Genomic DNA, 228,047 nt, shown 5'->3' with positions numbered 1-228,047 from the left:
GCCGGGGGCGCCGATCCGCGGGCAGGATCGCCCTCGGCCGTCGAGACGGCGCGGATGTTCGGACGGCAGGACCTGCTCACCCTGTTCGGGACGCCGGAGGCCGAATAGACCCCCGGGGGCGCTTCCTTCAGGGCATGAGTGAAGGGGTGTGCGGCGGACTGCGCCACGGGGCGCGGGGCCGGTAGATTCGGCCGGGGGGAGGGAGCCCGATGGCCGAAAACCGGCGGACCGTAGGCGATCTGCGGCGCGGCAACCGTTCGACGCTGCTGCGCGCGCTGTACGTCCAGGGGCCGGTGAGCCGTCAGGAACTGGGGGCGGTCACCGGGCTCAGCGCGGGCTCGGGCAGCAATGTCGTCGCCGAGCTGTTCGCCGACGGGCTGGCGGAGGACGCCGGTTCGGTGGACTCCGACGGCGGCCGCCCCCGGACGCTGCCGCAGGTCGCCCCCGGCAGCGGTCACCTCATCGGGTCGACGTCGGTGAAACCCGCATCCGGGTGGAGTTGTTCGACCTCGCGGGTCGACCGAACTCACCCGATGGGAGCATCCGCTGCTCCCCGGCCGCTATGAGATCGGACCGATCGTCGATCACATTCTGACCGGCCTCGACATGGTCCTGGCCACGGGCGAGGTGCGGCCGGAAGCGGTCATCGGCGTGGGGGTCGGGGTCCCCGGCGTCGTCGAGCGGAAGCCCGAGGCCGTCGTCCACGGCCAGACCTTCGGCTGGGACGCGGTGCCGCTGGAGCGGCTGCTGCGCGCGGGCACGGCGCCGCCGCTGTTCCTCGACAACGGCGCCACGGCGCAGGGCCAGGCCGAGATGTGGTTCGGCGCCGGGCGCGGCGCGGACACCGCGGTCATCGCGCTGATCGGCTCGGGCGTCGGGGCGAGCATCGTGACCGGCGGGGCACCGTACCGGGGCGCGACCAGCAGCGCGGGGGAGTGGGGCCACACCGTTGTCCAGGTCGGCGGGCGCACCTGCCGGTGCGGGGCGGTCGGCTGCCTGGAGGCGTACATCGGGGCGCGGGCGGCGTCGGTGGCCACTGGCCCGGTGACCCGGACGGCAGCACCTCCTTCCCGCAGCGGCTCGTCGTCGACTACGTCAGGGTGACCGGCGGCAACTGACCCGCCGTGACCCACCGGGCCCACCCCCCACACCGGCCGCGGTCCCGCCCTCGCGGGGCCGCGGCCGAACTGTCCCCCTGCCCGGCCGCGGCCGAACCGCGCCGCACGCCGGGCGCGTCTTCCTGGTAGTTCATCGAACGCTTATCAGCGGTGCGTGTACTGCTGCCGTGCGCACCGGAGGTCGGCGGCACACCGCGCAGGGCACATCAGGGGGGAACCGGCAATGATCGAGACGGTGTTCCACGGCGACCGGCTGCCGACGGCCGAGCGCTTCCCGAGCTGGCGCGACCTGGCCTTCGAAAGCCATTCGCCCCACGAGATCCACACCGACCACGCGGCCGACTTCCGCGCCACCCTGCGGGTGCTGGATCTGAAGGCGGTCCAGGTGTCCGCGTTCACCTGCCCGCCCCTGGACTCCGCCCGGACCGCGAAACTCATCCGGCGCTCCGACCCCGAGATCTACCACCTCTCCGCCCCGCTGCGCGGCGCCATGCGGATCACCCAGGGCAACGGAAGCCTGGTGGTGCGCACCGGGGAACTGGTGCTGGTGAGCAGTTCCCACCCCTACGAAGGCCATCTGCACACCCGGCAGGACCTGGTCGCCGCGGCCGAGATCATGATCCCGAGGGCACTGCTGCCGCTGCCCGCCCACCTCGTCCACCGGACGACCGCGGTGCGATTACCCGGCCGTGAGGGCATCGGTGCCCTGCTCCTGCCGTTCCTCACCCGGCTGTCCCGCGACACCGTCCACTACGGTCCGCTGGAGGCCCAGCGGCTGGGCAGTGTGGCGCTCGACCTGGCCGGGGCGCTGATCGCACACCACTTCGACGCCCCACTGCCGCCCGAACCCCATCAGCGTGCGCTGACCGTCCGCGTCCAGGGCTTCATCCACCGGCATCTGGGCGATCCGCGGCTGACGCCCGAGCGGATCGCGGCGGCGCACCACATCTCCGCGCGGTCGCTGCACCGGCTGTTCCAGGGGCAGGGACTGACGGTGTCCGCGTTCATCCGGCGGCAGCGTCTGGAGCGGGCGCGCCGCGATCTGGCCGACCCCCGGCTGGGCGACCGGCCCATCCACGCGATCGCCGCCCGGTGCGGCTTCCCCCGCCCCGCCGACTTCACCCGCGCCTTCCGCGCCGAGTACGGCATTCCGCCCCGCGACTACCGCCGTACGGCGCTGCGGTCGTCCGCCACCACCTCCGGTCCGGAAGGAGCGACCGTTCGATGATCACCACACGTCTCACCACGGACGCGGTGGAGCGGGCCGACCGATTCACCTGGTGGCACGACATGACGGTGACCACGCTGATCCCCACCGTGCTCAACAGCGCCCATACGGACGACTTCCGGGCGACGGCCGATGTGGTGGACCTCGGCACCGCGCAGATCACCTCCATGACGTATCTGCCGATGACCAGCACCCGGACACCGAAGCTGATCCGGCGGCACGACCCCGAGTACTACCAGCTGTCCCTGACCGTCCGGGGGCGCATGCACCTGTCCCAGGCGGGCCGGGACACCACCCTGGGCCCCGGCGATCTGGTGATCTACGACTCCTCCCGTGCCTTCGACGGCTGGACGGCGTGCGACCACGGCAGCCTGGGCCATGTGGTCGCGCAGATCCCCAAGCGCCTGGTGCCGGTACGGCCGAAGCTGATGGACCGTCTGATCGCCCACCGGATCCCTGCCGACGGGGGCTTCAGTGACCTGCTCGCCCAGTACCTGACCCATGTGACCACCCGGACCCACCACTACCGCACCTCCGACGCGGCACATCTGTCCACCGTCCTGGTCGATCTGCTCGCCGCGACCGTGGCGCACCAGCAGCTGGAGAACCCGGGCGCCCTCACCCCGGAAAGCCGCCGCCACAGTCTGTTCCTGCACATCCAGGGCTTCATCCACCGGCATCTGGGCGATCCGCGGCTGACGCCCGAGCGGATCGCGGCGGCGCACCACATCTCCGCGCGGTCGCTGCACCGGCTGTTCCAGGGGCAGGGACTGACGGTGTCCGCGTTCATCCGGCGGCAGCGTCTGGAGCGGGCGCGCCGCGATCTGGCCGACCCCCGGCTGGGCGACCGGCCCATCCACGCGATCGCCGCCCGGTGCGGCTTCCCCCGCCCCGCCGACTTCACCCGCGCCTTCCGCACCGAGTACGGGCTCCCGCCGCGCGACTACCGCTCCGCGGTGTGCGCCCGGCCCGCGCGCCGGGGACCGCACCCACCGGGTCACCCGGGTCATCCGGGGCCCGAGTAGCGTGCTCCCATGGACATCGGTGATGTGGTCGAGGACTTCGAACTTCCCGACGAGACCGGCACGGTCCGTACGCTGAGCGGACTGCTCGCGGACGGGCCGGTGGTGCTCTTCTTCTACCCGGCGGCCATGACCCCGGGCTGCACCAAGGAGGCGTGCCACTTCCGCGATATCGCGGCGGAGTTCACGGCCGTGGGCGCGCGGCCGGTGGGCATCAGCGCCGATTCGGTCGAGCGGCAGGCGGAGTTCGCCGACCGCCACTCCTTCGGCTATCCGCTGCTCTCCGACCCGGAGGGGACGGTACGGGAGCGGTTCGGCGTCAAGCGCGGACTCGCCGCGGTACCGACCAAGCGGGTCACCTTCGTGGTCGGTACCGATCGCCGGGTGCTGGAGATCGTCAAGAGTGAGTTCCGGATGACGGTGCACGCGGACAAGGCGCTCGAGGCGCTGCGGAGCGCGACGGGCTGAGCGCCGGCCCGCCCACCGTCCGACCCCCCGGCGGGCCGCCGCGGCGGCGGCCCGCCGGGTCCTCTCATCTCACCCCAACGGGCTGAAGACGAAGGTGAATGCGGCCGGTGCGACCCGAAGGCGATACGGCTCGAGCACCCCGGGGCCGCACGACTGACTCCCGATGCCCTGCTGACCGTGGTCGAGGTTGACCCACACCGTGTCCTCCGACGCCACCAGATCCGGGGTGTGCGCGGCGGCGGCGAGCTGCTCACTGGTCCAGCGGCGCGCGGTGAACCAGAACGGCGGGGCGCCCTCGATCCGCACCCCCCGCCCCTCGGGCCCGGACAGCCGCGCCCAGCGGACGTCCGGCCGCGCCCCGTTCTCCTGCGGCCGTACGTACGGCGTCTGCATCGCGTCGACCGACAGGGCCCAGCGCCCCAGCCGGCACGCGGTGCGGGTGTCCGGGTACCCCTCGCCGGGACCGCCGCCGAACCACTCGGCGTCGCCCAGCGAGGCCGGGACCCCCAGCCGCACACCCAGCCGCGGCAGCGGACAGCGCCACTCGCCGCGCGGGGTGACCGAGACCGCCAGCCGCAGCCGGTCCCCGTCCGCGGTCCAGCGGTAGACCGTCTCCAGGGCCAGGTCGCTCGCCGCGGCGGCCACCCTCGTACGCACCGTCAGCCCGGTGTCGTCCGGCTCCACCGCGTCCACCCGGTGCCGCATCCGGTGCAGCCCCAGCTCCCGCCAGATCAGCCCGTAGCGCTCATCGGGTTGCCAGGACGCGCCGTTGTCGTTGTCGGTGGGCGCCCGCCAGACGTCCAGCCGCGGTCCGGTGACCGCGAGCGCGCCGAGCGCCGTGAGGGTGCCGGTGGCGGTGTCGAAGACGCCCGGGCCGAGGACGATCCGCCCGCTCTCGCGGCGCGGCGCCTCCGTCGGGCCGGTGGTGTGCGGTCGCTCGGTCCGCACCCGGGCGGGCAGCTGGGCCCAGGCCACCGGATGGCCCGCCGCCGCCCACGACGTCGTCGCGGCGAGCCGTGCCTCCAGGGTCCACCGGGTCTCCTGGCCGGGCTCGGTCTTCGGCGGCGTGGGCAGTTTGAGGTCGGCGGCGAGCCCCGGGCCGAGCGGAGGCACCGCCAGCTCACCCGAGGCCACCACATCGCCCTCGGCCTCGTACGCCCACGAGAAGACAAGATGGGACAGATCCGCGAAGTCATGGCGATTGGCGATCCGCACCGTGCCCTCGGCCCCGTCGCCGTCGATCCGGACCGGCTCGATGACCTTCTTGTACTCGATCAGCCCCGGTGAGGGGGTGCGGTCGGGGAAGACCAGACCGTCGCAGACGAAGTTCCCGTCGTGCAGCTCCTCGCCGAAGTCCCCGCCGTACGCGTACCAGGGCGTGCCATCGGCGGTGCGCCGGGCCAGCCCGTGGTCGATCCACTCCCAGACGAAGCCGCCCTGGCAGCGCTCGTACGTGTCGAACGACCGCTGGTACTCGCTGAGTCCGCCCGGTCCATTGCCCATCGCATGCGCGTACTCGCACTGGATGAACGGCAGCCGTCGGCGCTTGGCGTCCAGCTCCGGATCGCCCCACGGCGGCTCGGCGCGCCGCCCGATCCGGTCCACCTCCTCGTGCGGCGCGTACATCCGCGAGTAGATGCCGGTGTCGGCACAGGACAGATCGCCCTCGTAGTGGATCACCCGGGACGGGTCGCGTTCGCGGATCCAGTCGGCCATGGCGGACAGCCCGCGGCCGGTGCCGCACTCGTTGCCCAGGGACCACATCACGACGGACGGGTGGTTCTTGTCCCGCTCGACCATGCGGGCGGCGCGGTCGAGCAGCGCCGGGATCCAGCGGGCGTCGTCCACCGGGTTGTCCCGCCAGTCCTGATCGACGAAGCCGTGGGTCTCCAGATCGCATTCGTCGATCACCCACAGCCCCAGCTCGTCGCAGAGCCCGAAGAAGGCCGGATGCGGCGGATAGTGGCTGGTGCGCACCGCGTTGATGTTGTGCTGCTTCATCAGCGTCAGATCGGCGCGCATGGTCTCCGGGTCCACCGCGCGGCCGGACTCCGGGTGGAACTCGTGCCGGTTGACACCGCGGAACAGCACCCGCCTGCCGTTGACCTTCAGCACCCCGTCCTCGACCACGACGGTGCGGAAGCCGATGCGCAGCGGGACGCTCTCGCCCAGGGTGGTCAGCCATCCCTCGTACAGCCGCGGGGTCTCCGCCGTCCAGGGCTCCACGGGCACGGTGGCGCTCTCCCCGGTGGCCAGGTCCAGGCCCAGTTCGGGCACGGTGACCCGGCCACCGGGGTCGGCGTCGACGCGCAGGGTGCCCTCGCCCCGCACATGGTCGTACCCGGCATGGACGAAGTAGTCCTCGAGACTGCCCTCGGGGCGGTGCTCCAGTGTGACCTCACGGAAGATGCCCGGCAGCCACCACTGGTCCTGGTCCTCCAGATAGCTGCCGGAGGACCACTGGTGCACCCGGACCGCCAGTACGTTGCCGCGCGGGCGCAGCAGCCCCCCGACGGCGAACTCGTGCGGCAGCCTGCTGCCCTTGAACGTGCCCAGCTCCTCCCCGTTGAGCCAGACCCGCGCACAGGACTCCACGCCCTCGAAACGCAGTACCGCGTCACCGCCGTCCGGCCACCCGGTGGGCAGGTCGAAGACGCGCAGATGGTCACCGGTGGGGTTCTCGGTGGGGACCCGCGGCGGGTCCACCGGGAACGGATAGCGGTGGTTGGTGTAGATCGGCGCGCCGTGGCCGTGCAGCACCCAGTGCGCGGGCACCGGGATCTTGTCCCACCCCGAGGCGTCGTAGCCGGGGCGGGCGAAGGAGTCGTCCTCGGCGGTGGCGGTCGGCGAGAGCCGGAAGGCCCAGGTGCCGTCCAGGCCCAGCCGCGCCGCGTCGGTCTCGGCGGACCAGGCACGGGGCGGCAGCCCTCCACTGCCGGGGGAGACGTCCTCGTAGTACGGAAGCGGCCTGTGCTGCGTGGAGTTCATCCTTCTCCTCGGTCAGCCTTCGGTCGGATCAGTCGTGGGCGCGCTGCCAGCCGGCCCTCCAGGGCGAAGGTGGCGGCGCCGAGGCTCACGGGGTTGGTCGGTATCGGGGACAGAACGATCTCGGTGCTCGCGAGCGGACGGCGCAGCGCACGCCCCGCCACGCCGGCGCGCACCTCGGCGAGCAGCGGCTCACCGAGTCCGGCCGCCACCCAGCCGCTGAGCACGATCACTTCGGGGTTGAGCAGATTGACCAGGTCGGCCAGGCCCGCGCCGAGATAACGGGCGGTGTCCCGCACGGTCTTCACAGCCACCGGATCGCCGTCGGCGAGACCGCGGCCGAGCGCCTCGACGGTGGCCGTCTGGTCATCGGGGCGCAGCAGCGGGCTGCCGGGGCTCAGCTCGCGCAGACTCTGCATGATGCCGGGGGCGCCGACGTAGGACTCCACACAGCCGTGGGCGCCGCAGTGGCACGGCCGTCCGTTCAGCACCAGGGTGGTGTGTCCCCATTCGCCCGCACTGTTGCTCGTCCCGCGGTGCAGGGTGCCGCCGAGCGCGAGCCCGGCCCCCACGCCCGTACCGAGGTTGACCACCACCGCGTCCTCCCGCCCACGGGCCGCGCCGAACCACAGCTCGGCCACGGTACAGGCGCGCAGCGGATTGTCCAGGTGGAGGGGGTAGGGGAGGTGTTCGGCCAGCAGGTCGAGCACCGGGACGTCGTACCAGTCCCAGTTGGGCCCGAAGACCGACACCCCGCCCTCGCGGTCCACCTGCCCCGGCATGCTGACGCCGACCCCCAGCACCCGGTCCTCGGGAATCGCCGCCGTCGCGACGACGGACGCGACGGCGGCGGCGATGTGCGCCACCACCGCGGCCGGTTCGTTCTCCTCGGGACGCAGCTCCGCTTCGGCACTGGCGAGGACGGTGAGGGAGAGGTCGAACAGCGCGACATGGATGTACGTCTCGGCGACATCCACGCCGATCAGCGCGCCGCCGGGGGCGTTGACGGCCACCAGTCCACGCGGCCGTCCGCCGTCGGAGTCCTCGTAGCCGACCTCCGTGACCGCTCCGAGGTGCAGCAGCTCACCGATGAGCGTGGCGACGGTGGCCAGGCTGAGGCCGGTCGCGGCGGCCAGGTGCTGCCGGGACACGGCGGGGGCTCCGGCGATGACATGGCGCAGCACTTCATGGCGGTTCGCCGTGCGGATGTCGCGAGAGGTGCGCCTCACGCCGTGATCGCCTCCGGAGGGGTCAGGGGGAGTCGGCGGTGTGGCGTCAGAGTAGGGGCGCGGATCCGGCGTGAACAACCCCTTTGCGCAACCCTTGTACGAAGTACCCGTACGGCGGACCCCCGGCGGTGATGGCCGGTCGCGGCTCAGTGAGCGGTGAGGACCTCACGGACGACGGGGCCCGCGGCGTCGCCGCCGTGGCCGCCCTGGGTGACCACGGCGGCCGCGGCCATGTCGTTCCGGTAGGCGGTGAACCAGGCGTTGGTCTTCGGCTGGCCGTCGATCTCGGCCGAGCCGGTCTTGGCGCCGATGTCCCCGGTCAGCCCGGACATCGCCCGTGCGGCGGTACCGCTCGTCGCCGTCAGCCGCATCATGCCTTTCAGCTGCTGGACGACGGCGGGGCTCAGCGCGCGGTCGCTGGTGGCGAGCTGCCGGTGGCCCACCGAACGCGGCACCAGGACGGGCTGTTTGAACGCGCCCGTCCGGGCGGTGGCGGCCACCGAGGCCATGGTGAGCGGATTCATCTGCACCGTGCCCTGGCCGATGACGGCCGCGGCCTTGTCGTCCCCGCTGCCGTCGGGCACCGCTCCGTCGAACGTCGACACCCCCACCTGCCAGTCGCGCCCGATCCCGAACACCGACTGCGCCTCCCGCGCCACCGCGCCGTCGGGGATCGCCCCGGCCAGCGAGATGAACGCCGTGTTGCAGGAGGCCGCGAAGTCCTGCGCGAAGGTGGCGCTCGGATTCTCGCTGTGCTCGATGTTGTGGAACGTCCTGCCCTGCTGGTACGCGGCCGTCCTCGGACAGGGCACCCGGCGGCCGGGTGTCACCTTGCCGGTCTCCAGCAGGGTGGCGGCAGTGACGATCTTGAACGTGGAACCGGGCGCCGTCTGCCCCTGCAACGCCGCGTTGAACTCGCCCTTGTCGGAGTTGGCCACCGCCAGGATCTCGCCGGTGCTGGGCCTGAGCGCCACCACGGATGCGCCGAACCGCTGGGAAACGGCCTTCTCCGCTCTCTTCTGCACGGCCGCGTCGAGCGTGGTGCGGAGCGTGCCGCGCTTGCCCTCCGTCACCACGTGCAGGGTGTCCCCGGCCGTCCCGTCCGGCCGCACCGCCCACACCTCGACCTGCGCCGTACCGCCCACGTCGTCGCCGTACCGCGCCCGCAGCGAGATCAGCAGCGGATCGAGCGAGGGATAGCGGCCCTGCCGCAGCTCCTTGCCATGCCGGTCCAGCACCCGGATCGGCGGATTCTCCGCAAGGTCCGTCCGGACCGTCTGGCCCTTCGTCAGCTTGGGATGGATGACCGCGGGCGTCCAGTCGACCAGCGGCTTGTTGGTCGTCCGGCCGCGCACCACGGTCAGCCGCGAGCCATAGCTCCAGGTCGAACGGGTCTTTCCGTAACGGATCTCCGCCGTGACCCGGAACGGCACCGTGGTGCCCTTGGCCGCGCCCGGTGTCAGCGTCACCTTCTTCACCCGGGCGTCGTCCCGGAACCCGCTCAGCGCGCCGACCGCCGCTTGTGCGTCATTGGTGAAGCCGGACGCCCGCAGGTCGTTGCCGTCCGCCCACGCGTGAAGGAAATGCCGTGCCGTGTCCCGGACCTCGGACGCGGTCACCTGCCCGTCACGGGTCGCGGTGGTGTCGCCACCGGTCACCCCGGTGTACAGGTTGTACGCCCCGAAGCCGGCGGCGCCCACCAGCGCAGCCACCGCCGCCCCCACCACGACCTTGCCCACTGCGCGCACGGCGCCCCCCGCCCCCCCCAGGTCTGGTCGGCGCCGGTCCACCCGGCGCCGCTCCGCTCAGGCCGCCTTCTCCATCTCCCCGCGCAACGCCCGCGTATACACACTCAACAACCGCCCGTACTCAGCGCGCTCCGCCGGACACAACGCCCGCCCGGACCGTGCCCGCAGAAACACGCGGATGGCCTCGTTGGCCTGGTCGGTGGAGGGGGACGCGGACAGTAAAGCGGGCTGGGGAGGAGTAGGAGTCGGACACATGACCCCCACAATAGAGGCAGCCACTGACACCGCGCACGGGTCTCAACCTCTTCAACGCCTCTCAACTGGCCTGATGAGGCCGTGATGTGAGGAAAACCGCATCCTCGGCAGGGGGGTTGGCAGCGGTGACGAGGACGACCTCCAGGGTGCGGGGGCCGTGCACGCCCTCCACGCGGTCCAGTTCGATGTCGCTGGTGGCGGAGGGCCCGGAGATCCAGGTCTGGGGGCGGGAGGGGTCGAGGCGTTCGAGGGCCTCGGGGACGGAGTCCACCACCTGGACGGGGACACCGATGACACAGATGTGGTGGTCGGGGACCAGGGTGATCCGGCGGCGGCCCTGGTCCGGGGATGCGTCCAGGACCACCGTGCCGGTTTCGGCGATGGCCACCGCACAGCCGGTGACCACGCTGGACACCGCGTCCAGGTCGTGCGGGGTCAGTTCGGCGGTGTCCGGGACCCGGCGGACCTCGGTGGCCGAGAGCCAGTCCGCGGGCAGGCCGGGCGGGACGACCACCGTGGTGGCGTTGCGGGCCGTCAGCAGGCGGGCGATCAGGGCCGGGAGGGCGGCGGCGTCCGTGCGGTGGACCACGGCGCGGTAGTCGGCGAGGTTCTCGGCCAGCAGGTCCGCGGTCTCGGCCGGGGTGCGGTCGCCGTGGCGGCGCAGATACGTACGCTCGACCGCCACCTCCGACGGGGCCTCGGTGCGCGGGACATCGGCCAGTGCGCGGCGGATCCTCGCCATCACGAGGGCGCGTGAGCTCATGGGGTGTTCCTGTCGTCGCCATGGCGGGGTGTGGTGGTGGTGCGGGTCCGTTGCCACCAGTCGCGGAACGACTCCGCCGGCACCGTGGGCAGTTCGCGGCTGTCGCTCCAGGCCCGGCCCGGGCCGGGCAGCCGGCGCGGATGGAAACGGCGGGTGCGGGAGGCGAGGCGCTGTCCGCTGCGCAGCACCCGTGGGTGGTCCAGCGCCCAGCTCGCCGCCCGCATCGCGGCGCGCTCGGCGGCGTGGCCCTTGGCGGGCTTGATGACGGCGCGGGTGCCGCGGACGGAGGCCGGGCCGCCCTCGACGACCCGTTCGCGCAGGTGGAGCAGGACCTCGGGGATGTCGATGGCGACCGGACACACCTCGTAGCACGCCCCGCACAACGACGACGCGTACGGCAGCGAGGCGTCCAGCTCGCTCTGGGTACCGCGCAGTTGCGGGGTGAGGATCGCGCCGATCGGGCCGGGGTAGGCCGAGCCGTACGCATGGCCCCCCGCGCGCTCGTACACCGGGCACACGTTGAGACACGCCGAACAGCGGATACAGCGCAGCGCCTGGCGGCCCACGGTGTCGGCGAGGGCGTCCGTGCGGCCGTTGTCGAGGAGCACGAGGTGGAAGGCGCGGGGGCCGTCGTCGTCGGTGGTGCCGGTCCAGGTCGAGGTGTACGGGTTCATCCGCTCGGCGGTCGAGGAGCGGGGGAGGAGCTGGAGGAACACCTCCAGGTCCTGGAAGGTGGGCACCACCTTCTCGATGCCCACCACCGAGATCAGCGTGTCGGGGAGGGTCAGGCACATCCGCCCGTTGCCCTCGGACTCGACGACCACCAGTGTGCCGGTCTCCGCCACCATGAAGTTCGCGCCCGAGACGCCCACCTTGGCGTTCAGGAACTTCTCGCGGAGGTGCAGCCGTGCCGCCTCCGCGAGGTCGGCGGGCGCGTCGGTGAGGCCGTCCGGGGCCGGTCGGCCCCACCGCGCCATCTTCGCCGTGAAGATGTCCCGGATCTCGGCGCGGTTGCGGTGGATCGCCGGAACCAGTATGTGGGACGGCAGATCGTCGCCGAGCTGCACGATCAGCTCGGCGAGGTCCGTCTCGTACGCGGTGATGCCCGCCTCGGCGAGCGCGTGGTTCAGCCCGATCTCCTGCGTCGCCATCGACTTGACCTTGACGACCTCCCGTTCGCCCGTCGCCCGCACCAGCTCGGTGACGATCCGGTTCGCCTCGTCCGCGTCCGCCGCCCAGTGCACCTGGCCCCCGGCCGCCGTGACCGCGCGCTCCAGCTGCTCCAGATAGTGGTCGAGGTGGCGCAGCGTACGGTCCTTGATGGCCGCGCCCGCCGCGCGCAGCCGCCCCCAGTCGTCCAGTTCGGCCACCGCGGTGGCGCGTTTGGCGCGGATGGTGTGGGTGGCGTGGCGGAGATTGGCGCGCAGCTGGGTGTTGTGGGTGGAGGTGTCGGCCGCCTTCGGGAAGGCGGGCATCCCCAGGTAGGTGGCTCGGTGGGTGCCGCTCACCAGATGTCCCCTTCCGTGCTGGCCAGGATCTCGGCGATGTGCACCGGGCGCACCGTCGAGCCCTGCCGGGCGAGGGTGCCGCCGATGTGCATCTGGCACGAGTTGTCCACCGCGCACACCGCCTCCGCGCCCGTCGCCGTGATGTTGTGTGCCTTGTCCGCGCCCATCGCCGCCGACACCGCCGGGTTCTTCACGGCGAACGTACCGCCGAAGCCACAGCACTCCTCCGCGCCCGGCAGCTCCACCAGCTTCAGCCCCCGGACCGCGGAGAGCAGCGCCCGCGGGCGGTCGCCGAGGTGGAGCATCCGCAGTCCGTGGCAGGTGGGGTGGTACGTCACGGTGTGCGGGTAGTACGCGCCGACGTCCGTCACCTCCAGCACATCGGTCAGGAACTCGGTCAGCTCGTACGTCCGGGGGACAACGGCGGCAGCGGCGTCGGCGAGCTCCCGGCCACGGCCCTCGGCGGCGGCCTTCGCACCGATGCGGGGGTAGTTGTCCCGCACCATCGCGGCACAGGACCCGGACGGGGCCACGATGCAGTCGTAGTCCCGGAACGCGGTGGCGTAGCGGCGGACCAGCGGCTCGGTCTCGTGGCGGTAGCCGGTGTTGAACTGGGGCTGGCCGCAGCAGCTCTGTTCGGGGGGAAAGCCGACCTCGACACCGAGGCGTTCGAGGAGCGTGACCACGGCCTGGCCGGTGTGCGGATAGAGGGTGTCGTTCACGCATGTGATGAAGAGCCCTACGCGCACGGTTCCTCCTCCAGCCGGGGCCAGCCGGACCGGCCGTGTCCAGCCGGGCAGTGGCCCGGTCCACGCCGATCGATCACCCGTGGGCTCATACTGCCGGAGCGGTTGGGTGCTGTGAAGGAGCCGCCGTGGTGGGTTGCGGTGGTCGCTCGGGTGCGGGGTCCGGCCCGGTTCCCCTCCCGCACGTGCCGCTGCGGGATTCACCCCGTTCAGCCGGGTTTCCAGTTCGCGGGCGGTGGCGCTGGTGAGGCTGCTGCCGGGCCGCCTACCGGCCGGTATGGGGCACTACCATGGTTCCGCGACCGCGGTGGGTCGCGGAAGCCGGAGGGCCGAGGCCGTGGGGCGCATGGTGGGGATCAAGGACGTCGCACGCCAGGCGGGGGTGTCGGTGGGGACGGTCTCGAATGTGATCAACCGTCCGGACATGGTGGCCCAGGGGACTCGGGACCGGGTGCGGGCGGCGATCGAGCGGTTGGGGTATGTGCGCAGCGAGTCCGCGCGGCAGTTGCGGGCGGGGCGCAGCCGGATCATTTCCCTGCTGGTGCTCGACATGGCGAATCCCTTCTTCGTGGATGTGGCCAGTGGCGCGGAGCGGGCGGCGCGTGAGGCGGGGCTCGGGGTGATGGTGTGCAACAGCGCGCAGAGCCCCGATGAGGAGGCCGACTATCTGGCCCTCTTCGCCGAGCACCGGGTGCGCGGAGTGCTGGTCACCCCGGCCGATGCCACCGGGGCGAATCTGCGCGGTTTCCGCCGCCATGACATCCCGTTCGTCTTCGTGGACCGCGAGGTGCCCACCGCGGAGGGGTGCTCGGTGTCGGTCGACGACGTCGAGGGCGGGGCGCTCGCCGGCCGCCATCTGCTGGCTCAGGGCCACCTGGGGCTGGTCTATGTGAGTGGCTCGATGCGGCTTCCGCAGTGTCAGGACCGGCGCGCCGGGGTCCGCGCCGCGCTCGCCGAACACGGGCTGCCGCCCGAGGCGTTACAGCACATCGAGACCGAGCGGCTGGATGTGGCGGCGGGCCGGGACGCGGGGGCGCGGTTGCTGGGGCTGTCGCCGCGGCCGACGGCGGTGTTCTGCGCCAATGACCTGCTGGCGCTGGGTGTGCTCCAGGCGCTTTTCGCGGCGGGGGTGTCGGTGCCGGGGGAGCTGGCGTTGGTGGGGTACGACGACATCGAGTTCGCGGCGGCGGCCGCGGTGCCGTTGACATCGGTGCGGCAGCCCGCGTTCCGGATGGGGCGTACGGCGGCGGACCTGCTGATCGAGGAGACGGGCGAGGACGCGGCGGTCCATCAGCACCGGCGGATCGTGTTCCAGCCCGAACTGGTGGTCCGTGACTCGACGTTGCGGGCGTAGGCCGCCCGTCCTCAGACGGCGGCCGGGACGGGGTCCAGCAGCGCCCGGATCTCCCGTACCGCGGCCCGCCCGGCGCGGTTGGCGCCGACCGTGCTGGCCGATGGCCCGTAGCCGACCAGATGGATCCGGGGGTCCCGGACGGCACGGGTGCCCTCCAGGGCGATACCGCCGCCCGGCTCGCGCAGCCTCAGCGGTGCCAGGTGGTCGATCGCGGCGCGGAAGCCGGTGGCCCAGAGGATGGTGTCCGCCTCCACGACCCGGCCGTCGTCCCAGCTCACCCCGGCCGGGGAGATCCGGTCGAACATCGGCAGCCGGTCCAGGACCCCCTTCTCCCGGGCCCGCCGCATGGCCTCCGTCATGGGCAGCCCGGTCACCGACACCACGCTCCGCGGCGGCAGCCCGCGCCGTACCCGCTGCTCGACCAGGGCGACGGCCGCACGCCCCCGGATCTCGTCGAACCGCCCCTCACGGAAGACCGGCGGCCGCCGGGTCACCCAGGTCGTCTCCGCCGCCACCTCGGCGATCTCCAGCAGATGCTGCACCCCGGAGGTGCCACCGCCCACGACGATCACCCGCTGCCCGGCGAACGCCTCGGGGCCGGGGTACTGCGCGGTGTGGAGCTGACGCCCCCGGAAGGTCTCCTGCCCGGGGTAGCGCGGCCAGAACGGCCGGTCCCAGGTGCCGGTGGCATTGATCAGGGCACGGGTGGCCCAGGTCCCGGCCGAGGTCTCCACCACCAGGTGTTCGCCGTCGCCCGCACGGACGGCGGTGACATGGACGGGGCGGATGACCTGGAGGCCGAAGGTGCGCTCGTAGCGGGCGAAGTATGCGCCGACCACCTCGGACGACGGCCGCTCGGCGTCGGCGTCGTCGCTGGTCAGCCGCATCCCCGGCAGGTCGTACAGCCCGTGCACCTTGCCGTACGTCAGCGACGGCCAGCGGAACTGCCACGCACCGCCCGGTCCGGGGGAGCGGTCGAGCACCACGAACCCACTGCCCGGCTCGTAACCCGCCCGCCGCAGGTGATACCCCGCGGACAGCCCAGCCTGCCCGGCGCCCACGACCACCACATCCACGTTGTTCATGCTTCCACCAACCCGTTCCGGCCGCGGGATCTTCCCGGCCGGGCGGTAGGGTCCGGTGGCCGGGGGCGGCAGACATACGGGGAGGACACCAACAGTGGCGAAGTGTGCACGCGGAACGGCGGGGTGCGGAACGGCGGTGGCACTGCTGATCGCGGCGGTGGCGGGCTGCGGAGCCGGAGGCGGCTCCACGGATCACACACCGCCGAAGGAAGAGCCACGGCTGCCGATCGACCGGTACCGGCAGGACGACGACTTCCAGCGGTACAGCCAGGCACACGACCTGCTGGTGCAACGCTGCATGGTGCGGCTGGGGTTCACCGGCTTCCCCCGCCATCCGCAGCTCCCGAGCATGGGCATGCGGCACATCACCATGGTGGCGGTCTCGGCCTCCACCCCGTACGGCCGACTCGACCTCGACCAGGCTCGCCGGTGGGGATACGGCTGGGACCCCAAGAAGAAGGACGGCCGGGAGCCGGACGGCCGCCCCATGACCGAGAAGGAGTACGCCGCGGTGCAGGGCGACCCGCCCCGCAAGGGACCCAAGGGCGGCTGCAACGGCCAGGCGGACCGCCGGCTCTACCGCGGTGTCAAGGACGAGCAGCGCATGTGGAGCTACGCCACCGGGCGCGAAGTGCGGCTGGAGAAGGCGGCCCAGAGGGACCCCCGGGTGCGGCGGGCCCTGAAGACCTGGTCCCGGTGCGTCGAGGACAAGGGCTTCGCGCGGTACGCGACTCCGCGGGACGCCTTCCGGGACAAGAGGTGGTCCCGCGCCTCGGACGGCAACACCACCCGCACCAAGCGGGAAGTGGGCACGGCCGTGGCCGATGTCGAGTGCAAGGGAGAACACCACACCGTGGAGGTGTGGTCCTCCGTGCTCGCCGAGCGCCAGCGCACCGACATCGCCCGCCACCGGGCCACGTACGACGCGGTACGGCGCGATCTGGACACGATGAGATCCAATGCGGGGGCGGTGCTGGGCCGTTAGGGCCGTGACGCCACGGCTACGGGGTGATGGGCGTTTCGTGGAGCCGGGTACGAGGATGGAGGTATGACCTTCCGTACTCACCTCATCGAGATCACCACCGGCTCCCGCGAGACCGTCGCCGACCTCACCGCCGACTGCGCGGCCTATCTGCGGGAGGTGGCGGACGGCCGCGACGGACTGCTCAACGTGTTCGTTCCGCATGCCACCGCCGGGGTGGCGATCCTGGAGACCGGGGCGGGCAGTGACACCGATCTGCTCGCCGCGCTCCACGATCTGCTGCCCGCCGACGACCGCTGGCGCCACCGCCACGGCAGCCCGGGCCACGGCCGGGACCATGTGCTGCCCGCCATCGTCCCGCCGCATGCCACGCTGCCGGTCGTCGGAGGACGGCTCGCGCTCGGCACCTGGCAGTCGGTGTGCCTCGTCGACACCAACAAGGACAACCGCGACCGTCAGGTGCGGCTGAGCTTCCTCGGCTGATCAGCTTTCGCGGCGCTCCGCGTTCTTCTCCCTGATCCGCGCCGCTTCCTTCCGTACCTCGGCCTGGGTGGCGCGTTCCTTCTCCAGCCACTCGGGACGGTCCCTCTTCAAGGCCTCGATCTGCTCGGTGGTGAGGGCTTCCGTGACGCCACCGCGCGCGAGACCCGCGATGGAGGTGCCGAGCTTCGCCGCGACCACCGGCCGGGGGTGCGGGCCGTCGCGGCGCAGGTCCCGCAGCCACTCGGGCGGGTCGGCCTGGAGCGCGTTCAATTCGGCGCGTGAGACAACACCCTCCTGGAACTCGGTGGGGGTGGCCTGGAGGTACACACCCAGCTTCTTCGCCGCCGTCGCGGGCTTCATCGTCTGGGATGTCTGGTGCGACTTCATGGTGTCAAGGGTATAGAGCGTGTGTGCGGCCTCCGACCACGGCCGGTAGCCTGGCGGAGTGACCAGCTCGGAAGTATCCCCTTCGTTCCGGCTCGCGTACGTCCCGGGGGTGACGCCCGCCAAGTGGGTGCGGATCTGGAACGAGCGGCTGCCCGAGGTGCCACTGACCCTCATCCCGGTGTCCGCCGCCGAAGCGTCCGATGTGCTGCGCGGCGGCGGCGCCGACGCGGGGTTCGTGCGGCTGCCGGTCGACCGGACGGTTTTCAGCGCGATCCCCCTCTACACCGAGACGACGGTGGTCGTGGTTCCGAAGGACCACGTCGTGGCGGCGGTCGACGAGGTGTCCGCCGAGGATCTGGCCGATGACATCGTGCTGCATCCCCTCGACGACGTGCTCGACTGGGAACACCGGCCGGGGCGGCCCGCGATCGAGCGCCCCGCCACGACGGCGGACGCCATTGCGCTGGTGGCGGCCGGAGTGGGACTGCTGGTGGTACCGCAGTCACTCGCCCGTCTGCACCACCGCAGGGACCTCACCTATCGGCCGGTCACGGACGCCCCCGCGTCGCGGGTCGCGCTGTCGTGGCCGGAGGACGCGACCACCGGCCTGGTGGAGGACTTCATCGGGATCGTCCGCGGGCGGACCGTCAACAGCTCACGGGGACGTACCCCGCCCCCGGCGCAGCCGAAGCGCAAGCGTCCGGACACCGGCGGCGCACGGCGGCAGCCCACGGCGGGCAGGGCGACCGGCAAGAGCCCGCGCAGGGGCTCCGGCGGCGCCAGGGCCGGCAAGCGCGGCAAACCGCGCCGCCGGTCGTAGCCCCCACCGCCGGCTGCGGCTCGGCTATCCCGGCTGATCGGCGGCACCGTCCTCCCACAAGGCCGGGTCGTGGGCGCTCACGAGGGCGCCGATCCGGGCCAGGACCTCATCGGCGGGGCGCGGGTCGAGGCGGCGGCCGTCCCGCAGACGCAGGCTGATGTGCGCGTCGGCGGCTTCCTTGGCGCCGATGACGGCCTGGTAGGGGACGAGCCGGGCGGCCCGGATCCGGGCGCCGAGGCTGCCGCGTTCCGGCCCCGCCACCTCGGCGCGCAGTCCGAGGGCGGCGCACCGCCGGGCGACCTCTTCGGCGTACGGCAGCTGGTCGCCGTGCACCGGGAGGACCGCCAGCTGGGTGGGGGCCAGCCAGGCGGGGAACCCGCCGCCGTAGGTCTCGATGAGATGGGCCACCGCGCGTTCGACACTGCCGATGATGCTGCGGTGGACCATGACCGGCCGGTGCTTCGCCCCGTCCGCCCCGATGTAGTGCAGATCGAACCGCTCCGGCTGGTGGAAGTCGATCTGGACGGTGGACAGGGTGAACTCCCGTCCGGCGCCGTCGGCCAGCTGCACATCGATCTTGGGCCCGTAGAACGCGGCCTCGCCCTCGGCCGCCTCGTACGGCAGACCGCAGTCCTCCAGGACCTCGGTCAGCAGCGCGGTCGCGCGCCGCCACATCTCCGGGGCGGCCACGTACTTCCCACCGGGGCCGGGGAGCGAGAGCCGGTAGCGGGCCGGGGTGATGCCGAGTGCCGCGTACGCCTCGCCGATCAGTTCCAGCGCGGCCCGCGCCTCGCCGGCCGCCTGGTCCAGGGTGCAGAAGACATGGGCGTCATTGAGCTGAATGGCCCGGACCCGGGTCAGCTCGCCGAGGACACCGGACAGTTCGGCGCGGTGCATACCGCCCAACTCGGCCATGCGCAGGGGGAGTTCGCGATAGCTGTGGGAGCGGGAGCGGTAGATCAGCGCATGGTGGGGACACAGGCTCGGACGCAGGACCACCTGTTCACCGCCCACGTCCATCGGGGGGTACATGTCGTCGCTGTAGTGCGCCCAATGTCCCGAGATCTCGTACAGCTCCCGTTTGCCGAGCACCGGGGAGTACACGTGGCGGTAGCCCGCCCGCCGCTCGACGGCCCGGATGTACTCCTCCAGGGAGTGCCGCACCGCCGCGCCGTCGGGCAGCCAGTACGGCAGCCCCGAGCCCATCAGCGGGTCGGTGTCGAACAGGTCGAGTTCACGGCCGAGTCTGCGGTGGTCGTGCACACCGTGGTCGTTCATGGCGGTCTCCTCGCGGACAGCGGGCGAGTGACCACAGCGCGAAGCCCCGGGGCACTCGCCCCGGGGCTTTGGATCAGGACATCGATCAGCGCGCCGGGACACTCTCCGGCGTCGTCGTCATCGCGATCGCGGCACGCTGCATGGCGGGAATCCTAGCAGGACCGGTCAGTCCTGCGGTGTGCCCGCGGGCAGCTTGCGCCAGGTCACCTGGGTCCGCGTGTGGTACGCCCAGTCGAGCATCTTCTTCGCGTCCGGGTACCGCTTGGCGTCGTTCAGCACCACACCGACGACCGTGCGGCCGTTCCGCTTCGCCGCGAAGACGATGCACTTGCCCGCCGCGCTGCCGGTGCCGGTCTTGATGCCGATGGCGCCGTTGTACGAGCCCAGCAGCTTGTTGGTGCTGGACCAGTAGTAGGTGCGGGTCCGGCCGTTGGCCGCCGGGGCCTTCTGCTCGGTGTCCGTCGACTTCACCACCGTGCGGAAGGTGGCGTTGCCGAGCGCGTGCCGCGCCAGCTTCGCCAGGTCCCGGGCGGTGGTGTAGTTGGCGTTGTGGTCCGAGATCCCGTCGAAGGAGTCGTAGTGGGTCCTGGACATCCCCAGCGCGTCGGCCTTCTTGTTCATCGTGGAGATGAACGACGCGGTGCGCTTGGCGGTGGTGCTCCCGGTGCCGAAGGTGTCGGCCAGCGCCATCGCCGCGTCGCACCCCGACGGCAGCAGCATCCCGTAGAGGAGCTGTCGGACCGTCAGCTTGTCGCCCTTCTGGAGATCGGCCTTGCTGCCGCCGCTGCGCTCGATGTAGTCCAGGTACGCCTGCCGGACGGTCACCTTCTTGTCGAGGTTCACCCCGCGGGTGTCCAGCACCACCACGGCGGTCATCATCTTGGTGATGCTCGCCATCTGGCGCTTGGTGTCGGCGCCCTTGGCCCACAACTGCTTGTTGGGGCCGCTGTCGAGCAGATACGCGCTCTTGGCCTGGATCCCCGACGGCCCGGCCGCGGTCGTGCGCGCGGTGGCCTGTGCGGTGGCCGCCGGTACGGCGACCGACAGCGCCGCCGTGGACGCGATGACCGCCGCTCCCCAGCGGCGCACCGCCTTGCCCCCATGTCGTCCCATACGCCCTCCATCTCCTCAGGTGACTCTTCGGGCGCGCGTATCCTCTCACTGGGGGCAACGGTACGATATGTCGGGGTGTCAGCCGCGCCCGGTGGTCCAGGCATAGGCGGTATCGGCGTCGAACTCGCCCTGGCCACCGGGGAAGACGAGCCCCGCGGAGGCGAACGCCGACGGGTCGGGACCGCCCCGCCCGGTGTCCGCGGCGTACGGCACGGCGATACAGCGCATCCCGGCCCGCCGCGCCGCCTCCACGCCCGGTGCGGCGTCCTCGACCACGACACAGTCGGCCGGGTCGGTGTCCAGCAGCCGTGCGGCGGCCAGGAACACATCCGGCTCGGGCTTGCCGCGGCCGACCTCCTCGGCGGAGACCGAGACGGGCAGCAGCGCGCTCAGCCCGGTGGCGGCGAGGGCGGCCTCGATCGCGGCGCGGGAGGAGCCGGAGGCGACGGCCAGCCGGTGTCCCGCCGTGTGCAGCCGCTCGACGAACGCGCGCATCCCGGGGAAGACATCGGTGGCGGTGCCGGCCAGTTCCAGATAGTGCCGGTTCTTGACGGCCAGCAGCTCGTCCACGGAGGCGTCGATACCGTAGCGGTCGCGCAGGGTCCGGAGCGTCTCGCGGGTGCCTATGCCGATGAACTGGGAGTGCTCCTCCCAGGTGAACCCGGTGACCCCGTACGTCTCGAGGGTGCGCCGACCGGCCTCGTAGTAGTGCGGCTCGGTGTCCACGAGGGTGCCGTCGAGATCGAAGATCACGGCGGGACTGCGCGGCGGGGACGGGGGCTGGGCCGGGGGTGGCGTCGGACGGGGGCTCATGGCCTCCAGCATGCCAAGCCGGTGATCAGGGCTGTCGCCGGGGCTCCTGGGCGCGGGCCGCCGGAGCCGCCCGGCCCACCGCCTCCACCAGCGGCAGCATCCGGTAGCGCACCCGCTCGCGGAGGGCCATCTCGGTGCGCGTCCGGACCACACCGGGCATCCGGATCAGCTCCTGGACGACGTCCTCCAGATGTGCGTTGTCCCGCGCCACCACCCGGGTGAACAGATCCCCGCCACCGGTGATGGAGAACGCCTCGATGATCTCCGGGAGCGCGGCCAGCGCGTCGCCGACCTCGTCCAGATGGCCCTGGGTGACCTCGATGTGGACGAACGCCAGGACGGGGTGGCCGAGCGCGGCGGCCGACAGCGAGGGACCGAAGGCCGTGATGACCCCGTCCCGCTCCAGCCGGTCCAGCCGCGCCTGCACCGTGCCCCGGGCCACGCCCAGGATCCGCACGTACTCCCGGACACTGGTGCGCGGCTGCTCCAGCAGCAGCCGCAGGATCTTCGCGTCGAGCGCGTCCACCGCTGTCGCCATCGGCCGCCGGCTCCTCATGTCTGTGTCGTTCCCGGGGCGCGCTGGTGTCGGTCTGCGGTGCGGCCCGGTCGTTCCACGATACTCACGGTTGTGAGCGGCGCGATCAGCATCGGACAGGCCATGGTTCTCGGTCTCGTGGAAGGGGTGACCGAGTTCCTCCCGGTCTCCTCCACCGGACATCTGAAGATCACCGAGGGGTTGATGGGTATCCCGGTGGACCACCGGTCCGTCGTCGCGTTCACCGCGGTGATCCAGGTGGGGGCCATCGCCGCGGCCCTGGTCTACTTCTCCCGGGACATCGTGCGCATCAGCGGGGCCTGGGCCCGGGGTCTGGTCCGCCCGGAGGAGCGCTACCGCCACGGCTACCGGTTCGGCTGGTGGGTCATCTTCGCCACCCTCCCCGTCGTGGCCGTCGGACTGGCGGCGAAACCGCTGATCGAGGGGCCGCTCGCATCGCTGTGGGTGGTGGCCGGGTCCCTGATCGCGGGAAGCGGGGTGATGTGGGCCGCCGACCGGTGGGGCCGCCACAAGCGCGGTGAGGACGACGCCGGTTTCCGGGACGCCATGCTCGTCGGCTGCTCGCAGATCCTGGCGTTGCTCTTCCCCGGCTTCTCCCGCTCCGGCGCGACCATGTCCACCGCGCTGCTGCTGGACCTGGACCGGGTGGCGGCCACCCGGCTGTCGTTCTTCCTGGGGATCCCGGCCCTGACCGGCGCGGGGCTGTACGAGCTGAAGGACGCGGTGGGCGCCGGGGCGGCCGTGGCACCCCTCGCGGTGGGCACCGCCGTGTCGTTCGCGGTCGCCTACGCGTCGATCGCGTGGCTGCTGAGGTATGTCGCCCAGCACTCCTTCAACGCGTTCGTGGTCTACCGGATCGCCGTGGGGGTGCTGCTGTTCGGGCTGCTGGGCGGCGGCGTGCTGGGCGCCTGAGCCGCCGCCCGGCGGCCTGCCGCCCTGCCTAGCGCCGGAACTCCGCGTCGGGGCAGGAGTCGGGGTCGTCCTGGTCGAAGACCACCGGGTCCTCCGGGGTGCCGCCGACGTACAGGTGCTGCGTCTCGGACGGGACGTCGTTCGCGGGAGTGCCCTCGTCGAAGTCCACGTCGATCTGGGGAATCCGGTCCCCGTTGGTGGCCTCGGTGACGCCGTAGTACCAGCCGCCCCGGCCGTCGAACCGGCGGTCCCCGTCCTCGAAGAGGTCGTACGGCCAGTTCTTCACCTCGACCCGGCCATTGGGATGGAGGGTGACCCGCATACCGTCCGGACCCCGGTAGGCGCCGGGCAGATCGTTCTCGGACACCGAGAGGCTGGTCTTCAGGCACTCCGGTGACACGGCGTTGAGCACGCCGATGCAGCCCGCCGGAAACAGCAGGGACACCGCCCCGATCAGGGTGAACCTGAGGGGGCGGTTGCGCCAGATCCGGCGGAGTGTGCCTGCTTCGTTCGCTGTGGTCATCATGTCGGGGTGGGGTCAGTGGTCGGCCGGATCAATGCGCTCGGTCCAGACCATGCGTTCCTTGATGTCGGCGCCCGGGCCGGAGCCGTGGTTCAGTTTCTCCTGCCACTTGGGATAGCCGGGCAGGAATGACTCCATGTCGGTGTCGTTCTTCAGGGTGTACTGCACCACGAGCTTGCCGTCGGGATCGGTGCCCTTGACGACGTAGTCGACGTCGTAGGAACCGAGAAGGGACTGCGCCTCGTTGGTGTCGCCGCCCCACAGATTGTCGAGCCCGGACAGCCCCGCCATGTCCTTGGCGTAGGTGCCCACCTGGCCCATGAACGACTTGCCCGAGATCCGGTGGTGGAGTGTGCCCTGCGCAAGGCCGTTCTTCCAGTGCTCCATGGTGTCGCTGCGAATTTTGTCCATGCTCTCGCTCTTGCGGATCTGTTCGACGAACGGATCGTGCTGCGAGAAGTGGTACATGTCGTCGCCCGTCCCGGCTGCCCAGTTGGCCAGCAGGGTGCGGGGGGTGAGGTGGTTCTTCCGCGGGTCCGGGTCCAGGCCCTGGAGTTCACGGCCGAGCTGGTCGAAGCGGTCCGTGCCGATGCTGCCGGTGTGGTTGATGTCCGTGCGGACCTTCCCGCTGTTGAACCAGATGTCCAGGCCGACGTTGGCCATCAGCGTGATGGCCAGGTTCTGGTCGGCCTCGAAACCGTCCCGGAGGATCATATTGAGCTTCCGCTGGGCGGCGTTCCTCTTCTTGGCGTCCTTTTCAGAGAGATTTTCCCGCACGTCACAGGCGCTTCCCACGATCACCCTGCCCTTCGGGCCGACGTACATCCCCTCCTCACCGAACCCCTTCACCGCTGCGTGCAGCCGCTTCTGCGCGGCCTTCAATTCCCCTGCCCCGTCCTCGAGCGACCTGCGCACCGCGTCCACGACCTTGGCGGCGGCCGTGGCCTGGCGCTGGATGTCATCGATCTGGGCCCACGCGTAGGGGGCGGCCATGCCCTCCCAATACCCCTTGTCCCTGAGGGGTTTGAGCACCTCGTCGCGAATGGTGTCGTCAAGGCCCTTGATCTTCTCGTGGACGGCCTTCCACTTGTCGGCGAGAGTGTCCAGCGCCCCGAAGTCGGCCGTCCGGAACGACTCGTAGTAGTCTTCGCCATAGCGGGCGGTCACCGGTACCTCCAGATCGACGAGGCGGACGGATCCAGGGGTGGCGTGGACTGATCCTTCAGGAACGGGCTCTTCTTGTGCTTGTCGAAGGTGTCCCCCGTGCCCAGGTCCTGTTTCACATGGGTGTTGGCCGCGAGCCGCAGGCTCTCCGAGATATGGGCCAGCCACGCGGTGACCGTGCCTGCCTGCTCCTCCCAGTGCTTGTGGGAGTGTTTCAGCGCACTCTCCACCGCCAGTCCCTCCACCGCCTTGGCCGCCGTCTTCGTCGGCTCCTCCAGGGACGCCGCCTGCTTGTGGAGGGTGTCGTAGACGTCGTCCGCCTTGCCCGCCGCGCCGCGCAGCACACCGGGCGCGATCGCCAGGTTCTGCGGTACGGGCCCCTGGACACCCGGGGCCAGCGGCCGCTTGGGAGCGGGAGAACTGGGGTCGTAGATGTTCGGGTCGCCGGGCGGTGCCAGCAGGGGTGGCGGAGCGAAGAGTCCGTCGGTGATCGGCTTGCCTGGAGGCAGCGGCAGTTCGTCGTCCTTCGGCTCCGGTAAATCGTCCTTGCTCATCAGGTCCCCCGGTTCTTTGTCGCAATGACCTTCGAATGCTAACCGAATGCCCTAGGCAGAACCGCTCTTTATAGCCATAGCGTAGGGGTAGCGGTATCGGTGCTTTGTGTCTAATCGATGGCTAGACGCAGGGCGTAGCGCGGACGTAGTCCAATGGCTCGCCCCGGCCGCCCCGATCCACCCACCGCTGGGCCATTGGCCCAGTGGATCCGGGCTCGGTTGAGCCAGGGGCCCTCCGGGTGCTGTGATGGGTCCGTCGATGGCGCTGCGGACCCCCGCGGCGCCTTTTTCATGCGGTGACATCGCGCCACGGCGCGAGGGCAAGGGGAACGGGACGCAGTGCTGAAGAGGATGTTCATGGCGCCGGATCCGGGGCGCGCGCGGCTGCGTGTCTCGACGCGGGCCGTCCTCGGCGTCGGGCTCGCCGTCGCGGCCACCGCGGTGGCCGGTCTTCCGCTGCCCGCCGTGATCGCGGCCGGGCTCGCCGCGCTGCTGACGCTCTTCACCGTGGCCGACCCGACGGTGCGGCGACAGGCCGTGACCACCGCCGCGCTCCCGGCCGTCGGTCTGCCGGTGCTGGCCCTGGCCGCCGCGCTGCACGGGCGGGACGGGACGCGGGACGCCGCCTTCCTCGCCGTGGTCTTCTGCGGGGTCGCCGCCCGGCGTTGGGGGGCGCGCGGCAACGCCCTCGGCATCTTCGCGTTCATGATGTTCTTCGCGGCGCAGTTTCTGCATGCGCTGCCCCGCGAACTGCCCGTACTGACCGCGGCGGTGCTGACCGGTGTGCTGGCGGCGGCCTTCGTACGGTTCGCCGGATGGCCGCTGGAGCGGCGCGATCCGCCGCCCGCGGTTCCCGCGCCGCCGGGCGGACGCGGTCTGACCCGGCCCGCCACCCGGCAGGCGTTCCAGGCGGTCGTCGCCTGCGCCTTCGCGCTCGCCGTCGGCCAGGCCGTCTCCGGTGAACGCTGGTACTGGGCCGTCGGCACCGCCTGGTGGATCTTCGTCAACACCGCCTCGCGCGGCGAGACGCTGGTCCGCGGCTTCCGCCGGGTGCTCGGCACCGGCTGCGGGATCGCGGCCGGGCAGGTGGTGGCCGTACCGCTGCACGGCGCGCCCGCGCTCACCGCCGCCCTCGTCGCCGTGTGCGTCTTCGGCATCTTCTACACCGCCGCGCTGTCCTACAGCTGGATGATGGTGTTCGTGACCCTCATGGCCGGGCTGCTGTACGGGCTGCTCGGTGTGCTCCACCCCGGGCTGCTCACGCTGCGGCTGGAGCAGACCGCCGTGGGCGCGACGGGTGCGGCGCTGGCCGTCGCCGTCGTCCTGCCGGTCACCACGCACGCCGCCAGCGACGCCTGGGTGCGCAGCGCCCTGGAGTGCGTACGGCAGTGCGCGGCCGCGTCCGCGCGACGGCTCGCGGGGGATCCGGCCGCCGATCCCGCACCGCATGTGGCCGAGCTGGAGTCGGCGCTCGGGCGGCTGCGGATGTCGGTCGCCCCGCTGCTGCACCCGCTCAGCCCGCTGCGCGCCCGCCGGAGCCGTGCCCGGCAGATCATGGTCGGGCTCGACGACTGCGCACGGCAGGCCCGCGGCCTCGCCGAGCTGGCCGCCGACCCGGACGCCTGCCACGACGCACGGCTGATCACCGCCTGCCGCCGGGTGGAGACCGCCGTGGGGCGGCTGATGACCCCCGGCGCCGGTATCGCACCGGCCGCCGAGCCCGCGGCCCGCGCGGCCCACCCCGTCCCGCATCCGAGCGTGGACCGGGCCCTGGCCCATCTGCACGACCTGGAGCGGTCACTGGCCACCCTCGCGGCCCCGCTGCGCGGCCACACCCCGGCACCCGCGCGGGCCTGACGGCACCCATGGGCCGCACTGGCCGCGCGGGACATCTACCCCCGGGGGTTCCGCACGTTCGTCGACGGGCTGCTCGCGCACGCCACGCCGACACCCCCCGTGACGTCGGCTGAGCGAAAGCGTCGCTCGCCTGGTCCAGACCTGACTGTTACCGTCGGCCCGGCAGCGGAGTCGGCGGAAGGGCGGCGGGATGGCCGGGACGGACACGGCGCAGCGGGCGTACATCGGCTCGTTCACCTCGGCGGGCGGCGCCGGAATCACCGTGGCGTCGCTCGACGCGGAGTCGGGTGCGCTGCGCCCCCGGCACAGCACGGACGCGGTGGCCAACCCCTCGTACCTCGCCCTGTCCGCCGGCGGGGACATCCTCTACGCGGTGTGCGAGACGGACGACGGCGCGGCCGCGGCGCTCTCGGTGGCCGACCCCGCCCGGCCGCCCGCGCTGCTGGCCGACCCGGTGTCCGTACGCGGCGCCGGGCCCACCCATCTCGCGCTCGCCGCCGGGCATCTGCTCACCGCCAACTACGTGTCCGGCAGCGTCACCGCGCTCCCGGTGCGCGACGGCGGCGTGCTCGGGGAGCCGACGGCCCTGTTCCAGGACGAGGGCGGCGGACCGCACCCCGAACGGCAGCGTGGCCCCCATGCGCACGCCGTACGGCCCGATCCCTCGGGCCGCTGGCTGCTCACCGTGGACCTGGGCACCGATGCCGTACGGAGCTACGGGCTGCCCGGGCTGCGGCCGCACGGCGCGGTCCGGATGCGGCCCGGCAGCGGTCCGCGCCATCTCGCGTTCCATCCGCGCGGCGATCGGGTGTATGTGATCAACGAGCTGGAGCCGACGATCACGATCTGCCGCTGGGACGCGGCGGACGGCACGCTCGAACCGCTCGGGGAGACACCGGTGCTCCCGGACGGTTTCGCGGGGGAGTGCTTCCCGTCCGAGGTGGTGGTCTCGGGGGACGGCCGGTTCGTCTGGGCCGCGGCCCGTGGCGCCGACACCGTCACCACCTTCGCGCTCGACGCCTCCGGTGACCGGCTGGATCCGGTCGCCACCACCCCCTGCGGCGGAAGCTGGCCCCGGGACCTGGTGCTCGGCCCCTCGGGGCGTCATCTGTACGCGGCCAACGAACGCTCGGGCGACATCACGTGGTTCACCGTCGACGACGCGACGGGGGTGCCCGGCCGGGCCGGGTCCATCGAGGCGCCCGCCGCCTCCTGCGTGGTGTTCGGCTGACGCCGATGGGCGTGGACGCGGTGGGGCGGCGGCCCGGACCGGGCCGCCGCCCCACCGTGGTGATCGTGTCGCGTCAGCGCGCCGCCGAGGCGTCCGGGAGCGTCAGGCCCAGCGACGCCGCGTACTTCGCCAGCACCAGCTTGCCCACGGCCGGGTAGGCGCCGAGCGCCTCGGCCGCGGCGCAGCCCGCCTCCTCGGCGGCGGCTGCGGTCAGCCCGGCGGAGACCTCCGGGCCGATGAGGTACGGCGCGAGCGCGAGCCGGGCGGAACCGGCCGAGCGCAGCTGCTCGGCGACGCGGAGGACCGCGCCGTCCTCGTCCAGCGCCGCGGCCATCACCGGGACGGCGAGGCGTGCGGAGAGCAGCATGCCGGTGATGCCACCCGCCTGGGCCGCCTCCTCACCGCCGACCGTGGCCAGGATGATGCCGTCCGCCGCGGTCGCGACCGTGAACAGCCGGGCGCGGTCGGCGCGGGCCAGACCGGCTTCCGACAGCCGTACGTGCAGACCCTCGGCGAGCAGCGGGTGCGGGCCGAGGACATCGGTGAGTTCGGCGGCGGAGCCGCTGCCCATGACGGCCTGGCGTATCCGGCGCAGCAGCGCGTTGTCCGGGCCCGCGAGCAGCGGGACCACCACGGCGGCGGGGCCGTCGGTGGGGATGCCGGGCTCGGGCGGCTGCGGCGGGATCTCCTCGCCCGCGGCCTCGGCGGCGGCGATGGCCTCCGCGGTGGCGGCAGCGGCGGCCTTGGCGGCCTCGGTCGCCTGGCGGACGCGCTCGGCGCGGTCCTGGGCGGCCAGCGTCAGCACACCTTCGAGCCGCGGGAACTCCTCGCCGTCGCCGTCCACGTAACCGATGTGGACGTCGAGGCCGGGGAGCTCGGATCGCGCGATGCTCACGACCTCCTCGGCCAGGCTCCGGGTGGCCGCCTCCGGGGTGCCCGGGACGGCCAGCACCAGCGGAGGCGCGCCGAGGGGTGCGGCGGCGGGCTCCGGTCGGCGGTGCCGTCCGGGCTGGCGGGGACGCGGCATTCGTACAGGCAGGCCGGACGCGGGCCCAGTGGGGGAGCTCATGGCGCCGCATGTTAGTCGCTTCATGGGCTCGGCTGTTCGGGAGGGGTGTGACAGGGCGTAATCTGTCCCCTTTTGCCGAGCCGCGCTGTTCATTGCTGTGCGCTGAGCGGTCAGGGATGTACGGAGAACCACCCCTGTGTCCGGAATACGGATCCAAGCACCCGGAGGCCGGACGGATCGGTGGGGCCGGGCACAGAGGTTCGGTGATCGCGAGGTGCCGGGGCGGGCATAACGGGCCACGCGCCGAGGCGTTGGTGCGGGTACCGCGAGGTGCGGTCGTTCGTCCGCGGCCGCGTCGTGGCTGGTCGCGCCCACGCGGCGGAGCCGCACATCGACCAGCCCCGCGCCCCTTCGGGGCGCAACCGAACCGCACCGGACTCCGGCGAGGCCGCTCAGCCCAGGTCGATGACGTTCAGCAGGGCCGCGTCCCGTGGCAGCCGCAGGTCGTCCGCCGCCAGCGCCGCCGCCACGCACAGCGCGCCGTCCAGCGGATCCCCGGCCGCTTCCGTCACCCGGACCTCCGGCAGCCGCGCCGTCAACTCCGCGTGCAGCGGCGTCAGTAGCGGGGCGCCCATGCGGAACAGCCCGCCGGTGAAAGCCACCTCGCTGGACTCCACGCGCGGGCAGACCGCCTCAGCCGCCTGTGCGACATGGCGTGCGGCGTCCCGCAGGATGGTGTCCGCGACCGGATCCGCCCCGGCCAGGCGGCCGACCTCGGGCGCGAAGGAGGCCAGGACGGCGGGTCGGTCCGGGCGCGGATACAGCTGCCCCGGCAGCTCCCCCGCGGGTCCGAACACCGCCTCCGCCCGGTCCAGCAGCGGCCGTGAGCCGCCCTCGCGGCCGTCGTACGCGCGCATCGCCGCCTCCAGGCCCGCGCGGCCGATCCACGCCCCGCCGCCGCAGTCGCCCAGCAGATGGCCCCAGCCGTCCGCCCGCCGCCAGCCGCCGGGGTGCCCGTCCGCGCCCCGGTTCTCCGGCAGCGCGCCGAGCGCGATCATGCCGGTGCCCGCGGCGACCACCGCACCGGGCCGCTGGCCGAGCGCCCCGGCGTACGCGGTCACCGCGTCGGCCGCCAGGGCCAGTTGGGGGGTGCCGAACGCGTCGGCGAGCGCACTCGGCAGGGTGGCGCGCAGATCGTCACCGAGCGAGGCCATGCCCGCCGCGCCGACGCAGACGGCGGCCACCCGCCGTACCCCGGCCTCGCGCAGCAGCTCCCGGGCGGCGGGGAGGACCCGGGACAGCAGTCCGGCCGCGTCGATCCCGCGTTCACCCACGGCGGCCGGAGTGGGCGAGGACCAGGTCAGCGGCTTCTCCGCGGAGCCACCGGACACCTGGGCGCGCGCCACACCCACCCGTACGCCCGACCCCCCGGAGTCGATGCCGAGGACATACGCGCCGGCCACCGGCTCAGCCGAACCCTCGGGCGTCCTGCTTGAGCGCGGTGTCCACGGTCAGCGCGGTGGCCACCACCAGGCTCAGCAGCGGGTCGGGCAGCTGGCGGTGGATCTGGAGGACATAGTTGTCCGCCGTGGTGAACATGGTCTTCGCCAGGCCCTCCCAGGTCTTGGTGATCCTGGCGATCTCGGAGTCCGTGTGGTCGACGATGGCGAAGTTCCAGGCCCGCCAGTTCTCCGCCTTGATGGCGCCGATCTGCTGGCCGTTGACGTGGATACCAAAGTTGATCTTGCCGATGGCGTTCTGCTGGACGATCTCGCCGACCGGCTGTCCGTCCGGGCGCGTCACCAGGACCTTGGACTTGATGAACTTCGCGGGGCGGGTGAGCACCAGATGCGGCTGCCCGTTGGCGTCCCGGATCTCCAGTTTGTGGGTCATGAACTGGTCGAGGCTGGAGACGAACCGCGCGACCTTCTTCAGCGTGCTCTGGCCGACCTGCACCACCGAGCCGATGGTGCGGCCGTGCTGGTCGAACACGCTGTACTCGTTGGTGAGCTCGATCAGCTTGGCCTTCTGGTTGACCACGAGCACCGGCTCGGAGAACAGCGTGCCGCCGCCACCCGCGGCCGGGGCGACATGCGCCTGGTGCTGCACCTGGTGCTGGACCTTGGCCGGGTTGGGGTGGGGCTGGGCCGCCTGCTGCGGCGGGACCTGGCCCGGCTGGCCGGGGTGGGTGTGCTCGGTCCACTGCGCGCCGTCCCACCAGCGCAGCTGGTTCGGCGTGCCCTGCGGGTCGGCGTACCAGCCCGCAGGGGTGTTCGGATGTGTCGTCATGGCGGGCAGACTACCTGTCGGCCACCGGGGCCGAAGCCGTCAGGGAAGGCGCCAGTCCACGGGTTGCGCTCCCTGCTGTACCAGGAGGTCGTTGGCGCGGCTGAACGGCCGCGATCCGAAGAAGCCGCGGTCGGCCGACATGGGGGAGGGGTGGGCGGACTCGACCGCCGGAAGGCTGCCCAGCAGCGGGCGCACCGCGCGGGCGTCCCGGCCCCACAGGATGGACACCAGGGGGCGGCCGCGCGTGGCGAGGGCCCGGATGGCCTGCTCGGTGACCTCCTCCCAGCCCTTGCCGCGGTGGGCGGCGGGGCGGCGGGGCGCCGTGGTGAGCGCCTTGTTGAGCAGCAGCACGCCCTGCCCGGTCCAGGGCGTCAGATCGCCGCTGGCCGGACGCGGCAGCCCGAGGTCGGTGTGCAGCTCCCGGAAGATGTTCTCCAGACTGCCGGGCAGCGGCCGGACCTCCGGCGCCACGGAGAAGCTGAGCCCCACCGCGTGACCGGGGGTCGGATACGGGTCCTGCCCCACGATCAGCACCTTCACCTCGTCGAAGGGCTGCTGGAAGGCGCGCAGGACGTTGGCTCCCGCGGGGAGGTAGGTACGGCCCGCCGCGATCTCGGCCCGCAGGAAGTCGCCCATCGCCGCGATGCGCTCTTCGACGGGCTCAAGTGCCTTGGCCCAGCCCGGTTCGACAATTTCGTTCAAGGGTCGCGCTGCCACCCGCGTCACTCTAGTGGCTCAGCCGGTGACCGTGTGCCGCCCGGTGGATCACTTCCGGCCGCGCGCGTCACCCGTCCGCTCAGCCGATGACGGCGGCCCGGACGCACAGCACATCCGGCAGGTGCCGGGCGATCTGCCGCCAGCTCTCGCCCTCGTCGGCGCTGGCGTACACCTCGCCGTTGCGGTTGCCGAAGTAGACCCCGGCCGGGTCGGCGTCATCGGTGCGCAGCGCGTCCCGCAGCACCACTCCGTAGTGGTGCTCGCCGGGCAGTCCGGCGGACCGCTCGGTCCAGGACGCGCCCGCGTCGTCGGTGCGGTAGACCCGGCAGCGGTAGTCGGGCGGATAGCGGTCCCCGCCGTCGATCACCGGGAAGACGTAGGCGACCCCGCCGCGCCGCGGATGGGTGGCGATCGCGAAGCCGAAGTCGGCCGGGAGGCCCTTGGTGATCTCGGTCCAGTGCGCCCCGCCGTCGTCGCTGCGGTACACCCCGCCGTGGTTCTGGAGGTAGAGCCGGTCCGGATCGACCGCGTCCTGGGCGATCTTGTGCACGCACTGACCGAAATCCGGATACGGATCGGGCAGGAACTCCGCCTTGAGGCCGTGGTTGGACGGCTCCCAGCTCGCCCCGCCGTCCGCGGTGCGGTACACCCCGCCCGAGGAGACCGCGACCACGACCGCGTCCGCGTTCCGCGGGTGGGTGACCACGGTGTGCACCGCCTGGCCGCCGAACCCCGCGCCCCACCGCGGCCGCTGTGGGTGGTCCCACAGCGCGCGGACGAAGTCGAAGCTCTCCCCGCCGTCCCCGGAGCGGAACAGCGCACCCGGCTCGGTGCCCGCCCACACCACCTCCGGTGCCGCGGGGCCCGCCGGATGCAGCTGCCACACCCGCTCCAGCGAGGTGTCGGTCCCCTCGGGGAACCGCACCGCGGGCCGGGCGGACTCGTGCCAGCTCTGCCCGAGGTCGTCGGAGCGGAAGACCGAGGGGCCCCAGTGGGAGCTGTCGGCACCGGCCAGCAGCCGGGGGCGGCCACGGCGGGTGTCGACGCCGACGGAGTACACCGCCTGCATCGGGAAGTGCGGGCCGGTGAACTCCCAGTCCCCGCCGGGGGATCCGGTCCGGCGGGCGAGGAAGAGGCCCTTACGGGTGCCGATGGCGAGCAGGACGTCGTCCATGACGGCTCACTCCTTGAAGCGCGGACGTGCGGACGTGCGGACGTGCGGACGGTGGGACGAGGTGGATGTGTCCGTCATCACAGAGTCTGCACCCCGCCACCGACATCGGCGCCCCGGAGGAAGCAGTGAATCACCGGCGGCGGGCGCCGGACGCCGTGGCGCGAGAGGCCTTGTACGAGAGAGATCGTTGTACGAAGAGCTTCGTAATTTGGCGGTCATCGTAATACGATGCGTATCGTACTAGCGCGGTCCGGCCCGGTCGCGCGAAGTCGATTGGAGACGTTCATGAGTGCCCTCTTCGAGCCCGTCACCCTACGGTCGCTGACCATCCCCAACCGCGTCTGGATGGCGCCGATGTGCCAGTACAGCGCGGAGAGCGGCGAGGGCGCCGGAGTCCCGAACGACTGGCACTTCGCGCACTACGGCGCCCGCGCCACCGGCGGCACCGGCCTGATCCTGGTCGAGGCCACCGCGGTCTCGCCCGAGGGCCGGATCAGCCCCGCCGACCTCGGCATCTGGAACGACCGCCAGGTCGAGGCGTTCCGCCGGATCACCGGCTTCCTCAAGCGGCACGGCACCGTCCCGGGCATCCAGCTCGCCCACGCCGGGCGCAAGGCGAGCACCGACGCCCCCTGGCGGGGCGGTGCGCCGCTCGGCCCGGAGGAGCGGGGCTGGCAGCCGCTGGGCCCGAGCCCGATCGCCTTCGACGATCCCTACCCGGTGCCCGACGAGCTCACCGAGGAGCGAATCGGCGAGGTCGTCGAGCAGTTCGCGGCCGCCGCCCGGCGCGCCCTCGCCGCCGGGTTCGAGGTCGCCGAGATCCACGGCGCCCACGGCTATCTGATCGGCGAGTTCCTCTCCCCGCACAGCAACCACCGCACCGACCGCTACGGCGGTTCCCTGGAGAACCGCGTCCGCTTCGCCCTCGAGGTCGTCGACGCGGTCCGCGCGGTCTGGCCGGAGGAGCTTCCGCTGTTCTTCCGTGTCTCGGCCACCGACTGGCTGGAGCGCGACGGCTGGACGCCGGACGACACCGTCACGCTGGCCGCGCTGCTCAAGGAGCACGGCGTGGATCTGCTGGACGTCTCCTCCGGCGGCAACGCGGCCGGGGTGCGCATCCCCGTCGAGCCCGGCTACCAGGTGCCGTTCGCCGCCCGGGTGCGCCGGGAAACCGGGCTGCCGGTCGGCGCCGTCGGACTGATCACCGAGACCGGACAGGCCGAGAAGATCGTCGCCAACGGTGAGGCGGACGCCGTGCTGATCGGCCGCGAACTGCTGCGCAATCCCTCCTTCGCCCGCCACGCGGCACGGGAGCTCGGCGCCCGGGTGCACGCGCCCGAGCCGTACGGGTACGCGATCCGCTGAGCGCCGGCCCGGCTCAGCCCGCCGCGCCCGGCCCCGGGGACGTCCCCCCGGCCGGGCGCCCGGGGAGGGAGCGGAACTCCCCGTCCACGAAGAGCAGCGGCTCCGCCGAGGACGGGGCCTCGCACTCCTCCACCGACCCGATGACGATCACATGGTCGCCCGCCTCGACCAGCCGGACCGTACGGCAGACGAAGTGCCCGACCGCGCCCGCGATCCGCACCCCGCCCGCCGCCGGGGCCCCGGCCGTCTCGACGGCGAGGAAACTGTCCGCCCCCGTGGGCCGGTTGCGGTCGGCGAACCAGCCGGCCAGACCGGCCTGTTCGGCGGCCAGCACATTGACCGTGAAACCGCCGGTGCTCTCGATCAGCCCTCTGATCCGGGCGGTGTGCCGCACCGAGAAGGACACCAGGGGCGGTGTCAGCGAGAGCGTGGTGAAGGAGTTCACCGTCATCCCGTGGGTCTCCCCGCCCCGTCCGCCGGTGACCACGGTGACCCCCGTCGGCAGCCGCCGGGCCACGGTCCGCAGATCCGCGGGGGTCACCTGGCGGGCGTCCGTGGTGCGGCCGGTCAGGACGATCCCCCCTCGAGCCGGGGGAGCGGACGGGCGTCCAGCAGCACCGCCGCCACATGGGAGATCCCGGCTCCCAGCAGCACCAGCCGCTCCGGATCCACCGCCCGCCCCGCGGCCGCCTGCCCCGTTCCGGAGGGCTTTGGCTCGGCCGGCAGATCGGCGAGGGTGATCAGCGGATCGCTGCCCTGGCAGTGCGCCAGCCGCCCCACCCCCTCCAGCACGATCCGGTCCGCCGGGAACCCGACGTCCGCGAGATACATCCGCATCACATGACGGGCGAAGTGGCTCGGCAGCACCAGGGATCCGGCCGGATCCACCGGATGGCGCGCCGCCAGCCGGCCGAACAGCTCGCGATAGGCCTGGATCCGGGCCGCCAGCTGCCGCTGGGGCGGGCCGCCGCCCCACTCCTGCTCCGGGTCGGCGTGGTGGGCCATGGCCAGCACCGGACGACCCGGCGCGTCCGCCGACACCAGGGCGGAGGCCGCCCCGTCGCTGGCGATCGCCGCGCCGCCCGCCACCACCCGCTGCCCGCCGGTGGACAGCTCGGCCAGATCCCCGCTGACCACCATGACCTGACGCGCGGTGCCGTCCCGGACGAGAGAGGCCGCCGTGCCCACCGCGGCCATCGCCGTGGCGCAGTCCATCAGACCGAGCGTGGACACCGTGGCCCGGGACATTCCGGTCTCCTGGAGGAGTTCGGCGACGTCCCGGTGCGCGGCGCGTCCCCCGGGCAGCGAGTCGGTGGCCAGCAGCACCATGTCGATGTCGCCGCCCGGCACCCCGGACGCCGCCAGGGTGCGCTGGACCGCGGCGGTCATCAGCTCGGCCACCGGCGCCTCGGACCAGCGGTAGCTGACGAACCCCGCGGCGGGCGAGGTCAGATCGGCCGCGATCCGCGGCGCCGCCCGGAGCTCCGGCAGTTCGCTCACGGGATCGGCGTACTCGCCCAGTTCGTAGGCGGGACCGCAGAGCCGTGGTGTGATCACCGCGCGGCCTCCCGGGACATCCGCTCGGCCGCGGCGACGAACCGCTCGGCCAGCCCGCGCGCCGTGGCCTCGTCGTACAGCCCGGTGTCGTACTCCAGCCAGCCGGACACCCCGTCCGCACCCGGGTGGACCGCGAGCGTCAGGTCGTAGCGGGCCACGCCCTTGTCCAGGTCGGCCGTGGTGACCTCGGCCCCCTGCACGGTACGGGTGCCCTCGCCGAGGTTGTCGAAGACGAACACCGCGTCCAGCAGCGGATGGGTGCCCGGCACCCGGCGCGGGGCGTCGATCAGCTCGCCCGGGCAGACGGCGTGCCGCAGCCCGGCCCGGGAGACCGCGCGGGCGGCCCGGATCCGCGCGGCGGGGCCGCCGTCGCCCGGGTCGCGCAGCCGCACCGGCAGCACATTGAGCAGATAGCCCACGGTCGCCTCGGCGCCCGGCCGGTCCCGGCCCGCGGTGAAGGTGCCGAGCAGCACGTCGGACGAGCCGCCGAACTCCTCGAACGCGGCCCACGCCACGGCCAGCCAGCCCGCGTAGGCGGTGGCGGCCTCCTGCTGGGCTGCTGCCGTGATCCCCTTGGCCACCGCGGCGGGCAGGCTGAACTCCACCCGTCCGCCGTCGCGCCGGGTCGCCCCGCCGCGCGGCCGGTCGGTGGGCAGCGGCGCGGGCGGATCCGCGACCTCGGCCGCCCAGTACGCCGCCGCCGCACGTCCGGCCTCGCTCGCCGACCACGCGGCCTGCTCCTCCGCGAACCGGCTGAACGGCACCGCCTCGGGCTCCGCCGTCCCCGGCGCGCGGCCGAGCTCGTCCAGCAGCAGTTCGAACGACCAGGCGTCGAAGACCAGATTGTGGACGACCACCAGCAGCCACGCCTCGTCGCCGGAGGGGCCCTCGGCCAGCACCACCCGCAGCAGTGGACCGGCCGCCAGATCGAACGCCTCGTGCGCCAGCTCGCGGGCGAGCGCGTACGCCTCCTCCGCGTCCGGGCACGAGGTGCGCAGCAGCCGGGGCGGCAACTCCGCGTGCACCACCGGCCGGACACCGTCGGCGGTCTCCTCGAAGGTGGTGCGCAGCGCCTCGTGGCGCCGGACGAACCCCTCGATCCGCTCCGCCAGCAGATCCAGGTCGACCCGCGCCCCGGTCAGCCGGACGGCCTGGCAGACCACGTCCACCGGGCGGCCGCCGGTGGTGTGATGGGCCTCCCACAGCCTGCGCTGGCCGGGTGTCAGCACCCGCTGCCGGGGGCGCCGCTCCTGGCGCACCCGGTCCCGCAGCCGGGCGCGCTGCTCCGGGGTGAGGGCCGCCAGCCGGGCGGCCAGCTCCGCCGGTACGGACGAGCCTGTCATGCGTAACGCCTCCTCAGTTCGTCCAGCTGGCTGAGGCTGCGCACGACCAGCTCCTCGTCGACGCCGAAGTCGATGAGACAGGCGATCTCGGTGACGCCCATGCCCGTGAACCGGTCGACCACGGCCACACACGAATCAGGGGTGCCCAGCAGGGCGCCCTTCTCGAAGTACTTGTCGAAGGCGAACTTGATCAGCTGGTCGGTGTCGCCCTCGGACATGTCCCGCACCCCCGCGCCCGGTGCCAGGTTCTTCTTCTGCGAGTCGATGACGGTGAGGAAGGACTTCAGGTACGTGGTGAACGGCGGCCACACGGTCTCCCGCACCTCGTCCAGGTCGGTGCCGATGAAGGTGTGCAGCATCAGCGTGACCGTCACGTCCTCGCGGTCGTGCCCGTACTCGTCCAGGGCCTTGAAGTAGATCTCGAGCTTCTCCTCGAGCTCCTCGTTGGTCATGTCGATCAGGGCGGTGAGCACATTGCAGCCCAGCCGCCCGGCCGTCTCGAAGGTCTCCGGGCTCTTGGTGCAGGTGAGCCACATCGGCAACTCGGGCTGGACGGGCTGCGGATGCAGCTCCACCTCGACGTGGTTGCCGAGGCCGTCCTGCACGAACACCGGTTCACCCTCCCAGAGTTCGCGGATCCGGGTCACCGCGTCGAAGGTGCGCCGGCGGCGGTCCTCCCAGCCGGTGGGGTTGATGGCGAAGTCCACCGGGCTGAACCCGGTGGCCAGCGCGATCCCGGCGCGGCCCTGGGAGAGGTTGTCCACCACCGCCCACTCCTCGGCCACCCGGATCGGGCTGTGCAGCGGCAGGATGACGCTGCCCGCTCGGATCTGGAGCCGCTGGGTGGCCTGGGCCAGCGCGGCGCCGAGCACCGAGGGGTTGGGGTACAGGCCGCCGAAGCGGTGGAAGTGGCGCTCCGGGGTCCAGATGGCGGTGAAGCCGTTCTCGTCGGCGAACCGGGCGGCGTCGAAGACGAAGCGGTATTTGTTCTTCTCGTCGCCGGAGAAGAAGATCAGGCTGAAGTCCACGGGTCAGCTCTCCTTGGGCTGTTCTGCCAGGGCCGCCTCGGACAGCAGCCGTTCGGTGACGTCGGGGTCGAGCGCGGCCAGCTCCGCCGCCAGCGCCTCGAGTTCATCGGCCTCGCCGTCCCCGCCGGACCGTGCCCCCTCCTCGCGGGCGTCCAGCCGCCGCTGGACGAGCCCGGCCAGCGCGGCCGGGGTCGGCTCGGCGAGCACATCGGCCAGCGGCACCTCGACGGAGAAGAACTCCCGGACGTCCGACAGCAGCCGGACGATCAGCAGCGAGTCCCCGCCGAACTCGAAGATGTCCCCGTCCACGGGCATCTCCTCGGCTCCCAGCGCGTCCCGCACCAGTCGGGCCACCTGCTCGGTGAGCCCGCCGGACTCGGTGTCCGCCGCCTCCTCGCCGAGCGCCGCGGCCCCCGCGCTGGGCCGGACGATCCGCTCGTCGCGCACCCACTGGTCCAGCCGGTAGCCGATGTCCCAGGTGGAGACCGCCACATGGGAGACATCGCGCAGCGACAGCAGTCTGCGGATGGCCTCGAGCCCCTCCTCTGGCTGGATCGCCTTGTCGTCCATGCTGCGGCCGATGGCCGAGATGGCCCGCTTCTCGTCCTGGTGGTGCTGCCACACATCCCAGGCCGCGCTGATCCACACCGTACGGTCCAGGCCCCGGTTGGCCCGTTCGGCGGCGGCGTCCATGAAGTGGTTGGCCGCGCCGTACGCCAGCAGCCGCAGTCCGCCCAGCACACCGGCCAGCGAGGACAGCATCAGACAGAAGTCCACCGGGCGGTCGGCGAGCACCTGCTCCAGAGCGATCTGGCCGTGGGCCTTGGGGACGAAATGCCACTGGCACTGCTCCACGTCGGCACTGGTCAGGGCGCGGTCCCACTGCTCGCTGGGCAGCCCGGCGGCATGGACCACCCCGTGCAGCGCGCCGAAGTGCTCCTCGACCTTCGCCACCGCCGTCCGCAGCCCGTCCACATCGGCCACATCGGTGTGCACCAGGAGGGTTTCGGCGCCCGCCGCCTCCAGCTCCCGCAGCCGGGTGATGCGCAGCGAGGTCTCGTCGTCGTCCTCGTGGCTCTCCAGCCAGGTGTCCCACTCCTCTCGCCCGGGCAGCGCGTCACGGGTCAGCAGCGCCAGCCGGGCCCGGGTCTCGCCGTGCAGCCAGCGGGCGATCAGCGAACCGATCTCGCCGAGGCCGCCGGTGATGAGATAGACGCCCTCGTCCCGCAGCCGGGACCGTGCCTCGGCGGTCCAGTCGGCGCGCACCGGCTCCAGATCGGCGACCCAGCGGGTGCCGCCGCGCAAGGTGACGGCCAGCTCCGGCGGCTGGACGGAGGTCAGTTCGGCCGCCAGGGTGCGCAGCGAGCGCTGGTCGACGGCCGCGGGCAGATCGATGTGGCGGGCGCCGATGTTGCCGTGCTCCTGGCCGATGACCCGCGCGGCCACCGCCAACGTCACCAGTTCGGCGGCCGGTTCGGGCTCGGTCGGGCTGATGGCGTACGCCCCCGCGCTGATCAGGTCCAGCTGGAGCGGGCGGGTCACATCGTGTTTGCCCAACGCTTTGACCAGGGCGATCAGACTGTAGACGCCCCGGCGCTGGGCCACTTCGAAGCGCTCGGTACCGCGCTCGGGCGGCAGCGGGTCGGTGGACCAGGCGTGCAGTATCCGGCCCGGCAGCCGGTTCTCGGCGAGCAGTTCGCCGATCAGCCGGCCGTGGTCCTGCTCGGAGTCGGGGCGCAGGGTGAAGGTGTCCCCGTGCCGTCCGTACGCCTCGCCCGCGATCACGGTCAGCACCTCACCGGCGATCGTGTGTCCGGCGACCCGGGCGGCGGTGCCCCGGGCGTCGGCGAACAGCAGCACCGGTTCGGTGATCGGGGCCACGTCCGTGTCGAGCGTGCCGACCGCGGGCCGCCACACCGGTACCGAGAACCACGCGTCCAGCGGGAGTTTGCCCACCGCGCCGGAGCCGGTACGGCCGCCCGCCCCGGTCAGCGGCCCCGAACCGGGCTCGACCCAGTACCGGGTGGCCTCGAAGGGGTAGGTGGGCAGCGGTGCCTTGCGGCGGCCGCGGCCCGCGTAGTAGCCCGCCCAGTCGGGGGTGAGCCCCATCGCCCACAGCCGGCCGAGCGCGGCGGTCAGCGCGGTGAGATCGGCGGCCGGGTCCTTGGCGCGTGCGGTGGAGGTGACCACCGGGACACCCGTCTGCCGGTCCGAGTGGCGCCGGGTGAAGGTGGCCAGGGTGTGGCCGGGGCCCACCTCCACGAAGACCTGGACGCCCTCGGCCAGCGCGGTGGCCACGTCGTCCGCGAACCGCACGGTGTCCCGCAGATGCGCGCCCCAGTACGCGGGGTCGGTGGCCTCCTCGTCGCGGATCCAGGTGCCGGTGCGGTTGGACAGGAACGGGATCCGCGGGCGGCTCAGTCCGACCCCGCGCACCACCTCGGTCAGCGGCTCCACGGCCGGGTCCATCATCGCGGAGTGGAAGGCGTGAGAGGTGGACACCTTGCGGTGCGGCACACCATCCGCGGTCAGCTGGTCCGTCAGCGCCCGGACGGCCTCGCGCGATCCGGCGACGGTGCACACCGCCGGTTCGTTGACCGCGGCCAGGTCCACGCCGTCGCCCAGGTACGGCGCCAGCTCCTCGGGGGTGGTCATCACGGCCCGCATCACCCCGGCGGGCAGTCCGTCCACCAGCCGCCCGCGTTCGGCGATCACCCGTAGCGCGTCGGGCAGCCGGAACACCCCGGCCAGGGTGGCCGCCACGTACTCACCCACGCTGTGGCCGATGAGCGCGGTCGGGCGGATGCCCCACGCCATCCACTGCCGGGCGAGGGCGTACTCCACGGTGAACAGGGCGGGCTGGGTGAGCCGGGTCCGGCCCAGGTCGTGGCGTTCGCCCTGGTGGCCGCGGAGCGCGGGGTAGAGCGCGTCCCGCAGATCGAGCCCGAGACGGGGTTCGAGCAGTGCGGCGCACTCGTCCACCGTGTCGCGGAAGACCGGCAGGTGTTCGTACCAGCCCTGGCCCATGGCGGGGTACTGGGCGCCCTGGCCGGGGAAGAGGAAGGTGACCGGGCGGTCGGCGGGGTGGCCGGAGTCCTGGAAGACGAACCGCGGATCGGCGGTGCGCAGCGCCCGGACGGCGCTCGCCCGGTCCGGTGCGGTGACCACGGCCCGGTAGTCGAAGGTGTGCCGGGTGGTGGCCTGGGTGTACGCCACGTCGTCCAGATGGATGTCGCCGAGTGTGTGCGGGGCGTCCTCCGGCGCTGTCTCCTCCAGGGCGTCGGCGAGGGCGAGCCGCGCGGTCTCCAGCGCGGCGGGCGACTTGGCGGACACCGGGAGCAGCACCACCGGCGGGGCGGGCGCGGCCCCGTCCGTCGACACGGCGGCCTCCGGTGCCTCCTCCAGGACGACATGGGCGGTGGTGCCGCCCATCCCGGTGGAGGTGACGGCGCACCGCAGCGGGCCGTCACCGCGCCGCCACGGCTCCACCGCGGTGCCCATCCGGAAGCGGGTCCCCTCGACCTCGCACTCCGGGTTCCACTCGGTGAAGTGCGGGGTCGGCACCAGTGTCCGGTGGCGCAGCATCAGCACACACTTGATCAGTCCGGCGACACCGGCGGCCGTGCTCAGATGCCCGATGTTGGCCTTGACCGAGCCCAGGGTGAGCGGGGGAGCGCCGTCCACCTGGTAGACCTGCGCCGCGGCGGCGAGTTCGATCGGGTCGCCGATCCGGGTTCCGGTGCCGTGGGCCTCCAGATAGCTGACCGAGGCCGGGTCCACCCCGGCCACCCCGAGCGCCTCGCCGAGCACGGCGGCCTGGCCGGAGATCCCGGGCGCGGTGAATCCGGCGCGGTCGTTGCCGTCGTTGCCGACCGCCGAACCGCGCAGCACCGCCCAGACGGTGTCCCCGTCGGCGAGCGCGTCCTCCAGCCGTTTGAGCACCACCACCCCGACGCCGTTGCCGAACACGGTGCCGTCCGCGCCCGCGTCGAAGGGCCGCACGGTGCCCCCGGCCGAGGCGATGCCGTCGGTCTCGTGGACGTATCCCGCCTCCTGCGGGAAGCGCAGCGCCACTCCGCCGGCCAGCGCCACATCGCACTCCTCGGCGAGCAGGCTCTGCGCCGCCACGTGCACCGCCACCAGCGAGGTGGAACAGGCCGTCTGTACCGCGAAACTGGGCCCTGTGACCTTCAGGTGGTACGAGGCGCGGGTGGTGAGGTAGTTGGGGTCGTTGCCCATCAGCGTGGCCATGTCCTGCTGCAACCGGGGCAGCGAACCGTTGAAACCGCGCTCCCCGGTCAGGACGTTGTTCAGCAGATAGGTGCTGGTCAGCGAACCGGCGAAGATACCGATCCGGCCCGGGTAGACCTCCGAGTCATGGCCGCTGTGCTCCAGCGCCGCCCAGGAGGTCTGGAGGAACAGCCGCAGCTGCGGGTCCATCCGCTCGGCCTCGCGGGAGCTGAGGAAGAAGAACGACGCGTCGAAGGCGTCGGCGTCCTCGACCACCGCCGCCCGGCGCACATAGCGGTCGCCGGTGAACGTCTCCTCCGGCACCCCGGCGGCACGCAGGTGCTCCTCGTCCAGATCGGTGAGGTGATCGGTGCCCGCGAGGAGGTTGCGCCAGTACTCGGTGTGGTCGCGGGCGCCGGGGAACCGGCAGTCCATGCCGACGACGGCGATCCGCCCGGACAGGGGGGAGTCCTCCAGCTGCTCAGTCACGTATGCCTCCTGGGGCGGGGTCGCGGGTCTCACCGAAGGGCGGGCGGGGGTCGGGCGGGGCGATCCGGGCACGGACCTCCGACCGGCGGGCGGAGCGCGCGCCGCGGCGGCGCTCACCGCGGTCCCGCCCCGGAGCGGAACCGCCGCCCGGGGCGGCCCGCGACGTGGCGGCCGTCTCCGGGGGAGCCGTGGCCGGGGCGATCAGCCGGGCCAGGGCCCGGACGGTCGGCGCCCGGTACAGATCGGTCATCCGCAGCGCGGGGGCCACCGTCCGGGTCAGCCGCTCGTGCACGGCGGCCATCCGCAGCGAGGTGCCCCCCAGATCGAAGAAGTTGTCGTCCGGACCGGGCCGGGCCACGCCCAGTACCTCCCGCCACGCCTCGAGCACGGCCCGTTCGGCGGGGCTGCCGACGGGCGGCGGCTCCCCGGTTCCGGTGCCCGTCGTGGCGGCGGTGCTCGGATGCGGCAGCGCCGCCCGGTCGATCTTGTGATTGGCCGTCAGCGGCAGTTCGTCCAGCGGGACATAGGCGGTGGGCACCGCATGGTCCGGCAGGGTGCGCCGGAGCGCGGTGCGCAGCGCGGCGGGCTCGGCCCGCGCCCCGTCGGCGGCCACCACGTACCCCGCCAGCTGGCGCTCGCCCAGGCCGTCGGTGAAGGGCATCACCACCGCCTCGCGGATCTGCGGCAGTTGTTTGAGCGCGCTCTCCACCTCACCGGTCTCCACCCGGATGCCCGAGATCTTGACCTGGAAGTCCCGGCGCCCGATGAGCAGCAGGGTGCCGTCGTCCAGCCGCCGGGCGAGATCGCCGGTGCGGTACGTCCGCCCGTCCGGCACCGAACCCGGCGCCAGATACCGGCTGACCACCACGATCTCGCCCTCGCCCGGCCCCTCGACGGTACGGCCCCCGGCGTCCTCCAGCCGCACCTCGGTCTCCGGCACCGGGTCGCCCAGCGGGAACACCCCGGTGGGCGGCCGGTATCCGGGGTCCGCGACCCGCAGCAGCGCACAGGAGCACTCGGTGGAGCCGTACGCGCCGGCCACCTGGCACCCGGACTCGAAGTGGCGTCGGGCAGCGTCCAGATCGGCCAGATGGAGCGTGTCCCCGCCCAGCGCCAGCATCCGCATCGCGGGCAGCCGGACACCACGGCCCGCCATCGCCCGGACCAGCGCCCGGAAGACCGGCAGGGTGGAGTGGTAGACGGTCAGTTCCTCGGCGGCCATCCACTCCAGCAGCCCGGTCACGCCGAGCGCCTTGAGGTCCACCGGATACAGGGCCGCGCCGGTCAGCAGCGCGGCGAAGGTGTCCTGGACGGCCGAGTCCCAGCTGTATGCGGACTGGAGGGTCAGCCGGTCCCGCGGGCCGATGGCCAGCCCGTCGGCCCAGGCCCGGGTGTGGTGCAGCACATTGCGGTGCCACTGGGCCACCGGCTTGGGGCGCCCGGTGGAGCCGGAGGTGTAGAGGACGTACGCCTCCCCCTCCGGCACCGCGTGGACCCCCGCCCCCGCCGCCGCGTCACCGCGTACGACGTCCTCGTACGCCAGCACCGGGAACGCCCCGCCCGCCAGCCGTTCCGCGAGCGCGGTGTGCGCGGTGCCGGTGACCAGCGCGCGGACCCCCGCGTCGGACGCCATGAAGCCGAGCCGCTCCGCCGGGTACGCGCCGTCCAGCGGGACGTACGACACTCCGGCGCGCAGGGCGCCCAGCAGCGCCGCGATCATTTCCGCGCCGTGCGAGAACAGCAGCCCCACCCGGTCCCCGGGGCGCAGCCCGGCCGTGCGCAGCGCTCCGCACACCCGGGCGGATCGTTCCTCCGCCTGCCGGTAGGTCCAGCGGACCTCAGGGGTCACCACGGCCTCGCGGTCGGGGCGGGCCCGGGCGGTCTCCAGGAACCGGTGGACCAGTGTTCCGGCCGACTCGGCGGTGGGGAACGGGCGGTGGCCGGTGTCCGGGGGCGGTGCGCTCGTCATGCCCGGCTCCCCTCGTTCGCCTCGCCGCTTCCGTAGGTGAAGATCACGGCGGGGTGCGCCGGGCGCTCGCGCAGCTCGGCGTAGACCTCCGCGGCCCGCTCCAGCGGCACCCGGGGCAGCCCCATCCGGGCCGGCTGGACGGCGCCGTCCTCGATCAGGTCCAGGGCGCGCTGAAGGTTCTCCGTGACGGTGCCCTCGCCCTCGGGCGCGCTCACGTCGGACAGCCCGCGGGCGTAGGACGGATCGCGGTAACCGGCGCCGCAGCGGGCGGCGTAGCGGATGTCCAGGTTGCCCAGCTCGACGCTGAAGTCCACCCGCGCCGAGAAGCGGCCCACCCCCACCAGCCGGGGGCGGCCCGGTGCCCGGCCCGCCCAGCGGGCCGCGGCGGCGAGGGTCTCCCCGGCCTCCCCGGTGCCGCACAGGAACACACAGCGGCCGCCCTCGGGCAGCTCCGCCCCCTTCTCCTCACGGTCGAAGAAGTCCCGGCCGGTGGCCGCGGAAAGTCCCAACGAGGCGGCCGCGCCCACCCGTTCGGGCCGCAGGTCCAGCACGGTGGCGCGATGGTCCCGCACGGCGGCGATCTGGGCCACCAGCAGCCCCACCATCCCCGCGCCGACCACCGCGGTCTCGTCGCCGGGGCGCAACTCCGCCCGGTCCACGGCGTGCACGGCGGTGGCGGCCAGATTGGCCACCACCGCGTCGGCCAGGTCCACTCCGTCGGCGACCCGGCGGCACAGCCGGTAGGGCACCGTGACCACATCGCCGTGCACGGCCTCGCCCCAGCCCATCGCGGTCACCCGGTCGCCGACGGCGAACCCCGGCGCCCCGGGCCCGACGGCGTCCACCACTCCGGCCGAGCAGTAGCCGAGCGGCAGCCCTTCCCCGGTGCCCGCCCAGCGGTCCAGATAGTGCAGTTCGGTACCGGGGCTGACCAGGCTGTACGCGGCCCGGACGCGCAGCTCGCCGCGGCCGGGCGGACCGGTGCGCACCGTGACGGTGTCCGGCAGCGCCCGGTCCCCGGCCACCAGCCGCCGGGAGGTCAGGGCCGGTGGCGCGGTGATGGAGGTCACCGGCGCTCACCCCGCTCCGCGGTGTCCCGCGCGGGCTCGTCCGGAGCGGCGATCCACTGCTCGTCGGGGATGATCTCCAGCTCCTCCCGGTGGTGCGGAATGGGCCCGGCGGGTATCGGCGCGCCGGAGCGCTCGTACGACGCCCGCCGGTTGCGCTTGCGCTCCAGCCCGAGGTTGAGTCCGCGCAGCTCCACCGGGCGGAACGAGAGCAGCCCGTGGAAGTCGGCCGCGGCCACCGCCTCCGATCCGCTCTTGGTACGGACGAACACCCGCCCGTGCTTGGGCTGTTCGACGCCATTGACGCTGGCGGCGAAGATATTGGGGTCGCCGTCGCTGACACTCACATCGGCCAGGCCCGACATCCAGTCGCCGCAGGCCAGACAGCGGTGGGTCTTGTTGCTCGCGAAGTCGCGCACCGCCTGCCAGAACGGCACCTGGTGGGTCTCGCCGTCGTCGGTGCGGATGGCGATCTCACCGGGGTAGTCGCCCTCGCGGTAGCGCAGCCGGACCACCGACTCCACCGGGACCTGGGCGCGTTGCTCGATCACCGAGGCGGTGCCCTCGGGACGGGTGTTGGAGGAGCAGGCGGGCTCCATCATCAGCACCACGTGGTCCCGGGCCCAGCGCCCCGCAGCGGTGTCCATCGCCTGGAGCTTGCGCATCGCCTGGATGTGGCAGGCCACTCCGGTGAGCGCCACCATGGCGTCCGGCTCGGACTCCATGATCGTACGCAACAGTCCCAGGTACGGGGCGAGTTGATAGGTGGACTGGGCGGTCTCGGTCAGCTCGGCGGGGTCGCGGACCAGCCGCGGGGCGGCCCGCCACGGCTGCTCCGGGTCGCGTCCCATCGACAGCACCACATCCGCTTCCAGCGCCACCAGCGCGGTCTGGAGCAGCGCGCTCAGGCTCCCGCCGCTCGCGGACGCCTCGTACAGCTCGGGCGAGAGCGCGTGCCCGGCCAGCACCTCCGAGAAGATGCCGGTCCACCGCTCCTCGGGGGTGCGGGTCCGGCCGAACAGCCGCTCCTCGGCGTGCGGGGTGGCCGGGTCGGCCCCGGGGCACACCGTGAGGCAGTCGTTGCAGGTGCCGCAGTCGGACGCGGTCCAGGCGGGTTCGGTGAGCACCGGCTCGAGACCGTCGAAGCCGATCACCCCGGGCGGACAGGCGAGTTGGCAGGCCCCGCACACGGTGCACAGACCGGACTCCAGGACATCCTCCGACAACTGCTGGAAGGTCATGACCGCGCCTCCTCCCCGTGGTCGGCCGCGGCGACGGCGGCGGCCAGTCCCTCGGCCAGGAACCGGTAGTCCCGCTCCTCCAGCAGCGCCGGGGGCACGATCTTGATGCTGGCGCCCTCGGGCCCGCCGCCGAACAACAGCAGCCGCCCGCGCAGTGCCGCGCCTCTGACGGCCTGCGCGAGTGCCGGATCCGGCCGGCCGTCCGTCACACAGTCGAAGGCCGCCAGGGCTCCGGCCGTGCGGACCGCGGCCATCCAGGGGAAGCGCACCGCCAGCTTGGCCAGGTCGGTGGCGAGCCGGTCGCCCAACTCCTTCGCACGGGTGGGCACTTCCTCCGCGATCACGGTGTCCAGCACCGCTTCGGCCGCGGCGCAGCTCAGCGGTGAGCCGGAGAAGGTGGAGGTCTGCACCCCGGCCGGAAGCGCGTCCAGCACCGTGCGCTCACCCACCACGGCGCCGATGGGGAACCCGTTGCCCAGTGTCTTGCCCACCAGGGTCAGATCGGGGGTCTCGGCCATCAGCTCGGCGGTGAACATCCGCCCCGCCCGGCCGAGTCCGGTGTAGATCTCGTCCAGCACCAGCAGGGCGCCCCGGGCGTGCGCGGCGCGGGCGATCTCGTCCAGCAGCGGCGGCGGAACGATCAGCAGCCCCTCGGTGACCTGGATGGGCTCCAGGACCACCGCGGCGGTGCCGCCGAGGCGGTCCGCGGCGTCCAGCGCCGTGGCCAGGTCCGCCCGCAGGGCGGCCACCGCCTCGGGGCCGTCGGCCCTGCCGGTGCGCGGATCGGGCAGGGTGGCGGTGACCACCGTGCCCGACGGCAGCGCGCTGTACTCCTTGAACTCCGCGCGCCAGGTGAGCCCGAGGGCACCGGTGGTCTTGCCGTGATAGCCGTGGGTGAAGCCGACCACCGCACGGTGGCCGGTGGCCGCGCGGGCGATCTTCAGGGCGGTCTCCACCGCCTCCGCGCCGGTCACCGTGGGCAGGACGGCCGGGACCCGGTACGGGCTGAGCCCGCCCAGCCGCCGGACCATCCGGGTGCGTGCGTCCGAGCCCAGTTTGCAACCGGTGTGCACCAGCCGGTTCAGCTGGGCGGTGGTGGCGGCGACCACGGCCGGGTGCTGATGGCCGAGGGTGGCCGCGCCGCTTCCCGATGTGGCGTCGAACCACACGGTGCCGTCCTCGGCGGTGAGCCAGGGGCCCCGGCCGGAGTGGAAGGCCGGACCCAGGGTGGTGCCGGTGGACCGGGCCTCTTCCGCCGGTGTCTGCTGCGTGGTGTTCATACCGTGGCGACCTCGGTGATGTCCGCGCCGACGGCGCGTTGCACCTCGGCGAAGTCGGGGAAGGACGTGCGGTGGCAGCCACCGCCCAGCACGGTGGTGCGCCCGGGAAGGCTCATGGCCAGGGTGGCGGCGGCCATGGCGATGCGGTGGTCCTCGAAGCCGGGGACCTCTCCGGCGGCCAGCGGTGCGCCGCCGGTGACCCGCAGTCCGTCGTCCGCCACCTCGACGCGCGCGCCGAACGCGGAGGCCATCCGCGCGGTGGTGGTCAGCCGGTCGGTCTCCTTGAACCGCAGCTCCTCGGCGCAGCCGATCCAGGAGGTGCCGGGCAGCCGGGCGGCGACCAGGGCGAGCAGCGGGACCTCGTCGATCAGCGTGTGCAGGGTGGCGGGGTCGTCGACGCGGACCGCGGTGACCCCGTCGAGACCGCCGCGGGCCACGATCGTGCCCACCGTCTCCCCGCTGGAGCCGGGCCGGGTGTCCTCGTAGCCGAGGTCCGCGCCGGCCCGGCGCAGCACCTCGAAGAAGCCGAGGCGGGTGGGGTTGAGACAGACGTCCGGTACCCGCAGCTCACCGCCGCCGTGGCCGAGCAGCTGAGCGGCCACCGGATAGGCGGCGAGGGACGGATCCGCGGGGATGTCCACGACCGGCGGCACGGTGTACGCACCGCCGTCGTAGCCCACCGCGCCGGGGCCCTCCGTCAGCCGGGCGCCGAACGCGGAGAGCATCCGCTCGGTGTGGTCCCGGGAGCGCACCGGATGGCGGATCTCGACCGCGAGCCGCGCCGCCACGGCGGCCAGCAGAACACCGGAGCGGGCTTGGGCGCTGCCCACCGCGAGGTCCACCGCGCCCGGCCGCCGGACCGGTGTGCGGACCAGCGCCGGCAAACGCCCCGGCTCCGCCAGGTAGCGGATGTCCGCGCCGAGTTGGACCAGCGGGGTGACCAACCAGTCCATCGGCCGGTGGCGCAGGGTCTCGTCGCCGTCCACCACGGCGCTGCGCCCGGTCCCGGCGAGCAGTCCGATGAGCAGCCGGGCCGCGGCGCTCGAACCCCCGGTCTCCAGATACGGCACCCCCTCCGGCCAGTCGGTCACGGTGGGGTGGGGGCGTACCGGTTGCGGAACGGGAGCGCCGTCGCGCTCCACCGTGAGGGTGTCGCCGTCGGTGTGCGTCCGCAGGCCCAGCCCGCGCAGGGCGGGCAGCAGCGCACGGACGGCGCCACCGAGGTTGGCCCCGCGCAGGGTGAGCCGGGACGGTGCCCCGGGGAGCAGCGCGGCCAGCAGGGCGCGATGGCTCACCGACTTGTCGCCCGGTACTTCGACGGTGAGCGCGGCCGGGTGGCCGGGCGTCCGTGCGCCGCCGTCCACCACGAGGTCCGCCGATAACGTTGTGGGCTGGTCGAAATCCTGCACCTCAGGCACCAAAAAACTCCAGCTCGCGGGGGGTGAAAGACGGATGTGCTCTCGAATGCTTCCGGAGTTACCCGCACGAAGGCACCACGACGGGTGGGCGGGATACGGGAATGGGGGGTGTGCCGCGGATCGTGAACCGGCCCTGACGCACGATCGGCGTGCCAAAAAATTTCTCTCATACGTTCCTTCGCTCGTCAACATCATTGACCGGAAGTGTCCAGTTGTGCGGTCTGTCAAAGATGTGCATGCCAAAAGCCGAGGTCAGGGCGTGACGGGTGGTTCGACGCGTCAACTCGGCGCTCTGGGTGCAGTGATCAAGGGCACTGCCACGGACTCTGTCCCACTCGGCCGCGGTGGCTGAAATGCATAACCCAAATCTCCGTCGGTAAAAACGGAATCCCTCATTACAGAAGAACCGAGACTCCGGCTTGGGTGCACCGCGCACTGATCGTCAACCAGCCGGGCCACCACACAGAATGAGCCATACCTGAGAATCACGCAGAATCTCTTTCGCCGTGTCCGCTACGGAACAGGTACTGTCGGCCCCATGGCTGATTCGGTCTCCGGCCCCATCCATGCCCTCTGCGACCGCTATGTCGACGACTACGCCGCTCTCGACCCCAATGCCGCGACCCACCTGGGTGTCCCCGGTCATGACGACCGGCTCACCGACTACTCACCCGAAGGCCACCGGGCGCGTGCCGAGCTCCATGCCGCCACCCTCCGCGCCATCCGGGCCGCCACGCCGCGGGACGACTCCGAAACAGCCGCGCGCGCGGTCTTCACCGAGCGCGTGGGTCTCGACCTGGAGATCCACGAGGCCGGGCTGGACAGCGCCGAACTCAACGTCATCGAGAGCCCCGTACAGAACCTGTGCCTGGTCTTCGACCTGATGCCCAACCGCACCCCCGACGACTGGTCGCTGATCGCCGCCCGGCTGGCCCGGATGCCGGAAGCCATGACGAACCTGGAGGCCGGGCTCCGCCACGCCGCGGCCGGGGGCCGGGTGTCCGCGCTGCGCCAGGTCACCAAGACCGCCGCCCAGTGCGACACCTGGGCCGACGGCCACTTCGCCGGCCTGGTCGCCCCCGCGGAGGTGCCGCCCGGGCTCCGCGCCGATCTGGACGCCGGCGCCGCCGCCGCGTCCGCCGCCTTCGCCGGGATGGCCCGCTTCCTGCGCGAGGAGCTGGCTCCCGCGGCCCCGGCCGGGGACGCCGTGGGCCCGGATGCCTACGCCCTGTGGCTGCGCTTCTTCACCGGCGCCGAGCTGGACCTCAAGGAGTCCTATGCCTGGGGCTGGGAGGAGTTCTGCCGGATCGAGACCGAGCTGAAGCAGGTCGCCGGCCGGATCGGGCCGGGCGCCACCCCCGCCGAGGCCGCGGCCGCCCTCGACGCCGACCCGGACCACCGGCTGCACGGTGCGGACGCCCTGCGGGAATGGATGCAGCGGCTGTCCGACGCGGCGCTGGCCGATCTGCGCGGCAGCCACTTCGAGATCCCCGACGCGCTGATGGCGCTGGAGTGCCTGATCGCGCCTCCCGGCGGCATCGTCGGCGCGTACTACACCGGGCCGTCCGACGACTTCTCACGGCCGGGCCGGATGTGGTGGTCGATCCCCCCGGGCCAGACCGACTTCCCGACCTGGCGCGAGGTCACCACCGTCTACCACGAGGGCGTTCCCGGCCACCATCTGCAAGTGGCCACCGCCGTCCACCAGTCGGGGCGGCTCAACCGCTTCCAGCGGCTGATGGCCCATGTCTCCGGCTACAGCGAGGGCTGGGCGCTGTACGCGGAGCGGCTGATGCGCGAGCTGGGCCGGCTCGACGACGACGGCGATCTGCTGGGCATGCTGGCCGGGCAGCTCTTCCGGGCCGCACGGGTGATCGTCGACATCGGGATGCATCTGGAACTGCCCATCCCGGTCGGCACCGGATTCCACGAGGGCGAGCGCTGGACCCCCGAACTCGGGCTGGAGTTCATGCTCACCCGGACCATCACCCAGCAGGACCAGGTGCGCGACGAGATCGACCGCTATCTGGGCTGGCCGGGCCAGGCGCCCTCGTACAAGCTGGGGGAGCGGCAGTGGCTGGCCGCCCGCGACGACGCACGCGCCCGCCAGGGTGCCGCGTTCGACCAGAAGGCGTTCCACACCGCAGCGCTGAAGCTGGGCGCGATGGGCCTGGACACCCTGCGCGACCGCCTCGCGCTCCTGTGAGGCGGAGCTCCAGGCCGGGGCGGCGGCCCCGGTCCGGAGCGAGAAGAATCACCGAGAAACGAGCGATACGTCCGTTGACTATGCAATGTGACGAATGTGATAGTGGGTAACGGTATATCGGGGGAAGTACCACGGGGGAGTAGATGTCTGACTGCATCGCACGTGATGTCCTCGATCACGCGGAACGGACGCCGGACGCACCGGCGTTGTGGTGGCGGGAGAGCACCGTCAGTTATGCGGCGCTGGCGGAGCTGACCCGCCGGGCCGGTGCCGCACTCACCGCCGCCGGTCTCCACCGGGACGCCCCGATCGCGTTACGGGCCGTCAAGTCGCCCGCGTCGATCGCGATGACCCTGGCCTGTTTCCGGGCCCGCCGCCCGGTTTTCCTGGTCTCGCCCGACCTCGGCCGGGAGGTGCTGGCCACGCTGCTGCTGCGGTCCGGCTGCCAGGCCGAGGCGACGGCGGACGAGGCGGACGGAGGCGGGACCTTCGCGTTACACCCGCCCGCCACCGCGGAGTACTCGGCGACGCCCGCGCCCGCCGACCCGGCCGCCGAGCCCGCCGAGTCTGCGGAGTCCACGGCGAAGGCCGCGCCCCCGCTCCCCTCCGGCACCGGCCTGCTGCTCACCACCTCCGGCTCCACCGGTATCCCCAAGATCGTCCCGCTGGGGCGGGAGGCCCTCGGCCGGTTCACCGACTGGGCCATGGGCACCTTCGGCCTCGGCCCCGGCACCACGGTGCTCAACTACGCACCCCTGAACTTCGATCTGTGCCTGCTGGACATCTGGGCCACCCTCCGCGGCGGCGGCCGCGTCGTCCCCGTCGCCCCGGACCTCGCCACCAACCCGCATCAGCTCGAGCGGCTGCTGCGCCGGACCCGCCCCCAGGTGGTCCAGGCCGTGCCGATGTTCTTCCGGCTGCTGGTCCAGGCGGCCTCCGGCGGCGATCCCGTCCCCGGTGTCCGGCATGTGCTGCTGACCGGTGAGCACACCCCGCGTGGCCTGCGCGCCCAGCTCGCGCCGCTGTTCCCCGAGGCGGTCTTCCACAATGTCTACGGGTGCACGGAGACCAACGACAGCCTGGTGCACTCCTTCCCCGCGGCGGAGGCCGCCGAGCGGGAGACCCTTCCGCTGGGCCGGCCCCTGCCGGGGGTGACCGTCCAGCTCCGGGACGGTGAGCGGACCGTCGAAGGCCCCGGCACCGGCGAGTTGATGGTGACCACCCCGTTCCAGTCCACGGGCTATCTCGGTGCCGCGGGCACCGAGGACCGGTTCGTCCCCGTGGCCACGGACACCGGCGAGCGTGTCTGGTACCGCACCGGCGATTTGGTGCGCCGCGGGACCGACGGCGAGCTGACCCTCGTCGGCCGCAATGACTTCCAGGTCAAGGTCGCCGGAGTGCGGGTCAACCTGGAACAGATCGAGACAGTGATCCTCAGCCATCCGAAGGTGCTCGACGCCGTTGTTGTGCCCCTTCCCGACCCCCTCGCCGGTACCCGGCTGTGCGCCGTGGTGCGCACCGCCCCCGACAGCGATCTCACCAGCCTGCGACTGCTGGGCCACTGCTCCGCCGGACTGGCGCGGGCCGCCCTGCCCACCTTCCGGCTGACCCGGGAGCCGCTGCCCACCGGGCCCACCGGCAAGGCCGACCGGGCCCGGATCAAGGAAGAACTTCTCAAGGATCCGGCCCTCACCTGACGCCCTGTCCAGGAGTGGACACGGCCGTTCCCGCCCTGCCACGGGGCACGCTCAGCGAACTGACATCCGAGCCGCCTCGGCGTCGCGCGACCGCGTACACGCCGAACAACACCCAGGGTCTGCTGCCATGAGCTTGGAACACGAGATCAGCGAGTACATCGTGACGACCTATCTGCCCGGCACACCCGCCGGAGACCTGGATCCGTCGCTCGATCTGTTCGACAGCGGAGTGATGAGCAGTCTCCAGCTGCTCCAGCTCATCGACTGGCTCCGCGGCCGCTACCGCCTCCCGATCGAGGACCTGGAGATCTCCCCGGAGTCCTTCCGCTCGGTGACCGCGATACGGCAGTTCATCGAATACGCCCGCAGGACCGTCACGGCGGATGGAGAGGTGACCAGGTGATCGTCCGTAAGAAGACCGAGGTGAAGACCGTCGACTGGGGAAACGGGCTGAGTCACCGCTTCCTGCTCGAGGCCGACCGGATGGGCTTCACGCTCTGCCACACCATCGTCCGGGCCGGCACCAAGTCCCGGCTGGAGTACCGGCGCCACCTCGAAGCCTGTTACTGCATCGGGGGCCGGGGCTGGATCGAGCTGGCCGACGGCAGTGCCACCCACGATCTGTCGCCCGGGGTGCTCTACGCCCTCAACGACCACGACGCCCACTTCCTGATCGCCGCCCCCGACACCGACCTCGAGCTGATCAGCGTCTTCAACCCGCCACTCCAGGGCGATGAGCGGCACACCCTGGCCGAAGGCGCGTTCTCGCAGTACTGACGGAGGTCCGTGTGAGGCACTGGAGTGAGGAACAGCGGTCCTTACGGGCCGCGGTCGAGAAGGTTGGGGCGGCGATCGGCGCCGACCACCTGGAGCGGGACGGCGCGGGGGAGTTCACCTGGGACGGCTGGGCCCGGCTGCGCGACATGGGCCTGTTCGGGCTGCCGTTCGCCACCGAATGGGGCGGGCTCGGCCAGGACCTGCCGACCACCATGTACGTATTGGAGGGGCTGGGCCACAGCTGCCGGGACGCGGGGCTGACCTTCTCGGTCTCCACCCATATCGTGAGCACCGGGGTACCGCTCCAGCGCTTCGGGTCCACGGCGCTCAAGCAGCGCTATCTGCCCGGGATCTGCTCCGGCACCCTGATCGGCGCACACGCGATCACCGAACCGGACGGCGGCTCGGATGTGATGGGGATGCGCACCACCGCGGTGGCCGACGGCGAGGACTTCCTGCTGAGCGGCAGCAAGGCATTTGTGAGCAACGGCCCCATCGCCGATCTGCTGGTGGTCTACGCGCGCACCGGCACCGCGGGCGCCCTGGACGCCCTCACCGCCTTTCTCGTCCCCACCGACACCCCCGGCCTCACCGTCGGCAACCCCGTCGGCAAGATGGGGCTGCGCACCTCCCCGCTGTCCGAGGTCTTCCTCGACGGCGTCCGGGTGGCCCGCTCCCAGGTGCTGGGCTCGGTGGGCTCGGGCTTCCTGATCCTCGACGAGGTGATGAAGTGGGAGATCCTGTGCGGCTTCTCCGGCACCCTCGGTGAGATGTGCCACCGCCTGGAGCGGTGCGTCGACCACGCCCGCACCCGGACCCAGTTCGGGGTGCACATCGGCGCGAACCAGGCGGTGTCCCATCGCATCGTCGATATGAAGATGGACGTGGAGACCTCCCGCAAGTGGCTCTACGACACCGCGGAGAAGTTCACCGCGCGGGAGAGCGTGGTGTCCGACCTGGCCATCGCCAAGCTGGTGGTCAGCGAGGCCAACGTCCGGTCCGCGCTGGCGGCCGTACAGATCTTCGGCGGGGCCGGGTACACCACCGAGTACGGCATCGAGAAGGAGTTGCGGAACGCGGTCTCCGGGACCATCTACTCGGGGACCTCGGAGATGCAGCGTCAGCGCCTGGCCGTCTTCCTGGGGCTGGACCGGGCCTCCGCCGCCCGCGGCGGACAAGAGAAGAGGACGGCATGACCGAACACCTCGAATCGGCACGGAAGTGCACCGAGTTCCTCAACCACGACACCCCGGCCGTACAGGGCTTCGTCGAGACCGCCCTCGCCGGAGCGGACGCCACGAGCGAGGTGGAGAAGGCCGTCGCCCTGTACTACGCCGTGCGGGACGGCATCCGCTACGACGTCTACGACGCCGATCTGTCCCGCCGGGGCCTGACCGCCGCGGCCGTCATCGACCGCGGCTCGGGATTCTGCGTCCACAAGTCCATCGTCTACGCGACGGCGGTGCGCGCCGTCGGCATCCCCAGCCGGGTGGTCTACGCCGATGTGCGCAACCACCTGGCCTCCCCGCGCCTGCGTGAGCTGGTCGGCGGCGATGTCTTCCGCTTCCACAGCCTCACCTCGGTCCGGCTGAACGGCGTCTGGGTCAGGGCCACCCCGGTCTTCAACAAACTGCTCTGCAAGCTCTACGGCATCCGCCCCTTGGAGTTCGACGGGCTCGCCGACAGCCTCTACCACCCCTACGACGAACAGGGCCGCCGCCACATGGAATTCCTCGCCGACCGCGGCGAGTTCGACGACGTCCCGTACGACCTGGTGGTCGACGGGATCCGGCAGGCCCATCCGCGGCTGTTCGCCGGAGCACACACCACGGCCCCCGGCTCACTCGTCGCCGAGGCCACCACCGCGAAAGGGGCCTGATGATGGAGAGGACGACGTTTCCGCTGGCACAGGCGGACGCGCCGACCCACTGGTACAACCTGGCCGCGGATCTGCCGGGCCCCGCGCTCGCGCCCGCGCTCAACCCGCGGACCGGGCAGCCGCTCTCCCGTGACGAGATGGCGCACACCATGCCCGAGCCGCTGATCGAGCAGGAGACCGGCACGGCACGCGAGTTCGAGATCCCCGAGCCGGTCCGGCAGCTCTACGCCCAGTGGCGCCCCTCGCCGCTGTACCGGGCCCGGCGGCTGGAGCGGGCGCTCGACACCCCGGCGCGGATCTACTACAAGTACGAGGGCGTCGCCCCCACCGGCAGCCACAAGCCCAACACCGGGATCGCCCAGGCGTACTACAACAAGCAGGCCGGGAAGACCGGACTGGTGACCGAGACCGGCGCCGGACAGTGGGGGAGCGCCACCGCGCTCAGCGCCTCGTTCTTCGGGATGTCCGCCACGGTCTACATGGTCAGGGTGAGCGCCCGGCAGAAGCCGTACCGCACCGCGCTGATGGAGACCTACGGGGCGGTCTGCGTCCCCAGCCCCAGTCCGGAGACGGCCGTCGGCCGCAAGATCCTCGCCGATGACCCCGACTGCCCCGGAAGCCTGGGCATCGCCACCTCCGAGGCGCTGGAGACGTTCGCCCAGGACCCCTCGCTCGGCTATGTGCTCGGCAGCGCGGCCAACCACGTCCTGCTGCACCAGACCGTCATCGGCCAGGAGGCCCTGAAGCAGCTGGAGTCGGCCGAGGACTATCCGGACATCATCGTCGGCTGCGCCGGGGGCGGCAGCAATCTGGCCGGGCTGGCCTTCCCCTTCATCGGCGCCCAGCTGCGCGGTGGCCGCCCGGTGCGGGTGATCGCCGTGGAGCCCGCCGCCTGCCCCACCCTGACCCGCGGCACCGTGGCCTACGACTACGCGGACACCGGGCAGCTCGGCCCGCTGTTCCGGATGCACACCCTCGGCCACCAGTTCATTCCGCCGTCGGTCCATGCGGGCGGGCTGCGCGCCCACGGTATCGGCCCGATGATCACGCGGGTGATCGAGGAGGGGCTGATGGAGGCGGTCGCCGTACCCCAGGTCGGCTGTCTCGAGGCCGGTGTCCGGTTCGCCCGGACGGAGGGCATCCTGCCCGCGCCCGAGTCCACCCACGCCATCCGCGTCGCCATCGACGAGGCGCTGCGCTGCCGAGCGGAGGGCAGCGCCAAGACCATCGTCTTCGGCCTGTCCGGCCACGGCCACTTCGACCTCGCCGCCTACCAGAAGTACTTCGCGGGCGAGCTGACCGACGCCGAGGCCGACGAGGACATGCTCGCCCACGCCGCCGCCGGCATTCCCCGAGCGAGCGGTAGCCGATGAGGGCCGCCGTCGTCGACGCCCATGGCATCGGGGCCTTTCTGCCCGGGGCCCTGGCCCGCCACGGTGTGGAGAGTGTCCATGTGCGGTCCGACACCCCCGATGTGCATCTGTCGGGGCGGGCCCAGGGCGGTTGCGCGGTGGAGATCGAGCACCTCGGCGATGTGGCGGCCACCGCCAGGGCGCTGCGCCACGAGGGCGTGGACATCGTCCTCCCCGGCACCGAGTCGGGTGTGCTGCTCGCCGACGCGCTGTCCGCGGCCCTCGGCACCCCGGGCAACGGGATGACCAACCCCCTGGTCCGGCGGGACAAATCCGCCATGGCCGAGGCGGTCCGGGCCGCCGGACTCGCCACCGCGCGCGGTGTCACCGCGTCCTTCGCCGATGAACTCATCGCCTGGGCAAGCGAGTTGGACAGCTGGCCGGTGGTGGTCAAACCCCGCGCCAGCGCCGGGACCGACCATGTGCGCTTCTGCCACTCCGAGGCCGAGCTGCGGGAGACCTTCACCGCCATCACCACGAGCACCGACCGCTACTCCGGGGCCAATACGACCGTGCTCGGCCAGGAGTATCTGCGCGGCGACGAGTACTTCGTCAACACGGTCAGCCGCGACGGTGTCCACCACATGGTGGAGGTGTGGCGGTACCGCAAGAGCCCCGTCGACGGCGCCCATCCGATGTACGACTACGAGGAGCCGGTGCCGCCGGACGAGCCGGTGGTGGCCACCGTCACCGACTACGCCCTGGCCGTGCTGGACGCCCTGGAGGTCCGCAACGGCGCCTCGCACACCGAGGTCATCGTCACGGACACCGGGCCGGTGCTCGTCGAGTCCGCCGCCCGGCTCGGCGGATCCCACGCCCCGTCGGTGGTGTCCCGGTTCCTCGGCACCGACCAGGTGGACTGTCTGGCCCGGGCGGTGGCCCACCCCGAGGAGCTGACCGGGGGACGGCTGCCGCGCTACCGGATCCGGTCCCGGCTGCGCTATGTCACCCTGATCAACCCCCATGACGGGGCCGTTCTCTCCGACGAGCGCTTCGCCCCCGTCCGGGCGCTGGGCTCGCTCGTCGAGATCGTGCTCACCCACGCCGAGGGCGCGCCGCTGCCGCGCACCGTCGACCTGTTCACCTCACCCGGCTATCTGTACCTCAGCGCGGACGACCCGGAGCGGATCACCGCCGACTACCGGCGGCTGCGGGAGCTCGAACAGCACGGCCTGTACCGCGCGCCCCTTCCGGCCTGACCCCCGCTCCCGGCGGCCGTCGTCCGGCGGCCGCCACTCACCGCACCTCCCGAGACCACGAGAGGCATGGACCAGATGACACAGACCGCTTCCCAGCTCACCGGGCTCGCCGAATACCCGGCGGACTGGTCGCACAACCCCAAGCAGATCTTCCCCGGTGACCCCCTCGTCCTGCCCGACGCCTGTCTGAAGTGGTACGACATCCGCCGCCCCGAAGTGGCGGCCACCCCGGACGTCAGCACCGAGGCCCGGGACTTCCTCCGCGCCGAAGCGGCCGCCGGGCGGCTGGAGTTCCGTAAGGAGATGGGCTTCGTCCTGCTCCACCGGGACGGCGCCAAGTACTTCATGCTGGTGTGCGTCTGGCGCGACAAGAACGAGATGTGGCAGGGCCTGTACTACAAGGACGACGCGGGCTTCCTGCCCTATCCGCCGAAGCCGGGTTTTCTGCGGCCCACCCAGTGCGTGATGGAGCTCGACGCCACCTCACACGAGCGGCGTGCCTGGTCCCGCTATCTGCGCTCCGCCCGCGACGCCGCCGCCAAGCAGGCGTATCTGGACGACGCCTGCACCGGCGAGCTGGTCTAGCCCCGATGTCCTCGGCACACACGACCGCCGGGCGCCGTCTGGTCATCCTCGGAGTGGCCGCGAGCGACTGCCATGTGGTGGCCAACCAGCTCATCGCCTACGCACTGCGCGGACAGGGCTTCGAGGTGGTCAACCTCGGGGCGTGCACCCCGGTGGAGGAGTTCGCCAGGGCGTACCGGGAGCACCCGGAGGCGGAGGCGATCCTCATCGGCAGCCTCAACGGCCATGTCCACGAGGACTTGAGGGACCTCCCGGAGGCCCGGAGATCCGGGCGCATCGGATGTCCCGTCGTTGTCGGCGGGAATCTGTCGGTGGGCAGCGTCAAGGACCCCTCGGCCGTCTCCCGCCTGTACGACCTGGGCGTGGACCGGATCGTCGAGGACCCCGACGACCTGCCGGCCGTGCTGGACCGGCTGCGCGCCACCCGCGCGGAGGTGGCGCGGGTCGAGCGCTCCCTGGTGTCATGAGTCCGTCCGCCGCGGCTCCCGGAGTCCTTCCCGGACTCCGGGAGTCGGCCGCGTACATCGCCGGCCTGGGCAAGCCCACCGCGGCCGAGGTGCTGGCCGGGGCCCGGGACGACGGCCGGGTGGCCCTCCAGCCCCGCTGCGGGGTCGGTGGCCACGCGGAGATGAAGGCGCTGCTGCTGGCGCTGGAGGCGGAGGCCGGACCGGACGTCCTCACCCTGACCATCGACTCCCACACCCGGCTGCGGCGCTTCGACCGGGCGGCCCGCACCCTGGCCACCCGGCCGCAGGACCTCAACGGCTACCCCCTGGTCAGCCACGGCTGGCGGCGCGGCCGGGAGCTCAACGAGGCGGTCGGGGCGCCGCTGGAGATCCGGCACGGTTCACCGGATCCGCGGGTGCTGTTCGACGTGGCGGTCGCCGCCGGGATCACCTCGTTCGAAGGGGGCGGGATCTCGTACAACCTGCCCTACTCCAAAGACGTTCCGCTCAGCGCGTCACTCGCCGCGTGGGAGGCCGTCGACCGGCGCTGCGGCGCTCTGGCCGACCTCGGCGTCGTGGTCGACCGCGAGTTGTTCGGCACGCTCACCGCCGTCCTCGTCCCGCCCTCGATCAGCCTGGCGGTGAGCGTTCTGGAAGCGGTCCTCGCCACCCGTGCCGGGGTGAAGTGTCTGTCCGTGGCCTATCCGCAGGGCGGCCATCTGGTCCAGGACGTGGCCGCGCTCGAGGCGATCGAGATCCTGGCGCGGCACCACCTTCCCGCCGATGTCCAGGTGCACCCGGTGCTCCACGAGTTCATGGGCGTCTTCCCCCGGCAGCGCGGCCACGCGGAGGACCTGATCCTCTACGGGGCGCTGGTCGCCCGGCTGGGCGGCGCCTCCAAGCTCATCACCAAGACCTACGAGGAGGCGGCGGGGATTCCCGGCACCCGGGCCAACATCGACGGGCTGCGGCTGGCCGACCGCGCCAACTCCCGGCTGCTGGACTTCCTTTCGGTGGACCGGGACCGGGTGCGCGAGGAGCGCGGCTGGATCCTCGCCGAGGTCGCCGAGATCGTCGAACCGGTGCTGGAACGGGGCCGCGATCCGGCGGCCGCGATCGTCGAGGCGTTCGCCCGCGGCACCCTGGACATCCCCTTCAGCGCCAGCCGGTTCGCCCGCTCCGCGATCGTTCCCAAGCGCGACGCCGAGGGCGCCATCCGCTATCTCTCCGCCGGTGCCCTGCCGCTGTCCGGCACCACCCTGCGCCGCCACCACGAGCTGCTGCACGGCCCCGACGGCCCCGGGACGCCCCCCGGTTCGCTGCTCGCCGACCTCACCCGCGACATCAACTACTTTCCGAACCTATTCTGCGAGGAACCGACATGACGCGCCCCGACCGCATCCTGCTCATCGGAGGTCCGGGATATCAGCTCCAGAAGGCCAAGGACCTCGGACTGGACGTCGTCTACTGCCAGTTCGAGGAGGACTTGCGGCCCGAGCAGCGCCCCCTGGTGGACACCGCGATCCTCGCCGACTACACCGACTGGGAGATCCTGCGCCCCCTGGTCGAGAAGGCGTACCAGGAGCGGGAGTTCACCGCCGCCGTCTCGCTGACCGAGCCCGGACTCGACCCGGCCGCCCGGGTCAACGACCTGCTGGGCCTGGGCGGTACGTCCTACGAGGTGAGCCACCGCTTCACGGACAAGTGGCTGATGCGCACCCGGCTCGCCGAGCGGGCGCCGGAACATCTGCCCCGGGTCGGTGCCGCACTGGTGACCGGCCAGGAGAGCCTGAAGGAGTTCGGCGCAGCGCACGGCTACCCGTTCATCGTCAAACCCGTCAACGGCACCGCCAGTTTCGGCGTGATGCGGGTCCACGACGAGAGCGCCACCGACACCGCGTGGCGCCATGTCCAGCAGTTGCGCGGCGGCTCCGGCCACCCCCTCATCGACAGCTATGACGTCGACCGTTTCATCATGGAGGAGTACATCGAAGGGCCGCTCTACAGCGCGGAGTCCTTCAGCTTCGGCGGCCGCCACGTGGTGATGGCCGTGACCGAGGCGATCACCGACAAGCGCAACCACGTACACGTCGGCCACGCCATTCCCGGGCGGCTGTCGCCGGAGGACGAACGGGCGCTGGTGGACACCACGACCCGGTTCCTCGACGCCATGGGATTCCGCGACGGGCCCACCCACACCGAACTCATCCTCGGCCCCGACGGCCCGGTCATCTGCGAATCCCAGAACCGCGTGGGCGGCGCCCTGCTCACCGACATGATCGAGGCCGTCCACGGCCATGACCCGATGTCCATGGCGATCGGCTGGCCGGTGGGTCTGGTGGAGGCGCTGCCGGACCGCCCGGCGGCCCGCGGCGCCGCCGCGAGCTGGCTGATCACGGCCGAGGAGGGCACCGTCGAGCGCGTCGAGGGGCTGGACGCGGTGCACACCGCACCGGACACCCTGGCGGTCGACCTGTGGGTGGAACCCGGCGACACCGTGCGGTCCTTCGACGGTCAGTGGGACGGTCTGGGCCATGTCGCCGTCCGCGGCCCCGACACCGACACGGCCGTCGAGCGCTGCCGCGCCACCCTCGGCAAGCTCACTGTCCACACCCGGTAGCCCCGGTCGTCCCGGCCGGCCCGGTCATCCCGCTCGGGCTCAGCAGCCGGAGAGCAGATCGCCCACCGCGGCGATGCCCTCCGCGATGGCGCGCTCGCCCACATTGCCGAAGCCGAGGACGAGTTCCACCGGCTCCGCCGCCCGGTCCGCACGGCATGCGCTCATCCCGTACAGGCCCACGGACCGGGCCCGCGCGGCGGCGACCACGGCCCGTTCATCGGCCTGGTCGCCGAGATGCGCCACCGCGTGGAAGCCGGCCGCGAGACCGCTCACCTTCACATCGGGCGCATGGGTGTCCAGGGCCCGGACCAACGCCGTGCGCCGGGCTTCGTAGAGCGTGCGCATCCGGCGCAGATGGCGATCGAAGCGACCGGACTCGATCATCCGCGCCAGGGCGAGCTGATCGAGCACCGGGGAGCCGCGGTCGTTCAGATACTTGTGCTCGGTGATCCGCTCCACGACGGCCGGCGGGCACAGCAGCCAGCCGATCCGCAGCCCCGGCGCGAGCGATTTGCTGACGGTGCCGATGGCGATCACCCGGTCGGCGGCCAGCCCCTGGAGCGCGCCGACCGGCTCCCGGTCGTAGCGGAACTCCGCGTCGTAGTCGTCCTCGATGATGGTGGCGTCCCGCCGCCGCGCCCAGGCGATCAGCGCCCGGCGCCGCTCGGGCGCCAGCACCACCCCGGTCGGCCACTGGTGCGCCGGGGTGACGACCACCGCGCGGGCGTCGGTGGCCTCCAGCGCCGTGACGTCGATCCCGTGCTCGTCCACCGGCGCCGGCACCGCCGAAAGGCCCGCCCAGGCCACCACCGAGGAGGTCGCCGCGGGCGAGCCCGGATCCTCGTACGCCACCGTGCGCACCCCGCTCTGGGCGAGTGCGCGCAGTGCCAGCCCGAGCCCCTGGGCATAGCCGGAGCAGATCACCATCCGCTCCGGATCCGCCGACGCCGCCCGCACCCGCCGCAGATATCCGGCCAGCACCTCGCGCAGCACCGCACTGCCCCGCGGATCGCCGTAGCCGAGCGCCGACACCGGCATGGTGCGGCCCGCGTCCCGCATCGCCCACAGCCAGTCGGCCAGCGGAAAGCCGCTCAGCTCGGGGACACCCCACTGGAAGTCCGCCACCAGCCGCGAACGCTCCGGGGAGGGCCGGGCCGTGGCGGGCGGGGCACCCGCGCCCGCGGCGACCCGGGTGGCCGAGCCGACCCGGGTGACGAGATATCCCTCGGCCTGGAGCTGGGCGTAGGCGTCCTGCACCAGCCCCCGGGACAGCGCGAGACGGCGGGCCAGTTCACGGGAGGACGGCAGCCGCTCGCCGACCTGGAGCCGCCCGGACCGGATGGCGTCCCGGAGCTGACGCTCCAACTGCGACCGCAGGGGCTCCCCGCCCTCCCGGTCGAGGACCAGCAACAGATCCGGCGACAGACCGGACCACTCCAGCGGCATGGAAATGGAGCTTACCGGTGACCCGCCCGGTCTCTACCGTTCCGGTATGACCTCATCGACGGACCCGCAGACCCCCGACACCGGCACCGCCGCCGTCGCCCGGCCGCGGCTGGTGACCCGGGCGCTGCTGCTGCGCTTTGTGACGGTGATCGGCGCCTCGGCGAGCTTCTTCCTGCTGCTGTCGGTCGTCCCGCTCTACGCCAAGGAGTCGTCCGGCGGCGGCAGCAACGCCGCGGGCCTGGCCACCGGGGCGCTGATGCTGGCCACGGTGGCCGGGGAGCTGATCACCCCGCGGTTCGTCGGCCGCTACGGCTATCGCGTCTCGCTGGCGGTGGGTCTGGTGCTGCTCGGCGCGCCCGCGCTGGTGCTGACCGCGTTCGACGGCATGGTGTGGATCGTGGCGGTCTGTCTGCTGCGCGGATTCGGCTTTGCCCTGACGGTGGTGGCCGGTGGTGCGCTGACGGTGTCTCTGATCCCGCCCGAGCGGCGCGGCGAGGGGCTGGCGGTGGCCGGCATCGTGGCGGGGGTGCCCTCGCTGGTGGGGCTGCCCGCGGGGGTCTGGCTGGCGACCCACATCGGCTACACCACCGTGGCCGTGACGGGGGCGGTGGTGGCGCTGGCCGCGATCGTCGTGGTGCCGGGGCTGCCCGCCCGGGAGCCGACGCCGGACCGTCCGCTGGGCATCGTCGCCGGATTCCGTACACCCGGACTGCTGCGGCCCACCCTGGTGTTCGCGACCACCGCGCTCGGCGCCGGGATCGTGGTCACCTTCCTGCCGCTGGCCGTTCCGTCGACGTACACGGGGCTGGTAGCGGTGGCGCTGTTCGTCCAGCCCGCCGCGTCGACCGCGGCCCGCTGGGCCGCGGGGCGTCACGGCGACCGGCACGGGCCCGCCGGACTGGTGGTGCCCGGTCTGCTCGCGTCTGCCGCCGGGATCCTCGTCACCGCGCTCACCGGAAACCCGGTGGCCGTGGTGGCCGGGGTGGCGCTGTTCGGCATCGGTTTCGGAGTCGCCCAGAACGCCACCATCACCCTGATGTACGCCCGGGTCACGGCCTCCGGATACGGCACGGTCAGCGCGCTGTGGAACTTCGCCTACGACGCGGGGATGGGCGTGGGCGCCGTGGGCTTCGGGGCGCTGGCCGCTCCGGTCGGCTATCCGCGGGCCTTCGCCCTGACCGCGCTGCTGATGCTCATCGCCTTCCTGCCCGCGTGGCGGGACCGGGCGGCCGACCGCGCGGCCGCCCGGCCGGATGAGACCACCCAACAGGGGTGATACGGCCCGCCACGGTGCGGCGGCCCGGTCCCGATCCGGCCTGGCCTCAGTCGAAGAGATCGGGCTCGCTTCTGACGGTCTGGTCGCGCAGCGGCTGGAAGTTGGTCCACGCCATGTCGTCGGTGCCGATGTCCTTCTGTGTCATCAGGGCGGTGTCGTGGTCGATGTGCACGACCTCGCCCGCCGCCTTGGCGAGCAACTGTGCCTGACAGGACCGCTCCATGGTGATGAACCACCAGGCGGCGGCCTCCACGTACCGCCCCACGGTGAGCAGTCCGTGGTTACGCAGGATCACCGCTTTGTGGCCGCCGAGGGCGCGGGCGATCCGCCGTCCTTCCTCGAGGTCGTCCACCACGCCGTTGTACTCCTCGTACAGCGCGTGGTCCTCGTAGAAGGCGCAGACATCCTGGGTGATGGGCTCCAGCAACTCGCCGAGGGCGGAGAACGCCTTGCCGTGGATGGAGTGGCTGTGGGCGGCGGCCACCACCTCGGGGCGGGCCGCGTGGATCCGGGAATGAATCGCGAACGCCGCCTCGTTGATGTCGTAACGGCCGTGGACCACCTCGCCCCGGTGGTTCACCAGGCACAGATCGCTGACCCGGATGTGTTTGAAGGACATGCCGTACGGATTGACCCAGAAGTGATCGGTGTGCTCCGGGTCGCGTGCCGTGATGTGCCCGGCGATTCCCTCTTCGAAGCCGAACCGGCCGAACAAGCGGAATGCGATAACCAGGCTCTCCTGGCGGTGCCGCCGCTCTTCCGCGATGTCGTCGAATACCTGCGGCAGCCGTAAGCTGAGCTGGTCTCTCGGTATGGGTTTGAGATCGGAAAGACTCACTCAATACTCCACTTCGAAACGCACTGACGAGTGATTGAGACGTCACGATTTTCTCGCACCCGCTGTGGTTCATGTCAAGCAAGCCGCCTGACCAGCGGAGGTTACGGGGTGCCACCATGGTGAGCCCCCGTCAGGAGGAGCTGACAGCTATTGACTTCGATCAGTTCTGAGTTAGGATTCCAGTGTCTTTCCGTAACCCGGAGTTGAATTGACCGAACGGCACCTCTGAGAAGAGTGTGCCGCCTTGTGCGTGCGCGTGTCCAAAAATTTGGGGGGAGAGCGCGTGTTACCGTCGTCCAAGCCGCACCTCGTTCTGGTGGATGCGCCTCCCGGGCCGGGATTGCACGACATCGTGACCTCCTTGCATGGCATGGCCACATACACCGTTGTCACGCTGCGCTGGGGGTCGGAGGCGGAGCAGGCGCTCCGTAACGAACGACTCGGCGCGCTCGGGCCGGTGGAGACCGTCGACCGCCCCGACCAGGTCATCGACGAGGTGCTCCGGACGGTCGCGCGGGGCACGCCGGTGGACGGTGTGCTGGCCCTCAGCGAGATGGTGAGCTATCACGCCTCGGTCGCCGCCGCCGCGCTCGGCCTGCCCGGCAACACCCCGCAGACCGCGATCCGGTTGCGGCGCAAGGACCTCCAGCGGCTGGCGTTGAGCGCCGCGGGCGTCCACTGCCCCGCGTTCGCCGTGGTGTCCGACGAGTGCGAGCTGCGGCGGGCCGCCGAGGAGCTGACGTTCCCGCTGATGCTCAAACCGGCCGTGGGGATGGGCAGTCTGTGCGTCACCCGCGCCGAGACCCCGGACGCCCTGGTTGCCGCGTACACGGACGCCCTGGAGCGGTACGCGACCGACCGCCGGGTGGTCGGATCCCGGCCGATCTTCGTGGTCGAAGAGGTCATCGCCGGTCAGAACTGGCATGACGACGAACGTATGGGCACGCGTGTGAGCGTCGAGTCCGTCGTGGCGGACGGCGTGATCCACCATCTCGCGGTCACCGACAAGCTGCCGCTGGCCCCTCCGTTCCGCGAGGTGGGGGATGTGATGCCGTCCGGGCTGCCCGAGGGGCGCGTGGACCGGATCGGCGAGGCCACGACGGACGCCCTGCGAGCCCTCGGGGTCACCTGGGGCGCGACCCACACCGAGTTGATGCTCACCCCCTCCGGCCCGGTGGTGATCGAGGTCAACGGCCGGATCGGCGGCGGAGTCGCCGAACTGCTGCGGGCGGCGGCCGGTTACGACGTACTGCGGCAGCTGGGGCTCGCCGCGCTCGGTCGGCAGCTCGAGGAGTTTCCCGAGTTCACCGGTCACGCCTTCTACTACACCCCGCAGGCCCCGGAGGGCGAGTTCGAGATCACCGATATCGGCGGTGAGGAGGAACTCGCCGCGCTGCCCGGGGTGCTGGAGGTGGTCCGGGCCAAGTCGCCTGGTGACCGGATGGCGGCGGACGACGGGACGATCGCCCATCCGTTCCGGGTGCTGGCCACGAGCCGGGACTTCGCCGACTTCTTCGCCCAGCTCAAGGCGATCGAGGACGCCATCACACTGGAACTCGCCCCGGTTTCCCCCCGCCGCGTCCAGTAGTTCCGGAGCTCGCGGTGAGGCAGTATGCGGAACTCTTCCGTGTTCCCGGGGCCAAACCGGCCGAATTCTTCGCGCTGATCGGACGGTTCGGTTATGTCGCATGCGGACTGAGCGTGCTCTTCCTGGGCACGGCGCGGCTGGGCATCGGGGTGGGCGGACTGGGCGCCAGCGGGCTGACCGTCGGAGTGGCGCTCGGCAGCCCCGTCGCCGGGCGGCTCAGCTCGCGGTTCGGCACCTCCCCGGTCTACGCGGTGGGGGCGACCGCCGGGGTGGCCGGGACGGCGCTGGCGCTGTCCGGGGCCGAGGCCCGCTCCGTACCGGGCTTCCTCACCGGCGCGTGCGTCCTCGGCTTCACCACGCCCCCCATCGGCGCGGCCATGCGGGCGCTGTGGCCGAAGACGGAGCTGCCGGAACGGCTCCACGTCCCGGCCAACTCCTTCGAGTCCGTGGTCACCGAACTCCTCTTCATCGCCGCCCCGCCCGCGACCGGCGCCCTGGCCGCGCTCGACCCGCGGCTGGGTCTGGTGGTCGCGGACGGCTGTGTGGTGGTGGGCGGTGTGGGGTTCGCCTCGACCCGGCTCGTCCGCCGCCATCTGGGCGCGTCCGGCGCGGCCGTACGCGGCCGGGCGGCGCGGACGCTGTCGCCACCGGTGGTCTGGCTGCTGTGCGTCGCCGCGACCACCGCCGCGGTGGCGGGCGCGATGGATGTGGCCGTGGTGTCGGTGCTCGACGAGTCGGGCGCCGCGGAGTCCGCGGGGTACGTCCTGCTGGCGCCCGCTCTGGGCAGTGTGCTGGGCGGTGCGCTGTACGGACTGCTGCCCGCGGAGAAGATTCCCGGGCGCCGCCTCGGGCTGCTGCTGGCCGCCTGGCTGGCCCTGTTCGCGCTGGTGTCCTCGCAGTCCGGTCCCTGGGCGCTGGCGGGGGCGCTGTTCCTCGCGGGCATTCCCATGGCGGCCATCGGTATCGAGGAATTCACCATGCTGGGCCGTGTCCGCGGAACGGAGGACCGGCTCCAGGAAGTGTTCACCTGGGCCGGTTCCAGCGCCAATGTCGGAGTGGCCGCCGGCAGCGCCCTGTGCGGATATGTGGCGGAGCATCGGGGCGGCACTTTCGGTGGATGGATGCCCACGGCAGCGGTCGCCGCGGCATGCGTCCTCTATCTCACTGGTTTCTTGCGGTTCAGATCGGCACCGGCTCCAGGGATCAAGAGCCGGGCCGAAGCCCATCGTTGACAACTGTCTTTGGGGTAGACATGGCAATGCCTCACATCCTTGTCCTCGGCGGAATTCCCCGCATTCTCCAGAAGGCGGCCGCTTCGGGACTGCGGATCACCAACTACGAGAAGCCCGGGGTTTTCGACCCGGACATCATGGAGTACTGCGAGCGGGTCCATCTCTTCGACTACCAGGACATCGGACTGGTGACCGAGCTGACCCGGACGCTCCACACCCATGACCCGTTCTCCCGGATCATCACCCAGAGCGAGATCGGCCAGGTGATCGCCGGGCATCTGAACACCGTCCTCGGCCTCCCCGGAAACGGCGCCGAGGTCACGGCCACCCTGCACGACAAGATGGCGCTGCGGGAACTGCTCAATGCCAAGGGCATCGGCCCCGTCCCGGCCGCCCGCAGAACCACCCGCGAGGAACTGCGCGCGTTCGCCGCCGCACACGGCGGCGCGGTGGTGAAGCCCGTCATGGGTTCCGGGAGCCTGGGCGTCCGCACCGTGCGCTCTCCCGGTGAGGTGGACGAGGTATGGGAGTGGATCGAGACCTACGGGCATGGTGACTTCATGGTCGAGGAGCTGCTCGAGGGCGAGGAGATCAGCGTCGAGACCTTCACCCTGGACGGTCGGCACACCGTGCTCGCGATCACCGGCAAGGAGACCGACGGCGGGGTGATCGAGCGGGGCCATGTCATCCCGGCCGCGCTGCCCGCGCCGGACGCCGAGGCGGTCGCCGCGTTCACCCGGGAGGTGCTGGACGCGGTGGGCCTGGTGGACGGGGTGGCCCATACCGAGATCATGCTGACGGAGAGCGGACCGCGGGTGGTGGAGTCGCACAGCCGCTGCGGCGGTGACCGGATCAGCAAGCTGGTCGAGCTGGCCACCGGTGTCGATCTGGAGGACCTGCCCTTCCAGCGCGAGGCCCGTGGGGACTTCACCGTGCCGCCCCCCGAGCCGAGGGGCGCGGCCGCCATCCGCTTCCTCCGGGTGGCGCCGGGGCGGGTCACCGAGGTGAGCGGGGTCGACGCGGTGCGCGCGGCCCGCGGCGTGGCCGAGCTGAAGGTGTACCTGGAGGTCGGGGACACGGTCCGGCCGGAGCAGTGGTCGGACGACCGGCGCGGCTATGTGCTGGTGCACGCGGCGACCCGGGAGGAGGCCGTCCGCCGGAGCCGGGAGCTGGCCGAGTCGATCGTCATCCGGACCGAACCCGTCGGCACCGAGGATGTGTCCGCGGTGCCGATGCGGGATGTGCTCGCCCAGGCCCATGAAGTACTGGACCCGTTCGCATGAACCACACCGACGCCTCCGAGCTGGAGGAACAGCAGGCCGTCGTCGACGACCTGGACCGCGCCATCGCGGCACTGGTCCAGCAGCGCAGCGCGGCGGCGCGGCAGCTCGGCAAGCTGCGCGGGGCCAGGGGCGTACCGCGGTCCGAACTGGCCCGGGAGAACGGGACCCTGCTGCACTACCGCACCGAACTGGGCCCCCTGGGCAACCGGTTGGGGCTGCTGCTCCTGGAGATGGCACGGGACGCCTCGCGGGAGTGAGCCCCCGCCCCCGTTCACCCGCCCGGTGCGGCCGTCACCGGACGTATCCCGACGAACACGCCGGAACCCATCGTAGTACGAAGAGTGTCAAACTACGATGGGTCTCGTACCCTGGGTGGAATACCCCAGGTGACGAGGAGAAGCCGTGCAGACGCAGACCACGCCCCAGGCCCAGGTGACCGGCCGCTCGCTGGAGCACCCGCGGCGTGAGGAGATCCGTCTCGAGGACGTGCTGCACGCGCTGGCCGACCCGACGCGGATGCGGGTGGTGCGGACGCTGGCGGAGGAGCCGGTCGAGGTGTCCTGTTCGGTCCTCGACCTGCCCGTCAGCAAATCCACCACCACCCACCACTGCCGGGTGCTGCGCGAAGCCGGGGTGATCCACCAGATCTACCGGGGCACCGCCAAGATGAACGCCCTGCGCCGCGAGGACCTAGACGCGCTGTTCCCCGGTCTGCTCGACAGTGTGCTGGGCGCCGCCGCCCTCCAGGACGGGCGCGTCGGCGGCGACCGGGGCTGAGTCGGCGGCCGGAGCAGGGCCCGTGGCCGGGGTCCGCCCGCCCGGCAGATGGTTGAAGAGCAGATTGAGCGCGATGGCCGTCACACAACCCGCGCTGATCCCGCTGTCCATCACCGTCTGGAACCAGTCCGGGAACTCCCGGTAGATCCCCGGCACCCCCACCGGCAGCAGTCCGACCCCGACCGACACCGCCACCACCGTGAGGTTGTGGTTGTCCCGGAAGCCGACCCCGGCCAGCGTTCGCAGCCCGCTCGCGGCGACCGTACCGAACATCACCAGACCGGCCCCGCCCAGCACCGGGGCCGGGACCGCCGCCACGACCGCGCCCAGCTTCGGCGCGAGTCCGAGTACCACCAGCATCCCGCCTGCGGCCGCCACCACCCACCGGCTGCGCACCCGGGTCATCCCCACCAGGCCCACGTTCTGCGCGAAGGCGGTGTACGGGAAGGTGTTGAAGACACCGCCGAGCACGGTGGCCGCACCGTCCGCACGCAGTCCGTCCGCCAGCCGCCGGCCGTCCACCGCACGGTCGGTCATCTCGCCCACCGCGATGAAGTCACCCGTTGTCTCGGTCATCGTCACCAGGGCCACGATCAGCATCGACACCACGGCCGCCGCCTCGAACGTCGGCGCACCGAAGTGGAACGGGGTGGAGACCCCCACCCACTCGGAGTCGCCCACCCCGGAGAAGTCGGTGAACCCCAGCGGTACGGCGGCCGCGGTCCCGCCCAGGATGCCGACCAGCACCGCGACCCGGCCGAGGAAACCGGGGCCGAAGCGCTGCACGGCGATCACGAGGACCAGTACCGCCGCGGCGAGACCGATGTTCCTCGGCGCCCCGAAGTCCGCTGCGCCCTGGCCGCCCGCCGCCCAGTTGCCCGCGACCGGCAGCAGCGACAGGCCGATGACCAGGATCACCGTACCGGTCACCAGCGGGGGGAAGAACCTCAGCAGCCGCCCGAAGACCGGCGCCAGCAGCATCATCGCCAGCCCGGACACGATCACCGAGCCGTAGATCGCGGTCAGTCCGCCGCCCTCGGTGCCGATGAGCACCATCGGGGTGACCGCGGCGAAGGTGCAGCCCTGCATGATCGGCAGCCGGACGCCGAACCGCCACAGCCCGACGCACTGGAGCACGGTCGCGATCCCGCACAGCAGCAGATCGGCGTTGATGAGATAGGCCAGATCGGCGGGGGAGAGCTTCATCGCGCCGCCGACGATCAGGGGCACGGCCACCGCCCCCGCGTACATGGCCAGCACATGCTGGAGGCCCAGGGCCGTGAGCCTGCCGGGCGGTGGTATCTCGTCCACGGGATGGCGTACGGGACGTACGGATGTCATGGCTGCTCCTTGCGCGGTACGGCGGGGGAGGGGGAGGGCCGGGAACTCCGGTCCCGCGGCGGGGGCGGCGGACTCGACGCAGAGGGATTCAACAGTCTGTTGATTTCAGGGCCGTTGCCGACGTGTGTCAACCCCTGCGAACGGATCCGTGGCAGCCGGGACCGGATCCACGGCGCCCGGGGCACGGCCCGCGGCGGTGCTCGGGCTCGTCGCCGGGGCCGTATCGGCGGCGCTGCTCGGGCTCGTCGCCGGGGCCGGATCCGCGGCGGTGCTCAGTCCCGTCCGTGTGCCGCGCCGAGCAGTCCCGTCCAGTCCGGGATCTTCACCGTCGGGCGCCCCAGCGTCTCCCCGAGCGCCGCCTCCGCCGCCTCGATCCGCAGCCACCCCGGCCACTGCACCGGCTCCAGCCCGGCCGCGCGCAGCTCCCGCAGCGGATCCCCGGCCACCGGGCGGGCCGCCAGTGCCTCCGCGTCGGCCAGCAGCGAGGCCACGGTCTCCTTGGCGCAGGGGCGGTTGGTGCCGATCACCCCGGTCGGCCCGCGTTTGATCCACCCCGCCACGTACTCACCGGACGAGGACGCCCCGCCGCGCAGCACCCGCCCCGCCGCGTTGGGCACCGTGCCCCGGTCGGCGTCGAACGGCAGTCCCGGCAGCGCCACTCCGCGGTAGCCCACCGACCGCAGCACCAACTGCGCCTCGATCTCCTCGAACACCCCGGTGCCCGTGACCCCGCCGCCGTCGTCCGGGGCGGTCCGCTCGAAGCGCACGGCGTGCACCGCGTGTTCGCCCAGCAGCTCCACCGGGCGCAGGAAGAAGCGCAGATGGATCCGCCGCGGCCGGCCCAGCGGCTCCCGCTCCGCCCATGCGCGCAGCACCTCGATATTGCGCCGACCCTGCCCCGGCAGCCCGGACGGGTCGCCGTACGCGGGGTCGAGCGCCAGTTCCTCGGGGCGCACGAGCACCTCGGCGCCGGACAGCGCGCCCAGCTCGCGCAGTTCCTTGGTGGTGAACTTCGCCTGGGAGGGGCCGCGCCTGCCGACCATGTGGACATCGGTCACCCGGCTGTCGGCGAGCGCTCCGAGCGCGGCGTGCGGCACATCGGTGGGGCGCAGCTCCTCCGCTCCGCGGGCCAGGATCCGCGCCACGTCCACCGCCACATTGCCGACCCCGATCACCACGGCGGAGCGGGCGCCGAGCGCGAAGGCGTCGCCGGGGCCGAAGGCGTCACCGGGGGCGTCCGGATGGGCGCTGTACCAGGAGACGAACTCGGTGGCGGAGGCGCTGCCCGGCAGCTCCTCACCGGGGACGCCGAGCCGCCGGTCGGTCGCCGCCCCGACGCAGTAGACCACCGCGTGGTAGAGCCCGAGCAGCCGCTCGGGCGTCAGCGGCGGCGGCCCCACCGGCACATGGCCCAGGAAGCGCACCCGGGGGTGCTCCAGCACCGCGCGCAGGGTGTGCTGGAGCGACTTGATCTTCTCGTGGTCCGGGGCGACGCCGTAGCGCACCAGTCCGTACGGGCACGGCAGCCGGTCCAGCACATCGACCGTCACCTCGGGGACGGTCTGCTGCTGAACCAGCGCCTGGGCCGTGTACACCCCGCTCGGCCCGGATCCGACGACCGCGACACGCAGCACGGAGGAGCTCCTTCCGGAGGATGTCTCCAGCATCCCACCGGGAGGGTCCCGGTGGGAGGTACCCGTGCGCCGCAATGACCGGCACGGGTGACGGGGCGCCGCCGGGCGGCGCCCCGCGCTGACGGCCGGTGAGACGGCCCCGGCCGTGGCGCGCACGGCGCGGCGCCCCTGGGGCGTGTCCGCGAAGTCCCGCCCGGACCCGCGAGGACACGGCCTACGCCAGCCGCCGCATCCGCCGGATCTCGCTGCTCTGCTGGGCGATGACATCGCCCGCCATCTCCTCCACCCGGACGTTGTTGCCCTTGGCGAGCACATCCGTGGCCATGGCCACCGCGCCCCGGTGATGGGCGATCATCAGCTTGAGGAAGAGCCGGTCGAAGTCGGCGCCTTTGGCGGCGCGCAGCGCGTCCAGCTGCTCCGGGGTGGCCATCCCGGGCATCGCGCCATGCCCTTCGTGTCCGTCCGCCCGGCCGCCGCCATGGGTGGTGAGCCAGCCCTTCATCGCGTCGATCTCCGGCCGCTGGGCGGCGGCGATGCGTTCCGCGAACCGTCTGAGCCTGCCCGATCCGGCCCGGTCGGGCGCCAGGCCGGTCATCACCAGGGCTTGCCGGTGGTGCTGGATCATCATGCGGACGTAGGCCCGGTCCGCGGAGTTGGGGGAGTCGTCGTCGCCCGCCTTCGCCGCCTCGTCGGCCGACAGGGTCCGGGCCGACCCACCGGGGGCGCCCGGTGCGATGACCGCCGGACCGCCGCCCTTCCCCTTGCCCGTGTCGGCCCGCTCCCCGCCCTGTCCATCACACCCCGCGAGGGCGAGCGCCAGGGCGGCGGTGGCCGCCGCGATCGTGAGGGACGCGGTACGGAGCGACGTACGGCGGTGCGACACGTTGCCTCCCGGGGCGGTGGGAATTCTTTCTGACGATTATGTTGCTCCCTGTTGTGGTGTACATGGAAAGCGCGATACTGCCCTCGTCCGCGAACCGTTCAACCCCGAACGGAGAAAGAGGACATGGGAGGACGCAGTGAAGCCGTGGGACAGATCCCCGCATCGGCGCAGATACCTCGGAGCGGCCTTCGCAGCCATCGGCCTGGTGGCCTCGTTGCTGGTGGCCGGACCGGCGGCCGCGACCCCCGACCCCGGTGACGCCCCGCGCAGCGAGCGGGTGACGAAGGGTCAGGCGGCCGACACCCGGGCCGCCATCGAGAACGGCGAGATCCCCGGGGTGGACGAGATCGTCCACAGCGACAACATCAGCCACCTCACCAACATCCCCAAGCAGGACCTCAAGGGAACCAACTCCGACCTGGCCTTCCAGGGCCACTATGCCTTCGCGGGCAACTACGACGGCTTTGTCATCTACGACATCAGCCGGCCGAAGACCCCGAAGATCGTCAGTCAGGTGCTCTGCCCCGGTGCGCAGAACGACGTCTCGGTCTCCGGCGATCTGCTCTTCCTGTCGACCGACTCCTCGCGCAACGACAACTCCTGCACCAGCACCACCCAGCCCGCGACCGAGAAGTCCTCGTGGGAGGGGATGAAGGTCTTCGACATCAGCGACAAGCGGAACCCCAAGTACGTCGCCGCGGTCGAGACCTCCTGCGGTTCGCACACCCACACCCTGGTGCCCGAGCGCAGGGACGTCTACATCTACGTCTCCTCCTACGCGCCCAGCGAGACCTTCCCGGACTGCCGGCCCCCGCACGACGGCATCTCCGTGATCAAGGTGCCGCGCCGGGCCCCCGAGAAGGCCGCGGTGGTGGACTTCCCCGTGCTCTTCCCGGACGGCGGCAACCCCGGCGGCCCCACCAACCCCGGTGTCTCCCAGACCACCGGCTGCCATGACCTCACCACCTTCCCCGACCTGGAGCTGGCGGCGGGCGCGTGCATGGGCGACGGCATCCTCCTCGACATCGCCGACCCCGCGAAGCCCCGGGTGATCGACCGGGTCGAGGACAACGTCAACTTCGCCTTCTGGCACTCGGCGACCTTCAACGAACGCGGCACCAAGGTCGTGTTCACCGATGAGCTGGGCGGCGGCGGTGCCGCCACCTGCAACGACCGGATCGGGCCCGACCGCGGTGCCGACGGCATCTACGACATCACCGGCAAGGGCGACAAGCGCAAGCTGGTCTTCCGCGGCTACTACAAGATCCCGCGCCATCAGGCCGACACCGAGAACTGCGTCGCCCACAACGGTTCGCTGATCCCGGCCAAGGGCCGCGACATCATGGTGCAGGCGTGGTACCAGGGCGGTGTGTCCGTCTGGGACTTCACCGACTCCAGCCGTCCCCAGGAGATCGGCTACTTCGAGCGCGGCCCGCTCTCGGCCGACACCCTCGTCGGCGGCGGCGCCTGGTCCGCGTACTACTACAACGGCTACATCTACTCCAACGACATAGCCAAGGGTCTCGATGTGCTGAAGATCGACGACAAGCGCACCGACAGCGCCCGGAAGGTCCGGCTGCCCGAGCTCAATGTGCAGACCCAGCCCGACTACCGCTGACGGCCCCTGCCGGATGTCAGACGGACCCGCCGGGCGGCTCCTCGCCCGGCGGGTCACCGAGCTCCCAGTCCAGTCCGTAGCGGTGGAACAGCTCCGCCCGCAGCCGCTCCGGAGCCATCGGCGCCCCCGGCAGCAGCACCGCCACCACCGCGCCCATCAGCAGCGCCCGCAGCAGCCGGTAGTCGCCGTCGGGGTCCGCGGAGCCGTAGCGGACCACCGTCTCGCGCAACAGCTCGGCCAGCCGCTGCTGTTCGGGGCACTGGATGAACCCTTCGGCCGCGAGGATCCCCGCCATATGTGTCCGCATCAGCCGCGGCCGGTCCCGGGCCAGCCCCAGGATCGTGTCGATCGCCCGTGCCAGCAGCTCCCGGCCGGACCCCTCGCCCTCCGGGACCGGCTCCCGCTCCAGCGCCCTGGCCAGCTCGGTGTGCATCAGCCGGTGCACGGCGGTCTGGAAGAGCTGTCGCTTGCCCGGGAAGTAGTACGACACCAGCCCCCGGGCCGCCCCGGCCCGGTCGGCGATATCGCCGAGCGTCGTCGCCTCGTACCCGCGCTCGCCGACCAGTTCGACCGTCGCCTCCAGCAGACGGGCCTGGGAACGGCGGCGCAGCTCCTCATTGACCGATGCACTGCGGGGGGACATGCTTACTCCTGCGTTGGCTGGCTCCGAGCCAATATACTCAGAGCGGTATCCGGCTATCCGGTGATCACCAAAGGATGGCTTGTTGTCTCCGCCGGTTCGGGCGACGCGGGGGATCGTCCGAGCCGGCGGGTTCGTACCACGGCACGATGTGCTGGTCAACGGGGTCCGGAACGGTCCGGAAGCAGCTCCAGGACCGCCCGCAGAGCGTCCGGGCGCCGGTCCACCGGCAGATGTTCGACCAGGTGCACCCGGCACCCCACAGCCGCCGCACCACCGTCCGCGCGCCGGTCGTCACCCACCATCAGAGCCTCGTGCGGCGCCAGGGACAGCGCGTCGCAGGCGACCCGGAACAAGCGCGGGTCGGGCTTCTGCACCCCGTGCTCGTAGGAGAGCGCATACGCGTCCACCAGCGGATCCAGACCATGGGCCCGGAAGACCGGGCGCAGGTCCCAGCCGATGTTGCTGACCACTCCGATCCGTACGCCGCGCCGCCGCAGCTCGGCGAGGACCCCCGCGGCGTCGGGGTACGGCCGCCAGGCGGCGGGCTCCCGGTGGCGTGCGTAGAGGGCGTCGTACAACTCCGGGCGGGGGAGCGGCACCTGGCGCGCCAGTCCCGTGTACGCGGCCCGGTGCGACTCGGCGGTACGGTCCCGGGCGCTCCACAGCTCCGCCAGATCCGGCGGCACCGCGACCGGCGGCGCACCACCCGGCAGCGCCCCGGCCTCCTCCAGACCGCGCGCGTACCCCGCCAGCTCCTCCTCCGGCACGGCCGTCCCGGTCATCTCCAGGGCCGCCCGCAGCCAGGACTCGGCGGACTCGATCCGGAACAGCGTCCCGGAGAAGTCGAACAGCACACCGCCCAGCGGCCCGCCCCGCCCGACGGTGCTCAGCCGTTCCACCACACGCCTCACCCTTCACCGTCATCGCCCAGCGGGACCACGAGCGGCAGCCGCCGCTCCTTGATCAACCATGCCATGGGGGAACGGAGTTGCGGAACGCCACTCCGGGCCGTCCGCCACTCCGGGCCGTCCGCGGCGCCGACCCGGTCCGGAGTCGGGCGGTCCGCGTCCGTGGGGGTGCGAGGAGACGGTCCAGGGTTCCGGTGAGGTCCAGCAGCCGGTCGAGTGCGGCCGGGCGGCGGTCGAGGCGGAGACGGGCGCCGCCAGGGTGCGCCGCCGATCGGCGCCGGGCGGACCACCGAGCCGCCGGCCGTGCGCGGCGCCGCCGGTGAGGCGGCGGATCCGGAGCAGCCCCGTCAGCCCATCGAGTCGCACATGGCCAACTCCGCCAGGTCCAGACGCAGATGGCGCAGCCCGGGGTGGCGGGCGAGGGCGCCGGTGGCCGCGGGGGGGAGGAGGTCCTCGACAACGACCCTCCTGTGCCGGTGGGCGGCGGCTGACCCGCTCAGCGGATGTCGCCGGTGGCGGGCCACTGGACGGTGACGATCTTGCCCTGGGCGGTGAGCGTGACCTCCATCTGCCGGGCCAGCCGGCTGATGATGTGCATCCCCCAGCCGCCCGTGCCGTCCGGCACACCGGGACGCGGCACGGGCGGACTGCTGCTGCTGTCGTGGACATCGACGCTGAAGACGCCGTCGGCCAGTGCCGCCGTCAGCGACCAGGAACCGGAGGTGTGCCGGATCGCGTTGGTGATCAGCTCACTTATCACGGTCTTCACCGCCGCCGCGTCCACGCCCGGGCAGTGTTCGGCGAGGAACGCGCCGACGAGATCCCGGGCATCGGCAAGGGATGCCCCGTCGGATCGCAGCGTCAGCATGGTGCCTCCCTGCCCTGCTCGTACAACCCTTGCTCGTACAACATGTTCCCCGTGGCCGTCGGGCGTACGGCGACATGGTTCCCGTGGTGCGGCGGATTCGTGGCGCCGCCGTGCGGCCTGGGGTGCGGACCCGGTCAGCCGCCGCCGATCGCGGCCTGGGCGGATGCCAGGTCCGGGCACTGCGGCGGATACCCGTCGGTGCCGGTGACGGCCGGCAGCCGCAGCACATCGCCGGGCGGCGAGACCCGCCAGAAGTCCCCCGCCCGTTCGGAGCGCGCGACGCCCGCCGGGCCGCCGAGGGTGGTCATACGGCGACGCCCGCGCGCTCATGTCCCCGCGGTACGCGGGGGTGCGTGCCATGCATGAAGTGCGCTCGCCTCTCGTCGTCCGCCGTGACGGCGGGTGGATCCGGTGCCCCCGGTGCGAGGGCCAGTCAAGAATACGGCGGGGAGGAAACCGGCCTCCGGTCTCCCCGGCCCCTTCGCGCGGGCCGGCGCGGGACGGACCGCTCAGGACCGCACGTTCCCCTCGTCGGACGGGGTGCGCTCGCCGTCGCGGGACGCCGCGTACGGATACACGGCGACGGCGGCGTACACCAGTGCGGCCCCCAGCAGCCAGCCGCCCAGCACATCGCTGGGCCAGTGCACCCCGAGGTACAGCCGGGTGAGGCCCACACCGATCACCGACACCGCACCGGCCACCGCCACCGGCCACCGCCACCGGGCCCGCGCGCCGTGCAGCGCCATCACCCAGAGCACCAGCCCGCAGGCGACGGTCGCGGTGAGCGCGTGGCCGGACGGGAAGGCGGCGTAGTGCGCCGAGTCCACCGGATCGGGCCAGTGCGGACGCTCACGGCCGACCGCTGCCTTGATCACCTGCTGGAGCAGCGTGCCCAGGGCCGCCGTGGCCGCGACCCATCCGGCCGTCAGCCACTCGCGACGCCACAGCAGCCACCCCACCACCACCGCCAGCAGCGCACGCATCGCCCAGGGGTCCCAGACCCAGTCCGACAGCACCCGGGCGGTCTCGGTCGAGTCGTGGTGCGTCACGGCGGAGTGGTGGAGGGACACCGCGATGTCCCGGTCGGCGCGGTCCAGCGGAGCCCATGAGGCGGCCACCAGCGCGAGCACGAGGAGGAAGAACGCGAAGAGCACGGCCGAGGTGCGGGCGGGGTGGCGGATCGGCGGCGGCTGCATGCACTCGATGATCGCTGACGGGCGGGGCCGGGTGCCAGGAGGGTGGGACGGGCGGCGAGCGCGCGGTGGAGCCCGCGTACGGCGAGAGCGCGGTGGGGCGGGGCCCCGGCCCAGCGGCTGAGCCCAGCAGGCTCAGTCCAGCAGCCTCAGCCCAGCACCCGCAGCGCCGGTACCAGCGTCACCAGCAGAGGAACGACCGGTACGAGCAGCGCCGCGGCCGTCAGCCGCCAGCGGCGCCCCACCGGGAGGCGCGAAGCGGGGGCCAGCAGCCGGTCCACCCGCTGCGGCACCTGGGCGAGACCGCTGGGACAGGGGCCGAACACCCCGCTGTCCTCGTTGAGTTCGACCAGCGCCAGCGCCGTGGTGGTCCGGCCGAAGCGGCGCGAGGCGGAGTCGTCGGCGGCCAGCTCCACCAGCCGGTGCACCTCGTCACGGAACGCCGCGAAGACCGGCACCTGCGGGAAGCCGCCGGCCAGCGCGCCCGAGCAGTGCAGCAGCCAGTGGTGCCGGGCGCGCGCGTGACCCTGCTCATGGGCGATGACGGCGTCGAGCCGACGGCCCTTGAGACGGCGCAGCGCCGCGGTGGTGATGACCAGTTGGGGCGTGACGCCCGGCAGCAGCCACGCGTCGGGCTTGTCGCCCTCCAGGACGACAAGACGGTCCCCGGCGGGCTCCTCACCGGGCAACACCGGGGAACGCACGAGGAGTTCGGCCCGGTGCCGCTTGCGCCAGGCGCGGGCGTGGCAGATCTCGCGGGTCAGCATCACCGCGCTCCACACGGCCCCGGAAGCGAGGGCGAGGGCCACCGGCGCGGCCCACGGCCCGTAGCCGGTGAGCGCGTACGCCTCCACCACACCGTGCGGCGCGCCCGCGAAGACGTTCCTGCGTACGGCCTCCGAGGCGGCCGCGGCGGTGAGCGCCATGGTGAGCGCACAGCACAGCAGCACGGCGACGACGACGCACTGCCACACCCAGAGGGCGAGCACGGGTTCGCGGTCGACCCAGTCGGAGCGGGACATCAGGCGTGGCGCCATTGCCGCCGCCAGTGCGCCCAGGCCCATCAGTACGAGCGGGACCATCATGGCCGTCACCCTATGGGCGCGGCGTCGAACCGGGGTACGGTCCCGAAGGCGAAGTGACGTATACCACGGTGCGCCCGCCGTGCGCGGTTCTCTAGAGCGCCAGGAGCATCGCGAACATCCCGATCGCCATCGACAGCCGACACGCATGCCACAGCTCGGGCCGCCGCGACCAGGAGACGGGGCGCGCGCCGCGGTCCGCGCCGCGGTCCGCCCCGCCGTCCGTGAGCGGCACCAGCCGCAGCCCGCAGCGCACCACATAGACGGCGAAGTAGGCGAGCAGCGCCCCGGTGAGGAGCGGTACGCCCGCCGCCATCCGTTCCCGGGTCATGGCACCGGCGTGTTCATGACCGCCCGTGGTGCCCGCTGTCATCACGAGCGCCATATAGACCATGGCCAACGCTCCTATGGCGTGGTGCAGATGGTGCCCGGACCACCCCGCGCCCCCGCGCACCGGGAGCAGCAGGGCCCGTACCGCCGCGACACCGAAGACCACCGCGAAGGCGGGCGGTCCCCAGGGCCGCGGATCCAGCACGGCGGACGGCACCGCCATCACCGCCGTCCCCCACCCCATCAGCGCCTCGGCCCCCGCGCCCCGCCGCCCCGCGCCCGGCGGTTCGCCCCGCATCCGCACCAGGCAGTACGCACCGCTGGCCGCGCACAGCACCACCAGCAGCCAGCCGACAAGCGGAGGTCCGTGCACGGCACACCTCCCGGGACGGATCTGTACCGGCAGGATTCCCCGCCCCGCTCCCGGCTACGGGAGCGCACAGGGGCAGTGGGGGAGCGCAACGACTGTCCGTGCGCGCGGTACGGTCCGGCGGACGGAGAGGAGCCGCCGCGTGAGCCGTGCGGAGCACGACGAGATCGAAGCGCGCCTGACCGCCCTGGTCGAGGGGCGGGCGAGCCGGGACGGCGCCGATCGGTGGGCCGCCCGCCGGCTCACCGATGACACGCTCGCCCTGGACGGGCTGAGCCGCTGGGCGCTGGAGCTGCTGCACGGAGTGGACCTGCCCGCGGGGCCGGACGGCGGGTGGCTCCATGACGACGGGCAGGTGCGCGGATGGCTCGAGGAGTTCCGGCGGCGCCGGAACGGCGGTGGGGCGGTGCCGGGGTGTGGCACGGTGAACACGCAGCCCATGGATCACCGAAGAGGAGAGACCGTGTCGAATGCCCCGCTTCCCGAGGCCGCCGTCGCCCTGCTGAAGAAGGCCAACCCGGCCGTCGTCACCACGCTGCGGCCCGACGGTCAGCCGGTGTCCACGGCCACCTGGTACCTGTGGGACGACGGCCGGATCCTGGTCAACATGGACGAGGGGCGCAAGCGGCTCCAGCACATCCGCGACGACCCCCGGGTCACGCTCACCGTGCTGGACGAGAGCAGCTGGTACACCCACCTCAGCGTCATCGGCCGCGTCGTCGAGCTGCGGGAGGACAAGGACCTGGCCGATATCGACCGGCTGGCCCGGCACTACATCGGCCAGGACTACCCGCAGCGGGACCGGGCCCGGTTCAGCGCCTGGATCGGGATCGACCGCTGGCACGGCTGGGGTGAGATGAAGGACAGCAGCCAGCCCGGCTGACCCGTACCCCTAGCCGTACCGTGCCGCGGGTCAGGGTCGGTAGCGCAGCGGATGGTCCTCCGGGACCTCCACGACCGCGATCCGCACGCCGTCCGGGTCCAGACCACGAGGATGTTGTTATCAGGGCACACTGACGGCATGACCGTCCTACTCGGTACCGAGCGGCTTGAGGCCCTGTCGGCGATTCGCCTCAGCGTTCGAACAGTGGAAACGACGTCGCCGACACGTCAGCGGAGCGCCAACCAGCAGTCAGCGCAGGCGCTTGGAGCCCGCATCGTCGGCGAGGCGGAAGACCTCGACGTATCCGCCTCCAAGACGACGCCTTCGATCGGCCAGAGCTGAGCACGTGGCTGGCCGAACCATCGCGATTCGACATGATCCTTTGGTGGCGCCTGGATCGGGCCGTGCGGTCCATGGCGGACATGCACGAACGCAACAGGCGGTCATCGACGCGGGCCCGAGAATGCCGGGTCCGATCCCGCGGCCCGCCAACGCGTACGGCTGTACGCGGAAGCGAGGACCACGGATGACGGCGGTGGTCGTCGAGCACAAGGGGATTGCCTACGCCGTCACGTGCAATCGGTGCGGAGGGAAAGGCGTGGTTCCGTAGGTCGGTCAACAACCCGATAGCGGCCCCGTCCGTGCGCTCCCCCGTGGTGCCGGGCGGGGCTTCGTCATGTCTGCACGCTGTTAGATCCCCGGTCGGTAGCGAATCGGATGATCTTCCGGTACCTCGACGATAACGATTTTGAGTCCGTCCGGGTCCGCGATCCACATCTCGACCAGCCCCCAGGGCTCCTGTTGCGGCGGGCGCAGCACCTCCACGCCTCGCGCGGCCAGCTCCTTGTACGCCGCCGCCGCGTCCGCGACCTGGAGCCACAGCTGGAGGCCCGGCGCGGGCGGGGTGTCCGAGCGGCCGGAGAGCTCGAGGTAGCCGCCGCCCAGGAAGTAGACCGTGCCGCGCTCGGGGCCGGTCCCGAACTCGCGGTAGACCGCGAGCCCGAGTGCCTCGCCGTAGAACGCCCGGGAGCGCTCGGGGTCCGTCGGCCGCAGCAGTGTGCGGCTGCTCAGTACGTGCACCATGTCCGCGACCCTACGCACCCCGACCGGCGGTTCCGGAGGGGCACGGCGCCTTTCCCGCCGCGGGGGCGCCGCCGGGTCGCCGTCAGCGTGCGCTTACGCCGTGTAGCGCGCCGCCCGCCGGATCTCGGGGAAGTCGGTGGTGCCGCCGTCGAGACCGAGGCCGCGGGCCAGTTTCAGATGGTCGGGGGTGTTCACCGTCCAGCCGATGACCCTGAGGTCGGCGGCGTGGGCCCGCTCCACCAGCTCCAGGGTCAGCCTGCGGATGTTGAGCACCAGCATCCCGGCGCCCACCGCCCGTGCCCGGTCGATCACGTCCAGGCCGTAGCGGCTGGCGACCAGCGCGGTGCGCACCTCCGGCAGCAGGGAGCGGAACTCGGCGAGGGCCTCGTCGTGGAAGGAGATCACATCCACCCGGTCCAGCAGATCGCGCCGGGCCATGACCTCCGCCAGCGCCCGCGCGGCCGCCACGTCCTTGATCTCGGCCTGGAGCGGTGCCCGTACGGCGTCCACGACCTCCTCGAAGACCGGGATCCGCTCGCCGTCCCCGGCGTCCAGCTCGCGCAGCTCGGCGAGGGTGCGGTCGCTGATCGGCCCCGTGCCGTCGGTCGTCCGGTCCACGTCGGCGTCGTGCATCACCACGAGCGCGCCGTCCTTGCTGAGGTGCAGGTCCAGCTCGATGACGTCCAGACCCTCGTGCTCGGCGCGGACGAACGAGCGCAGGGTGTTCTCCGGCTCGACGCCCATCACTCCGCGGTGTCCGATGGTGAGAAAAGTCAACGCTGTCTCGCTCTTCTGTCGGCCGGTGACCGGGTGGTCGAACGGCAGCCTGCCCGGACGGGCGCACAGCCTAACGGCCGATCGTGTCGGGATGGCTGAAGCACGGCCGGGGCATGGCTCGGCCCGGATGGGGCAGGAAAAACAGCGGTACTGCGGGTGTAGGGCAGGACAATTTCCCGTAACGCCCCTTGAGCGAAAGAACCGTCCACAGATACGGTGGCATCACGATAGTTTCTTCGGCGAAGGAGAGGTCATGACGGAAATCCTTTCGTCCGCCATAGCGGACGGTGGTGTTCTGCCTGCGGAGCGTGTTGTTGAGCACCCCGCGTGGCCGACTCTGAAGGATGCTGTCGAAACGATTCGCCCCTGGCAGTCCAAGGACGGTTCGATCGACTTCGACGCGGAGGGCGCACCCTCCCGCGCCACCGCCGCGGCCGCCGCCGATCGGGTGATCAAAGCGATCGAGGAGCTGGCCCCGCTGCTCCCGCACAACGCCGAGTACCACCGTGCGCTGGTCGCCGATCTGCGCCGCTGGGCCGACGGCGGTTTCGGGGTGCCCGACTTCCTGGACTCGCTGCTGGCCTTCCAGCCCGCCCAGGGGCGGACCGACGGCCTCCAGCACCTGGTCGTCTTCCCCATGTACACACAGAACGGCAACCCCAACCGCAATCTGGAAGCCGTCGTGCTGCGCATGGTCTGGCCGGACTGGCTGGCCGAGCTGGAGCGCACCCGCTACGACAACCCGCTCTACATCGGCATCGCCTTCGAGGACTTCACGGCCGGCTACGACACCAACTCCGCGGTGCTCTTCCCCGAGACCATCGCCGTCCGGGAGGCCCCCGAGCGCTTCAGCTGGGGCGGTATCTTCTGCGACCGCGAGGCCGCCCGCTTCCGGCGGGTGAGCCAGGCCGCCGTACGGGCCCTGGGCATCGAACTCCCCGAGGACATCGCGGAGATGCTGGCCGACCAGAGCCGCTGCCAGGAGGCGTTCGCCCTGTGGGACATGGTCCACGACCGTACCCACAGCCACGGTGACCTGCCCTTCGACCCCTTCATGATCAAGCAGCGGCAGCCGTTCTGGATGTACGGCCTGGAGGAGCTGCGCTGTGATCTCACCGCCTTCAAGGAGGCCGTGAAGCTGGAGGCCGAGGGCGTCGCCCAGGCGCGTGACGTCCAGTACGCCGTGATCTTCGACCGGATGTTCCGCTTCCCGGTCACCGGCGACCGCGTCCGCAACTACGACGGGCTCGGCGGCCAGTTGCTCTTCGCCTACCTCCACCAGCACGACGTCGTACGCTGGACGGACAACACCCTGCACATCGACTGGTCCCGCGCCTCGCAGGTCACCAATCAGCTGTGCGGCGAGATCGAGAAGCTCTACCGCGACGGTATCGACCGCCCCAAGCTGGTCCACTGGTTCAAGGCGTACGAACTGGTGTCCACCTATCTGGCACCGCACCCCGGCTCGGTGTGGGCCAAGGGCCCCGATGCCCTGGACCTGACCCAGCCGCCGCGCAAGCTCGTCGACGACGTGCTCCCCGACGAGTTTCCGCTCAGCATGTTCTACGAGGCGCTCGCCAAGAAGCTGCGTGACGTGGTTGCCTCCACCAAGGGGATCACGGCGGACGCCGACGATGTGCGGGCGGCCGCGTGAGCCCCGTCGAGGGACAGACGGACGGACATTCGGCAGGGAAGACCGAGGAGGCAACGACCATGACCACACCGACGTCGAGCCCGACCCCCAACGAGCCGGGCGACAAGGGCCCGCTCGACGGCGCGGTCGTGGCGGTGGCGGGGGCGGCCGGCCCCGCGGGCCGCGCCACACTGCTCCGGCTCGCCGAGGCCGGAGCCACCGTCGTGGCCTCCGACGCCGACCCCGCCCGGCTGGCCGAGGCGGTGGACGCCGCCCGTTACGCCCATGGCGGCGCCACCGTCACCGGCGACACCGTGGACCTGCTGGACCTGGGGGCGACCCGGGAGTGGGCCGACCGCACCGAGAAGGAGTTCGGCCGGGTCGACGGCCTGGTGCACCTGGTCGGCGGCTGGCGCGGCAGCAAGACCTTCGCCGACGCCCCGCTCGCCGACTGGGACACCCTCCACAATCTGCTGATCCGCACCGCCCAGCACACCTCGCTCGCCTTCCACGACGCCCTCCAGCGCAGCGGCAAGGGCCGCTATGTGCTGATCAGCGCGGCGGGCGCGTCCCAGCCCACCGCGGGCAACGCCGCGTACGCCGCGGCCAAGGCCGCCGCCGAGGCATGGACGCTCGCGCTCGGCGACTCCTTCCGCAAGCTGGGGGGCGAGGGCGGACCGTCGGCCGCCGCTGTCATCCTGGTGATCAAGGCGCTGGTGCACGACGCCATGCGCGCGGAGCGCCCCAACGCGAAGTTCGCGGGCTTCACGGACGCCAAGGAGCTGGCCGAGGCCATCACCGGAGTCTGGGACCGGCCCGCCCAGGAAGTGAACGGAACCCGTCTGTGGCTGACCCCCAAGCCGTGAGGACCGACGCCCGTCGCCATCACGACCCCGAGATACGCGGCTTCGCCAGTGACAACTACGCGGGGGCGCACCCGGAGATCCTCGCCGCGCTCGCCCTCGCCAACGGAGGCCACCAGGTCTCCTACGGCGAGGACGACTACACGGCGCATCTCCAGTTCGTCATGCGCAGCCACTTCGGGCCCGACGCCCAGGCGTTCCCGGTCTTCAACGGCACCGGCTCCAACGTCGTCGCCCTCCAGGCCCTCACCGACCGCTGGGGCGCCGTCGTCTGTGCCGAGACCGCGCACATCAACGTCGACGAGTGCGGCGCCCCCGAGCGCGTCGGCGGGCTCAAGCTGCTCACCGTGCCCACCGATGACGGCAAGCTCACCCCCGACCTCATCGACCGCCAGGCCTGGGGCTGGGACGACGAGCACCGGGCGATGCCGCAGGTCGTCTCGATCGCCCAGAACACCGAACTGGGCACCGTCTACACGGTGGACGAGATCCGGGCCATCTGCGACCACGCCCATGAGCGGGGGATGAAGGTCCACCTCGACGGGGCCCGGATAGCCAACGCGGCCGCGTCCCTGGACGTGCCGATGCGGTCGTTCACCAATGTGGCGGGCTTGGACATCGTGTCGTTCGGCGGCACCAAGAACGGCATGCTGTTCGGCGAGGCCGTCGTGGTGCTCAACCCGGACGCCGGGCGCGCCATGAAGCATCTGCGCAAGCTTTCCATGCAGCTCGCCTCCAAGATGCGGTTCGTCTCCGTCCAGCTCGAGGCGCTGCTCGCACGCGATCTGTGGCTGCGCAACGCACGGCAGGCCAACGCCATGGCCCGGCGGCTGGCCGAGGGCGTCCGCGAGGTGGACGGGGTGAAGATCCTCTACCCGGTCCAGGCCAACGCGGTCTTCGCCCGGCTGCCGCACGATGTGAGCGAGCGCCTCCAGAAGCGGTACCGCTTCTACTTCTGGGACGAAGCGGCCGGCGATGTGCGCTGGATGTGTTCCTACGACACCACGGAGGAGGACGTCGACGGCTTCGTCGCGGCGCTGAAGGACGAGATGGGCAAGGCGTAGCGCCGGACGACCGACGACGCAGGGGCGGGCCGAAGCGGCCCGCCCCTCATGTCATGTCCGTCGCGGGCGGCTCACGGCGCCTCGCGGCACTGGCCGCGGAGCGCTCAGCGGCCGCGGTCCAGGGCCAGCGCCTCCGCCGGGGTGGGCGCCGTACCGCCGAGGTGGGCCGGGACCCACCAGGTGTCCTCCGGACTCTTCGGCCGTACCGGATAGGCCCGCTGCGCTGCCTCCAGCAGTTCCTGGACCCGGCCGCGCAGCCGGTCGGTCAGGGTGTCCGACGGCTCGGCGGGGTCGGCCTCCATCGGCTCCCCGACCCGCATGGTGATCGGGAAGTGATGGCGGCCCAGCGCCCGCTTGTGGCCCTTGGTCCACAGCCGCTGGGTGCCCCACAGCGCCATCGGCAGCAGCGGCACGCCCGCCTCCTGGGCCAGCCGCGCCGCACCCGACTTGAAGTTCTTCAGGGTGAAGGAGCGCGAGATGGTCGCCTCCGGGAACACCCCGATGATCTCGCCCGAGCGCAGCGCCTTCAGGGCGTGCTTGTACGCGTCCATACCCGCCGCCCGGTCCACCGGGATGTGCTTCATGGCGCGCATCAGCGGTCCGGACACCTTGTGCCGGAAGACCGACTCCTTCGCCATGAACCGCACCAGCCGCTTCGCCGGAAGGGCGGTCAGCCCGCAGAAGACGAAGTCGAGGTAGCCGATGTGGTTGCTGACCAGAACCGCGCCGCCCCGCTGCGGGACATTCTCGGTGCCCTTGATGTCGAAGCGCAGGTCCAGCGCCTTGAACATGGTGCGGGCGACGCCGATGACCGGCGGGTAGACGAGCTCTGCCATAGAGGGACCCTTCGTCGATGTTCCCGGGGAGGGCTCTCCCGGCGGAAGTTACGCGGCCGTAGGTATGCGGCTTCTGGCAGATGGTGCCCGATGTCGGGTCGAGGTGCTACCGCGGGGCAGGGCCCTGCCGGGAGATCCTCATCACGTCCGGGAATCCCCGCGGCCATCGGAACGCTGCACGAAGGACGACCGAGCGGAAGGACGACAGGGGTGCGCGACGGGGACCGGAGCGGGCGGCTGAGCGCCGCCGAGCTGGGCGGGGAGCTGGGCCGGCGGGCGACGCTCGTCCAGTTCTCCAGCGCCTTCTGCCAGCCTTGCCGAGCCACCCGGCGGACGCTGGGCGAGGTCGCCGCGATGGTGGACGGTGTGGCGCACCTCGAGATCGACGCCGAGGCGTCGCTGGAGCTGGTACGGGCGCTGGACATCGACCGCACCCCCACCGTGCTGGTGCTGGACGCCTCCGGCCGGATCGTCCGCCGTGCCTCCGGGCAGCCCCGGCGGGCCGATGTCATCGCCGCGCTGGGTGATGCGGTGTGACGACCCCCATCCCGGCCCGCACTTGACGGTGTGCTCCGGGCGTCGTCAGGGTGAACGTCATGCGGCCTGGACTCCTTCTCTACGGACGCGTGCACGTGGATCTGCTGCGGACCGCGAGCGCACGCTGTCCGGGCGGGTGACCGACAACGACCCCACGGCTCCCCCCGCTCGTACTCTCCCGCAGAAGGGCACCTCCATGACGGCAACGCCCGACCTGGGCACGCCCCGGCTCGCCGCGGCCGAACCCTCCTCCGGCGCCTCCGGCGCCGTCGACCCCTCCGCCCTGCTCCGCTCGGTCTTCCGGCGGCACGCGGCCGGTGTGGCCGTGATCACCGCGCGCGGTGAGCGGCCCGTGGGGTTCACCGCGACCTCGCTCTCCTCCGTCGCGGCCGAGCCCCCGCTGCTCTCCTTCGGCGTGGGCACCGCCTCCTCGAGCTGGCCGGTGATCGCCGAGGCCGGGCATGTCGGGGTGCACGTCCTGGGGGAGCACCAGCGGGACCTGGCCGCGACCTTCGCCCGCAGCGGTGCGGACCGCTTCGGACCGGCCACCGGCTGGCGCTCGGGGCCGGAGGGAGTGCCGCTGCTGGACGGGGTGCTGGGGTGGCTGGTGTGCCGGGTGGTGGCCCGGATCCCCGCGGGGGACCACCATGTGGTCATCGGTGAGGTGACCGCGGGGGACTCCTCCGGGGCGGGTCGTCCGCTGCTCTACCACCAGGGTGGCTTCAACGGTTTGCGTGACTGAGTCGTCCCGCTGATCGTCCGTTGGCAACGTCACAGTTCGTGCGGGTTGCGTACGGGGAACGCGCTGGGTGTACTGACGAGTAATATTTCGTTCGGTGCATGGGCCGCCCCGACCGGGAACCGAGCGGGTAGCGCCCCTGGAGGCGCCTATGCTGCCAGCACAAGGCAGCTCGGAAGAGACGATGCAGTAGGAGAGCCGGCGTGAGCTTGAGGATCGTTGTCTGTGTGAAGTACGTGCCCGACGCCACCGGCGACCGGCACTTCGCCGAAGACCTGACCGTCGACCGTGACGACGTGGACGGCCTGCTCTCGGAGCTGGATGAGTACGCGGTCGAGCAGGCCCTGCAGATCGCCGACGACTACGACGGTGACGGTGACGCGGAGATCACGGTGCTGACCGTGGGTCCGGAGGATGCCAAGGACGCGCTGCGCAAGGCGCTGTCCATGGGTGCGGACAAGGCGGTGCACGTGGAGGACGACGGTCTGCACGGCACGGATGTGCTGGGCACGTCGCTGGTGCTGGCCAAGGCGGTGGAGAAGGCCGGTTACGACCTGGTGGTCTGCGGTATGGCGTCCACGGACGGGACGATGGGTGTGCTTCCGGCGCTGCTGGCCGAGCGGCTGGGTGTTCCGCAGGTGACCCTGCTGTCGGAGGTCTCGGTCGAGGACGGCACGGTCAGGGGCCGCCGGGACGGTGATACGGCCACCGAGCAGCTGGAGGCGTCGCTTCCGGCGGTGGTGTCGGTGACCGATCAGTCGGGCGAGGCGCGTTACCCGTCCTTCAAGGGGATCATGGCGGCGAAGAAGAAGCCGGTGACCTCCTGGGGCCTGGAGGACCTGGAGATCGACGGGGGCGAGGTCGGTCTGGAGGGTGCCTGGACCGCGGTCGACTCCGCTGCGGAGCGTCCGGCCCGCACCGCGGGCACGATCGTCAAGGACGAGGGCGAGGGCGGTAGGCAGCTCGCCGAGTTCCTGGCGGGCCAGAAGTTCATCTGAGCCGCGCCGTCCCTACCGCCCCCGACATCTCGCATTTCGCAGGAGAGCGATTCCCATGGCTGAAGTCCTTGTCTTTGTCGATCATGTGGACGGTGCCGTCCGCAAGCCCACTCTGGAGCTGCTGACCCTGGCCCGCCGTATCGGTGAGCCGGTGGCGGTGGCTGTGGGCGCCGGTGCGCAGGCCACTGCCGCCACCCTCGCCGAGTACGGCGCGGTCAGGGTTCTGACCGCCGAGGCGCCGGAGTTCGCCGACTATCTGGTGGTCCCGAAGGTGGACGCGCTGCATGCCGCGTACCAGGCGGTGTCTCCGGGCGCGGTGCTGGTGCCGTCCTCCGCGGAGGGCAAGGAGATCGCGGCCCGGCTGGCGCTGCGCATCGGGTCCGGCATCATCACCGACGCGGTTGATCTGGAGGCGGGTCAGGAGGGTCCGGTGGCGAGCCAGTCGGTCTTCGCCGCCGCTTTCACCACCAGGTCCCGGGTCTCCAGGGGCACGCCGGTGATCACGGTCAAGCCCAACTCGGCCGCTCCGGAGGCCGCCGCGGCCGCGGGTACCGTGGAGCCGTTGAGTGTTTCCTTCTCCGGGCAGGCCAGGGGGACGAAGGTGACCTCGCGTACGGCGCGTGAGTCGACCGGGCGTCCGGAGCTGACGGAGGCCGCGATCGTGGTTTCCGGTGGCCGTGGTGTGGGGGGTGCGGAGAACTTCCCCGTGGTGGAGGCGCTGGCCGATGCGCTGGGTGCCGCTGTGGGTGCGTCGCGTGCGGCGGTGGACGCGGGCTGGTATCCGCACACCAGCCAGGTGGGTCAGACGGGCAAGTCGGTCTCGCCGCAGCTGTACATCGCGGCGGGTATCTCCGGTGCGATCCAGCACCGTGCCGGTATGCAGACCTCGAAGACGATCGTGGCGATCAACAAGGACGCCGAGGCCCCGATCTTCGATCTGGTCGACTACGGCGTGGTCGGCGACCTCTTCGAGGTCGTCCCGCAGCTCACCGAAGAGGTCAAGACCCGCAAGGGCTGATCCCCGCCGAGCCCGCCCGTGGGCCCCGTACGCCCGCCGCGTACGGGGCCCCGCGGCTGTCCGCGCCCGTATCGGGCCCGCCGGACGCGGGTGTTGACCCGCCCGCGCCGCCCGGATACGTTCATTCAACGAATTGTTGAAAGTGTGGATCCGTGCGGTCGAGGCGTGGAGGTGCGGGAATGGTCCGGGGCGAGACGGTGGAGACCACCCTTCCGGGTGCCGTACGCGAGGACATCGCCGCCTCCCTCGCCACCGTCGACGCCGAACTCGCCCGCCGCTTCCCCGGCGACCCCGGCACCCGCCAGCCCGTCCACACCGTCTACGTCCCCGCCGACGCCTTCGCGGCCGACACCGTCCGCTCCTGGGGCGACCAGGCGCTGGCCGCCCTCGACCAGTGCGCGCCCGACGCCGCCTCCCTCGCCGCCGTCCTCGGCCTCCCCGATGAGCTCGCCGAGCCCGTCCACCGGCGGGTGCGCGCCAAGCTGGAGCGCGAACCGGTCGAGGATCTGCGCATCGACTTCGAGGACGGCTACGGCCCGCGCCCCGATGAAGAGGAGGACGCCGCGGCGGCCCGCGCCGCCTCCCTCCTCGCCGCCGCCCACGCCGACGGCACCGCGCCGCCGTACGTCGGCATCCGGATGAAGTGCATGGAGGCCGCCGTCCGCGACCGCGGCATCCGCACCCTGGACATCTTCCTCACCGGGCTGATGAACTCCGGCGGCCTCCCCGACGGCCTGGTGCTCACCCTGCCCAAGGTCACCTATCCCGAGCAGATCGCCGCCATGGTGCGGCTGTGCGAGGAGTTCGAGAGGTCATGCGGACTCACGCCGGGCCGGATCGGCTTCGAGATCCAGATCGAGACCACCCAGGCCGTGCTCGGCCCCGACGGCCGCGCCACCGTCGCCCGGATGATCGACGCTGCCCAGGGGCGCGCCACCGGACTGCACTACGGCACCTTCGACTACAGCGCCGCCTGCGGGGTGAGCCCCGCCCACCAGTCCCCGGACCACCCCGTCGCCGACCACGCCAAGGCCGTGATGCAGGTGGCCGCCGCGGGCACCGGCGTCCGGCTCTCCGACGGCTCGACCAACGTGCTGCCCGTCGGCCCGGCCGAACACGTCCACGACGCCTGGCGGCTCCACCACCGCCTCGTCCGGCGCTCCTTGGCCCGTGCGTACTACCAGGGCTGGGACATGCACCCCGGCCATCTCCCCACCCGCTACGCCGCCGTCTACGGCTTCTACCGCGAGGGCCTGGAGGCGGCCGCGGCCCGGCTGTCCGCCTATGTGCGGCGCGCGGGCGGCGCCGTGATGGACGAGCCCGCCACCGCCCGGGCGCTCAGCGGCCATCTGCTGCGCGGGCTGGACTGCGGGGCGCTGGACGCCGCCGAGGTCGAGCGGCTGACCGGACTGGCCCGCGGCCGGCTCGACGCGCTGGCCGGACGCGCGCCGGAGGGCTCCCCGCGCTGAGCCCGGCACCGGTGACCGGACCCGGCTGACGGCCCGTCGCCCGGACGCCTGACCCGCCCGGCCACATCCGCTCACCCGGACGTGTCACCCGGGATGCGGCACCGCCGGGGAGGGCGGGAGATGGTGGCATGGCGAGCGCCCATGACGACCCGCCGGGTACGCCCCCGCCGGGGCCGTCCGCCCCGGCCGGGCGGGACGGCCCCCGGGGGTGGCCGCGCGGGCCCGGACGGCTCGTCAGAAGCACCGCCTCGGCCCTGCTGATCCTGCTGGCCTGTCTGCTCGTCCCGGCGTCGGTGCTGACCGTGTGGGTCCACGACAACGTCCTGGACACCGACCGCTTCGTGGCGACCGTGGCCCCGCTCGCCACCGACCCGGCCATCCAGGACACCGCCGTGCAACGGGTCGGCGAGGCCGTCGACATGCGCCGCAACAGCCGGGAGTTCACCTCCGACATCGCCGACTGGATGCGCGCCCAGGGCCTTCCGCCGAAGGCGGCCGACACCGTCGAGGGGCTGGCACCGCAATGGGACGCCGCCCTCGACCAGGCGGTGCGGAGGATCGCCGCGCACATCGTGCACAGCGAGCAGTTCGCCGCGGTGTGGACCGGAGCCAACCGGGCCGCCCACGCGGCCGTCGTCGACGCCCTGACCGGCAAGCGCCACGGCCCGGTCGGCGTCGAGGGCGACACCGTCGTGCTCAACGTCGGCCCCGCCGTGGAACGGGTCAAACAGCAGCTGGTGGCCGCCGGGTTCCCCTCCGCCGACGGCATCCCGGACATCGACCAGAAGCTGATCCTCTTCCACTCCGACCAACTCGACACCATCAGACGCTCCGCCCGGCTGCTCGACCTGGCCGGGAACTGGCTCCCGCTGCTGACCTTCGCCCTCGGCGGCACCGGGGTGCTGCTGGCCCACCGGCGCCGCCGCGCCCTGGCCCGCGCCGCCCTGGGCGCCGCGGCCGCCTCGCTCGTGCTCGCGCTCGCCCTGGTCGTCGGCCGCCGTTACTACCTGGGCCATGTGCCGTCGGGCGTGCTCTCCCGGGCCGCCGCCTCGGTCATCTTCGACACCGTGGTGCGCTTTCTGCGGGTCACCGTGGTCACCGTGCTGGTGCTCTCCCTCGTGGTCGCCCTCGGCGCGTATCTCGCCGGGCCCGGACGGCTGCCGTGCGCGGTCCGCGGCACCGCCGAGCAGGCCGCCGACACCGCCGCCCGCTGGGGCGCCGACCACGGGATGCGCACCGGACGGGCCGGCACCTGGACGGCGGACCACCGGCGCGGGCTGACCGTCGCGGCCCTGCTGGTCCCGGTCGCGGTGTTCGCGCTGTGGAACCACCCCACCGTGCTCACCGTGCTGTTCCTGGTGCTGATCCTGCTGGCCGCGCTCGCGGTGATCGCCCTGCTGGCCGCGACCGGCCGCACCGGCGCCGCCGACCGCGGCCGCCTCAAGGGCTGACGGCCCCTGGAAAGCGCCGAGGTCCCGGCGGGGCCTCAGGTGAGGATCAGCACGATGAAGATCAGGCAGGCCGCGATATTGACCACCCAGCTGTAGCTGTTCAGCCACTCCCGCAGCCGGGGCATGGCCTCCCGCGCCCGGCGGCCGAAGAGCAGATAGACCAGCAGCGGCAGCGCGGCGATCAGCACGGTGAGCCCGATGAACGGCAGCGCCTCCACCAGCCCCTCGTCATACTGCTCCAGCGAGGCCCCCACGGTCAGCATGACCACGATGTCGGACGGCATACAGAGGATGATCAGCAGCCCGGTGACCAACGCCCTGCCGGGACCCGCCTCCATCAGCGAGCCCAGCCACTTCGGCGGCTCGACCGTCTCGCGCTTCACATAGTTCTTCACCGCGGCCGCCACCAGCAGCCCGACCAGCACCAGTTGGAGCACGGTCGCCGCCGACCCACGCTGCTCGGGGCTGCCCGGTGACACCGCGCTGCCCAGCAACGCGAAGATCCCCCGGGTGAGGGCGACCCCGGCCGTCGTCGCGATCGCCACGCCCAGCAGGAACGCCAGCGAGACCCGCACCGGCCGCCGCGTGGTCACGAGGATCACATCGGCAACGATCTGCGGACCCGCCATCATGGTGACGGCAAGCGGAAGAATCTGGAGGTCCATCAGCCGCCCTTCGTCTCTCCACTCCCCATTCCTACGCACCCGCGCCCGTCCGGCACCCCGGCTTGCGCCGACCGGGGCGGTCCGGTCCGCGGACGTAAGCTGGACACGTGGGCCCGGGTGGGACCCTCGTGGTCCCGCCGGGCGTGTCCGACGGGAGGCAGACGATGGACTACCCACTGCTGAATGTGTTCTGGACCACGATGTGGATCTTCCTATGGGTCCTGTGGCTGATCCTGCTGTTCCACGTCTTCGGCGACGTCTTCCGCGATGACTCGCTGAGTGGCTGGGCCAAGGCCGGCTGGACGGTCTTCGTGGTCATCCTGCCCTTCCTCGGAGTCTTCGTGTATCTCATGGCCCGCGGCAAGGGCATGGGACAGCGCCAGATGGCGCGGGCGGAGAAGGCCGAGGAGGACTTCCGGGAGTTCGTGCGCACGACCGCCGGAACCGGTCGCGCGGAGGAGCTGTCACGGCTGGTGGAGCTCAAGGACCACGGCGACATCACCACCGAGGAGTACGAACGGGCCAAGGCCAAGGTGCTCGCCGCCTGAGGAGTCGGTCGCGCCCCGAAGGGGCGCGGGGCTGTGTCGATGTGCGGCTCCGCCGCGTGGGCGCGGCCGGCCACGACGCAGCCGCGGACGGACGACCGCACCTCCCGGCAGATCGGCACCGCGGAGCGCTCAGTAGCGCACCGCGGTGCCGACCTGTGCGGTGATCTTTCCGGTGAGCTTCCGGTGGCTGCGCGCGGTCGCCTTCACGGGGGTGCGCGGCTTGGCCGAGGAGACGGTCACCACGACCGCGTCGACCAGATCCTTGTCGGCGTTGCGGAAGTTCACCAGGATCGCGTAGGAGGCCGCCCGCTCACCGGAGTTGGTGACGGTCAGATGGGCCACGGCCCGCCCCTGGCCGTTGAGCGACACCGAGCCCGCCTTCACATCGCGGGTGGCCTTTTCCCCACCCTTGATCTTGTCCAGCTCGGCCTGGGCCGACGCGGTGGCCGACGCCACGGCGGCGGAGGCCCGGGACACCGCGGACGACGGGGTGCCACCCTCGTCCGAGCAGCCGGCGGCGGCCGGCGCCAGCACGGCCATGAGGCTCACCGCGCAGATCGTCCGCGTCATGCGCCCGTTCATCGCGTCTCCCTCGTCCCGGCGGCCGGGTCCCGGTCCTCCGCCCCCACCCTGCGGGCGTCCGGGGGGCGCGGCAACCGGGGCGGGTCCGTTCAGGACACGGCCGGGGGCAGCTCGCCGGAGCCGCGGGGGATCAGCCGCGTCGGCAGGACGACCCGGCGGGGTTCGCCGCCCGCGCCGTCCAGGCGGCGGAAGAGCAGATCGGCGGCGGTACGGCCGAGCTGGGCCGCGTCCTGGGCGACCACGGTGACGGCGGGGGAGAGCAGATCGGCCAGCTCGAAGTCGTCGAAGCCGACGAGGGCCACCGGGGGCGCGGGCGCGGCCCGTTCGGCGAGCACCCGGACGACGGTGACCGTCACCCGGTTGTTGCCCGCGAAGAGCGCGGTGACCGGCTCCGCGGCGTCCAGCGCGGCGGTGGCCGCGGCCCGCACCCGCGCCGGGTCGGTCGGGCCCAGCGAGACCCAGGCGTCCCGGACCGGCAGCCCGGCCTCGGCCATCGCGGCCCGATAGCCGCGCAGCCGTTCGGCGGCGGTGTGGATGCTCGGCTGGTCGCCGAGGAAGCCGATCCTGCGGTGGCCGTGGGCGATCAGATGGGCGACGGCCTCCCGCGCCCCGCCGAAGCTGTCGGAGACCACGGCGTCGGCGTCGATGCGGCCCGCCGGGCGGTCGACGAAGACCGTGGCCACCCCCGCCGCTATCTCCGGGGCCAGATAGCGGTGGTCGTGCCCGGCCGGGATGACCACCAGACCGTCCACCCGCCGGGCGCACAGGGCGAGCACCAACTCCTGCTCCCGCTCGGGGTCCTCGGCGCTGGAGCCGTTGATCAGCAGTGCGCCGTGGGCGCGCGCGACCTCTTCCACGGCGCGGCTCAGCGGTCCGTAGAAGGGGTCGGCCAGATCCTCCAGCACCAGGCCGATGCTGGCGGTACGGCCCTTGCGCAGGATGCGGGCGCTGTCGTTGCGGCGGAAGCCGAGCGCGGTGATGGCCTCCTGGACGCGGCGCTCGGTGTCCGGGGTGACCCCCGGCTCGCCGTTGACCACGCGCGATACGGTTTTCAGCCCGACCCCGGCTCGGGCGGCGACGTCCTTCATCGTGGGCCGGGTGCCGTAGCGGTGTGCGGTGGTGCGGCCGGCGGGGGCCGGGGCGGTGTCGGTCACGGTGCGCTCGTCCCGTCGCTGGTCGTGGTGGCGGAAGCGGTGTCGAGCATAGCCTCTGGACAACGTTGTCAGCCGCAGGGAAGACTGGTCCCGCACACCCTTGGCGCCCGGCCCACCAGGAGAGTCGACATCCATGCCATGTGACCTCATCGCCGCACTGGACATCGGCGGGACCAAGATCGCGGGCGCTCTGGTGGACGGAAGTGGCACCCCGGTCGTACGGGCCCGCCGGGCCACCCCCGCGCGGGAGGACGGCGCCACGGTGATGCGGGAGGTCTCCGCGGTGCTGCGGGAGCTGTCGGCCACCGGCCACTGGGCACGGGTGGCCGCCGTCGGGATCGGCAGCGCGGGCCCGGTGGACGCCTCCGTCGGCACCGTCAGCCCGGTCAACATCCCCGGCTGGCGCGACTTCCCGCTGGTCGCCGGGGTCCGGGAGACCACCGGCGAACTGCCGGTCACCCTCGTCGGGGACGGGGTGGCGATGACGGCCGCCGAGCACTGGCAGGGCGCGGCCCGCGGGCGTACCGCCGCCCTGTGCATGGTGGTGTCCACCGGTGTGGGGGGCGGACTGGTGCTGGGCGGCGGGCTGCACCGGGGCCCCACCGGCAACGCCGGGCACATCGGCCACATCAGCGTGGACCTCGACGGGGATCCGTGCCCGTGCGGGGCGCGCGGCTGCGTCGAGCGCATCGCCAGCGGCCCCAACATCGCCCGCCGGGCCCTGGACGGCGGCTGGCGCCCGGGCCCGGACGGGGACACCACCGCCGAAGCCGTCGCCGTCGCCGCGCGGGCCGGTGACCCGGTCGCGCGGGCCTCCTTCGCCCGCGCGGCCCAGGCGCTGGCCGCCGGGATCGCCGCGACCGCCGCACTGGTCGAGATCGAGGTCGCGGTGGTCGGCGGCGGGGTGGCGGGCGCGGGCGAGGTGCTCTTCGCGCCCCTGCGGCGCGCCCTGCGCTCCTACGCGACCCTGTCGTACGTCCAGGGTCTCGAGGTCGTCCCGGCGCAGATGGGCACCGACGCGGGACTGGTCGGCGCCGCCGCCGCGGCGGCCCAGGAACTGCGGCTGGAGGGGTTCCGTCCCACGAGCACGTCCGTGACCGGCGGTTGAATCCGGCTGTCACCCGCTGCCCCTAAGCTGTCTGCCCGGAACCAGGCGCGATGAGCGCGATGAGGGGGAGAACGGTGGCACCGGGGGAGAGCGGCGGCGACCTGACCGGCAGGCTGCTGGGCGGGCGATACCGGGTGACGGGACAGCTCGGCCGCGGCGGTATGGGTGTGGTCTGCACCGCCGTGGACGATGTGCTCGGCCGGGAGGTCGCGGTCAAGGTGCTGCGCGCCTACACCGACGCGTCCGCGGCCGAACTGGCCGATCTGCGGACCAGGATGCGGCGTGAGGCACGGGCGGCGGCCCGGATCCGGCACTCCGGCGTGATCACCGTGCACGATGTCGCCGACGAGGACGGACTGCCGGTCATCGTCATGGAGTTGATCGACGGCCCGTCGCTCGACGACGTGATAGACGAGCGCGGGGTCATCGGCCCCCGGGAGGCCGCGGAGATCGGCGCGAAGGTGGCGGACGCGCTGGACGCGGGCCATGACGCCGGGGTGCTGCACCGGGATGTGAAACCGGGCAATGTGCTGCTGGACCGCTCCGGCCGGGTGGTCCTCACCGACTTCGGCATCGCGAGCATGGAGGCTCCCGACGACGGCGCGTCCACCAAGCTGACCCGCAGCGGTGAGCTGATCGGTTCGCTGGACTATCTCGCGCCCGAGCGCGCCCAGGGGCAGCAGCCGGGGCCGGCCTCGGACGTCTGGGCGCTGGGCATGACGCTGTACGCGGCGGTGGAGGGCTCCTCGCCGTTCCGCCGTACCTCGGTGTGGTCGACGCTCACCGCGATCGTCACCGAACCACTGCCGGAGCCGCGGCGGGCCGGACCGCTGGCGCCGGTGCTGCGGGCGCTGATGGACAAGGATCCGCACGCGCGGCCGTCGGCCGCCGAGGCGCGGCGGCTGCTGGAGGCCGTGGCCGCCGGGGAGGCACCGGCGGTGGCGCCGGGCCCGCCGCCGGGGACCCGCACCCCGACGGCGCCCGATGTCGCGGCCGCCGCGCCCGGGTTCGGCCCGCCGCCCGCCGTCGCGCCGCCGGCCGGCGGCGGGGAGCGCGGTACGACGGGCACCCGGCGGGAGACCCCGCCGGACCCCGGCACCCGGAGCCCGCGCCGCGGACGGCGCGGGGCGCTGGTCGCGGGTGCGGCGGCGGCCGTGCTGCTCATCGCCGGCGGGATCACCTACGCGCTGGTGGGCGGCGAGGGCGACACCTCGGCGGGCGGACCGGAGCGGCCGTCGCCGGAGGCCTCGCACCCGGCGTCGCCGAAGGGCGGGAAGACACGGGACACCGGTGAGGCGAAGCCGCGTGACAGTGCCGCACCGTCCGTCTCGCACACCCCGGAGGACCGGGGCGGCGGAACGGGGGACGGCGCCAAGGACGAGGAGCGCACGGGCGGCGACGGCGAGGACGGCTCCGGCCGGGGCTCGGACGGCGGCGAGGGCGGCGGCGCGACGGGCGATGGTGACAGCGGTGGGGCGGGCGGCTCCGGCGGCGGTTCGCCGGCCCCGGACCCCGGTTCGGGGACGGCCTGCCGTGACATCGGCGGGGGCACGTTCAACTGCGAGGTGTGGCGCGACGCCACGTCGTACACCAGGAGCGGTGAGACGGCCGGCACCCTGCGCCACGGGGTGAACTACTTCTACTGCCAGGAGAAGCTGGACCGCCGTGAGCGCTACGGCTCCTGGACGAACGTCTGGTGGGCCAGGACCGACGACGACAGCGGCAACCGGAACGTGTACGTCAGCGCCGTCTACGTCAAGGGCGGCGGGAACGACGAGCCCCTTCCCGGGCTGCCCGTGTGCTGAGGTGGGGCAGGGGCGGGAAGGGGCCCCGCCTGGGGGGGTGACGTCAGCGAGCTGGGGCCACTGGACGTCAGCAACTGAGCGTCGCGTCGGCCCAGTCGGCGTGATCGCTGTTGTTCCCGTCACCGGCGTCGGTCACCACGAGCCGTACGGTCCGAGCGCCGTCGACCGCGGCGGAGACCGCCTTGGCGGCGTCGGCGGTGGTCAGGGTGGCGGTCGAGGCCACCTTGGTGCCGTCGGCCCACACCTCGAAGGTGACGCTGCCCGCCTGGCTCTTCTCGTCGTCCACGCCCACCTTCGCCGTGAACGTCGAGCACCGGCCGCCGGTGTAGTACGTGATCTCACTCGGGGCGTGCGCGCCCAGGCCCTTGGCGTAGGTGGTGCCGCCGATGGTCAGCGGATGGCCGTCGCCCGCCGCCTCTTCACCGACGCTGGTGTTGCGTTCCACCGGGCCCCAGCCGTTGGTGGCGCTCACCCACGGCAGATCGCCCGCGGAGGAGTTTCCGGCGGGCGGTGCCACCACCACATGGACCGTCGAGGGCAGCACCGCTTCGCCCTTGGCGCCGCGCGGTGAGCGGTAGCCGGCCCGCAGCGTGAGGTCGTACGCCCCGGGCTTGGCGTCGGCGGGCGGGGTGAGCCGCCAGTGCGTGGTCAGCGTCCGGCCGGAGCCCAGCGAGGAAGCACCGGACGGTGAGGTGGCCCTGACGCCCCAGCCCGCCGGGCCGGTGAGCTCGACGGCGACCGAACGGGCCGCGCCGCGGCCGAGGTTGGTGAACGTGGTGTCCCACTCGGCCAAGGACCCCGCCTCGGCCAGCGTGGTGCCGTGCAGGCCGAGTTCGGCGGCGGGCGGGTAGGCGGCCCAGTCCCGGTCGGCGGAGACGCGGTAGAGTACGGTGCCGTGGGCCGGGACGGTGGCCGAGACGGTACCGGCGGTCTGGTAGTCGCGGTGCTGCCACAGATCGCGCAGCTTGTACGCCGGGGCGTCGGGCAGCCCGGCCTCGGCCGCCGTGGTGGAGATGTGCTGCGGCCGGTCGGTCTCGTTGAACAGGGCGATGGCGCGGCTGCCGTCCTTCATCTCCTTGGCGATGACCCAGCGGCCGTCCTTGGTGGAGATCACCTTCCCCTGCCTGCCCAGCCGGTCCTGGTCGACGGCGATGACCTCGCGGTTGCTGAGGATGGTGTAGGTCTCGGGGGTGGCCTTGCGCAGATCGGTGCCGATCAGCAGCGGTGCGGCCATGACCGACCAGAGGGAGAAGTGGCTGCGGTACTCGGTGTCCGTCATCCCGCCGTTGCCGACCTCGAGCATGTCCGGGTCGTTCCAGTGGCCGGGGCCCGCGTACGGGGCGAGCGACAGGTTCTTCTTGGCGATGGACAGCATGCTGCCCCAGTTGTCACTGATGTCGCCGGTGGTGCGCCAGAGTTGGCCGACGTCCGCGGCCCACTCCCAGGGCTTGTTCTCACCCCATTCGCAGAGGCTGTAGACGATCTTGCGGCCGGTGGCATCGGACGCCTTCTTCAGCGCGTCGCGCATGGCGCGGTAGCGCTGCTTGGCGTCGACGCCCTGGTTATTGCAGTTGTCGTACTTGAGGTAGTCGATGCCCCAGTCGGCGAACTGCCGGGCGTCGGACTCCTCGTGGCCGAGCCCTCCGGGGAAGCCGAGCCGGTCGCAGGTGTGGGTGCCCGCGCTGGTGTAGATACCGAGCTTCAGCCCCTTGTCGTGGACGTAGTCGGCCAGGGCCTTGATGCCGTGCGGGAAGCGCTTGGGGTCCGGGACCAGCTTGCCGTTCCCGTCGCGTTCGGGCAGCGCCCAGCAGTCGTCGAGGTTGACGTACTCGTAGCCGGCCTTCTTCAGCCCCTTGGAGACGAAGAGATCGGCGATGCCCTTGATCATCTCCTCGTTGAACTCGTCACGACAGTGGGTGGAGTTCCAGTTGTTGAAACCCATCGGAGGGGTGAGCGCGAGCCCGTCTTTGTCTGCTGTGGACGCTGGGGCCCGCGAGGCGGATAGCCCGCCCGTGGCCTTGGTGGCAGGGGACGGCTGGGCGGTGGCGGGGAGGGCCAGGCCCACCGCGGTAAGGACGGCTGCTCCCAGACATCCTATGAATCTTGCCCGGGTCCACCGGGTCGTACGAAGAGAAGAATGGCGCACCGTGCGGCTCCTCTGTCCTCGACGCGTGTCCGCGACCTGTCATGGCAGCGACATCTGCGAGCGTTTACGGTAGACCATGTTGGAGTATGTTGGAAGCGAACTGATAACAGTTGTGCGATAGCTCGCCAAAACCCTTGACGAGGGGGCTTCCGGGGGGTGTGATCCCTTCACTCGCGTTCGTTTGTGTTGGATTTAACCTCCGTGGAGGGGGACATGGCACAGTCATCGTCAGAACATCGGATCTCCCGCCGTGCGCTGCTTCGGGGCACCGCGGCCGGAGCCGGGGCGGTCGCCCTCCCGACGCTGCTCACCGCCTGCGGCGGGCCGGGCAAGGAAGTGAAGATCGGCTCCAACGCCTCGGACGCCGTGCCGCGCAAGGCGTTCGCCGAGGTGTTCAAGGCGTACGAGAAGAAGTCCGGCAAGGACGTCAAGGTCAACACCGTTGACCACGAGTCGTTCCAGGAGAACATCAACCGCTATCTCAAGGGCACTCCGGACGACGTCTTCATGTGGTTCGCCGGATATCGCATGCAGTTCTTCGCCCAGCAGGGGCTGCTCGCCGACATCAGCGACCTCTGGGACGGTTTCGACGGGTTCTCCGGGGCGCTCAAGAAGCAGTCAACGGGCGAGGACGGCAAGCAGTACTTCGTGCCGTACTACTACTACCCGTGGGCGGTCTTCTACCGGAAGAGTGTCTTCGAGCAGCGCGGCTACGAGATACCCAAGACCTTCGACGAGTACCGGGCCCTCGCCAAGCGCATGGACAAGGACGGCCTCGACGCCTTCGCCTTCGGCGACAAGGACGGCTGGCCGGCCATGGGCACCTTCGACTACCTCAACATGCGCGCCAACGGCTACGACTTCCACATCTCCCTGATGAGCGGCAAGGAGTCGTGGACCGATCCCAAGGTCAAAAACGTCTTCGACCTGTGGCGCGGCCTCATGCCGTACCACCAGAAGGGCGCCAACGGACGGACCTGGCAGGAGGCCGCGCAGAGCCTGGCGCAGAAGAAGTCCGGGATGGCGGTCTTCGGACTGCCCCACCCGGGCCAGCAGTTCTCCGACGCCGACCGGTCCGATCTCGACTTCTTCCCCTTCCCGGAGATCGACTCCGGCTACGGCCAGGACGCGGTCGAGGCCCCGATCGACGGCTTCCTGCTGTCGAAGAAGTCGAAGAAGCAGAAGGAGGCCAAGGAGTTGCTGAAGTACCTCGCGACTCCGGCCGCCGAGGAGAAGTACCTGATGCGGGACCCGAACAATGTCGCGGTCCACAAGGAGGCGTCCACCGGCTCCTACAACGCGCTCCAGAAGAAGGCCGCCGAACTGGTCTCCGGCGCCAAGCAGATCTCCCAGTTCATGGACCGCGACACCCGGCCCGACTTCGCCTCGCAGGTCATGATCCGGGCCATTCAGCAGTTCATCAACAAGCCCGACGACATCGACGGTCTCACCAAGGACATCGAGTCCCAGAAGAAGACCATCTTCGCCGCCAGCTAGGAGAATCACGCAGTGCCGCTCAAGACCGCGCGGCGTGCCGGACGACGGACGGGGCCGCGGAAGTTCTCCAACCGCGACCTCGCCGTCATCGGCGTGCTGCTGGGCATACCCATCCTGATCGATCTGGCCCTCATCTGGGGCCCGACCCTGGCCTCCATCGGCCTGTCCTTCACCAGTTGGGACGGGATCGGCGACATCAAATGGGTGGGCACGGACAATTACCAGGCCCTCTTCAGCGACTATCCGCCGTTCTGGCCCGCCGTTCGCAACAATGTGCTCTGGCTGGCCTTCCTCGGTCTTGTCGCCACACCCTTCGGGCTGCTGCTCGCGGTGCTCATCGACCGGGGCGTCCGCTTCAGCCGGGTCTACCAGTCCACCATCTATATGCCGGTGGTCCTTTCGCTCGCCATCGTGGGCTTCATGGCGCAGCTGGTCTTCTCCCGGGACCAGGGCGCGCTCAACGCCGTCCTCGGCAACGAGGACAATCCGGTGGACTGGCTCGGCGACCCCGACCTCAATATCTGGATGGTGCTCATCGCCGCGGCCTGGCGGCACACCGGGTATGTGATGATCCTCTATCTGGCCGGGCTGAAGTCCGTGGACGCCTCGCTCAAGGAAGCCGCGGCGATCGACGGAGCCGGCGAGGTCCAGACGTTCTTCCGGATCGTGCTGCCCACCCTGCGGCCGGTCAATGTGATCGTCCTGGTCATCACCGTCATCGAGGCGCTGCGCGCCTTCGACATCGTCTATGCCATCAATCACGGCCGCAACGGACTCGAACTCCTCTCCGTCCTGGTCACCGACAACATCATCGGTGAGGCCAGCAGAATCGGATTCGGATCCGCCGTCGCCGTCGTCCTGCTCACCGTGTCCCTGGGATTCATCGTGACCTATCTGGTCCAGGAGCTGCGAGGGGAGAAGAAGGGATGACCGTCACCACGCGGACGGCCCCCGTACGGGCCGACGCCCCCGCGGAACCGGCCCAGCGCAAGCGTCCCCGGGTGCGTCCCGGCAGGCTCGGCGTGCACGCCTTCCTGATGACCGTCTCACTGGCCTTCCTCGCCCCGCTGCTGCTCGCCGTCTACGCCTCGCTGCGCCCGTACGAGGAGACCGCCGAGCACGGCTACTTCTCGCTGCCGCGCCATCTGTCGTTCGACTACTACAAGCAGGCGTTCAGCGACTCGGGCATGGGCAAGTACTTCGTCAACTCGCTGATCATCGCGGTGCCCGGGGTGCTGTTGACCCTGTTCCTGGCCTCGTTCGTCGCCTTCGCGGTCACCCGGCTCCAGATGCGCGGCGGACTGGTGCTGCTGATGGTGTTCACGGCGGGGAACCTGCTGCCGCAGCAGGTGATCGTCACCCCGCTCTATGTGCTCTTCAACAAGATCGACCTGCCGTACTGGATGTCGGACTCGATGACGATGTACGACTCCTACTGGGCGGTGCTCGCCGTCCAGGTCGCCTTCCAGGTCGGCTTCTGCGTCTTCGTCCTCGCCAACTTCATGCGCACACTGCCGATGGAGATCGTCGAGGCGGCGCGGGTGGACGGCGCCGGGGTGTGGACGCAGTACTGGCGGATCACCGTTCCGCTGTGCCGCCCGGCGCTGGCGGCCCTGGGGACCTTGCAGTTCACCTGGATGTACAACGACTTCCTGTGGGCGCTGGTCTTCATCTCCAACGGGGAGAAGCTGCCGGTCACCTCCGCCCTGAACAACCTCCGCGGGCAGTTCTTCACCGACTACAACCTGCTGGCCGCGGGTTCGGTGCTCGTGGCGCTGCCCACGGTGCTGGTCTTCCTGCTGCTCCAGCGGCACTTCATCGCCGGGCTCACCCTCGGCGCCAGCAAGGGCTGAGCCGCTCCCCCTTCGCGCCGCCGCGGTGCCCGCGGCGGCGCGATCCAGCGCTCCGGTGCGATTGCGCGTTTCCGTGACAGGGTGATGCGGGCAACTGTCAGGAGGCGATGGAATAGGGGGAAATGTGATCGTCTGGCTGAACGGTGCGTTCGGCGCGGGCAAGACCGCCGCGGCCCGCGAGTTGGTGGACTTCATGCCCGGCAGCACGTTCTACGACCCCGAGCTGGTCGGGAACGGTCTGCGGCGGCTGCTGCCGCGCAAGCGCCTGGAAGAGGTGTCCGACTACCAGGACCTGCCCTCCTGGCGGCGGCTGGTCGTGGACACCGGAGCGGCCCTGATCGCGGAGGTCGGGGGGCCGCTGGTGGTTCCGATGACGGTCCTCAGACAGGAGTACCGGGATGAGATCTTCGGTGGCTTCGCCGCCCGTCGGATACCGGTCCGGCATGTCCTGCTGCATACCGATGAAACGATCCTTCGCGAGCGAATAGCCGAGCGCGAGGGGATCCCGGGCGACGCGGACGCCGGCGAGTCCGTCCGCCGCCGGTGCCTGGACCACCTCGCGCCCTACCGCGCCGCCCTGGGCTGGCTGACCACCGACGCCCATGTCGTGGACACCACCGGGCTCACCCCGCGCCAGACGGCCGCGCATATCGCGGACGCCGTCCGCGACGGCGCCGGGAACTGCGACATCGTGCAGACCCCCGAGCCGACGGCCGCCACCCTCGCGGCCGGGGTGCTGCTCTTCGACGAGGACGACCGGGTGCTGCTCGTCGACCCCACCTACAAGCCCGGATGGGAATTCCCCGGCGGAGTGGTCGAGCCGGGTGAGCCCCCGATGTGCGCCGGAGTACGGGAGGTCACCGAGGAACTCGGGGTCCGGCTCGACGCCCCGCTGCGGCTGCTGGTCGCCGACTGGGAGCGGCCCCAGCCGCCCGGCTTCGGCGGTCTGCGGCTGCTGTTCGACGGCGGCCGCCTCACCGCGGAGGCCGTACGCCACCTGCTGCTCCCCGGCTCCGAACTGCGCGGCTGGCGCTTCGTCACCGAGAGCGAGGCCGCCGGGATGCTCCCGCCGGTACGGCTGCACCGGCTGCGGTGGGCGCTGCGCGCCCGTGCACAGGGCCGCCCGCTCTACCTCGAGGCGGGCGTCCCCGCGGGTCCCCCCTTGGACGCGGCCGCCCTGGAAGCCGGCCTGGCCCGCGGACCGGCCGGTCCGCCGGCCGGGCTGCCGCGGCCGGCGGGGTGAGCGCCCGGGAACGGCCGAAGCCGCCCAGCGCGTCAGCCCCTGCCCGCCGCGTACGACGTCAGGAACAGCGCCTCGGTGAGGGACAGCTTCTCCAACTCCTCCGGCGAGACACTCTCGTTGACCGCGTGGATCTGCGCCTCCGGCTCGCTCAGCCCGATCAGCAGAATCTCCGCCTCCGGATACAGCGAGGAGAGCGTGTTGCACAGCGGAATCGAGCCACCCTGCCCCGCGGTCGCCATGTCCTGGCCGTCGTACGCCACGCGCATCGCCGCCCGCATCGCCTCGTACGCCGGGCTGCCGGTGTCCGCGCGGAACGGCTGGCCCTCGCCGACCTGCTCCATCGCGACCCGGGCGCCCCACGGCGCCGCGGCCCGGAGATGCTCGACCAGCAGCCGGTTCGCCTCGTCCGCGGCCACCCCCGGCGGCACCCGCAGGCTCACCAGCGCCCGCGCGCTCGCCTGCACCGACGGGGTCGCGCCGACCACCGGCGGGCAGTCGATGCCGATCACCGTGACGGCCGGACGCTCCCAGATGCGGTCCGCGACCGTACCCGAGCCGATCAGCTCGACCCCGTCCAGCACCTTGGCGTCCTTGCGGAAGTCCTCCTCCGTGTACTGCAACCCCTCCCACACCGCGTCCGACGCCAGCCCCTCGACCGCCGTCGAACCGTCCTCCGCGCGCAGCGAGTCCAGCATCCGGATCAGCGCGGCGAGCGCGTCCGGGGCCGCCCCGCCGAACTGGCCGGAGTGCAGATTGCCTTCGAGGGTGTCCACCGACACCCGCAGCAGCGTCATCCCGCGCAGGGTGGCCGTCACCGTCGGCAGCCCCACCCGGAAGTTGCCCGCGTCACCGATCACGATCGCGTCGGCGGCCAGCAGTTCCGGATGCGCCTGCGCGTAACGCTCCAGACCGCCGGTGCCCTGCTCCTCCGAACCCTCCACGATCACCTTGACGCTGACCGGGACACCGCCGTGCTCCTTGAGCGCACGCAGGGCGGTGAGGTGCATGATCAAGCCACCTTTGCAGTCCGCCGCGCCGCGTCCGTACCAGCGGCCGTTGCGGTCGGTCAGCTCGAACGGCGGGGTGTGCCAGGCGTCCTCGTCCAGCGGCGGCTGCACGTCGTAATGCGCGTAGAGCAGTACGGTCGGCGCGCCCGCCGGGCCGGGCAGCAGCCCGTACACGGACTGGGTGCCGTCGGGGGTGTCCAGCAGCGCCACGTCCTGGAACCCCTCGGCTGCCAGCGCCTCCACCACCCATCGCGCGGCCGCCTCGCACTCACTGCGCGGGAACTGCGCCGGGTCCGCGACCGACTTGAACGCCACCAATTCGGCCAGCTCGCGCTTGGCGCGCGGCTGGAGGGCGGCGACGGTCGCGGCGAGCGCGGCGTGGTCCGTGCGGTTCGCGTGGTCCGCGCGGTCCGCGCTGTCCTCGCGGTGTGTGGCCGGGAGGTGTGGTGCATGCTCCATGGGGGACACTCCTGTGCTGTGATGGGCACGTGTGTACGGCTTGATCCGGTGCCGCGATCATCCCACAGCGGGTTCGCGCACCACCGCGCCGTAGGATGCGGACGGTGGGGGAACGCAGGGTGATCAGGTCGGCCGAGTGGGAGCGGAAGCACACGTGAGCAGCGACAACACGGACCGGAACGGGGAGTCCCCGGCCAGGCCTTCGGCAGTGCCGGGCGACGAGTCGGCGTGGGACGTGGTGGTGGTCGGCGCGGGCCCCGCGGGTGCCTCCGCGGCCTACGCCGCCGCCTGCGCGGGCCGCCGGGTGCTGCTGCTGGAGAAGGCCGAACTGCCCCGTTACAAGACCTGCGGCGGCGGCATCATCGGTCCGTCCCGCGAAGCCCTGCCGCCGGGCTTCGAACTGCCGCTGCGCGAGCGGGTGCACGCGGTGACCTTCTCGATGAACGGCAAGCTCTCCCGTACCCGCCGCTCCAAGCAGGCGCTCTTCGGCCTCATCAACCGTCCGGAGTTCGACGCCGGGCTCGTCGAGGCGGCCAAGGACGCGGGTGCCCGGGTGCGCACCGGTGCCGCCGTCACCCGCGTCGAACAGCACGGCCCCTCGGTGCCGGACCGCCGCACCGTCGCCGTGGTGCTCGCCGACGGCGAGACGCTGCTCGCCCGTGCCGTGGTCGGCGCGGACGGCAGCGCCAGCCGTATAGGGGCCCATGTCGGGGTGAAGCTGGACCAGGTGGACCTCGGCCTCGAGGCCGAGATCCCGGTCCCGCCGACCGTCGCGGAGGACTGGGCGGGCCGGGTCCTCATCGACTGGGGCCCCATGCCCGGGAGTTACGGGTGGGTCTTCCCCAAGGGCGACACCCTGACCGTCGGTGTCATCTCCGCGCGCGGCGAGGGCGCCGGGACCAAGCGCTACCTCGAGGACTTCATCGCCCGGCTCGGCCTCGCCGGATTCGAACCGAGCGTCTCCTCCGGCCACCTCACCCGCTGCCGCTCCGACGACTCCCCGCTCTCCCGGGGCCGGGTGCTGGTGTGCGGGGACGCGGCCGGTCTGCTGGAGCCGTGGACCCGCGAGGGCATCTCCTTCGCCCTCCGCTCGGGCCGCCTCGCGGGGGAGTGGGCGGTCCGCATCGCCGAGGCCCACGACGCGGTCGACGCCCGCCGCCAGGCCCTGAACTACGCCTTCGCGATCAAGGCGGGGCTGGGTGCGGAGATGGGCGTCGGCCGCCGAATGTACGCGGCCTTCGCCCGCCGCCCCGGGGTGTTCCACGCGGCGATCACCGGATTCCGCCCGGCCTGGCGCGCGTTCACCAAGATCACGCGCGGCACCACCACCCTCGCCGAACTCGTCCGCACCCACCCCGCGGCCCGCCGCGCCCTGATGGCGATGGACCGCGGCTGAGCCCCAGTGCTCCGCGGGACGTGCCGCGAGGCGCGGTCGTTCGTCCGCGGCTGCGTCGTGGCCGGCCGCGCCCACGCGGCGGAGCCGCACATCGACACAGCACCCGCCCCTTCGGGGCGCCAGCGAACCGCACCCGGCGAGGCCGCCTCGCGGGGTAGGTTCCGGTCCGTCCCGGCGGGACGGACCGTCCGCGGAGCCCCGGGCGGTTCGTGGCGGATTGGGCCCGGGGCGCGTGGTCCCGCCGTCTCCGGTGGGGGCACCGTCGGGCGCGCCGCCGCGTGGGACCCGGCGCGCCGTCCGGCTGGTTGTGCGCCGGTGCGTGGCGGCGTCGGCCGTGCGGAGTTCGGCTGACTGCCTGCGCGGATGCGTCGCGCGCGGGCGGCAGCCGTCGGCCGGGCGGCCCGGCCGCAGCGTGGGGGTAGCAGGTGGATGGAGCCATCCATCCGGCGGCCTCGCCTGGCCCGCGGCGGCTCGGGGTGCCGTCCGTCCGCTGGCGCGGGTGATCGTCGGCCGGGCAGACCGGCGGCCCGGTGCCGCTCGGCCGCCGCCCGGGCGGGCGGGGCCCGGACGCGCCCGTTCGTTCACCCCCGGGCCCTCATCTGGCGGCCGCGGAGCCGCCGCGGCGCTCTGGCGGTGTCGGGGCCCGGAGGACGTGCGGTGGGCTACTCCCGGGGGAGTACGCCGGGGCACCGCGTCGGGTGGACGACGCGGCAGGTCGGAGCCGTCTAGCGTGGCGGGTATGCACGATTCACCGGGGGAACGCGACCCGCGCCGAGGGCGGGCCGGAGGGCGGGGCCGGGCCGGACGGGGCCGTTGGCGGCCGCCGTCCGGTCACCGCCCCTTCGGGCCCCCCTGGCCGCGTGGCCGGGGCCCGTGGTGGGCCGGGGAGGGGGCGCAGCCGCGGCACGGCGAACGGTTGCCGTGGCGTTCCTCGGCCGCCGTCGCGGTCGTCCAGCTCGTGGGCACCCGGTTCGCCGCACACGACCAGCCCGCCCGGCCGGACCTCGGTCCGCTCGGCTTCGCGCTGCTGCTCGCCGGGCCCGCGCTGCTGCTCGTACGCCATTCGCACCCGCGCCTCGCGGTGTTCGGCACGGCGGCGGTGACCCTGGTCTACCTCGGCGCCGGATATCCGTACGGCCCGGTCTTCCTCAGCGTGGTGATCGCCTGCCTGGCCGCGGTCGCCGCGGGGCAGCGGATCGCCGCGTGGAGCGCGCTGGGGCTGTTGTGGGCGGGCCACCTGCTGATCGGGCACTGGCTCTACCGCTGGCTGCCGCCGAGCGGGGACGGCCCGGCGTCCTGGGGGCAGGAGCTGGGGGTCGCGGCCTGGGCGACGGCGATCGTCGCCGCGTCCGAACTCGTCCGCGTACGGCGTGAGCAGTGGGCCCGGGAGCGGGCCGAGCGGGCGGCGGCGGCACGCCGCCGGGCCGACGAGGAGCGGCTGCGGATCGCCCGCGAACTGCACGACGTCCTCGCCCACAGCATCTCGGTCATCCATGTCCAGGCGGGGGTGGGCCTCGCCCTCCTCGACCAGGACCCCGAACAGGCCCGTACCGCGCTGACCACCATCAAGGCGGCCAGCAAGGAGGCGCTGGGCGAGGTCCGGCAGGTGCTGGACACGCTGCGGACGTCCGGCGCCGCGCCGCGTTCGCCCGCGCCCGGTCTGGACCGGCTGGGCGAGCTGACCGAGCAGGCGGCGAGCGCGGGGCTGACGGTGGAGGTGGCGGAGGAGGGCGTACGCACCGCACTGCCGCCGGGCACCGACCTCGCCGCGTTCCGGATCGTCCAGGAGGCGCTGACCAACGTCGTCCGCCACTCCGGCTCCCGGACCGCCCGGGTCCGGCTCCGCTGGTCCCCGGACGAGCTGGAGTTGCGGGTGGACGACGAGGGCCCGGCGACCGGGGACGGTGTCGGGGAGGGCGCCGTGGACCGGAGGCCGGGCGGCGGCAACGGCCTGGTCGGCATGCGCGAGCGGGCCGCGGCCTTCGGCGGCACGGTCGAGGCGGGCCCGCGCCCGGACGGCGGCTTCCGCGTCCGCGCCCGCATCCCGCTGGGCCGCCCGGCCGGTACGGTGGCGGCCACGCCGGAGGAGGAGAGACCGTGAGCGGGGTGAGCCAGGTGATCCGGGTACTGCTGGCCGACGACCAGATCCTGGTCCGCGCGGGTTTCCGCGCCCTGCTGTCCGCCCAGCCGGACATCGAGGTGGTCGGCGAGGCCGCCGACGGTGAACAGGCGCTGGCCTCGGTGCGCGAGCAGCGCCCCGACGTCGTCCTGATGGACATCCGGATGCCGCTGCTCGACGGGCTGGCCGCGACCCGCCGGATCACCGAGGACCCCGCGCTGGGGGAGGTGAAGGTGGTCATGCTGACCACCTTCGAACTCGACGAGTACGTCTTCGAGGCGATCCGCGCGGGCGCCTCCGGCTTCCTCGTCAAGGACACCGAGCCGGATGAACTGCTTCGCGCCGTACGCGCCGTGGTCGAGGGCGACGCCCTGCTCTCGCCTGGTGTCACCCGCCGTCTGATCGCCGAGTTCGCGGCCCGTTCGAAGGCACCCGCGCCCGCCTCGGTGCTCGCGGAACTGACCGAGCGGGAGCGCGAGGTGATGGCCCTGGTGGGCATCGGCCTGTCCAACGAGGAGATCGCCCGCCGGCTGGTCGTCAGCCCGCTCACCGCCAAGACCCATGTGAGCCGCACCATGGTCAAACTGGGCGTCCGCGACCGCGCCCAACTCGTCGTCCTGGCCTATGAATCGGGCCTGGTCCGGCCGGGCTGGCTGGGCTGAGAGCCTGGTGCCGAGCCCGGCGGACCGCGCGTCAGACCATCGCGCCGGCGACTCCGGTGCGGCCGTCCGGGACTCCTGCGACCGTCAGGATGACCTGCTTGCGGATGTGCTCGCCCAGTACGCCGGCCAGGGCGTCGGTGATGGCGGCGACCAGGCGGGCGGGAGAACGAGCGGTCCAGCCGCGCGCTCCGGGCACCGCGCCGAGACGGCCGCCTCGCCCACCTCGGCACCGGCCGGGCACGGGGTGTGCCGGGCGCCCCGGCGCACCCCGACGCAGAGGCGTCGCGCACCGGTGGGAAAGGCGAGCGGACGGTCCGGGTCCAGCGGGGAGACCGCCACCGTGGGCCGGGTGGCGCCACACCAGCGCGGGTCCGAGCGGTCCCAGCGCGGTCCGGCGCACCACCAGAGCCCCCGCTCAGCGTGGCTCATTCACGCCTCTTGCGGGGCTGCCACCACAGGACCTGGACGACGCGGAGGGCGAATCCGGCGGCGGCCACCGCCCCGGCGGTCCGCACCCAGACCCCTTCGTGGCCGTCGCCCAGGCCGCCGAGGAGGTGGGGGCCCGCGAGGGCGAAGAAGAGGACGACGGCGAGCAGTCCGCCGGTGACAACGGCGAAGACGATCTCCACCGTGAGCGCGTCGCGGTCACGGTGGCCACGGGGTCGGGTCATCCGTATCAGTCCTCGCCTTTCCGGTCGGCGGTCGGCGGTCGGCGGTATGCGGTCGGTCGCGGTCAGGCGGTGCCGGTCCGCTGCTCCGCACCCCGCTTACGGCGCACATAGAGCTGCTTCCGCACGCGTGCCACGACCGTACCGTCGGCGGCCACCACATCGTTCTCGAACCACGGCAGTGCCTTGCCGCCGTCCGCCGTGGCCTCGCGGATCTCGTCGAGCCGGTCCTCGGTGAGCTTGAAGTCGGCGAAGACGTCCCCGCGGCCGGGGGAGACGAACTCGATCTCCCCGGCCTTGTCCCAGACGATGTACTCCCGGCCGAGGCGGTTCATCGTCAGCAGCATCCAGAACGGGTCGCCCATCGCGAACAGCGAGCCGCCGAAGTGGGTGCCCACGTAGTTGCGGTTGTGGCGGTGCAGCCGCAGCCGGACCCGTGCGTTGCTCCAGTCGTCGGCGAGGTGCAGCACCCGCACACCGGCGAAGAGATAGGGCGGCCACATGTTCATTCCGTGGCGCAGCGTCCGTGCGGACAGCGATCGACGAGACATGGCTGGAAGCTAGCATGCTTTGTTACTCTCCGGTAACCCCATATCGGATGGCTTCGCTCACCCTCCGATGGCCGCGCGCTCCCGCCACAGTCGGGCGAGCTCGGGATCGCCCTCGGTGTCCAGCGCGCTGAGCGGCAGCCGGTTCCACAGCGCGAAATAGAGCGTGCCGACCGGCCCGGAGAGTTCGCAGTCCGCCGCCCCGTCGTCATTGCGCTCGGTGCGCGGAACCCCGTCGGACAGCCACACGGTCCACACCGTGTTCTGATCGGTGGCCCGCAGCCGGAGGGTGCGCGGGGTGTCCGTCCGCATCCCGCTGCGCTCCTGGGTATGGAATCCGGACAGCAGCTCGTCGAGCCCGTCGGCGGCGAACTCCGGGGCGACCGGTGAGGGGTCCACGCCCAGCGCCGCTTCGGCGTCGACCCGGTGGATCGCCGTCTCATGGGCCTGCCGCCGGGCCCAGAACGCCAGCGGGGAGGGCGCGGGGAAGAAGGTGAAGCACCTCAGCCCCGGATCGGCGGCGCGCAGCGTCCCGACCAGGGTGCGGTGTCCCTCGCGGAACCACTCGGGCAACGCATCGCCGTCCAGCTGAGGATCGGGGGTGAAGGGCGGCGGCCCGGCCAGGCCCTCGGCGACGAGCCGGGTCGCGAAGCGGTGCACCCGCCCCAGATGGCTCAGCAGGTCGCGGACGCGCCATTCGGGGCAGGTCGGAACGGGGGCGTCCGGCCCGGCCCCGGCCGCGGTGTCGGCCAGCAGTCGTCCCTCGTGGTCCAGGGTGTCGATCAGCGCACTGGTGTCCATGGCGGGATTCTGCCAGCCGCCACCGACACCCGGGCCGCCCGACGGCGGTCCGACGGGCGGAGGCGGACGGCGGGACGGTTGCTCAGTCGCCGCTCGTACGGGCGGCGTTGCGCGTTCCGTAGGCGATGACGGCCGAGACCGCCGCCAGTGCCGAGACCGTGGTCAGCGCGACGGACAGCGAGAGCCAGTCCGCGAGGAAGCCGATCGTCGCCGGGCCGAGCAGCATGCCGACGTAGCCGAGGGTGGAGGCCGCGGCGACCCCGGCCGGTCCGGTCAGCGCACCCGCCCGCGCGATCGCGACCGGGAAGATGTTGGCCAGGCCGAGTCCGGTGACGGCGAAGCCGAGCAGGGCGAGCCAGACCGTCGGGGCGAGCGAGCCCAGCAGCATCCCGGCCGCCGCCGTGGATCCGCCCATGACCAACGTCCGTGTCCGGCCGAGCCGTTCGACCAGTGCTGTGCCGGACAGCCGGCCGACGGTCATCGTCAGGGCGAAGACCGAGTAGCCCGCCGCAGCGACCCCGGCGGAGGCGTCGAGGTCCTGGCGCAGATGGAGTGCGGCCCAGTCGGCCATCGCGCCCTCGCCGTACGCCGTGCACAGGGCGATCAGACCGAAGACGGCCACGAGGCGGCGCGCCGCCTTCGGCCGCCCGGGGGAATCCGCCGGTGTCCCGGCCGTCTCCGGTGCCTTCCGCGAGGGCGCCGGGAGGGAGGTCAGCACCCGTCCGGCGACCGCCGTGAGCAGCAGCCCGACGGCCGCCAGCAGTGCCAGGTGGCGGACGGGGGAGGTGTGGTTGGCGATCAGCCCGCCCAGTCCCGCCCCGACCACACCGCCGAGACTGAAGGCCGCGTGGAAACTGGGCATGATCGGGCGGCGCAGGGCGGCGATGAGGTCGACCGCCGCGCTGTTCATGGCGACGTTGAGACCGCCGAACCCGGTGCCGAAGACGAGCAGTACCAGTCCCAGGGCGGGTACGGAGTGCGTCAGCGGCGGCAGGGCGACGCTCAGCGAGAACAGGGCGGCCGCGGCGACCGTCGTGGCATGGCTGCCGAAGCGCCGGCAGAGCCGCCCGGTGGCCATCATGGTGGCCGCGGCACCCGTCGATATGCACAGCAGGGCCAGTCCGAGCGCACCCTCCGACGCGCCGGTCTGCTCCTTGATAGCGGGGATCCGCGCCACCCATCCGGCGAACACGAAGCCGTCGAGGACGAAGAAGACGGTGATGGCGGCCCGGAGCCGGGCGAGACCGCGATCCGTGGTGACGGAAGCTGGCATCCCCGAAGCGGCCGTCCATGTTTTGTTTAGTGTCGGCACAAAGTGAGAATAGGACCGTGACCCAGACACGGACAAGGCTTGAGCGCGGCCGAAGCGCTCTTGGACCTGCGCTGGAGCTCGTCCACACCGGCCGCGCACCCACCCGCGCGGTGCTGACGGCCGAGCTCGGGGTGACGCGCGCGACGGCGGGAGCCGTCGCGGCCGAACTGGAGGCGCTCGGACTGATCCAGGTCGACTCCCGCCCGCTCGGCTCCGCCGGCGCGCAGGGGCGGCCCTCGCACCGCCTCGAGATCGCCCCGCGCGGCCCCGTAGCGCTCGCCGCCCAGGTGCACGCCGACGGGTTCCGCGCGGCGCTCGTCGGACTCGGCGGCACGCTCGTGGCCACCGCCCCGGGCTGTATGACCGTCCCCGCAGACCCGGCGCATGTCATCGACGCGGTGGTCGAGGCCGGGGTCGAACTGCTGCGGGAATCCGGTCGCCGCTGTATCGGCGCGGGGCTGGCCGTCCCGTCCGCGGTCGCCGAACCGGAGGGCACCGCCCTGAACCCGCTGCACGTCGCCTGGCCCGCGGGCGCCCCGGTGCACGAGCTGTTCACCCGCAGCCTGGCCGCGGCGGGCGTCACCAGCCCCAGCGGGGAGCCGGTCGAGGGCCTGGCGGGCAACGATGTCAACCTCGCCGCACTCGCCGAACACCGCCACGGCGCCGGCCGCGGCGCCCAGCATCTGCTGTGCGTCGGCACCGGCCACCGGGGCGTGGGTGGCGCGCTCGTGCTCGACGGGAGGCTGCACACGGGCAGCGCGGGACTGGCCCTCGAGGTCGGCCATCTGACCGTCAACCCCGAGGGCCGGCCCTGCCATTGCGGCAGCCGCGGCTGCCTGGACGTCGAGGCCGATCCGCTCGCCTTCCTCACCGCGGCCGGGCGCGAACCGGGTCCCGAGGTCTCGCTGCTCCAGCAGGCCCGCGACCTGCTCCGGGACGAGTACGACGACCCGTCCGTACGGGCCGCGGCCGACCTGCTCATCGACCGCCTCGGCCTGGGCCTGGCCGGACTCGTCAACATCCTCAACCCGGACCGCATCATCCTCGGCGGCCTGCACCGCGAGCTGGTGGAGGCCGAACCGGAGCGGCTGCGGACCGTGGTGGCCGAATGCAGCCTGTGGGGACGCAGCGGGGGCGTGCCGATCCTGCCGTGCACACTGGACCACAACAGCCTGGTGGGCGCCGCCGAGTTGGCGTGGCAGACGGTGCTCGACGATCCGCTGGCGGCGCTCGGCGCGTCCTGATCCCGCCGGACGGTCCCCTCAGTGCGCGCGGGACGGCGGCTGCCAGTACGCGCACTGGTGGTCGGCCGCGAAACCGCCGGTGGGCGCGGTACGGTCCGGGGCCAGCACCTGAATGCGGTCGCGGTCGGCGGTGTACCGCGGCCAACGGGGCGCCGAGCCCGGACCGTTGGGATCGCCGGTGGCGGCGAACCGCGCCCAGTAGCCGGTCATCGTGTGCGACAGCCTGCGCTGGGCCGGGGTCAGCGGTGGCACGCCGTCCATCGGGAACAGATAGGCCAGCTCCGAGGCGTGGAAGGCGCCCTGGGGGGTGTGCGGCGCCGGAATGAACGGCGGCGCCTGGGGATCGTTGAACTCGTAGGCGTAGACGGGCGTCCGGCCGCTGTACAGGCGGCTGTCCGCCCGCGCCGGACAGGCGAACTTCTGATCGGTGCCGACGGTGGCGTAGGCCAGGTTCGGGGACGCGTACGCGGAAGCCGGGTACCTGGCGAGGACGGCCGCCGCGTCGGCCGGGTACTGCGCCCTGATCAAGGCGGCGTAGGCCGGGGGCGTGAGCGGACCGCCGCCCAGCAGATCCACGTACAGCGCGGTGAAGTAGCGGTACTCGTCATGGGTGCTGCCGCTCAGCGTCGGGACCGTGTTCACCCGGCCGGTGGCCCATGCCTGCCGCGGCGCGACCGGGAGGATGCGCGGCCCGGTGTTCCCCGTCCACAGGGGCAGGGCTCCCGGGGCACTGCGGATGAGCTCGGTGGCGGGTACCCTGCGCAGGCAGGCCGGCGCGGACTTCGGATCGGCGCACCCCATGGAGGCCGCGAAGCTCTGTCCCCGCTGCTCGGCCGCGGCCAGGGGGAGCGGGGCGGCGGCATCCTCCGACGCACAGCTCCCGCTCTGCTGGACGGCCCGGTGGAACAGGCGCTTCGCGGTCGGCGAGGCGATGTGGAGGCAGGTGTCGACGGATCCCGCGGACTGACCGCCGAGGGTGACCCTGTTCCGGTCGCCGCCGAACGCGCCGATGTTGTGCCGTACCCAGCGCAGCGCGGCCTGCTGGTCCATCAGACCGTAGTCACCCGAGGCACGGTCCGCGCTCTCGGCCGACAGGGCGGGGTGGGCGAGGAACCCCAGCGCCCCGAGGCGGTAGTTGACCGTGACCACGACGAGCCCCCGCGCGGCCAGCGCGGCGCCGTCGTAGTCGCTTCCGGCGCCGTAGGCGTTGCCGCCGCCGTGCAGCCACACCAGCACCGGCAGGGGCCCGCGCGCCGGGCGGGGCGGGGTCCACACATTGAGGTACAGGCAGTCCTCCGCGGTGCTGCCGGTCCGGTTGGAGTCACCGGGCAGCACGGGGCCGCCGTCCGGGAGCAGCGTCAAAGGCAACTGGGCGCAGGGGCCGGCCGGTTCGGTGGCGTTCCGTACGCCGTGCCAGGACGCTGCCGGCCGGGGCGGGCGCCAGCGCAGCTCTCCGGTCGGGGGAGCGGCGAAGGGAATGCCCTGGAAGACCCGGCCGCCGTCGTCACCGGCCGCGCCGCGCACCGCGCCCTGCGCGGGGCGCACGACCAGCGGGCCGTGACCGGGTCCTGCCGGAGCGGCCGCGGTGTCCGGGGCCGCCGTGAGCGACAGCAGCAGTGCCGCGACGGCGAGGGCGGCACGGATGACGGTAGGGAGCACACTGCGGGATCTCATCGGTCTCCTTCATGTTGCTCGCGTTCACGCTCGCGTTCATGACTGGCTGTTGACGAACCCGATGCCCAAGGCGCCCCACCAGCCGAGCTGGGAGACGACGGCCGAGATCCCCCCGCGTATCAGCAGCCGCCGTGCGGGCGGCCGCTCGTCCCGCTCGGCCAGTCCGCGGTGCAGATTCCCGGCGTGCACGCCGTTGAGCGCGATCACCAGGACGAGCACCAGCTTGATCCGGGTGAGCGGGGCCGCCGGATCGGGGTGGAGCATGACCCCGCTCAGCACCAGGCCCGTCAGTCCGGTCCAGATGGGCACGTGCAACGGGCCCATGAAGTCCAGTACCTGACGCAGGGTGCGCCGCCCCAGGATCCACAGCAGCCCGTAGTAGTCGACGGTCAGCACCGCGCCCATGCCGAGGACCAGGGCCCCCAGATGGGCGAAGAGCGCGGCGGTGTGCAGTACGGGGTCGGCCTCCACATGCGAGGCCACCCACACACTGCCCGCCCACCCCAGGCAGATGAGCGCGTCGGCGGCGCCGAGCACCCACCAGGCCACCGGGCCACGGACCCGTTGCGGGGTCATGGGACCCCCTCTCGGCGATGGTGGTCGGTGGGGCGGGCACGACCGGCCCGCCCCGTGGGCTCGTCGGTGCGGATCAGTCCTTGGCCACCCAGCCGACCATGATCCCCATCACGTTGTCGTGCGTATGGCCGTCGATCTCGTACCTGCCGGTGACCTGGAGGACGTCACCGCGGTGGATCGTGCCGAGCGGGTCACCGCTGCACGGCGGCATGTCCGAGATCTCGGTGCGTCCGTGGGGATCGATGAACTCGGGGCTGCCGCCCTCCGTGGCCACCACCTTGCACAGGAGCTTGCCGGTGGTGAGGTTCTCGGTCCGCACGGAGTGGCCGCCGTGGTGGAGGTGGCCGCGCATGTGCACAAGCCTCCCGGATATCGTGGAACGCCACCGCCGGGTCTTTTCGCTGACGCCCTCGGGGGCGTCCCAAATGCTGCCGAGACAACCGCCGGCGTCCATCCAGATCGGGGTGACGGGCTTGAGTTGTGAGCCCGCCGCCGACTCGTGCGTGTAGGTGATGGAAATGTAGACGGTTTTCTCCTTGTGCTCATGGTTCATCAGGTCGTAGAGCATGTTCCAGCGCTCGCCCCGTTTGACCTTCACGCCGTAACCGGACGGCAGGACGCTTTCCATCCGCTCATTGCCGGATGCGAATACCCGCTGGGGGCCCTTGCATACGGTGTCGGACCTCCGGTGCGTGCCCAGCACCGCGTGGTGCAGCATCGGCCCCGTGTTGACGTTCGCGTTCGACCCGTCCGGGTAGACGAGATTGGGCTTGAAGCCGGTGATGAAGCAGTTGTCGCACGGCTTCTTGATGTTGAACGTGATGCGGTTGTGGGTCGTCCCGTTGCCGTGGTCGTCGTCCCGGACCCGGCCGTGGCCGCCGCCGTGATCGTCGTCGTGGCCGTGGTCGCCCGCGGCGGGGATGGTGAACGGCCCGTACCGTACGGTCGTGGTCTGCGGGGCGGCGGTGTGCCGTACATCCGGCGCGGTCTCCCGTGCCGCCGCGGGGGCCGGGCCGCCGAGGGCGCCGAGGGTCAGCGCGGCGCCGACCGAACAGGCCACGGCCATGGCTCCGGCCGTTAATGGAATCTTTCTCGAGGACACGATTTCCTCCCTTTTCCGGGGCAGTTCTCCGGAACTGGTGGCGCGATTCTCAAGAGGCTGTGCACAAGGGGGGCATGGTGTGCGGAATCGCTTATCCGGATGCCGTTGAAGGCCGATATCCCTATCGGGTGCGGCAGTTCACCGAGATGTCTCCGGCTCGGCTCACCGTAGCGTGCGGTCTGCCCTTGCCCATGTCAACGCATGCGCACGGAACAAGAAATCCGGGAATCTCGCGAAGAGGTGCTGACCTGCCCATTCCGATGGCCATTGGCCGGTATCACCGGCCCGACACCGGCGACTTCACCGATTCGTGAACGCGGCGAACAGGCGGTGCATGGCGGTGACCCAGCTGTCGCGGTCCGGGCCCTCCACGTTCAGCGAGGTGAGAATGTCCACGCCGATGGATACGCACAGCACCAGGCGAGCACAGGACGCGGCGTCGACATCGGCGGCGAAGGAGCCGTCCCGCTGGGCGAGCGCGACCAGTTCCGTCACATGGTGCTCAACCCTGCGCAGCGCGTTGTGGACCCTGCGGGCGACCTCGGCGTCCCGCCGCGCGGCGGCAAGGGCCTCGCTGATCAGCGGTGCCCACATCCGCCGACGGGGATCGGAGAGGTCGGTGGTGATCATTTCCAGCACACCGGCGGGTCCGGCACCGCGGTCCAGCGCCTCGCCCAGCTTGCGGGAGGCGGAGGCCAGACCGAAGTCCACCGCCTCGGCGAGCAGTTCGGCCTTGTTGCGGAAGTTGCCGTAGATGGCCCCCGTCGAGAGCCCGGCGCGGCGCGCGATGTCCTGCACCCGGGCCCGGTCGTAACCCCGCTCACCGAATTCCTGGACCGCCGCCTCGATCAGCCGGTCACGGATCAGGGCGCTGGACGGGCCAGGGAGGGATTCGGGCTCTGCCACAACGCCAGCGTAGCCGCGGTCTGTTGCGCTCACGCGCAAGAATAGCCATTATTCTCCCTCAGCTGTTCTCCCTCAGCCACCGAGCCGGGAGGCGTGCGTTCATGACGTACGGCACCGAGCACTCATTCATCGGCAGACAGGCCGAGCGCCGTCACCTCGCCCAGCGGGCCGAGGCGTGCCGGGAGTCCAGAGGCGGCGCCCTGCTGCTGACCGGGGACCCCGGGATCGGCAAGACCGCGCTGCTCCGGCACGCCCCCCACCTGGCGCGCGACTTCCGCACCCTCCGCGCCGACGGAGTGCGGGCCGAGGAGACCCTCGCCTACGGAGCGGTGCAGCGGCTGGTCCGGCCGCTGGCCTCCGGCCTCCGCCGGCTCCCGGCCGCCTCCCGAGCGGCCCTGGAGCGGCTGCTGCTGGGGTTCGTCCCGCCCCGGGAGCGATCGGCCGTCGCGACAGCCGTGCTGGGGCTGCTGACGGAGGCAAGCGGTGCGCATCCGTTGCTGATCAGCGCAGACGATCTGCAATGGGCCGACGCCGAGTCCCGCTACACCCTCGGATTCGTGGCCCGCCGCATCAGCACCGAGCGGATACTGATCCTGGCCGGGACGGACGGCGAGGCGTCGGTGTCCATGCCCGGTGTGCCGGTACTGCACCTCGCGGGCATGAGCGACCTCGACTGCCTGCGGCTGATCGCCGAGCACCAGCCGTCGCCGGTGGCTCCCGCCGTACGCGAAGTGCTCCTCCACGCGGCCCGCGGCAACCCCCTCACCCTGCTGGAACTGCTCGGCACCCTGACCCCGGCACAGCTGAGCCAGCCCGCCGAATTACCTGATCCGCTGCCGCTGGGCCCCCGCCTCACCCATCTGCGGCTCTCCCGGTTCCGCCGGCTCCCCGCCGACTGTCAGCGGCTGCTGCTGCTCCTGGTCACCGAGCCGCGCCTGGACCCGTTCTCCCTCTTCCGGGTGGCCCAGCGAGCGGGCATCGACCCGTCGGCCCTGAAACCGGCCGAGGCCGCGGGTCTGGTGACCTGGTCGGCGACCACCGTGTGCTTCCGCCAGGCCGATGTCCGACGGGCGATCTGCCACGGCGCGGACCCGGCCGAACGGCACTGGGCACATGAACTGCTGGCCCGTGCCTTCGCCGACACCGATGACTATCGCCGCAGTTGGCACGAGGCGGCCCTGACCCCGGACCGGAACGCGGGACTGGCCGATGAACTGGAGCGCCAGGCCGACCAGGCCCGGCGGCGGGGCGAACAGGCCCATGCCGCGGCGCTGATGGAACGTTCGGCACGGCTCACCAGCGAGGACGGCCGCCGGAAGGGCCGACTGATCGCCGCGGCCGATTCCAGCAGACAAGCCGGGCGGCTGCGGCGCGCCGCCCGGCTGCTGGAGCGCGCGGACCACCTGGTCGCCGCCGATCAGCCATGGCTGCGAGGACGCATCGCCTATCTGCGGGGCCTGCTCTGCCTCCACCACGACACGGCGACCGACGCCTACGACAGACTGCTGGCGGCCGCCGACGTGCTGGCCGACGACAACCCCTCACTCGCGGTCAAGGCGCTGGCCGCGGCGGGGGAGGCGGGCCTGTACGCGGGAAACGCGGCCCTGCCGGTCCAGGCCGGCCGACGCGCCCTGGCGGTACTGGACGGTGCACCGGAACGGGACCGTGCGGAGAGCCGGTTCGCCGGCGATCTTCTCCTCGGGGTGGCCGACTCGTTCCAGGGGCGGCTGCCCGCCGCGGTGGCCCGGCTGCGCGGGCGTCTGGACGCGGCCGGGCAGGTGGCCGATCCCCTGCTGCTCACCTGGGCCGCCCACGGTGCTCTGTACGCCGCCGACGACGTCCGGGCCCGCGCGCTGGCGTCGCGCGCCGTGACGCTGGCGCGCGCGGCGGGTGACACTCCCACCACGGCACACGCCATGCAGTACCTCGCCTACGCGGAATGCTGGCTGAACGGGCCCGCCACCGCCACGCTGACCGCCACCGAGGCGCTGCGGCTGGCCCGTGGGACCGGCCAGCTCCCCTGCGTCCGCAATCTCATGGGGGTGCTGATGCTGGCCGCCGGGCTGGCCGGAGACACCGAGAGCTGCGAGCAGTACGCCGACCGTGTCGTCGACGACGCGGCGGCACACGGTCTCGGGCTTGCGTCCGCCCTCGGCCTGTGGGGCCTGGCACAGCTCGACCTCGCCTCCGGACACTGGGCGGAGGCGGCCGACAAGCTCCATCGCCTCGCCAGGACGGGGCTGGGGCACCCCGGTATCGCGCTGGAGGCCGTGCCCACCTATGTGGAGGCCGCCGTTCGAGCGGGCCACCGGTCACGCGCACAGCGGGCGGCGGCGAACTTCACCCGGTGGGCCGAGGCCGTCGGCCGGGGATGGCCGACGGCGCTGGCGGCTCGCTGCCGCGCGCTCCTGGAAGCCGACGACGCCGAACGGCACTTCCGGCACGCCCTGAGTCTGCACCGCACCGGTGAGCGTGAGGTCGAGCGCGCCCGCACGGCCCTGCTCTACGGTGAGTACCTGGGCCGGGAGCGCCGGCGCATGGACGCCCGGGGCCAGCTCCGGGAGGCGGCGGAGATCTTCCGGCGGCACCGGGCACGGCTGTGGCTCGACCGGGCCCGTGCCGAACTGCGCGCCATGGGTGAGGACTGGTGTGCCGAGGAGGAGCACGACCCCGGTCCGGGCGGCGCGGCCGGTGCGCTGACCTCGCGTCAACGCCAGATCGCGGGGCTGGTGGCGACGGGTGCGACCAACAAGGAAGTGGCCGCCCGGCTCTGTCTGAGCCCACGCACCGTCGACTACCACCTGCGCCGCATCTTCGAACGACTGGGTCTGACATCGCGCGCCGACCTGATCCGCCGGTTCACCGCCGGGTCCGTCCGCTGACGGCACGGTGCTCTCTCCGTTCCGTTCGCTCTCCACGCCCTACGAACCGTCGCGCCAGGTGGCGGCCAGCGCGCGGCCCGGGTTCTCGGTGAGGATCCGGTCCATCACCTCGGCACCGAGGGCACGTTCGAGCCGGGGGCGCAGACGGCGCAGCAGATACGGCATACCCGGACCGCCGTTCACCGAGCGCGCCCCGGCCGTCGTGGTGTCGCCGCCGAGCAGCACCTGCCCGGCGTGGCCCGCCTCCGCGAGGGCGGTGAGCGTGTCGGGGAGGCGCCAGTCGGTGGTGTGGTGGGCGCGGGACGGGCCGTCGTAGACGAGGAAGGCGCCCGCGGCCGCCGCCTGCCGGTGGACCACCGGATCGGGCGAGCGGTTGAGATGGCCGAGCAGCACCCGGTGCGGCGGTACGTCCAACGCCCCGCACAGCAGGTCCAGGACATCCAGCGCCGCCGTCCCCAGCTCCAGATGGACGGCGATCGGCGCGTCCGTGCGGTGGTGGGCGTGGGCCGCGGCGGCCATGGTGTGGCGGGCGTGGGCGTCGAGGCCGTGGAAGCCCCCGGCGACCTTGATCAGACCGGCCCGGGGGCCGCTGCCGCCGATGCCCCGCGTCAGTTCCTCGACGAACAGCTCGGCGAGCCGGTCGCGGACCTCCTCGACCGCGCCCGGCCGGTAGTGCACGGCCTGGTGCATCCCGGTGGCGGCCACCAGACGGACGCCGGTGGCCCGGGAGAGCGCGGGCAGGTGCCCGGCCGACCGGCCGAGGCCGTACGGCGTCCACTGCACCACCGTGCCGCCGCCCAGGGCGCGGAAGGCACGCAGCTCGGCCTCGGCCGCGTCCGCCTCGTCCAGCTCCTGCCCGGGCAACTGCGTACTGCGGATGAAGAGATGGTCATGGGCGTCGCAGATCCCCAGCTCGGTGCCGGGGACATCGCCGAGGACCGTACGGACGGCCGGGCGGACGGCGGTCACCACTGCCGTCCCTCGGGGAGCGCGTCCAGGCCGGGCGCCGAGAGATGGAGCACCTGGTAGCGGTCACCGGGCTCCGCGGGCGGTGCGGTGTCCTCCCAGAGCGTGAAGTGGACCAGCTCCCAGCCGCGCGGGTCGATCGCGAGGGCCGTGGTGTGCACGCCGTCCGCGTCCGCCCGCCGCCGCAGCTCCGCGAGCGCGCCCTCGACGGCCTCGGCCGGGTCGGGCCCGGCGGGGACCGTCCCGGTGCGCCGGGTGGCCGCCCGCGGTACGGCGGCGGCGGCCGGGCCCCGGGCGAAGGCGAGCCCCGGCCAGTGCTCGACCACCGGCCGCCCGAAGTCCCGGACCAGGCCCTGGAATCCGGGGCCCCACAGAAAGCGGTGCATGGCGTCGGGGGCGGCCCACAGATAGAACGGCGCGTACGCGTTCACCGCGGCGCCGTCGGCCCCGCGCTCGCTGACGGCGTACGCCTTCAGACCGAGCCCGGGGACGTCGTCCAGCAGCGGGCCCTTGGTCTCCACCCGACGGCGGATGATCTTCATGTCGTAGTCGGCGGGCAGGGTGATCCGGTACTGCATGGCGTGCACGGGTGAACTCCTGGGGGAGGGGCGGGAGGCGGTCGGCCGGTCCGGTCAGGCGGCGGGGTACGCGTCGTCGCCGACCAGTGCGTCCCACTCGGCCGTGGTCCCGTCCGCCGCGGCCTCCACCAGCCCGAGAGGGGTCATGAAGGTCCGGGCCCCGGCGCCGTGCGGGGGGTACCTCCCGGCCGAAGGCTGGGGGAGCTTCTCGTCCGCCTCGATCCATACGGTGTCCCCGGCCCGGATCTCCTCGACCGGGCCGCCCTCGCACTGCACCAGACCGCGCCCCTCGGTGACGTGGAGGACCTGGCCGTGCGGATGGCGGTGCCAGGAGGTACGGGAGCCGGGCGCGAAGTGCACGCTGTACAGCCGCAGTCGGGACGGCTCGGCCGGGGCCGCTATCTCGTCCAGCCGGACGGAGCCGGTGAAGCGGTTCGCGGGACCGCGTTCACTGTGGCGGGGGTTGCGGGTGATCTCCACGATGAGGAATTCCTTTACCGGGAAGGGAAAACGGTCGCGTTGAAGGGCGCCATGAGCGGGCAGCTCACACGGGCGCCCTGATCGCGGCCAGCAACGTGAGCAGCCCTTCCACCGCGCTGTCGAAGGGCGCCGCCGATCCCGCCGCACGGGCCAGTACATAGCCGCCCTGGACGGTCGCGACGACCGTCGCGGCGATCGGCTCCGGGGTGAGACCGGCCGTGAACTCCCCGCGCTCGCGCCCCTCGGCGAGCACCTCCGCCAGCCGTCCGCGCAGCCAGTCGAGGGTCTCGTCCACCGGCTGCCGCAGCTCGGGGTCGGCCATCACGTCCGGGTCCATCGTCAGCCGTCCGATCGGACAGCCGCGCAGCACATCGCGCTCCCGCAGCAGATACGCGCGGACGCGGTCGTACGCGCCCCCGGGGCCGTCGAGACAGGCCGCGGCGACGCCGCGCAGCTCCTCGGCGGTGCGCCGGATGGCGGTGAGCGCAAGATCCGGCTTGCCGCTGAAGTGGTGGTACATGCTGCCCTGCCCGGCGCCCGCACGCTGCTGGATGGCCTTGGGGCTGGTGCCCACGTAGCCGCGCTCCCAGAGGAGCTCTCGGGTGCTCTCGATCAGACGTTCCGGAGTGGTCATACAGTGACTGTACACACTAGTAGGTACAGAATTCCAGCGCCTAGACTCCGGCTGATGACACCCGCACAGGACTCACTGGCGACCGGTCAGCGCTCACTCGGCGACGCGTCGGTCCGCTATCCGCTGTGGCCACCGCTGACCCGGGGCTGTCCGCGGACCGCCACCCCGCACCTGACCTACCCCGTCGAGGTCGACTACGCCTACGATGACGTGCCCGCCGGGCTCTTCGAGCGCACCGGGCCCACGGGTGCGGGCCTGGACCGGTGGGCGCCCCTGCTGCCGCCGCTGGCCGCCCCCGGACTCGGCGAGGGCGGCACCCCGCTGCTCCCCATCGGCGACGACGTGTTCATCAAGGACGAGTCGCGCAACCCCACCTGGAGCCACAAGGACCGGCTCAACCGCTGCACCGCGAGCGCCGCCGTCGGCGTGGGCGCGGAGGGCGTGGTGGTCGCCTCCTCCGGCAACCACGGCGCCTCCGCCGCCGCGTACGCGGCCCGCGCCGGGCTGCGCTGTGTGGTGCTCGCCTCCGCCGAGGCGCCCCCGGCGGTGGTCTCCTTCCTGCGCGCCTACGGCGCCGTGGTACTGCCCGTCCCCACCGCGGCGCGCTGGCCACTGATGCGGCAGATCGTGGACCGGTACGGCTTCCACCCGGTCAGCAACCTCACCGACACCCACACCAGCCACGCCTTCGGCCCGGAGGGCTACAAGACCGTGGCGTACGAGATCTTCACCGAACTCGGCGTCCCGGCCGCCGTGTTCGTCCCCACCGGCTACGGCGAGCTGCTGTTCGGCGTCTGGAAGGGGTTCACCGAGCTCGAGCGGCTCGGCCTGGCCCCGCGCGTTCCGCGGATCTTCAGCTGCGAGCCCTCCGCGGGCGGTCCGCTGGCCGCCGCCGTGCGCGAGGGCCGCCCGGCCGCGACCGTCGACACCGGGCCGACCAAGGCGTACGGGATCGACTGCACCGTGGGCGGCCACCGGGGGGTGCGCGCGGTGACGCGCAGCCGGGGCGACGCCCTGCTGGTCACCGACGAGGAGATGGCGTCCGCCCGGGCCGAACTGGGCCGCCAGGGGCTGTGGGTGGAGCTCTCGGCCGCCGCCGGACTCGCCGGGCTGCGCGGTCACCGGGCGCGCGGCGGCGACGCCTTCGACGGGCCCGTGGTCTGTGTCGCCACCTCCAGCGGCTTCAAGGACCTGGACACCGGAACCCATCCCACCGAGCCGGTCGAACCGGTCTGGGAGCAGGTGGATGGGCGGCTGCGCGCGGCGGGCATCACCGCCTGACGGGACGCCCCCGGCGCGGGGCGGCGCGCGGCTACTCCCGCCGGGGTACGCCGGATGTCGTCCGCCGTACGACGACGCGGAGGCCGTAGGGGACCACTCTCGGAAGTGCCGACCGGACCGGGGTCATCGACCACGATCACGGCGGCCGTGGACAACATCACTTCCGAGGAGCGCGATCAGCATGAACACTTTGGCGCACGGCTTCGCCGACGGCGAGGGACCCGGCCCCTGGATCCTCCTCTTCCCCCTGATGTGGGCGCTGGTCGTCGGCGGCGGGATCTTCCTGCTGCGGCGTACGGCCGGGCGGCGGCGCGCCCTGTGGCGGCAGGGCCGCCCGGAGCGCGGTGAACGGTCCCCGATCGCGCTGCTCGGCCGCCGCTTCGCGGCCGGTGAGATCGACGAGGAGGAGTACTGGCGGCGGCTGTCGGTCCTGGACGAGCAGTTCGGACCGGGGGCCCGGGGCGGGGCGAGCTGACCGCGGCCCGGCGGGGCGCCGGTCCCGTCCGGCGGGGAGGCGGCTCCCGGTCCCGTCCGGCGGGGAGGCGGTTCGCGGTCCCGTCCGGCGGGGAGGCGGCTCCCGGGTCCGTCCCGCTTCCCGAGCGGCGGAACGGACCGCTTCCTCACGGGGATACGGCCGATCGGGCGGCGGGGGCGCGCTCCCGTACCGCGGTCGCCGGGGCGGGCGCGGCGGCGGACGCCGGGGTCGGAGCCGGGGCCCGGACCGGCGGTGCCGGGGCGCCGACCGGGGCCTGCACCGGCCGGGTGAGGTCGACTCCCCGCGGCGGCGCGGTACGGCCCGCTCCGTACGCCGCGAACGGCGACTTGGCGGCGGAGGCGGGCTGCGGCACGGCGAGGGTGAACCACACGACCTTGCCGCTGCCGTCGTCCCGGGCGTGCATGCCCCAGCTCTGGCTGACCGCCGCGACCAGGGCCAGCCCCCTGCCATGGGTGGAGACGGGGTCATGGGCGCGGAGGCGGGGCAGCCGTGGGTCCTGGTCGCGGACCGAGACGGTGAGCCGGTCCAGCATCAGGACGATCTCCACCGTGCACTGCTTGTCCGGCTCGGCATGCCGGTGCACGTTGGTCAGCAGCTCGGTGACACCGAGCGCGGCCGGGTCGATGAGCGGATCCAGATGCCAGTAGCGCAGTTGCGCCGACACGATTCTGCGGACCTGACCGATCCGCGACGGCAGGGCTTGCAGCTCCACCGTGCAATGCCTGCTAGGACGACTGATCACGGCTGCGACTCCCTGGGAAGAAGTTGGGGCTAGCCTGATTCAGGTGCGGGCGACGAACACGTTCAGCAGTGGTGGCTGCTGGGCGCGACCGGTGAGCCGGTTCTCAGCGTCACCGCTTATTGACCCTCAGTGATACTGATGCTCGTCCAGGGTCGGCCCCCCCGCGCGCATGCGCAACTCGGCCGCTTCACTTCTTCCGGCCGTGCCCCCGGGCGGACCGCACCGCGTCCAGGAAGCGGCTGGCGGCGGCAGGGCCGGTGGACTTGGCGGCGGTGTCCTGATCGCCGAGGGTGAGGCGGTAACGGGTGCCGTTCACAGTGGCCATGGCCTGGTCACCGTCCACGAACCACGGCTTGCTCGCGCGGACCGACTGGACCGGGGCGCTGTCGATCTCACGGCCGTAACTGGTCAGCAGCTGGAGCCTGCCGTCCTTGATGAGAACCTGCCCGGCGCGCGTCACCGAGCGCAGGAACCGCTCGATCCGCACCCCTCTGGCATTGAACTCGGTATCGGCCATGACGACCGCCTCCCCGGTGGCTCCGACTGGCACGCGTGCCGCTGCCTCTCATTCTCCCTGTTGCGCAGTGTGCACGTGACGGGCCCGGCGCACCAGGGCGCACCAGGGTCCACTTAGGATCGAAACGGCCCGATCGCGCGACCCGGGCCGGGCACGAGTACGAGGAGCGACGTGGACAGCACAACACGGGGGGTCATCGACACGGTTGACGTGGACCGCAGCGACCACGGTTACCGGGAGTGGCTCAAGGAGGCCGTCCGCAGGGTCCAGGCCGACGCCCAGCGCTCCGCCGACACCCATCTGCTGAGCTTCCCGCTGCCCGAGCGGTGGGGGATCGACCTCTATCTGAAGGACGAGTCCACCCATCCCACCGGCAGCCTCAAGCACCGGCTGGCCCGCTCGCTGTTCCTGTACGGGCTGTGCAACGGCTGGATTCGTCCCGGCAAGCCGGTCATCGAGGCGTCCAGCGGCTCCACCGCCGTGTCCGAGGCGTACTTCGCGAAGCTGATCGGGGTGCCCTTCATCGCGGTGATGCCGCGCACGACCAGCCGGGAGAAGTGCCGACTGATCGAATTCCATGGCGGCCGATGCCATTTCGTGGACGACCCGCGGACGATGTACGAGGCGTCCGCCGCGCTCGCGGCGGAGACCGGCGGCCACTACATGGACCAGTTCACCTACGCCGAGCGTGCCACCGACTGGCGCGGCAACAACAACATCGCCGAGTCGATCTACCAGCAGCTGCGGTTGGAGCGCTATCCCGAACCGGCCTGGGTGGTGGCCACCGCGGGCACCGGCGGCACCTCCGCGACCCTCGCGCGCTACGTCCACTACATGCAGTACGACACCCGGGTATGCGTCGCGGACCCGGAGAACTCCTGCTTCTTCGACGGCTGGGTGCACCACGACGACCAGGCGTCCAGCGACTGCGGCTCACGGATCGAGGGCATCGGCCGCCCGCGGATGGAGCCCAGCTTCGTCCCCGGCGCGATCGACCGGATGATGAAGGTTCCGGACGCGGCGAGCGTCGCCGCGGTGCGGGCCCTGGAGCGGGCCATAGGGCGCAGGGCGGGCGGGTCCACCGGGACCGGGCTGTGGAGCGCGCTGCGGATCGTCGCGGAGATGGTCGACGCCGGGCGCACCGGGAGCGTGGTGACGCTGCTGTGTGACCCGGGCGACCGCTATCTGGACAAGTACTACTCGGACGGGTGGCTGGCGGAACAAGGACTCGACATCGAGCCCTACGCGAAGACGATCGAGGTCTTCCTGAGCACCGGCCGCTGGACGGGCTGAGCGCTCCGCGGGAAGTGCCGCGAGGTGCCGCCTGCGTCCGCGGCCGCGTCGTGGCCGGTCGCGCCCCCGCGGCGGAGCCGCACACCGACGAAAACCCTGCGCCCCTTCGGGGCGCCATCAGGGCCCAGCCGCCGCTATCCCCCGGCCAGTCGGCGGTCCAGGGCGCGGACCGCGTCGCGGAAGGCCCGCCGCAGCCCCGGGCGCGCCAGCCGCGCGACGAGGCGCGCCGGCGGCGGGCCGTCCAGCGCGAAGACGTACCGCACCAGGGTGCCGTCGTCCGAGGGGGCCAGGGTCCATTCCTCCAGCAGCGCCCGCAGCCCCGGCATGTTCGTCTCGTCGATCCGGTAGGCGTAGCGCCGGCCCGGCTCCGCGGTCATCACCGTCTCGCGGAAGCGGACGCCGCCCCGGAGGCGTATCTCGCGGCCCTGGCCGCCGTCCGTGGACCGGGCCGCGCTCACCTGGCGGAACCACCGGGGCCAGCCCTCGGTGTCGGCCAGGGCCGTGAACACCGCCCCGGGCGGGGCCTGGGCCTCGGCGACGAAGACCAGCCGCAGCGGGGCGGTCTCGGCGTACTCCAGCCCGACGGAACGCAGCCGGTGTGTCATGGACACATGATAACTGCCGCCCCGTCAGATGTCTGTGGCCCCGGTCGCCTCGCCCGCCACCACCAGCTCCGGCAGATACTCCGAGATCTCCGCCCGCGCGTCCTCCGGCAGCCCCGGGTCCGTCACCAGCGCGTCCACCTGGTCCAGGGTGGCGAATGAACTCAAGCCCACCATGCCCCACTTGGTGTGGTCCGCGACCACCACCACCCGCCGCGCGGCCCGCACGAAATGGCGGTTGGTCTCCGCCTCGGCCAGATTCGGCGTGGACAGTCCCGCCTCCACCGATATGCCGTGCACGCTCAGGAACAGCACATCGAAGTGGAGCGAGCGCACCGCGGCGTCCGCCACCGGGCCCACCAGAGTGTCCGACGGGGTCCGCACCCCGCCGGTGAGCACGACGGTGGCCGCCCCCGGCCGCGGGCCGGGGCCACCGGCCGTCGCGGACCGCTGTGCGTTGTAGAAGACATCGGCGACCCGGACCGAGTTGGTCACCACGGTCAGATCCGGGACGTCCAGCAGCTGCTGCGCGAGCGCGAAGGCCGTGGTGCCCCCGGCGAGGCCGATCGCGGTGCCCGGTGTGGCCATCGCGGCCGCCGCCTTCGCGATGTCCTCCTTGGCGGTCAGCTCCAGGCCCGACTTGGCCTCGAACCCCGGCTCGTAGGTGCTCGCCTCGGCGACCGGCACCGCACCGCCGTGCACCTTCTCCACCACGCCCAGCCGGGCGAGCGCGTCCAGATCGCGACGGACCGTCATGTCCGAGACATTGAGCTTGCGCGTGAGCTCGTTGACCCGCACCCCACCGCGCCGCCGGACCTCGTCCAGGATCAGGGCGCGCCGCTGCTCCGCGAGGAGGTTCTGGTTGTCGCTCACCCTGCCTCGTCTCCCTCCGGTCAGCGCGTATGATCCGCGGGCTCATCTTCGCACGAGCCACGGACACCCGATCACCGGAGCGTACGAGCATTACGATTTCGCCACGCCCGGCCTGTCGCGGTCCGACCCCCTGACCGGTGGGAACCATCCTGAAGGGGAACGACGGCATTACACCGGGATCGGGGGGACACGGTGGCACCGACCGTGGGCAGCGAGACACCGGACGGCGCGTCGGACGTCAGGGCGGCGACGGACGTCACGGCGGCGACGGAAGCGGCAGCGGCCACGGCCGCCGCCGAGCGGCCGGAGGCGAGCCGGCGGATCCGCGGCGCGGGACCGCCACTCGACCTGGAGCTGCTGGTCCACGGCGTCGGCGGCGCCACCCCCCAGGAGATGCTGGGCGATCCCCGCACCGTCCGGGTCACCGGCGACGAGACCGCCGGGGTCCACCGCAGGACCGACGAGGCCGAGGCCGAGACGCGCCCCCGGGAGGACCGCGAGAGCCCGGTCCGCGAGGCCTACGTCTGGTCCAATCTGACCTCCGGCAACAGCTCCCGCGCCCTGTGGCTGCTGTTACTGCCGTTCATGGTCGCCAACCTCGTCCACTGGATGCGGCCCGCGGCCGACCGGAGCGAGCGGACCGTGCGCGGCTACGGTCTCCTGGTACGGCTGGTCGCGCTCAGCCTCACCGTGACGCTGATCGCCGGGTCCTGTGAGGTCGCCCTGGACCTGGTCGCCTGGCAGTGCGCGGGCGCCGACGCCTGCGCCCGCGGCAAGTCCTGGCTCGGCTTCATGGCACCCGGGAACCACGGCTGGTGGAGCCAGCCCGGCCGCAGGCTCGCCCTCGCCGCCGTGCTCCCCACCGCGCTCACCGGCCTGCTGTGGTACCTCTCCAACCGCACCTGGAGCGCCTACGAGTCGCAGCCCCCGCTGGAGCGCCCGGTCGACGAGTCCGCCCCCGAGGCGGGCAACCGTCCCGGGCTGTGCCTGCCCGGCTTCTGGTACGGCCGCCGGATCGTCGCCCGGCTGCGCGCCGCGCACACCGCCGCGGGCTTCCTCACCATCGCCGCCGCCGTGACCACCGCCACCGCCACCCAGGACCGCAGGCCCGGCGGCAGCGGACCGCTGGACGCCGCGGGCTGGGCGCTGCTCGCCCTGCTGGCCGCGGCCGCGGTCGCCGTGGTGTTCGTGGTGTGCCACCGCGGCCGCAGCGAGACCAAGGTCGACGGCTCCCTGGACCGGATCACCATCACCGCGCTGCCCGGCACCGCGCTCGGGGTGCTCGTACTCTCCCTGCTGCACGCCGGATGGTCCCGCCCCGACTGGGTCTCCCACGGAAAGCTGCCGGGCAACCAGACCTTCTGCGTCATGGCGATCGCCCAGGGCGTGCTCATCCTGGCCATCGGGGCTTGCGCCCTCGCCCTCTACCGGGCCGCGCCCGCCGGCCGCACCCCGCTGTACGGGCTCGCCGGACCCGCCGTGGCCACCCTCGCCTGCGGACTCGGCGCGGTCCTGGCCGGAGGCGTCGCCCAGCGGATCGCCGACTGGCTGGACGGCGGCGCCACCCCGGGCATGGGCGAGCGGCCCGAAGTCGCCCCTCCCGTGCTGCTGTCCTGGCTGGCCACGGCCATACCGGTGCTGCTGTTCGCGCTGCTCGTCCTGGTGCTGGTCCTCACCGTCCGGGTATGGCGGGTACGCAACACCCTGCTGGATACGATCATGGAGGGCTATCCGGGGGAGCAGCCCGACGGGGTGCGCACCCGCCGGATCGCCGGGACCGTCGCCCGCGCCGGGCTCACCGACTCCGCACCCTGGATCGTCGGCCCGATCGCCCTGTGCACCCTGCTGGCCGGCGGCCTCGCCGTCACCGGGGCCTGGGTCACCGGCCAGGTACCCGGACGGGCGGCCGACAGCACCCCCGGCCCGGTCGACGCCTCCGCCCAGACCTGCCAGGCGATCGGCTCCTGGCTGATGGGACTGGCCTTCCTGATGCTGGTCACCTGGGCCCGCCGCGCCTACCGCAGCCCCTCCGCCCGCCGCACCATCGGCATCCTGTGGGACGTCGGCACCTTCTGGCCGCGCGCCGCCCACCCCTTCGCGCCCCCGTGCTACGCCGAGCGCGCCGTCCCCGACCTGACCTGGCGGATGGAGACCTGGACCCGCCGGTACGGCGGACGGCTCGTCATCTCCGGCCACTCCCAGGGCAGTGTGCTGGCCGCCGCCGCGGTCTGGCAGCTGGACCCCCGCACCCGCGGCCAGGTCGCGCTGCTCACCTACGGCTCACCGGTGGAGCGGCTCTACGGCCGCTGGTTCCCCGCCTACTTCGGGCCCGCTCAACTGCTCTCGCTCCACGGCGAGGTGCGCTGCTGGCGCAATCTGTGGCGTTACACCGACCCGATCGGCGGCCCCATCCGGCTGCCCGACGGCTCCGGCCCGCAGGTCGACCGCGGTGCCCTGAAGGACCCGCTCGCCTACGGCCGTACACCCGAACACCCGCTGCCCGCACCGATCCTGGGGCATTCGGAGTACCAGGCCGACCCCGTCTTCGACCGGGAGCGGGCCGGACTGCTGGCCCGGCTCCCGGAACAGGCCTGCGCCCTCCCGGAGGACGCCGGTCAGACCAGCTCCGGCAGATCCTCCGGGTAGAGCAGGGTGAGATCGTCGGTGGTGGGGTCGCCCAGCTGGGCGACCCGACCCGCATGCCGCTCCACCATCGCCTCGAAGGTCTGGCGGGCGGTGCGGCCGTTGCCGAACGCCGGGCCCTTGGGGAGCGCCGTGAAGTACTTCAGCAGCGCCTCGGACGCGCCCTCGCCGATCCGGTACTCATGCTCCTCGGCCTGCTGCTCCACGATCCGCAGCAGCTCTTCCGGGGCGTAGTCGCCGAAGGTGATGGTGCGGGAGAAGCGGGACGCCACACCGGGGTTGACGGACAGGAAGCGCTCCATCTCCGCGGTGTACCCGGCGACGATCACCACCACCGCCTCCCGATGGTCCTCCATCAGCTTCACCAGGGTGTCTATGGCCTCCCGGCCGAAGTCCCGCCCGGAGTCCTCGGGGGAGAGGGCGTACGCCTCGTCGATGAACAGCACCCCGCCGCGCGCCCGGTCGAAGGCCTCCTGGGTGCGGATCGCCGTCGAGCCGATGTGCTCACCGACCAGATCCACCCGGGAGACCTCCACCAGATGGCCGCGCTCCAGCACCCCGAGCGAGGCGAGGATCTCGCCGTAGAGCCGGGCGACCGTGGTCTTGCCGGTGCCGGGGGAGCCGGTGAAGACCAGATGGCGGCGGACGGACGCGGCCTTGAGCCCGGCCTGCTGACGGCGCCGCCCGACCTCGATCATGTCGGTGAGCGCCCGTACCTCGCGCTTGACGCTCTCCAGCCCCACCAGCGCGTCCAGTTCGCCCAGCACGGCCGTGGACGGGCGGACCGAGACGGGCGGTTCGGCGGCGGGCACGGTGGTCTGGGTGGGGCGCGGCGCGGGGACACCGCCCAGCAGCCCGGCCGTGGAGGTGACGGTCTCCAGCGCGGGCGCGGTGGCCGGGGGCAGCGCCAGCGCGGCCGGGGCGGAGGGCAGGGCCTTGGTCGCGCTCTCGTCGCTCGTGCAGTCCTCGGCGACCGGGCCTTGTTCGGAGAACTCGTAACCGCCGCGGGCGCACCGCTCGGTGCGGCAGCGGGTCAGGGTGGTGCGGCAGCCGTCGATGATGTGGAAGCCGTAGCCGCCGCTGCCCGTCACCCGGCAGCCGTGGAAACTGCCCCGGCCCTCGGCGGACACATAGAACCCGGCCTCGGTGGGTCCGGAGACCGTGGTGCGCTCCACGGTGGGATCCGCGCCCTTGGTGACGATCACCCCGGTCGAGGCGCCGTCGATGGTGCAGTTGGCCAGAGTGCCGCCGCTGCCGTGGTCGCGGAACCACGCACCCGTGGCCGCCTCCCGGATCCGGCAGTCGTCCAGCTGGGCGGTGGCCCCGTCGCTCACCGACACCGCGGTGTTGCGCACCTGGGACAGATCGCTGTCGACGACGTCCACCCGGGAGCCGCGGTCCAGTACGAACAGCGCGTCGGGGACGTCGCGCAGCCGGCACGAGTCGAGCACGGCGGTCGCGCCGTCGCTCACCCACACCGCCGGATAGTCGCCGGTGCTCTCGTGCAGCTCGCACTGGTTGGCGTCCACCCGGGTGCCCGGGTCCCACACCGATAGACCGTTGCGCCCGAACCGGCGCACCGTGGAGCGGGTGAGGGTGAGCACCGAACGCGACCGCAGGTCGACCGCGTTCTCCGGGATGTCATGGATCTCGCAGTCGGCGAGGGTCAGCACCGCGTCGGTGTCCAGGTTCACCCCGTCGGAGGTGGTGCGGTGCACCCGGCAGTCGGTGAGGATCCCGGTCGCGCGCGAGGAGACCTGCACCCCCGCGCCCCGGATCTCGTACACCTCGCAGCCGACGGCCTCCAGCGAGCTGCCCTCACCGGTCAGCGAGAGCCCGGCCCCCGAGGTGTGGTGGATCCGGCAGCGGTCCAACCGCGGGCGGCCGCCGCCGCGCACCGCCACTCCGGACTGCCCGGCCGCCACCACCTCGCACTCCTCGAACACCCCGCCCGAGCCGTCCAGCACGCTCACGCCGATGCCCGCGGGGTTGTCGACGGTGCAGCGCCGTACGGTGGGCCGGGCGCCGCCGCGTACCTCGATGCCGACCGCCGAGCGGGTCGCCACCCGCAGATCCATCAGCTCCGGGGTGCCGTCCTCGACCAGCAGCGCGGGGGCGGCCGCGTCCTGTCCCTCCACACACAGGTCCTGGACCACCGCGGAGGCGCCTATCGTCAGCGCGACGCCGTCGGCCGGGGCGATCCGCACCGACCCGCGCGAGGAGCCCTCGGGGCCGCGCAGGGTGACGGCCCGGCCCACCACCAGATTCTCGCGGTAGGTGCCGGGCGAGATGGAGAGCACATCGCCGTCGCCCGCGGCCTCCAGGGCCGCGGTGAGGGAGGCGTACTCTCCGGTGCGGCGCCGCCACCGCGACGTTCCGCTGTGCGTCACCTGGACGACCGAGCCCTGTGCCATGGTGCTGTTGTGCCCCCACCTCGTGGTCAAGCCGGATGTGCGCGACTGTGGCGCTGCGCATGTGAATGCTCCACCGTAGCGTGCGTGGGGCACGATGAGTTGACCTCCCCGTGAGGCCCGCGTGGACTTGGTGTCGTGATGACAAACGTCTACGCGCGGCACCCGGAACCGCCGGGCGCCCTCGGAGGCGGGGCGGTCAGCTGTCCGCGTCCGCCCGGCCCCAGTCCTGTCCGGCCCGGGCCCAGGCGGTGTCCCACTCCGCGTAACGCCGCCGCATCAGCCGCCATACGACCAGCCGCCGGGTGCCGTCCACCAGGCCGACCGTGACCGCGGCGGCGCCGATCCCGGCCAGCACCGCGTGGGTGGCGGCGGTGGCCGTGTCCAGCGGGCGACCGCGCGGGCGGCCGTGCGCATCGGTCCACAGATGGAACCGCTCACCGGGGTCGGCGCCGGGGTGGGTGCCCAGCGGGCCGCGGTGCCTGCTGCCGTCCGGGCCGGTCCACCGGGCGACGACGCGGCGGTGGGCGTCCCGCGCCGAGGAGGTCTCGGGGTCGGAGTCCACCGGGGGGTGGGGGAGCACCTTGACGACGGTGGCGGGAACCAGATATCGCTGGGCGCGCTGCTCCCGCGCGGCCTTCACCAGGGCGTCATGGGCGACGGAGCCGGCCACGACGCCGACGGTGGGGGCGGCGAGCAGCATCAGCAGAACGGCGATCAGCGCCGCGGTGGCCTCCACGAGATCCGTGGTGCGGCGCAGCGGATTGTGCCGCCAGCGCCAGAGCCCCCGGATCATCCTCATCGGTCATGCCCCCCTTCCCCGTCCGTAAATACCGTATGCCGGGCCGGACATACACGCATTCGGTGAAGAGAGAGCAATATCACGGGCTCATCTCTTCCGTTCCACCGGCGGGCCGTCGACGGTCAGCGGCACCCGCCAGATCAGCCGGGTGCCGCCCGCCTCGGGTGCCTCGATCCGCAGGGAGCCGCCGAGCAGCGCGGCCCGGGAGCGCATATTGACCAGTCCGCCGCTGGGGGAGGCACCGCCCAGACCCACCCCGTTGTCGGTGACCATCAGGGTGATCCCGGTGTCGGTGTCGGTGTCGGTGTCGGTGTCGACAGTCAGCCGTACGTCCACCCGCTGGGCATGGGAGTGCCGGACGGTGTTGCTGAGCGCCTCGGCCAGGACGGCGAGTATCTGGTCGCCGTGGTGGTCCGGTACGTCGGTGTCGACCGGGCCGTCCATCAGGAGCGACGGTGCGAACCCCAGCGCGTCCGACGCTGCCCGGACCGCCTTGACCAGCCGCCGCCGCAGGGTGGCCGGTTCACCGTTCTCCTCGCCGACCGTGCGCAGCGCGAAGATCGTGGAGCGGATGATCTTGATGGTCTCGTCCAGGTCGTCCACGGCCCGGCCCACCCGCTCGGCCGCCTCCGGGCGCTCGATCAGCCGGCCCGCGCTCTGGAGTGTGAGCCCGGTCGCGAACAGCCGCTGAATGGCCAGATCATGGAGGTCACGGGCGATCCGGTCGCGGTCCTGGAGCAGGGCCATGTGCTCGGACTCGGCGCGGTGCCGGGCCAGTTCGAGGGCGAGGGCCGCCTGCGCCGCGAACCCGGACAGTAGCTCGACCTCGTTGTCGTCGAACGGCGGCCGCCCGGCCAGCCGGCACAGCCGCAGTGCCCCGGAGGAGCGCTCGTTCGCCACCAGCGGGACCGCCACCAGCGGGCCGAACTCGCTCTCCTGGTCGGGCAGCGGCCAGGCCCGCGCCCTCGCGTCGACCCGGACGTCGGTGGCGACCGCGGGACTGCCGGTGTGCGCCGCGAGCCCGGCCAGCGAACCGTCGGCCGGGACCACCAGACCGCCGATCCGCTCCGCGTCATGGCCCTCGGCCACCTCCACCATCAGGCTGTCGGTGCCCGCGACGGGGAGCAGCACGGCCGCCGAGTCGGCCAGGGCCACCTGGAGGGCGAGCCGGGCGATCAGGCTCAGCACCTGGTTGGCCGGGGTGCCCGCGAGCAGCGTACGGGTGATCACCCCTAACGCCTCGAGCCACTGCTCGCGGCGTCGGCTCTCGTGGTACAGCCGGGCGTTGTCGATGGCGACACCGGCGGCCACCGACAGGGTGGTCAGCACCGCCTCGTCATCGGGGTCGAACTGGGCGCCGCCGCGCTTCTCGGTCAGATACAGATTGCCGAACACCTCGTCGCGGACGCGGATCGGCACCCCCAGGAACGAGCGCATCGGCGGATGGTGCTCGGGGAAGCCGTGGCTCGCCGGATGCTCCGACAGATCGGTCAGCCGCAGCGGCTGCGGATGGCGGATCAGCTCCCCGAGCAGACCGTGGCCGCTGGGTAACGGGCCGATGCGGTGGGCCTGTTCCTCCGATATGCCCACCGGAAGGAACTGGGAGAGCCGGTGCCGGTCGACCACGCCCAGCGCGCCGTACTCGGCGTCGGCCAGTACCACCGCTGACTCCACGATCCGCCGCAGCACCTGCTCCAGGTCCAGTTCGCGGCCGACGCTGAGCACCGCTTCCAGGAGGTTGTGCATCCGCCCCTGGGTGGCCCGGGCGGCGTCCAGCCGCGCCTGGAGCTCATCGAGGAGCTGATCGAGACGGAGTTGGGGCAGTGCCGGACGGCGCCCTTGATCCGCAGTGCCCGACACGTGGCCTCCATACCTCCCATGAGCCGCTCACCAGCAGGATCAGAATATCGGGGCCCGGGGCGGCGCCGGGCGGCGATCGGCGGAACTCGGCCACGGGGGTACCGGATTCGGTCACCCGGGCCCACTCGGTCAGCTCCGCGGAACCACCGCCACCGGGCAGTGTGCGTGGTGCAGTACGGCGTGGTTGACCGGACCGAGCTGCATTCCGAAGTGCCCCTGCCGCCGCCGGGCCCCCACGACCAGCAGATCGGCCCGGGCCGAGGCGTCCAGCAGCGCCTTGCGCGCCGTGGCCTCCACCGCGCGGTGGGTCACCGGCACCAGGGGCTGTCCGGTCGCGCCACCCAGCGCCTCGGCCAGCAGACCGGCGGCGTGCTGTGCATGGTCCGCGCGCCCGTCGTGGTCGTCGCGCGCCGCGTTGCGCTCCCGGCGCGCGCCCCGATCGGCGCGCTCCCCACCGCGCATCGCGCCGTACGTCGCACCCAGCGCCCCACCATGCACCAAGCCGTGCACCGCGCCCTGCGCCCCGCCGTACGCCGTGTCGTACATCGCGCGCGGGCCGTGGTCGGCGGGGCCCGCGCAGCGCCAGGCGTGCACCGCCTCAAGATCACAGCCGCGCAGCCGGGCCTCGCGCAGCGCGAAGGCGACGGCGGGGGAGAGGAAGGGCGACGGTACGGGTCCGGGCCCGCCCGGCCGCTCACGCTCGGCGATGCCCACCACCACCCGGTGCGTCCCGCCCGGCGCGCTCTCCGCCCGGCCGCGCACCACGACCACCGGGCAGTGCGCACGGGCCGCGATCCCCAGTCCGACCGAGCCCAGCAGCAGCGACGCGAACTCACCGCGGCCGCGCCATCCGACGACCACCGCCTCCGCGCTCTGCCCGGCCCGCAGCAGCGCGCTGACCGGGTCGTCGGTCACCAGGTCGGTCATCACCTCCAGCTCCGGTGTGCGGCGTCCGGCCCGCTCGGCCGCGGTGGCCAGCACCGTCTCACCGCGGAGCCGCTCGGCGGGCCGGTCGGCGGCCGACGCGGGGAGACAGCCCTCGTACCGCTCCCACAGCGAGGCATGGACGATGCGCAGCGGGATCCCCCGCAGCGCGGCCATCCCGGCCGCCCAGTCCAGCGCGCCGGAGGCGGTGTCCGAACCGTCGACCCCGACGACCACGGGAAGCTCCACCCGTGCCCACCGCCCCTCATGTCAGCACATGGATGAGTTCTTTCCCCGTTGTCCCTGAAAAACGCGGGTAGCCGGGAAACGCGTACCAGCGCCGGGCTATCGCAGCCTCATCGCCAGGGTCACCACGGCGCCCACGGCCCCCGCGCTGACCGCGAACCGGTCGGTGACCAGCCGGGTCAGCCACAGTCCGCGGCCGTTGGTCGCGCCGTCCAGCCCCGGCAGGATCTGCGGAATGACGTCCTCGGAGAAGCCGGGGCCGGAGTCGGAGATCCGGCACTCCAGCTCGTCGCCGACCCGCCGCAGCAGCAGCGAGCCGGTGCCGCCCGCGTGCTCGACGGCGTTGCTGGCGATCTCGTCGACGGCCAGGACGAAGTCTCCGCGCCGGGCCTCGCACAGCCCGGCCCAGGCCGCGCACTCCTCGACCTGCACCCGCAGCCGGGGCAGCTCGCCGGCGGTGAAACGGCGCTGTAGCAGATGGTCTCCGGCTCGAGTGACGGACCGACGGCGAGGGTCGGCTAGCACCAGTGCCTCCCGTTTTGACGAGGACGAGCGACATCACAGGGTCGGTGAAGCAGCCGAGGGTAGGGCCGATGGACCGCCGACGCCGTGGTCGATCGAAAATGACGCGTCCTATCAGAAACCTGACCGGAAATGGGTATAGGTGAGTCGATAGCCGTTCACTGGCATACCGATATGGATCAGCCACCTCGCATACGCACGGTCACCGCCGAGCGGCGAGGCGGGAGCGGAGACGGCAGAGTGAGATCATGATGGGACTTCTCAGCGCGCTGAAGACCGAGCACCGCGAGCGCGTGATGGCGCTCGCCCGCGATGTGTCCTTCCCCTCGGGCGGCCGCATCTTCGAGGAGGGCCGCAAGGCCGACCGCTTCTGGATCATCCGCACCGGCGCGGTCACCCTCGATCTGCGCGTCCCCGGGCGTCGCGCCGCGGTGATCGAGACCCTCGGCCCGGGGGAGCTCATCGGCTGGTCCTGGCTGTTCCCTCCGGACACCTGGCATCTGGGAGCGGAGGCGCTGAGCCCGGTGCGAGCACATGAGTTCGACGCGGAGGCGGTGCGCCGACTGTGCGACGAGGACCCCGAGCTCGGCTACGCCCTCGCGCTGGCCTGCGCCCAGGTGATCGGGCGCCGGTTGCAGAGCGCCCGTACCCGGCTGCTGGACCTGTACGGGCCGTACGCCGGAGGCATGACGCCCTAGGGGTGTCATCCGCAGAGGCTGGTGGCCATCACCTCGCCTGCGGGGGAGAAGCGGGCCTGAGGGCCGAACGGCCCTTACGCTTCGGCGCGTCAGGCCGTAAAGCTGGGCAGCTGGATCACGACCGGCGCCCCCGTGTGCCATGTGAGGAGTGCAGTGCCCGAGACAGCCGACCCCACCGGCCCCGACGGCCCCGCCGCCCCCGAGTCCGCCGAGACCATCGGGGTCTTCCTGCTCGATGACCACGAGGTGGTGCGGCGCGGACTGCGCGACCTCCTCGACGCCGAGCCCGATCTGCGGGTGGTCGGCGAGGCGGCGAACGCCCGTGAGGCCATCGCCCGCGCCCCCGCCGTACGGCCCCACGTCGCCGTGCTCGACGTACGGCTCGGCTCGTCGGGCGAGGGCGGCGACCACGAAGGGATCGAGGTCTGCCGGGAGTTGCGGGCCCGGCTGCCCGGACTCGCCTGTCTGATGCTCACGTCCTTCGATGACGACGAGGCGCTCTTCGACGCCATCATGGCCGGGGCCGCGGGCTATGTGCTCAAGCAGATCAACGGCTCCGACTTGGTCTCGGCCGTCCGTACGGTGGCCGGCGGCCGGTCCATGCTCGACCCGGGGGCCACCGCGCGGGTGATGGCCCGGCTGCGCGGACCGGAGCCCAGCGGACCCCCCGAGCTGGAACGGCTCTCGCCGCGCGAGCGCGAGATCCTCGAGCTCATCGGGGACGGACTGACCAACCGGCAGATCGCCGAGCGGCTGTTCCTGGCCGAGAAGACGGTGAAGAACCGGATCTCCTCGATCCTGTCGAAGCTGGGCGTGGGACGGCGGATCCAGGCCGCGGTCATCGCCGAGCGGATGAAGGAGCGCGGTACGGGCCAGTGAGGTCCGCGCCGGCCCCGCGCGGACCCGGGCAGGGGCTCCGCCGTGCCGGACGCCGAGCCTCGCGTGGGGTGCGAGGCAGGCTCCCCTCCTGCCTCGCACCCCACGCGGAACGGGGGCGGCCCGTCGATGTCGCTCAACACCGCAGTGGGGTGAGAGCCCGGTCCGTCCCCGTATGTGGGTTGGCTCGCGGAACAGCCCGTCCAGGATCACCCGGACCGGACCGACCCGGCAGGGGCCGAACGGCCCCCAGAACAGGGGCCGGACGGGGAATGCCCGTCCGGCCCGATCCTTCCCTCGGCCGGGCACCATGGCCCGGCCGCTCACCTCCCGAAGATGTTCAGTAGCCGCCTCCCGGCTGCGGCGGCCGGCCGCCCGGGTGCTGCTGACGTCCGTACGGGTCGTCATACGGGTTCGGCGCGGGGGCCGGACGCGGCGCGGGGCGCTGCATGGCCGGACGCATCGCGTCGTACCCCATCGGCGAGGGCGCCGCCGGGCGCTGCTGCTGCGCACCCGGATAGCCGCGCGGACCCGTCGCCTGCGGCGGGATGTACGGCGTCTGGGCCTGCTGCAACCCGTTGGGCTGCGGCATGTGCTGCTGGTAGCCGGGCGGCGGGGTGTGATGCGAGGGGCCGGCCGGCAGCGCGGGCAGCGCCGAGGGCAGTGCCGGAAGGTGACTTCCGGTGTCGTATGCGGACGGCACCCTGATGGGTGCGATCTGCGGTGTCCCCCGCTCTGCGACGAGGCTGTCGTAGATGGGGGTGTCCGGGAAGGACGGCGAGGAGTAGTAGCCGCCGCCGTATGTACTGCGGGGGGAGGTCATAGCCCATAAGTTAAGCCCACGATGTGCTCATTGGGGAGTCCGGTAAGAGGGTTGTTTTCAGTGTTGGGAGCCGTCGTGGCTCATCAATCATTGCGAACCCGGGAAAATCGGTCGCCAGGGTGCGTTGAGATCGTGTAAAGAGCGCGTTTTCAGCGGGTTACCCGCGGTTGGACTCCGGTGTCACACGGAAGAGTGGCCCAGGGCAGACTGATCCACGGCTACGTGAACGGAAAGGCAGGGGGACGACATGTCGATGCCCAAGGGCAGCAACACACCGGTACCGGCGGCGTCGGTGCGGATCGAACTGGGCTGGCGCACCGGCCCGGGCGTACCGGATGTGGACGCCTCGGCGCTGCTGCTGGTCTCCGGAAAGGTCCGCTCCGACGCGGACTTCGTGTTCTACAACCAGGCGACGCACGCTTCGGGCGCCGTACGCCACGAGGGCAAGCGGACCGCCGGGGACACGGTGACCGACACCCTCGCGGTCGATCTGTCCAAGGTCGAGCCCGAGATCGAGACCGTGGTGCTCGCGGGCTCCTCCGACGGTGGGACCTTCGGCCAGGTGCCGGGCCTCAGCGTCCGGGTCCTGGACGCCGCCGGCGGCGCGGAGATCGCCCGCTTCGACAGTCAGGACGCCACGGTCGAGACGGCCTTCGTCCTCGGCGAGCTGTACCGCAGGCAGGGCGCCTGGAAGTTCCGCGCCGTGGGCCAGGGGTACGGCAGCGGTCTCGCGGGGCTCGCCACCGACTTCGGGATCAGCGTGGACGAACCCCAGCAGCCGGCCGCCCCGGCTCCGGCGGCGCCCCCCGCCGCGCCGCCGCCTCCGGCCGCGTCCCCGTACGCCGCGCCGCCGGTGCCCCCGGCCTCGCCCGCGCCGCCGTCCGGCCCGCCCGCCGGTGGCTACCCCCCGCCTCCGCCCCCGCAGCCGGGCGCCGCCGCGGCCTACCCGCCGCCCGCGCCCCCGGCGCCGACCGCTCCGGCCCCCACGGCCGCCGGGGCGCCGGTGAACCTCAGCAAGGTCACGCTGACCAAGCAGGCTCCCACCGTCTCGCTCACCAAGCAGGGCGGCACCTCCGGTGCGATGCGGGTCAACCTCAACTGGCAGATCCACAAGCAGTTCAAGGGATGGGGCGCCAAGCTGGGCAAGGCCATGGCCATGCACAGCGACCTCGACCTGGACCTCGGCTGCCTCTTCGAGCTGTCCGACGGCAGCAAGGGCGTGGTGCAGGCGCTCGGCAACTCCTTCGGCTCACTGCACCAGCCGCCGTTCATCCATCTCGACGCGGACGACCGGACCGGCGCCCGGGCACAGGGCGAGAACCTCACCATCAACCTCGACCACAAGGACGCGTTCCGCCGCATCCTGGTCTTCGTGACCATCTACGAGGGCGCGCGCAGCTTCGCCAACCTCAACGCCACGGTCACCCTCCAGCCGCAGTTCGGCGCACCGGTGGACTTCTCGCTCGACGAGTGCACCGTCCCGTCCCCGGTCTGCGCCCTCGCGCTCATCACCAACAACGGTGGCGACCTCGTCGTCCAGCGCGAGGCCCGCTATCTGGTGCCGGAGCGCGGCGTCAGCCCGCAGCGCACCCTGGACTACGCCTACGGGTGGGGCATGAACTGGACGCCCGGCCGCAAATGAGCCGTCCGCGCGGGCGGCGGTGCCAACGGGGCCGTCAGGGCGCGGCACTGGGACGGGCGTAGGTACGCCCCTTCCAGGCCGCGCCCCGCCCGCGGTAGTGCCGCAGCGCCGAGTCCACGGTCATCAGCAGATACAGAAAGGCCGTCAGGGGCAGCAGCGGTGCCAGCCACAGGGTCTGCCGGTAGTAGCGCAGCATCGGGACGTACGTCCCGGCCATCAGCGCCCAGGCCGCCGCGCCCACCACCAGGGGGACGGCGCTCCCGGTCAGCAGCCCGGCGCACACGGCTGCGGGCGGCGCGAGGTACACCAACGCGAGCCCGGCCACCGTCACCGCCAGCAGCAGCGGGTTGTGGCGCAGCTGGGCGTACGCGCTGCGCGCGACCATCCGCCACAGCTCGCCAAGACCCGGATACGGCCGGACGCTGTCGATCCGCTCGGCGAGCCCCAGCCAGATCGCACCGCCGGACCGCTTGACCGCGCGGGCCAGCGCCACGTCGTCGATGACCGCCTGCCGGATGGTCTCCGGGACCCCCGCCCGTTCGGCCGCCTCCCGGCGCAACAGGACACAGCCGCCCGCTGCCGCCGCGGTGCGCGCCCGGGGCCGGTTGACCCACCGGAAGGGGTACAGCTGGCTGAAGAAGTAGACGAAGGCGGGCACGATCAGCCGCTCCCAGCCGGTCGCCACCCGCAGCCGGGCCATCTGTGAGACCAGGTCGAGACGGGCCGCCGTGGCCGCCCGCACCAGCTCCCGCAGCGAATCCGGCTCATGGGCGATGTCCGCGTCCGTCAGCAGCAGATACTCGGCCCCGGTCCCGGCCCGCTCGCGCCGGGCGGCGAGCGCCACACCGTGCCGTACCGCCCACAGCTTGCCGGTCCAGCCCGGCTCCGGGTCGCCGGGGGAGTCGACGGTCAGCGGCAGCCCGCCGCACGCGTCGGCCAGTTCGCGGGCCAGCTTGCCGGTGCCGTCCGAACTGCCGTCGTCGATCAGGAAGATCTCGGCCCGCCCCGGGTAGTCCTGGGCGAGCAGCGACGGCAGGCTCACCGGGAGCACCGCGGACTCGTCCCGCGCGGGCACCACGACGGCCACCGAGGGCCAGCAGCCGGGCTCCCGCGCGGCGGCGCCGGACTCCGGCGGGCCGGTGCGGGGCAGCCGGACGTCCGTACGCCAGAAGAAGCCCTGGCCCAGCAGCAGCCACAGCCAGGCCGCCAGGGCCGCGGCGGCGATCCACGTCAGCTCGCTCACCCGCCGCAGTCTGCCCGAACCGGAGCCCGGGCGCCGGGCCGACGGGACCGATCCATTAAAGTGACCGGGTGAAGATCGCGCTGATGGACTCCGGACTCGGCCTGCTGGCCACCGCCGCCGCGGTGCACCGTCTGCGGCCCGACGCGGATCTTGTGCTCTCCTCCGACCCCGACGGCATGCCGTGGGGGCCGCGTACTCCCGAGGACGTCACCGAGCATGCGCTGGCCTGCGCCCGCGCGGCCGCGGCGCACCGCCCCGATGTGCTGATCGTCGCCTGCAACACCGCCACCGTCCACGCGATTCCGGCGCTGCGGGCCGAACTGGAGCCCGCGCTGCCGGTCATCGGCACGGTGCCCGCGATCAAGCCCGCTGCCGCCGGGGGCGGTCCGGTCGCCATCTGGGCCACCCCCGCCACCACCGGCAGCCCGTACCAGGGGAACCTGATCCGCGAGTTCGCGGCCGGGGTCGAGGTGACGCCGGTGGCCTGCCCGGGGCTCGCGGACGCCGTCCAGTACGCCGACTTCGCCGCCATCGACGCGGCGGTGGCCGTCGCCGCCGAGCGCACCCCGCGCGATGTGACGACCGTCGTCCTCGGCTGCACCCACTACGAGTTGGTCGCCGACCGTATCCGGACCGCCGTGCAGCAGCCGGGCGCCCCCTCCCTCGTCCTCCTCGGATCCGCCGGGGCCGTCGCCGCCCAGGCGCTGCGCCGGATCGGCGTCGATCCGCTGCCGACCGACCGGACCGTCCCGGCGCGCGGCGGGCTCACGGTCCTCCTCAGCGGTCGCGAGGAGGAGCTGCCGCCGGCCGCGCTGGCGTACGCCGAGGGCACTCTGCTGGCGCCCGTCAGCACCGTCCGCGGCTGACCGAAACCCACCTCCACCGGCGGAAACGGTGTGATCTGGTGCCGCGGTAGCGGAACGTGAGTACCCTGCCAACTATGAGGCACCACCACCAGCAGGGGAAGCAGACCCCGGCCGGGGAGCCGCCCGCGGTCTGGACCGGGCGGGCGCACAATCGTGTGCAGTGGGTGCTGGCGGCCGCGGGCGCCGCGTGTCTGGCGCTCGGTATCGACCTGGCTGTCGCGTCCCCCTGGGGCTCCGGTATCGCCCCGCTGCTGATGTCGGTCATCGGCTGTGTCGCCGCCGGACTGCTGATGCTCTTCGGCACCATCGCCTTCGTCCACGTGGCGGTCCGGATCGACGCGGAGACCCTGGAGATCCGCTGTGGCCACCTGGGGCTGCCGCGCCGCCGCATTCCGCTGAGCGATGTGGTCGACGTCGACGTCGCCTCCCGGGTCACCCCCTGCCAGTGGGGCGGCTGGGGCTACCGGTGGCGGCCCGAGAAGGGTACGGCGGTGGTGGTGCGGCGCGGTGAGGGCCTGGTGGTCCGCCTCGGTGACGGGCGCGTCTTCACCGTCACGGTGGACGACGCGGAGGCGGCGGTGTGGGTGATCCGCCAGCGGCTGCGGCTGATCGCGAAGCCCGCCTCACAGGTCTGACCGGCGCTCCGGCCGCTCAGGGAAGCGGCGCCGGGGCGTGGTCCGGACGGCTGGCCGTGGCCAGGCCCGCGAGCAGCCCCGCACCCGCCGTCACCTGCGGAAAGCTCAGCGCGTTGCCCAAGGACGCCTCGATGGCCAGAGCCGTCAGCGCCACCGCGGCCGTCAGGACGACCGGGGTGGACCGGGGCGAGCGCCACAGTGCGTAGAGCATCCAGCCGAAGGCCGCGCCCAGCAGCGCCACCCCCGGCACTCCCTCGCCCGCGGCCTGCTGCAACGGGGCCGAGTGCGGTGTGGTCCGCGGATCCGGTGCCTCCATGGCGGTGGGGCTCAGCTCGGTGAAGCGGTCCGGGCCCGCCCCGCGCACCGGATTGTCCCCGGCGATCCGGGTGGCGTCCTGCCACAGCCGGACCCGGTGCTCGGTCAGCTGCGCGCGCAGCGCGGGCGGCAGTCCGCCCGGGACGGCGTTCGCCGCCACCGCCCAGCAGCCCCCGACGGCGACCGCGGTGAGCAGCGCCAGACCCGCCAGGCCCAGCAGCCGCCGCCGCAGCCGGGCGGCGGTGAACGAGCACAGCAGTACGGCGGCGCTCGCCGCCCCGCCCGCCGTGCCGCCGCCCACCGCGGCCGTGACCGCGATCGCCAGGGCCAGCAGCCACAGGGCGGACCGGAGGAGAAGCGGCCGCGCCGCCCAGGCCGCACAGCAGGCCGCGCCGGTGGCCAGGGTCCACTGCGCGGCGTCCACGCCCTCCTGGCCGGGCAGGTCCTCCAGCGCGGTGCAGGCCAGACCGAACCCCGCGAGCGCGGCGGCCGTCGTCGCGGCGACCGGCAGCAGCGATCCGGCGATCCGGCCGCAGGCGTACCCGGCGGCCACCGCCAGCACGGCGAGCAGCACCCCCTCGGGGCGGGCCGTGCGTCCCACCGACGCGATGAGGGCCCAGACCGCGCAGCCGCCCAGGACCACCGCGCCCGCGATGTCGAGTGTGCTCCCGCGGGCGGGTCTCTCCTGCCCCTGCACGACCGGTCCCACCACTGATGACGCCATTTCCGTCGACCCCCCCGTCGTGACGGCACCGCGACCACGGCCGGAGACCGGGTGCGGGCCATGCCACCGGGAACGGTAGCGCTTGTGCTGAGGTATGTGTACATGGTGCGCAGAAACCATGTGTCCGTGGTGAAACGGACACGGTGTGCCAGGGCGTGACCGCCGGGGAGGCCGCCGTGATCCGCCCGGTACCCTCACCGCATGGCGATCCCCGACTTCATCCGTGACCTCCGGGCCACCGCGGGCCCCCAGTTGCTGTACCTGCCGGGTGTGAGCGCGGTCGTCTTCGACGACGAGGGCCGGGTGCTGCTGGGCCGCCGCGCCGACAACGGCCGCTGGGTGATCATCTGCGGTATCCCCGAGCCCGGCGAACAGCCCGCCGAGGCCGCGGTGCGCGAGGTGGAGGAGGAGACCGCGGTGCGCTGTGTGCCCGAGCGGATCGTCCTCGTCCGCACCCTGGACCCGGTGACCTATCCCAACGGCGACCGGTGCCAGTTCGTCGACGTCTGCTTCCGCTGCCGGGCGGTGGGCGGCGAGGCGCGGGTGAACGACGACGAGTCGCTGGAGGTCGGCTGGTTCGCGCTCGACGCGCTGCCCGAGATGGAGGACTTCTCGCTGACCCGGATCAAGCAGGCGCTGGTCGACGGAGCGACTTGGTTCGAGCCCGTCGCCGCGGGGTGACCGCCCACCACCGGGCGCCGAAGTGTGTGTCCCGGCCACATCGGTGCGGGCACACCCGCCGCCTAATCTGCCGCTCATGAGCGCCGCCACCCCCTCAGCTCCCGCGACCCCCTCAGCTCCCGCCCCCGTCTCCGGCCCGGCCCCGGGTGCCGCCGCCCTCGATCTGACCGGCCGCACCGCCCTGGTCACCGGCGCCGCCGGGGGCATCGGCCGGGCGTGCACCCTCCGGCTGGCCGCCGCGGGCGCCACGGTACGCGCCGTCGACCTCGACGCCGAGGGGCTGGCCCGGCTGGTGGCCAAGGCCCCCGCCGGGCCGGGCACCGTCGAGGCGCGGGCCCTGGACCTGACCGACCTCGACGCCGCCGAGCAGGCCGCCGCGGGCACCGACATCCTGGTCAACAACGCCGGACTCCAGCTCGTCCGCCCCATCGAGGACTTCCCGCCCGAGGTCTTCTCCCGGGTGCTCACGGTGATGCTGGAGGCCCCGTTCCGGCTGGTGCGGGGCGCGCTGCCGCATATGTACGGGCAGGGCTGGGGCCGGATCGTCAACATCTCCTCGGTGCACGGCCTGCGCGCCTCCCCGTACAAGGTGGCTTATGTGGCCGCCAAACACGGGCTCGAGGGGCTGTCCAAGGTGGCCGCCCTGGAGGGCGCGGCCCACGGGGTGACTTCCAACTGCGTCAACCCCGGCTATGTGCGCACCCCACTCGTCGAGCGGCAGATCGCCGACCAGGCCGAGGCCCACGGGATCTCCCCGGAGCGGGTCGTCACCGAGGTGCTGCTCGCCGACGCGGCGGTCAAGCGGCTCGTCGAACCGGAGGAGGTCGCCGAGGCCGTCGCCTATCTGTGCGGTCCGCACACCTCCTTCGTCACCGGCGCCTCGCTCACCATGGACGGCGGATGGACCGCCCACTGAGCGGACATCCGCCCGGAGGGCCCGCGTCCGGCAGGCTCCCCGTCGGGCCGCCGGAGCGCGCTCCCGCACGTCCGACGGGTGGCGCCGCCGCACCCGGCGGGAGTATCCCTGTGACCATGGCCGACGATCCGCCGGAGACCCCGTACCTGGAACTGCTGGCGCGCGGCGCGCCCGCCGAGGCGTACGAGCGCCCGGGTCTGCGCGCCCGCGCCGACAAGGCCCCGGCCGACCGGCTGGCGGCCCTGGAGCGCGCCAAGCTGCTCGCCCTCCGCGTCCGGGGTGAGCTGGAGGGACGGCGGCGGCGCGAGGCCGAGCTGTCCGCGCTCTTCGAGACCGCGCACGACCTCGCCGGGCTGCGCGACCTGGACGCGGTGCTCCAGGCCATCGTCCAGCGCGCCCGGTCACTGCTGGGCACCGAGGTGGCCTATCTGACGCTCCACGACCCGAGCGCCGGTGACACCTATATGCGGGTCACCGACGGTTCGGTCTCGGCCCGCTTCCAGCAGCTGCGGCTCGGCATGGGGGAGGGGCTCGGCGGGCTGGTGGCCCAGACCGCACGCCCCTATGTGACCGACAGCTACTTCGACGACGCCCGCTTCCAGCACACCCACACCATCGACGCGAGCGTCCGGGACGAGGGTCTGGTGGCCATCCTCGGGGTGCCGCTGCTGCTCGGCAGCGGGGTCATCGGGGTGCTGTTCGCCGCCGACCGCCGGGCCCGGGTCTTCGAACGGGAGCAGATCGCGCTGCTCGCCTCGTTCGCCGCCCACGCGGCCGTGGCGATCGACACGGCCAACCTGCTCGCCGAGACGCGTTCCGCGCTGGCCGAACTGGAGGCCGCCAACGAGATCATCCGGGACCGCAGCGCGGTCATCGAGCGCGCCTCCGACGTCCACGACCGGCTGACCGCCCTGGTGCTGCGCGGCGGCGGGGTGCACGACGTCGCCACCGCGGTGGCCGAAGTGCTCAGCGGTTCGGTGGAGTTCGTCGAGGCCGGCGGGGCGCCGGCGGCCGCCGTGGACCGCTCGCGGGCCGACGGCCACGCGGTCCGGCACGGGGAGGACTGGATCGCCGCCGTCTCCGCGGGGGGTCAACTGCTCGGCGCGCTGGTGCTGCACGGCCACCCCGGCCTTGACCCGGTGGACCAGCGCACCCTGGAACGGGCCGCGGTGGTCACCTCGCTGCTCCAGCTCGCCCGGCGCTCGGCGGGCGAGGCCGAACAGCGGGTGCGCGGCGAACTGCTGGACGACCTCCTCGACGCCCCCGACCGCGAACCACGGCTGCTGCGCGAGCGCGCCGCCCGGCTGCGGGCGGACCTGGACGCGCCCCATGTGGTGCTCGCCGCGGGGCTCGACGCGCCCGCCACGGCTGGTGCGGCCGGTGCACGCGGTGCGTCCGGTGCCTCTGGTGCGGATCCGGGCGGTGGCGCGCCCGCCGAGGAGGCCGCCGACCGGCAGCGCCTGTGGTCCGCCGCCTCCCATCTGGCCGCCACCGGGCAGGGTCTGGCCGCCGCCCGTGACGGCGGCACCGTGCTGCTGCTGCCGCTGGCCGAGGGCGACACCGCCGACGCCCTGGCCCGGCGGACCGCCCGCCAGCTGGGCACCGCGCTGCGCGCACCGGTCACCGTCGGCGCCTCCTCGCCGGTCCCCGAGCCCGCCGTCCGGCCCGGCGAGGTCGCCTCCGGCTACGCCGAGGCGCGGCGCTGTCTGGCCGCGCTGCGGGTGCTCGGCCGGTCCGGACAGGGCGCGGCCGCCGAGGACTTCGGCTTTCTGGGGCTGCTGCTGGGTGCCACCCGCGACGGCGTCCCGGACGGCGCCCGGGTCCAGGACTTCGTCCACCGCACCATCGGCGCGGTCCTCGACTACGACACACGCCGCGGCACCGACCTGGTGCGCACCCTGGACGCGTACTACGCGAGCGGGATGAGCCCGGCCCGTACCAAGGACGAACTCCACGTCCACGTCAACACCGTCGCCCAGCGGCTGGAGCGGGTCGGGCGGCTGCTCGGCCCCGACTGGCAGTCGCCGTCCCGCGCCCTGGAGATCCAGCTCGCGCTGCGGCTGCACCGGCTGGCCTCGGCCCGCTGACCGCCGCCGTCGGCCGCGGCACACCACCGGCGTACGGACGCGGGCCCCGGACGCGTCCGGGACCCGCCTCCGTACACCTGCCTGACGGCTGCCTTGCGCCTGCCCTACGACGCCGAGGCCGAACGGGGTGTACTCTCCGCCGCGTCCAGCGTCCCCGTGGCCCGCTCCCCGCCGGGCGCGCTCGGCTCGATCCGGGTCAGATCGCGGTCCCGGGTCTCCTGCGCCGCGCCCACCGCCACCAGGGTGATCAGCGCCGCCGCGATGACGTACAGCGCGATGGGGGTGGCGCTGTCGTAGTCGGCCAGCAGCGCGGTGGCGATGAGCGGGGCGGGCGCACCGGCCGCGACCGACGAGAACTGTGCCCCGATCGACGCCCCCGAGTAGCGCATCCGGGTCGCGAACATCTCGGAGAAGAACGCCGCCTGCGGCGCGTACATCGCCCCGTGGAAGACCAGTCCGACGGTCACCGCGAGCAGCAGCGCCCCGAAGCCCCGGGTGTCGATGAGGTGGAAGAACGGGAAGGCCCAGGCGCCCACGCCCGCCGCCCCCAGCAGATACACCGGGCGCCGCCCGATCCGGTCCGACAGCGCGCCCCACGCCGGGATCACCGCGAAGTGCACGGCGGAGGCGATCAGTACGGCGTTGAGCGCGGTCTGTTTGCCCAGGTCCACATGGTCGGAGGTGGCGTAGACGAGGACGAACGCGGTGATCACGTAGTAGCTGATGTTCTCGGCCATCCGGGCGCCCATGGCGATCAGCACATCCCGCCAGTGGTGGCGCAGGACGGCGACCAGCGGCAGCTTCTCGGCCGCGTCCGGCTGCCGTCCGGCCTCCGCCTTGCGGGCCTCGGCCTGGGCCAGTGCCGCCTGGAAGACCGGCGATTCATCGACAGAGAGACGAATCCACAAGCCGACCAGCACCAGCACACCCGACAGCAGGAACGGCACCCGCCAGCCCCAGGACTCGAACGCGGCGTCCGACAGCAGCGCGGTCAGCGCGGAGAGCACTCCGGTGGCCAGCAACTGCCCGGCGGGCGCGCCGGTCTGCGGCCAGGACGCCCAGAACCCGCGCCGCCGCGCGTCCCCGTGCTCCGACACCAGCAGCACCGCCCCGCCCCACTCACCGCCGAGCGCGAACCCCTGGACCAGCCGCAGCGCGGTCAGCAGCACCGGCGCGGCCGAGCCGACCGTGGCGTGCGTCGGCAGCAGCCCGATGGCGCAGGTGGCCCCGCCCATCAGCAGCAGACTCAGGATCAGCAGCTTCTTCCGCCCGAGCCGGTCCCCGTAGTGTCCGAAGACCAGCGCGCCCACCGGCCGCGCGGCGAAGCCGACCGCGTACGTCAGGAACGACAGCAGGGTGCCGACGAGCGGATCGGAGTCCGGGAAGAAGAGCTTGTTGAAGACGAGCGCGGCGGCCGACCCGTAGAGGAAGAAGTCGTACCACTCGATGGTGGTGCCGATGAGACTGGCGGCGACGATACGCCGCAGACGGGCGGGGGCTGGCGGAGCGGGCGCGGCCATGGACACCACTTCCGTAACGGTCGGCGGGGACGTTGATGTGTCGCCATACCGTAGGAAGGCGCAGGTCAGTGGCGTATGTGGTGGGACACCACAGTTCGCCGCCCCGGTATGCGCCCGGCGTCCATGACACGGGCCCGCTACGATCCGCCGGACTAGTGCTCGGTGCGGCCCTGGCGGGGGCGGCGGGGTCTGCCCAGGTGGGCGACGGCGGTGGCGAACTGGTCCGGGGTGAGCGCGGGGGCCGGGAGCGGCCCGGCCGCCTCGGGGCGCAGCCCGTCGAGGAGCATGGCCAGATAGCGACGCCAGGCGTAGGGGGCCGCGACCGCCGCACCCGGCACCGTCCGGCCCAGCATGACGGTGAGGAAGAGGAAGTCCTCGGCGGTGACGTCGTCCCGGACCGCCCCCTCCTTCTGAGCCCGCCGCAGCAGGACGTCGATGGTCTTGCGGTGTTCCGTCCGGAGGCTGTCGAGCGAGGGGACGCCCTGGATGGCGGTGGTCATCAGGTCGTTGGTGCCCCGGTCGGTGACGAGCAGGGTGAAGATGCGCTCGAGGTAGGTGGTGAGCCCGCCCCAGGCGTCGATGCTCTGGCGGGCCTCCAGCGAGGCCCGCAGAATGTCCTTGAGGGACTCACCGAAGACGGCTTCGATGAGCTCGGCCCGGCCGGCGAACCGGCGGTAGAGGGTGGCGCTGCCGACTCCGGCACGCCGGGCTATGTCATCGAGCGGTGCGTCCACGCCCTGGTCGGCGTAGATCTCCCGGGCCGCTGCGATCAGCATTTCGCGATTGCGCTGCGCATCCCGGCGCAGCGGAGTCGCCTTGTTCACACGGTCGCCCATGAGCGAAGACCCTAACACTAAACGGGGAATTCTCTCCGGTTCATGTTTGAAATTCGCGGGAATGGGGAACTGCCCCCGGTTCCCGCGGTCGGAGAAGGAGACCGCGGGAACCGGGCCACGGCGGGGTGCCGCCGCGGCCCGTGAGGAGTCGTCAGCCGGTCCTCAGCGCGGCTCCGGAACCATCGCCAGCGGTCCGGCGGTGAGGCTCATCTGCGGCCGGGGGCGGAGTCGGGTGCCGGGCACGGGCCGCAGCCGCCAGCGGCGGGCGACGGCGGCCAGCGCGAGGGTCGCCTCCGTCATGCCGAAGACATCCCCGACGCACTTCCGGCTCCCGGCCCCGAACGGCAGATAGGAGCCGCGGGCCACGTCCTTGGCCCGCTCCGGCAGCCAGCGGTCGGGGTCGAAGGACTCCGGCCGGGGGAACAGCCTGGCGTCGCGGTGCAGCATGTACGGGCTGATCAGCACATCGGCCCCCCGGGGCAGCCGCCGCCCGGCCAGCTCCGTGGGCTCGGTGGTGGTCCGGGTGATGATCCACGCGGGCGGGAACAGCCGGAGCGCCTCGGTGAACACCCGCTGGGTGTAGGCGAGCCGGGGCACATCGGCGTAGCCCGGGGTCCGTTCGCCCACCACCGCGTCGACCTCGGCGTGCAGCGCGGCCTGGGCCGCCGGGTTCCGGCCCAGCAGGAACCAGGTCCAGGTCAGGGCGGCGGCGGTGGTCTCGATCCCGGCCAGCAGCAGGGTCAGCACCTGGTCGTGGACCTCCCGCTCCGACAGCCGCTCCCCAGTCCCCTCGTCCCGGGCGGCGAACAGCGCGGAGAGCAGATCTCCGCGGTCGCCCCCGGTGGCCCGGTAGTCGGCGATCAGCCGGTCGATCCGCCGGTGGAGCCGGGACAGTGCCGTCTCGAAGGTGCGGTTGGCCGTGAGCGGCAGCCGGGCGACCAGACCGGTGGGGTCGATCGCCCGGTGGTACGCGCCCCGGACGACGGTCCGCAGACAGTGCTGGACCTCGGCCACGGCGTGCGGAGCCATATCGGTGGTGAACAGCGCGCGGGCGGTGATCCGGGTGGTGAGCGTCTGCATCTCCCGGCTGACGTCGATGGCCCGGCCGGTGGTCCACGATCCGGCCACCGCCTCGCACTCGTGCCGCATCACCTCGGCGTAGCCCTCGATCCGGGCGGTGTGGAAGGCGGGCTGCACCAGCCGCCGCTGCCGTCGGTGGTCCGCCCGCCCGGCGGTGATCAGGCCGTTGCCGAGGATCTGCCGGGCCTTGTCCTTCACCGGACCGCCGCTGTCGTAGACGCGCCCGTTGAGCAGCACCTGCTGGACCAGTTCCGGATGGCAGGGCAGATGGACGCGCTGCGGGCCCAGCCGGAGTTCCACCAGATCGCCGTGGGCGGGCAGGGAGGCCAGGAAGCCCAGCGGCCGCCGGGCCAGACGCAGGGCGTGGCCGATCAGCGGGAGCCCGCCGGGGGCGTCGGCAACCTGCCAGCCGTGGGTGACCGTGTGCTGCGCGGTCCTCATGCGGAGCGTCCTTCCTCTGCGGGGCTCTACCGGATGCGCGAGTTGACGTGGTTCACGGCCGCGCGGTAACGCTCGCTGCCGGTGGTCCAGATGAAGTTGCCGTAGACCAGGTCCAGCAGGATGTCCCGGCTGACCTCGTCGAACGCCGTGATGCAGCGGATGTCCTCGGTGATGTCGTCCAGCCGGTCCTGGAAGAACTCCTTGAAGACCGCCTCGTCGGAGACATCGCACAGCCGGAAGCAGTTGGTGATCTGCCCCAGGGAGACTTCGCGGTCGTAGGAGTAGAAGTCGTTGACGACGGCGAGGCCACGGGTGGTCATCCGGGCGGCCAGACCCGTTTTGGCGTGTTCGGTGAACTCCCGGTGCCGGTAGACGGGATAGGACATCTTCATCCAGAAGTCGACGCCGACGTCCGTGACCCGGAAGCGGAAGTACTGCTCCGGCGAGGTGCGGCACAGCGCCGCCTTGAGCGGGGAGTCACGGAACATGTGGTCGCTGGTGACGAAGGCACGGGCGGCCTCGTACGCGAACCAGGCGTCCTCCTCGGCGTAGTAGCTCTCGCAGATCCCGCGCAGCCGGGGCAGGAAGAGTTCGAAGTCGTGCAGGGCGGGATCCATGTCGTCCCAGACGAACGTCACGCAGTTGAGGACGCAGACGGCCTTGAACGCCTCCATGTCCCGTATGTGACGGGCGCTCTGGGACCAGCACACCACCTCCAGATAGGAGATCCAGCGCTCGTCGGAGACCGTGGTGCCGAGGGGCGCCACGGCCGCGTTGCACGCGGCGATGACCTCGCGCAGCTCCTCGGGGGTCAGGGTCCGGGGGACCGGCCGGTGCCCGATGTGGCGGGCGAACAGCTCGGCGAACCGGCGGGTGCACTCCTCCCGGTACGGGCGCAGGCTGGGTGTACCGAGGTCCGTGGGGCCGGCCTCGAAGAGGTCGGCGGTCATGATGTCCTCACCGTGGCCATCCGGACCAGCCGGCGCAGCGCCGTGACCGCGTCGGGGGTGAACGGAGCGTCGTCCAGGGCGCGCAGGGCCTGTCGCCCGCGGTCCTCGATCATCCGCTCCACGGTCTCCCGGGCGCCGGTGGCGTCGAAGATCTCCCGGACGATGGCGGCCTGTTTCTCGTCCAGCAGCGGATCGCCGAGCAGTTCGCGCAGTTGGGCGTCCTGGACGCGGTCGGAGGCGCGCAGCGCCAGGGCGGTCAGGGTGGTGTTCTTGCCCGCGCGCAGATCGTCCAGCGGGGATTTGCCGGTCGACTCTTCTGTGCCGTACACCCCGATGAGGTCGTCCCGGAGCTGGAACGCCTCGCCGAGCGGCAGCGCGTAGCGGGTGAGGGCGTCCATGGCCCCGGGCCCGGCGCCCGCGACGGCGGCCCCGATGTGCAGCGGGCGCTCCACGGTGTAGGTGGCGGTCTTGTAGCGGTTGACGGTGAGGGTGGCCTCGACGTCGTCGGTGAGTGTGCCGGTGGCCCGCAGATCGAGGAACTGACCGAGCATCACCTCGGTGCGCATGGTGGAGAGCGGTGACAGGACGGCGGCCAGCTGCACCGGGGTGAGGCCCGCGGTGTGCAGGATCTCGTCCGACCACAGCAGGGCGAGATCGCCGAGCAGCACCGCGCCGTTGACCCCGGACCGCTCGATCCGCTCCTGGCTCAGATGGGCGGCGCCCAGCGCGGCCAGGGTGCGGTGCATCGCCGGACGGCCGCGGCGGACCGGGCTGTCGTCCATGACGTCGTCGTGGAGGAGCGCGAAGGCGTGGAACATCTCCAGACCGGCCGCCACGCGTAACACGGGACCCGGGTCGCCGGCGCCGCCGACGGCTCGCCAGCCGGTGACGCACAGCAGCGGCCGCATGCGTTTTCCGCCCGCCAGGAAATCCCCGAGCAGTCTGGGGAGCGAGGGGAGTGGGGGAGGTGCGGGGCTGCGGGACTTGGCGGTCAGAAAGTCGTCGAGAACGCGCTCCACCGCGCCGCGGATGGCGTCGGTATCCAAGAAGTCCGGGCTGAGCGTGGGTGTGGTCATGAGACCGGCTCCTCCACGTCTGAATGCGAAATCGGTTGAGTGAGACAGGGAAAAACAGACATGCAGAAGCCACGGAATCGTGCGAATGGCGGATCGCCGGACGGTCGATGCCGGGCCCTGTTACGGGATGCGCCGCGCAGGGCGGACGATCATCGACCGGGATATCGTGTGCTGCTCGTGGCCGCAGGTCAGGCGCATGACGAAACAGATGGTCCACCGTGGTCGGGACAATTCCACGCGCGATGAGGGGGACCACTGATATGCGCCCATGAATTCCCCTTGAGTTGCGCCAATCTGCCCACTCGGACGTGCGCATTCTAGTCACATCTTCGACAGAATCGGAAGACTGTTCTGTCGGGTGATGGCACGTTGAAGTCAAAGCGGGGATAAGTCCCCGGGTATGTGGGGGAGTGGAGAAAAGAGACCAGCGCACAAAAGCGCGCTGTTTTTGTTGAAGGGCGGACCGAGTTTCGGCTGTGCGCCGGGCGGCGCCCCCGGGTGGTGTCGCGTACCCACCCGGGGGTGCCCCGGGTTCAGACCTTGCGGTAGTCGTACGCCTCCGAGGCCGCCTGCGCGACCGCGTCCACATCCGCTCCGGTGGAGGCGGTGACCACCGCCGCGACCGCGCCCTCCACCAGCGGCGCGTCCACCAGCTGTGCGCCGTCGGGCAGTTCGTCGCCCTCCGCCAGCAGTGACTTCACGGCCAGTACCGCACTGCCCAGGTCGACCAGGACCGCCACCCCCGCGCCCTGGTCCACCGCACGGGCCGCCTCGATGATCCGCTCCGGGCTGGTGCCCAGCCCGCCGTCCGGGTTGCCCCCGGCGGCGCGCACCGGCGCGTCGACGCCGCCCGCCAGTCCGGCCGCCATCTCCGCTATGGACTCGGCGACCGCGGCGCTGTGCGAGACCAGCACTATGCCGACCAGCTTCTCCTGGGTTTCCTCGCTCATCGGGCGGCCTCCGTGAGGGCCGCGACGATCAGCGCCGACGAGGCGGCACCCGGATCCTGGTGGCCGATGCTGCGCTCACCCAGATAGCTGGCCCGGCCCTTGCGGGCCAGCATCGGTGTGGTGGCCAGCGCGCCCTTCTCGGCGGCCTCGGCCGCCGCCGCGAACGAGCCGCCCGCGGCCAGCGCCTCGACCGCGGGAAGGAGCGCGTCCAGCATGGTCTTGTCACCGGGCGCGGCACCGCCGAGCTGTGCCACCGCGTCCGCCCCGGCCCGCAGGGCGTCCGTCAGCTGCTGCGGGGTGATCTCCTCGGCGTCGCCGAGCGCCTTGCCCGCCCGGCGCAGCAGTGTGCCGTAGAGCGGCCCGGAGGCGCCGCCGACCTTGGAGATCAGCTGGCGTCCGGCCAGGATGAGGGTGGCCCCGGGGGAGCCCGGCCGCTCCTTGTCCAGCGCCTCGGTCACCGCGGCGAAGCCGCGCTGCATATTGGTGCCGTGGTCGGCGTCGCCGATCGCGGAGTCCAGCTCGGTGAGCCGGGCCGCGTCACGGGTCACGGACGCGGCCGCGGCGGAGAGCCAGCGGTGGAAGAAAGGGGTGTCGAGCACGTGTTCGACGGCGGGTTCACTGCTGGACACAGACGCCTCCTCGGTCGATAGCGAACGGCGACAGCGTACGTACGGGCGTCGGCCGGCCTGTCAGCAGCCCCACCGCAGCCCGGCGGTCCGTACGGGTGCGTCCCACAGCCGCAGCAGTTCCTCATCGACCTGGCAGAGCGTGACCGAGGCGCCCGCCATGTCGAGTGAGGTGACGTAGTTGCCGACGAGCGTACGTGCCACCGCGATCCGGCGCTCGCCGAGCACCCGGTGCACCTCGGCGGCGAAGCCGTACAGCTCCAGATGCGGGGTCGCCCCCATTCCGTTGACCAGCACCAGCACCGGATTGTCCGGGGGCAGGTCGTCGAGTACCGCGTTCACCGCGTAGTCGGCGATCTCGCGGGAGGTCATCATGGCCCTGCGCTCGCGCCCCGGCTCGCCGTGGATGCCCACGCCCAACTCCAGCTCCCCGGGCGGGAGGTCGAAGGTGGGGCCGCCCTTGCCGGGGGTGGAGCAGGCGCTCAGTGCCACCCCGAAGCTGCGGGAGAGCTCGTTGACCCGGCGGGCGACGGCCTCCACCCGCTCCAGCGGCATGCCCTCCTCGGCGGCGGCACCCGCGATCTTCTCCACGAACAGGGTGGCGCCGGTGCCGCGGCGGCCCGCCGTGTAGAGGCTGTCGGTCACCGCCACGTCATCGTTGACCAGGACCTTGGCCACCTGGACGCCCTCGTCCTCGGCGAGCTCGGCGGCCATGTCGAAGTTGAGGACGTCACCGGTGTAGTTCTTCACGATGAACAGCACGCCCTTGCCGCTGTCCACCGCGGTGGCGGCGCGCACCATCTGGTCGGGCACGGGCGAGGTGAAGACCTCCCCGGGACACGCCGCGTCGAGCATGCCGCGCCCCACGAAACCGCCGTGCAGCGGCTCGTGTCCCGATCCGCCACCCGAGACCAGGGCCACCTTGTCCGCGACCGGTGCGTCCCGCCGGACGATCACGCGGTTCTCGACGTCCACCGTCAGCTCGGGATGGGAGGCGGCCATTCCGCGCAGGGCGTCCGCGACCACGGATTCGGCGACGTTGATGAGCATTTTCATGGCTGTGTCCGTCCTCCGCCGGGTGGGGGCTGTTCACCGCTCAAACAGCCTACGGATCCGGCGCTGACATGGCACCCCTTGGACGTTGAGCCGAACGGCCTAATAGGCCGAAAAAGGTACATAGGCATCATATGGTGCGCGCATGGAGAATACTGCCGCACCGGCGGCCGCAGCCGCGCGCCCACGCCCGCACTCGTCTGAGCCGCCGCGGTACCGGCGCCCCGCGCCCTGGCTCGGTCTGGTGGCACTGGCCTACGCCGTGGTCCAGCTCGCCGTGGTCATCCCGCACACCGGGCACGCGCTGGGCTGGGACGAGTCCGTGTACGTCTCCCAGGTGGACCCGCGCAATCCGGCCGCGTTCTTCAGTGCCCCCCGCTCGCGCGGCATCAGCCTGCTCGTCGCCCCCATCGTCGCCGCGACCTCCTCCATTCCGGTGCTCCGGGTACTCCTGACGGTGCTTTCCGCCCTCGCGCTGTACACCTCCTTCCGGGTCTGGACCCGGCTGCTGCCCCGGACCACGGTCGCGCTGGCCGCGCTGCTCTTCTCCGGACTGTGGATCACGATGATCAGCGGGCCCGCGGTGATGCCGAACCTGTGGGTGGCGCTGGGCGCCGTGGCCACCGTCGGGTGGTTCCTGCGTGTCCCCGCCGACCGCAACGCCCGCTGGTGGCTGGCGGCCGTCCTCGCGGGCGTCACCCTCGTCCGCACCCCGGACGGCGGCTGGCTCGGACTGCCGCTGCTCGTCGCGGCCATCGCCGTCCGCACCTGGCGGCCCGCCCTGCCGGCCGTGGTCGGCGGTCTGCTGCTCGGCGCCGCGCAGTGGATCGGTGAGGCGTACGACCGCTTCGGCGGCATCACCCAGCGGCTTGACGTCTCCAGCGATGTCGAGGGCGGGATGGGCCTCCACTTCGCCGTCGGCGCCGCCCTGCGCAGCCTGAACGGACCCCAGCTGTGCCGACCCTGCGAAGTGCCGCTGCGCCACCCGGAGCTGACCGTGTGGTGGCTCGCGCTGCCGCTGCTCACCGCCGTCGCCCTGGTCGCCGCGCTGCGCGACCGCCACCGGCGGCGCACCCGCGTCCGCGTCGGCCTGGGGCGGCCCGAGCCCCGCCGCGCCCCGGGACTGCCGACGACCCTGCTGCCCGTCATCTGCGCGGGCGCGCTCGCCCTGCCCTATCTGCTGCTCATCGACTACTCCGCCCCGCGCTTCCTGATGCCCACCTACGCCCTGCTCGCGCTGCCCATCGCCGGGCTGGTGTTCCGCGCGGTGCGCATCGCGAAGTCGCCCCGGCACATGGCCGTCGCGCTCGGCGTTGTTGTCGCTCTCCAAGTCGCCAGCCAGTACGCCGTCCTCAGCCATGCCGCGGGCCAGTCCGACACCGTCAACGGGCGCTACCGCACGGCGGCCGACGCCCTGGCCCGCATGGGACTGCGGCCGCCCTGCCTGGTGATCGGCGACCGTGCGCTGCCCATCGCCTACCACGCGGGCTGCTCCTCCGCCCAGACCAGTGGCAACAACAAGTCCCTCAGTACCTCCGCGCTGCTGCGCCGGGCCGGACGTGAACCCACCGCGCTGCTCGTCAAGCGCGGACACGGCCGCCCGCCGTCCTACGCCCGCGACTGGATCGCCTATCCGCTGCGCGGCACCGAGTGGAACGCCCATCTGCCGGTCGAGCAGGCGCGGGAGATGGAGGCCCGGAAATCCGGACAGGAGACGTCGGGTAAGCCCGGAACCATGGGCGGAATGACGATGAACCCCACCACCAGCTGGTCCGGATTCCAGGCGGCCGAGCCCGGATTCGCCACCGCCGCGGAGGACCGCTTCGGGCGGTACCGCCACCATGTGCTGGCCACCCTGCGCCAGGACGGCGCCCCGCGGCTGACCCCGTTCGAAGTGGACTTCCGTGACGGCGAGTTGTGGCTCGGCATGATGTCGGAGTCGCGCAAGGCGCTGGATCTGCGCCGCGATCCGCGGTTCTCGGTCCAGGCCAACCCCGGTCCGGAGGCCGGGCCGGTCGACGGCGATGTACGCGTCAGCGGGCGGGCGGTCGAGGTGACCGACCCCGAGGTGATCGCCCGTTACGCGGAGGCGGTCCGGCCGCCGGAGCCCTTCCATCTCTTCCGCGCCGAGGTGTCCGAGGTGGTGCACACCTCCGTGGAGGGCTCCGAACTGGTGCTGCGCACCTGGCGTCCGGGGGAGCCGGTGCGGATTCTGCGGCGGGGCGGCGACGACGGCCCGCCGCGGGTCGAGACCCCGCCGGGCGACGGCGGCCCGGCGCCCACGGAGGGGCTGTCGTCCACGGATGGCACGTCGTCCACGGATGGCCCGGCGCCCACGAACGGCCCGCCGCGCGAGGAGAGTCCGCCGCGGTACGAGACCGTGCCGAGCGATGCGAGTGTGCCGCCCGGCATGGAGCGGGACTGACCTTGACCACCGGGAACTTCACGAATGAGGTGAGATTGGATCCAGCGTCAGATGTGAACTGGGCCAAGCCATAACACGACAAGGTGCCCGGCCCTGGCCGACGGTCGGCCGGCGGCCGAACGCCCGGCCGAGAACGGCGAACTGACGGACTGTAGGATCTCCGTGACTCGGCCCCTTCCGTATTGGTGGAACACGTTCTACCGTGCCCCTCGATCCCAGGACGCTCCCAGGCCGCCGGCGCGGCGCACGTGAGACTCCAGGAGGGGCCGTGGACCTCGAATTCACCCCTGCCCAGCGGCGGTTGCGCGCCGAACTGCGGACCTACTTCACCGAACTGGTCCCCGACAACGCCTACGCCCGCTACGGCGACCCCGCCGGGCAGAAGCGGTTCTACCGCGAGACCATCCGGCGGCTGGGCGCCGACCGCTGGCTGGGCGTCGGCTGGCCCCAGGAGTACGGCGGCCGCGGCCTCGGCCCGGTCGAACAGTTCATCTTCTTCGACGAGGCGGCCCAGGCCGGGGTACCGCTGCCGCTCATGGCGCTCAACACCGTCGGGCCCACGCTGATGCGCTACGGCACCGAGGAACAGAAGGCGTACTTCCTTCCGAAGATCCTCTCCGGTGAGATCGACTTCGCGATCGGCTACAGCGAGCCCGACGCCGGAACCGACCTCGCCTCGCTGAAGACCCGCGCGGTGCGCGACGGCGACCACTACGTCGTCAACGGCCAGAAGACCTGGACCACCAACGGCGACACCGCCGACTGGGTCTGGCTCGCGGTCCGCACCGACCCCGAGGCCAAACCCCACAAGGGCATCAGCATCCTGCTGGTGCCGACCGACGACCCCGGCTACTCCTGCACCCCCATCACCACCCTCGCCTCCCACGACACCACCGCCAGCTACTACGAGAACATCCGGGTGCCGGCCGACCGCCGGGTCGGCGAGGAGAACGAGGGCTGGCGGATGATCACAACCCAGCTCAACTACGAACGCGTCACCCTCGCCGCTCACGGCACCATGGCCATCCGCGCCCTGCGCGGCGTCCAGCGGTGGGCCGCCGACACCAAACTCGCCGACGGCCGCCGGGTGATCGACCTCGGCTGGGTCCGCGCCCGGCTGGCGCGTACCCATGCCCGGCTGGACGCCATGAAGCTGCTCAACTGGCAGATGGTGGACGCCCTCCAGCGCGAGACCCTGACCCCGCAGGACGCCTCCGCCGTCAAGGTGTACGGCTCCGAGGCGCGCCGCGACGCCTACGCCTGGCTGATGGAGATCGTCGGCGCGGCGGGCCCGCTCAAGGAGGGTGCGGCGGGCGCCGTGCTCCACGGCGAACTGGAACGCGGCTACCGCAGCAGCGTGGTCTTCACCTTCGGCGGCGGCAACAACGAGGTGCAGCGGGAGATCATCTCCTGGATCGGTCTCGGCATGCCGCGCGTACGCCGCTGACCCCGTGTGACGAGGATGTTTGGTTGGCACACAAGAAGGATGGTGGGCATCGAGATCATCGTTGGTTCGCGCTGGGGCGGCAGCCTGGTGAGGGAGGACGCCTGGTAGGTGTGACACCGCCCCTGGGACGAAGCGTCGCTGTTCCTCCTGGGCTGCGCCCTGGGGCAGGCCATGCGGCACCGCCGCCGTCCCGAGAGCACACCGCCGCTCGTTCCGGACGGTGTATGAGGCAGGGCCGCTCGGCTCAGCCGGTCGCCTCTGTCCGGGCGCGCCGCTCCCTGGCCCGCAGGGCCAGGGCGATGAGGGCCGCGTCCTCGGGGCGGCGTACGTCGTGACCGGTGAGCTCGCGGAAGCGGTTGAAGCGGTGCTGCACGGTGTTGCGGTGGCAGTAGACGGCCGCGGCTGTGTCGGCTATCGCACCGTTCCCGGTGAGATGGACGTGAACGGTGCGCAGCAGCCGGTCCTTCTCGGCGTCGGTGATGTCCGGTCGGCCGAGTCCGCCGAGCACGTCGTCGGCGAGGTCGTGTGCGAGATCCGAGGTGTGGTGGACCAGGACGTCCAGCCAGCTGTCCCGCAGCCACCTCGGCCCGCGGGCGTCCATGGGAAGGCTGCGCGCCGTGGTGATGGCCAGCCGGATTGCGCGCGGTACGTCGGCCAGGCGGTCGGCGGCGGATGACACCCCGCAGGGCGTCTCCCCCAGATGTCCCAGGATGGTGTCGGCGGTGGTGCGCGGCCCGAGCTGGGCGGTGAGGACCACCGCCGAATCGAGAGCCTGCTGCTGGACCGGGATCCCCGCGGTGCGCAGGTCCGCCGCGGCCCGGCGCAGTGCGGCGCCGTACTGCGGGGCGGCAGCGGCGCACACGTACTCCCCGCTGACCTGGAAGCCGAGCGCCAGCGCGGTGTCACCCACCACGGTCGGATTGCGGCCGTCGCAGTCCATCAGCCGGGCGAACCACATCTGGCGCTCGTCCTCGGCCCGCCGCCCCATCTCCAGCACGGTGCGCTGGTAAGCGGTCATGATGCCGGTGACATGGCGCTCGACCGCCTCCCAGACGTAGTACGCGGAGGCCACCAGATGTGTCATGTTCCGGTCCTCGGCCCGCCGCACCAGGGCCGTCCACACCACCCGGAAGTCCAGCCGGGCCGCGTCCAGCAGGGACTCCAGCGGTACCCCCTGCCGGGCACGCCGGGTGCCGACCCGTTCGGACACCTCGGCGATGTGCTCGGGCACGGCTAGCTCGGCCACGGTGCGCAGCAGCATCTCCAGGGCGTCGCGCGCGGAGTCCCGGAAGTCCGCGTCCGGCACGCGGTCGGCGTAGGTCCGGCGGACGGGGCCCACCACGTCGATCCACAGCTCGATCAGCCCGTCGAGGTCGTCCAGGCACTCCCGGGCGAGCTCGGCGATGCGTGGGTCGGGCGGAGGGAAGGCAACGGCCGCATTGTGCATGTGCACGATTCTGGTCAGCGTATGGGATGCATTTCAACCTTGGCTGGATTCCATCGCCCCGGGATTCTGATGGAACTCCCGGGCGACACGCACCGGGGTCTACCGCCCAGGAGGTCACGCAGTGCATCTGACCCCTCGCGAGCTGGAACGGGTCCAGCTCTTCACCGTCGCCGAACTGGCCCGCCGCCGCCGTGCGCGCGGCCGGCGGCTGAACGCCCCGGAGGCCATCGCCCTCATCTGCGACGAGGTGCTGGAGGCGGCCTGGGACGGGGCGAGCCTGGACGAGGTGATCGAGGCCGGGCGGTCGCTGCTGACCGTGGACGATGTGCTGGAGGGAGTGCCCGCCCTCGTCGGCACGGTCCAGGTCGAAGCGCTGTTCCCGAGCGGAACGTCCCTGGTCGCGGTGGAGAACCCGATCGTGGGTGGCGCGGCGGACCACGCCCCCGGGGCGGTCCGTACGGCCGCGGAGCCGGTGCTGATCAACGCCGGGCGGCCCCGGCTGCGGCTGACGATCCGCAACAACGGCGACCGCACCGTCTACCTCTCCTCGCACTACCCGCTCGCGGAGGCCAATTCCGCCCTCGAACTGGACCGGGAGGCCGCCGCCGGGATGCGGCTGGACGTCGCGGCGGGAACTGCCCTGGCCTTCGAGCCGGGGACCGAACGTGAGGTGGACCTGGTGGCCGCCCGCCACGACGGAGATGAACCGGAGGAGTCGGCATGACGCGGATCGACCGATGCACGTACAACGCCCTCTACGGCCCCACCACCGGTGACCGTGTCCGCCTGGGCGACACCTGTCTGTGGGTGGAGGTGGAGGCCGACGACGGCACCCCTGGCGACGAACTGCTGGGCGGCTGCGGCAAGACCGTCCGCGACGGGCTGCTGGCCTCCCCGCGTTCCGACCGGGCCTCGGCCCTGGATTTGGTGGTTTCCAGTGTGCTGCTGATGGACCCGGTGCTGGGCGTCCGCAAGACCGACATCGGTGTCAAGGACGGCCGGATCGTCGCGGTCGGCGGAGTGGGCAACCCGGACCTGATGCCGGTGGACTTCGCCATCGACTCGCACACCGCGGTGGTCACGGGGGAGGGGCTGATCGCCACCCCCGGCATCGTCGACAGCCATGTGCATCTGTCCTCGCCCGAGGTCGCGCCCGCCGCGCTCGCCTCCGGTGTGACCACGGTGGTGGGCATGGGGCTGGGCGGGGTCTGGGACATCGGCTGCAACCCGGCCCACAATCTGCACACTCTGATGAGTTCCTGGCGCGGCACCCCGCTCAATGTGGCCTTCCTCGGCCGTGGCTCCTCCAGCTCCCGCGCCCTGCTGGACGAGTCGGTGCTCGCCGGGGCCGGCGGCTTCAAGATCCATGAGGACTTCGGGGCCACCCCGCGCATCATCGACACCTGCCTGGCCACCGCCGAACACGCCGATCTGCCCGTCGCACTGCACACCGACTCGATGAACGAATCGGGATATCTGCGCGACACCATCGGCGCCACCCGCGGCCGCACCGTGCACGCGTACCACGTGGAAGGCGGCGGCGGACACCCCGATCTGCTGGAGGTCCTCTCCGAGCCGAACATCCTGCCGTCCTCGACCACCCCCACCGTCCCGTATACGGCGAACACCGTCGGCGAGCTGTTCCCGATGACGATGACCGTGCACCGGCAGAACCATCACGTCCACAGCGATGTCGAGATCTCCCGCGGCCGCATCCGCGGCCACGCCATCGCCGCCGAGAACGCCCTGCACGACCTCGGCGCCATCAGCATCGTCAACTCGGACTCGATGGGCATGGGCCGCATTGCCGAGACCGTGCGGCGTACCTGGCAGCTCGCCCACGTCCAGGCGCTGCGCGCGGGGGAGGGCGGAGTGGAGCGCCCCGCGAACGAGCGGGTGCTGCGCTACCTCGCCAAGATCACCCTCAATCCGGCGATCGCCCATGGCCTCGCCCACGAAGTGGGCACCGCCCAGCCCGGACGCCTCGCCGATCTCGTGCTGTGGCACCCGGCCTGGTTCGGAACCAAGCCCGAACTCGTCATCAAGGGCGGCTTCGTGGCCTGGGGCAATCGCGGCTCGGGCTCCGGCTCGACCCGGCTCACCCAGCCCCGTACCTACGGCCCCTACTTCGGCGCTCTCGGCGACGCGCCGTCCCGGTTGTCGCGGATCTTCGTCGCCCAAGCCGCCCTCGAGGACACCAAGGCCCGCGCCGCCCTCCCCGGAGGCTTGCGCTACGCGGCGGTGCGCGGCGCCCGCGGGCTGACCCGCGCCGACATGCTCCACAACACCGCGACCCCGCGCGTCGAGGTGCCCCGCGAACCCGCACCCGTCCTCGTCGACGGCCTGCCCACCACCACCGACGCCGCCACCGAACTGCCGCTCGCCCAGCTCCACCACCTGGCCTGACCCGGAAACCCCGCACGTGCCGCACCGCCCTCGCACCGGGGCTACGGGCCACCCACCGCCCGCCCGCCCGGCCGGTTCCTCCGTCCCCCGGCCGCCGCCGGCCACCGCCGTCCCCATGGAGAATCCGTGAGCACCACCCCGACCGCGCCACCTCGGCCCAGCGCGGGAGACATCAAACGCCTGCTGTCCGCCGCGTTCATCGGCACCGCCCTGGAGTGGTACGACTACTTCCTCTACGGCACCGCCGCCGCACTCGTCTTCAACAAGCTCTTCTTCCCCTCCTTGGACCCGACCACCGCGACCATCGCCTCCTTCGTCACCTTCGCCGTCGGGTTCCTGGCCCGGCCCATCGGCGCCGCCGTCTTCGGACACATCGGCGACCGCTACGGACGCAAGGCGGCGCTCATCATCACCGTCGTCCTGATGGGTGCCTCCACCGGCTGCATCGGACTGCTCCCCGACTACCACGCGATCGGCGTCTGGGCCCCGGCCCTGCTGGCCGCGCTCCGCTTCCTGCAGGGCGTCTCGGTCGGCGGCGAATGGAGCGGCGCCATGCTGCTCACGCTGGAGCACACCCCGAAGGAGAAGCACGGCAGCTATTCCTCGATCCCCCAACTCGGCTCCCCGGTCGGCACGTTGCTTTCCAGTGGTGCCTTCGCCCTGGTGGGGATGTTGCCCGACGACGCGTTCTACTCGTGGGGCTGGCGCATCCCGTTCCTGGCCGCCTTCGGGCTGCTCGCCTTCGCGCTCTATCTGCGGCTGCGCATCGAGGAATCCCCGGTCTTCCGCGCCATGCACGAGGCAGCCGAGCATGAAGGACCGCCGCCCGCCCCGCTGGTCGAGGCGTTCCGCAGGACCTGGGGCCGCATGCTCATCGGTGTGGCCGCGGCGTTCCTCGGTATCGGCGGCTTCTTCCTGCTGACGACCTACGTGATCTCCTACGGCACCGAACAGCTCGGCATCGACAAGTCCGTGATGATCAACGCCACGCTGCTGGCCGCCGTCGCCGAGATCGCCGTCATCGTCGTCGCCGGACGGCTCGCCGACCGCGTCGGCCCCTGGAAGGTGTGCGCCGTCGGGGGAGTCGTCTCCGTGCTGGTGGCCTTCCCCACCTTCTGGCTCATCGACACCCGGCACACCGGACTGGTGATGCTCGGCGTCTCCCTCGGCGTCGCCGTCATCTCCATCCCCTACGCGGCGATCGGCGCCGTCGTGACGGGGATGTTCCCCGACACCGTCCGCTACAGCGCGGTCGCCATGTCCTACAACCTCGCCGGCGTCCTGGGCGGCCTCGTCCCGCTGGCTGCCGCCTGGCTGACCGGCCTCGCCGACGGCGCCTCCTGGGGCGTGGCGCTGCTCCTGATCCTCATCGCAGCCTGCACGGCCACCGGCTCCTGCCTCGCCGGACCGCCGCTGCGCCGCCGCCTCGGCCCGGACCATCCCGGACACGATGAACATCCCGCAACCGTGAAGGCCACCGCATGACACCGCAGTACCCCGCCCGCACCGGTGGGCAGGTCCTCATCGACCAGCTCGTCCGGCACGGCGTCGACACCGTGTACGGCGTCCCCGGCGAGAGCTACCTCGCCGCGCTCGACGCCCTGCACGACGCCCCCGTCCGGATGGTCGTCTGCCGCCACGAGGGCGGCGCGGCCTACATGGCCGAGGCCCACGGCAAGCTCACCGGCCGCGCGGGCGTGTGCTTCACCACCCGTGGCCCCGGCGCCACCAACGCACTGGTCGCCCTGCACACCGCACACCAGGACGCCACCCCGCTGGTGCTCTTCATCGGGCTCGTACCGCGCGGCCACACCCACCGTGACTCCTTCCAGGAACTGGACCTGCGTGCCACCTTCGGCACCAACGCCAAGCTGGTCGAGACCATCGAGGACGCCGCCCGCATCCCCGAGCACGTGGCCCGCGCCTTCGCCGTGGCGGGCAGCGGGCGCCCCGGGCCGGTCGTCCTCGGGCTGCCGGAGGACATGCTCACCGACACCGTCCAGGTGCCCGACGCCGCCCCGCTGCCCGTGCCCGCCGGCGCGGTCTCCGCCGCCGAACGTGACCGGCTGGCCGCCCTGCTGGGCGCCGCCGAGCGCCCGCTGCTGCTGCTCGGCGGCAGCCGCTGGACCGGCCGGGCCCGCGCCGACGTACGGGAGTGGGCCGAGGCATGGTCGCTGCCCGTCACCGTCGACTTCCGCTGCCAGGACCTGGTCGACAACGACAGCGAGAGCTACATCGGGGCGCTGGGCTACGGACGGGCCGACACCGTCGCCGAACGAGTGCGCGCGGCCGACCTGCTGATCTGCGTCGGCACCGCGCCCGGCGACGTGTGCACCGACGGCTTCACCCTGCTCCCCGCCGACGGGACCGGCCCGCGCCTGGTCCAGGCGCTGCCCGCACCGCAGCCGCCCGCCCCGCTCTACCCGGCCGACCTCGCCCTGCTCGCCGGGCCCGAGGCCTTCGGCGAGGCGGTACGCGGTCTGCTTCCCGGCACCGCGGTGCCCTGGGGCCCGCTGACCAAGCAGGACCGCGCCGCGCACCTGGAGTTCCGTACGCCGGTGCCGGACGACGACCCGCTGGACCTCGGCGCCGTATTCGCCCACCTGGACGCGCGGCTGCCCCATGACACCGTGGTCACCTTCGGCGCCGGCAACCACGCCGTCTGGGCGCAGCGCTTCCTCACCTACCGCGACGGGTGGCGGCAACTCGCCCCGCGCAACGGCTCGATGGGCTACGGCATCCCCGCCGCCGTCGCCGCCGCGATCGCCGAACCCGGTCGGCAGGTGGTCTCCGTAGCGGGCGACGGCTGTTTCCTGATGAACGGCCAGGAGCTCGCCACCGCCGTCGCGGAGGGGGCGGCCCCGCTCGTCCTCGTCCTCAACAACTCCACGTACGGCACGATCCGCCAGCACCAGGAGCAGAGCTACCCGGGGCGGGTCAGCGGCACCGGCCTGGTCAACCCGGACTTCGCCGCCCTCGCCCGGGCCTTCGGCGCCCACGGCGAGACGGTCACCACGTACGGAGAATTCCCGGCGGCCCTGGAGCGGTCGCTGACCTCCGGCACCGCGGCACTGATCGAACTGAAGGTCACCGAGGGACTCCTGGCTCCCGGTGTCACCGTCGACTCCCTCCGTGAGGAACACCAGCATGTCTGATCTGGTTCTGCACAACATCGTCGACGGCGAACCGGCCACGGTCGCCGCGCGCATGGAACTCACCGACCCTGCCACCGGTGAGATCTACGGCACCGCGCCGCGCTCCTCCGCCGCCGACGTCGACACCGCCGTCACCGCCGCCCGCGGGGCCTTCGCCTCATGGCGCCGCTCCACCCCGAGCCAACGTCAGGAGGCGCTGCTGCGCCTCGCCGATCTCGTGGCCGAGCACGCGGACCGGCTGCTGGACGCCGAGGTACGCGCCACCGGCAAGCCCCGCGAGACCACCCGCGCTCTCGAAATCCTCCGGGGCGCCGATCAATTGCGCTTCTTCGCAGGGGCCGCCCGGGTCCTGGAGGGCGTGGCGGCGGGCGAGTACCAGGAGGGCCACACCTCGTACGTCCGCCGCGAGCCGGTGGGAGTGGTCGCGCAGGTCACTCCCTGGAACTACCCGTTCATGATGGCCGTGTGGAAGCTCGGACCGGCCCTCGCGGCGGGCAACACGGTCGTGCTGAAGCCCTCCGACACCACCCCGTGGTCCACGGTGCTGCTCGGCGAGCTCGCGGCCCGGGTCTTCCCTCCCGGCGTCGTCAACGTCGTGTGCGGTGACCGGGACACCGGGCGCGCCCTGGCCGGGCACGAGGGCGTCGACATGGTCGCCATCACCGGCTCGACCCGCGCCGGTTCCGAGGTCATGGCCGCGGCCTCGGCGGAGGTGAAGAACGTCCACCTGGAGCTGGGCGGCAAGGCCCCGGCCGTCGTCTTCGCCGACGTCGACCCGCGGCGCACGGCCCGCGCCCTCGCCGACGCGGCCTTCTTCAACGCGGGCCAGGACTGCACCGCCGTCACCCGGGTGCTGGTCGAACGCCCCGCTTACGACGCGGTGCTCGCGGCGCTCGTCGAAGCGGCCCGGGCCACCCGTACCGGGCCCCCGTCCGAGGAAGTCTTCTTCGGCCCCCTCAACAGCGCCGCCCAGGCCGACCGGGTGAGCTCCGTCCTGGCCGGGCTGCCGGACCACGCCGTGGTCGAGACCGGCGGCAAGCGGCTCGACCGCCCGGGCTGCTTCTTCGAGCCCACCGTCATCTCCGGTGTGCGCCAGGACGACGCGGTGGTCCAGCAGGAGACCTTCGGCCCAGTGGTCACGGTGCAGCCGTTCGACACCGAGACGGAAGCCGTGGAGCTGGCCAACGGCGTCGACTTCGGCCTGGCCTCCAGCGTCTGGACCGCCGATCTGGGCCGCGCGACACGGCTCAGCGCCGAACTGGACTTCGGCTGCGTCTGGCTCAACTGCCACCAGGTCATCCTCGCCGAGATGCCGCACGGTGGTTACAAGCGGTCCGGCATCGGCCGCGATCTGAGCCGCTACGGATTCGACGACTACACCCGCGTCAAACACGTCATGGCCGCGCACCAGAGCCCGCTCGGGCCCCCGGCCGGCACCGAGACCCGATAGCACACGGAGACGTTATGACACAGACACCAGACCACCATCTGTCGGTCCGAAAAGTAGCCGTCGCAAGTGTCATCGGGACCGCGGTCGAGTGGTACGACCTGTTCGTCTTCGCCACGGCATCGGCAATCGCCTTCAACAAGCTCTTCTTCCCCACGTTCGACCCTCTCGTCGGAACGCTGCTGGCGTTCGGCACGTTCGCCTCCGCCTATCTCGCCCGGCTGATCGGAGCGGCCGTCTTCGGCCACTTCGGAGACCGGCTCGGGCGGAAGTCGATGCTGCTGATCTCGCTCTCGATGATGGGCGCGGCCACCTTCGCCATCGGCCTGCTGCCCACCTACGGGAGTGTCGGAATCTGGGCTCCGATCCTGCTGCTGACCCTGCGGGTCGTCCAGGGACTCGCCCTGGGCGGCGAGTGGGGCGGAGCGGTGCTGATGACCGTCGAGCACGCGCCGAGGGGCAAGCGCGGATTCTTCGGTTCCTGGGTGCAGACCGGTGTGCCGATCGGCACGCTGATGGCCAACTCGGCGTTCCTGCTCGTGGCCCTGCTCCCGGAGAAGGACCTGCTGTCCTGGGGCTGGCGGATTCCCTTCCTGGCCAGTTGTCTGCTCGTCCTGGTCGGGCTGGTCATCCGGTCACGGACCACGGAGACCCCCGCGTTCCAGGAGGTCAAACAGGAGGACACTCAGGTGCGGCTGCCACTGGCCGAGGTGTTCCGCAGGTACGGGCGGCAGGTCGTCCTCGGCGGAGTCGCCACGATGTCCACGGGGGTGGCGTTCAACATCCTCGTCGCGTTCGGCCTGACCTACGGTACGGACACCCTGGGACTGTCCCGCGGCACGATGCTCACGGTCGCGCTGTTGTCCTGTGTGGCCGCGATCGGGTTCATTCCCGCGTTCGGCGCGCTGTCCGACCGCTTCGGACGCAAGCCGGTGATCATCGGCGGCATCGTCGGCGAAGCGGTGGTCGCCTTCCCGATGTTCTGGCTGATGGACACCAAGCAGTTCGGGCTGGTGCTGCTGGGCTATCTGCTGCTGATGACGGCGTTCGCCGCCAACTACGGGCCCATCGCCACGTTCCTGGCCGAGCTGTTCGGGACCAAGGTCCGCTACTCGGGTCTGTCGGTGAGTTACATGTTGTCGGGACTCCTGGGCAGTGCCGCCACGCCCGCCGTGACCACCGCGCTGCTGGACGCGACCGGGAAAGGCTCGTCGGTCGCCTGGTTCATGATCGGCTCCGCTGCGGTGTCCCTGGTCTGCCTGCTGCTGCTCGCCGAGACCCTGCGCAACGAGGTCCACGAGCAGTCCGACGCCCCCGCGGCCGCACCGGTCCAGGGCGCGTCCACCACCATCTGATGCGGCGCGGCCACACGGGCCACGTGGAGGAAGAGAGCAGGAATGAAGCACATTCGGGCCGCACGAGGCGGGCCCAGGCCGGTGGGTCCCTATGCGCAGGCCGTCGTGGCGAACGGACTGGTCTTCACGGCGGGACAGGTTCCCGCCGTCCCCGGGGGAGATATGCCGGTGGATTTCGCCGGTCAGGTGAGGCAGACGTTCGCCAATCTGGCGACGGTGCTCGCGGAGGCCGGATCGGATCTGTCCCAGGTGGTGAAGGTCAATGCCTACCTGGCCGAGGAAGACCGCATGGAGGAGTTCAACGAGATCTACCGCGAGATCTTCGGACCCGGTCACGTGCCGGCCCGGACCACCGTCGCCGTAGGGCTGTGGGGAGTGCGCCTCGAAGTGGACTGCGTCGCGGTATGTCCCTCGGAATCACACGCGTAGGAGGGAGAGCGTGATGACCACGAGTGCGCACACACGGACCGCGGTCCCCGACGACCCCTTGACGCGCAATCTCCACGAGGTCGGATTCCCGACCCTGGGCCACTTCCTCGAAGAGGGGTTCGTCGATCCGCGGATCCGTGCCCTGGTGCCGGACGTGAAGATCGTCGGCCGGGCGGTGACCGTAAGGATCGTGCCACCGGACGCCACCCCGATGGCCGAGGCGCTGGACCTGCTGGGCCCCGGGGACGTGCTGGTGGTCGACACCGGGCAGAACGTGACCCACGCGCCGGTCGGCGCCGTCACCGGCTGTGCCGCGCAGGCCGCGGGCGCGGCGGGGATCGTGGTCGACGGAGTCGTCACCGATCTGCGGGAACTGCGTGAGATGCGGCTGCCGGTGTTCGCCCGGGGCACCAGCCTGCTCACCACCAAGAGGCTGGGGCGGAGGGACGGGGGAGTGGGCCGGACCGTGTCCTGCGGCGGTGGCGTCGTCCGCTCCGGTGACCTCGTCCTGGCGGATGACAACGGTGTACTGGTGATCAGCCCGCAGGTCGCCGCCGATGTGCTCGCCCGCGCGCTCGCCTCGGACCGTGCGGAGCCCGCCCTTCTCACCCGGCTGCGGGCGGGCGAATCGCCCCTGACCGTGCTGTCGGATTGAGACCACGCCGGTGTTTCCCCCAGCCCGTCCGGTGACCGGCTGGGGAGGGGCGGCGGGTCGCTCCGCGCTCGGCTACCGTCCTTCAGGGTGGCGCTTTCGTGCTTCTGTACATGATCCGACGTGCCGGAGGGCCGGCTGGGGTTGCTCGGGCCGGCCCTCCGGGTTGGCTGGTCGTCAGTCCGTGACGGGCCCGAACCGCTTGCGGGTGTCGAGGGGTTCGCCGAAGAGGGCCCAGCGTTCACCCTTGAAGCGCGTGAGCTGCATGGTTTCGATGGGGAACCGGTCCTTGGGACCGGTGGTCAGGGTGACACCGGGCAGCAGCATGTCCACCTTGACGTCCTTGAGCTTCTGGATCGCGTCGCGCAGACCCTCTCTGGTCGGGCACTTCATGGCGTCCAGTGCCTTGTGCAGGCTCGAGGCCACGGCCCAGCCGTAGGCGTTGAACTGGATCGAGGGGTCGGTGTCCGGGGCGTACTTCTTCATCGCCCTGCGGTAGATCTTCATCTCGCCGTCGTCGGCCCACTGGGGGTCGGCGGGGTCCTTGAAGTACGTGGCGGAGACCACGCCCTGCACATTCTTGAAGCCGACGGGCTTGAGGACGCTGGTCGACGCCGAGACGTTGTTGACGATGTGCAGCGGGTTCCACTTGGTGTTCTTCGCATCGGCGGCCAGAGCCTGGCTGCCGAACTTGGGGGTGGTGATGTTCAGCAGCACGTCCGCCTTGGAGCGGGCGAGGTTGCTCATCTGGGCCGAGACGGACGGGTCGGTGACCTCGTAGCTCTCCTCGGCGGTGACCTTGACCTTGCTGCCCTTGATGGCTTGCTTGAAGCCGCCGAGCAGGTCCTTGCCGAAGTCATCGTTCTGGAACAGGACCGCCACCTTGGCCTTCGGCTTGTTCTCCTTCAGATAGTTGGCGTACACCCGCGACTCGGAGACGTAACTGGGCTGCCAGCCCATGGTCCACGGGTGCTTGGTGTCCGTGCCCCACACGGAGGCGCCCGTCGCGACGAACGGCTGCGGCACCTTCTGCTGGTTGAGGTAGTCCCACACGGCCGCGGTGGAGGGGGTGCCCAGTGTCTGGAACACCGCGAAGACCTTTTCCCTCTCCACCAGTCTTCGGGCTTCTTCCACTGCCTTCGGCGGCTGGTAGCCGTCGTCACGCACGACGAACTCGACCTTGCGGCCGTCGATGCCGCCCTTCTCGGCGTTGATGTACTTGAAGTAGGCGCCGATGCCCTTGCTGATGGTGCCGTAGGCCGAGGCTGGTCCGGACATCGGGTATATCCCGCCCAGCTTGATGGCCTTGTCGGTGATACCCGTGGTCTGCTGGCCCTTGCAGGCGCCGTCGGCTGACGTGGCGGCATCTTCCTCTCCACGCTGGGTGGAGCAGGCGGTGGCGGTGAGGAGGGCGGCGATTCCTGCCGCGGCTGCCCGCAGGACGGTGTTGTGGCGCATCCGGGTCAACCCTTTCTGGTGGTGGGCGGTGTGGCGAGGGGCTGGGGGGCGGGGGGTGGGGAATCGGGCGGTTCGGCGGGGGGAACGGGCTCCGGTCGACGGCGGGTGCGTCGGAGACGTTCCACGCGCCGCCGGACGGTGTGTCCGGCGCGGCCTGCCAGACCGGCGAGTCCGGTCGGGGCCAGATACATGACCACGATGATCAGCAGGCCGAAGACGACTCCCGGCGCGGCCGAGCTGATGTCCTGGGCGACGTTCGGTACGTACATCACGAACGCCGCGCCCAGCAGCGGCCCGTACACCGATGCCAGGCCGCCGACGACGAGGCCGGCCAGCAGCGTGATGGACAGGTTGATGCTGAAGGAGTCGGGAGAGACGAAGCCGATCACCCAGGTGTAGAGGCACCCGGCGACGCCTGCGAACATCGCGCTCCAGGCGAAGGCGAGGGTCTTGTAGAAGGAGAGCTTGACCCCCATCACCTCCGCCGCGCTCTCGTTCTCCCGGATGGCGAGCAGGGCCCGGCCGACACGCGAGCGCAGCAGGTTGCGGATGACCAGCAGCGCGACCGCGGCCACCGCGAGGGTGAGGAAGTACAGCCACTGGTCCTCGGCCAGCCCGGTCCAGGCCGGCGGCTGCGGCTTGGCGACGGTCAGGCCCATGGAGCCGCCCGTCACCTGCTCGAATCGCTTGAGCAGCGGCGGGAGGAATACGGCGAAGGCGAGGGTGACCAGGGCCAGGTAGAGACCGCGGAGCCGGAGCGCGGGCACTCCGAAGCCCAGCCCGAGGAGGAAGCAGCCGGCCGCGGCCACCGGCAGTGTGGCCAGGTGGCCGATGGTGAACCGGTCCAGCATCACGGCCGCCGTGTAGGCGCCCACGGCAAAGAACGCGCCGTGGCCCAGGGAGATCTGCCCGCCGTATCCGACCAGCAGGTTGAGACCCGCCAGGGCGATCGCGTACAGCAGCACCATGGTCAGCTGAAAGACCCGGAACGGGGCGAAGTAGTAGGGCGCCGCGAGGAGAGCGCCGGCGAGGACCAGCGCCGCGAGCGGATGTGCCCAGCGCGCGGTGCGCGCGGTCCTGGTGGTCAGGTCTTCGGTGCTCACGCTCGTTCCACCGCCGCTCGGCCGAAGAGTCCCTGTGGCCGCACCAGCAGCACCACGAGAATGATCAACAGAGGTACGCCGATCTTCAGGTCGGCGCCGACGAATCCGACGTAGGCCCCTGCCAGGGTCTCGGCGATGCCCACGACCAGGCCGCCGGCCACCGCGCCCACCGGGCTGTCGAAGCCGCCGAGGGCGGCCGCGGCGAAGGCGTAGATGAGGACGCCGCCCATCATGTTGGGCTCAAGGAACAGCTGCGGTGCGACCAGCACGCCTGACAGCGCGCCGACCGTGGCGGCCAGCCCCCAGCCCAGCATCAGCACCCGGCCCACCCGGATCCCCGACAGCCTGGCCGAGGCGGGGTTGGCGGCGACCGCCCGCATCACCAGACCGGTCCCGGTGTGCTGGAACAGCAGGTACACCAGTCCCATCACGCCGGCCACGGCGCCGATGACCCCGAGCGTGGACCAGCTGAGGCTGACTCCGGCAAGGTCGATGGCGCCGTCGGGGAACGGCTGGGGGAAGTCCTTCACGGTGTACGACCAGATCAGGCCCGCGACCGCGTTGACGAAGATGTACAGGCCCACCGTGACGATCACGATGGTCAGCTCCGGGCCTCCCTCGACGGGCCGGATGACCAGGCGTTCGATGAGCATGCCGCCGACGAAGGACACCATGAGCGTGACCGGCAGCGCCAGCCAGAACGGCATCCCCGAGGCGACCAGCTGCCACGCCACGTAGGCGGAGATCATGGCGAGCTCGCCCTGAGCGAAGTTCACGATGCCGGTGAACCGGTGGATCAGGACCAGGGCCAGCGCCAGGCTCGCGTAGACCGAGCCGGACCCCAGTCCCTCCACGACCTGCTGGAGGAATTCCGCCACCAGGATCACCCGCCTTGCCGGGCCTGGACGGAGACGCCGAGGTACACCTCGGCGACCTGCCCGTCCTGGCGGATCTGATCTGCCGGGCCCGACAGCACCAGGCGGCCCGACTCCAGTACGTGTGCCTGGTGCGCGATGTCCAGCGCGAGCTGGGCGTTCTGTTCGACGACGACCACGGTCGTGCGCTCCTCCTCGTTGACGGTACGGACGATCTGGAACAGCTCGCGGGTGACGAGGGGGGCCAGGCCCAGCGAGGGTTCGTCCAGGAGCAGCAGCGCGGGACGGAGCATCAGCGCCCTGCCGATCGCGAGCATCTGCTGCTCGCCGCCGCTGAGGCTGCCCGCGGCCTGCCGGGAGCGCTGGCGCAGTTTGGGGAAGTAGCCGTACACCCGGTCCAGGTCCGCCGCGACGCCGGTCCGGTCGCTCCTGCCCCGGAGCCCGCGGCGACTGCGCAGATAGGCGCCGACGCGCAGGTTCTCCTCCACGCTGAGGTCGTTGAACGTGCCCCGGCCCTCGGGTACGTGCGCCACACCGAGCCGGGCGGCCTGTTCGGGGGAGCGGCCCACCAGCTGAGCGCCGTCCATGGTCACCGACCCGCGTCCCTTGACCATGCCGCTCAGCGCCCGCAGGGTCGTGGTCTTTCCCGCGCCGTTGGGCCCGAGGATCGCGCAGACCTCGCCCCGCGCGACACGGAAGTCGATGCCGTGCAGCACGCGGGCCTGACCGTAGCCGGCGCGCAGGTCCGACACCTCGAGGAAGACCGGCGCCGCGGTCTCGTCCACCGGAGCGTCCTTCGTCTGTTCGCTCATGCGGCCGCCCCCAGATAGGCCTCGATGACGGCCGGGTCACGCTGCACCTGTTCCGGTGGCCCATCGGCGATCTTGCGTCCGAAGTCCAGGCACACCACCCGGTCGCAGAGTCCCATCACAAAACCCATGTGGTGCTCGACCACGACCAGGGTGAGGTCGAAGTCCTGGCGTACCGCCCTGACCAGGTCGGCGAAGACCTCGACTTCGCCGTGGCTGAGCCCGTTGACGGGCTCGTCGAGCAGCAGCAGCCGGGGCTCCACGGCCAGCGCCCTGGCCAGCTCCACGCGCTTGAGGGTGCCGAAGGGCAGCCCGGAGGCCGGGTGGTCCGCGATATCGGCCAGGTCCAGCCGCCGCAGCAGCTCCTCCGCACGGGAGCGCAGCCGCGCCTCCTCACGCCGTACCCGGGGCAGCCGCAGTGCGGCGTCGACGTAGCCGGCACGACCCCGGTGGTGGGCGCCGACCAGGACGTTCTCCCGGACTGTGAGGTGCTGGAACAGGCCGAGGTTCTGGAAGGTGCGGGCGATGCCCTGCCGCGCCACGGCGTGCGGCGGCAACGAGAGCAGGTCCTGGCCCTCGTAGCGCACCGTGCCCGCGTTGGGTGTGCAGCGCCGGGTCAGGCAGTTGAAGAGCGTGGTCTTGCCTGCTCCGTTGGGCCCGATGAGGCCCACGGCGGTGCCCTGCTCGACGGCGAAACCGACGTCGTCCAGAGCCGTGATTCCGCCGAAGCGCATGGTAATACCGTCGACCGCGAGCATAGGCGCAGTCCTTTCGACAAGGTCCCTGGTTGGGCGGGGGAGCGCCACAGTAGGCGGGCGCCCGCTTCGGGGGCATTGGGTGTGCACACCCAACTTCGCGGCCGCCGCCCTGTGCGCCGCGCACAAACCGATGTGAATTCGCGATGCGCAGCCTGTTGACTGGTCACGATGTGGCGACGACGATCCCGCCATGCCTCGAGCGATCGCCCCGTTCCTCCCGGAGCTCTCCGAGCCGCTGCGCCGCGAGCGGCTGCGGATCCTGGACGCTGTGAAGGAGCGGGTGGAGCAGGTGGCGAAGACCGCGCTCGCGGTGATGCGCGCGGAGATCCCCGCCTACGCGGTGCAGGACGAGCGCTTCTTCGAGGACGTGCGCCACCAGCTGCTCTCGCACTACCGGGTGCAACTCGCGCTGCTGGTGGGCGAGCGGAGCTTCGCCCCGGAGGACCTGGCCTTCAGCAGGGCGGCAGCGATGCGCAGGGCCCGCGCCGGGTTCGCCCTGGAGGACTGGATCAGCGCGTTTCGGGTCGGTCGGCAGGTGTTCTGGGAGGCGTTGCTCGACTCCGCGGGCCAGTCGGCTGCCGGCCAGGAGGCCGTGCTCACCCTCGTCGCCCCGCTGATGCGGTACATGGACTATGCCAGCACCCAGGCCGCACAGGCCTACCTCGAGTTCCAGCAGCACGTCGTGGCCGACGCGGACCGCGAGCGCAGGGACCTGCTCGATCAGCTTCTCGCGGGCGGGGTCCCGACACGCGGTCCGCTGCTGGCCGCGGCACAGGCCTACGGCATCGGCGCGCACGTGCCGATGATGGTGGTCATGGCGGTCTGCGTCGACGGCGCCAAGCACGGTGGTGCGGAGCCGGACGCCGAGGACAGCTACATCACCAGCGCGGCGATCTCCGCCGCCGGGGTGCGCTCCGCCCGAGTCCTGGTGGTCGTACGGCAGGGCGAGGTCGTGGCCGTGCCGGTGCTGCGTACGGGCGCGGAGCCGGAGGAGGTGTGCGCGCGGTTCGAAGAGGTCCAGCGGCGCCTGGCCCGGGACGGGACGGTCCTGGCCATGGGCATCAGCACGGTGGCCCGGGGTGCGGCGGAGCTGCCGCGTGCCTACCAGGAGGCCAGGGCCGCCCTGGAGTTCGTACCCAGCGGTGGTGGGGTGGCGGCGCTGCCGCGGCTGTCCCCGTTCCAGTACCTTGCTCTGCGCGCGGACGACATCGCCCGCCAGCTGGTCGACCCTCGGATCAGTGCCCTGCTGGACGAGGACGTCCGGCGCGGGGGCGCGCTGACGGCCACGGTACGAGCGTTCGCCAAGGCGGATTTGAACCTGCGTCTGGCAGCCGACCAGCTCCAGGTGCACCACAACACGGCGCACTACCGATTGCGCCGCATCGAGGAACGCACCGGCCGCAACCCGCGCCGGATCGCTGACCTGATGGAACTGTTGGTCGCCCTCGCCATCCGCGACGCGGCCGGAGAAGGGGAAAACGGACAGTGAGCCAGACCCACTCGGAGCGGACAGCCGGCTCGGCGGCAAGACCGGAGCAGACCGAGGCGCGGACCGAGGCTGAGGCGGGGGAAACCGCGGCAGAGAGCACACCGCGGCCCCTGGGGGCGGCCTCGGCCGCGGCCGGGGTCTCCACGCGGCGCGCGCTGCTGGACGCCGCGCTCGATGTGTTCACCGAGCGCGGCTACACCAACGCCAGTGTGACGGAGATCGTGGCCCGCTCGGGGATCCCCGTCGGCAGCCTCTTCCACCACTACGGGGGCAAGAGAGGGCTGTATCTGGCGTTGTGGGAGGAGTTCCAGGAAGACCAGGAGCGGCACACCGCGGCGGTGGTCGCCGAAGCGCGCGACCAGGGCGTGACCGACCCGATCGCGCTGTTCGTCGCGGGGGCGAGGGCGTATCTGGAGGGCGCCTGGGTACGGCGGCGTATCGGCCGACTGCTGTGGCAGGAGGACGGCCCTTCGGGATTCGACGCGCTCCGTCGGCAGTGGGACCGCTCATGGGTACGGCGCAACGCCAAGCTCCTCAGGGTCGACGAGACGCGCCGCGCCGGCCGGGTCCGGGTGATCGTGCTGACCACGGTGATCGGGGGCGCGGCCAGGGAGTTGGGGGACTGCGCGGACGTGGCCGAGGCCGGGGAGATCGTCGAGGAGGTCTGCCGGATCCTGGCCCACCTGTCGGAACCGCCCGACTGACAGCCGAGCGCCCCGTTGGCGCCGGCAGTCCTGGTCACACCCCGGTGGACGCGGCGATCCGTCCCGCCGGGGCCCGGGCTAGCCTGGCCGCGGGAGGTGGTGGCCATGGGCGCGGCCCCGCGGCACGGCTCGTACAACACCGACACCCCGTACGGCAGGGACGGCTCGTACGGCAGGGACGGCTCGTACGGCACCGACGCCGGGCTCTACGGCCCCCGGTCGGTCACCTGGCAGATGCACGGCGACCCGATGATGTGGATCGCGGGGGTGCGCGCCCTGTACCTCCAGGCGCTGCACCCGCTCGCGGTCCGCGGCGTCACCCAGAACTCCGACTTCCGCGAGGACGCCTGGGGGCGGCTGCTCCGCACCGCGCGCTTCGTCGCCACCACCACCTACGGCACCACCGAGGCCGCCGAACGCGCCGGGGCCCGGGTCCGCGGCATCCACCGCAGGCTCTCCCTGACCGACCCCGCCACCGGCGCCCGGCACGGTGTCGACGAGCCGGACCTGCTGCTGTGGGTGCACTGCGCCGCGATCGACTCCTACCTCCATGTGGTGCGGCGCTCCGGCTACCCGCTGACCGACGCCCAGGCGGACGCCTACGTCGCCGAGAACACCGAGGCCGCCCGGCTGGTCGGCCTCGATCCCGCCGCCGTCCCCGCCGACACCGAGGAATTGGCCGCCTACTTCACCACGGTGCGCCCCCACCTCGCCGCCACCCCCGACGCCCGCGAGGTGGACGCCTTTCTGCGCAGACCTCCGGTTCATGCCCTGCTGGTCCCGGCGCGCGAGGCGATCTGGGGGCGCTTCGCCGCGCTGGCCTATGCCTCCCTGCCCTCGTACGCCCACGCCCTGTACGGCCGGCCCGCACCCGTGCCCGCCGTTGTCACCCGGCGGCTGAAGGCGGCGGGCAGGGCGCTGCGCTGCATTCCGCCCAGGGCACGGTGGCAGCTTCCGCCCAGACACATTCTGCGCGCCATGGAGCGACTTGGCCCCGGGACCCGTCCCTCGCCCTACAAACTCCGCAGAAACGCGGCCATACTGGACAGTGGGGACGGGCCGGGCGCGGCGAGACGCGCGGCCGGCATCCACGGGGGCGGTGGAAGGGGGAACCTTCCGCCGAAGGCAGGGGGAGAATGGCGGACACCAGGCTGATCCAGGGCCGGTACAGACTGCTGGACCTGATCGGGCGCGGGGGAATGGGCGAGGTGTGGCGGGCGCGGGACGACGCGCTCGGCCGTCGCGTCGCCGTCAAATGCCTCAGACCGCTGGGGCCGCAGCACGACCAGGCGATCACGGATGTGCTGCGCGAGCGCTTCCGGCGCGAGGCGCGGGTCGCCGCGGCGCTCCAGCACCGTGGGGTGACCGTGGTCCATGACTTCGGCGAGGACGAGGGTGTGCTCTTCCTCGTCATGGAGTTGCTCGAGGGCCGTAACCTCGGCCAGCTGCTGGAGGACAACAGACACCATCCGCTGCCGGTGCCGGATGTGCTGGACATCGCCGGTCAGGTCGCCGCGGCCCTCGCCTACACCCACCAACAGGGCATCGTGCACCGGGATCTGAAACCGGCCAACATCATGCGGCTCGCCGACGGCAGTGTGAAGCTCTGCGACTTCGGTATCGCCCGCCCCGGCCATGACCTCGGCCCCACCTCCCGGCTCACCGGCACCGGCGTGGCCATGGGTACACCGCACTACATGTCGCCCGAGCAGATCGTGGGCGGCGTCGTCGACCACCGCAGCGATCTGTACTCGCTGGGCTGTGTGCTGTACGAACTGGCCACCGGGGCACCGCCGTTCGACCTCGGCGACGCCTGGGCGATCCTGGTCGGCCACCGCGACACCCCGCCCGCCCCGCCGAGACTCCACCGCCCCGAACTGCCCGAGCGGTTCGAGCGGGTGGTGCTCGATCTGCTCGCCAAGACCCCGGAGCGCCGTCCGCGCGACGCCTCCGACCTCGCCGAGCGGATCGCCGTGGCGCGAACCGCCCGGTTCCCGGCGGTCGGTGAGGCCGTCCGGGTGCCGGTGCCGGGCCCACGGCTTCCGGCCTGGGCCCTGAGGATGACCACCGGCTCCCGGGCGGGCGGCCCGGACGCGGGACGGACCACCCCGCCGGAACCGCCCGCGGCGCTCACCGGCGCCTGGACCGGCCCCCGTCCCGTGCCCCACGCCGCGCCGCCGTGCCCGCCCGTCCCGCCCGCTCCGCCGGGCGCGCTCGCCGTAACACCCGCCGCCCCGCCGGGCGCGCGCGTTGCCGCGTGCGGGCCGGAGGCCGAACGGCTCGGTGAGCGGCATCAGACCGGGCTGCGTCTGGGATGGCTCGGCCGCTGGCGGGAGGCGGCCGAACTGCACCGCGCGGTCGCCGCCGAGCGCGAGCGGCTGCTCGGCCCCGACCATCCCGACACCCTCGCCAGCCGCTACGAGATCGCTTTCGCGTTGGGCCGCCTGGACCGCCCCGGCGAGGCACTGCGCGCGTACACCGAGGTCGCGGCGGCCCGCGAACGGGTGCTCGGCCCCGTTCATCCCGATACGCTCGCGGCCCGGCAGGAGACCGCGTTCACCCTCGGCCGCCTCGGCCATCACACCGAGGCCCACCGGATCTACACCGCCGTCCTGGCCACCCGTGAGCGGACCATGGGCGCCGAGCACCCCGACACCCTGCGCTGCCGCCACAACCTCGCCTTCAATCTGGGCCGTCTGGGTCACCATCAGAACGCCTACCGCCTGGCCTGCGAGGTGGCCGCCGCCCGGGCCCGGGTGCTGGGTGCCGAGCACCCGGACACCCTGGTCACCCGCTCCGAAGTGGCGCACGCCCTCGGGCGGCTCGACCGCTGGGAGGAGGCGCTGAGCGGCTACCGCGAGGTGGCCGCGGCCCGCGCCCGGACGCTCGGCCCCGACCACCCCGACACCTTCGCCGCCCGCTACGAGGTCGGTATCAGCCTTGGGCGGCTGCACCGCGCCCCGGAGGCGCTGATGGTCTACCGCGCCCTCGCCGCCGACCGCACCCGCGCCGAGGGCCCGGCGCACCCCGAGACCCTGCGCGCCCGGCACGGCCTCGGAGTCAACCTCGGCCGGCTCGGTCGCTGGGCGGAGGCCCTCGCCGAGGCCCGCGAGGTGTGCGCCCTGCGCGAGCGCACCCTCGGCCCGGACCATCCGGACACCCTGGTCAGCGAGAGGGAGGTGGCCGTGGCGCTCGGCTGGCTGGGCCGCTGGTCCGACGCGCTGGCCGGATACCGCCGGGTCGCCGGCGCCCGGGCCCGGGTGCTGGGCCCAGGCCACCCGGACACGGTGGCCAGCCGCACGGACGAGGCCCACTGCCTCGAACAACTCGGCCGCCACCCCGCACCGGCCGAGCCGCACCGCCCCGCATGCGCCGACCGCGGCGGCGCCTACGGCTGACCTGCCCCGGCGCCCCGGGCCGGGCCCGCCTGCTGCCCGGCCCCGTGGCGAGGGGGCCCGTCCGCTGCCCGGCACACGTGGTGGGGTGCGGGCCTGACGGGCCCGTCACCGCCGTGTCCCCCGCTCGACGCCGCCCCGTCTGCCGCCGCGCCGCGGCAGCCGTAGCCTGGCCGGGGGGATCGGCGCGTGCTAGGCAGAGGGCATGCCTCACCACGATGCGTACGACGTCGTCATCGTCGGCGGCGGCCACAACGGGCTGGTCGCCGCCGCCTATCTGGCCCGTGCCGGGCGCAGTGTGCTGGTGCTGGAGCGGCTCGGGCACACCGGGGGAGCGGCGGTGTCCACCCGGCCGTTCGCCGGGGTGGACGCACGGCTCTCGCGCTACTCCTACCTCGTCAGCCTGTTGCCACAGCGGATCGTGGACGACCTGGGGCTGCGGTTCGCGGTGCGCAAGCGCGCGGTGTCCTCGTACACCCCGGCCGTGCGGGACGGTCGGCCGACCGGGCTGCTGGTGGACACCGCGGGCAGCGGGCGCACCCGGGAGGCGTTCGCCCGGCTGACCGGCTCCGGGCGCGAGTTCGCCGCCTGGCAGCGCTTCTACGGGATGACGCGGCGCGTCGCCGAACGGGTCTTCCCGACGCTGACCGAACCGCTGCCCACCCGGGAGGCGCTCAGGACCCGGATCGGGGACAACGCGGCGTGGGAGACGTTGTTCGAGCGGCCCGTGGGGGAGGCGATCGAGGCCGCGTTCGAGGACGATCTCGTCCGTGGTGTGGTCCTCACCGACGCGCTGATCGGCACGTTCGCCCATGCCCATGACCCGTCGCTGCGTCAGAACCGCTGCTTCCTCTACCACGTGATCGGCGGGGGCACCGGTGACTGGGATGTGCCGGTCGGCGGGATGGGGGCGCTCACCGACGCGCTCGCGGACGCGGCCCGCGCGGCGGGTGCCCGGATCGAGACCGGACGGGAGGTGACCGCGATCGAAACCGACGGCACATCGGCCGAGGTGCGCTACGCGAGCGCCGCGGGCGAATCGGGCGACGCGGGCGAGGGCACCGCCGCCGCCCGGTATGTGCTGGTGGGCGCCGCACCGCGGGAGCTGGCCCGGCTGCTGGGCGAGCCGCCGCCCGCCCCGCCCGCCGAGGGGGCGCAGCTCAAGGTGAACATGCTGGTGCGGCGGCTGCCCGCACTGCGCGATCCGGACACCGATCCGCGCGAGGCGTTCGCCGGGACGTTCCACATCGCCGAGGGCTACGGCGCGCTGGAGGACGCCTACCGGCAGGCCGCCGCGGGCGAACTGCCGCACCGTCCGCCGTCGGAGATCTACTGCCACTCGCTGACCGATCCGTCGATCCTCGGCCCCGAACTCGCCGCGCGCGGCTACCAGACACTGACCCTGTTCGGCCTGCACACTCCGGCGCGGCTGTTCACGGCGGACCACGACGCGGCGCGCACGGCGCTGCTGGAGGCCACCCTCACCCAGCTCGACGCCCATCTCGCCGAGCCGCTGGCGGACTGTCTGGCCACCGACGCCGACGGCAGGCCGTGCATCGAGGCGAAGAGCCCGCTGGACCTGGAGCGTGAACTGCGGCTGCCCGGCGGCAGCATCTTCCACCGGGACCTGGCCTTCCCCTACGCACAGGAGGGCACCGGCCGCTGGGGGGTGGAGACCCGGCACGCCAATGTGCTGCTGTGCGGGGCGGGCGCGGTACGCGGCGGCGGGGTGAGCGGAATCCCCGGGCACAACGCGGCCATGGCCGTACTGGAGCGCTGATGGCGGACCCGGACCACAAGATTATCTGACGTCCCGTCAGAAAAGCTCTTCCCTCGTCCGGCGCCCTGCGGCATCCTGCCGCCCATGAGGACGGAGCTGAGCACACGGCTGGGCGTGGAACACGCCATCTTCGGCTTCACACCGTTCCCCGCCGTCGCCGCGGCGATCACCCGGGCCGGTGGGTTCGGGGTGCTCGGCGCGGTGCGCTACGGCGCGGCAGGGGACCTGGCCCGCGATCTGGACTGGATGGCGCACCACACCGACGGGCTGCCCTACGGCCTCGACGTCGTGATGCCCGCCCGCCAGGTGGAGGGGGTGACCGAGGCCGACATCGAGGCGATGATCCCCGAAGGCCACCGCAGATTCGTGGCGGACACCCTGGCCGGGCACGGGGTGCCGGAGCCGGCCGAGGGCGAGGCGTCCGGCTGGCGGATCACCGGCTGGCTGGAGAAGGTCGCCCGCAGCCAGCTCGAGGTGGCCTTCGACCACCCCGTCAGACTGCTGGCGAACGCACTCGGTTCACCGCCCGCCGATGTCGTCGCCCGCGCCCATGACCACGGCGTCCTGGTGGCCGCGCTCGCGGGCTGCGCCCGTCACGCCCGCCGCCACCAGGAGGCGGGTCTCGACGTCGTCGTCGCCCAGGGCTACGAGGCGGGCGGCCACACCGGCGAGATCGCCACCATGGTGCTCACGCCCGAGGTGGTGAGCGCCGTCGACCCGCTGCCCGTGCTCGCCGCCGGAGGCATCGGCAGCGGTGAACAGATCGCCGCCGGGCTCGCACTCGGCGCCCAGGGCGTCTGGCTCGGCTCGGTCTGGCTCACCACCGAGGAGGCCGAACTGCACTCCGCCGCCCTCACCCGCAAACTGCTCGCGGCCGGATCCGGTGACACCGTGCGCTCCCGCGCCCTCACCGGCAAACCCGCCCGCCAGCTGCGCACCGCGTGGACGGACGCCTGGGACGACCCGGACGGACCGGATCCGCTGCCCATGCCGCTCCAGGGGCTGCTGGTCGCCGAGGCCGTCTCCCGTATCCAGAAGTACGAGGTGGAGCCGCTGCTCGGCACCCCGGTCGGCCAGATCGTCGGCCGGATGAACACCACCCGCAGCGTGCAGGCCGTCGTCGACGACCTGACCCGAGGATTCGAGCGTGCCATCGACCGCATCAACCGCATCGCCGGACGGGCGTGACCGGACGGGCGTGAGGAGGGCGAAGGACCGATGAGCGAGATCCCGCACGGCTTCTGGGCCCAGGCCGCACAGGAGCCGGACCGTACCGTCCTGGTGGCCCCCGACGGCGAGGAGTGGACCGCGGGGCGGCTGCACGCCGCGTGCAACCGGCTCGTCGCCGGACTGCGCGCCGCCGGGCTGCGGCGCGGCGACGCGTTCGCCGTCGTGCTGCCCAACGGGCCGGAGTTCCTCACCGCCGCGCTCGCCGCCACCCAGGCCGGGCTGTATCTCGTACCGGTCAACCACCATCTGGTCGGCCCCGAGATCGCCTGGATCGTGGCCGACTCCGGCGCCAAGGTGCTCATCGCCCACGAGCGGTACGCGGACCGCGCCCGCGCCGCCGCCGACCGGGCCGGGCCGCCCGCCGCTCACCGCTACGCCGTGGGCGCCATCGAGGGCTTCCGTCCGTACGCCGCACTGCTGGACGGCCACTCCGGGGAGCCGCCCGCCGACCGCGAGCTGGGCTGGGTGATGAACTACACCTCCGGCACCACCGGCCGCCCCCGCGGAATCCGGCGTCCGCTGACCGGGAAACTCCCGGAGGAGAGCCATCTCGGCGGCTTCCTCCGCTTCTTCGGCGTCACCTCCCGCGCCGAGGAGCCCGACCACGTCCACCTGGTGTGCTCACCGCTCTACCACACCGCCGTCCTCCAGTTCGCGACCTCCTCCCTGCACATCGGCCATCCCCTGGTCATCATGGACCGCTGGACGCCCGAGGAGATGCTGCGGCTCATCGACACCCACCGCTGCACCCACACCCATATGGTCCCCACCCAGTTCCACCGGCTGCTGGCGCTGCCCGAGGAGGTCCGCCGGTCCTACGACGTGTCCTCGATGCGCCACGCCATCCACGGGGCCGCGCCCTGTCCCGACCACATCAAGCGCGCGATGATCGACTGGTGGGGCCGCTGTGTCGAGGAGTACTACGCGGCGAGCGAGGGCGGCGGCGCCTTCGCCACCGCCGAGGACTGGCTCAAAAAGCCCGGCACAGTGGGCAGACCGTGGCCCATCAGCGAACTGGCCGTCTTCGACGACAACGGCGAACGGCTCCCGGCCGGGCACGTCGGCACCGTCTACATGAAGATGAGCACCGGAGGCTTCTCCTACCACCAGGACGAGAACAAGACCCGCAAGAACCGCATCGGCGACTACTTCACCGTGGGCGACCTCGGCCTCCTCGACGAGGACGGCTATCTCTTCCTGCGCGACCGCAAGATCGACATGATCATCTCCGGCGGGGTCAACATCTATCCAGCCGAGATCGAGGCCGCGCTGCTCACCCATCCCGCGGTCGCCGACGCGGCCGTCTTCGGCGTACCCCACGACGACTGGGGCGAGCAGGTCAAGGCGATCGTGGAGCCGTCCGAGGGGCACGCGACCGGACCCGCGCTCGCCGACGACCTCCTCACCCACTGCGCACAGCGGCTCGCGGGCTTCAAACGCCCACGGTCCGTGGAGTTCATCGCCGAGATGCCGCGCGATCCCAACGGCAAGCTCTACAAGCGGCGGCTGCGCGCACCGTACTGGGAAGGACACGAGCGCCCCATGTGACCACCGGTAAACGAGCCGTATCCTCTGCTCCATGCACACACTTGACACGGTCGAGGTGGACGGGATCGAGCTGGCGTACCGGGTGTGGGGCGCCGCGGGGGATCCGGCCGTCCTGCTGCTGCACGGCCTCGGCGAGGGCGGGGTCGACTGGCTCACCGTCGCGCCGCGGCTCGCCACGGGCCGCCGGGTGTACGCGCTCGACCTGCGCGGACACGGTGTCAGCGACTGGCCGGGGGACTACGCCCTGGAGCCGGTGCGGGACGACGTCGCCGGATTCCTGGCGGCCCTCGGCCTGGAGTCCGTCACGGTGATCGGACACTCCTACGGCGGGGTGGTCGCCTATCTCCTCGCCCAGAGCCATCCGCACCTGGTGGAGCGGCTGGTGCTGGAGGACGCCCCGCCGCTGCTGCCCCAGGATCCGCCGCTCCCGGTGCCCCCGCGCCCCGCGGGGCGGCTGGTCTTCGACTGGGCCGTGAAAACCCAGTTCACCGAAGCGCGCAACACCCCCGACCCCGGCTGGACCGAGGGGCTTTCGGCCATCACCGCCCCCACGCTGGTGATCGGCGGCGGACCGGCCAGCCATATCCCCCAGGAACTGCTGGCCGACATGGCCCGGCGCATACCCGACTGCCGTCTGATCACCATCGACGCGGGCCATCTGGTCCACCAGCAGTGCCCCGAGGAGTTCCTGGCCGCCGTCGGCGCCTTCCTCGAGCCGTAGCGTCCCCCGGGCGCCTCCTCGGGGCCGCGGACGCCGGGGCTCACAGTTCGGGCGGCGGGCTCACCCGGCCGAAGTCCGGGCGGCCCCAGGGGAGTCCGGCGCGCTCACAGCCGCGCCGCAGCTCCTGGGGATCCGGCACATGGACGCTCTCCTTGCGGATCACCTGGCCCGCGGTGGACCACACGTACAGCGACTCCTCACCCTCGTGGCTGTCCACGGCGACACCGCCGACCGCGGTGCGGGGGTGCGCCCACGAGGTGCCGCCCCGGCCGCCGCGGGCGGCGAGCCGGACACCGTCCGGGCCGAGCACCACGGCGGGCCGCCGCAGGTCGTGGAGCAGGCCGAGCAGCCCGCCGAGCGCGAGCCCGGCGGGCAGGCCCCAGGCCAGCCAGGACATGCCACCGTCCACCAGATGACGCAGCTTGACGCCGAGGATCGCGGCGAGGGCCGCCCCGCCCGCGGCGCCGCCGCCGTAGTACCACCAGCGGGTCGACGCGGGCATGGATACCACAACCGGCCCGCCCGGCCCGCCCGTGCCGGACCGCGGGCCGGGCGGAGGCGGTGGCTGGGCCGCCGTACGGTCCGGGACCGGATACGCGGCGCCCGCCGCCAGGGAGGCGAACGCGGCCGAGGAGTACGCGTCGTGCTCCGGGTCGGTCAGCGGATAGCCGAAGGTACGGGCGCGCTCCCGCAGTTCACTCCGGGAGATCCGCAGCGCGGCCAGCGGGGCGTACAGCGCCTCGGTGCCGTCCGCCGACCGCACCCGCAGCCAGGCGTGGCCGGAGCGGGTGTGCACCTCCAGCGCGCCCACCCGCGGGCGCGGAACGCGCACCGCGCCGCTCGGGCCCTCCCAGCCGATGTGCTCGGCGGCGAGGGTGAACCGGCCGTCCGGGACGGCCTGGTGGGGCAGGAAGCCGGGGTCCAGGTCGTAGGCGCTGTCACCGTCCGGCGCGTCCTCCAGGACGCGGTAGCCGCGCGAGCGCAGGACGGACAGCAGCTCGGCCCACGGGAGATCACCGGAGTGCGCGGTGCCCAGCAGGGTGAGGTCATGTCCGTAGAACTGGACGGCCACCGAGGTCCGGGTGGTGCCGGTGGCGGTCTCCTCGGTGATCCGCTCCGGCACGACCGCGGCGATCCGGTCCGCGGACAGTTCGACGGCGCCGAACCACGGGTCGTTCACCCTGATCGACCGCGGCCCGATCGTCCACCGCACCGGCGGGAGGCGCAGCGACCGCGCGTACGAGCCCGCCGTCCACACCAGCACCAGCACGGCGCAGGCGTTGATGCCGGTCACCCGCTCCGGGACCGCGCCGTCGGACGGCACGGCGGCCACCGCGAGCGCGACCAGGCCCGTCAGCAGCGGGACCAGACGGCCCGCGAACTGCCGCGTCCGCACCTCGCGTCCGGGCCGTACCAGCTCCACCGTGTCCCCGGCGGCCGCGGGCAGCGGGCCCTCGGCCGCCGCGCCGAGCAGCGCCGCCTCGCGGCGGGAGAACCGGGCCTCCCAGCGTGCCGCCTGGCCCGGTGCCGCGTCCTTCTCGTCGGCCAGCCGCAGCGGGATGCCGAGCCGTCGCAGCGCGAGATGGAGCGGGAACGCCGACATCCGCATCCCGGTGGCCCCCGAGACGCTCAGGTCGCCGATCCTGCCCGCCCCGTAGTCCAGCGGTCTGCGCAGGGCCAGTTCCGGCACGGTGAGGACCAGCGGCTGGGCCGCGGTGAAGACATGCGTCGTCACATTGCGTCCGCCGCGCAGCTTGTGCAGCCCCAGCTCGGTCACCCGCCAGCGGACCGGTGGCCGCAGCCGTGCGACGGCGGCGGCCAGTGCCCAGCACCCGAGCGCCACGGCGAGCGGGACCAGCACCCGGGTCAGCGGGTCGTCGCCCAGCGCGTACGCGGTACCGGCCGCGGCCAGGGCGGAGAGGGGCGGCAGCCAGGCCGGGGCGAAGACCCGCGGGCGTGCGTTGCTCTCCAGCAGCGAGGGCGGATGCGAGGACTGGGACATGGGCGGGCTCCCCGTTGCGCGCTGTGTGCGATCACGGCCGTGAACGGCCGCCCATATCGTGCCAGAGGCCGGTGGGCCCTACGCTCGCCCCGGTGCCGGAGCACCGACCGACCGCTGACCAGCCGCTGACCGACCGCCGAGAGAAAGGTCCGCCCGTGCGAGCGTCCCCGTTCCCGCGCGCCCCGCGCCGTCCGCTGATCGCTGCCCTCACCACCGCCGTACTGGCCACCGGGGCGGCCGCCGCCGTCGCGGCCCCGGCCGCCGCCGCGCCGGACCGCCCCGCCACCGCCCCGTCCCGGCTGCTGCCGCTGGCGGAACTGTCCGCCGACCGGCTGCTGATCGCGGACGAGGTCGCCGCCGCCAAGTTCGGCACGGACAGCCCGGTCGAGGACCCCGCGCGGGAGCGTCAGGTCCTGGACGCGGTCGCCCGGCAGGCCACGGAGCTGGGCGCGGACCCCGCGGCGACCGTACGGATCTTCCGCGACCAGATCGAGGCGGGCAAGATCGTGCAGCGCGGCCTCCACCGCCGCTGGGAGGCCGATCCGTCGCAGGCGCCCACCGAGCGCCCCGATCTCTCCCGGGTCCGGCTGAAGATCAACCGGATCAACGGCGAACTGGTGCGGGCCATCGCCGAGTCGGCCGCCGCGCGCACCGCACCCTCGTGCGCGGGACGGCTGACGGCCGGGGCGGTGTTCACGGTCCATGAGAAACGGCTGGACGCCCTGCACACGGCCGCCCTGGGGCGCTCGCTGCCGTCGGTGTGCGAGCGCGGGCCGGCCGCGACGCGGTGATGCGCGCCCCACAACACGTAGGTTCTGTCCGGTGGATCTTTGAGGGTCAGCCCGCGGCGTCTGGTGCGGGGGCACCTCCCAGCGGTAGGCGTCGCGGGCCCGATAAGGTCCACCATCCACCGGACAGGGCCGAGCCGCCTGGGCCGTTCAGGCGCCGGTCGCCGTCGCGGCGGCGGCCGTCGCCCGCGCCCAGCGGTAGTCGGCCTTGCCGCTGGGGGAGCGCTGGACCCGGTCGGTGAAGACGACGGTACGGGGGATCTTGTAGCCCGCGAGCCGGGTGCGGCAGTGTTCCCTGACCGCGTCGCCGGTCAGGGACGTCACCCCGGCCCGGGGCTGGACGACGGCCGCGACCCGGTTGCCCCAGCGCTCGTCCGGAACGCCCGCCACCAGCGCGTCGTACACGTCCGGATGGGCCTTGAGCGCCTGTTCGACCTCTTCCGGATAGACCTTCTCGCCACCGGTGTTGATGCACTGGGAACCGCGTCCCAGCACTGTGATCACACCGTCCTCGTCGACCGTCGCCATGTCCCCGAGCAGCACCCAGCGTTCGCCGCGCGCCGCGAAGAAGGTCTCGGCGGTCTTCCTCGGGTCGTTGTAGTAGCCCAGCGGCACATGGCCGTGCTGGGCGAGACGGCCGGGCACCCCGGGCGCGGCGGGCTCCAGTGTCACCGGGTCGACCACGGTCGTACGGGCGTTGACCCGCAGCCGGAAGCCCTTCTCGGGGCCGGAGTCCGCGGTGGCCGTGCCGTTGAAGCCGGATTCCGAGGAGCCGAAGTTGTTGAGCAGCGTGGCGTGCGGCACCAGTTCGGCGAACCGGGCGCGGACGGTCTCCGACAGGATCGCGCCCGAACTGCTGACGGCGATCAGCGAGGAGCGGTCGAGGTCCTCCAGGGGGCCGCTCAGCGCGTCGACCAGGGGCCGCAGCATCGCGTCACCGACCAGCGAGACGCTGGTGACCCGCTCCTTCTCGATCGTCCTCAGCACCTCCTCCGGTGTGAACCTGCGGTGCAGGACCACCTTCTGACCGTAGTGGAAGGCGATGAACGCGGTGAGGGTGGAGGTGCCGTGCATCAGCGGCGGGGTGGGGAAGAAGACCAGGCCCTCGCCGCCCGCCGCCACCCGCTCGGCCAGTTCCTCCGGTCGGCCGACGGGTTCGCCGGTCGGCGCCCCGCCGCCGAGTCCGGAGAAGAAGAGGTCCTCCTGACGCCACAGCACCCCCTTCGGCAGTCCGGTGGTGCCGCCGGTGTAGATGATGAAGCGGTCGTCCGCGGAGCGCGGTGCGAAGTCGCGCGCGGCCGGGCCCGCCGCCTCGGCCTCGGTGAACGGCACGGCCGACACCGGGCCCGGGCGGTCGCCCTCGCCGACCCGCAGCAGGTGGCGCAGGGTGGGCGTACGCGGCACCGCGGCGGCCACCCGCTCACCGAACTCGGCGTCGAAGACCAGCGCGGCCAGGTCGGCGTCACGGTAGAGATGGACCAACTCCTCCGCCGTGTAGCGGTAGTTCACATTCACCGGCACCGCGCGGATCTTCAGACAGGCCAGGGTGGTCTGGAGGTACTCCACCCCGTTGTACAGATGGAGTCCGACGTGTTCACCGGGCCCGATCCCGCTGTCCCGCAGGTGGTGGGCGATCCGGTTGGCCGCCTCGTCGAGCCCCGCGTAGCTGAGCCTCCGCTCCCGTCCGGTGCCGGGGTGGTCGAGGTACACCAGGGCCTCCCGCCCGGGCACCGTGTCGGCGACCGACTCGAACAGGTCGGCAAGGTTGTACTCCACGGCTCCTCCTGACCTGGTACCGGGACGGGCCCGGCGCTCATCGCCGAGGCGGGCCCGGCGCTCATGACAGAGGCGGGCCCGGCGCTCATTACAGACCCGTGGGGGAGAGGTGGGAAGGGCCGCGGCCAAGAAATCTGACTGGACGTCAGATAACTCTTGAAGTCGCTCCCCGCCTCCTGCAACCTGTTCACGTCGAGACGGGAGGACTGCCGTGACAAGCGGGACCGAACACCTCGTGGTGCAGCGCGTCGGCGCCACCCTCGTACTCACCCTCAACCGCCCCGAGGCGAAGAACGCCCTCTCGCTGCCGATGCTGGTCGGGCTGTACGACGGCTGGCTCGAGGCCGACGCGGACGACACCGTGCGGTCCGTGGTGCTCACCGGCGCGGGCGGTGTGTTCTGCGCCGGAATGGACCTCAAGGCGCTCGCGGACGGTGGCCGGATGGCCGGAGAGCACTACCGCGACCGCCTCAAGGGCGACCCGGACCTCCACTGGAAGGCCATGCTGCGCCACCACCGGCCGCGTAAACCGGTGATCGCCGCCGTCGAGGGCCACTGTGTCGCGGGCGGCACCGAGATCCTCCAGGGCACCGACATCCGGGTCGCCGGGCGCGGCGCCACCTTCGGCCTCTACGAGGTGCGCCGCGGACTCTTCCCCATCGGCGGCTCCACCGTGCGGCTGGCCCGGCAGGTGCCGCACACCCACGCCCTGGAGATGCTGCTCACCGGACGCCCCTACGCCGCCGAGGAGGCCGCCCGGATCGGGCTGATCGGCCATGTCGTCGAGGACGGCGCCGCGCTGGACAGGGCCCTGGAGATCGCCGGGTTGATCAACGCCAATGGCCCCCTGGCCGTCGAGGCCGTCAAGGCGTCCGTCTACGAGACCGCGCGGATGACCGAGGCCGACGGACTGAAGTCGGAACTCGAGCGCGGCTGGCCGGTCTTCGGTACCGCCGACGCCACGGAGGGCTCCAAAGCCTTCGCCGAGAAGCGGCCGCCGGTCTACCGGCGGGCCTGAGCGGCGGCCGTGCCCCCCCCCGTGCGGTCCCGCGCATCCGACCGGTACGGGCTCCCGGACAGACTCCGGACAGAAGGAGACCCACCCATGACCCCGGCTTCCTCCTCCGAGGCCCTCCGGGCCCCCCTGGTCGTCGAGTTCCCCTTCACCCGCTCCCTCGGACCGGTCCAGAGCGCCTTCCTCACCGGGCTGCGCGAGCGCACCGTGCTCGGGGTCCGCACCACCGACGGCCGGGTGCTCGTACCGCCCGTCGAATACGACCCGGTCACCGCCGACGAACTGCGCGACCTGGTCCAGGTCGCCCCCACCGGCACCGTCACCACCTGGGCCTGGAACCCCTCCCCGAGCCGCGGCCAGCCCCTGGCCACGCCCTTCGCCTGGGTGCTGGTGCGGCTCGACGGCGCCGGCACCGCCCTGCTGCACGCCCTCGACGCACCCGGGCCGCGGGCCGTGCACACCGGTATGCGGGTACGGATCCGCTGGGCCTCGGCACGCACCGGCGCCATCACCGACATCGCCTGCTTCGAACCGGACCCGGACCAGCCCGCCGCCACCGGCGAACCCGCCCCGCACAGCGGTGAGTTCACCGATCCGGTGCGCGGGATCGTGGCACCCGCGCGCCTGGACTACACCTACGCGCCCGGCCGCGCCCAGACACGCTTCCTCGCCGCGCTCGCCGGGCGCAGGACCGTCGGGGAACGCTGTCCGTCCTGCCGCAAGGTCTATGTCCCGCCCCGGGGCGCCTGCCCCACCTGCGGTGTCGCCACCGCCGAACAGGTGGAGGTCGGCCCGCACGGCACCGTCACCACCTTCTGCATCGTGAACATCAAGGCCAAGAACCTGGACATCGAGGTGCCGTACGTCTACGCGCACATCGCGCTGGACGGCGCCGGGCTCGCCCTCCACGGCCGGATCGCGGGCATCCCCTACGACCAGGTGCGGATGGGGCTGCGGGTGGCACCCGTATGGACCGAGGACGGCCGCTACCCCGACCACTACCGGCCCACCGGCGAACCCGACGCCGACTACGACACCTACAAGGAGCTGTTGTAGATGCGAGAGGTTGCCATCGTCGCCTTCGCGCAGAGCGACCACCGGCCCGACACCGCGGACGTCTCCGAGGTCGAACTGCTGCTGCCCGTCCTGCGGCGGGTGCTGGACGACGTCGGGCTCACCACCGGCGGGATCGGCTTCACCTGCTCCGGCTCCTCCGACTACCTGGCGGGCCGCGCCTTCTCGTTCACCATGGCCCTGGACGGTGTCGGCGCCTGGCCGCCGATCTCCGAATCCCATGTCGAGATGGACGGCGCCTGGGCGCTGTACGAGGCGTGGACCAAACTGCTCACCGAAGAGGCCGACACCGCGCTCGTCTACTCCTGCGGCAAGTCCTCGCCCGGCAATCTGCGCGAGGTACTGACCCGCCAGCTCGACCCCTACTACCTCGCGCCCCTGTGGCCGGACTCGGTCTCCCTGGCCGCCCTCCAGGCCCAGGCGCTCATCGACGCGGGGGAGACGGACGAACACGCGCTGGCCGGGGTCGCGGCCCGCGCCCGTACCGCCGCCGAGGACAACCCGCATGCCCAGCTGGCCGGTTCGGCCGAGCCCGCGCGGCTGCTCGACGCCCCGTATCTGGTCCGGCCGCTGCGCCGCCACGACTGCCCGCCGATCGGCGACGGCGCGGCCGCCGTCGTCCTCGCCGCCGGGGACACCGCCCGCCGGCTGTGCCGCCGCCCCGCCTGGATCCGCGGCCTCGACCACCGCGTGGAACCGCACGCCCTGGGCGTACGCGATCTCACCCGCTCCCCGTCCACCCGGCTGGCCGCCGAACGGGCGGGCGCCTTCGACTCGCCCGTGGACACCGCCGAGCTGCACGCGCCGTTCACCTCGCAGGAGGTGATCCTCCGCCGGGCACTGCGGCTCGGTGAGGACGTCCGCGTCAGCCCGTCCGGCGGTGCGCAGGCCGCCAACCCCATGATGGCCGCCGGGCTGATCCGGCTCGGGGAGGCCGCCGCCGCCATCCACCGCGGCGGCTCCGACCGGGCCCTGGCCCACGCCACCTCGGGCCCCTGCCTCCAGCAGAACCTGGTGGCGGTCCTGGAAGGAGACCCGCAGTGAGCAAGGAGCCGGTGGCCGTCGTCGGAATCGGCCAGACCCAGCACACCGCTGCCCGCCGGGACGTCTCCCTGGCCGGGCTGGTCCGCGAAGCCGCCCTGCGGGCCCTGGCGGACGCCGAGTTGACCTGGGCGGACATCGACGCCGTGGTCATCGGCAAGGCCCCGGACTTCTTCGAGGGCGTCATGATGCCCGAGCTGTACCTCGCCGACGCGCTCGGCGCGGTCGGCAAACCCCTGCTGCGCGTCCACACCGCGGGCTCGGTCGGCGGCTCCACCGCGCTGGTCGCCGCCAACCAGGTGGCCGCCCGGATCCACCGGACCGTGCTCACCCTCGCCTTCGAGAAGCAGTCCGAGTCCAACGCCATGTGGGGGCTCTCCCTGCCGGTGCCGTTCCAGCAGCCGCTGCTGGCCGGGGCGGGCGGCTTCTTCGCACCCCATGTGCGGGCGTACATGCGGCGCACCGGGGCGCCCGCCGGGACCGGTGCGCTCGTCGCCTACAAGGACCGCCGCAACGCCCTCCGCAACCCCTACGCCCATCTGCATGAACACGGGCTCACCCTGGAGCAGGTGCGGTCCTCCCCGATGCTGTGGGACCCCATCCGCTACTCCGAGACCTGCCCCTCCTCCGACGGCGCCTGCGCCATGGTGCTCACCGACCGCGCCGGGGCCGCCCGCGCCCCGCGTCCGCCCGCCTGGATGCACGGCGGCGCCATGCGCAGCGAGCCCACCCTCTTCGCGGGCAAGGACTTCGTCTCCCCGCGGGCCGGACGGGACTGCGCGGCCGACGTCTACCGGCAGGCCGGGATCACCGATCCGCGCCGTCAGATCGACGCCGTCGAGATGTATGTGCCGTTCAGCTGGTACGAGCCGATGTGGCTGGAGAACCTGGGCTTCGCCGCAGAGGGCGAGGGCTGGAAGCTGGTGGAGTCCGGGGCGACCGAGCTGGACGGCGAACTGCCGGTCAACCCCTCGGGCGGGGTGCTGTCCACCAACCCCATCGGGGCCTCCGGCATGATCCGCTTCGCCGAGGCCGCGCTCCAGGTGCGCGGCGAGGCGGGGGAGCACCAGGTCGAGGCGGCGTACACGGCCCTCGGCCACGCCTACGGCGGGGGCTCCCAGTTCTTCTCCATGTGGGTGGTCGGGGCCGCGCCGCCCGCCGGTTGAGCGTACTTCTTTCGTGGCCTGTGCGGCACCGGCCGGGGTCGCTAGGGTGGTGCGCGGACGACGATCCGGGAGGAGCCAGGCGTGGCCGAGATCACCACCACCGAACACCCACTCACCTCCGGCTGGGAGAAGCCCGACCTCGACCTCAAGGGCGCCCAGTGGCGCTCGAGCAGCCAGGGCGTGGGCGATGTGGAGATCGCCTTCGTGGAGGGGTTCATCGCGATGCGCCACGGCCGGCGCCCCGAGGACCCGGCGCTGATCTTCACCCCGGCCGAGTGGCGCGCGTTCGTGCTGGGCGCGCGCGACGGCGAGTTCGACCTCACCTGAGCCCGGACCGCGGCAGGGCCGCCCGAACCGCGCGGGCGGCCCGGCTGTCGGTGTTTCGCACCGTCACGGCCAGGGCGCAAGCTCCGGCAGCGGCGCGGGGCCGCTGTCCAGCGGCCCGGGGACCTCGCGTCCCGCCAGCCACGCCGTCAGATCGCCGAGCCGCCCCCGTACGGTCAGCGGCGCCCCGGTCCCGGACTCCCGCCGCTCCGGCCCGTCGGTGGCCTCCAGCGTGAGCCGTACGCCCTCGGGGGCGCGCGGGGCCAGGAAGTCCAGCACATGGACGCAGAACGCACGCGGCCAGTCGCCGGGCCCCCGGCCGAGCCGCAGGTCCGCGGTGTGGATCTCCAACTCCCGCCACCACGCCCGCAGCACGGCCGCCACATCGCTGTCGCGGTGCCGCACGGGCCGCGCCCAGTCCTCCGCGCCCACCGCCGTCCACGCGTCCTCCGTCACCGCGAGCGCGCCGGCCACTGCGGTGCGCAGTGCGTCCGCCGTACGCGGCGCCCCCGCCTCGATCGCGGCGTCCCGGGCCGGGCGGCCCCCGTCGTACACCTCGACCAGCTCGCCCTTCAGGGCGTAGCGGACCTGCCGGGCGAACGCCCGCCCCACCCCCTCGATATGCGACAGCACATGCGCACGGCTCCAGCCGGGCAGTGCGCTCGGCTCGCGCACCGAACGCTCCGTCAGACCGTCGAGCAGAGCGCGCAACCGTGCGTGTCCCTCCAGGACTTCGGCGCGCACCTCGATGTGGTCCATGCGATCCCCCTGGTCCTTGGCTAATGGATACGGCGAGAGATTAGCATTAGGTCATGTCCGCACAACGGCTCGCCGTCGCCCTCGTCGTCACCCGCCACCACGACGGCAAGGGCGGTGTCGCCGATGACCTCGAGACCACCGGCGGACTCACCGCGTGGGTGCGGGAGCACACCGGACCGCTGGGCGACGCCCTGGACGCCCGCGCCTTCACCGCCGACCCCGAAACCCTCGCCGCCGTACGGGAGTTGCGCGGCGCGGTGCGCACCCTGTTCGCCCATGCCGTGCGCACCGGCCCGCCCGGGCCCGTGGACACCGGCGCACTCGACCGGCTCAACGCGGCGGCCCGCGCCGCGCCGCGGGCGCCACGGCTGGAGTGGCCCGACGGGGGCGCGCCCGCGGTGCGTACGGTCCGGACGGATGCGGCGCCGGAGCGCGACCGGCTGCTCGCGGCGCTCGCGGGGGACGCGATCGCACTGCTGGGCGGGGAGGAGCGGACACGGCTGCGGGCGTGTCCCGCACCGCGCTGTGTGCGCTATTTCATCAAGGAGCACCCGCGGCAGGAGTGGTGCAAGCCCTCCTGCGGCAATCGCGCCCGGGTGGCCCGCCACCACCGGCGCCACCGCGCCGCCGAATAGGTGCCTCCTCGGTGTCTTCTCGGTGTCTTCTCGGTGTCTTCTCGGTCTTTCCTCGGCGTTTCCGCACGGCGAAGGGCCGGTGCGCAGGGCCTTCCGCCCCGCGCACCGGCCCTGCCGGTGGTGAGCGTCAGTCCGATGTGCGCCCCGCGCGCACCAGCGCGTCCGACTCGGCCAGACCCGCCCACGGACGTTGCCGCCCCCGGCTCACCGCTTCGATGCCCCGCTCGTCGTAGCGGGCTGTCCGCAGCGACCACCCGAGATTGCCGTTCATGACGTTCCGCATACCGTCCACGTAGGTCTGCACATTCCGGCGTAGGTCCGGCCCCACCCCGGCCCGGGAGAGCATCCTGGGCAGCCGGGCCGCGGTCCTCTCGAACCAGCGGTAGCGGGCATTCGCGAGATCGGCGATGTGGCGCACCGCGTCCTCCAGATCGCCGCCCGCCCGTTCGCGGCGGACTATCACGCTGTTGTGGACGTCCCCGGCCGCCAACTCCTTGTCCAGGGAGGCGATGTCGTTGGTGAAGACCACCACATCGTCGGTGGCCTCCCGCATCCTGGCGAGCGGATGGCCGCGGTGCAGCGCGTCGGGGAGGGTGAAGCCGCCGAAGGGCTCATTGAGGTCCAGGCACGGCTGTACACCGATGGAGTGGCGGCGTAACGCGAGCACGGCGTCCACCGAGCGCGGCATCCCGGCACCGGAACCGGCGCGCTCCAGGGCCTCGCGATGGTACGAGTGGAGATACTCCAGCCAGTGGTGGCGGAAACGCGCCCGCCACACCGCTGAGCGGCCGGAGTTGATCCGGCGCCACAGATTGCGGAAGCTCGCCAGCAGCGGCCCTTCCGGGCCGTCGTACCCGACCTCGGACGCCTCCCACGTGTCCGGGGCGCCCGGGATGCTCAGCGGCTCCTCCGTGATCCGGACGACGTCCGCCACCAGCCGCGCCACCGCCTCCGGACGGTGCCCGAGTTCACCGTCGAACTGGTCGTCGAAGACGAAGTACCAGCCGACCAGGTCATTGCCCAGAGCGAGGTCCGCGCCCCTGGCCCGGGGGTAGAACAGCCCCGTCAGCACATCGAACCGCAGCGCGTCGTACTCCGCGACGGCCTCGCTCCCCTCGAAGACGCCGAACCGCGACAGCCACTCGATGGTGTGCAGTCTGGCGGCCTCCGCATCGGGGCTGAGGCCGGCGGAGGCCGGGAAGTCGAACAGGGCCGCCCGCCGCAGCAGCGCCGACTGCCGGGCGTGAGACCGCGAAGCGCGTGTGGTCATGATGCGAAACCGCCCCCCTCCATGAAGTGGATCACCCGCGCCGGACATACCACAGGGCGTCACGGCGCCGAGGCAACCCGAGGAATCCGGCCATCCTCGCCTGCGGAACGTGCCATCGATAGAGGACGAGTTGAAATGGTGCGTGCCCGTGGCAATGCCATGGGAAAACGCCGTTGCGGGGGGCTACGGAGCGTGCCAGACACGCTACGCTCGGCGTTACCTGCCGGAGGGGAAGAACGTGGCGGAGGACATGAGCCGACAGAACCATGCGCGCCTGACGCTGCTGGAACGGGAGCTGGAACTCGGCGCGGTGGATGGTGCCTTGACGGACCTGTGCGGTACGCGTCCCGGTGAGCGCCCCGGGACCCGCACCGGCGGTGTGATCGCCTTCGCGGGACCGGGCGGCGTCGGCAAGACCGCCGTGCTCGCCGAGATGCGGCGCCGGGCCGCCGCCCGTGGCTGCACCGTGCTGTCCGCGCGTGGTGGCGAACACGAGCAGGGCGCGGCGTTCCATGTGGTGCGCCAGCTCTTCCAGCCCGTACTGGCGGCCACCGGCGAGGAGGAGCACCGCCGGATCCTGGGCGGCTGGTACGACATCGTCGCGCCCGCGGTCGGGCTGGTGGTCGCCGAGGGCGGCGGCGCACCCGATCCGCAGGGCGTCCGCGACGGCCTCGACTGGCTGGTGACCCGCTTCGCGGTGGAACACGCCCCGGTCGTGGTGATGCTGGACGACGTCCACTGGGCCGACCCCGAATCCCTGGACTGGCTCATCCGGTTCGCACCGCGCGCGGTGGACCTGCCGCTGCTGCTGGCCGTCGGCTACCGCCCGGAGGACCTGTCCGCCGACGCAGCCGGGGTCCGCGGACTCACCGAGCGCCAGGGCTCACGGCCCCATGTGCTGGTGCCCCTCACCCCGAGCGGAGTCGGCAGGATCGTCCGCGACGTCCTCGGTGAGGAGGCCGACGACTCCTTCTGCCGCGAATGCTGGGCGATGACCGGCGGCAACCCCTTCGAGGTCGTCGAGCTCACCGCCAAGATCCGCGACCGTGAGCTGAAACCGCAGTCGGAGAATCTGCCCGCGCTGCGCGAGCTGGTCTCCTCGGCCAAGGAGAGCGGACTCAACGACCGGCTGACCCGGCTCGGCACCGCCGCCGTACGCCTCGCCTGGGCGGTCGCCGTCCTCGGGATCGAGGCCACCCCGGGCCTGAGCGCCAGTGTCGCCGGGCTCAGCGAGACCGAGACCGCCGATGTGGTGGGGCGGCTCGTCGACGCCCGGATCCTCGCCCCGCCGCGCGGCGATCCCGGCAAACAGCCCCTGGAGTACCTCCACCCGCTCATCGCCACCGCCATCTACCAGGCGATCCCCGGCGCGCTGCGGGTGGCCATGCACGGACAGGCCGCCACCGTGGTCCTCGGCGCCGGACTGGGACCCACCGCCGCCGGCCGCCATCTGGTGGAGATGCACCCCGAAGGCGACCCCTGGGTGGTGCGCCATCTGCGGGCCGCGGCCCGGGAGTATCTGCGCGCCGGGGCACCCGACGCCGGGCGGCGCTGCCTGGCCAGGGCGCTGCGGGAGCCGCCCGTCCTCGAGGAGCGCGCCGCCGTCCTGTACGAGCTGGGCTGCTCCGCCCAGCTCACCGAGCCCTCCGTCACCATCAACCACCTGCGGGCCGCGCTGGAGGAACCGGGCCTCGACACCGATCTGCGCGGGGCCATCACCTACCGGCTCGCCCAGGCGTACGGCCACAGCGGCCGCATGGAGGAGGCCGCGGAGATCGTCGCCACGGAGGCCGGGCGGGCCACCAGCGCCCGCACCCGGCTGCGGATGCAGACCGAACAGTTCATGTGGAGCATGTTCCGCGCCGACGAGAAGGAGTCGCCCGCCCGCTCCCGCAGACTCGCCCGGCTCGCGGACCACCTCACCGGCCGCGGTATGGCCGAGCGCTATCTGCTGGGACTGCGCGCCTGGGACGCGATGACCCGCGGCGAGCCCGCCGCCACCGCCCTGTACTACGCGGAGGAGGCCCTCGGTGACGGCCTCAGCTGGACCGATGACGACTGGGGCTTCGAGGTCCCCATCCTGGTCGCCCTGATCTTCCTCCACTGCGACCAGCCCGGCCGCGCCGAGGAACTGTTCAACAAGGGCATCGCGGAATGCGAGCGCAAGGGCTGGCGCGGCTCCCACCTGGCGTTCGGCATCACCCTCCTCGGCTACGCCCGCTACCGCCGCGGCGCGCTGAACGAGGCGGAGGAACTGGCCCGCGAGGGCATGCGGATCGCCGATCTGGTCGGCTCCTCGACACCCGCCCACTGGACCGCCGTGGGCACCCTCATCGAAACCCTGATCTGCCGCGGCCGGGTCCAGGAGGCCCAGGAGTTCGCCGCCGGACACGGCGGGGAGATCCTGCCGCAGGCCGTGCTCTGCCCCGATGTGCCCGCGGTACGCGGCGAGCTGCTGCTCGCCGCCAATATGCACCGCGAGGCCCGGCACCAGCTCACCGAGGTCGGCAGCCGGATGGACGGGCGCGGTATGCGCAACCCCGCCTGGTGCCCCTGGCAGCTGCACCTCGCCCATGCCCTGGCGCTCACCGAACCGCGGCAGGCGGCCGAGGTCGCCGACGACGCGGTGCGCCGCGCCCGCCAGTTCGGCACCCACTCCGCCATCGGACGCGCCCTGCACACCGCCGCCGCCGTGACCCACGGATCGGAGCGGATCAAGCTGCTGGCCGAGGCCGTCAGCCATCTCGAGCGCTCACCGTCCGCGTACGACCTGGCCGTGGCGCTGGTCGACCACGGTGCCGCGCTGCGCCGCATCGGCCTGCCCCAGGAAGCGGGCGACCGGCTCTACCGCGGTCTCGAGGGTGCGGTCCAGTGCGGAGCGGAGGCGCTGGCCACCCGGGCCCGCGACGAGCTGTCCGCGGCGGGGCTGCGCCCCATGCAGCTGCGCGTCGACCACACCAGCCCGCTCACCTCCCAGGAGCAGGCCGTCGCCGAGCGGGCCGCCCAGGGCTGGACGGACGAGCGGATCTGTGCGGAGACGGGGCTGAGCGACCGCGATGTGGCCCGGCTGCTCTCCGGCGTCTACCGCAAGGTCGGCACCGACCGGACCGGGCTGTCGAAGCTGCTCGGCCCCGCCACCGCCACCCGGCCCCCGGTGCAGCGGTCCGACCACTGACGGCTCCGCTGCCGCCGGATGCCCGGGTTCGGCTTCGGGCTGATGCCCGGAGCGCACACCGGGGCCCGACCCGTCGGGTGATTCCGCCTCGCCGCCGCCGGACGTCGTGCGCCGCGGCCGTTGGCGGGGGCTCCGGGCCCCTGAGCGGCGCGGAGAGCCCCGGCGGCCGGTGACCGGGCGAGCCCGTTCCGTGCGTTCCCCGGCAGGGGGAACGGCGAGCGGGCACGTACCATATCCGCATGTCGTTCCTCCGCCGCCGCAGCGCCGCCACGCCCACCGGGCCGGACTTCGATGTCCTCGCCATGGATCCGGGGGACTGGCCCGGCGATCTCGGGGCGGGGCTGCTGCCCGCACCGGACGGCAGCTGCCAGGGGGTCTTCCTCCGCTACGACCTGTTCGGCGGCCGCGGCCCGGCGATGATCATCGGCAATCTGCCCGAGGGCTCCCCGGCCCGCGAGGTCGCCGAGGGCCAGGTCCCCTTCGAGGTGACCCAGCTGCTCGCGGCCCTCGGGAACGAGGAGCCGGTGCATGTGGTCGACATCGAGGACAACCCGGTGATGCACGAGGACAACCTGCTCATCGTGCGCCGGATCAAGGTCTCCGAGGGCCGGATCTCCTGCGCCCAGTTCGACCGCGACGACGGGGTGCTGGTCACCATCGCCAGCTGGGACCGGCCCATCACCGACGATCTCTACCGGCTGCTCAAGCCGCTGCCCGCGGAGATGTTCCAGCAGCGCTGAGGACGGGGCGCCAGGGGCGCCGGCGGCGGCTGACGCCCCGTCGGACTCACTTCCCCGAACGGCGGACCGTGACATCCGCGGCGCGGACGAACGCCACCCGGTGCCCGAACTGGATCTGGTAGTAGACGTCCTCGCCGCGCACCACCCGATGGCCCGCCGGATCGAAGGTGGTCGCCCACAGATACTCGCCCGGAGTCCTCAGCCCCAGCGGATACGACTGTCCGGCGAGCAGTTTGTACGGCAGCGGGGAGACCGCCTGCACCGGCACCCCCTCCGGGTACGCCTCCTTCTCCGGGTAGGCGCGGCCGTACACCGGAACCTCCGTGGCCCCCGCCCTGGGCGTGACCACCAGACCCTTGGCGTGCACCGCGGTGGGCTGCCGCTCGGGATTGTGGAACCACGCCCGCTGGCCCAGGTACCAGATCGCCGTCCAGTCGCCCTCCCGCCCGGCGACCGCGAACTGCTGGCCGGTGGTGGCGCGGGCGCCGGTGTCATTGACGCCCGTCGTGGAGTCGGAGCCGTCCGGCCGCAGTCCGATGTCCTTGACCAGCGGTGCGTCCTCGCTGGGCGCGGTGTGCAGACGCACCGCTGAGGAGCCGTGCGGGGCACACGGCTGCCCCGGCTTGTCGCAGTCGGTGTACACCGGCTGGTGGGTGTCGTAGTCCGGTCGGACGGTCACCAGCCCGCCCGAGGCGCCCGCGGTGCGCCGGAAGGGCGCGCCGAGCAGGGTGAAGTAGTGCGCCCAGTCCCAGTAGGGGCCCGGATCGGTGTGCATGCCCCTGATGGTGGCGGGGGTGGTGCCCGGGACGTTGTCGTGGCCCAGGATGTGCTGACGGTCCAGCGGGATGTCGAAACGCCGTGCCAGATAGCGCACCAGCCGGGCCGAGGCGCGGTACATCGCCTCCGTGTACCAGGCGTCGGGCGCGGTCAGGAAGCCCTCGTGCTCCAGCCCGATCGACTTGGCGTTGACGTACCAGTTGCCCGCGTGCCAGGCCACGTCCTTGAGCGGCACATGCTGGGCGATGTGGCCGTCCGAGGAGCGCAGGGTGTACTGCCAGGAGACATAGGTGGGGTCCTGGACCAGTTTGATGGTGGTGTCCCAGGGGCCCTCGGTGTCATGGATGACGATGTAGTCGATGCGCTGGGACTGCGGACGGTTGCCCAGGTCGTGGTTGCCGTAGTCGTTGTCCCCGAACTGCTCGTAGGGCGCGGGGATCCACTCGCACGACACGCTCTTGGGCGCCTCGACCCGCGGATCGCGCGCGGCCGACGGCAGCCCCAGCGTCCGCAACTGCCTTCTGTCGGGGGCGACATCGGGCCGCGCTGTGAGCGCCACCCGCTCACCGTCGCCGGTCGTGTGCGCCGCCCCGCCGCGGATCACCTCGTACACCTCGTCGGCGAACGCGGCCGCCGCTTCGGCGCTGTCCGCGCCCGGGTACGTCGCCACCGCCGCGTACCAGTCGGCCGGGTCCTCGCTCAGCGGCAGCCCCAGCCGCTTCTGCTCGGCGGCCAACAGGGCGGCGCCGCCGCGCACATTGGCCGTGGCATCGGTACGCAGCACCTCGGCGGACAGCCCGGTCAGCTTCGTGGCCTGGTCCAAGGTACGCAGCCGGGCCGGGAGTTGGCGCGGCTCGGGCACCGTGGTCCGGGGCACCCGCAGCGGTCGGGCGAGGTCACCGCGCGCGTCCTCGGTGCCCTCGCTGTGGTGCGGTGCCCGGAACAGCGCGGTGTGCGCGTCGGTGAGATGCATCGGGCCGTAGCCACCGGTGACACTGGGTGCCCCGCCGTGGCCGTCCCAGCGTGACTGGAGGTACGCGACGCCCAGCAGCACACTCAGCGGTACACCGTGCTCATCGGCGGCCGCGGCGAAGGCGCGCTGGAGGCCGTCGCCGCCGTCCGGCCGTGACTGCTCGGCACGGGCGGCCGGGGCCGCGGAGACCAGCGGAAGCAGAAAGGCCGCGGACGCCGCGGCGCCCGCGGCCCGCACGGTGGTTCTCCGGCTCGGGCCGGATGCCGCTCTGTTCCAGTCATGGGCGCTGTCCTGTGCGGATCCTGGCATGGCAGCCTCCTCAAGGCGGGCCGGGCACGAGCCGGGCCACTCAGAGGTATCCGCTGCCGGGCCATCCGTCAATCAGATGCGCCCAGACGGGTGTTCGCACGTCAGCCGCCTGCGGCGCGTCACCGGTCCAGACCGGTGACGCGCCCTTGGGTCACCGCGTACCGACCGCGGCCCGCACCGCTCGCCGGGCCAGCGCACAGTCGTCGTGCAACCGGCGCAGCAGCAGCCGCTGCTCCTCGCCCGCCGGCATCGCGCCCGGCGCCACGGGGGCGGGGTCGTGCATGGTGCGCTGCACGGCGGTCTCGTACTGGCGGATCTCCCGGGTCAGCACCAGCATCAGATTCACCAGGAAGGAGTCCCGTGCGGCCGGGCCCGCCGCCTGTGCCAGCTGGCTGATCTGGCGCCGGGCCACCGGGGCGTCGCCCAGCACCGTCCACAGCGTGGCCAGGTCGTAGCCGGGCAGGTACCAGCCCGCGTGGTCCCAGTCGAGCAGCACCGCGCCCGAGGGGGACAGCAGCACGTTGTTCAACAGGGCGTCACCGTGGCAGAACTGCCCGGGGGCATGCCGTCCCGGGGCGTGCGAAAGACCCAGCAGCAGCTTCTGGAGGTCGCCCATGTCCCGGTCGGTCAGCAGCCCCAGTTCGTGGTAGCGCGACAGCCGGGCCGCGTAGTCGATCGGGGCGTCGAACAGATCGGCGGGCGGCCGCCATTGGTTGATCCGGCAGATGGCGCTCAGCGCGGCCCGGACGTCGGCGCGCGGCGGCGGCTCGGTGGGGTGGCGCTGCGAGGCGGCGATGCGGCCGGGCATCCGCTCGATGACCAGTGCGCAGTTGTCCGGGTCGGCGGCGATCAGCCGGGGCACCCGCACGGGCGGCCGCTGACGTACGAACGCCCGGTACATCGCTATCTCCCGGCGGAACCGCTCGGCCCACGCCGGGGAGTGGTCCAGCAGGCACTTGGCGACCGCGGTGGAACGGCCGGTGGTGCCCACCAGGAGCACACTCCGTCCGCTGCGCCGGAGCACCTGTACCGGGTTGAACTCCGGACAGATGCGATGGACCGAAGCGATCGCGGTGCGCAGCTGCGCACCCTGAGGACCGGACACGTCGAGTCTCCCGCGGGGCGGCACGGAGCCGAGAGCGGTGGTCCGCCGGGCGCGGCCACTGTGGGAGGGATCGAGGTACGGCCCAGTGCCGGGCAGCTGCCGCCGGTACGGCCGGGGCGGGGCGGACACGGAGGACGACGCTGCGTGCATGGGCGAGACAGATCCCTTCGTGTGCCGACGAATTGCATACGCTCCCGGCCCCGCGACGGGGCCGCACCCTGGGGAATGCGGTCGATTTCGCTCGAGCCGCCACCGGGCCGGGTAACGCGCTTCTACATCACACCCGCGCGCGGGTGGCACACCATCTGGCGGACCCTGGCGAACCCTGGCGAATAGTCGCACGGCCCGTGACGGGGCCGTTACTGTCGAGCCAGCCGAGGAACCTGGGGGCTTGACGTGACGAGGGAACCCAACACCCGTCTTGCGGACCTGTTCGGCCTCGCCGGCTGGTCCAAGGGAGAGCTCGCGAGGCTCGTGAACCGGCGGGCGGCGGCCATGGGCCATCCGCAGCTGGCGACCGACACTTCGCGGGTGCGGCGTTGGATCGACACCGGCGAGACGCCGCGCGATCCCGTGCCCAAGGTGCTGGCGGCCCTGTTCACCGAGCGTCTCGGTCGTGTCGTGACCATCGAGGACCTCGGGTTCGGACGAGGGGGGCGGGCGGGAAAGGGGCAGTCCGCCGATGGGCTGCTCTGGCCCCCCGAATCCACGGCCGCGGTCCTCACCGAATTCACGGGAATGGACCTTATGTTCAACCGACGCGGCTTGGTGGGTGCGGGCGCCGCGCTCGCCGCGGGATCCGCCATCACCGGTGCCATGAGCGACTGGCTGCTCTCCGACCCCACCCTCGCCTCCGACGCCCCCCGTACCGACCACCCCCTGTCCGCCGAACCGGCGGGCTTCGACCGATACGAAGCCGCCCCCGTGGGCTCCCAGGAGATCGACGCGCTGGAGACCTCGGTGGAGGTCTTCCGCGCCTGGGACGCGGCCCGGGGCGGCGGACTCCAGCGCAAGGCCGTGGTGGGCCAGCTCAACGAGGTGGGCGGGATGCTCGCCTATCACCACCACCCCGAGCACCTCCAGCGCAGGCTGTGGGGGGTCGCGGCCAACCTGGCCGTGCTGGCCGGCTGGATGTCCCATGACGTGGGCCTCGAACCCACCGCCCAGAAGTACTTCGTCATGGCCGCGCACGCGGCCCGTGAGGGCGGCGACCGGCCGCGGGCCGGCGAGGCGCTCTCCCGCGCCGCCCGCCAGATGGTGCACATCGGCCGACCGCAGGACGCCCTGGAGCTGATGCGGCTGGCCAAGTCCGGTGCGGGCGACGAGGCGCTGCCCCGTACCCGCGCCATGTTCTGCACCATCGAGGCGTGGGCGCAGGCGTCCATGGGGCACGGCCAGGCGGTGCGCCGCACCCTGGGCGAGGCGGAGGAGCTGTTCGTCTCCGACCGGGACCGCGGACCGTCGCCGAGCTGGATGCAGCTGTTCAACGAGGCGGACATGCACGGGATGCAGGGGCTGATCTACCGCACCCTCGCCGAACACGACGCCTCGGTCGCGTCGCTGTCCCAGCGCCACGCCAAGGAGGCGCTGCGGATGCGGGAGGACGGCCGTCAGCGGTCGCAGATCTTCGACCACATCTCCATCGCCTCGGCCTGCTTCATCGGCGACGATCCGGCCCAGGGCGACCGCCACGCACGGCAGGCGCTGGACACCATCGAGCAGAACTCCTCGCACCGCACCTGGGACCGGTTGCGCGAGATGTACGGGCTCACCGCCCCGTACGCGTCCTCCCGGCCCATCCGGGAGCTGCGGGAGGAGATCCAGCAGGCGATGCCCAAGGGCACTGGCACCAGGGGAGCGAAGGGGGCGGGTCCTGGGGTGAAAGGGGCGGGCGGCACGGCCAGGAGCGCGGCGGTCTAGCGGCCGCCGGAGGGGGCGATCGCTAGACGCCGACTTTGGCGATCAGTACACAGGCGTCGCCGTCCCGGCGCTCGTCGCCGAACGTCTCGACCACCGTCCGTACGCAGTGCTGTGCACCGCGGGCGGCGGCGAACCGTGGCGCGAGGGCGAGCAGCCGCTCGGTGGCGGCCCCGGTGTCCTGGGTGAGGCCGCCGGTGTGCAGCAGCAGGAGGTCACCGGGCTCCAGCCGCTCCTCGGCCTGGGTGTACGCGGCGCCGGTGGTGGCGCCGAGCAGCACCCCGTCCGGCGGCGTCAGCACGCGCCCCGTCCCGCCGCGGAACAGCAGGGGGGCGGGGTGGGCGGCCTGCGCCCAGACCAGGGTGCGGGTGCGTGGGTCGTACCGGCCGCAGACGGCACTGCCCAGCGCGGGCTGCGAGGAGACCCCGAGCAGCTGGTTGAGCCGCCCCATGAGCGGTCCCGGATCGATCCCGGCGACCGCCATACCGCGGACGGCGCCGAGCAGCATGGCCATCCCCGAGGTCGCGGTGACCCCGTGGCCGGTGAGGTCGCCGACGCTCAGCAGGGTCTGGCCGTCCGGCAGTTCGAGCGCGTCGTACCAGTCGCCGCCGATCCGCGCGCTGGCATCGGAGGGGAGGTAGTGCGCGGCCAGGTCGAGGCCGGGGTCCCGGGCCGGTGCTCCCGGGGCGGTGCTGTCCGGGAGGCGCAGCGAACCGCGCCAGGGTGGCAGCACGGCCTCCTGGAACTCGACCGCCAGCCGGTGCTCGGTGCGGGCGGCGTGCCGCTGGTGCCGGAGCGAGTCACCGGTCTCGCGCACCGCCCGCTGGCTGCGGCGCAGCTCGCTGACGTCCCGGAGCACGGCCCACATGGACGCGGTGCTGCCGTCGGCGTCGTACACGGGCTCGCCCGCCATGTGGAGGGTGCGGACCGCGCCGTCCGCGCGCGTCACGCGGAACTCGCCGTCGATCGGCTTTCCGTCCACCAGGCAGTCCGTGACCATCGCGGTCAGCACCTGCTGGTCCTCGGAGCAGACCCAGGAAGGCAGCTCATCGAGGGTGAGCCCGCCGTCCTCGGGGTTCCGGCCGAAGATCCGGCACAGCTCGTCGGACCAGATCACCTCGTCGGTGAGCAGGTTCCACTCGGCGCTGCCGACCCGGCTGAGCAGCGAACCGCCCGCGGCGGGCGTGCGGCCCGGCTCCGCGGCGGCCCCGGCCTCGGCGCGGGCGCCCGTCTGGACGCCGCTCTCGGTCCAGGGGCCGCTCTCGGTCCAGGGCTCGGGCAGGGCCGGCGTTCCGGGTCCCTCCGGCTGGTCGGCGGGCAGCCCCTCGCGCAGCTGGCCGAGGTGCTGGCCGAGGTCGTCCAGATGGTGGACGGCGAGATCGCACAGCGCACGCTGCCAGCGCAGCTGCGGATCGTTCTGCCCGTCCATGTCCGCCGTGGTGTCGCGGCGGACGGCGTCGACCCTGCCGCGGAGCCGCTCGGTCTGCGAGATGAGGGCGTCGACCGTGCCGCGCCGGGGCGGCTGGACGGCGGGCTGGTCCGCGGAGCGGGGGGACGGCATGACGTTCTCCGATACGGGCGCGGCGCGGCCGGTTACATGGGGCTGGACCGGTTACGACTGTTGCACAGGCTGCGACATCCCGTAACCGGTTTGGCAATACCCGATCCGGTGGTGCTTATGGCATATGCCAGCGGCTTCCCCGGGACATTTCGCCCGCATCCGCCGGAAGAATTGGTTCCGGTAGGCTGCGGCGCTCGGGAATCCCCACAGTCCGGGCGTCCAGCAGGCATACCGCACCCGGACACCGGCAAGAATGCCGGTCAATGGAAATCCCGTTGCCAGCGAACCTCCCGCACCGGATGCTGACCTCATGTTCGATCCAGACATAGCGCCCAGCGGCACCCTGCTCGGCCTCCTCCAGCGAGGCCGCGGCGACGGGACCCTGCACGCCCTCGCGGCGCCGCGGGCCGAGGCGCTCGCGGCACTGCACCACTGCGTGCTGCGCGATCCCCGCCGTGACTGGCAGGTCGAGAACCGCTCCCTCTACTACGCCCGGCTCTGTCTCGACCTCGACGCGGACCTCGACGCGATCGAACAGCACCTCTTCCACCCCGACGACCTGCTCGACACCGACGAGCAGCGCACCGGGCTGGCCCTGGCCGTCCTCGGCCACCTCGCCTCCTACGACCGGCTCGACGCCCTGCGGCTGCTGCGCCGCTACGCCGCCGCCGGAGCCAACTGGGAATGGGCCCTGGACGAGCTGGCCCTGCGCGACGACGACACCGGGCTGCGCGCCCTCGCCCCCGCGATCCTCGCCCGCTTCCCCGAGGGCCCCGAGGGCGACGCCGAACTCTCAGCCGCCATGCGCGGCGCCTATGAACCCCGCCCCTGGCGGCTGTGGGCCGAAGACCCGCGGCACGGAGAGCGGGTGCGCGCCGCACAGGAACAGGGCGCCTTCGACCGCTGGCAGCGCCAGCTACGGCCCGCCGGACCGCGCCCCGGCTGGAGCGTCCACGACGTGCTCCGCTGGGCCCAGCAGGAACACGACCTGCGGCCGAGTGCCCGTACGCCGGACGCGGCGGCCCGCTGCCTCATCGCCGTCGCCGGTCCCGAGGACCGGCCGGAGCTGCTCGCCGCGGCCGCCTCCGCCCCGGACGCGGCCCGCGCGGCGGCCCTGCGGCACCTCGCGGAGACCGGCGACCCCGAGGTGCTGGACCTGATCGAACTCGCCGTGACCGAGCCGGACGCCACCGAACTGGTCTCCCAGGCGGCCCTCTCCGCCTTCGAACGGATGCGCAGCATCACCGCCCTCGACCGCGCCCGCGTCTGGGCCCACCGCCCCGACGCCCTCGGCGAAGCGGCCGCCGCGATGCTCGCCTGCCGCGGCGGTCAGTACGACGCGCCCCTCGTCCTCTCCGCCCTCCGCCGCACGGTCCGCGGCGACGGCCCCGACGCCCAGGCCCTGTGGAACCTCGTCGACGGCGCCGGACGCCTCGCGATCACCTGCGCCGCGCCCGTGCTGCGCCATGTCTACCGTGAGACCGCCTCCTCCCACCTCCGCGGCCGCGCCGCCCGCGCGCTCGCCGCCACCGATCCGTCGTTCGCCGCCGGTTTCGCCGTCGAGTGCCTCTGGGACTGCGAGGAGAGCACCCGCGAAGTCGCCGCGCACCACGCCGCCACCGCCGACGCCCGCGTCGTCGAACAACTCCGCCGCCTCGCCGCCGACCCCGCCGAGGAGGCGGACGTCCAGACCGCCGTCCGCAGCCGCATCGGCCCCGACGCGGCCGGCGTCTGACCGCACCCGGACTTCGCCCCGGCCCCACCGCGCCGTAGCCGGCGCCCGCCGGGGCCGACGGCGCGTTGCGGCGGACGGAGCCCGCCGGGGTCCCGGCCCCTTCGTCCTTCCTGCGCGCGCAGGCGCCGCTCCAGGCGCCCAGGCGCGCACGCACCGCACCGGGCGCTTCCGGGCGAGGAGATTGCCGGTGTCCGTCCGCGGACCGCGGCGATTTCCGGTGGTGCCCTCCGGCGGGCTTGAGCCGGTTCGGAAGCCGGGGGCGGGCGCGGGCAATCCGGTGGGCGAGATCGGCGTCTTTCTCAGCGCGTCACTCTCCGTGCCACCGCCGTCCGCGCACGTCAGCTCTTTCCGCGGCCACCCTCCGCGCCGCGCGCGCCCCGGCTTCGGGTGGGTTCGTCCGGTGATGGCGGGCGGTGCCCGGGGGCGTCCGGCCCTTCCGCGGGCCGCGAAGGCCAACGCTCATGGGACGTTCCACGGCACGAAACGTGCTCGATGCCGGGGCCACCCTTCGTACGCCGACAACACGGTTATGCGTGTCGCCATCGTGACTGAATCCTTCCCGCCCGACATCAACGGCGTCGCTCATTGCACGCTTCAGACCGCCGACCACCTCCACCGGCTCGGTCATGAGCCGGTCGTCATCGCGCCCGCCGGTCCGCCCGGAGGTTCCCCCGCCGCCTTCGGTGACGAGCCACCGGAGAGCCAGGGGGAGCTCGACCGGTCGCACCCGTACCCCGTCGTCCGTATACCGTCCCTCCCGCTGCCCGGCTATCCGCAGGTGCGCGTCGCACTCCCCAGCCGTCGCCTCGCGGCCGCGATCACCTCGCACGGCAGTGACCTCGTCCACCTCGCCAGCCCGTTCGTCCTCGGGGCGCGCGGGATGACGGCCGCGCTGCGGCTCCGGATCCCCGCCGTCGCCGTCTACCAGACCGATCTGGGCGGCTACGCCCGTACCTACCTCGGCGCCGGGGAGAACGCGGCGTGGCGGCGGATCCGCGCCGTGCACACCGCGGCCGACCGGACCCTCGCCCCCTCCACCGCGGCCGCCCGCGACCTCGAGGAGCACGGGGTGCCGCGGATCCGGCTGTGGCCGCGCGGTGTGGACACCGCGCGGTTCCACCCCGGCCGCCGCGACCCCGAACTGCGCCGCACCCTCGCCCCCGGCGGCGAACTGATCGTCGGCTACATCGGCCGGCTCGCCCCCGAGAAGAACGTCGAACTGCTCGCCCCGCTCTGCTCCCTCCCCGGCGTCCGGGTGGTCGTGGCCGGCGACGGGCCGAGCGAGCCCGCGCTGCGCGCCGCGCTGCCGCGGGCCCGCTTCCTCGGCCGTCGCACCGGCGACGAACTGGCCCGTATCTTCGCGTCGCTGGACGTCTTCGCCCACACCGGACCGCAGGAGACCTTCTGCCAGACCGTGCAGGAGGCGCAGGCCAGCGGGGTCGCGGTGATCGCGCCCGCCGCGGGCGGTCCGCTCGACCTGATCGACCACGGACGCACCGGACTGCTGGTGCCGCCCGGTGACTCCACCGAGGTGCGGGACGCCGTCTCGCTGCTCGCGGCCGACGCCCGGCTGCGGGCGTCGCTCGGGCGCACCGCCCGGGCCGCGGTCGAGGGCCGCACCTGGGGCGCCGTCGTCGACCGGCTGGTCGACCACTACGCCGAGGTGCTGATGGCCCGTACGGCGGTGGCGGCATGAGCGACGAGCAGACCCGGCGCCCGCTGCGTATCGTCCGGCTCGCCAACTTCGTCACTCCCGCCTCCGGCGGCCTCCGCACCGCACTGCGCGAGCTGGGGGCGGGCTACCGGGCCGCCGGTCATGAACCGGTGCTGGTGGTGCCGGGCGAGCGCGCCTCGGACGAGCAAACCCGCCAGGGACGGGTGATCACCCTCCCCGGGCCCTGCGTCCCCGGCACCGGCGGCTATCGCGTCCTCACCGACCGGCGGCGGCTGAGCGCCCTGCTGGAGTCGCTCGCCCCCGACCGGCTCGAGGTCTCCGACCGCACCACCCTGCGCTGGACGGGGGAGTGGGCGCGGCGCGCCCGCGTTCCCGCCGTGATGGTCTCCCATGAGAGCGCGGACGCCGTGCTGCGCACCTGGGGTGTGCCGGAGGCGTTCGCCCAGGCCGCCGCCGACCGGCTCAACCGGCGGACCGCGCGGGCGTATGCGCGGATCGTCTGTACGACGGAGTGGGCGGCGCGGGAGTTTGTCCGCATCGGCGCGCGGAATGTCGTACGCGCCCCCTTGGGTGTGGACCTCGACCACTTCCACCCCTCCCACCACGACGGACGGCTGCGCGACCGCCACCGGGGCGATGCCACGGTGTTGCTCCTGCTGGCCTCGCGCCTCTCACCGGAGAAGCGGCCGGGCCGTGCCCTGGACACGCTCGCCGAACTCCGGCGGCGCGGGGTCCCGGCGGCGCTCGTGGTCGCGGGCGACGGCCCGCTGCGCGGACGTCTGGAGGCCCGCGCCCGTACCGAAGGGCTTCCGGCGGCCTTCCTCGGCCATGTCGCGGACCGGACCGACCTCGCCGCGCTCCAGGCGAGCGCGGACGTCGTTCTGGCGCCGGGCCCGGCGGAGACCTTCGGACTGGCCGCGCTGGAGGCGCTGGCGTGCGGCTCACCCGTCGTGGTCAGCGAGCTCTCCGCCCTTCCGGCCATCGTCGGAGCGGCCGGTGTGACGGCGGCCGACAGCGGACCGGCGTTCGCGGACGCGGTCGAACGGATCCTGGACCGGCCGGAGCCGCCGCGCCGCGCGGCGGCCCGGGCCCGGGCGGAGCGCTACGGCTGGCCCGCCGCGGTCGCCTCCTTCCTGGCCGCCCATGACGCTCCGCCGTCGTCCGGCGTCGCGGGCGGGGCCGAGGCCGTCCCGGTGCCGGGGGGTGAGCTGCCGGTCGGTGTTCCGGTGCACCACGAGACGTCCGGCGGCGCCGCGCGCGACGGCGTTCGGGACCCGGCCCCGCCCGCTTCCGCTTCCGCGGTGTCCCGGCCCGCCAACGGCCTCGCGGCGCACTGTCCCACGGCCAACCACCCCGCCCACCAGGCCATGGGCGGTGGGGTGCGGTGAGCGCGTCCCGCACCGGGGCCATGTGTGTGCCGGACCCGCCGGTTGCTCCCCGGGCGGGTGCCAGTGCCCCGGAAGGACCGGAGCCCGTGTCTGCCCCGGGACCCGTCGCGGCAGCCGCCCGGCAGGCTCCGCGGTCCGCCACGGGCGGGGCGCCGCCCGTTCCGAACACCGTGCCCCTGCCCGCCGAGGGCGCCGCGCCTGCCCCGGCCACGTTGTCCGCGTCTGCTTCGGCCGGTGTGCCGGTGGCCGCTGCCGGGGCGGTCGGGCCGTGGGTGCACGGCGACGGCGTGGAGCCGCGGGCGATCAGGTTCGCCGCGCTCGGGGATTCGCTGACCGAGGGGCTCGGCGATCCCGCGGCCGGGGGCGGATGGCGGGGGTGGGCCGCACTGCTGGCGGGGGCGGCCGGGCCGCGGGGCGGGGCCGATGTGGAGCTGGTCAACGTGTCCCGCAGCGGCGCGCTGGCCGCCGACGTCGCCGAGGAGCAGCTCACCGCCGCCCGCCGGGCCCGTCCGCATCTGGCCTCCGTCGTGGTGGGCGGCAATGACACCCTGCGCGACTCCTTCGACATCCACCGCGTCGCCCAGGCCCTCGACCGCACCATCGCCGCGCTGCGCGCGGACGGCGCCGTGGTGCTCACCGCCTGTCTGCCGGACCCGGGGCGGATGCTCGGGCTGCCGTCCGCGCTCGCCCGTCCGCTGGGGCGCCGGATGCGGGCCGTGAACACCGTGGTGCGCGCGCTGTCCGCGCGGTACGAGACGGTCCATGTGGAGCTGGGCGAGCACTCCTGGATCGCGGACCGGCGCGCGTGGAGCGTGGACCGGCTGCATCCCAGCGAGCTCGGCCACCGGCTGCTGGCCAGGGAGTTCCACACCGCGCTCACCGCCCGTGGCATCGCCACGGGCGAGCCGCCGTCGCTCGTCCTCGACGGGCCCGCCCCCTCGCCCGTCGCGGCCGCGTGGTGGATGGCGACCCGAGGCACCCGCTGGATCGCGCACCGGTGCACCGATCTGCTGCCCGGACTGCTGGCCCTCGCGGCGCTGGAGTGGCGGCACCGGCTGATGGGCACCGAACACCTCCTCGACAGCCGGGACGACCAGGAGGCCCACGCCGCCCTCGCCGCCCTGGGCGGCGCTCCGCACCACAACGCCGAAAGCACCGCGCCCGTCTCCGCCCCGCCGCCCGGCACACCCCGCCCCACCCCGCCCCACGCTGCGACAATGGCAGGATGACGGGTCGCTGGGAGTTCTGGATCGACCGTGGCGGGACCTTCACGGACGTCGTCGGCAAACGTCCCGACGGCCGTCTGGTCACCCGCAAACTCCTGTCCCACCACCCCGAGCGCTACCAGGACGCCGCCGTCGCCGGAATCCGGCAGACCCTCGGGCTGGCGTCCGGGGAGCCGGTCCCGGCCGACCGGATCGCCGTCGTCAAGATGGGCACCACGGTCGCCACCAACGCGCTGCTGGAGCGCACCGGCGAGCCGACCGTCCTGGTGGTCACCGAGGGGTTCCGCGACGCGCTGCGGATCGCGTACCAGAACCGGCCCCGGCTGTTCGACCGCCGGATCGTCCTGCCCGAGGCGCTGTACGACCAGGTGATCGAGATCCCCGAACGGGTGGACGCCCACGGTGGTGTGGTGCGGCCGCTCGACCTCGGCGCCGCCACCGAGGCGCTGCGCACCGCCCACCGCGACGGGTTCCGCAGCGCCGCCGTCGTACTGCTGCACGGCTACCGCCACGCCGCGCATGAGCAGGCCCTCGCCACCGCCGCCCGGGAGCTGGGCTTCACCCAGATCAGCTGCTCCCACGAGGTCAGCCCGCTGATGAAGCTGGTGTCCCGCGGTGACACCACCGTGGTCGACGCGTATCTCTCACCGATCCTGCGCCGCTATGTCGAGGACGTGGCCGCCGAACTGCGCGGTATCCGGCTGATGTTCATGCAGTCCAACGGAGGGCTGCGGGAGGCCGCGCACTTCCGCGGCAAGGACGCCGTGCTCTCCGGGCCCGCGGGCGGGGTGGTGGGGATGGCGCGGTCGTCCGAGGAGGCCGGACACGACCGCGTCATCGGCTTCGACATGGGCGGCACCTCGACCGATGTGTCCCACTACGCGGGCGAGTTCGAGCGGGTCTTCGGCACCGAAGTGGCCGGGGTGCGGATGCGGGCGCCCATGATGAACATCCACACCGTGGCGGCCGGCGGTGGCTCGGTGCTGCACTTCGACGGACGGCGCTACCGGGTGGGCCCGGACTCGGCCGGTGCCGTCCCCGGCCCCGCCTGCTACCGCCGCGGCGGCCCGCTGACCGTGACCGACGCCAATGTGATGCTGGGCCGGGTGCAGCCGGACCACTTCCCGGCGGTGTTCGGCCCGCACGCCGACCAGCCGCTGGACGCGGACACCGTCCGGGAGCGGTTCACCCGGCTCGCCGAGGAGATCACCGAGGCCACCGGCGACCGGCGCGGCCCGGAGGACGTGGCGGCGGGCTTCCTGGACATCGCGGTCCTCAACATGGCCAACGCGGTCAAGAAGATCTCCGTACAGCGCGGCCACGACGTCACCCGCTACGCGCTCACCAGCTTCGGCGGCGCGGGCGGCCAGCACGCCTGCGCGGTGGCCGACGCGCTCGGCATCGGCACGGTGATCGTGCCGCCGCTGGCCGGTGTGCTCTCGGCGTACGGCATCGGGGTGGCCGACGCCACCGCCATGCGCGAACACGCCGTCGAGGCCGAGCTGTCCGAGGAGTCGCTGGGCCGGGTGCGCGAGCTGTGCGCCGGACTCGCCGAGCGGACCCGCGGTGAACTGCTCGCCGACGGTGTCCCGGAGGAGACCGTGACGACCGAGGCCCGGGTGCATCTGCGCTACGCGGGCACCGACTCCACCCTCGCCGTCCCGCTGGACACCGTTCCCGCGATGGCCGAGGAGTTCGTCCGCGCCCACCGCACCCGCTACGCCTTCACCATGGACAAGCCACTGGTGGCCGAGGCGGTGTCGGTGGAGGCGATCGGCGCGGCGGGCCCCACCGGCGGCCATGCCGTGGAACTCCCGCCCCGCGAAGGCGAGTTGGCGCCCGTCGCCACCGTGCGGATGTTCACCGAGGGGCGTCGGCAGGAGACGGCACTGTACGAACGCGCCCGGATGCGGCCCTCGGACCGCGTCCCCGGCCCCGCGGTCATCGCCGAGGACGACGCCACCACTGTCGTCGACCCCGGCTGGCAGGCCGCGGTCGGCGAGCGCGGCCATCTGCTGCTCACCCGGGTCCGGCCGCGTCCGCGCACCGTGGCGGTGGGCACCGAGGTGGATCCGGTGATGCTGGAGGTGTTCAACAGCCTCTTCATGGCCATCGCCGAACAGATGGGCCTGCGCCTGGAGAACACCGCCCATTCGGTCAACATCAAGGAGCGGCTGGACTTCTCCTGCGCCCTGTTCGACGCCGGGGGCAATCTGATCGCCAACGCCCCCCACATCCCGGTGCACCTGGGCTCCATGGGCGAGTCCATCAAGGAGGTGCTGCGCCGCAACGGGGACACGATGCGGCCGGGCGATGTGTACGCCATCAACGACCCGTACCACGGCGGTACCCATCTGCCGGACGTCACCGTGGTCACCCCGGTCTTCGACGACGCGGGCACCGGTCTGCTCTTCCTCGTCGCCTCGCGCGGCCACCACGCCGAGATCGGCGGGATCACCCCCGGCTCCATGCCCGCCTTCAGCCGCACCATCGAGGAGGAAGGTGTCCTCTTCGACAACTGGCTGCTGGTGCGGGACGGGGCGCTGCGTGAGCGGGAGACCCGTGAGCTGCTGACCGGAAGCCGCTGCCCGTCCCGTGCCCCGGACGCCAACCTCGCCGATCTGCGCGCCCAGATCGCCGCCAACGAGAAGGGTATCCAGGAACTGCGCCGGATGATCGGCCAGTTCGGCCTGGACGTGGTGCACGCCTATATGGGCCATGTACAGGACAACGCGGAGGAATCCGTACGCCGCGTCGTCTCCGCGCTCGGCGACGGTTCGTACCGCTACGAGACGGACGGCGGCGCCGTCATCCAGGTCACCGTGACCGTGGACCGCGCGGCCCGGGGCGCCGTCCTGGACTTCACCGGCACCTCACCGCAGCGGCCGGGCAACGACAACGCGCCCAGTTCGGTGGTGATGGCCGCGGTGCTCTATGTGTTCCGGACCCTGGTGGCCGAGGACATCCCGCTCAACAGCGGCTGTCTGAAACCCCTCGACGTGCGGGTCCCGGAGGGCTGCATGCTGGCGCCGGTCCACCCGGCCGCCACCGTCGCGGGCAACGTGGAGACCTCGCAGGCCGTCACCGGCGCCCTCTACGCGGCCCTCGGCGTGCAGGCGGAGGGCTCCGGCACGATGAACAACGTGACCTTCGGCAACGACCGGGTCCAGTACTACGAGACGGTCGCCAGCGGCTCCGGCGCGGGCGACGGCTTCGACGGCGCGGACGCGGTGCAGACCCATATGACCAACTCCCGGCTGACCGACCCCGAAGTGCTGGAGTGGCGCTATCCGGTGCGGGTGGACGGCTTCGGGATCCGCGCCGGCAGTGGCGGCCGCGGCCGGTGGCGCGGCGGCGACGGCGTCACCCGCCGCATCCGCTTCCTGGAGCCCATGACCATCGCCCTGCTCACCGGCCACCGCCGGGTGCCCCCGTACGGGATGGCGGGCGGTGAACCGGGCAGCCTCGGGGCGAATCTGATCGAGCGCAGTGACGGCACCACCGAGCGGCTCGACGGCCGCGACACGGCGGACGTCGGCCCGGACGACGTCCTGGTCGTCCACACCCCGGGCGGCGGCGGATACGGACCCCCGGCGGACTGATGCCCGCGGCGGCGCACCGATGGCCGCGGCGGCCGACCGTCGGTAGCGGATGCCAGATTGGGCACATGAGTCACTGGACACTGCACGACTGGACCGATCTCGCGGCCGTGCGCCGCGCCCTCGCCGCGGGCGCCGACCCCGACCGCAACCCCACCGGGTATGTGCCGCCACTGCATTCGGCGGCCTGCTGGGGCAGCGCCGAGGTGCTGGCCGAACTGCTCACGGTGGCACGGGAGGTGGACCAGCCGGACTGGGCGGGGCGTACCGCGCTGTGGTACGCGGTGCGGGAGTGGGACCGCGAGAAGGTGGCGGCGCTGATCGCGGCCGGGGCCGATCCGTGGCGGCGGCGGCCGGACGGGCGGTGCCCGGGGGAGCTGGCCTGGTGGGCACCGGTCGCGGACCAGGTGGCGGGGCTGCCCGGCGCGGTGGAGCCGACCGAGGAGGAGCGGGCGGCCCAGCGGGCGGCGGACGCGCTGATCGCCTCGTTCGACACCGACGACGACTACCAGGACTGGGGGTGCGTGGCGTTCGTGGCCGACCGCACCGCGGCGGAGTTGGTGGCCGCGCTCGGCGGCGAGGAGGTGCCGGTCGAGGACGACGAGGAGGCGCTGGAGGAGGGGCTCCTCCTGGTGCACGACCTGCCCGGCGGGGCGGTCCTCCAGCAGTACGACGGGATAGAGATCCACGGCGAGGAAGTGCTCGGGCTGCTCTCCCGCGGCACGGTCGCGGTCTCGGTCTTCGACCACCCCGACGCGTTCATCTGCCCCTCGGTGTCCCGGGACGGGGTGCTCGGGCCGTGCGAGGAGGTCATGCGGGACCCGGAGAAGGACGATCCGCCGGAGACCTGGCGCTACCGCTTCGGGGACGGTGGGCATCCGTCCGGCTGGACGGCACGGGCGCTGGCCATGGCGGTCGCGCTCACGGGTGTGGATGTCGACGGCGGGGCGAAGTGGCCCGGCCCCGGCGGGCGGGCCGTCCGGCTGCCGGTGGAGCTGCGCGACTGAGGATTGCCCGAAAATCCGCGTGACCGAGGGGTTGCGGGAGCGGGTGCCGTGAGTAGGTTGATTCCCCCGATGTGACGTATGGCGCGTTCAAGACCGTTTGCGGTGGCGGCCATCGGTAACCCGACACGTACCGAACCCGCCCGGATGCGCCCCGCGTCACCACGGGAGCCCGCCCCGCGAACAGTGTGCGGCGAGGCCGAGGGCGGTAGCCGGAACGCAATTCACCGAACACGACCGCAGGCACGGAGAGGGGCAACCATGGCGTGGTGGCAGAACGCCGCATGCAAGGACGAGGACCCTGAGCTGTTCTTCCCGGTGGGGGTCGCCGGTCCCGCCGCACAGCAGCAGGAGGCACGGGCCAAGCAGGTCTGCGGACACTGCCCGGTGGCTCAGGAATGCCTGGAGTACGCGCTCGAGGCCGGGATGACCCACGGGGTGTGGGGCGGTGCCGGTGAGGAGGAGCGCCGGGCGCTGCGCCGCCGGGGGCAGCGCCGGGCCAGGAGCGCCGGCCGCGCCCGGGAGCGGGCCTCGGCCCACGCCGGAGGCCACCGCGCCGCCGGCTGAGCGGCCGCGGCGGGCTACGCCGGGGCCGCCCGCCCCCACGGGACCCGCCCCAGCGGGGTGAACCGCACCGGAGTGCCCGGCACGGCCTGGGCCGCGGCGGCGAGCCAC

General features: G+C 72.6%; 199 protein-coding genes and 3 pseudogenes (2 of these 202 cut by a window edge). 104 read left to right on the top strand and 98 right to left on the bottom strand.

From position 1 onward, the window contains the following. From HUT19_RS06940 to HUT19_RS06920, 6 genes and pseudogenes are all read left to right on the top strand, one after another. Positions 1 to 108, top strand: the 3' end of a protein-coding gene (locus tag HUT19_RS06940) for an ankyrin repeat domain-containing protein (protein WP_176179612.1). The gene continues 315 nt to the left of window position 1, outside the view; 108 of the gene's 423 nt are visible here — the last part of the coding sequence; the start codon falls outside the window, past its left edge; it ends in the stop codon at positions 106 to 108. Between the two features lie 101 nt (positions 109 to 209). After that, positions 210 to 1,023 (top strand): annotated as a pseudogene (locus HUT19_RS06935) (ROK family protein); the annotation flags it as partial. 2 nt (positions 1,024 to 1,025) lie between these two features. Further along, a pseudogene (locus HUT19_RS42840) lies at positions 1,026 to 1,118 on the top strand (glycoside hydrolase family 16 protein); the annotation flags it as partial. Positions 1,119 to 1,341: 223 nt separating this feature from the next. Further along, positions 1,342 to 2,346 carry a helix-turn-helix domain-containing protein gene (locus HUT19_RS06930; protein ID WP_176179611.1) on the top strand — a complete coding sequence of 335 codons (1,005 nt, stop codon included), beginning with the start codon at positions 1,342 to 1,344 and terminating at the stop codon, positions 2,344 to 2,346. After that, complete coding sequence (locus HUT19_RS06925) at positions 2,343 to 3,371, top strand: helix-turn-helix domain-containing protein (protein ID WP_176179610.1); 1,029 nt, start codon at positions 2,343 to 2,345, stop codon at positions 3,369 to 3,371. Before HUT19_RS06930 ends, HUT19_RS06925 begins: the two co-directional genes overlap by 4 nt. Positions 3,372 to 3,380: 9 nt before the next feature. Further along, a complete protein-coding gene (locus tag HUT19_RS06920; protein ID WP_176179609.1) occupies positions 3,381 to 3,836 on the top strand; it encodes a peroxiredoxin in 456 nt (151 codons plus the stop codon). A gap of 69 nt (positions 3,837 to 3,905) precedes the next feature. Here HUT19_RS06920 and HUT19_RS06915 read toward each other — a convergent pair whose 3' ends face one another. The 6 genes from HUT19_RS06915 to HUT19_RS06890 form a co-directional block, all read right to left on the bottom strand. Beyond that, positions 3,906 to 6,824 carry a glycoside hydrolase family 2 TIM barrel-domain containing protein gene (locus HUT19_RS06915; RefSeq protein ID WP_176179608.1) on the bottom strand — a complete coding sequence of 973 codons (2,919 nt, stop codon included), beginning with the start codon at positions 6,822 to 6,824 and terminating at the stop codon, positions 3,906 to 3,908. Beyond that, on the bottom strand, positions 6,821 to 8,050 hold the full coding sequence (locus HUT19_RS06910) for an ROK family protein (protein WP_176179607.1): 1,230 nt from the start codon (positions 8,048 to 8,050) through the stop codon (positions 6,821 to 6,823). Before HUT19_RS06910 ends, HUT19_RS06915 begins: the two co-directional genes overlap by 4 nt. Before the next feature lie 146 nt (positions 8,051 to 8,196). Further along, positions 8,197 to 9,798, bottom strand: a complete 1,602-nt coding sequence (locus tag HUT19_RS06905; protein ID WP_176179606.1) for a penicillin-binding transpeptidase domain-containing protein — start codon at positions 9,796 to 9,798, stop codon at positions 8,197 to 8,199. Positions 9,799 to 10,114: 316 nt separating this feature from the next. Beyond that, a complete protein-coding gene (locus HUT19_RS06900; RefSeq protein WP_176179605.1) occupies positions 10,115 to 10,816 on the bottom strand; it encodes an LUD domain-containing protein in 702 nt (233 codons plus the stop codon). After that, positions 10,813 to 12,291: a lactate utilization protein B gene (locus HUT19_RS06895; RefSeq protein WP_176186569.1), complete on the bottom strand. Its 1,479-nt coding sequence runs from the start codon at positions 12,289 to 12,291 to the stop codon at positions 10,813 to 10,815. The genes HUT19_RS06900 and HUT19_RS06895 overlap by 4 nt, the downstream gene beginning before the upstream one ends. A gap of 29 nt (positions 12,292 to 12,320) precedes the next feature. Beyond that, complete coding sequence (locus HUT19_RS06890; RefSeq protein WP_176179604.1) at positions 12,321 to 13,073, bottom strand: (Fe-S)-binding protein; 753 nt, start codon at positions 13,071 to 13,073, stop codon at positions 12,321 to 12,323. A gap of 343 nt (positions 13,074 to 13,416) precedes the next feature. Here HUT19_RS06890 and HUT19_RS06885 point away from each other — a divergent pair, with 343 nt between their 5' ends. Next, positions 13,417 to 14,424: a LacI family DNA-binding transcriptional regulator gene (locus HUT19_RS06885; RefSeq protein WP_176186567.1), complete on the top strand. Its 1,008-nt coding sequence runs from the start codon at positions 13,417 to 13,419 to the stop codon at positions 14,422 to 14,424. Positions 14,425 to 14,435: 11 nt separating this feature from the next. Here HUT19_RS06885 and HUT19_RS06880 read toward each other — a convergent pair whose 3' ends face one another. Further along, the gene (locus HUT19_RS06880) at positions 14,436 to 15,509 is read right to left on the bottom strand and encodes an NAD(P)-binding domain-containing protein (protein WP_176179603.1); all 1,074 of its coding nucleotides are present in this window, start codon (positions 15,507 to 15,509) and stop codon (positions 14,436 to 14,438) included. Positions 15,510 to 15,645: 136 nt separating this feature from the next. Between HUT19_RS06880 and HUT19_RS06875 the strand changes: the two genes are divergently transcribed. Next, positions 15,646 to 16,494: a hypothetical protein gene (locus HUT19_RS06875; protein WP_176179602.1), complete on the top strand. Its 849-nt coding sequence runs from the start codon at positions 15,646 to 15,648 to the stop codon at positions 16,492 to 16,494. 63 nt (positions 16,495 to 16,557) lie between these two features. Beyond that, positions 16,558 to 16,974, top strand: coding sequence for a YjbQ family protein (locus HUT19_RS06870; RefSeq protein ID WP_176179601.1), 417 nt, complete (start codon positions 16,558 to 16,560; stop codon positions 16,972 to 16,974). Here HUT19_RS06870 and HUT19_RS06865 read toward each other — a convergent pair whose 3' ends face one another. Further along, positions 16,975 to 17,361 carry a DUF5997 family protein gene (locus HUT19_RS06865; protein WP_176179600.1) on the bottom strand — a complete coding sequence of 129 codons (387 nt, stop codon included), beginning with the start codon at positions 17,359 to 17,361 and terminating at the stop codon, positions 16,975 to 16,977. A 58-nt stretch (positions 17,362 to 17,419) separates the two neighbouring features. Here HUT19_RS06865 and HUT19_RS06860 point away from each other — a divergent pair, with 58 nt between their 5' ends. Continuing rightward, on the top strand, positions 17,420 to 18,181 hold the full coding sequence (locus HUT19_RS06860; RefSeq protein ID WP_176179599.1) for a LysR substrate-binding domain-containing protein: 762 nt from the start codon (positions 17,420 to 17,422) through the stop codon (positions 18,179 to 18,181). Positions 18,182 to 18,205: 24 nt separating this feature from the next. Here HUT19_RS06860 and thrS read toward each other — a convergent pair whose 3' ends face one another. The 4 genes from thrS to HUT19_RS06840 form a co-directional block, all read right to left on the bottom strand. Then, the gene (gene thrS / locus HUT19_RS06855; RefSeq protein ID WP_176186564.1) at positions 18,206 to 19,444 is read right to left on the bottom strand and encodes a threonine--tRNA ligase; all 1,239 of its coding nucleotides are present in this window, start codon (positions 19,442 to 19,444) and stop codon (positions 18,206 to 18,208) included. A 180-nt stretch (positions 19,445 to 19,624) separates the two neighbouring features. Further along, entirely contained in the window at positions 19,625 to 20,572 is a 948-nt protein-coding gene (locus HUT19_RS06850) for a D-alanyl-D-alanine carboxypeptidase family protein (protein ID WP_176179598.1), read from the bottom strand. 78 nt (positions 20,573 to 20,650) lie between these two features. Further along, positions 20,651 to 21,385 (bottom strand): HAD family phosphatase, encoded by a 735-nt coding sequence (locus HUT19_RS06845; RefSeq protein WP_254885469.1) that lies wholly within the window; start codon positions 21,383 to 21,385, stop codon positions 20,651 to 20,653. Between the two features lie 25 nt (positions 21,386 to 21,410). After that, complete coding sequence (locus HUT19_RS06840; RefSeq protein ID WP_176179596.1) at positions 21,411 to 21,923, bottom strand: Lrp/AsnC family transcriptional regulator; 513 nt, start codon at positions 21,921 to 21,923, stop codon at positions 21,411 to 21,413. A 90-nt stretch (positions 21,924 to 22,013) separates the two neighbouring features. Here HUT19_RS06840 and HUT19_RS06835 point away from each other — a divergent pair, with 90 nt between their 5' ends. Next, positions 22,014 to 22,853, top strand: a complete 840-nt coding sequence (locus HUT19_RS06835; protein ID WP_303331590.1) for an undecaprenyl-diphosphate phosphatase — start codon at positions 22,014 to 22,016, stop codon at positions 22,851 to 22,853. 28 nt (positions 22,854 to 22,881) lie between these two features. On the opposite strand, the gene HUT19_RS06830 is transcribed toward HUT19_RS06835, so the two are convergent. From HUT19_RS06830 to HUT19_RS06820, 3 genes are read right to left on the bottom strand one after another with little or no spacing between them, the layout of a single operon-like run. Next, positions 22,882 to 23,379: a hypothetical protein gene (locus HUT19_RS06830; protein WP_176179595.1), complete on the bottom strand. Its 498-nt coding sequence runs from the start codon at positions 23,377 to 23,379 to the stop codon at positions 22,882 to 22,884. Between the two features lie 12 nt (positions 23,380 to 23,391). Continuing rightward, a complete protein-coding gene (locus HUT19_RS06825; protein ID WP_176179594.1) occupies positions 23,392 to 24,543 on the bottom strand; it encodes a hypothetical protein in 1,152 nt (383 codons plus the stop codon). Further along, positions 24,540 to 25,094 carry a hypothetical protein gene (locus HUT19_RS06820; RefSeq protein ID WP_176179593.1) on the bottom strand — a complete coding sequence of 185 codons (555 nt, stop codon included), beginning with the start codon at positions 25,092 to 25,094 and terminating at the stop codon, positions 24,540 to 24,542. Before HUT19_RS06820 ends, HUT19_RS06825 begins: the two co-directional genes overlap by 4 nt. Before the next feature lie 351 nt (positions 25,095 to 25,445). Between HUT19_RS06820 and HUT19_RS06815 the strand changes: the two genes are divergently transcribed. After that, positions 25,446 to 26,951 (top strand): FUSC family protein, encoded by a 1,506-nt coding sequence (locus HUT19_RS06815; protein ID WP_176186560.1) that lies wholly within the window; start codon positions 25,446 to 25,448, stop codon positions 26,949 to 26,951. Positions 26,952 to 27,141: 190 nt separating this feature from the next. Further along, the gene (locus HUT19_RS06810) at positions 27,142 to 28,182 is read left to right on the top strand and encodes a lactonase family protein (RefSeq protein WP_176179592.1); all 1,041 of its coding nucleotides are present in this window, start codon (positions 27,142 to 27,144) and stop codon (positions 28,180 to 28,182) included. 73 nt (positions 28,183 to 28,255) lie between these two features. Here HUT19_RS06810 and HUT19_RS06805 read toward each other — a convergent pair whose 3' ends face one another. The 5 genes from HUT19_RS06805 to HUT19_RS06785 all read right to left on the bottom strand — a co-directional run bounded on the left by HUT19_RS06805 (position 28,256) and on the right by HUT19_RS06785 (position 33,371). Next, positions 28,256 to 29,251: a hypothetical protein gene (locus tag HUT19_RS06805; protein ID WP_176179591.1), complete on the bottom strand. Its 996-nt coding sequence runs from the start codon at positions 29,249 to 29,251 to the stop codon at positions 28,256 to 28,258. Positions 29,252 to 29,643: 392 nt separating this feature from the next. Further along, positions 29,644 to 30,654 carry an N-acetylglucosamine kinase gene (locus tag HUT19_RS06800; protein ID WP_176179590.1) on the bottom strand — a complete coding sequence of 337 codons (1,011 nt, stop codon included), beginning with the start codon at positions 30,652 to 30,654 and terminating at the stop codon, positions 29,644 to 29,646. Between the two features lie 4 nt (positions 30,655 to 30,658). After that, positions 30,659 to 31,480 (bottom strand): phospholipid scramblase-related protein, encoded by an 822-nt coding sequence (locus HUT19_RS06795; RefSeq protein WP_176179589.1) that lies wholly within the window; start codon positions 31,478 to 31,480, stop codon positions 30,659 to 30,661. 39 nt (positions 31,481 to 31,519) lie between these two features. Next, positions 31,520 to 32,197 carry a uracil-DNA glycosylase gene (locus HUT19_RS06790; RefSeq protein WP_176179588.1) on the bottom strand — a complete coding sequence of 226 codons (678 nt, stop codon included), beginning with the start codon at positions 32,195 to 32,197 and terminating at the stop codon, positions 31,520 to 31,522. Positions 32,198 to 32,276: 79 nt separating this feature from the next. Beyond that, a complete protein-coding gene (locus tag HUT19_RS06785) occupies positions 32,277 to 33,371 on the bottom strand; it encodes an exo-alpha-sialidase (RefSeq protein ID WP_176179587.1) in 1,095 nt (364 codons plus the stop codon). Between the two features lie 285 nt (positions 33,372 to 33,656). Here HUT19_RS06785 and HUT19_RS06780 point away from each other — a divergent pair, with 285 nt between their 5' ends. Then, positions 33,657 to 34,736 (top strand): NADH:flavin oxidoreductase/NADH oxidase, encoded by a 1,080-nt coding sequence (locus tag HUT19_RS06780; RefSeq protein WP_176179586.1) that lies wholly within the window; start codon positions 33,657 to 33,659, stop codon positions 34,734 to 34,736. 13 nt (positions 34,737 to 34,749) lie between these two features. On the opposite strand, the gene HUT19_RS06775 is transcribed toward HUT19_RS06780, so the two are convergent. From HUT19_RS06775 to HUT19_RS06730, 10 genes are read right to left on the bottom strand one after another with little or no spacing between them, the layout of a single operon-like run. Continuing rightward, positions 34,750 to 35,277, bottom strand: coding sequence for a flavin reductase family protein (locus HUT19_RS06775; protein ID WP_176179585.1), 528 nt, complete (start codon positions 35,275 to 35,277; stop codon positions 34,750 to 34,752). A 26-nt stretch (positions 35,278 to 35,303) separates the two neighbouring features. Beyond that, positions 35,304 to 36,293, bottom strand: a complete 990-nt coding sequence (locus tag HUT19_RS06770; protein ID WP_176179584.1) for an acyl carrier protein — start codon at positions 36,291 to 36,293, stop codon at positions 35,304 to 35,306. Beyond that, positions 36,290 to 37,636 carry a condensation domain-containing protein gene (locus HUT19_RS06765; RefSeq protein ID WP_176179583.1) on the bottom strand — a complete coding sequence of 449 codons (1,347 nt, stop codon included), beginning with the start codon at positions 37,634 to 37,636 and terminating at the stop codon, positions 36,290 to 36,292. Before HUT19_RS06765 ends, HUT19_RS06770 begins: the two co-directional genes overlap by 4 nt. Continuing rightward, positions 37,633 to 38,664, bottom strand: coding sequence for a MupA/Atu3671 family FMN-dependent luciferase-like monooxygenase (locus tag HUT19_RS06760; RefSeq protein ID WP_176179582.1), 1,032 nt, complete (start codon positions 38,662 to 38,664; stop codon positions 37,633 to 37,635). Before HUT19_RS06760 ends, HUT19_RS06765 begins: the two co-directional genes overlap by 4 nt. Before the next feature lie 3 nt (positions 38,665 to 38,667). Beyond that, entirely contained in the window at positions 38,668 to 43,383 is a 4,716-nt protein-coding gene (locus HUT19_RS06755) for a type I polyketide synthase (protein ID WP_176179581.1), read from the bottom strand. Then, positions 43,376 to 45,352, bottom strand: coding sequence for a non-ribosomal peptide synthetase (locus HUT19_RS06750; protein WP_176179580.1), 1,977 nt, complete (start codon positions 45,350 to 45,352; stop codon positions 43,376 to 43,378). Before HUT19_RS06750 ends, HUT19_RS06755 begins: the two co-directional genes overlap by 8 nt. Further along, positions 45,349 to 46,422 (bottom strand): oxidoreductase, encoded by a 1,074-nt coding sequence (locus HUT19_RS06745; protein WP_176179579.1) that lies wholly within the window; start codon positions 46,420 to 46,422, stop codon positions 45,349 to 45,351. The genes HUT19_RS06750 and HUT19_RS06745 overlap by 4 nt, the downstream gene beginning before the upstream one ends. Beyond that, the gene (locus tag HUT19_RS06740; protein ID WP_176179578.1) at positions 46,419 to 47,660 is read right to left on the bottom strand and encodes a Coenzyme F420 hydrogenase/dehydrogenase, beta subunit C-terminal domain; all 1,242 of its coding nucleotides are present in this window, start codon (positions 47,658 to 47,660) and stop codon (positions 46,419 to 46,421) included. Before HUT19_RS06740 ends, HUT19_RS06745 begins: the two co-directional genes overlap by 4 nt. Further along, positions 47,657 to 48,940, bottom strand: coding sequence for an aspartate aminotransferase family protein (locus tag HUT19_RS06735; RefSeq protein ID WP_176179577.1), 1,284 nt, complete (start codon positions 48,938 to 48,940; stop codon positions 47,657 to 47,659). The genes HUT19_RS06740 and HUT19_RS06735 overlap by 4 nt, the downstream gene beginning before the upstream one ends. Further along, entirely contained in the window at positions 48,937 to 50,358 is a 1,422-nt protein-coding gene (locus HUT19_RS06730) for a 3-phosphoshikimate 1-carboxyvinyltransferase (RefSeq protein ID WP_254885468.1), read from the bottom strand. The genes HUT19_RS06735 and HUT19_RS06730 overlap by 4 nt, the downstream gene beginning before the upstream one ends. 538 nt (positions 50,359 to 50,896) lie before the next feature. Here HUT19_RS06730 and HUT19_RS06725 point away from each other — a divergent pair. The 12 genes from HUT19_RS06725 (at position 50,897) to HUT19_RS06670 (ending at position 63,179) form a co-directional block, all read left to right on the top strand. Further along, entirely contained in the window at positions 50,897 to 52,564 is a 1,668-nt protein-coding gene (locus HUT19_RS06725) for a DUF885 domain-containing protein (protein ID WP_176179576.1), read from the top strand. A gap of 143 nt (positions 52,565 to 52,707) precedes the next feature. Continuing rightward, positions 52,708 to 54,261 (top strand): AMP-binding protein, encoded by a 1,554-nt coding sequence (locus tag HUT19_RS06720; protein WP_176179575.1) that lies wholly within the window; start codon positions 52,708 to 52,710, stop codon positions 54,259 to 54,261. A gap of 127 nt (positions 54,262 to 54,388) precedes the next feature. Continuing rightward, positions 54,389 to 54,664, top strand: a complete 276-nt coding sequence (locus HUT19_RS06715) for an acyl carrier protein (protein ID WP_176179574.1) — start codon at positions 54,389 to 54,391, stop codon at positions 54,662 to 54,664. Continuing rightward, on the top strand, positions 54,661 to 55,038 hold the full coding sequence (locus tag HUT19_RS06710) for an ectoine synthase (protein ID WP_176179573.1): 378 nt from the start codon (positions 54,661 to 54,663) through the stop codon (positions 55,036 to 55,038). Before HUT19_RS06715 ends, HUT19_RS06710 begins: the two co-directional genes overlap by 4 nt. An 11-nt stretch (positions 55,039 to 55,049) precedes the next feature. Next, positions 55,050 to 56,234, top strand: coding sequence for an acyl-CoA dehydrogenase family protein (locus HUT19_RS06705; RefSeq protein ID WP_176179572.1), 1,185 nt, complete (start codon positions 55,050 to 55,052; stop codon positions 56,232 to 56,234). Further along, positions 56,231 to 56,917, top strand: a complete 687-nt coding sequence (locus HUT19_RS06700; protein ID WP_176179571.1) for a transglutaminase family protein — start codon at positions 56,231 to 56,233, stop codon at positions 56,915 to 56,917. Before HUT19_RS06705 ends, HUT19_RS06700 begins: the two co-directional genes overlap by 4 nt. After that, positions 56,917 to 58,290 carry a TrpB-like pyridoxal phosphate-dependent enzyme gene (locus tag HUT19_RS06695; protein WP_176179570.1) on the top strand — a complete coding sequence of 458 codons (1,374 nt, stop codon included), beginning with the start codon at positions 56,917 to 56,919 and terminating at the stop codon, positions 58,288 to 58,290. The genes HUT19_RS06700 and HUT19_RS06695 overlap by 1 nt, the downstream gene beginning before the upstream one ends. After that, on the top strand, positions 58,287 to 59,528 hold the full coding sequence (locus HUT19_RS06690) for an ATP-grasp domain-containing protein (protein ID WP_176179569.1): 1,242 nt from the start codon (positions 58,287 to 58,289) through the stop codon (positions 59,526 to 59,528). Before HUT19_RS06695 ends, HUT19_RS06690 begins: the two co-directional genes overlap by 4 nt. Positions 59,529 to 59,594: 66 nt before the next feature. Then, positions 59,595 to 60,113 (top strand): hypothetical protein, encoded by a 519-nt coding sequence (locus tag HUT19_RS06685; RefSeq protein ID WP_176179568.1) that lies wholly within the window; start codon positions 59,595 to 59,597, stop codon positions 60,111 to 60,113. A 5-nt stretch (positions 60,114 to 60,118) separates the two neighbouring features. Further along, complete coding sequence (locus tag HUT19_RS06680; protein ID WP_176179567.1) at positions 60,119 to 60,580, top strand: cobalamin-dependent protein; 462 nt, start codon at positions 60,119 to 60,121, stop codon at positions 60,578 to 60,580. Continuing rightward, positions 60,577 to 61,944: a methylaspartate mutase gene (locus tag HUT19_RS06675; protein WP_176179566.1), complete on the top strand. Its 1,368-nt coding sequence runs from the start codon at positions 60,577 to 60,579 to the stop codon at positions 61,942 to 61,944. Before HUT19_RS06680 ends, HUT19_RS06675 begins: the two co-directional genes overlap by 4 nt. Beyond that, complete coding sequence (locus HUT19_RS06670) at positions 61,941 to 63,179, top strand: ATP-grasp domain-containing protein (protein ID WP_176179565.1); 1,239 nt, start codon at positions 61,941 to 61,943, stop codon at positions 63,177 to 63,179. Before HUT19_RS06675 ends, HUT19_RS06670 begins: the two co-directional genes overlap by 4 nt. Before the next feature lie 39 nt (positions 63,180 to 63,218). Here the strand turns inward: HUT19_RS06670 and HUT19_RS06665 are convergent, their stop codons facing one another. Next, positions 63,219 to 64,625 carry a PLP-dependent aminotransferase family protein gene (locus HUT19_RS06665; RefSeq protein WP_176179564.1) on the bottom strand — a complete coding sequence of 469 codons (1,407 nt, stop codon included), beginning with the start codon at positions 64,623 to 64,625 and terminating at the stop codon, positions 63,219 to 63,221. Between the two features lie 46 nt (positions 64,626 to 64,671). On the opposite strand from HUT19_RS06665, the gene HUT19_RS06660 reads away from it, so the two are divergent. Beyond that, on the top strand, positions 64,672 to 65,901 hold the full coding sequence (locus tag HUT19_RS06660) for an MFS transporter (protein ID WP_176179563.1): 1,230 nt from the start codon (positions 64,672 to 64,674) through the stop codon (positions 65,899 to 65,901). 46 nt (positions 65,902 to 65,947) lie between these two features. Here HUT19_RS06660 and HUT19_RS06655 read toward each other — a convergent pair whose 3' ends face one another. Continuing rightward, positions 65,948 to 66,715 carry a class II aldolase/adducin family protein gene (locus tag HUT19_RS06655; RefSeq protein ID WP_254886129.1) on the bottom strand — a complete coding sequence of 256 codons (768 nt, stop codon included), beginning with the start codon at positions 66,713 to 66,715 and terminating at the stop codon, positions 65,948 to 65,950. 394 nt (positions 66,716 to 67,109) lie between these two features. On the opposite strand from HUT19_RS06655, the gene HUT19_RS06650 reads away from it, so the two are divergent. From HUT19_RS06650 to HUT19_RS06630, 5 genes are all read left to right on the top strand, one after another. Continuing rightward, a complete protein-coding gene (locus HUT19_RS06650) occupies positions 67,110 to 68,327 on the top strand; it encodes an acetyl-CoA carboxylase biotin carboxylase subunit family protein (RefSeq protein WP_176179561.1) in 1,218 nt (405 codons plus the stop codon). A 14-nt stretch (positions 68,328 to 68,341) separates the two neighbouring features. Continuing rightward, on the top strand, positions 68,342 to 69,559 hold the full coding sequence (locus HUT19_RS06645) for an MFS transporter (protein ID WP_176179560.1): 1,218 nt from the start codon (positions 68,342 to 68,344) through the stop codon (positions 69,557 to 69,559). A gap of 20 nt (positions 69,560 to 69,579) precedes the next feature. Then, the gene (locus HUT19_RS06640; protein WP_176179559.1) at positions 69,580 to 70,842 is read left to right on the top strand and encodes an ATP-grasp domain-containing protein; all 1,263 of its coding nucleotides are present in this window, start codon (positions 69,580 to 69,582) and stop codon (positions 70,840 to 70,842) included. After that, the gene (locus HUT19_RS06635; protein ID WP_176179558.1) at positions 70,839 to 71,099 is read left to right on the top strand and encodes a chorismate mutase; all 261 of its coding nucleotides are present in this window, start codon (positions 70,839 to 70,841) and stop codon (positions 71,097 to 71,099) included. Before HUT19_RS06640 ends, HUT19_RS06635 begins: the two co-directional genes overlap by 4 nt. A gap of 145 nt (positions 71,100 to 71,244) precedes the next feature. Continuing rightward, positions 71,245 to 71,619 carry a helix-turn-helix transcriptional regulator gene (locus HUT19_RS06630; RefSeq protein WP_176179557.1) on the top strand — a complete coding sequence of 125 codons (375 nt, stop codon included), beginning with the start codon at positions 71,245 to 71,247 and terminating at the stop codon, positions 71,617 to 71,619. On the opposite strand, the gene HUT19_RS06625 is transcribed toward HUT19_RS06630, so the two are convergent. From HUT19_RS06625 to HUT19_RS06615, 3 genes are all read right to left on the bottom strand, one after another. Then, positions 71,533 to 72,960: a nucleobase:cation symporter-2 family protein gene (locus HUT19_RS06625; RefSeq protein WP_176179556.1), complete on the bottom strand. Its 1,428-nt coding sequence runs from the start codon at positions 72,958 to 72,960 to the stop codon at positions 71,533 to 71,535. The two genes, HUT19_RS06630 and HUT19_RS06625, sit on opposite strands and share 87 nt — an antisense overlap. Before the next feature lie 272 nt (positions 72,961 to 73,232). Next, complete coding sequence (locus HUT19_RS06620) at positions 73,233 to 74,594, bottom strand: FAD-dependent oxidoreductase (RefSeq protein ID WP_176179555.1); 1,362 nt, start codon at positions 74,592 to 74,594, stop codon at positions 73,233 to 73,235. A gap of 214 nt (positions 74,595 to 74,808) precedes the next feature. Next, complete coding sequence (locus HUT19_RS06615) at positions 74,809 to 75,477, bottom strand: DUF305 domain-containing protein (RefSeq protein WP_176179554.1); 669 nt, start codon at positions 75,475 to 75,477, stop codon at positions 74,809 to 74,811. Between the two features lie 136 nt (positions 75,478 to 75,613). Here HUT19_RS06615 and HUT19_RS06610 point away from each other — a divergent pair, with 136 nt between their 5' ends. Further along, the gene (locus tag HUT19_RS06610) at positions 75,614 to 77,095 is read left to right on the top strand and encodes an LVIVD repeat-containing protein (RefSeq protein WP_176179553.1); all 1,482 of its coding nucleotides are present in this window, start codon (positions 75,614 to 75,616) and stop codon (positions 77,093 to 77,095) included. Positions 77,096 to 77,111: 16 nt separating this feature from the next. On the opposite strand, the gene HUT19_RS06605 is transcribed toward HUT19_RS06610, so the two are convergent. The 7 genes from HUT19_RS06605 to HUT19_RS06575 all read right to left on the bottom strand — a co-directional run bounded on the left by HUT19_RS06605 (position 77,112) and on the right by HUT19_RS06575 (position 82,492). Then, positions 77,112 to 77,738: a TetR/AcrR family transcriptional regulator gene (locus HUT19_RS06605; RefSeq protein ID WP_176179552.1), complete on the bottom strand. Its 627-nt coding sequence runs from the start codon at positions 77,736 to 77,738 to the stop codon at positions 77,112 to 77,114. A gap of 155 nt (positions 77,739 to 77,893) precedes the next feature. Next, the gene (locus HUT19_RS06600; RefSeq protein WP_176186556.1) at positions 77,894 to 78,601 is read right to left on the bottom strand and encodes an HAD family hydrolase; all 708 of its coding nucleotides are present in this window, start codon (positions 78,599 to 78,601) and stop codon (positions 77,894 to 77,896) included. A 541-nt stretch (positions 78,602 to 79,142) separates the two neighbouring features. Further along, positions 79,143 to 79,514: an ATP-binding protein gene (locus tag HUT19_RS06595; RefSeq protein ID WP_176179551.1), complete on the bottom strand. Its 372-nt coding sequence runs from the start codon at positions 79,512 to 79,514 to the stop codon at positions 79,143 to 79,145. Between the two features lie 134 nt (positions 79,515 to 79,648). Beyond that, positions 79,649 to 79,822 (bottom strand): hypothetical protein, encoded by a 174-nt coding sequence (locus HUT19_RS06590; protein WP_176179550.1) that lies wholly within the window; start codon positions 79,820 to 79,822, stop codon positions 79,649 to 79,651. Positions 79,823 to 80,023: 201 nt separating this feature from the next. Further along, positions 80,024 to 80,710, bottom strand: a complete 687-nt coding sequence (locus tag HUT19_RS06585; protein WP_176179549.1) for a phosphatase PAP2 family protein — start codon at positions 80,708 to 80,710, stop codon at positions 80,024 to 80,026. A gap of 146 nt (positions 80,711 to 80,856) precedes the next feature. Further along, on the bottom strand, positions 80,857 to 81,792 hold the full coding sequence (locus HUT19_RS06580; protein ID WP_176179548.1) for a M56 family metallopeptidase: 936 nt from the start codon (positions 81,790 to 81,792) through the stop codon (positions 80,857 to 80,859). A gap of 91 nt (positions 81,793 to 81,883) precedes the next feature. Then, positions 81,884 to 82,492: a DUF5134 domain-containing protein gene (locus HUT19_RS06575; protein ID WP_176179547.1), complete on the bottom strand. Its 609-nt coding sequence runs from the start codon at positions 82,490 to 82,492 to the stop codon at positions 81,884 to 81,886. A 460-nt stretch (positions 82,493 to 82,952) separates the two neighbouring features. Between HUT19_RS06575 and HUT19_RS06565 the strand changes: the two genes are divergently transcribed. Then, a complete protein-coding gene (locus tag HUT19_RS06565) occupies positions 82,953 to 83,372 on the top strand; it encodes a PPOX class F420-dependent oxidoreductase (protein ID WP_176186554.1) in 420 nt (139 codons plus the stop codon). Positions 83,373 to 83,402: 30 nt separating this feature from the next. On the opposite strand, the pseudogene HUT19_RS42835 reads toward HUT19_RS06565, so the two are convergent. Next, positions 83,403 to 83,471 (bottom strand): annotated as a pseudogene (locus HUT19_RS42835) (VOC family protein); the annotation flags it as partial. A gap of 39 nt (positions 83,472 to 83,510) precedes the next feature. Between HUT19_RS42835 and HUT19_RS06560 the strand changes: the two are divergent. Continuing rightward, positions 83,511 to 83,714, top strand: a complete 204-nt coding sequence (locus HUT19_RS06560; protein ID WP_176179546.1) for a hypothetical protein — start codon at positions 83,511 to 83,513, stop codon at positions 83,712 to 83,714. A gap of 348 nt (positions 83,715 to 84,062) precedes the next feature. Here the strand turns inward: HUT19_RS06560 and HUT19_RS06555 are convergent, their stop codons facing one another. Together HUT19_RS06555 and HUT19_RS06550 are read right to left on the bottom strand one after the other, a co-directional pair. Beyond that, positions 84,063 to 84,455 carry a VOC family protein gene (locus tag HUT19_RS06555; protein ID WP_176179545.1) on the bottom strand — a complete coding sequence of 131 codons (393 nt, stop codon included), beginning with the start codon at positions 84,453 to 84,455 and terminating at the stop codon, positions 84,063 to 84,065. A gap of 93 nt (positions 84,456 to 84,548) precedes the next feature. Next, entirely contained in the window at positions 84,549 to 85,232 is a 684-nt protein-coding gene (locus tag HUT19_RS06550; RefSeq protein ID WP_176179544.1) for a glycerophosphodiester phosphodiesterase family protein, read from the bottom strand. A gap of 253 nt (positions 85,233 to 85,485) precedes the next feature. Between HUT19_RS06550 and HUT19_RS06545 the strand changes: the two genes are divergently transcribed. From HUT19_RS06545 to HUT19_RS06535, 3 genes are read left to right on the top strand one after another with little or no spacing between them, the layout of a single operon-like run. Further along, entirely contained in the window at positions 85,486 to 86,886 is a 1,401-nt protein-coding gene (locus tag HUT19_RS06545) for a DUF6421 family protein (protein ID WP_176179543.1), read from the top strand. A 59-nt stretch (positions 86,887 to 86,945) separates the two neighbouring features. Next, positions 86,946 to 87,731: an SDR family NAD(P)-dependent oxidoreductase gene (locus HUT19_RS06540; protein ID WP_176179542.1), complete on the top strand. Its 786-nt coding sequence runs from the start codon at positions 86,946 to 86,948 to the stop codon at positions 87,729 to 87,731. Beyond that, positions 87,728 to 88,792, top strand: coding sequence for a low specificity L-threonine aldolase (locus tag HUT19_RS06535; RefSeq protein ID WP_176179541.1), 1,065 nt, complete (start codon positions 87,728 to 87,730; stop codon positions 88,790 to 88,792). Before HUT19_RS06540 ends, HUT19_RS06535 begins: the two co-directional genes overlap by 4 nt. A 104-nt stretch (positions 88,793 to 88,896) precedes the next feature. Here the strand turns inward: HUT19_RS06535 and HUT19_RS06530 are convergent, their stop codons facing one another. Further along, complete coding sequence (locus HUT19_RS06530) at positions 88,897 to 89,628, bottom strand: 1-acyl-sn-glycerol-3-phosphate acyltransferase (RefSeq protein WP_176179540.1); 732 nt, start codon at positions 89,626 to 89,628, stop codon at positions 88,897 to 88,899. Positions 89,629 to 89,838: 210 nt separating this feature from the next. Here HUT19_RS06530 and HUT19_RS06525 point away from each other — a divergent pair, with 210 nt between their 5' ends. From HUT19_RS06525 to HUT19_RS06500, 7 genes are all read left to right on the top strand, one after another. Continuing rightward, a complete protein-coding gene (locus HUT19_RS06525; RefSeq protein WP_254885467.1) occupies positions 89,839 to 90,165 on the top strand; it encodes a thioredoxin family protein in 327 nt (108 codons plus the stop codon). 59 nt (positions 90,166 to 90,224) lie between these two features. Next, positions 90,225 to 90,305 carry a putative leader peptide gene (locus tag HUT19_RS44195; RefSeq protein ID WP_368661743.1) on the top strand — a complete coding sequence of 27 codons (81 nt, stop codon included), beginning with the start codon at positions 90,225 to 90,227 and terminating at the stop codon, positions 90,303 to 90,305. Positions 90,306 to 90,361: 56 nt separating this feature from the next. Next, positions 90,362 to 90,907, top strand: coding sequence for a flavin reductase family protein (locus HUT19_RS06520; protein ID WP_176179538.1), 546 nt, complete (start codon positions 90,362 to 90,364; stop codon positions 90,905 to 90,907). A 200-nt stretch (positions 90,908 to 91,107) separates the two neighbouring features. After that, the gene (locus HUT19_RS06515) at positions 91,108 to 91,902 is read left to right on the top strand and encodes an electron transfer flavoprotein subunit beta/FixA family protein (protein ID WP_176179537.1); all 795 of its coding nucleotides are present in this window, start codon (positions 91,108 to 91,110) and stop codon (positions 91,900 to 91,902) included. Positions 91,903 to 91,957: 55 nt separating this feature from the next. Next, complete coding sequence (locus HUT19_RS06510; RefSeq protein ID WP_176179536.1) at positions 91,958 to 92,920, top strand: electron transfer flavoprotein subunit alpha/FixB family protein; 963 nt, start codon at positions 91,958 to 91,960, stop codon at positions 92,918 to 92,920. A 179-nt stretch (positions 92,921 to 93,099) separates the two neighbouring features. Continuing rightward, on the top strand, positions 93,100 to 94,389 hold the full coding sequence (locus tag HUT19_RS06505) for an aldolase/citrate lyase family protein (RefSeq protein ID WP_176179535.1): 1,290 nt from the start codon (positions 93,100 to 93,102) through the stop codon (positions 94,387 to 94,389). 128 nt (positions 94,390 to 94,517) lie between these two features. Beyond that, on the top strand, positions 94,518 to 95,840 hold the full coding sequence (locus HUT19_RS06500) for a hypothetical protein (RefSeq protein WP_254885466.1): 1,323 nt from the start codon (positions 94,518 to 94,520) through the stop codon (positions 95,838 to 95,840). A gap of 35 nt (positions 95,841 to 95,875) precedes the next feature. On the opposite strand, the gene HUT19_RS06495 is transcribed toward HUT19_RS06500, so the two are convergent. Next, positions 95,876 to 96,505, bottom strand: coding sequence for a GAP family protein (locus tag HUT19_RS06495; protein ID WP_176179534.1), 630 nt, complete (start codon positions 96,503 to 96,505; stop codon positions 95,876 to 95,878). A gap of 164 nt (positions 96,506 to 96,669) precedes the next feature. Here HUT19_RS06495 and HUT19_RS06490 point away from each other — a divergent pair, with 164 nt between their 5' ends. Next, positions 96,670 to 97,053 (top strand): SHOCT domain-containing protein, encoded by a 384-nt coding sequence (locus HUT19_RS06490; protein ID WP_176179533.1) that lies wholly within the window; start codon positions 96,670 to 96,672, stop codon positions 97,051 to 97,053. A gap of 129 nt (positions 97,054 to 97,182) precedes the next feature. Here the strand turns inward: HUT19_RS06490 and HUT19_RS06485 are convergent, their stop codons facing one another. Both HUT19_RS06485 and HUT19_RS06480 read right to left on the bottom strand, forming a co-directional pair. Beyond that, the gene (locus HUT19_RS06485) at positions 97,183 to 97,623 is read right to left on the bottom strand and encodes a hypothetical protein (RefSeq protein ID WP_217712245.1); all 441 of its coding nucleotides are present in this window, start codon (positions 97,621 to 97,623) and stop codon (positions 97,183 to 97,185) included. A gap of 101 nt (positions 97,624 to 97,724) precedes the next feature. Further along, on the bottom strand, positions 97,725 to 98,789 hold the full coding sequence (locus tag HUT19_RS06480) for a LacI family DNA-binding transcriptional regulator (RefSeq protein WP_176179531.1): 1,065 nt from the start codon (positions 98,787 to 98,789) through the stop codon (positions 97,725 to 97,727). Positions 98,790 to 98,922: 133 nt separating this feature from the next. On the opposite strand from HUT19_RS06480, the gene HUT19_RS06475 reads away from it, so the two are divergent. Both HUT19_RS06475 and HUT19_RS06470 read left to right on the top strand, forming a co-directional pair. After that, on the top strand, positions 98,923 to 99,897 hold the full coding sequence (locus tag HUT19_RS06475; protein ID WP_176179530.1) for an ROK family protein: 975 nt from the start codon (positions 98,923 to 98,925) through the stop codon (positions 99,895 to 99,897). 74 nt (positions 99,898 to 99,971) lie between these two features. Then, on the top strand, positions 99,972 to 101,702 hold the full coding sequence (locus HUT19_RS06470; RefSeq protein ID WP_254885465.1) for a serine/threonine-protein kinase: 1,731 nt from the start codon (positions 99,972 to 99,974) through the stop codon (positions 101,700 to 101,702). 67 nt (positions 101,703 to 101,769) lie between these two features. Here the strand turns inward: HUT19_RS06470 and HUT19_RS06465 are convergent, their stop codons facing one another. Next, positions 101,770 to 103,644: an NPCBM/NEW2 domain-containing protein gene (locus HUT19_RS06465; protein WP_254885464.1), complete on the bottom strand. Its 1,875-nt coding sequence runs from the start codon at positions 103,642 to 103,644 to the stop codon at positions 101,770 to 101,772. 417 nt (positions 103,645 to 104,061) lie between these two features. Between HUT19_RS06465 and HUT19_RS06460 the strand changes: the two genes are divergently transcribed. From HUT19_RS06460 to HUT19_RS06445, 4 genes are all read left to right on the top strand, one after another. Next, positions 104,062 to 105,345: an ABC transporter substrate-binding protein gene (locus tag HUT19_RS06460; RefSeq protein ID WP_176179527.1), complete on the top strand. Its 1,284-nt coding sequence runs from the start codon at positions 104,062 to 104,064 to the stop codon at positions 105,343 to 105,345. Between the two features lie 12 nt (positions 105,346 to 105,357). After that, complete coding sequence (locus tag HUT19_RS06455) at positions 105,358 to 106,275, top strand: carbohydrate ABC transporter permease (protein WP_176179526.1); 918 nt, start codon at positions 105,358 to 105,360, stop codon at positions 106,273 to 106,275. Beyond that, positions 106,272 to 107,198 carry a carbohydrate ABC transporter permease gene (locus HUT19_RS06450; RefSeq protein WP_176179525.1) on the top strand — a complete coding sequence of 309 codons (927 nt, stop codon included), beginning with the start codon at positions 106,272 to 106,274 and terminating at the stop codon, positions 107,196 to 107,198. Before HUT19_RS06455 ends, HUT19_RS06450 begins: the two co-directional genes overlap by 4 nt. Positions 107,199 to 107,322: 124 nt before the next feature. Beyond that, positions 107,323 to 108,441: an NUDIX hydrolase gene (locus HUT19_RS06445; RefSeq protein ID WP_254885463.1), complete on the top strand. Its 1,119-nt coding sequence runs from the start codon at positions 107,323 to 107,325 to the stop codon at positions 108,439 to 108,441. 32 nt (positions 108,442 to 108,473) lie between these two features. On the opposite strand, the gene HUT19_RS06440 is transcribed toward HUT19_RS06445, so the two are convergent. Next, positions 108,474 to 109,907 carry a dipeptidase gene (locus HUT19_RS06440; RefSeq protein WP_176179524.1) on the bottom strand — a complete coding sequence of 478 codons (1,434 nt, stop codon included), beginning with the start codon at positions 109,905 to 109,907 and terminating at the stop codon, positions 108,474 to 108,476. Positions 109,908 to 110,115: 208 nt separating this feature from the next. Here HUT19_RS06440 and HUT19_RS06435 point away from each other — a divergent pair, with 208 nt between their 5' ends. The 3 genes from HUT19_RS06435 to HUT19_RS06425 all read left to right on the top strand — a co-directional run bounded on the left by HUT19_RS06435 (position 110,116) and on the right by HUT19_RS06425 (position 114,084). Beyond that, complete coding sequence (locus HUT19_RS06435; RefSeq protein WP_176186550.1) at positions 110,116 to 111,303, top strand: geranylgeranyl reductase family protein; 1,188 nt, start codon at positions 110,116 to 110,118, stop codon at positions 111,301 to 111,303. A 739-nt stretch (positions 111,304 to 112,042) separates the two neighbouring features. Beyond that, positions 112,043 to 113,404, top strand: coding sequence for a sensor histidine kinase (locus HUT19_RS06430; RefSeq protein WP_176179523.1), 1,362 nt, complete (start codon positions 112,043 to 112,045; stop codon positions 113,402 to 113,404). A gap of 14 nt (positions 113,405 to 113,418) precedes the next feature. Beyond that, positions 113,419 to 114,084 (top strand): response regulator transcription factor, encoded by a 666-nt coding sequence (locus HUT19_RS06425; RefSeq protein WP_176186548.1) that lies wholly within the window; start codon positions 113,419 to 113,421, stop codon positions 114,082 to 114,084. Positions 114,085 to 114,115: 31 nt separating this feature from the next. Here the strand turns inward: HUT19_RS06425 and HUT19_RS06420 are convergent, their stop codons facing one another. From HUT19_RS06420 to HUT19_RS06400, 5 genes are all read right to left on the bottom strand, one after another. Beyond that, positions 114,116 to 114,280 carry a hypothetical protein gene (locus tag HUT19_RS06420; RefSeq protein ID WP_176179522.1) on the bottom strand — a complete coding sequence of 55 codons (165 nt, stop codon included), beginning with the start codon at positions 114,278 to 114,280 and terminating at the stop codon, positions 114,116 to 114,118. 229 nt (positions 114,281 to 114,509) lie between these two features. Beyond that, positions 114,510 to 114,755: a DUF6332 family protein gene (locus HUT19_RS06415; RefSeq protein WP_176179521.1), complete on the bottom strand. Its 246-nt coding sequence runs from the start codon at positions 114,753 to 114,755 to the stop codon at positions 114,510 to 114,512. Between the two features lie 62 nt (positions 114,756 to 114,817). Further along, complete coding sequence (locus tag HUT19_RS06410) at positions 114,818 to 115,303, bottom strand: DUF4442 domain-containing protein (protein WP_176179520.1); 486 nt, start codon at positions 115,301 to 115,303, stop codon at positions 114,818 to 114,820. Positions 115,304 to 115,360: 57 nt separating this feature from the next. Continuing rightward, on the bottom strand, positions 115,361 to 116,101 hold the full coding sequence (locus HUT19_RS06405) for a maleylpyruvate isomerase family mycothiol-dependent enzyme (protein WP_176179519.1): 741 nt from the start codon (positions 116,099 to 116,101) through the stop codon (positions 115,361 to 115,363). Between the two features lie 82 nt (positions 116,102 to 116,183). Further along, positions 116,184 to 117,374, bottom strand: coding sequence for an MFS transporter (locus tag HUT19_RS06400; RefSeq protein ID WP_176179518.1), 1,191 nt, complete (start codon positions 117,372 to 117,374; stop codon positions 116,184 to 116,186). Between the two features lie 56 nt (positions 117,375 to 117,430). Here HUT19_RS06400 and HUT19_RS06395 point away from each other — a divergent pair, with 56 nt between their 5' ends. After that, entirely contained in the window at positions 117,431 to 118,657 is a 1,227-nt protein-coding gene (locus HUT19_RS06395; RefSeq protein ID WP_176179517.1) for an ROK family protein, read from the top strand. Between the two features lie 18 nt (positions 118,658 to 118,675). On the opposite strand, the gene HUT19_RS06390 is transcribed toward HUT19_RS06395, so the two are convergent. The 4 genes from HUT19_RS06390 to HUT19_RS06375 form a co-directional block, all read right to left on the bottom strand. Further along, positions 118,676 to 120,331, bottom strand: coding sequence for a carboxylesterase/lipase family protein (locus HUT19_RS06390; RefSeq protein WP_176179516.1), 1,656 nt, complete (start codon positions 120,329 to 120,331; stop codon positions 118,676 to 118,678). Positions 120,332 to 120,367: 36 nt separating this feature from the next. Continuing rightward, on the bottom strand, positions 120,368 to 120,907 hold the full coding sequence (locus HUT19_RS06385) for a hypothetical protein (protein ID WP_217712244.1): 540 nt from the start codon (positions 120,905 to 120,907) through the stop codon (positions 120,368 to 120,370). Between the two features lie 73 nt (positions 120,908 to 120,980). Further along, the gene (locus HUT19_RS06380; protein ID WP_176179515.1) at positions 120,981 to 122,009 is read right to left on the bottom strand and encodes a hypothetical protein; all 1,029 of its coding nucleotides are present in this window, start codon (positions 122,007 to 122,009) and stop codon (positions 120,981 to 120,983) included. A 300-nt stretch (positions 122,010 to 122,309) separates the two neighbouring features. Beyond that, positions 122,310 to 122,915 (bottom strand): TetR/AcrR family transcriptional regulator, encoded by a 606-nt coding sequence (locus HUT19_RS06375; protein WP_176179514.1) that lies wholly within the window; start codon positions 122,913 to 122,915, stop codon positions 122,310 to 122,312. A gap of 101 nt (positions 122,916 to 123,016) precedes the next feature. Here HUT19_RS06375 and HUT19_RS06370 point away from each other — a divergent pair, with 101 nt between their 5' ends. Next, positions 123,017 to 125,797 carry an AAA family ATPase gene (locus HUT19_RS06370; RefSeq protein ID WP_176179513.1) on the top strand — a complete coding sequence of 927 codons (2,781 nt, stop codon included), beginning with the start codon at positions 123,017 to 123,019 and terminating at the stop codon, positions 125,795 to 125,797. A 39-nt stretch (positions 125,798 to 125,836) separates the two neighbouring features. Here the strand turns inward: HUT19_RS06370 and HUT19_RS06365 are convergent, their stop codons facing one another. The 4 genes from HUT19_RS06365 to HUT19_RS06350 form a co-directional block, all read right to left on the bottom strand. Continuing rightward, the gene (locus HUT19_RS06365) at positions 125,837 to 126,769 is read right to left on the bottom strand and encodes a phosphotriesterase (RefSeq protein WP_176179512.1); all 933 of its coding nucleotides are present in this window, start codon (positions 126,767 to 126,769) and stop codon (positions 125,837 to 125,839) included. After that, on the bottom strand, positions 126,763 to 127,350 hold the full coding sequence (locus HUT19_RS06360) for a DUF4865 family protein (RefSeq protein WP_176179511.1): 588 nt from the start codon (positions 127,348 to 127,350) through the stop codon (positions 126,763 to 126,765). Before HUT19_RS06360 ends, HUT19_RS06365 begins: the two co-directional genes overlap by 7 nt. Before the next feature lie 45 nt (positions 127,351 to 127,395). Beyond that, complete coding sequence (locus HUT19_RS06355) at positions 127,396 to 127,821, bottom strand: cupin domain-containing protein (protein WP_176179510.1); 426 nt, start codon at positions 127,819 to 127,821, stop codon at positions 127,396 to 127,398. A 64-nt stretch (positions 127,822 to 127,885) separates the two neighbouring features. Continuing rightward, the gene (locus HUT19_RS06350) at positions 127,886 to 128,455 is read right to left on the bottom strand and encodes a TetR/AcrR family transcriptional regulator (RefSeq protein WP_176179509.1); all 570 of its coding nucleotides are present in this window, start codon (positions 128,453 to 128,455) and stop codon (positions 127,886 to 127,888) included. Positions 128,456 to 128,509: 54 nt separating this feature from the next. Between HUT19_RS06350 and HUT19_RS06345 the strand changes: the two genes are divergently transcribed. Together HUT19_RS06345 and HUT19_RS06340 are read left to right on the top strand one after the other, a co-directional pair. After that, positions 128,510 to 129,736, top strand: coding sequence for a pyridoxal-phosphate dependent enzyme (locus tag HUT19_RS06345; protein ID WP_176179508.1), 1,227 nt, complete (start codon positions 128,510 to 128,512; stop codon positions 129,734 to 129,736). Positions 129,737 to 129,917: 181 nt separating this feature from the next. Continuing rightward, complete coding sequence (locus HUT19_RS06340; protein WP_176179507.1) at positions 129,918 to 130,211, top strand: SHOCT domain-containing protein; 294 nt, start codon at positions 129,918 to 129,920, stop codon at positions 130,209 to 130,211. A gap of 145 nt (positions 130,212 to 130,356) precedes the next feature. Here the strand turns inward: HUT19_RS06340 and HUT19_RS06335 are convergent, their stop codons facing one another. Together HUT19_RS06335 and HUT19_RS06330 are read right to left on the bottom strand one after the other, a co-directional pair. Beyond that, positions 130,357 to 130,974 carry an ATP-binding protein gene (locus HUT19_RS06335; RefSeq protein WP_176179506.1) on the bottom strand — a complete coding sequence of 206 codons (618 nt, stop codon included), beginning with the start codon at positions 130,972 to 130,974 and terminating at the stop codon, positions 130,357 to 130,359. Between the two features lie 187 nt (positions 130,975 to 131,161). Further along, positions 131,162 to 131,491: a hypothetical protein gene (locus HUT19_RS06330; RefSeq protein ID WP_176179505.1), complete on the bottom strand. Its 330-nt coding sequence runs from the start codon at positions 131,489 to 131,491 to the stop codon at positions 131,162 to 131,164. A 171-nt stretch (positions 131,492 to 131,662) separates the two neighbouring features. Here HUT19_RS06330 and HUT19_RS06325 point away from each other — a divergent pair, with 171 nt between their 5' ends. After that, on the top strand, positions 131,663 to 132,784 hold the full coding sequence (locus tag HUT19_RS06325; protein WP_176179504.1) for a PLP-dependent cysteine synthase family protein: 1,122 nt from the start codon (positions 131,663 to 131,665) through the stop codon (positions 132,782 to 132,784). A gap of 134 nt (positions 132,785 to 132,918) precedes the next feature. On the opposite strand, the gene HUT19_RS06320 is transcribed toward HUT19_RS06325, so the two are convergent. Next, positions 132,919 to 133,389, bottom strand: coding sequence for an SRPBCC family protein (locus HUT19_RS06320; RefSeq protein ID WP_176179503.1), 471 nt, complete (start codon positions 133,387 to 133,389; stop codon positions 132,919 to 132,921). Between the two features lie 24 nt (positions 133,390 to 133,413). Continuing rightward, the gene (locus HUT19_RS06315; RefSeq protein ID WP_176179502.1) at positions 133,414 to 134,259 is read right to left on the bottom strand and encodes a DeoR/GlpR family DNA-binding transcription regulator; all 846 of its coding nucleotides are present in this window, start codon (positions 134,257 to 134,259) and stop codon (positions 133,414 to 133,416) included. 393 nt (positions 134,260 to 134,652) lie between these two features. Between HUT19_RS06315 and HUT19_RS06310 the strand changes: the two genes are divergently transcribed. Next, on the top strand, positions 134,653 to 136,905 hold the full coding sequence (locus HUT19_RS06310) for a hypothetical protein (RefSeq protein WP_254886127.1): 2,253 nt from the start codon (positions 134,653 to 134,655) through the stop codon (positions 136,903 to 136,905). On the opposite strand, the gene HUT19_RS06305 is transcribed toward HUT19_RS06310, so the two are convergent. From HUT19_RS06305 to HUT19_RS06285, 5 genes are all read right to left on the bottom strand, one after another. Further along, positions 136,875 to 139,316 (bottom strand): right-handed parallel beta-helix repeat-containing protein, encoded by a 2,442-nt coding sequence (locus HUT19_RS06305; protein WP_176179500.1) that lies wholly within the window; start codon positions 139,314 to 139,316, stop codon positions 136,875 to 136,877. The genes HUT19_RS06310 and HUT19_RS06305 overlap by 31 nt on opposite strands. Before the next feature lie 196 nt (positions 139,317 to 139,512). Further along, complete coding sequence (locus tag HUT19_RS06300) at positions 139,513 to 140,115, bottom strand: hypothetical protein (RefSeq protein WP_176179499.1); 603 nt, start codon at positions 140,113 to 140,115, stop codon at positions 139,513 to 139,515. A gap of 87 nt (positions 140,116 to 140,202) precedes the next feature. Continuing rightward, entirely contained in the window at positions 140,203 to 141,975 is a 1,773-nt protein-coding gene (locus HUT19_RS06295; protein WP_176179498.1) for a GAF domain-containing protein, read from the bottom strand. Positions 141,976 to 142,104: 129 nt separating this feature from the next. After that, complete coding sequence (locus tag HUT19_RS06290; RefSeq protein ID WP_176179497.1) at positions 142,105 to 143,148, bottom strand: universal stress protein; 1,044 nt, start codon at positions 143,146 to 143,148, stop codon at positions 142,105 to 142,107. A 96-nt stretch (positions 143,149 to 143,244) separates the two neighbouring features. Further along, positions 143,245 to 143,670, bottom strand: coding sequence for an ATP-binding protein (locus HUT19_RS06285; RefSeq protein ID WP_254885462.1), 426 nt, complete (start codon positions 143,668 to 143,670; stop codon positions 143,245 to 143,247). 245 nt (positions 143,671 to 143,915) lie between these two features. Here HUT19_RS06285 and HUT19_RS06280 point away from each other — a divergent pair, with 245 nt between their 5' ends. Together HUT19_RS06280 and HUT19_RS06275 are read left to right on the top strand one after the other, a co-directional pair. Beyond that, a complete protein-coding gene (locus tag HUT19_RS06280) occupies positions 143,916 to 144,365 on the top strand; it encodes a cyclic nucleotide-binding domain-containing protein (protein WP_176179496.1) in 450 nt (149 codons plus the stop codon). 216 nt (positions 144,366 to 144,581) lie between these two features. Continuing rightward, positions 144,582 to 145,244: a response regulator transcription factor gene (locus tag HUT19_RS06275; RefSeq protein WP_176186542.1), complete on the top strand. Its 663-nt coding sequence runs from the start codon at positions 144,582 to 144,584 to the stop codon at positions 145,242 to 145,244. Positions 145,245 to 145,581: 337 nt separating this feature from the next. Here the strand turns inward: HUT19_RS06275 and HUT19_RS06270 are convergent, their stop codons facing one another. Next, entirely contained in the window at positions 145,582 to 146,064 is a 483-nt protein-coding gene (locus tag HUT19_RS06270; protein ID WP_176179495.1) for a DUF6643 family protein, read from the bottom strand. Between the two features lie 247 nt (positions 146,065 to 146,311). Here HUT19_RS06270 and HUT19_RS06265 point away from each other — a divergent pair, with 247 nt between their 5' ends. Further along, positions 146,312 to 147,706 carry a TerD family protein gene (locus tag HUT19_RS06265; RefSeq protein ID WP_176179494.1) on the top strand — a complete coding sequence of 465 codons (1,395 nt, stop codon included), beginning with the start codon at positions 146,312 to 146,314 and terminating at the stop codon, positions 147,704 to 147,706. A 34-nt stretch (positions 147,707 to 147,740) separates the two neighbouring features. Here HUT19_RS06265 and HUT19_RS06260 read toward each other — a convergent pair whose 3' ends face one another. After that, entirely contained in the window at positions 147,741 to 148,949 is a 1,209-nt protein-coding gene (locus tag HUT19_RS06260; protein ID WP_176179493.1) for a glycosyltransferase, read from the bottom strand. Between the two features lie 68 nt (positions 148,950 to 149,017). Here HUT19_RS06260 and HUT19_RS06255 point away from each other — a divergent pair, with 68 nt between their 5' ends. Both HUT19_RS06255 and HUT19_RS06250 read left to right on the top strand, forming a co-directional pair. Next, complete coding sequence (locus HUT19_RS06255; RefSeq protein WP_176179492.1) at positions 149,018 to 149,815, top strand: glutamate racemase; 798 nt, start codon at positions 149,018 to 149,020, stop codon at positions 149,813 to 149,815. A 74-nt stretch (positions 149,816 to 149,889) separates the two neighbouring features. Further along, positions 149,890 to 150,450 (top strand): hypothetical protein, encoded by a 561-nt coding sequence (locus HUT19_RS06250; protein WP_176179491.1) that lies wholly within the window; start codon positions 149,890 to 149,892, stop codon positions 150,448 to 150,450. A gap of 16 nt (positions 150,451 to 150,466) precedes the next feature. Here the strand turns inward: HUT19_RS06250 and HUT19_RS06245 are convergent, their stop codons facing one another. Then, complete coding sequence (locus tag HUT19_RS06245) at positions 150,467 to 151,489, bottom strand: O-antigen ligase (RefSeq protein WP_176179490.1); 1,023 nt, start codon at positions 151,487 to 151,489, stop codon at positions 150,467 to 150,469. 201 nt (positions 151,490 to 151,690) lie between these two features. Here HUT19_RS06245 and HUT19_RS06240 point away from each other — a divergent pair, with 201 nt between their 5' ends. The 3 genes from HUT19_RS06240 (at position 151,691) to HUT19_RS06230 (ending at position 155,173) form a co-directional block, all read left to right on the top strand. Then, on the top strand, positions 151,691 to 152,170 hold the full coding sequence (locus HUT19_RS06240) for an NUDIX domain-containing protein (protein ID WP_176179489.1): 480 nt from the start codon (positions 151,691 to 151,693) through the stop codon (positions 152,168 to 152,170). A 76-nt stretch (positions 152,171 to 152,246) separates the two neighbouring features. Next, entirely contained in the window at positions 152,247 to 153,086 is an 840-nt protein-coding gene (locus HUT19_RS06235; RefSeq protein WP_254885461.1) for a 3-hydroxybutyrate dehydrogenase, read from the top strand. 116 nt (positions 153,087 to 153,202) lie between these two features. Continuing rightward, positions 153,203 to 155,173, top strand: a complete 1,971-nt coding sequence (locus HUT19_RS06230) for a GAF domain-containing protein (RefSeq protein ID WP_176179488.1) — start codon at positions 153,203 to 153,205, stop codon at positions 155,171 to 155,173. 104 nt (positions 155,174 to 155,277) lie between these two features. Here the strand turns inward: HUT19_RS06230 and HUT19_RS06225 are convergent, their stop codons facing one another. From HUT19_RS06225 to dhaK, 8 genes are all read right to left on the bottom strand, one after another. Beyond that, positions 155,278 to 156,699: an MFS transporter gene (locus tag HUT19_RS06225; RefSeq protein ID WP_176186538.1), complete on the bottom strand. Its 1,422-nt coding sequence runs from the start codon at positions 156,697 to 156,699 to the stop codon at positions 155,278 to 155,280. A gap of 146 nt (positions 156,700 to 156,845) precedes the next feature. Next, positions 156,846 to 157,529, bottom strand: a complete 684-nt coding sequence (locus HUT19_RS06220) for a TetR/AcrR family transcriptional regulator (protein WP_176179487.1) — start codon at positions 157,527 to 157,529, stop codon at positions 156,846 to 156,848. Between the two features lie 162 nt (positions 157,530 to 157,691). After that, positions 157,692 to 159,050, bottom strand: a complete 1,359-nt coding sequence (locus tag HUT19_RS06215) for a cytochrome P450 (protein ID WP_176179486.1) — start codon at positions 159,048 to 159,050, stop codon at positions 157,692 to 157,694. 26 nt (positions 159,051 to 159,076) lie between these two features. Further along, the gene (locus HUT19_RS06210; protein ID WP_176179485.1) at positions 159,077 to 160,000 is read right to left on the bottom strand and encodes a hypothetical protein; all 924 of its coding nucleotides are present in this window, start codon (positions 159,998 to 160,000) and stop codon (positions 159,077 to 159,079) included. Beyond that, on the bottom strand, positions 159,997 to 161,076 hold the full coding sequence (locus HUT19_RS06205; RefSeq protein WP_176179484.1) for a polyprenyl synthetase family protein: 1,080 nt from the start codon (positions 161,074 to 161,076) through the stop codon (positions 159,997 to 159,999). The genes HUT19_RS06210 and HUT19_RS06205 overlap by 4 nt, the downstream gene beginning before the upstream one ends. A 533-nt stretch (positions 161,077 to 161,609) precedes the next feature. After that, positions 161,610 to 162,026 (bottom strand): dihydroxyacetone kinase phosphoryl donor subunit DhaM, encoded by a 417-nt coding sequence (gene dhaM, locus HUT19_RS06200; RefSeq protein ID WP_176179483.1) that lies wholly within the window; start codon positions 162,024 to 162,026, stop codon positions 161,610 to 161,612. Continuing rightward, positions 162,023 to 162,655, bottom strand: coding sequence for a dihydroxyacetone kinase subunit DhaL (dhaL, locus tag HUT19_RS06195; protein WP_254885460.1), 633 nt, complete (start codon positions 162,653 to 162,655; stop codon positions 162,023 to 162,025). Before dhaL ends, dhaM begins: the two co-directional genes overlap by 4 nt. A 60-nt stretch (positions 162,656 to 162,715) precedes the next feature. Continuing rightward, the gene (dhaK, locus tag HUT19_RS06190; protein ID WP_176179482.1) at positions 162,716 to 163,708 is read right to left on the bottom strand and encodes a dihydroxyacetone kinase subunit DhaK; all 993 of its coding nucleotides are present in this window, start codon (positions 163,706 to 163,708) and stop codon (positions 162,716 to 162,718) included. Positions 163,709 to 163,850: 142 nt separating this feature from the next. Here dhaK and HUT19_RS06185 point away from each other — a divergent pair, with 142 nt between their 5' ends. Together HUT19_RS06185 and HUT19_RS06180 are read left to right on the top strand one after the other, a co-directional pair. Continuing rightward, the gene (locus tag HUT19_RS06185) at positions 163,851 to 166,130 is read left to right on the top strand and encodes a pyridoxamine 5'-phosphate oxidase family protein (protein ID WP_176179481.1); all 2,280 of its coding nucleotides are present in this window, start codon (positions 163,851 to 163,853) and stop codon (positions 166,128 to 166,130) included. Between the two features lie 268 nt (positions 166,131 to 166,398). Beyond that, complete coding sequence (locus HUT19_RS06180) at positions 166,399 to 167,577, top strand: acyl-CoA dehydrogenase family protein (protein ID WP_176179480.1); 1,179 nt, start codon at positions 166,399 to 166,401, stop codon at positions 167,575 to 167,577. Between the two features lie 244 nt (positions 167,578 to 167,821). On the opposite strand, the gene HUT19_RS06175 is transcribed toward HUT19_RS06180, so the two are convergent. After that, positions 167,822 to 169,024, bottom strand: coding sequence for a CdaR family transcriptional regulator (locus tag HUT19_RS06175; RefSeq protein WP_176179479.1), 1,203 nt, complete (start codon positions 169,022 to 169,024; stop codon positions 167,822 to 167,824). A gap of 121 nt (positions 169,025 to 169,145) precedes the next feature. On the opposite strand from HUT19_RS06175, the gene ureA reads away from it, so the two are divergent. The 8 genes from ureA to HUT19_RS06135 all read left to right on the top strand — a co-directional run bounded on the left by ureA (position 169,146) and on the right by HUT19_RS06135 (position 178,471). Then, positions 169,146 to 169,748 carry an urease subunit gamma gene (ureA, locus tag HUT19_RS06170; protein WP_176179478.1) on the top strand — a complete coding sequence of 201 codons (603 nt, stop codon included), beginning with the start codon at positions 169,146 to 169,148 and terminating at the stop codon, positions 169,746 to 169,748. Beyond that, complete coding sequence (locus tag HUT19_RS06165) at positions 169,745 to 171,430, top strand: urease subunit alpha (protein WP_176179477.1); 1,686 nt, start codon at positions 169,745 to 169,747, stop codon at positions 171,428 to 171,430. Before ureA ends, HUT19_RS06165 begins: the two co-directional genes overlap by 4 nt. Before the next feature lie 126 nt (positions 171,431 to 171,556). Further along, positions 171,557 to 172,915, top strand: coding sequence for an MFS transporter (locus HUT19_RS06160; protein WP_176179476.1), 1,359 nt, complete (start codon positions 171,557 to 171,559; stop codon positions 172,913 to 172,915). Next, positions 172,912 to 174,585 (top strand): thiamine pyrophosphate-dependent enzyme, encoded by a 1,674-nt coding sequence (locus tag HUT19_RS06155; protein WP_176179475.1) that lies wholly within the window; start codon positions 172,912 to 172,914, stop codon positions 174,583 to 174,585. The genes HUT19_RS06160 and HUT19_RS06155 overlap by 4 nt, the downstream gene beginning before the upstream one ends. Then, on the top strand, positions 174,578 to 176,035 hold the full coding sequence (locus tag HUT19_RS06150) for a gamma-aminobutyraldehyde dehydrogenase (RefSeq protein ID WP_176179474.1): 1,458 nt from the start codon (positions 174,578 to 174,580) through the stop codon (positions 176,033 to 176,035). The genes HUT19_RS06155 and HUT19_RS06150 overlap by 8 nt, the downstream gene beginning before the upstream one ends. Before the next feature lie 14 nt (positions 176,036 to 176,049). Next, entirely contained in the window at positions 176,050 to 177,387 is a 1,338-nt protein-coding gene (locus HUT19_RS06145; protein ID WP_176179473.1) for an MFS transporter, read from the top strand. Between the two features lie 42 nt (positions 177,388 to 177,429). Then, complete coding sequence (locus tag HUT19_RS06140; RefSeq protein WP_176179472.1) at positions 177,430 to 177,816, top strand: RidA family protein; 387 nt, start codon at positions 177,430 to 177,432, stop codon at positions 177,814 to 177,816. 13 nt (positions 177,817 to 177,829) lie between these two features. After that, on the top strand, positions 177,830 to 178,471 hold the full coding sequence (locus HUT19_RS06135; protein WP_176179471.1) for an RraA family protein: 642 nt from the start codon (positions 177,830 to 177,832) through the stop codon (positions 178,469 to 178,471). A gap of 174 nt (positions 178,472 to 178,645) precedes the next feature. Here HUT19_RS06135 and HUT19_RS06130 read toward each other — a convergent pair whose 3' ends face one another. The 5 genes from HUT19_RS06130 to HUT19_RS06110 are packed head-to-tail and all read right to left on the bottom strand — an operon-like array spanning position 178,646 to position 183,471. Next, positions 178,646 to 179,926: an ABC transporter substrate-binding protein gene (locus HUT19_RS06130; RefSeq protein ID WP_176179470.1), complete on the bottom strand. Its 1,281-nt coding sequence runs from the start codon at positions 179,924 to 179,926 to the stop codon at positions 178,646 to 178,648. Between the two features lie 5 nt (positions 179,927 to 179,931). After that, on the bottom strand, positions 179,932 to 181,029 hold the full coding sequence (locus HUT19_RS06125; RefSeq protein ID WP_254885459.1) for a branched-chain amino acid ABC transporter permease: 1,098 nt from the start codon (positions 181,027 to 181,029) through the stop codon (positions 179,932 to 179,934). Continuing rightward, positions 181,026 to 181,907, bottom strand: a complete 882-nt coding sequence (locus tag HUT19_RS06120; RefSeq protein ID WP_176179469.1) for a branched-chain amino acid ABC transporter permease — start codon at positions 181,905 to 181,907, stop codon at positions 181,026 to 181,028. Before HUT19_RS06120 ends, HUT19_RS06125 begins: the two co-directional genes overlap by 4 nt. 5 nt (positions 181,908 to 181,912) lie before the next feature. After that, entirely contained in the window at positions 181,913 to 182,716 is an 804-nt protein-coding gene (locus tag HUT19_RS06115; protein WP_176179468.1) for an ABC transporter ATP-binding protein, read from the bottom strand. Next, positions 182,713 to 183,471, bottom strand: coding sequence for an ABC transporter ATP-binding protein (locus HUT19_RS06110; RefSeq protein WP_176179467.1), 759 nt, complete (start codon positions 183,469 to 183,471; stop codon positions 182,713 to 182,715). The genes HUT19_RS06115 and HUT19_RS06110 overlap by 4 nt, the downstream gene beginning before the upstream one ends. Positions 183,472 to 183,661: 190 nt before the next feature. Here HUT19_RS06110 and HUT19_RS06105 point away from each other — a divergent pair, with 190 nt between their 5' ends. From HUT19_RS06105 to HUT19_RS06070, 8 genes are all read left to right on the top strand, one after another. Continuing rightward, positions 183,662 to 184,960 (top strand): CdaR family transcriptional regulator, encoded by a 1,299-nt coding sequence (locus tag HUT19_RS06105; RefSeq protein ID WP_176179466.1) that lies wholly within the window; start codon positions 183,662 to 183,664, stop codon positions 184,958 to 184,960. Beyond that, positions 184,957 to 185,664 (top strand): TetR/AcrR family transcriptional regulator, encoded by a 708-nt coding sequence (locus HUT19_RS06100; RefSeq protein WP_217712243.1) that lies wholly within the window; start codon positions 184,957 to 184,959, stop codon positions 185,662 to 185,664. Before HUT19_RS06105 ends, HUT19_RS06100 begins: the two co-directional genes overlap by 4 nt. 234 nt (positions 185,665 to 185,898) lie before the next feature. After that, complete coding sequence (locus HUT19_RS06095) at positions 185,899 to 186,819, top strand: oxygenase MpaB family protein (protein ID WP_254886126.1); 921 nt, start codon at positions 185,899 to 185,901, stop codon at positions 186,817 to 186,819. Further along, positions 186,801 to 189,062 carry a serine/threonine-protein kinase gene (locus tag HUT19_RS06090; RefSeq protein WP_176179464.1) on the top strand — a complete coding sequence of 754 codons (2,262 nt, stop codon included), beginning with the start codon at positions 186,801 to 186,803 and terminating at the stop codon, positions 189,060 to 189,062. The genes HUT19_RS06095 and HUT19_RS06090 overlap by 19 nt, the downstream gene beginning before the upstream one ends. Positions 189,063 to 189,264: 202 nt before the next feature. Next, a complete protein-coding gene (locus tag HUT19_RS06085; protein WP_176179463.1) occupies positions 189,265 to 190,839 on the top strand; it encodes an NAD(P)/FAD-dependent oxidoreductase in 1,575 nt (524 codons plus the stop codon). A gap of 84 nt (positions 190,840 to 190,923) precedes the next feature. Beyond that, positions 190,924 to 192,027, top strand: coding sequence for a nitronate monooxygenase (locus HUT19_RS06080; RefSeq protein WP_176179462.1), 1,104 nt, complete (start codon positions 190,924 to 190,926; stop codon positions 192,025 to 192,027). 30 nt (positions 192,028 to 192,057) lie between these two features. Continuing rightward, complete coding sequence (locus tag HUT19_RS06075) at positions 192,058 to 193,617, top strand: acyl-CoA synthetase (protein WP_176179461.1); 1,560 nt, start codon at positions 192,058 to 192,060, stop codon at positions 193,615 to 193,617. A 31-nt stretch (positions 193,618 to 193,648) separates the two neighbouring features. After that, positions 193,649 to 194,338, top strand: coding sequence for an alpha/beta fold hydrolase (locus tag HUT19_RS06070; RefSeq protein WP_176179460.1), 690 nt, complete (start codon positions 193,649 to 193,651; stop codon positions 194,336 to 194,338). A 40-nt stretch (positions 194,339 to 194,378) separates the two neighbouring features. Here HUT19_RS06070 and HUT19_RS06065 read toward each other — a convergent pair whose 3' ends face one another. Continuing rightward, positions 194,379 to 196,340: a hypothetical protein gene (locus tag HUT19_RS06065; protein WP_176179459.1), complete on the bottom strand. Its 1,962-nt coding sequence runs from the start codon at positions 196,338 to 196,340 to the stop codon at positions 194,379 to 194,381. A gap of 155 nt (positions 196,341 to 196,495) precedes the next feature. Here HUT19_RS06065 and HUT19_RS06060 point away from each other — a divergent pair, with 155 nt between their 5' ends. After that, the gene (locus HUT19_RS06060; protein WP_176179458.1) at positions 196,496 to 197,131 is read left to right on the top strand and encodes a chorismate mutase; all 636 of its coding nucleotides are present in this window, start codon (positions 196,496 to 196,498) and stop codon (positions 197,129 to 197,131) included. Between the two features lie 147 nt (positions 197,132 to 197,278). On the opposite strand, the gene HUT19_RS06055 is transcribed toward HUT19_RS06060, so the two are convergent. Next, positions 197,279 to 198,904, bottom strand: coding sequence for an acyl-CoA synthetase (locus tag HUT19_RS06055; protein WP_176179457.1), 1,626 nt, complete (start codon positions 198,902 to 198,904; stop codon positions 197,279 to 197,281). Positions 198,905 to 199,115: 211 nt separating this feature from the next. Here HUT19_RS06055 and HUT19_RS06050 point away from each other — a divergent pair, with 211 nt between their 5' ends. The 5 genes from HUT19_RS06050 (at position 199,116) to HUT19_RS06030 (ending at position 203,527) form a co-directional block, all read left to right on the top strand. Further along, on the top strand, positions 199,116 to 199,922 hold the full coding sequence (locus tag HUT19_RS06050; RefSeq protein ID WP_176179456.1) for a crotonase/enoyl-CoA hydratase family protein: 807 nt from the start codon (positions 199,116 to 199,118) through the stop codon (positions 199,920 to 199,922). A gap of 87 nt (positions 199,923 to 200,009) precedes the next feature. Beyond that, positions 200,010 to 200,975, top strand: coding sequence for a Zn-ribbon domain-containing OB-fold protein (locus tag HUT19_RS06045; RefSeq protein ID WP_176179455.1), 966 nt, complete (start codon positions 200,010 to 200,012; stop codon positions 200,973 to 200,975). Beyond that, the gene (locus HUT19_RS06040; protein WP_176179454.1) at positions 200,976 to 202,037 is read left to right on the top strand and encodes a thiolase domain-containing protein; all 1,062 of its coding nucleotides are present in this window, start codon (positions 200,976 to 200,978) and stop codon (positions 202,035 to 202,037) included. Continuing rightward, on the top strand, positions 202,034 to 203,200 hold the full coding sequence (locus tag HUT19_RS06035) for a thiolase domain-containing protein (RefSeq protein WP_176179453.1): 1,167 nt from the start codon (positions 202,034 to 202,036) through the stop codon (positions 203,198 to 203,200). Before HUT19_RS06040 ends, HUT19_RS06035 begins: the two co-directional genes overlap by 4 nt. Positions 203,201 to 203,281: 81 nt before the next feature. Beyond that, positions 203,282 to 203,527, top strand: coding sequence for a DUF397 domain-containing protein (locus HUT19_RS06030; protein WP_176179452.1), 246 nt, complete (start codon positions 203,282 to 203,284; stop codon positions 203,525 to 203,527). A gap of 63 nt (positions 203,528 to 203,590) precedes the next feature. Here the strand turns inward: HUT19_RS06030 and HUT19_RS06025 are convergent, their stop codons facing one another. Continuing rightward, a complete protein-coding gene (locus HUT19_RS06025) occupies positions 203,591 to 204,283 on the bottom strand; it encodes a maleylpyruvate isomerase family mycothiol-dependent enzyme (RefSeq protein WP_176179451.1) in 693 nt (230 codons plus the stop codon). Between the two features lie 53 nt (positions 204,284 to 204,336). Here HUT19_RS06025 and HUT19_RS06020 point away from each other — a divergent pair, with 53 nt between their 5' ends. Next, positions 204,337 to 204,918: an ABATE domain-containing protein gene (locus HUT19_RS06020; RefSeq protein ID WP_176179450.1), complete on the top strand. Its 582-nt coding sequence runs from the start codon at positions 204,337 to 204,339 to the stop codon at positions 204,916 to 204,918. A 127-nt stretch (positions 204,919 to 205,045) separates the two neighbouring features. On the opposite strand, the gene HUT19_RS06015 is transcribed toward HUT19_RS06020, so the two are convergent. Then, complete coding sequence (locus tag HUT19_RS06015; protein ID WP_176179449.1) at positions 205,046 to 206,188, bottom strand: isoafricanol synthase; 1,143 nt, start codon at positions 206,186 to 206,188, stop codon at positions 205,046 to 205,048. Positions 206,189 to 206,438: 250 nt separating this feature from the next. Between HUT19_RS06015 and HUT19_RS06010 the strand changes: the two genes are divergently transcribed. Further along, positions 206,439 to 209,363 (top strand): AAA family ATPase, encoded by a 2,925-nt coding sequence (locus tag HUT19_RS06010; protein WP_176179448.1) that lies wholly within the window; start codon positions 206,439 to 206,441, stop codon positions 209,361 to 209,363. Positions 209,364 to 209,602: 239 nt separating this feature from the next. Then, entirely contained in the window at positions 209,603 to 210,103 is a 501-nt protein-coding gene (locus HUT19_RS06005) for a hypothetical protein (protein ID WP_176179447.1), read from the top strand. 46 nt (positions 210,104 to 210,149) lie between these two features. On the opposite strand, the gene HUT19_RS06000 is transcribed toward HUT19_RS06005, so the two are convergent. After that, positions 210,150 to 212,162 (bottom strand): N-acetylmuramoyl-L-alanine amidase, encoded by a 2,013-nt coding sequence (locus HUT19_RS06000; protein WP_176179446.1) that lies wholly within the window; start codon positions 212,160 to 212,162, stop codon positions 210,150 to 210,152. 151 nt (positions 212,163 to 212,313) lie between these two features. After that, positions 212,314 to 213,417: an aminoglycoside phosphotransferase family protein gene (locus HUT19_RS05995; RefSeq protein WP_176179445.1), complete on the bottom strand. Its 1,104-nt coding sequence runs from the start codon at positions 213,415 to 213,417 to the stop codon at positions 212,314 to 212,316. A 246-nt stretch (positions 213,418 to 213,663) separates the two neighbouring features. Here HUT19_RS05995 and HUT19_RS05990 point away from each other — a divergent pair, with 246 nt between their 5' ends. Beyond that, positions 213,664 to 215,187, top strand: a complete 1,524-nt coding sequence (locus HUT19_RS05990; protein WP_176179444.1) for a hypothetical protein — start codon at positions 213,664 to 213,666, stop codon at positions 215,185 to 215,187. Positions 215,188 to 215,209: 22 nt separating this feature from the next. Here the strand turns inward: HUT19_RS05990 and HUT19_RS05985 are convergent, their stop codons facing one another. Next, entirely contained in the window at positions 215,210 to 216,745 is a 1,536-nt protein-coding gene (locus HUT19_RS05985; RefSeq protein WP_176179443.1) for a PP2C family protein-serine/threonine phosphatase, read from the bottom strand. Between the two features lie 310 nt (positions 216,746 to 217,055). Here HUT19_RS05985 and HUT19_RS05980 point away from each other — a divergent pair, with 310 nt between their 5' ends. The 7 genes from HUT19_RS05980 (at position 217,056) to HUT19_RS05950 (ending at position 227,939) form a co-directional block, all read left to right on the top strand. Further along, positions 217,056 to 218,480: a HEAT repeat domain-containing protein gene (locus HUT19_RS05980; RefSeq protein WP_176179442.1), complete on the top strand. Its 1,425-nt coding sequence runs from the start codon at positions 217,056 to 217,058 to the stop codon at positions 218,478 to 218,480. Positions 218,481 to 219,009: 529 nt separating this feature from the next. After that, a complete protein-coding gene (locus tag HUT19_RS05975) occupies positions 219,010 to 220,176 on the top strand; it encodes a glycosyltransferase family 1 protein (RefSeq protein WP_176179441.1) in 1,167 nt (388 codons plus the stop codon). Continuing rightward, on the top strand, positions 220,173 to 221,543 hold the full coding sequence (locus tag HUT19_RS05970; protein ID WP_176179440.1) for a glycosyltransferase: 1,371 nt from the start codon (positions 220,173 to 220,175) through the stop codon (positions 221,541 to 221,543). Before HUT19_RS05975 ends, HUT19_RS05970 begins: the two co-directional genes overlap by 4 nt. 86 nt (positions 221,544 to 221,629) lie before the next feature. Next, the gene (locus tag HUT19_RS05965) at positions 221,630 to 222,772 is read left to right on the top strand and encodes an SGNH/GDSL hydrolase family protein (protein ID WP_254885458.1); all 1,143 of its coding nucleotides are present in this window, start codon (positions 221,630 to 221,632) and stop codon (positions 222,770 to 222,772) included. Then, on the top strand, positions 222,769 to 226,371 hold the full coding sequence (locus HUT19_RS05960; protein ID WP_176179439.1) for a hydantoinase B/oxoprolinase family protein: 3,603 nt from the start codon (positions 222,769 to 222,771) through the stop codon (positions 226,369 to 226,371). The genes HUT19_RS05965 and HUT19_RS05960 overlap by 4 nt, the downstream gene beginning before the upstream one ends. A gap of 65 nt (positions 226,372 to 226,436) precedes the next feature. After that, a complete protein-coding gene (locus HUT19_RS05955) occupies positions 226,437 to 227,375 on the top strand; it encodes an ankyrin repeat domain-containing protein (RefSeq protein ID WP_176179438.1) in 939 nt (312 codons plus the stop codon). Between the two features lie 258 nt (positions 227,376 to 227,633). Next, complete coding sequence (locus tag HUT19_RS05950) at positions 227,634 to 227,939, top strand: WhiB family transcriptional regulator (protein ID WP_176179437.1); 306 nt, start codon at positions 227,634 to 227,636, stop codon at positions 227,937 to 227,939. Positions 227,940 to 227,953: 14 nt separating this feature from the next. Here HUT19_RS05950 and HUT19_RS05945 read toward each other — a convergent pair whose 3' ends face one another. After that, a protein-coding gene (locus tag HUT19_RS05945) for a biotin-dependent carboxyltransferase family protein (protein ID WP_176179436.1) crosses the window boundary here: on the bottom strand, positions 227,954 to 228,047 show its final stretch. The gene runs 800 nt beyond the window's last position; 94 of the gene's 894 nt are visible here — the last part of the coding sequence; the start codon falls outside the window, past its right edge; the stop codon is at positions 227,954 to 227,956.

Source organism: Streptomyces sp. NA02950 (assembly GCF_013364155.1).
Classification (GTDB): domain Bacteria; phylum Actinomycetota; class Actinomycetes; order Streptomycetales; family Streptomycetaceae; genus Streptomyces.
Note: the sequence above shows the minus strand (reverse complement) of the source record. Positions and strands in the feature narration are given on the sequence as shown.

What these genes read in the sequence shown, in the direction of transcription:
- HUT19_RS06330 (WP_176179505.1), bottom strand. Translation starts at nt 131,491, where the DNA reads ATGGCCGATACCGAGTTCAATGCCAGAGGGGTGCGGATCGAGCGGTTC.
- HUT19_RS06215 (WP_176179486.1), bottom strand. Translation starts at nt 159,050, where the DNA reads ATGAGGACCGCGCAGCACACGGTCACCCACGGCTGGCAGGTTGCCGAC.
- HUT19_RS06145 (WP_176179473.1), top strand. Translation starts at nt 176,050, where the DNA reads ATGACACAGACACCAGACCACCATCTGTCGGTCCGAAAAGTAGCCGTC.
- HUT19_RS06235 (WP_254885461.1), top strand. Translation starts at nt 152,247, where the DNA reads ATGAGCGCCGCCACCCCCTCAGCTCCCGCGACCCCCTCAGCTCCCGCC.
- HUT19_RS06410 (WP_176179520.1), bottom strand. Translation starts at nt 115,303, where the DNA reads ATGTCTCGTCGATCGCTGTCCGCACGGACGCTGCGCCACGGAATGAAC.
- HUT19_RS06580 (WP_176179548.1), bottom strand. Translation starts at nt 81,792, where the DNA reads ATGATGGTCCCGCTCGTACTGATGGGCCTGGGCGCACTGGCGGCGGCA.
- HUT19_RS06530 (WP_176179540.1), bottom strand. Translation starts at nt 89,628, where the DNA reads ATGGCAGAGCTCGTCTACCCGCCGGTCATCGGCGTCGCCCGCACCATG.
- HUT19_RS06870 (WP_176179601.1), top strand. Translation starts at nt 16,558, where the DNA reads ATGACCTTCCGTACTCACCTCATCGAGATCACCACCGGCTCCCGCGAG.
- HUT19_RS06220 (WP_176179487.1), bottom strand. Translation starts at nt 157,529, where the DNA reads ATGGGCGACCGTGTGAACAAGGCGACTCCGCTGCGCCGGGATGCGCAG.
- HUT19_RS05985 (WP_176179443.1), bottom strand. Translation starts at nt 216,745, where the DNA reads ATGCCGTCCCCCCGCTCCGCGGACCAGCCCGCCGTCCAGCCGCCCCGG.
- HUT19_RS06680 (WP_176179567.1), top strand. Translation starts at nt 60,119, where the DNA reads ATGTCCTCGGCACACACGACCGCCGGGCGCCGTCTGGTCATCCTCGGA.
- HUT19_RS06665 (WP_176179564.1), bottom strand. Translation starts at nt 64,625, where the DNA reads ATGCCGCTGGAGTGGTCCGGTCTGTCGCCGGATCTGTTGCTGGTCCTC.
- HUT19_RS06545 (WP_176179543.1), top strand. Translation starts at nt 85,486, where the DNA reads ATGACGGAAATCCTTTCGTCCGCCATAGCGGACGGTGGTGTTCTGCCT.
- HUT19_RS06670 (WP_176179565.1), top strand. Translation starts at nt 61,941, where the DNA reads ATGACGCGCCCCGACCGCATCCTGCTCATCGGAGGTCCGGGATATCAG.
- HUT19_RS05960 (WP_176179439.1), top strand. Translation starts at nt 222,769, where the DNA reads ATGACGGGTCGCTGGGAGTTCTGGATCGACCGTGGCGGGACCTTCACG.
- HUT19_RS06540 (WP_176179542.1), top strand. Translation starts at nt 86,946, where the DNA reads ATGACCACACCGACGTCGAGCCCGACCCCCAACGAGCCGGGCGACAAG.
- HUT19_RS06780 (WP_176179586.1), top strand. Translation starts at nt 33,657, where the DNA reads ATGAGTGCCCTCTTCGAGCCCGTCACCCTACGGTCGCTGACCATCCCC.
- HUT19_RS06065 (WP_176179459.1), bottom strand. Translation starts at nt 196,340, where the DNA reads ATGTCCCAGTCCTCGCATCCGCCCTCGCTGCTGGAGAGCAACGCACGC.
- HUT19_RS06440 (WP_176179524.1), bottom strand. Translation starts at nt 109,907, where the DNA reads ATGGAGCATGCACCACACCTCCCGGCCACACACCGCGAGGACAGCGCG.
- HUT19_RS06735 (WP_176179577.1), bottom strand. Translation starts at nt 48,940, where the DNA reads ATGAACACCACGCAGCAGACACCGGCGGAAGAGGCCCGGTCCACCGGC.
- HUT19_RS06150 (WP_176179474.1), top strand. Translation starts at nt 174,578, where the DNA reads ATGTCTGATCTGGTTCTGCACAACATCGTCGACGGCGAACCGGCCACG.
- HUT19_RS06105 (WP_176179466.1), top strand. Translation starts at nt 183,662, where the DNA reads ATGCCTCGAGCGATCGCCCCGTTCCTCCCGGAGCTCTCCGAGCCGCTG.
- HUT19_RS06510 (WP_176179536.1), top strand. Translation starts at nt 91,958, where the DNA reads ATGGCTGAAGTCCTTGTCTTTGTCGATCATGTGGACGGTGCCGTCCGC.
- HUT19_RS06820 (WP_176179593.1), bottom strand. Translation starts at nt 25,094, where the DNA reads ATGAGCAAGGACGATTTACCGGAGCCGAAGGACGACGAACTGCCGCTG.
- HUT19_RS06555 (WP_176179545.1), bottom strand. Translation starts at nt 84,455, where the DNA reads ATGGTGCACGTACTGAGCAGCCGCACACTGCTGCGGCCGACGGACCCC.
- HUT19_RS06765 (WP_176179583.1), bottom strand. Translation starts at nt 37,636, where the DNA reads ATGACAGGCTCGTCCGTACCGGCGGAGCTGGCCGCCCGGCTGGCGGCC.
- dhaK (WP_176179482.1), bottom strand. Translation starts at nt 163,708, where the DNA reads ATGAAAATGCTCATCAACGTCGCCGAATCCGTGGTCGCGGACGCCCTG.
- HUT19_RS06385 (WP_217712244.1), bottom strand. Translation starts at nt 120,907, where the DNA reads ATGACCCCGCAACGGGTCCGTGGCCCGGTGGCCTGGTGGGTGCTCGGC.
- HUT19_RS06300 (WP_176179499.1), bottom strand. Translation starts at nt 140,115, where the DNA reads ATGAGGATGATCCGGGGGCTCTGGCGCTGGCGGCACAATCCGCTGCGC.
- HUT19_RS06040 (WP_176179454.1), top strand. Translation starts at nt 200,976, where the DNA reads ATGCGAGAGGTTGCCATCGTCGCCTTCGCGCAGAGCGACCACCGGCCC.
- HUT19_RS06430 (WP_176179523.1), top strand. Translation starts at nt 112,043, where the DNA reads ATGCACGATTCACCGGGGGAACGCGACCCGCGCCGAGGGCGGGCCGGA.
- HUT19_RS06240 (WP_176179489.1), top strand. Translation starts at nt 151,691, where the DNA reads ATGGCGATCCCCGACTTCATCCGTGACCTCCGGGCCACCGCGGGCCCC.
- HUT19_RS06250 (WP_176179491.1), top strand. Translation starts at nt 149,890, where the DNA reads ATGAGGCACCACCACCAGCAGGGGAAGCAGACCCCGGCCGGGGAGCCG.
- HUT19_RS06460 (WP_176179527.1), top strand. Translation starts at nt 104,062, where the DNA reads ATGGCACAGTCATCGTCAGAACATCGGATCTCCCGCCGTGCGCTGCTT.
- HUT19_RS06925 (WP_176179610.1), top strand. Translation starts at nt 2,343, where the DNA reads ATGATCACCACACGTCTCACCACGGACGCGGTGGAGCGGGCCGACCGA.
- HUT19_RS06390 (WP_176179516.1), bottom strand. Translation starts at nt 120,331, where the DNA reads ATGAGATCCCGCAGTGTGCTCCCTACCGTCATCCGTGCCGCCCTCGCC.
- HUT19_RS06930 (WP_176179611.1), top strand. Translation starts at nt 1,342, where the DNA reads ATGATCGAGACGGTGTTCCACGGCGACCGGCTGCCGACGGCCGAGCGC.
- HUT19_RS06095 (WP_254886126.1), top strand. Translation starts at nt 185,899, where the DNA reads ATGCACGGCGACCCGATGATGTGGATCGCGGGGGTGCGCGCCCTGTAC.
- HUT19_RS06090 (WP_176179464.1), top strand. Translation starts at nt 186,801, where the DNA reads ATGGCGGACACCAGGCTGATCCAGGGCCGGTACAGACTGCTGGACCTG.
- HUT19_RS06505 (WP_176179535.1), top strand. Translation starts at nt 93,100, where the DNA reads ATGGTCCGGGGCGAGACGGTGGAGACCACCCTTCCGGGTGCCGTACGC.
- HUT19_RS05950 (WP_176179437.1), top strand. Translation starts at nt 227,634, where the DNA reads ATGGCGTGGTGGCAGAACGCCGCATGCAAGGACGAGGACCCTGAGCTG.
- HUT19_RS06020 (WP_176179450.1), top strand. Translation starts at nt 204,337, where the DNA reads ATGTCCGCACAACGGCTCGCCGTCGCCCTCGTCGTCACCCGCCACCAC.
- HUT19_RS06070 (WP_176179460.1), top strand. Translation starts at nt 193,649, where the DNA reads ATGCACACACTTGACACGGTCGAGGTGGACGGGATCGAGCTGGCGTAC.
- HUT19_RS06865 (WP_176179600.1), bottom strand. Translation starts at nt 17,361, where the DNA reads ATGAAGTCGCACCAGACATCCCAGACGATGAAGCCCGCGACGGCGGCG.
- HUT19_RS06005 (WP_176179447.1), top strand. Translation starts at nt 209,603, where the DNA reads ATGTCGTTCCTCCGCCGCCGCAGCGCCGCCACGCCCACCGGGCCGGAC.
- HUT19_RS06270 (WP_176179495.1), bottom strand. Translation starts at nt 146,064, where the DNA reads ATGACCTCCCCCCGCAGTACATACGGCGGCGGCTACTACTCCTCGCCG.
- HUT19_RS06920 (WP_176179609.1), top strand. Translation starts at nt 3,381, where the DNA reads ATGGACATCGGTGATGTGGTCGAGGACTTCGAACTTCCCGACGAGACC.
- HUT19_RS06475 (WP_176179530.1), top strand. Translation starts at nt 98,923, where the DNA reads ATGCCATGTGACCTCATCGCCGCACTGGACATCGGCGGGACCAAGATC.
- HUT19_RS06810 (WP_176179592.1), top strand. Translation starts at nt 27,142, where the DNA reads ATGGCCGGGACGGACACGGCGCAGCGGGCGTACATCGGCTCGTTCACC.
- HUT19_RS06585 (WP_176179549.1), bottom strand. Translation starts at nt 80,710, where the DNA reads ATGCAGCCGCCGCCGATCCGCCACCCCGCCCGCACCTCGGCCGTGCTC.
- HUT19_RS06885 (WP_176186567.1), top strand. Translation starts at nt 13,417, where the DNA reads ATGGTGGGGATCAAGGACGTCGCACGCCAGGCGGGGGTGTCGGTGGGG.
- HUT19_RS06210 (WP_176179485.1), bottom strand. Translation starts at nt 160,000, where the DNA reads ATGACCGCCGACCTCTTCGAGGCCGGCCCCACGGACCTCGGTACACCC.
- HUT19_RS06590 (WP_176179550.1), bottom strand. Translation starts at nt 79,822, where the DNA reads ATGACCACCCTCGGCGGCCCGGCGGGCGTCGCGCGCTCCGAACGGGCG.
- HUT19_RS06015 (WP_176179449.1), bottom strand. Translation starts at nt 206,188, where the DNA reads ATGACCACACGCGCTTCGCGGTCTCACGCCCGGCAGTCGGCGCTGCTG.
- HUT19_RS06605 (WP_176179552.1), bottom strand. Translation starts at nt 77,738, where the DNA reads ATGTCCCCCCGCAGTGCATCGGTCAATGAGGAGCTGCGCCGCCGTTCC.
- HUT19_RS06000 (WP_176179446.1), bottom strand. Translation starts at nt 212,162, where the DNA reads ATGCCAGGATCCGCACAGGACAGCGCCCATGACTGGAACAGAGCGGCA.
- HUT19_RS06450 (WP_176179525.1), top strand. Translation starts at nt 106,272, where the DNA reads ATGACCGTCACCACGCGGACGGCCCCCGTACGGGCCGACGCCCCCGCG.
- HUT19_RS06695 (WP_176179570.1), top strand. Translation starts at nt 56,917, where the DNA reads ATGATGGAGAGGACGACGTTTCCGCTGGCACAGGCGGACGCGCCGACC.
- HUT19_RS06205 (WP_176179484.1), bottom strand. Translation starts at nt 161,076, where the DNA reads ATGACCACACCCACGCTCAGCCCGGACTTCTTGGATACCGACGCCATC.
- HUT19_RS06045 (WP_176179455.1), top strand. Translation starts at nt 200,010, where the DNA reads ATGACCCCGGCTTCCTCCTCCGAGGCCCTCCGGGCCCCCCTGGTCGTC.
- HUT19_RS06340 (WP_176179507.1), top strand. Translation starts at nt 129,918, where the DNA reads ATGAACACTTTGGCGCACGGCTTCGCCGACGGCGAGGGACCCGGCCCC.
- HUT19_RS06880 (WP_176179603.1), bottom strand. Translation starts at nt 15,509, where the DNA reads ATGAACAACGTGGATGTGGTGGTCGTGGGCGCCGGGCAGGCTGGGCTG.
- HUT19_RS06165 (WP_176179477.1), top strand. Translation starts at nt 169,745, where the DNA reads ATGACGCGGATCGACCGATGCACGTACAACGCCCTCTACGGCCCCACC.
- HUT19_RS06010 (WP_176179448.1), top strand. Translation starts at nt 206,439, where the DNA reads ATGAGCCGACAGAACCATGCGCGCCTGACGCTGCTGGAACGGGAGCTG.
- HUT19_RS05970 (WP_176179440.1), top strand. Translation starts at nt 220,173, where the DNA reads ATGAGCGACGAGCAGACCCGGCGCCCGCTGCGTATCGTCCGGCTCGCC.
- HUT19_RS06750 (WP_176179580.1), bottom strand. Translation starts at nt 45,352, where the DNA reads ATGACGAGCGCACCGCCCCCGGACACCGGCCACCGCCCGTTCCCCACC.
- HUT19_RS06720 (WP_176179575.1), top strand. Translation starts at nt 52,708, where the DNA reads ATGTCTGACTGCATCGCACGTGATGTCCTCGATCACGCGGAACGGACG.
- HUT19_RS06690 (WP_176179569.1), top strand. Translation starts at nt 58,287, where the DNA reads ATGAGGGCCGCCGTCGTCGACGCCCATGGCATCGGGGCCTTTCTGCCC.
- HUT19_RS44195 (WP_368661743.1), top strand. Translation starts at nt 90,225, where the DNA reads ATGCGGCCTGGACTCCTTCTCTACGGACGCGTGCACGTGGATCTGCTG.
- HUT19_RS06350 (WP_176179509.1), bottom strand. Translation starts at nt 128,455, where the DNA reads ATGACCACTCCGGAACGTCTGATCGAGAGCACCCGAGAGCTCCTCTGG.
- HUT19_RS06230 (WP_176179488.1), top strand. Translation starts at nt 153,203, where the DNA reads ATGGCCGACGATCCGCCGGAGACCCCGTACCTGGAACTGCTGGCGCGC.
- HUT19_RS05975 (WP_176179441.1), top strand. Translation starts at nt 219,010, where the DNA reads ATGCGTGTCGCCATCGTGACTGAATCCTTCCCGCCCGACATCAACGGC.
- HUT19_RS06085 (WP_176179463.1), top strand. Translation starts at nt 189,265, where the DNA reads ATGCCTCACCACGATGCGTACGACGTCGTCATCGTCGGCGGCGGCCAC.
- HUT19_RS06135 (WP_176179471.1), top strand. Translation starts at nt 177,830, where the DNA reads ATGACCACGAGTGCGCACACACGGACCGCGGTCCCCGACGACCCCTTG.
- HUT19_RS06740 (WP_176179578.1), bottom strand. Translation starts at nt 47,660, where the DNA reads ATGACCTTCCAGCAGTTGTCGGAGGATGTCCTGGAGTCCGGTCTGTGC.
- HUT19_RS06115 (WP_176179468.1), bottom strand. Translation starts at nt 182,716, where the DNA reads ATGAGCGAACAGACGAAGGACGCTCCGGTGGACGAGACCGCGGCGCCG.
- HUT19_RS06140 (WP_176179472.1), top strand. Translation starts at nt 177,430, where the DNA reads ATGAAGCACATTCGGGCCGCACGAGGCGGGCCCAGGCCGGTGGGTCCC.
- HUT19_RS06895 (WP_176186569.1), bottom strand. Translation starts at nt 12,291, where the DNA reads ATGCCCGCCTTCCCGAAGGCGGCCGACACCTCCACCCACAACACCCAG.
- HUT19_RS06485 (WP_217712245.1), bottom strand. Translation starts at nt 97,623, where the DNA reads ATGACGCGGACGATCTGCGCGGTGAGCCTCATGGCCGTGCTGGCGCCG.
- HUT19_RS06785 (WP_176179587.1), bottom strand. Translation starts at nt 33,371, where the DNA reads ATGGACGACGTCCTGCTCGCCATCGGCACCCGTAAGGGCCTCTTCCTC.
- HUT19_RS06495 (WP_176179534.1), bottom strand. Translation starts at nt 96,505, where the DNA reads ATGGACCTCCAGATTCTTCCGCTTGCCGTCACCATGATGGCGGGTCCG.
- HUT19_RS06845 (WP_254885469.1), bottom strand. Translation starts at nt 21,385, where the DNA reads ATGAGCCCCCGTCCGACGCCACCCCCGGCCCAGCCCCCGTCCCCGCCG.
- HUT19_RS06320 (WP_176179503.1), bottom strand. Translation starts at nt 133,389, where the DNA reads ATGACACACCGGCTGCGTTCCGTCGGGCTGGAGTACGCCGAGACCGCC.
- HUT19_RS05980 (WP_176179442.1), top strand. Translation starts at nt 217,056, where the DNA reads ATGTTCGATCCAGACATAGCGCCCAGCGGCACCCTGCTCGGCCTCCTC.
- HUT19_RS06305 (WP_176179500.1), bottom strand. Translation starts at nt 139,316, where the DNA reads ATGGCACAGGGCTCGGTCGTCCAGGTGACGCACAGCGGAACGTCGCGG.
- HUT19_RS06185 (WP_176179481.1), top strand. Translation starts at nt 163,851, where the DNA reads ATGGAGAATACTGCCGCACCGGCGGCCGCAGCCGCGCGCCCACGCCCG.
- HUT19_RS06245 (WP_176179490.1), bottom strand. Translation starts at nt 151,489, where the DNA reads ATGGCGTCATCAGTGGTGGGACCGGTCGTGCAGGGGCAGGAGAGACCC.
- HUT19_RS06660 (WP_176179563.1), top strand. Translation starts at nt 64,672, where the DNA reads ATGACCTCATCGACGGACCCGCAGACCCCCGACACCGGCACCGCCGCC.
- HUT19_RS06415 (WP_176179521.1), bottom strand. Translation starts at nt 114,755, where the DNA reads ATGACCCGACCCCGTGGCCACCGTGACCGCGACGCGCTCACGGTGGAG.
- HUT19_RS06265 (WP_176179494.1), top strand. Translation starts at nt 146,312, where the DNA reads ATGTCGATGCCCAAGGGCAGCAACACACCGGTACCGGCGGCGTCGGTG.
- HUT19_RS06850 (WP_176179598.1), bottom strand. Translation starts at nt 20,572, where the DNA reads ATGGGACGACATGGGGGCAAGGCGGTGCGCCGCTGGGGAGCGGCGGTC.
- HUT19_RS05955 (WP_176179438.1), top strand. Translation starts at nt 226,437, where the DNA reads ATGAGTCACTGGACACTGCACGACTGGACCGATCTCGCGGCCGTGCGC.
- HUT19_RS06110 (WP_176179467.1), bottom strand. Translation starts at nt 183,471, where the DNA reads ATGCTCGCGGTCGACGGTATTACCATGCGCTTCGGCGGAATCACGGCT.
- HUT19_RS06900 (WP_176179605.1), bottom strand. Translation starts at nt 10,816, where the DNA reads ATGAGCTCACGCGCCCTCGTGATGGCGAGGATCCGCCGCGCACTGGCC.
- HUT19_RS06795 (WP_176179589.1), bottom strand. Translation starts at nt 31,480, where the DNA reads ATGACGACACATCCGAACACCCCTGCGGGCTGGTACGCCGACCCGCAG.
- HUT19_RS06080 (WP_176179462.1), top strand. Translation starts at nt 190,924, where the DNA reads ATGAGGACGGAGCTGAGCACACGGCTGGGCGTGGAACACGCCATCTTC.
- HUT19_RS06310 (WP_254886127.1), top strand. Translation starts at nt 134,653, where the DNA reads ATGCTGGGCGATCCCCGCACCGTCCGGGTCACCGGCGACGAGACCGCC.
- HUT19_RS06635 (WP_176179558.1), top strand. Translation starts at nt 70,839, where the DNA reads ATGAACCACACCGACGCCTCCGAGCTGGAGGAACAGCAGGCCGTCGTC.
- HUT19_RS06370 (WP_176179513.1), top strand. Translation starts at nt 123,017, where the DNA reads ATGACGTACGGCACCGAGCACTCATTCATCGGCAGACAGGCCGAGCGC.
- HUT19_RS06700 (WP_176179571.1), top strand. Translation starts at nt 56,231, where the DNA reads ATGACCGAACACCTCGAATCGGCACGGAAGTGCACCGAGTTCCTCAAC.
- HUT19_RS06155 (WP_176179475.1), top strand. Translation starts at nt 172,912, where the DNA reads ATGACACCGCAGTACCCCGCCCGCACCGGTGGGCAGGTCCTCATCGAC.
- HUT19_RS06400 (WP_176179518.1), bottom strand. Translation starts at nt 117,374, where the DNA reads ATGCCAGCTTCCGTCACCACGGATCGCGGTCTCGCCCGGCTCCGGGCC.
- HUT19_RS06650 (WP_176179561.1), top strand. Translation starts at nt 67,110, where the DNA reads ATGGCCACATACACCGTTGTCACGCTGCGCTGGGGGTCGGAGGCGGAG.
- HUT19_RS06805 (WP_176179591.1), bottom strand. Translation starts at nt 29,251, where the DNA reads ATGAGCTCCCCCACTGGGCCCGCGTCCGGCCTGCCTGTACGAATGCCG.
- HUT19_RS06725 (WP_176179576.1), top strand. Translation starts at nt 50,897, where the DNA reads ATGGCTGATTCGGTCTCCGGCCCCATCCATGCCCTCTGCGACCGCTAT.
- HUT19_RS06280 (WP_176179496.1), top strand. Translation starts at nt 143,916, where the DNA reads ATGATGGGACTTCTCAGCGCGCTGAAGACCGAGCACCGCGAGCGCGTG.
- HUT19_RS06130 (WP_176179470.1), bottom strand. Translation starts at nt 179,926, where the DNA reads ATGCGCCACAACACCGTCCTGCGGGCAGCCGCGGCAGGAATCGCCGCC.
- HUT19_RS06625 (WP_176179556.1), bottom strand. Translation starts at nt 72,960, where the DNA reads ATGACATCCGTACGTCCCGTACGCCATCCCGTGGACGAGATACCACCG.
- HUT19_RS06595 (WP_176179551.1), bottom strand. Translation starts at nt 79,514, where the DNA reads ATGCTGACGCTGCGATCCGACGGGGCATCCCTTGCCGATGCCCGGGAT.
- HUT19_RS06175 (WP_176179479.1), bottom strand. Translation starts at nt 169,024, where the DNA reads ATGCACAATGCGGCCGTTGCCTTCCCTCCGCCCGACCCACGCATCGCC.
- HUT19_RS06465 (WP_254885464.1), bottom strand. Translation starts at nt 103,644, where the DNA reads ATGGGTTTCAACAACTGGAACTCCACCCACTGTCGTGACGAGTTCAAC.
- dhaM (WP_176179483.1), bottom strand. Translation starts at nt 162,026, where the DNA reads ATGAGCGAGGAAACCCAGGAGAAGCTGGTCGGCATAGTGCTGGTCTCG.
- HUT19_RS06075 (WP_176179461.1), top strand. Translation starts at nt 192,058, where the DNA reads ATGAGCGAGATCCCGCACGGCTTCTGGGCCCAGGCCGCACAGGAGCCG.
- HUT19_RS06560 (WP_176179546.1), top strand. Translation starts at nt 83,511, where the DNA reads ATGACCGTCCTACTCGGTACCGAGCGGCTTGAGGCCCTGTCGGCGATT.
- HUT19_RS06025 (WP_176179451.1), bottom strand. Translation starts at nt 204,283, where the DNA reads ATGGACCACATCGAGGTGCGCGCCGAAGTCCTGGAGGGACACGCACGG.
- HUT19_RS06345 (WP_176179508.1), top strand. Translation starts at nt 128,510, where the DNA reads ATGACACCCGCACAGGACTCACTGGCGACCGGTCAGCGCTCACTCGGC.
- HUT19_RS06840 (WP_176179596.1), bottom strand. Translation starts at nt 21,923, where the DNA reads ATGGCGACAGCGGTGGACGCGCTCGACGCGAAGATCCTGCGGCTGCTG.
- HUT19_RS05995 (WP_176179445.1), bottom strand. Translation starts at nt 213,417, where the DNA reads ATGCACGCAGCGTCGTCCTCCGTGTCCGCCCCGCCCCGGCCGTACCGG.
- HUT19_RS06640 (WP_176179559.1), top strand. Translation starts at nt 69,580, where the DNA reads ATGGCAATGCCTCACATCCTTGTCCTCGGCGGAATTCCCCGCATTCTC.
- HUT19_RS06500 (WP_254885466.1), top strand. Translation starts at nt 94,518, where the DNA reads ATGGCGAGCGCCCATGACGACCCGCCGGGTACGCCCCCGCCGGGGCCG.
- HUT19_RS06675 (WP_176179566.1), top strand. Translation starts at nt 60,577, where the DNA reads ATGAGTCCGTCCGCCGCGGCTCCCGGAGTCCTTCCCGGACTCCGGGAG.
- HUT19_RS06405 (WP_176179519.1), bottom strand. Translation starts at nt 116,101, where the DNA reads ATGGACACCAGTGCGCTGATCGACACCCTGGACCACGAGGGACGACTG.
- HUT19_RS06715 (WP_176179574.1), top strand. Translation starts at nt 54,389, where the DNA reads ATGAGCTTGGAACACGAGATCAGCGAGTACATCGTGACGACCTATCTG.
- HUT19_RS06520 (WP_176179538.1), top strand. Translation starts at nt 90,362, where the DNA reads ATGACGGCAACGCCCGACCTGGGCACGCCCCGGCTCGCCGCGGCCGAA.
- HUT19_RS06830 (WP_176179595.1), bottom strand. Translation starts at nt 23,379, where the DNA reads ATGATGACCACAGCGAACGAAGCAGGCACACTCCGCCGGATCTGGCGC.
- HUT19_RS06915 (WP_176179608.1), bottom strand. Translation starts at nt 6,824, where the DNA reads ATGAACTCCACGCAGCACAGGCCGCTTCCGTACTACGAGGACGTCTCC.
- HUT19_RS06490 (WP_176179533.1), top strand. Translation starts at nt 96,670, where the DNA reads ATGGACTACCCACTGCTGAATGTGTTCTGGACCACGATGTGGATCTTC.
- HUT19_RS06815 (WP_176186560.1), top strand. Translation starts at nt 25,446, where the DNA reads ATGTTCATGGCGCCGGATCCGGGGCGCGCGCGGCTGCGTGTCTCGACG.
- HUT19_RS06685 (WP_176179568.1), top strand. Translation starts at nt 59,595, where the DNA reads ATGGACCAGATGACACAGACCGCTTCCCAGCTCACCGGGCTCGCCGAA.